Origin of the sequence: Pseudomonas sp. NFIX28 (genome assembly GCF_900107395.1) — a bacterium.
In the GTDB taxonomy this organism is placed as follows: domain Bacteria; phylum Pseudomonadota; class Gammaproteobacteria; order Pseudomonadales; family Pseudomonadaceae; genus Aquipseudomonas.
Window position 1 is genome coordinate 573826 of record NZ_FNPW01000001.1, and the last position, 199577, is coordinate 773402.

Below are 199577 nucleotides of genomic sequence, written 5' to 3' on the forward strand. Positions count from 1 at the left end.
GAGCAGCACTGCGCCGCCGTGGCGCGCTATTTTCGCAACAAGGCCCATGCGCTGTATTTCCTCCGGGCGGTGGCGCCGACCAAGCAAGTGGACGGCGCCTGGCTGTACGGAACCTTGCGCCACTGGCAGGACTGTCGCTACGACGGGCTGGTGACCACCTACCTGGAGGAACTCGGCAGCGGCGAGGCGGCACAGAACCACGTGGCGATCTATCGCCGGCTGCTGGCCGGACAGGGTTGCGACAACGACGACGGGCTGCTCGACGAGCATTTTCGCCAAGGCGCCATACAACTGGCGCTCGGGCACTGCGCCGAGGCCTATATGCCGGAGGTGGCGGGCTACAACCTGGGCTACGAACAGCTGCCGCTGCATTTGCTGATCAGTGCCTGGGGGCTCGCTGAACTGGGGATCGATCCCTACTATTTCAGCCTCCACGTGACCATCGACAACGCTAGTTGCGGGCATGCCCGCCGGGCCGTGCAGGCGGTCCGCGAGCTGCAGCCCCTGGGCCGGGATGCGCGCCGCTATTGGCAGCGGGTCGCCCGCGGCTACCGGCTGAACGACCTCGGCCTGGGGTCGAGCGCGGTGATCCAGGCCTTCGACCTGGAGCGCGAGCTGGTGGCGATGCTCGAGCGCAAGCGCCGCTTCGGCCAGCACCTGCATGGCGACCATTGCCGCGTCGACGGCCGGAGCATCAATCAATGGCTGGCCCAGCCGGGGCAGATCCCGGCGTTTCTCGAGGCGCTGCAAGGCCAGGGCTGGATCAAGCGCCACCAGGACCCCGGGCGCAGCCGTTTTTGGCAGTTGGTCGAAGGCGCCAGCGCCGCCATGTTCGGGGTGTTCAGCGGCTTTGAAAAACAGCTGCTGCATGACTGGATCACCGGCGACGAGGGCGCGGCAGCGGCGCGCGCGCAGCGTGCCCGGTCGAATGACCGGACGCCCTTGCCCAACCCGCCGGACGATGAGGAAACCCAGGCCCTGCGCGGCGAACTGGCGGGGCTCGGCGTCGAACGGCAGCTGGCGTGCCTGCTGCCGTGGCTTGGCCCGCAGCGGCATTTCCGCCCGGCCGGGTTGTTCGCCACCCGCCGTTTTATCGAACTGCGCGCCTGCCTGCGCTGACCGACGAGGAAACCGCCCATGGTCGATTCCGCTCTTCATTCGCTGGTCTGCACCGCGCAATTCCAGGCCGACCAGGCCCTGCTGCACCTGGGCCGGCGCCTGCTGGCGGCCGGTTATCGCTTTGTCACGCCGACGCCGCTGACCCAGCAACGGGTCAACGCCCGCGCACAGAACCGCCTGGCCAGCGACCTGCGCGGGGTCTTCGGCTGGTCGCGGCCGTTCACCGAGCAACTGTTGGACGCCGCCGAACTGGCCGAGCTGGAACAGGCCGGTATCGTCGACAAGCAGGATGGCCACTGGCGCAGCACGGTGCGCTGGTCGAGCCTCGGGACGCTGCTGCTGGCCCATTCGGCCTTTCCCACCGATGAGCCCGACGCGGTGTTTTTCGGCCCTGACAGCTACCGCTTCGCCAGCCTGATCGAAGAGCACCTGCGCCAGCGCTTCGCCCCGGTGCGGCGCGCCGTGGACATCGGTTGCGGCACCGGGGTCGGCGCGTTGCTGGTGGCCAAGGCCCGGCCGGCTGCCGAGGTGCTGGCCGTGGACATCAACCCCAAGGCGCTGCGCCTGAGTGCGATCAACGCCGAGCTGGCCGAGGCGCATAACCTGCGGGTCTACCACAGCAATGTGCTGGAAAGCGTCGACGGCCGCTTCGACCTGATCCTGGCCAACCCGCCCTATATGCACGACAGCCAGCGGCGGACCTACCGCCATGGCGGCGGGGCGCTGGGCGAGCAGCTGTCGCTGCGCATCCTCGCGGAAGCGCTGCCGCGCCTGCGCCGCGATGGCAGCCTGTTGCTCTACACCGGGGTAGCGATGGTCGCGGGCGAGGATCCGTTCCTTGGCGCCGCGCGCACCTTGCTGGCGGGCGACGCTTACGGCTGGACGTACCGAGAGCTCGATCCCGACGTGTTCGGCGAAGAGCTGGAAAAAACCGGCTACGAGCAGGTCGAACGGATCGCCGTGGTGGCCTTGACCGTCACCCGACTGAGGTAATCGCCGATGCCGTCGGTGCTCCAGCTCGATCCCCAAGGCCCGCAGCGCTTTGGCATCGAGGAAGAGTATTTCATCACCGACCTGGACAGCCGGCGCATGCTCGCCGAACCGTCGATCCGGGTGCTGCAGGCCTGTCGCGAGGCGATTGGCGAAGGCTTCGCCCATGAAATGTTCCAGGGCCAGATCGAAGTGGCGTCGCCGGTATTCGAGCAGGGCGCGCAGGCCGCGGCGTACCTGGGCCGGGTACGTCGCGACCTGAGCCGGGCGCTGGCCCGCCATGAGCTGGGCCTGGTCTGCGCCGGCTCGCACCCCTTGGCCGATTGGCGGGCGCAGCGCGCCACGCCGCTGGGGCATTTCCAGGAACTGTTTGCCGAGTACGCGCTGGTTGCCCGGCGCAGCGTGCTCTGCGGCCTGCATGTGCATGCGGAAATACCGCCGGGCATCGACCGCATCGCGGTGATGAACGAAGTGCTGCCGTGGCTGCCGCTGCTGCTAGCGCTGAGTGTTTCGTCGCCGATCTGGCAGGGCGCCGACAGCGGCTACCTGAGCTATCGCCAGGTCGCCTGCGATGAATGGCCCCGCATGGGCATTCCCGAATACCTGGCCGACGAGCCGGCCTTCCAGCATTACCTGCGGCTAATGCGCGAGGCCGGGGCAATGGCCGCCGATGCCAATGTCTGGTGGTGCATTCGGCCTTCGCTCGGCTTCCCGACCCTGGAGCTGCGCATCACCGATGCCTGCCCGCGCCTGGCCGATAGCCTGACGCTCGCGGCGCTGTACCGGGTCATGGTGCGGCATGCCTGCCTGCTGCGGGCTCCCGGCCGTCACTTGAGCCCCGACGACTACTGGCTGCTCAAGGAAAACCGCGCCCAGGCCCGGCGCTGGGGGCCCCGCGGGCGCTTTGTGGCGGCGGCCGGCGCGGCGCCCCTGAGCCTGGCGCGGTGGCTGGACCAGGCGCAGCGCACCCTGGGCGCCACCGCCCGGGTGCTGGGCGAGGAGGGGGTGTTCGACCGGGCCCGGCGACTGTTGCGCGGCGGTACCAGCGCCGAACGCCAGCTGCGTTGTTTCAACGCGCAGGCCGCGTCGCGCAGCGAGCAGGCGCGGTTGATGGCGGTGGTCGATCTGTTGCTCGAAGAAAGTGCCGCAGGCGCCGGCGAATAGGCGCCCGTCGTGGGCTCAAGGCTTGTCGGGCTGCTGGCCGCGGGTGTTTTCGGCGTTCTTGCGAAAGCCGCGCAGGTTCATGAAGCACAGGCACACTTGCAGCACGATCAGCGCATAGGCCTGGGCATGCCAGCCCCAGATCGCCCACAGCAGGTTGCTGATGATAAAACAGATGAAACCGCCGACCCGGCGCCTGGGCTTGAGCGAACCGATCAGCCAGGCCGCGAGAACGGTAACCAGCATGGCCGGCCATTGCAGCCAGTCCAGAAAGTCCATGAATGCCTCTTGAAGGTCGGTTTAGCCGTGTTCCCTCGACGCTCGGCCAGGACCGGTCATATAGAGCCCGGGGCCGGCGGCGGCCTCGCGATCGCGCCAGCCCCTGCATGCCGCTAGCGGCCGGGGCAGGTCAGCCACCGCCGTCGGGGGCCTGGCTCTCAATGAGCCTGGGCGACGCCCTGGAGCACGGTGCTGTCGGCCTTGACGTCGTGGGCCTTGGCGATATTGCCCAGGGACACCACGCCGACCAGGCGTTTCTGGCGATTGACCACCGGCAGGCGCCGTAGCTGGATATCGGCCATGTTGCGGGCCACTTCGTTGACGTCCTGGTCGTCGTAGCAATAGCGGATGTCGTTGCTCATGACTCTGCTGATTGGCAGGTCGCAGTTCTCGCCGTTGGCGACGGCCCGAATGACGATGTCGCGGTCGGTGATCATGCCGACCAGCCGATCGTCGTCGTGGACCAGGATGGCGCCGCTGTCGACGCTGGCCATCATCTTGGCGACGTCCTGCAGCGTCTGCTCGGGACGCGCGGTCTTGACGTCGCGGGTCATGACTTCAGAAATTTTCATCATGCTTCTCCTCAAAAAGCCGGGCCTTGGCGGCCCGGCATCAGAGGCAAGGGCCTGGGCCCTTGCGCGGTGGGCTCGATCAGCTGCGACCGCCACGGCCGCCGCTGGGTTGGCCGCCTTTTTTATTGGCGTCCGAGGTTTTTTGCCGGTCCTGGCCGCCCGAGGCCTGGCCACCTTTCTTGCCGGCTTCGGATGCTTTCTGGCGGTCATTCGCAAAATTCCCGGGATTGGAACTTCCGGTGTTAGCCATGATTCGCTACCTCTTGGTCGATTGGATTTGGCTCGCATTTGCAGCAAGCATTAATTGGGAGTGCTGGTGTTTTTCAAAAGTTGAAATTTGTTCCGTGGCGCACGACGAGTGGTGGCCGGGCGTTCCGCGGCCGGGTTTTCACCGGCCGGCAAGCCGCCGCTGGGCGTGCAGCCTGTCCGCTGGCGGGGATTTTTTTTGAACACCGGTTGCCCGCCGCCAGTCAGTCTTGATGAGCGGCGATGCCCGTCCGGCATGCCGACCCATCCCCTGGAGCCTTGCCATGAACCTGTCCCGAGTGCTGTCGCTGCTGTGCTGCCTGCTGGTGTTGCCAGGCTGCTTTGAAAATACCGAAGACAAAGGCAAGGACACCTCCAAGTCCTCGGTGCAGATGACTCAACCCGACTCCGACCAGGACGACCAAGACAAGCAATGACCCGCCATGGCGCTTGGCCAGGGGCCGGCGGCCGCTCCGCTGGGCGGCCGCGCTGAACATCGGCGCGCGGTGGCGACTCGAACTTGTATCAGCCATCGAAGAGGAAAACGCTCATGCTCAGCGAACGTAGGGCCTCGGAACTGGAGGCCTGGCAGATCCTGCTGGAAGACCGTGGCTATCGCATCGACTCGCCGGGTGCCTGGCACCAGGCGCTGTTGAGCGCGGCCGAAAACATGCTGCGCAGCGGGGTGGTCGACGAGGCCGGCTGGCTCGAACTCAAGGACCGGGCAAACGCCGCCTATGAACGGGCCATCGAGGAAGCCGTCGAGGAGAAGGTCGCCGACCCCAAAGAATGAGCCGGCCCTGGACAACCGCGCTCAGCGTGGGGCGGGTTGGCGACGCTGGCGAATGACCTGCGCCGCTTCCTCGGCGAGGATCCGGTACAGCACCGGGGAGGGGTGGAAACCATCGCCGGCCATCAGGTTCGCGGCGGGCTGGAAGCGCGCCGCCAACAGGCTGCAATGCGCCTTGGCGGCCAGCAACTCGGCCAGCACGCTGTTGAAGCGCCGGGCCCTGAGGCCCAGGTACCAGCGCAGCGGCTGCGGCAGCGCGGGAAACAGCTGCATGGGCGGCACGGGAAGAAACACGATATGCCCCACCTCGAACCGCTCGCTCAACAGCTCGATCAGCCGCGAGATCCGCGCCTGCCATTGGGCCGCGTCGATGGTGCCGGTGACGTCGTTGACGCCGATGGACACCAGGGCCACGTCGAATGGCTGCGCCGGGCCGGCTTGCAGAAGCTCTAGCAACTGCTGCGAGTCGAGCCCGGATTGCGCCAGCAGCTGCCAGGAAAGTTCGAAGTCGGCGGTCAAGCCGGCCACCAGCCTGCCGGCTATGGCCTCGTCCTGGGTCAGGGCGCCGACCCCGGCCGCCGCCGAGTCGCCGAGGATCAACAGGCGCAGCGCCGGCCCTTGGCCGCAAACCTGCCCACCCTGGCGCGGCCCATCGGCCTCGGGCAGTTTTGGCGTGACCCAGCGGGTGTAGAGGCCCTGGGCAAGCAACAGCGGCCCCAGGGCCACCTTGGCGAACACATCGGTCATCGGCAATCAGGCTCCAGTAACAGGTGACACGGGCCGGCCTGCATGGCGGGCCTCGCACGGCATCCTGCAGCCGAGTGTAGTAGCAACCGCCCAGGCTGAAGGGCAGTCCGGTAACCCATCGCCGATGCCGCGCCGCGAAGCGTTTGGCTGGCAGATCGCCATTCGCTATTAGCGGTTGGTTTTGATCGCCAAATGGACGAATTGACCTGCTTGGCATGGCCTAGTATGGCGGCTGTAGGGCGTTGTAAAGCGGCTGGCGCGCCGAGGTTAACCGGCCCGGGGCGCAGGCAGTCGGTTGTTCGGCCAGCAGAAAAAGAACCGGTCGCAACAGCAGTGTCCCCCAAGGACAGAGGGACCGGTCCGCAGCATGTGCAAGGAGCAGCGCATCATGACACCCGTGAAGCTGATGTTGAGTATTTTCCTTCCCTTGGTGCTGTTACAGGGCTGTAACAGCGACGCGAAAAACCCCTGCGGCGACAAACCCGGCGAGCGCCTCGACGAGGCCAAGTGCGTCGGCCGCGATGCCTCGAGCCTCAAGGGCGCGGACGAGGACTACTACGCCGACATGGACTACGGCGTGTCCCGCCAGCCCAAGCTGCTGGTGGATCGACTGTCCCCCTTCATTCCCGGCATTACCGAGCAGCAGGCGCTCCAGGCCTTCGCCCGCGGACGCAACAACTGGATCGTCTGGACCGCCGGCAACGATGCGCTGTGGGACAAACTCTCACGCGACAGCGTCGGCAACCTGGACCTGCTCAAGACCATCTCCAACCACCCGAGCCTGAAATACAACCGCGACAAGCGCTGGCAGGTGCTGGGGGTGGTCAACGAACCCTGCTACGTCAAGGGCCAGGGGCCGCGCGTCGACCGCTACGGCCTGTGGCTGGACGTGCGCGACCCGTCCTGCGGCGCTGACCCCTTCGAGAACGAAACCAAGTACCCCGGCGTGAAAATCGGCGCGCGCGGCAAAAACCTGCCGGTGGGCTCCTATTACGGCTACGGCACCGGGATCGTCGGCCTGCGGTTGTTCCCCAACCCGGATTTCGACGAGCACGCGCAGAAGAACTGGGACGCCAAGCGTTATTACGAGGACCCCAGCTATTACAACGACAGCAAGCTGGTCAAACCCTACCGGGTCGGCATGTCCTGCGGCTTCTGCCATGTCGGGCCGAACCCGACCAACCCGCCGGCCGACCCCGAGCGCCCGGCCTGGGCCAACCTCAACTCCAACCCCGGCGCGCAGTACTTCTGGGTCGACCGGATCTTCATGTGGAACCAGGACCCGAGCAGCTTCCCGTACCAGCTGTTCCACACCTCCAAGCCGGGCGCGCTGGACACCTCGTTCGTCTCCACTGACTACATCAACAACCCGCGCACCATGAACGCGGTCTACAACCTCAAGGCGCGCATCGAGCTGGCCGCCAACCTGGGCAAGGAAAAACTCGCCGGCGGCGGGCTGAACAACCGGCAGTTCAACGAAGTGCCCGGCGTGCCCGCGGACAGCCCGCTGGCGCAGTTCTACAAACAGCCTGACACGGTGTTCACCCCGCGGGTGCTCAAGGACGGCGCCGACTCGGTGGGCGCGCTCGGGGCCTTGAACCGGGTGTTCATCAATATCGGCCTGTACAGCGAGGAGTGGACCACGCACTTCCGGCCGCTGATCGGCGGCAAGCCGATCACCCCGTTCCGCATCGACGTGGCCCGCAAGAACTCTTCCTACTGGAACGCCAACGAGGCGCAGACCCCGGACCTGGCGCTGTTCTTCCTGGCCTCGGCAACCCCCGACTACCTGAAGAACGCCCCCGGCGGCGCGGCGCACCTGAGCGAGCCGGCGGCGGTGCTGGAACGCGGCAAGGAAGTCTTTGCCGACACCTGCGCCCGTTGCCACTCCAGCAAGCTGCCGGAAAAGGCCTGGACCTTCTTTCCCGACCATGGCTGCGTGAACGACGGTTACCTCAAGTGCTGGAACAACTACTGGAACTGGAGCAAGACGCCGGAGTTCAAGACCGCGATGCGCGCCATCGTCAAGGACCAGGAGTTCCTTACCGACAACTTCCTTTCCACCGAACTGCGGGTGCCGGTGACCCTGACCGAAACCAACGCCTGCAGCCCGCTGGCGACCAACGCCCTGGGCGGCAATATCTGGGACAACTTCTCTTCGGAGTCGTACAAGCAGTTGCCGGCGGTCGGCTCGGTGCTGGTGCAGAACCCCTACACCGGCGAACCCTGGGAATACTCGATGCCGGCGGGCGGGCGCGGCTATACGCGGCCGGCGTCGCTGGTCAGCCTGTGGTCCACCGCGCCGCTGCTGCTGAACAACCGCCTGGGCAAGTTTTACTGGAAAGGCGGGGTGGAGGACCGCATGGCGTCTTTCGACAGCGCGATCCAGATGCTGCTGTGGCCTGAGACCCGCGAGGGCGAATTCCAGGTCGTGACCCGCTCCGGCAAGACCCACATGGGCACCGTCGATGTCACCAGTGAAACCAGCTACCTGCGGGTCAGCAGCGGCTACCTGCCGACCTTCCTGCAGCACCTGGAAGGCTTGCTCAGCCGCTGGCTGCCGTGGCTGTTCGGCGAGGACGGCATCCAGCTCGGGCCGATCCCGCAAGGCACGCCGGTCAGCCTGCTGTCGAACATCGACCTGGAAAAACGCGACCAGGTGCTGGACCTGCTGCTCAAGATCAAGCACGACCTCAAGCAGCTACCCGCCGGCGCCACCGACGAGGAGGCGCGCAAGGTCTTCGCGCGGCTGGTCACGCCGCTGCTGCAGGTGAGCAAGTGCCCGGACTACGTGGTGGACAAGGGCCATTACTTCGGCACCAGTTTCCTCAAGGAGGAAAAAGGCCTGAGTGACGAAGACAAACGGGCCTTGATCGCCCTGCTGAAAACTTTCTGAGGTGGACGGCGATGAACGACGAAATGGATTACGAGTACATCGTGGTCGGGTCCGGGGCGGGGGGCGGCACCGTCGCCGCCCGCCTGGCCGAACAGGGACGCAAGGTGCTGGTGCTGGAGTCGGGCAGCGACCCGGTGGCGGCGGGCAATGCCCCGCGGCTGCCGGAGGAGTACGAGGTGCCGGCGTTTCACCCGCGTTCCACCGAGAACGATGCAATGCGCTGGGACTTTTTTGTCCGTCACTACAGCAGCGATGCCCGCCAGATGCAGGACCCCAAGTTCACCCGCAACTTCCAGGGCGAGAACGTTGACGGGGTGCTGTACCCGCGGGCCAGTTGCCTGGGCGGCTGCACCGCGCACAACGCGATGATTACCGTCTACCCGCATAACCAGGACTGGGACCATATCGCGCAGATCACCGGCGACCCGTCGTGGAAGGCCAGTGCCATGCGCGAGCATTTCCAGCGCCTGGAAAACTGCCATCACCGGCCGTTCCAGCGGTTTCTTTCCTGGTTCGGCATCAACCCGTCGCGGCACGGCTTCAAGGGCTGGCTGCACGTGGAAAAGGCCGTGCCGGAGGCGGTGATCGACGATTTTTCGCTGGTGCGCTCGATCGTCAAATCCGCCGAGCAGGCGTTCAAGACCCTGGGCGAAACCCTCAAGCGCATCGGCTGGCAACTGCAGGGCGTGGGCGACCCCAACGACTGGCGGCTGGTGCGCGAGGAGGCCATCGGCCTGCGCTATCCGCCGCTGGCCACCCGGCACCATCACCGCACCGGCACCCGCGAACGCCTGCTGGATGTGCAGCAGCGCCACCCGGACAAGCTGCACATCGAGCTGGACGCGCTGGTGACCCGGGTGCTGCTCGATGACCAGCAGCGCGCCTATGGCGTGGAATACATCAAGGGCGCGCGGCTGTATCGGGCCTGCACCTTGCCGCGCAATGCCTCGGGCGAAATGCGCCAGGTGCGGGCCAGCCGCGAGGTGATACTCGCCGGGGGCGCCTTCAACACCCCGCAACTGCTGATGCTCTCGGGCATCGGCCCGCGCGACACCCTGGAGGCCATGGAGATTGCGGTGCGGGTCGAATTGCCCGGCGTCGGCCGCAACCTGCAGGACCGCTACGAGGTCGGGGTGGTCAACCGGATGAACTTCGAGCACTGGGGCGTGCTCGAGGGCGCGCGCTATGCCAAGGGCGACCCGCAGTACCAGGAATGGGCCAAGGGCAAGGTCGGGGTGTATTGCACCAACGGCGCGGTGCTGGCGGTGATCAAGAAGTCGCTGCAACAGCGGCCGCTGCCGGACCTGTTCTGCTTTTCCCTGCTGGCGCTGTTTCGCGGTTACTTCCCCGGCTATTCGAACTTGATCGTCGAGCACCTGAACTACCTGACCTGGGCAATACTCAAGGCCCATACCAACAACAACGCCGGCTACGTCACCCTGCGTTCCAAGGACCCGGCCGACACCCCGCTGATCAACTTTCGCTATTTCGAGGAGGGCAGCGACACCCAGGGCGAAGACCTGCAATCGGTGGTGGAGGGCATCAAGTTCGTGCGCAACCTGGCCCAGCCGCTCAAGGACGCCGGGCTGATCGCCAGCGAGGAACTGCCCGGCGACGCGGTGCAGACCGACGAACAGCTGAAGAACTTCGTCATGAACCAGGCTTGGGGCCACCACGCCTCCTGCACTTGCCCGATCGGCGCCGACGACGACCCCATGGCCGTGCTCGACAGCGCCTTTCGCGTGCGCGGCGTGGCCAACCTGCGGGTGGTGGACGCGTCGATCTTCCCGAAAATCCCCGGGTTCTTCATCGTCACCTCGATCTATGTCGCGGCCGAGAAAGCGGCGCAGGTGATCCTGCAGCACGCCGCCGCAGTAAAGGCCCAGGTGGTGCACGGGGCAGGGCAGGCCACGGCGGGGGCGGACCGCGCGGCCCCGGTGGAGGCAATGCAGCCGTACCCGCCGGCCACGCCAACGGCCCAGCGCAGTGGTTCAGGGCGCTGAGCCAAGCGGCGCTGTGCGCCTGGCAAAGCGTGCAACCGCCAGCACCAGGCCTCGAATACTCCCGCGGCGGGCCCTTGGCCGGTGCGCCACGGGGGTGTTCTACAGGTAGAGGCGGTGAATCACCTGGTGGCTGTCGTCGGGATCGTGGCCCCGGTCGAACCCCAGGGCCCGGGCCAGGTCGCGCATCGGCACGTTGCTGGCGGCGTCGATCGAATACATCAGATGAAAGCCGTTGCGGCGAGCGGCCTTGATCAGGTGCTCCATCAACAAGGTTCCCAGGCCCAGGTGCTTCCATTCGTCGGCGACCGTCACCGCGCATTCGCATTCATGCTCGCCGGTGGCCGCGTAGCGGCTGACACCGATCTCGATCAGTTGGCCGTTGTCGTGGGCGAGCGCGACATACGCCATGCGTTGCTTGCCGTCGGTATTCATCAACTGGTCGAGCAGCGGGCCGCTGGGTTCGCTGATCTGCGCCAGGAAGCGCATGTGCCTGGACTCGGGAGACAGGCGCTGGATAAAGGCGTACTCGCGGTCGCGGTCTTTTTCCGACAGCGGCCGGATCAACACATGGCGGCCGTCCCTGAGCGTTTCGATCCAGTATTTACCGGTGGCCGCAGCGTAGATCGCGGCGGCCCGTTCGTTGTGGTCTTTGACAGTGAGCATGCTGCGATCCTCCATCGGGCCGGAAAAGTCCGTGCGTCAATTGCGCGGTCCGTCCCGTTCTACCCCGCTGGCGGCGCTTCGATCTGATCTGGATCAGACACTGGCGACAGGCCAGGCTCATTGCTCCGAACCTGATGTAAGTCAAGCGCCGCCGCCGGGAATCGGGCGCAATCCTGGCGTATGCCGGCATGCTCGACCGGCACCGAGCCGAGGTGTGTCATGGAGCAATATCAAGGTCTGTTGCTGATCGCCGATTGCAGCTTGCAACCCTCCGCGGCCTTGCCGCGGGCCGTGGCACTGGCCAAGGCCAGCGGCGCGGTGCTGCATGTACGGGTGTTTGCCGAACCGGCGCCGGTGGTGCACTTGTGGGAAGAGAAAATCGACGAGGCGGGCTATCAGCGCTATGCGCGTCGCCATCGCCGCTGGGTCGCCGAACAGACCCGGCAGCTCGACGACCAGGGGGTGCAGGCGACGGTCGAGGTGCTGTTCACCACCCATCCGCTGCTGGACATCCTGAAGACCGTCGAGGAACTCAAGCCCGACCTGCTGATCAAGGACGTCACCCTGGAGCCGCAGCTCAAGCGGGTGTTCGTCACGCCGCTGGACTGCCACCTGCTGCGCGAATGCCCGATCCCCGTGCACCTGGTCAACCAGGCCCGCCACGGGTTGCCGCAGCGGGTCCTGGCGGCGGTGGACCCGTTCGACCCCTCGACTCAGGCCAGCCACCTCAACGACAGCATCATCCAGGCCGCCAGCGCGCTGGCCCGGCAATGCACGGCGCCGCTGCACCTGCTGTATGCCTATGACCTGTCGCCCGCCTTCAATGGCGAGGCCCCGCTGGCCAGCGGTGGCTGGGGCATGGATGTCGTCGAGGAGCTTCGCGAATCCCTGCACCTGGCGTTTGTCACCCTGGCGCAGCGCCACGGCATCGCGCCGGAGCGCCGGCATTTCGTCATGGGGCCGCCGGTGCCCGCCATCAGCGAGTTCGTCGAGCAATACCAGGCCGATGTGGTGGTGATGGGCACGGTGCACCGGACGGGGCTGGACCGCTTGATCGGCAGCAACACCGAGCGGGCGCTGTATTCGGTGCCGGGCAGCATCCTGGCGGTCAGGTAAACGGCTGCTCAGGGCGTGAGCACGATCGCTCCCTTGCAGCGACCGTCTCGCAGGCGCGCCAGGGCCTGGTTGGCCTCGTCCAGCGCAAAGCAGGTGACATCGCAGTGCACGGGCGTGTGCTGCACTTGAGCGAAAAACGCGGTGCCGTCCTCGCGGGTCAGGTTGGCCACCGAGCGCAGGCTGCGCTCGCCCCACAGCAGGCGGTAAGGAAAGGCCGGGATGTCGCTCATGTGAATGCCGGCGCAGATCACGCAGCCGCCCTTGACCGTCACGGACAGCGCCAGGGGCACCAGCGAGCCGACGGGGGCGAAGATCAGGCTGGCATCCAGCGCGTGCGGCGGAGCCTCATCCGAAGGGCCGGCCCAGGTGGCCCCCAGCGAGCGGGCATAGTCCTGGCCGACGTGATCGTCCGGCCGGGTGAAGGCATACACCTGCTGGCCACGCCCCACCGCGACCTGGATCGCCAGGTGCGCGGCCGCGCCGAAACCGTAGAGGCCCAGGTGGCGAGCGTTGCCGGCCATCTGCAAGGCCCGAAAACCGATCAGCCCGGCGCACAGCAACGGCGCGGCCTGGGTGGCCGAGAGCGCATCGGGCAGCGGCAGGCAATAACGCGCATCGGCAACGGTGTACTCGGCGTAGCCGCCGTCCAGGTGGCAACCGGTAAACCGCGCCTGGTCGCACAGGTTTTCCCGGCCCGAGCGGCAGAACGCGCATTCGCCGCATGTCCAGCCGAGCCAGGGGACGCCGACCCGCCGGCCGACCCAGCCTGGCTCCACCTCGCTGCCCACGGCCGTGACCTGGCCGACGATTTCGTGGCCCGGTACCCGCGGCAGCTGCGCCTGGGGCAATTCGCCATCGACCAGGTGCAGGTCGGTGCGGCAGACACCACAGGCCAGGACTTTGATCAGCAGTTGCTGGGGGCCGGGAGACGGAATCGGCCGTTCTTCGCATTGCAGGGGCTGGCCGGGGATGTGCAGGACCATGGCACGCATGACGATTCTCCCGGCATTGCAGGGGTCAGAGCAGGTCCGGCCGATGACAGCCTGCCACCAGTTGCTTGAGCCCCTCCATGTTCAGCACCTTGACTTCGCGCCCGGAAATTTCCACCAGCCCCTGGTCCCGCAGATGCGCGATGCCGCGGCAGATGGTTTCCAGGCGCAGCCCGAGGTAGGAGCCGATTTCCTCGCGGCGCATCTTCAGGATGAAGTCCCTGGAGGAGTAACCCCGCATGCTCAGGCGTTGCGACAGGTTCAGCAGAAAGGCTGCCAGGCGTTCGTCGGAGTTCATGTTGCCGAGCATCATCAACATGTCGTGATCGCGCACGATCTCGCGGCTGAGGATGCGATTGAGGTTGTGCTGCAGCGACGGCAGCTCCTGGGCGAGCTTTTCCAGATGGGCGAAGTGGATAGGGCAGACTTCACTGTCCTCTAGGGCCAGCGCGCTGCAGGTGTGGGTGTCGCCGCTGATGGCGTCCAGGCCGAGCATTTCGCCCGGGATCTGGAAGCCGGTGACCTGCTCGCGGCCGTCGACGGATACCATGCAGGTCTTGAACGAGCCGATCCGCACCGCATACAGCGAGCGCAACGGATCGCCCGTGCGGTAGAGGGCCGCGCCTTTTTTAACCTTGAAACGCTGCACGATCAGGGTGTCCAGGCGTTCGATCTCCTGCACGCTCAGGCCCAGCGGCAGGCACAGCTCCAGGACACTGCAATTGGCGCACGCAGCCTTGAGGTGGCGGTTCGGGGGCGCTTGTGCGTCGGGCATGCCATAGGACCCCTTTGTTGTTTTACTCAAGGTTTGCTCCAGCCTAATCCTGAGCATAGGTCCTGAGCCCGGGGCGGACGCGTCATTCGGCTGCTTGCCGCAAGAACACGACGAATGGAAGGCGCAGCGCGGCGGCCCCCGCCCGGCCGGGCAACGCCGGGTACCCCGGCGAACGTTGCGTCGTCGAGTTGCGATGGCGCCGATGCCATTTGATGTAAATCAAGTTTCCAAGGGGCCAGGCTTCCAGAATCAAGCCATCTCGAACGGTGGGCCGGGCCCTGGCGGAGGACTTCATGAGCGACTTTCTGAATGTCGAGCAACTGGAAGCGCTGGATGCCTACTGGCGCGCCTCCAACTACCTGGCGGTCGGGCAGATCTACCTCAAGGACAACCCGCTGCTGAAGACGCCGCTGACCCTGGCCGACATCAAGCCTCGGCTATTGGGGCACTGGGGCACCACGCCGGGGCTCAACCTCATCTATACCCACCTCAACCGGCTGATCAACCAGTACGACCTGGACATGATCTTTATCGCCGGCCCCGGCCATGGCGGGCCGGCGGTGGTGGCCCAGACCTACCTGGAAGGCACCTACACCGAGCTCAACCCGCAGGTGGAGCGCAATATCCATGGCCTGGGCCGGCTGTTCCGGCAGTTTTCCTGGCCGTACGGGATTTCCAGCCATGTTTCGGCGCAGATCCCGGGGTCGATCCACGAGGGCGGCGAACTGGGCTACAGCCTGGCCCATGCCTACGGCGCCGCGTTCGACAACCCGGAACTGATCGTGGCGTGCGTCATCGGCGATGGCGAGGCCGAGACCGGGACGCTGGCGGCCAGCTGGCACTCCAACAAGTTCCTCAACCCGGCGCGCGACGGCGCGGTGCTGCCGATCCTGCACCTCAACGGCTACAAGATCGCCAACCCCACGTTGCTCTCCAGGATCAGCGAGGACGAGCTGTCGGCCTTGATGTATGGCTATGGCTACGATCCGTATTTCGTCGAGGGCGACGAGCCGGTGGCGGTGCACCAGGCGCTGGCCAGGACGCTGGACACGATGCTGCTGAAAATCCGCGAGATCCAGCGCATCGCCCGCCGCACCAGCCCGCCCCAGACCCCGGAGCGCCCGCTGTGGCCGCTGCTGGTGCTGCGCACGCCCAAGGGCTGGACCGGGCCGAAGTTCGTCGACGGCCAAAGGGTCGAAGGCACCTGGCGCGCGCATCAGGTGCCCCTGGCCGATTTCCGCCAGGCGCTCCACCTGCGCCAGCTCGAGGAATGGCTCAACAGCTACCGCCCCGGCGAATTGTTCGATGCCCATGGCGCCTTGCTACCCGAGATCGCCGCGCTGGCGCCCACCGGGCAGCGCCGCATGAGCGCCAACCCGCACGCCAATGGCGGCTTGCTGCTGCGGGCGCTGGACCTGCCGCGGTTCACCGACTACGCGGTCAGGCTCGAGGCCCCGGGCAGCCAGTGCGCCGAGGCAACCCGGGTGCTGGGCGCATGGGTGCGCGATGTGATGAAAAACAACCTGGCGGCGCACAACTTCCGCCTGTTCGGTCCGGACGAAACCGCCTCGAACCGGCTGGACGCGGTCTATGAAGTCAGCGCCAAGACCTGGATGGATCCCCTGGAACCGGATGACATCCACTTGGCGGCGGATGGGCGGGTGATGGAGATCCTCAGCGAGCAGGTCTGCGAAGGCTGGCTCGAAGGTTATCTGCTCACCGGTCGGCACGGTTTGCTGTCTTGCTACGAGGCGTTTATTCACATTGTCGATTCGATGGTCAACCAGCATGCCAAGTGGCTGAAGACCGCCGCGGAAGTGCCGTGGCGCCACCCCGTGGCCTCGCTCAACTATCTGCTGACCTCGCATGTCTGGCGCCAGGACCATAACGGCTTCTCGCACCAGGACCCGGGGTTCATCGACCTGCTGGCGAATAAAAAGGCCGACGTGGTGCGCATCTACCTGCCACCCGACGCCAATTGCCTGCTGTCGGTGGCCGATCACTGCCTGCGCAGCCGCGACTACATCAATGTCATCGTGGCCGGCAAGCAAGCGGAGTGGCAATGGCTGGACATCGACGCGGCGATCCGCCATTGCCAGGCCGGCATCGGTCGTTGGGACTGGGCCTGCCGGGACGACAAGGACCCCGACGTGGTGATGGCCTGCGCCGGCGACGTGCCGACCCTGGAGACCCTGGCGGCGGTGACCCTGCTGCGCGAATACGTGCCGGACCTGCGGGTGAGGGTGGTCAATGTGGTCGACCTGATGGTGCTGCAACCTTCCTACCAGCACCCCCACGGCTTGCCGGACAGCCTCTTCGACGAACTGTTCACCCTCGACAAGCCGGTGATCTTCGCCTTCCACGGCTACCCGACGCTGATCCACAGGCTGCTGTACAAGCGGCACAACCATGAGAATTTCCATGTGCGCGGCTTCAAGGAAGAGGGCGCGACCACCACGCCGTTCGACATGGCGGTGCTCAACAACCTGGACCGATATCAGCTGGCGCTGGACGTTATCGAGCGGGTGCCGCGGCTGCACCGCCAGTTGCAGGCCGCGCGGTCGCGCTACTGGTCGACCATGGAAAAACACAAGCTCTACCTCATGGAGTACGGGCAAGACATGCCCGAGGTCCTGAACTGGCGCTGGACGCCGGCGGCGGGCCACTGAAAGCCCTCTGCGGAGGACTTTTGCATGCCTTCGCGGAGATATGACATAGATCAGAACCCGCCGGGCGCGAGGGAGGAAGCTGGATGGGCGCCAATGCCCGATGCAGCGACGGCGCCACGGCCGGCACCCGCATCGACGGGCGCCCGGCGCCGACGCTCAATCTGTCTGGAGGTAGACCATGAGCCAGTACCAACGGTTGCTGTTGATCATCAACCCGGCTCAACGCCATTCCCCGGCCCTGAGCCATGCGGCGGCCCTGGCCAGGGCCAGCGGCGCGAGCTTGCATATCGCCGCCTTGATGAAGTCCCTGGGGATCTTGTCGCTGCTCGAGGAGGGCGATCGCACCCAGGCCCGCGAGGACTACCTGCAGGACCATCGCGATTGGCTCAAGGCCCAGGCCGCGGAGCTGTATGCCAGCGGGCTGGACGTGACGACGGAGGTGGCATGGGCCGATGACATCGAGCACGACATCCTCGAGCATGTCGCGCGGATCCAGCCGGACCTGCTGATCAAGCAGGTCCAGCATGAGCCTGCGCTGGAGCGGGCGTTCTTCACCCCTCTGGACTGGCATTTGCTGCGCCACTGCCCGGTACCGGTCTATCTGGTCGGCGGCAATGGCAATGGCGAGGCGTTGCCGCGCAGGGTCGTGGCGGCGGTCGAAGTCTCGGACAGCGAGTCGGCGGACGACGCGCTCAACGAGCGGATCATCCAGCAGGCCTTCGGCTTCGCGCTGCAATGCGATGCCGAGCTGCACTTGCTGTATGCCTGTGATATTTCCGCGGCCTTCCTGGAGGACCTGGGCGGTGTCGCCCTGACGCTCTCGGAACTCACCCGGGAGTTGCGCGAGGACCTGGAAAGAGCCTTCCACAGGCTGGCCGAGCGGTTTGGCGTGCCGTTCGGCTGCCGGCACTTCATCCGGGGGCAACCGGTCACGGTGCTGAGCGAGTTCGCCCTGGCCCACGATGTGGATGTGATCGTGATGGGCAGGAAGCAATCGCGCGGGTTGTCCCGGTTTCTGGGCAGCACCACCGAACATATCCTCTACCAGGCGCCGTGCAGCGTCCTGGCGGTCTAGGGGAGGGCGCCATGGCCGGCCCCGGACAGGTTCAAGCATTGGATTCGCGCGCACGCGTCTTGAATGGCCACGCAATGGGCGGCCGGACGCGCCGCAGCGTCGATGCACAAGCGCGCCGCCCAGCGGCGCGGGTGCCAAGCCCCCGGCAGGAAGCCGGCTTGCAATAAGGCAGGTGAAGCGTTCCCAGGACGAGGTGTGTGATGTTGAAAATCCAACGTTTATTGCTCATTGCACCGACGCAAATGGCCCGCACCCCGGCGTTCGACCGAGCGCAGGCGCTGGCCCGGGCAACCGGCGCGATGTTGCATATGGTCGCTTTCGATCACGTCAACGCGCTGGCGGTGGCCGGCCTGTTCGACCATGACGCCATGACCCAGGCCCGCGAAGGCTACCTGCAGGTGCACCGGCACTGGCTGGAACAGCAGGCGCGCCTGCAACGGTGCGAAGGCTTGCGGGTGACCAGCGAGGTGGTGTGGTCCAGGTTCAGCCTGGCGCACGTGCTGGACTACGCCAACGACTTCCACGCCGACCTGGTGATCAAGGACATGCAATCCGTGCCGGCCTTCGACCGGGTATTTCATCGCCCGCTGGATTGGCTGTTGCTGCGCGATTGCCCGGCCCCCTTGCACCTGGTGGCCGGCGCGGAAAACCCCAAGCCGCTGAAGATCCTCGCCGCCATCGATCTGTCGCACCTGGAGGATCTGACCCAGGGGCTCAATGAGCGGATTCTCACGCTGGCCTCGACACTGGCCGTGGCCTGCGATGCCTCCTTGCACATGCTCAATGTCGGCAATTGGTCGGTGTTCGGTGACGCCCTGGCGAGCGTGCCGACCTCGAGCCTGGACGACAGCCTGCGAGACGCGGTCAACGATGCCCAGCAAGAGGCGTTCGAGGCGCTGGCCGAGCACTATGGGATCGAGGCGTCGCACCGCCATGTGCTGAGCGGCATTCCCCACCGGGTGATCGGGCAGTTTGCCCGCAGGCAGGCCTTCGACATGGTCGTACTGGGCACGGCCTCGCGTCATGGCGTGGATATTTTTCTCGGCGGTACTGCCGAGAACGTGCTGCATCACGCACCGTGCAGCCTGACGGTCGTCAAGCCGTAGCCGGGGCCCGGTGAAAAGCGCACGAGTGCGCTGCGGCTTGATAAAAGTCAACCGCGCGCCCGGCCAAAGGAGCGATCAATAGCACTCCCATGTGGGTTCAAGGAGAAGGCCATGCGTATGACATTTCTCGGCGCCGCCGGTACGGTCACCGGCAGCAAGTACCTGTTGGAGCATGCCGGCCAGCATCTGCTGATCGATTGCGGGCTGTTCCAGGGCTACAAGCAGCTGCGGTTGCATAACTGGGACCCGTTCCAGCTACCGGTTCACGACCTGGATGCCATTGTGCTGACCCATGCCCACCTGGACCACAGCGGCTACCTGCCGGTATTGGCGCGCAATGGCTATCGCGGCCCGGTCTATGCCACGCCCGCGACCTGCGAGCTGGTGAAAATCCTCCTGCGCGACAGCGGCCGCCTGCAGGAGGAAGAAGCCGAGTTCGCCAATCGCCATGGCTATTCGAAACATACCCCGGCGCTGCCGCTGTATACCGAGCAGGACGCGGAGCGCGCCCTGAAGCTGCTGCGGCCAATGGAGTTGCACCACCGGGTGGATATCCTGCTGGGAATCAGCATCCAGTTGCGCTGCGCCGGGCACATTCTCGGGGCGGCCACGGTGGAGGTCGTGGCCGACGGCGTCACGCTGGTCTGCTCCGGGGACCTGGGGCGGCCGAACGACCCCTTGATGCTTGCCCCGGAAACCATCGAACAGACCGATTATTTATTGGTCGAGTCGACCTACGGCGACCGTCGGCACCCTGCCGAATCGCCGGAGGAACAACTGGCGCAGGTCATCAACCGCACCGCCATGCGCCATGGCATCACCCTGGTTCCGTCGTTCGCGGTCGGGCGCGCGCAGTTGCTGATGTATCACCTGTACCGCTTGCTGCAAAAGCGCGCGATTCCCGACCTGCCGATCTACCTCAACAGCCCCATGGCCACCGATGTCACGCGGCTGTACCAGCGCTTTCGCAGTGAACACCGCCTCTCTCCGCAGGAGTGCGAAGGCATGTGCCATGTGGCGCATTTCGTGCGCACCACCCAGGAGTCGATCGATCTCGACCTGCAGCGCACGCCGGCGGTCATTATCGCCGCCAGTGGCATGGCCACCGGCGGCCGGGTGATCCACCACCTCAAGGCCCTGGCGCCCAACCCGCTCAATACGCTGCTGGTGCCGGGCTTCCAGGCCGGCGGCACGCGCGGCGCGCAGATTGTCGCCGGCGCCGAGTCGGTGCGCATCCATGGCAAGGACGTGCCGATCCGGGCCGAAGTGGTGCCGATGGAAACCTTGTCGGCGCATGCCGACGCCGATGAAATCATGCAATGGCTGCGCGGCTTCAAGCGGCCGCCGAAACACACGTTCGTGGTGCACGGCGAGCCCAACGCCTCGGATGTGTTGCGCCGGCGCATCAGCCAGGAACTAGGCTGGTCGGTCTCGGTGCCGGAATACCGTGACAGCGTCGAGCTGTCGCACATCGAGCAGCCGTTGCCGCTGTTTTCCTGAACCACAAAAAAGCCCCTTGCCGGTTTGCCGGCAAGGGGCTGGCTGGCCGGTTCACTCGCCCTTGATCGGTACCACCTGGTCGGCTTGCATGGCGTCGGTTTTTTTCGGCAGGGAAATGTTCAATACGCCCTTGCTGAAGCTGGCCTCGATCTTCTCGGCATCGACGCCCTTGGGCAGGTTGAACATCCGCTCAAAGGAGCCGTATTTAAGTCAGAACCAGGAAAAATTCCGCCAGCCCCCCGGCCAGCCGGGCACCAACGGCGTGCCCGGGCTTCAGCGGCCAGCGGCGAAGCGCTCGGCCCATTGCTGCTGGCGGGCGTGATCGACCAGCAGATCGACGAACACCCGGGTCTTGGCCGGCAGCAGCTTGTGCCCGGCGAAGTACAGCGAGATCGGCCCGGCGTCGACATGCCAGTCCGGCAGCACCCGCTCCAGGGCGCCGCTTTGCAGGTGACCAAGCACATCCGGAACCGCCAGCAAGGCGATGCCCAGCCCCATGAGGGCACTCTGGCAAAGCGCTTGCGGGTCGTTGACCAGCAAGCGCGGGCGCAACTCCAGGGCCTGGCGCTGCTGCCTGGGGCCCTGGAGCATCCAGCTGCGCACCTTGCCGCTTTGCAGGGAGCGCATGGCCAGGTGCTCGAGCCCGCTCAACTGCTCCGGGCTCCGCACGGCAGGGTGCCTGGACAAGTAGCCCGGCGAAGCCACGAGGACCAGGTGCGCGGGCGCCAGATCCCTGGCGACCACGCCGGGCGCAAGCTCGATCCCGCCGCCGATGGCGACATCGAAGCCATCGGCAATCAGTTCTACCTGGCGATTATCGAAGTGCCATTCGGGCACCACCGCCGGATAGCGCTGCAAGAACTGCGGCATCAACGGCAGCAGGTAGTCGCGACCAAAGGCCGGCGCCGCGGAAATACGCAACACCCCGGCCGGTTCTCCGGCGTGGCTGGTCACATCGGCAATCGCCGCCTGGACCGTCTCCAGGCCGTCCCCGAGATTCCCCAGAAAACGCTCCCCAGCCTCGGTCAGGGCCAGACGGCGAGTGCTGCGCTGGAACAGGCGCACCCCGAGGTTGGCCTCCAGTTGGGCAACGTTCCTGCTCACCGCGGCCGGGGTGATTCCCAGGCGCCGCGCCGCGGCGGAGAAGCTGCCGGCCTCGGCGCTGCGAACGAAGGATTGCAGGTTGGCCAGGGTTTCCATGAGCGATACCTTCAAGTGAATGTTGAAAGTGATTCTAGCCACTGCCTACTACTTGATGAAAATGAAACAGCGTTTCATAGCCTCGTCAACCACCAGTCGAGGCTCACACCATGAACCCTGCAACTCTTCCACTCACCGGCAAGGTCGCCATCGTCACCGGCGGCTCGCGCAGCATCGGCGCGGCCATTGCCAAGCGCCTGGCCGCGGACGGCGCCGCTGTCGCCATTACCTACAACGCCTCGCCAGAGCGCGCCGCCGCCCTGGTCGCGGATATCACCGCGGCCGGCGGCCAGGCTTTTTCGCTGGCCGCCGACGCTGGCGATCCTGAAGCGGTACGCGCCGCCGTGCAGAGCGTCGCGGCGCGCTTTGGCAAGGTCGATATCCTGGTCAACAACGCCGGTATCAGCCTGCTCGGCGCCCCCGAAGACATCGCCTTCGAGGACTTCCAGCGCATCCTGGCGGTGAATGTCAGCGGGGTCTTCGTTGCCACCCAGGAGGCGCTCAAGCACATGGGGCAGGGCGGGCGAATCATCCATATCGGCAGCTCGATGGTGCAATACAGCGCGTTCGCCACAGCCTCCGTCTACACCCTGACCAAGGGCGCCGTGGCGGGCTTCAGTCGCGGCCTGGTGCGGGACCTTGGGCCGCGCGGCATTACCGTGAACACCGTCCACCCCGGGCCGACCGACAGCGACATGAACCCCGCCGATGGCCCGGTGGCGGATTTCGTCCGTCCCCATATCGCCGTGGGCCGTTACGGCGCCGGGCAGGACATCGCCAGCGCAGTGGCCTACCTGGCCAGCGCCGAAGCCAGTTTTGTCACGGGTGCCGAATTAATCGTCGATGGCGGTTTCACTGCCTAAGGAGTGCGTCATGAGCATTAGCATCATTGGAGCAGGAGCCATCGGCAGCGCAATCGCCAGATTGCTGACGAACACCGGCCTGGAAATCAGCATTGCCAACAGCCGCGGCCCCGAAAGCCTGAAGCCGCTGGTCGCCGAACTGGGGCCCAGGGCGCGAGCCGTCAGCCTGGAGCAGGCAGCCGCGGCAGACCTGGTGTTCCTGGCGGTGAACTGGTCGAAGATCCCGGCGGCACTGGCCGGCCTGGGGCCTTGGGAGGGAAGGATAGTGGTGGACGCCAACAACCCGATCGAAGCGCCACTGTTCAAGCCTTTCGAGCTGGGAGGCGAACCTTCGACCCAGGTCGTGGCGCGCATGCTGCCCGGTGCGCGGGTGGTCAAGGCATTCAACCACCTGACCCCGAACTTGCTGGCCAACCCGGGCGCCGAAGGTGGCAAGCGGCTGTTGTTCGTCTCCGGGGAACAGGCGGACGCCAAGCGGCAGGTCATCGAGCTGATCACCCAACTGGGTTTTCATGGCATCGACCTGGGAAATTTGCAGCAAGGGCAACTGGCGCAGTTTCCCGGCGGGCCCTTGCCGGCGCTGAACCTGGTCAAGCATGGCTGAGGACAAGGCCGGTGCATGCCGGCCTTGCTGTCCCGCGCCGAGGCGCTGGGTCAGCTGCTCAGTTGCTGGGGTGAAATCACCCACACGCTGCAGGGCATCTTGTACAACAGGTGCTCCACGGTGCTGCCGATCAAGCGTCCCATGCGGCGATGGCCGACCCTGCCCATGACAATCAGGTCCACGTCATAGGCCTCGGCGTAGCTGGCAAGGACCTTGGCCGGGTTGCCCATGATCATGTGCTGGCGCTCCGCGGGAATGCCGTTGCGTTCCGCCAGCTCATTGAAGGCTTCGCTTTGCGCATCGAACAGGGTCCTGGCCTTGCTGGTGGAGAAAAACGTCGAGCTCTGGTCGAAGTTGAATTCGTCGGCGCCGATGGACGACAGGTCATGGGCATAGACTACATCGAGCTCGGCGTTGCAGGCGCTGGCCAGTTTCGACGCTTCGTGCAGTATCCGGTCGTTGAAGTCCTTGTACTGGCCGTCGCGATGGAACGGGTCGACGGCGGCGACGATCCGGCGTGGCATTGCGTGCTGCACATGGCTGACAAAATGCAGGGGCACCGGGCATTCGCGCAGCAAGTGGACATCCAGCGGCGTGAATATCACCCGTGACAGCAGCGATTCGTGCTGCAGTGCCTTGATCAGCAGGCTCATGGGCTGCTCTTTGACGTGGATCAGGATCTCCTCCAAGGGCTTTTCGACCCAGATCGCTTCGGTGGTCACGGTCAGCCCGAGTTTGCGCAGCGGGCGCGCCTGCTCTTCGAGCCAGCGGTGATGGCGCTCGACATAACCCAGGCGCATTTGCTCCAGGGCCTGTTCGTTGACCAGGCTGGCCGTCGCCAGGCCTTCCAGGTAGTCGAAGGCGACGATGTGCAGGGCCGCGTCTTCGGCCTTGGCCAGGGCCGCTGCCCGATCGAAGGCAGGGCTGTGCTCCATCAACGGCGAGGCGACCAGCATGAAACGTGATTGCTCGGACATGACACATCTCCCTTGGGTAATGGCAGATAACGGCCGCGCGCTTCCTGGGCCGTGAAACCTTGCTGCGATTCTGACGCTGGCCAGGCGCGCGCGTTTGATCTGCATCAACCTCGTCGAACAAGCGCAAAGCGCAGCTGACGTGCGGTCAACCGCCAGCGTGCCCGTCGAACATCGGGCTGACAAAAATCAATTCCCCCGGGCCGGAAAATGCGCAATCTGCAACTCTGCCTACCGTCTTGAAACGACCCCGTGTCGAGGTGCCCTATGTCGCAGTCCCAGCGTTTATTGTTGATTGCCCCTTCGGCCATGACCCGCACACCGGCGTTCGACCGCGCCGCGGCCCTGGCCCGGGCGATGCGGTTGCCGTTGCATATCGTGGCGTTCGATTACCTGCAGGCGCTGGCGGTGGCCGGGTTGTTCGCTCCCGAGCAGATCGCCCAGGCCCGCGATGGCTATCTGGAGCGCCACCGGCACTGGCTCGAGGCGCAAGCCGAGGCGATGGCGCAGCACGGCATCGAAGCCACCTGCGATGTGGTCTGGGTGCAGCATCCGTTCGAGGAGATCCTGCACTTCATCAACGAGCTGCCCTTGGCCCTGATCATCAAGGACGCCGAGCACGAGCCTGCCTTGAAGCGGGTGTTTTTCACCCCGCTGGATTGGCAACTGCTGCGCGATTGCCCGGTGCCGGTGCACCTGGTGACCCACGCCCTCAACCCGCGGCCGCGCAACGTGCTGGCCATCGTCGATGTGTTGCGCAGCGAAGAACAGGACATGATTTTCAACGACCAGATCATCGACGCCGCGGTGAAGCTGGCCGAGCAATGCGCGGCCGGGCTGGAGCTGGTGCATGTGTATGACTGGGCCGCGGTGTACGCCCAGGACATGGGCGGCGGGGTGTTGCCAATGACCATGGGCGTCTATGAAATGCTCGGCGAGGCGCAGTACGAGGCGTTCTCCGCCCTGGCCGAACGCCATGGGGTGCCCGCGCCAAACCGCCATTTCATCGAGGGAACGCCGCTGTCGTGCATCTGCGACTTCGCCGTTGCGCACCGCACCGATGTCATTGTCATGGGAACCGTGCAGCACAGGGGGCTGAGCAAGCTTTTGGGAAGCACCGCCGAACAGCTGCTGCATCGCGCGCCGTGCAGCATCCTGGCGATCAAGCCGGAGCAGAGGCTTTAACCCAGGACTGAATCGCCGGCTGCCGGGGCGGCCCGCAACGGCAGTAGCCCGCCGCTTGGGCGCGTCAGGCCATGCCGTTGATCGATTCAGAGGGGCCTGCGGGCGGTGTCGCTGATTCGTTGATGGTCATGATCGAGGCCTTTGGGGGCAAGGGCCTGAGCCGTATCAACTTTCCGTAATGAGACGACCGCACCGGGTTCTATTCGTCGCTCCGCGGAAAACACCGGCTTCAATTGGACGCGTTTTGCCGTTTTGCGGATTGATTTTTATCAGTCGCCGGGTAACCGCCGATAGGCGGTCGCGCCCGCGGGCCAGGGCTTTGCGCTTGGTCGCGCGGGTTGGCCAGCCGTGGGGATTTGTTGATGAAAATCAAAGTGGCGCGAGCCGATTCGCGCAAGCTGCGAAACAGCGTCGGCGCACGCCGGGGGCGGAATCAAAACCCGTCCGCCGCCTTGATCCATGGACGCTATATCGCTTCAGGAGGCATTCCCATGTCCGACAGCTCCTCATCGCACAGCATTTTGCGGGATCGGCAAGACGCCGGCCAAAGCTTGGTGGAGCCGTTGCGCGGCTATGCCCAACGCCCCGATGTGATTGTCCTGGCCTTGCCCCGTGGCGGGGTCCCGGTTGCCTATGAAGTGGCCACGGCCCTGGGCCTGCGCCTGGACCTGATGCTGGTGCGCAAGCTGGGCATGCCCTCGCGCGAGGAGTTCGCCATGGGCGCCATCGCCAGCGGCGGCATACAGGTCCTCAACGAAGATGCCTTGCGCGTTCATCCGATCGATCAAACCGATTTCGATGCCGTGGTCGCACGGGAAATGCAGGAATTGCTGCGGCGCGAGCAGGCTTACCGGGGAAATCGGCCCGCGTTGCGGCTCAAGGATCAAGTGGTGATCCTGATCGACGACGGCCTGGCCACGGGCGCCTCGATGATGGCCGCGGTTCACGCGGTGCGGGCCCAGGCGCCGGCGCGCATTGTCGTGGCGGTGCCGGTCGCCCCGCTCGAGACGGTGGAGGCGCTGCGCAGCGAGGTGGATGAGCTGATTTGCCCGCTCACCCCCGAATGGATGATGTCGATCGGCTATTGGTACCTGAATTTCTCCCAGACCGAGGATGCCGAGGTGATCGAGCTGTTGCAGCGCGCCTGGCAGCGCGAGTCCGTTTCCAATCCCCCAGGCCGGGAGCCCGGCGATGCTTGAAGCTCAATCTCGACAGCTGGACCTGAAGGACATTCAGTTGACGGCCGACTTGCGCCTGCCGGCGAACACCGGCGCGCTGGTGGTGTTCGCCCATGGCAGCGGCAGCGGCCGTTCAAGCCCGCGCAATGCCTACGTTGCCGACGCGCTGGCCGCGCGGGGGTTGGGGTCGCTGTTGTTCGACCTGCTCACCGAACCGGAACAGCACCTGGACAACCGCACCCGCGAACTGCGCTTCGATATCGCGCTGCTGGCCGGACGGCTGGTGCAGGTCATCGACTGGGTCGGCCGGGACGAGGCATTGCAATCGCTGCGGATCGGCCTGTTTGGCGCCAGCACCGGTGCGGCGGCGGCCTTGTTGGCGGCGGCCGAACGCCCGGAGGTGGTGCATGCGGTGGTCTGCCGGGGAGGGCGAAGCGACCTGGCGGGGCCCGCGCTGTCTCGGGTCAAGGCGCCGACCCTGCAGATCGTCGGGGCCCAGGACCCGGTGGTGTTCGGCCTGAACTGCCAGAGCAGCCGGGCCCTGCGCTGTGAGCAGCGGCTGGAAGTGGTGGCGGGGGCAACGCACCTTTTCGAAGAACCCGGCACCCTCGAGGAAGTCGCCCGGCTCGCCGGCGACTGGTTCGACAAATACCTGCGCGCCGCCCATCCATAGGCCTGCGCATGGCGTGGCGAACCCGTCATGCCGGGCGGTCGGGGTATTTCGTCTCGTTGTCGGGCAGGCCTTCGGTCCCCGGGCCATTGCTCGCGTCGCTTCGGAGTGGGCCTCCAGAGCCGTCGTGTTCAGCGCTTTGTTCATCTGCCTGCCTGGCATGGCCATGCCCACGGTGCATGAAAAAATGCATCAGGGGGCAGGCCAGTAGCAGCAGGTATGGCAAGTACGGAACGACATGGGCCCTGTGCTCGGTGAACAGGAAATAGCCGCCAATCGCCAGGAACCCCAGGAAGTAAGCGTAGGCACCTCCTGTGCGATGTCGGTGCAAGTCGGATTGATTCATGACAACGCTCCTTTTGGCCTTTATCGGGCCGTTGATCGACACTTCGCGCTTCATGTTCCGGCGTTCTGGCTCAAGCCGATACGGGCGCGCTTGAGCAGCGCGGAGTTGGCGATCACCGACAATGAACTGAGCGCCATGGCGGCGGCAGCGATGATGGGATTGAGCAGGCCAAAGGCCGCGATCGGAATGCCGATGCTGTTGTAGATGAATGCCCAGAACAGGTTTTGCTTGATCTTGACCATGGTGGCGCGCGACAGCCTGATCGCGGTGACCACGTCCCGGACATCGTTCTTGAGCAATATGATGCCGCCGGTTTCCTTGGCGACATCCGAACCCGAACCGATGGCGATGCCGATGTCGGCGGTGGCCAGGGCGGGCGCATCGTTGACGCCATCGCCCACCATGGCCACCACCTGCCCATCGCCTTGCAATTGCCGGATCACCGCGGCCTTGTCGTCCGGCAAGACCTCGGCGATCACTCGCTCGATGCCGACCTGGCGCGCGACCGCTTCGGCGGTACGGCGGTTGTCGCCACTGAGCAGCACCACCTCGATGCCGCTTGCCTGCAGCGCCGCGATGGCTTCAGCCGCCTCGGGCTTGATGGTATCGGCCACGGCGATGACCCCGAGCAAGCGCTCACCGGCACCGACCAGCATGCAGGTCTTGCCGTCGGCTTCCAGGCGGATGAGGTGCGGCTCGGCAATGTCGGTCGCAATGCCTTGGCGGGCAAACAAGCGTCGGTTGCCCAGCCGGATCTCCTGACCGTCGACATTGCCCTGGATGCCGTGGCCGGCGATTCCCTGGATAGCTCCAGCTTTCGGCAAGCGAATGCCACGGTGGGCAGCGGCGCGCACTATCGCCGCGCCGAGCGGGTGTTCCGAACCGGATTCCACCGCGGCGGCGAGCATCAAGACTTCGTTCTCCAGCGCGGTCCCCAGCGCGATCAAGTCGGTCACGTTGGGTTCTCCTCGGGTAATAGTGCCGGTTTTGTCGAACACCACGGTTCCGAGTTTTTCTGCCCGCTCCAAGACTTCGCCGCCGCGGATGAGGATGCCGTTATCGGCCCCCTTGCCAACGCCGACCATGAGTGCGGCAGGCGTCGCCACGCCCAGAGCACAGGGGCAGGAAATGATCAGAACCGCAATAAATGCCAGCAGTCCCTGGGCAAAGCTTCCCGCAAGCGACCAGCCCACCAGCGACAGCAGCGCGACCGCCACCACTGCCGGCACGAAGTAGCCGGTGACCTGGTCGGCCAGCCGCTGGATCTGCGCGGTGCTGGCCTGAGCCTCCTCGACCATCCTGATAATCTGCGCCAGTGCGGTGTCGGCGCCGATCCTGCTGGCCTTGAAACTGAACACGCCACTGCCATTGAGCGTGCCTCCGATCACCGCGCTGCCCGGGTGCTTGTCGACCGGCATCGACTCGCCGGTGAGCATCGACTCGTCCACCGTCGTCCGGCCTTCGCTGATTTGGCCATCGGTGGGGATCTTTTCGCCGGGCTTGACTATCAGCAGCTCGCCGGCCATGACGCTTTCGGCAGGCAGGTCGACTTCCTGGCCGTCACGAACCACGTGGGCGATCGCCGGCTTGAGATCCAGCAGGCGCCGTACTGCGGCAGAAGACTTTTTCTTGATGATTTCCTCCATGTACCGGCCCAGCAGCACGAAGGCGATGATGACCGCCGACACCTCGAAATAGACATCGCGCTCGGCCACCTTGACCGGCAGCACGTCCGGGAAGAACAGCACGGCGACGCTGTAGAAATAGGCGACCGAGGTGCCGAGGGCGATCAGGAAATCCATGTTGATGTTGCGGGTGCGAATCGCGTTCCAGGCCCCCTTGTAGAAGCTCCAGCCACCGATGAACTGCACCGGCGTGACCAGCAGAAATAGCCAGATGCCCCAGGTGAACCAAGGAAGCGCCGGGATCGGTGCCCATGTCAGCAAAGTGGCGCCGGCCGCCAGTGCGATAAAGGCGCCCGCGCGCAGCAACGCCAGGGCCAGCACCCCGGTCAGGGCGATGGTGACCCGGGTCTTCAGCGCTTTCAGTTCACGTTCCGGCGACACGAAGGTGCGCAGGCAGGTATCGCTGCAGAAGTAATAGCGGCGCCCGCCACGTTCCTGGGACAACGCGGTGCTCTTGTCCACCATCATTCCGCAGATCGGATCTTTCGCCAGGTTTCCTGGGGCAAGCGCCTGCTGCTGGTGGCTGTGTTGAATATGCGACGGGTTCATGACTGTTCTCCCGGGCCAGAAGGCGTGCCGGTAGCGGGCGGGGAGCGGTGCGGCGCCGGCCAGGGCAGGAAGGCCGGCGTCTGCTGGCAATAGGAGCGGTAGCGATCGCCGAAACGCGCAAGCATCTCCCGTTCCTCGCGCTTCGCCAGCCTGGCGTAGACCAGCAGCAGGATTGGGAACATCAGCAGGGTGATCAAGGTAGGCCACTGCAACAGAAAGCCGAACATGATCAGCACGAAGCCCAGGTACTGCGGGTGACGGATCCACCCATAGACGCCGTCGAGCGCCAGTTGTCCGGCACGTTGAGCCTGGTAAAGCACGCGCCAGGCGGCCGCCAGCAACCAGAAGCCGCCGGCGATCAGTACGTTGCTGAGCAGGTGGAACGGCCCCCAGTGCGGATTGACGTTCCAGCCCAGGACCGTCTCGAGCAGATGCCCGGCGTCATGGGAGAGGAAGTCGATACCCGGGAAATGGCGGGTCAGCCAGGGCATCAGCAGGTAGAGGGTCAGCGGGAAGCCGTACATTTCGCTGAACAGCGCCACCAGGAACGCCGAGAACATGCCGAAGGAGCGCCAGTCGCGTTTTGTCCTGGGCCGCGCGAAGCTGAAGGCGAACAGGATAAACACCAGCGAATTGATAATGACCAGCGACCAGAGACCGTAGGCCGAGCCTGCATGATTCATGATTGGCGCTCCTCACGTGCCGGTGTGCGTGCCGTCCGCCTGGGCGAGTGTCGCCATGGCGCGGGGGCTGCACCGGTGCACAGGTGGACAGGTGGACAGGTGGACAGCCGGCGGCGCGGTCGGCGACCTCGCCATGCCGGGTTCTTCGATACCCGCCTCAGGTTCAATTTTTCATCGGCATGTCCATCATCGACGACTGCTGCTCCATCATCTTCATCATCATGTCCATCATTCCCTTGCCTGAGCCGTCCTTGGCCGCGGGCATGCCCATGCAGCCCATGGCGCCGTGTTCCTTGTGCATCATGGCCATGCTGTTCCTCAGCGCCTGCATGCCTTCCTGCATGGCAGCGTGGCGCTCTTCGGGGGTTTTGGCCGCGGCGGCCTTGTCGTGGGCTGCCTGCATTTTCTTCATCTGCTCGGCCATGGCGTCGGTCATGGCCGTCGATGTGGGCGTCGGTGCTGGCGCCATGCTTTCGGTCGACGAGGTGTCTGGAACCTGTGCAGGGTGATGCGCATCTTCGGCTGAGGCCATGAGCGCGCCGCTGGCCAAGAGGGCAGCCAGAACCAAAGGGGAATGCTTGAACATGTTGAACTCCTTGAATCATGGAGGAACCAGCAGGAATCACCGAGGCGCAAAGGCGCCACGGCAAGAAGGAGCAATAGGTGCTCTGCCACTGCGGTGGGGCGTTAATCGTTGAAACGGACGAACGTCAGGCGGACCGGTTTTTCCGGTGGGGAGGGGCGTTTCAATGCCAGGGCGGCGAAGGAAGCTGTTCTCTGGGGATCCAGCAGCATGCTGACTGCCGCCGTCAACAGCAAAAGAGCGACCCAGTGCATGGGCACCAAGGCCGGAATCTGCACGGCAGGTTTGATTGCCGTGGCGACGTCCTCGCAGCCCTGAAGACAACCCGTGGCATGCAAGGCGTGGGCATCCGCCACAGATTGCCCGGCATGATGGGGCGCGGCGATATCGTGGCTCGGCTGCACCAGGCACCCCTGGACCGCCATCACGGCCACGGCCAACACCCACACCGCGAGGCTCAGGCGCAACAGGCATTGGCGATGACGGCGGAACCAGCACATGGGGACAACCTCGACTTGTACGTCGTGTTGTTTTTCAGTCTAGCCAGCAAGGCCAGCGGAAAGTTGATCAAAATCAAATTTCACCGAGGCGCCTTACCGGCGTGCCGGGGGCGGCACGTTCGATGTCGAGGCACGCCTGTTCAGCCTTGGCCATATCGCGGGCGGTTAGGGTGGCGTGGTCTGCCAGGCCTGCGCGGGCTCGCAACAGGGCGCTATTACCGGCAATTCGGGCCGTTCGCCGTCTAGCCCCTGGCCTGAAGCGCCAGCTCGACGGCGTTGAGCAACGCATCGCTGCTGAAGGGTTTGCGCAGGCATTCGATGGCCTCGTAGCGGCTCGACTCGGCGAGGGTTGCTTCGTCCCAATAGGCCGACATGCAAATCACCGGAAACTTTCGGTCCATGAGCGCCAGGGCCTGCATCACCTCGATTCCCGAGAGGCCGTTCATTTTCAGGTCCAGCAGCAGGCAGGCGACATCGTCGAAGCTCTCGAGGGACAAAAACTCCTCACCCGAAACGAAAACCCGCGCTGCATAGCCGGCCGAGCGGAGCAGGTTGGCCAGGCTTTTTCGCACGGACACATCGTCGTCGACGATGCAGACGATTGTCATGGGGATGGCGGGCGATGCCGGGGCAGGGCAGCCGGTTGTCTCGTTCATGAAGAGCCCTGCGCGCCAAACGCCGGGTCCGGGCCGATCAGGCCGTACAGCTTGACCAGGCCGACCAGCGAGCGGGTCTGCATCTTTTCCATGATGTGTTTGCGATGGACCTTGGCCGTGACTTCGCTGGTGCCCAGCTGGTTGGCAATGTGCTTGTTGGACAGCCCGGCGACGATCAGCGGCAGCACTTCCCGTTCCCGGGGCGTCAGCAGGGCGGCCTTTTGGCGGGCGCTCTGGATGCATTGCCATTGCTCGAAGGCCTTGGCTGCGCGCTGGCGAGTGGCGTGCAGGGCATCCAGCAACTGGCTGTCGTTGAATGGTTTGGTGAGGAATTCGACCGCGCCGGCCTTCATGGCCTGCACCGACATCGGGATGGTGCCGAAACCGGTCATGAAAATGACCGGCCACGGATGCCCGCGCTGGGCGAGCGCCGATTGCAGTTCCAGCCCTGTCGCCTCGGGCAGGCTGATGTCCAGCAACAGGCAAGCGGGGCCGACGCCAAGGTCGGCGTTGAGCAGTTCTTCGGCCGAGGCGAATATCCGGTGGGCAATGCCTTCGGCGCGCAGCAGCCGGCTGAGCGCGGTGCGCACGGAAGTTTCGTCGTCGACGACGAACACCGGCACGCTGTCGGGATCGATCGTCGCCTGTTCCTCGGATGCCATGGGGCCCGGAACCATCGGCTGGAACAGGGGCGGCTCACGTTCTTTCAATAATCGGTAACCTCGGCGTGGGATCGTCTGGATGAGTTCTTTTTTTCCGAGCAATTTGCGCAGCGAGGAAATCTGCACTTGCAGATTGTTTTCCTCGACCACGGTGTCGGGCCAGACCTGAGTGATCAATTCATCTTTACTGACGATCCGGCCATCGGCCTGCATCAGCACCGAGAGGATTTCGAACGCCCGTCCTCCAACACGCAGCGGCCGTCCATCGAGAAAGGCTTCGCGCTGTTCCAGGGAAATGGTGGCTTGACCGAGTCGGATCATGCGTTGCTCTGCTCTGTGTGAGGGAGAGTGACGCGCAAGCGTCGATTCATCTGGCACACACGCTAGGGGACGGCCCTGCATATTGCAATTATCCCGAGGGATAACACGCGCCGCTCCCAGCGTGAAAATCGCCGTTTACAGGGCCGCTCCACGGCCATGATGGTGCCGATTACGGACAAGATCGTTCATCGCGGTTATCTGCTCGCAGCGCTGCATATACTCTTCGGGCTCAGCCTGAAACGAATCTTTAGCGGTGGTTGTTCATGCCCGGCAGTGCGTCCTCATTCAGCTCCCACACTCCTGGTCTCGTTCACGATGAAGCCTGGCTGGAAGGTTGCACCTTCGCCATGCTGCGCCGGGAAAACGAACTCGCCTGGTTCAGCCTCCACGACCGGCAATCGGGGACACGCTGGCTGGCTGCCCGGGCACCGATCCAGCGGCCGGCCATCTGCCAACGGCTGGAGCGCGATTTTCACCTGCGCCTGGATGCGGCCTGGGCGATTGCCCCCAGCGCATTCATCCGCTCGGCCGAGGGGCCGTTGCTGGTCTACCCCGCGTTGGGCACGCCTCTGACGGATTTGATGGGCGAGGCCGCTCTGCCGCTGGAACGCTTTTTGGCCATCGCCGTTGCGGCGGCCAATGCGCTTTGCGGCGCGCAGAAAGCGGGCGTGCGCCATGCCAGCCTGCAACCCCACCACCTGATGGTGGACGCCACCCATTCGGTAAGGCTCCTGGGTTTCCACAGCCATTGCGCGGAGGCGTCCGTCAGCCAATTGCCTGAGCTGGAGCAATGGCCGTACCTGGCCCCGGAGCAGGTACGGCGCGACAACCCCGGTTGCGACGGGCGCAGCGATATCTACGCCCTGGCGACGATTCTTTATCAAGCGCTGACGGGCCACCTGCCGCTGACCGCCCGCGAGCCGGCCCAATGGCTGCATGTGCATGCGGCCGTGCAGCCGGAGTCGCCGGCGGTGCATGTGCCCGATCTGCCGGAAGGGCTCTGCCGGGTGCTGCTCAAGGGCTTGGCGAAAGAGCCGCAGGCGCGCTATCAGAGCGCCGAATCGATGGCCGCGGACCTGGCCTGGTGCCAGCAGCAATGGCTGGAGCAGGGGCGGGTCGAGGCCTTTCGCCTGGGCGCCTTCGATAGCACACCCGTGGCGATCGGCAATGATGCCTTGTTCGGCAGGGACACCGAACGCACGCAATTGATCGAGCAGATGGGCCAGGTTCGCAGCGATGGCATCGCCCGCGTCCTGCTGGTCGCCGGCGCGCCGGGGGCCGGCAAGTCGACGCTGATCCACCAGGGTGTGCGGCCCATGGCGCCCGGCTATTGGGCCAGCGGCAAGAGCAATTTGCTGCAGCGCGAAACGCCCTATGCACCATTGACGGAGATTTTCAGGTCGCTGGTCACCCAACTGCTCGGCAAGCCGGCCCTGGAGCTCGAGACGACGAGCCAGCAGCTGGTCGAACGACTCAAGGGGCGGGGCCGGCTCCTGGTGGAACTGGCGCCCGAAGCCGAGTTGATCATTGGTGTCGCGCCCGAACTGCCCAACCTGCCGGCCCGGTATGCGCTCGATCACGCCAACCGGATCCTGCTCGATGTGCTGGAGGTCTTCGCGCAGCCGGGACGGCCTCTGGTGGTGTTCGTCGATGACGTGCAGTGGGCGGACGACTCGACTCTGTCGTTCCTGCAGGCGCTCATCGCCCGGCCGCCCCGGCATTTGCTGCTGATCATGGCCTGTCGCGAGGCCGAGACGCATGCGCTGGAGCATCAAAGTGGATGGCTGGATGCGCTGGGTACCGAGCAAGGCCCGCCGTACCAGAAGGTGCTGCTGGGCCCTTTGTCGGTGCCCGCCGTTGCCGCGCTGATCGCCGCTGAACTGGACACCACGGCCAAGGACATCGAAGCACTGGCGCGCGTGGTGCACTTCAAGACCGCGGGCAACCCGCTGTTTATCAGCCAGGTATTGCGGGCGCTGATCGATGAGCGGCTGGTGCGCTTCGATTTGCAGGATCGCCGCTGGGTGTGGAACCAGGAAGACGTGGACAGCTATCGCTACGCCGATAACGTCGCGGACTTGATGGTGCAGCGTCTCGAACGGCTGTCGCCGATGGGGCGGGAAGTGATGCGCCTGGCCGGATACGTTGGTCGGCGCTGCGAAGAATCGTTGTTGCTGCGGCTGATGCCGACGTGCGAGCCGCAACGGATCTCCAGCGATGTGCAGGATCTGGTCAGTGCCGGCTTTCTGCTGCGCGAGCGCCAGTACCTGGTATTTCCCCATGACCGCGTGCTGGAGGCGGCCAGCCGGCTGCCGTCGCAAGCCGGGCAGGGCGCCGAGCATGCGCGCATCGCCGCCGCCATGCTCGACCAGTGGGGCCGGCATGTGCCTGAGCGGGTGTTCGAAATCGCCAGCCAGATCCAGCGCATCGACGTCGCGGCATTGGACGAGCATCGCCGCGCGGTGTTCGTCGAGCTGCTGCTGGAGGCGGCCGAACAAGCCCGCGCCACCGCCGCGGTCGAGCAGGCCGCGGGCTACTTGCACAGCGCCGAGATTCTGCTGGGCCAGGCGAACGAGCCGGCGCTCTATACCCAGGCATTCGCCACCCGCTGGCTGGCGGCCGAGTGCGACATGTTGCTGGCCGACCTGGCCGGCGCCCAACGACGCCTCGACGATTGCCTGGTCCACGCCAGGACCGCGCTCGACCGCGCGAAAACCTATCGGCTGCGCGCCACCTTGCGCACGTTGCACTGCGATTACGAAGGCGCGATAAGCGAAGCCCTGACGGGCCTGGCGCTGCTGGGCATTTCCCTGCAACGCCAGCCCTCGCAGGCGCAGTTGACCCAGGCATTCGCCCAGGTACGCACCCTGATCGGCCCACGGCGCATCGCCGAGCTGGTGCAGTTGCCCAAGGCCGACGACCCGCTTGTCGAAGCGAGCATGGAGTTGCTCGGCACGCTGATTTCCTCGTTTTTCGTCGACGACGATATCCGCCTGCTGCATCTGGCCAAAATGGTCGAACTCACGCTGCTGCATGGCGTGACGCCCGCCAGCAGCTACGCCATCGCCTGGTTCGGCGTGATGATTGCCGAGCGCTACGGCGAATATGTGGATGGGCACGCCTTCGCCGAAGTGGCCCTGGAACTGATCGACCAGTACGGCCATGAGGCGGCTCGAACCGGCACCCTGGTGGCGCTCGACCAGGTCAGCCCCTGGACCAAGCCGATGGCCTATGCCCTGCAGCGGGCCATGGCCGCCTTCGAGTGCGGCCAGGCGGGCGGCGACCTGGGCATGTCCTGCTATGCCTGCAACCATATCGGCTCGGACCTGCTGTTCATGGGCGAACCCCTGCAAGGGGTGTTGAATGAGCTGGAGCATGGCTTGGCGTGGGTGCGCCAGTTTCATTACATCGACATCGAGCGGATCCTGCTGGCGCAACAGGCGTTCGCCAGCGATTTGCGCAACGGGCGGCCGCACCGGCCGCTGCCCGAGCTGAATGGCGCGGAGCATGACCGTTTCGGGGTTATCGATCACAGCAGCGTGTCGCAGCCGACCTTGTTCTTTTCGGCGCTGTATTCAGGCATGTCGGCGTTTTACTTCGGCGATATCCCTTACGCATTGCGGCGTTTCGAAGAGGTTGCCGCGCTGGCCTGGTCCATTCCGGCGCATATCAACCTGGCCGATTACTACCTGTTCTACGGGCTGGCACTGGGCAGCGCGCAGGCCCCCGGCGAATTGCCCGACACCCTGGAAAAACTGGAGCGGCAACGCCAGCGGTTCCTGCACTGGGTGGAGCTGAACCCGACGACCTTTCGCAGCAAATTGCTGCTGATCGAAGGGGTGATCGCCCGCCTCAAGGGCCTGGAGCTGGAGGCCATCCGTTGCTTCGACCAGTCGCAGATTGCAGCGGCCGCGGCCGGGTTCATCCACGAGCAGGCGCTGGCTCACGAACAACTGGCCAATATCTGCATTCCCAACGGGCTGGTGTCCGGCGCCAATCATCACCTGCGCGTGGCGCGCGATTGCTACAGCCTGTGGGGCGCCGACGGCAAGGTGCGCCAGCTGGAGGCCATGCACCCGTCCCTGGTGGCGCAGCCGTCGTTCGAACCGGTCCGCCCGGTGACCCAGGTGCGCCTGGATCTGGAGGCGGGGGTCGAGGTGGCCCGCGCGCTGTCGCAAGAGGTGTTGCTCGAGCGGCTGGTTGAAACCCTGATGAATCACCTGATGATCCAGGCCGGCGCCGATAAAGGCGTGCTGATGGTCGTCAACGACGCCGAACTGCAACTGGCGGCCACGGCCTCCGTCGAGGCCGGCAACGTGCAAGTCGCGCTGGATGCCGGACAGCCGCTTGAGCAGTTCGCGCCGCTCTCGGTGCTCAACGCGACCATGCGCACCCGCGCGCCCCTGGTGCTCGACGACGCCCAGGCCGACTGCCCCGAGGCCTACAGCACCGATCTGCAACGGCGCCGGACGCGTTCGCTGCTGTGCCTGCCGCTGCTCAAGCAAGGCATGTTGATCGGCCTGGTCTACCTGGAAAACAGCCTGGTCTCCAAGCTGTTCAGTGCCGAGCGCCTGACCATGCTGGAGATTCTGGCTTCCCAGGCCGCCGTGTCGCTGCAGACCGCCAGCCTCTATGCGCGGCTGGTCGAGGACAACCAGCTGCGGGCGCAGATGGAGGCCGACTTGCGCAGCTCGCGGGCGGAACTGGCACGCAGCTCGCACCTTAAGGTCATGGGCGAGCTTTCCGCTTCGATTGCCCATGAAATCAGCCAGCCGCTGCTGGGCATCCTGTCCAACGCCTCGGCCAGCCTGAGCTGGCTCAAGCGCGACCGGCCCGACCTGGAAGAGGCGATTCAGGGGCTCGAAGACATTCGCTCCGACAGCACCCGAGCCGCCAACATTGTCCAGGCGCTTCGCGCCCTTGCCAAACAGGCGCCCTTGCAGCGCTTGCCGGTGCGGATCGAAGACTTGATCCGCGACGTTTTGTGCCTGACCTCGAGCGACCTGCAGAGCGCCAACGTGCGCCTGGAAACCCGGCTCGATACGCAGTGCACGGTGTGGGTGGATGCGGTGCAGATCCAGCAGGTGGTGTACAACCTGATCACCAATGCATTGGAGGCCATCGCCGGAGCGGGGTTGCGGGAGGGGCGCATCGTCATCGACTCCGCCATCGAGGACGAGCATGTGCAGCTCTGCCTGCAGGACAACGGCCCGGGAATCGGCGCCCAGGAACGCGGGCAGATTTTCGACGCGTTCTACACCACCAAGGGCAATGGCATGGGAATGGGGCTGGCCATCTGCAGGTCGGTGATCAGTGCCCATGGCGGCACGCTGACCCTGCAGGACAGTGAACAGGGCGCCCGGTTCTGCATCAGCCTGCCGCTTGCGCCGGCCGGCGGCGGATAAAAAAAGGCCGCGCAAGCGGCCAAAGGGGAGGAGCGGGCTGATTTCGTTCAATTCATGGGTGAAACTCCGGTGCCTGGGCCTGCCGCAGGCCATGGGCCGTGTGGTTGAGGATTACCCCGTTGGATAGGTCCTGCTCAAGCATAGGCATCAGGGAAGCATTGCTCCGGATCCCATGATGAACGGCACCGCGCCAGGCCCTGGGGGTGACGCCTTCCAGGCGGGTAAAGGTCCGGGTGAAATGCGAGTGGTCGCCGAAACCGCATTCATAGGCGACTTCGGTGATGGGCATCGCTGTGACCAGCAGGCTTTTGGCCTTTTCGATCTTCATCCTCATCAACCAGCCTTGCGGCGAATGGCCGGTAATCTTTTTGAATGCCCGGGAAAAATGGCTGCGCGACAGGTTGCACTGCTCGGCTACTTCGCTGATGCGTAGGCAGCTGCCCATGTCACGCATCATCAGTTCCTTGGCGCGGCGTTCCTGCCAGCCGGTCAAGGCTCCCAGCGGTCTTGCAAGGGCGCCTGGAATGTCTGAATTCATCGATTGTGGGTTCATGACGGCTCTCCTGGTCGTTGAGGAAAGTGTGTCCGCCAATGACATTTAAAGTCCTTAAACAAACCTTAAGAGTTATGAAATATTGCACTCGTTGATGACGCTTAGTTGGGCAAATCATGCTGGCATTTGGCCTATTAGCCTTGATGAAACTAGCCGGCGGATTAGTTGGGCCAAGGCTATTAAGTTGACGGTTCGGTCAATGAATGGCGGGGAAGGGAAGAGCGGGCTGAATATCAGGTCATGAACAGTGGACGGCTCGAGCGCCGATTACCGGTGTAGCGCTCTGGACAGGCCTTTTCAAGGCCGCTCGCCACGGCAGCGCGGACCAATGGAAAGTCACCGCGAGGAATACCACGAAAGAAACAACGCGCAGACTCTGGTACCAATGCGCGGAGCCAGTCGAACAAGGAACCTGACGAGGAAAGTTGCCCGAAAGCCCAACTAATCGACGCCTGTTATTTGTGCACTTGCCTATTCAGGCGCGCGTTATTGGGGCGGTGTCCGAAGTTCAATTCCCAGGGTGCTGCTTAAAAAAGCACAAACAAACAATTTGCGCATTACCGGGGCAGGCAGACTGCTTGTCCGGGTCAATGGTGTGTGCGGGACATTTCCAGATCCGGCTGATTCATTCCAACTTCTGCTACGGAGCATCCCTTATGACTACATTCACCACGCGTGACGGCACCCAGATTTATTACAAGGACTGGGGCAGCGGCCAGCCGATTGTCTTCAGCCATGGCTGGCCGCTGAATGCCGACAGTTGGGAGTCGCAGATGATTTTCCTCGCCGCCCAGGGCTACCGGGTCATCGCTCACGACCGTCGCGGCCATGGCCGCTCCAGCCAGCCGTGGTCCGGCAATGACATGGACACCTATGCCGATGACCTCGCACAACTGATCGAACATCTGGATTTGCGCGATGCCGTGCTGTTCGGTTTCTCCACCGGTGGCGGCGAAGTGGCGCGTTACATCGGCCGTCATGGCACCGCCCGCGTGGCCAAGGCCGGGCTGATTTCCGCGGTGCCGCCGCTGATGCTCAAGACCGAAGCCAACCCTGGCGGCTTGCCGATGGAGGTGTTCGACGGCATTCGCCAGGCCTCGCTGGCCGATCGCTCGCAACTGTACAAAGACCTCGCCAGCGGTCCGTTTTTCGGCTTCAACCAGCCCGGCGCGAAACCGTCCGCCGGCATGGTCGACTGGTTCTGGCTGCAGGGCATGGCCGCCGGCCACAAAAACGCCTACGACTGCATCAAGGCGTTCTCGGAAACCGACTTCACCGAAGACCTGAAGAAAATCGACGTGCCGACGCTGGTGGTGCATGGCGACGCCGACCAGGTAGTGCCGATCGAAGCGTCGGGCATCGCCTCGGCAGCGCTGGTCAAGGGTTCCACGCTGAAGATCTACTCCGGTGCTCCCCACGGCCTGACCGATACCCATAAAGATCAGCTCAACGCCGACCTGCTGGCGTTCATCAAGGGTTGACGCGCCTCGGGCGCGGGCCCAGTTCCGCGCCTGACTCCACGCCTTATAAGCCCAAATGGACTTCACTCACGCCCACCGGTTGCTCAGCGCGGCCCAGCACTGATCGCATCCGGCACCATGCTCCGTGACAAGGGTGTCACGTAGCGCGCTCTAGCATTTCAATTCACGACCGCATCCGTTACCCACGGGCAATTCAGGGTGCAGGTCGCGCCCTGTCAACTCACGCCGAGTTATCGGCGTTATCGAGAGCGATCAAGATGTTGAAATGCTTACGGACCCGTCAAGGGTTCGCCGGCGTGGCATTGGCCGCGTTACTGGCACTGCTGTGCTTCTGGGGATTGGGCGATGTGCCTTTGCTGAGCACCAACGAAGCTCGCCGCGCGGTCAGTGTTCGAGAGATGTACGCCAGTGGCGAGTGGCTGTTGCCACGCATGAACGGCGAGCCGTACCTGACCAAACCACCACTGTTCAACTGGCTGGCGCTGTTGCCGACGAGCCTGCTCGGCGGCGCAAGCGAGTGGGCGGTACGCTTGCCTTCCGCGGTACTAGGCCTGCTCCTGCTGCTTGGTACCTATCTGCTGGGCGCGCGCATGGGTGGGCGTGCGGCAGGCTACTTCGCGTGCCTGTTCCTGGCGGCCAACGCAGGGTTCAGCCTGTTCGCCCGCCGCGCCGAGATCGAGATGACCCTGGCCGCATTCTGTGGCTTTGCCGTGATCTCGGCCTGGTACTACCTCTTTCACGATCCCAGGAAACGCTGGTCCCGCCTGAGCCATGCCTGCCTCGGTTGCGCGCTACTGACCAAGGGGCCGGTGGCCCTGTTGCTGGTGACGCTGCCGATAGGCGTGTACTACCTGGTCACCCGTGACCGCCGTGCCAAGGCGCTGTTGGGCGATGGCCCCGGCTGGTTGCTAGCGCTCGGTATCGGTGGTTGGTGGTATTGCTGGGTGATGGCCACGCAGGGACTGACGATCTGGCAGGCGACGCTGCAGGAGGACATTGTCAAGAAAATCGATACGGCCGCGGGTGAACCATGGTTCGCCTACCTGGGCTACCTGGCAGGCGACTTCTTCCCCTACTGGCTGGTGGTGCTGGTTCGACCAGGCGTCTGGTTGAAGACCGCAAGGAGCAATCCCCAGTTGATACTGCTGGGGTGTGTCGCGTTCGTACCCTTGGCGTTGTTTTCAGGTTTTGACGAGAAGCATGCAAAGTATCTGCTGCCGATCTATCCGGCGCTGTCGGTGCTGTTGGCCTGGCAAGCCAACCGGTTGCTTGCCGTTGCAGCAGGTTGGAGGCGCAGGTTGCTGGTGATGACGCCCACCGTGATGCTTTGCGCGTATGTCCTGTTCTACTCGGTCGCCGAGGTGCGCCTGCGTCAGCATCGTATCGCCGCGCTGCCACTGATCGAACAGACGCTGGACCGCTATCGCCAGCAGGCGCTGTACAGCCTGGGCGAGCCGGATATGCGCCTGGTCTACTATGCGAATCGGCGGGTCAGTCCGCTGAGCGTCGAACAGGTCCACGCACTGGCCGCAAGCGAGGATCTGTTGTTCGTCAATGGGCCATTACCGACCTCGCTGGAGTATCTGGCTCCCTGTGTTCGCCAACGCTTTCGGCCCTATCTGCGGCAGAACAAGGAAGCCGTGCTGATCCAGATGGCAGGCGAATGCTATCGCGACTGATACGGCGTAATCGGATCAATGACCGTTTCAATCCAGCGGCTTGTTCCAGGTGAAGCGGTAGACCTGCGTTTCATCGTCGTCGCCATGGCACTTTCCATTGTCCGCGTCGGCTTTCAGCAGGTAGCGTTCAGGATCGCTAAGCGGCTGTGCCGCCTGAGGCTTGAAACAACGGGCCAACTCGGAGGCGCTGATCAACGCATGGCTGCCCGGGTTGGCGCGCAACCATTGGACGGCCTTTTCAGTCTGGCCCGGTGCCTCCATGCCGAAATGCACCAGAGGCTGACGCGCATACAACCAATGTCCTTCGCGCCAGTGGGTCAACACCAGCTCGCTGCCCTGGGAAAGGGAAGCCACTTCTTTCATCAGCGCCTGACGTTCACTGCCGCCTTCCACCAGCGGCTCGATGAAGCCCCTGGCGAACCAGGCCGCGAACCAGAACACGGCCATGGCTCCGGCCCATTTCCCAAGCCTTGGCCGCTGCGCGAACCAGCGCCGTATCAGCCAGGGCAGCAAGGGGGCCATGACCAGTACCAGGGCGGGCAGGGCGGGGTAGATATAGAGTTTGCGCTTGCCGCTGCTGAAGCTGAAGAACAGCAGCACCATCAAGACCCAGGTCAGCAGGACCAGATAGCGGCCATCCCGCTTGGCCAGTTGTCGTCGCCATCCGCCGATGGCCCAGGGCAACAGCAGCACCAGCGGCAGCCAGTACTGGGGAATGACCTGGACGAAGAAGTACCAGATGGGTTCGCGATGGTGCCAGGCATCGGTATAGCGTTGGGCGGTCTGCTTGAGCAGGATATTCGACAGGTAGGCACGTCCCTGCGCATTGTCATCGAGCACCACGCTGACGAGCAAAGGCACCAGCCAGGTGGCCATTGCCGCCAGCATCAGCAGCGGCCCTGTCATCCAGGCACGGCCCGAGGCGTGGATCGGCGTCACACCGCTCCAGCCTTGGCGCACGGCGTAGGCCCAAGGCATCAGCAGCAACGCCGGCAGAAAGCCGACGCCTTTGCTGATGACACCGAAGCCCATGGCCATGCAGGCCAGGTAGAACCAGCCCCACGCCGGCCCCAGCAACAGGTGGCGACACATTCCGTACAGGCCCAGTGCAATCCAGAGCAGCAGAAGACCGTCGATCTGGCCCGCTCGCTGAATGCTGTAGGTCTGATAGGTGGCCAGGAACAGCAGCCCGGTCAGGGTGCCGACACGACGGTTCCACAACCGGCTCCCCAGGTCGCAGAGGAGCCCGGTGGCTACGGTTCCGGCCAGTAATGCGGGGAGAAACAGAGCCATACCTGCAGGTATGCCCAGGCGCACCAGCAGCGCCACCGCCCATATGAACAACGGCGGTTTGTCGGCATAGATCTCACCTGCCCGGTGGGGTATCAACCATTCACCGCTGTCGAGCATTTCCAGCGCCACGCCGAGAAAACGTTCTTCGTCCACGTTGGACAGCGGACGCAGCCCCAGGCCTGCGCCAATCATGAACACGGCCAGCAGCATCAACTGCCCGGTTTGTCGGGATCTGCGCGGCATGTCATTGCTCCAGCTCGCTGGGCAGGCAATCCAGGCGTACGCGTCGCATCAGCCACCAGACACCCAGCAGGTCGACCGCGCCGACCAGTGCGCGGTCCAGATTGCCGTAGTTGGAAACCCCCGCGCCGCGTGGTCGGTGGTTTACCGGCAACACGCAGATCTCGCCGCCTTGGCGCAGGATCAGCGCCGGCAAGTAGCGATGCATATGGTCGAAGTAGGGCAGGCGCAGGAACGCGGCACGCTCGATGAGCTTCAGGCCGCAGCCGGTGTCCGGTGTGTGGTCTCGCAGCAGGAAGCGGCGCAAATGATTGGCCAGGCGCGACGCCCAGCGCTTGCTGGTGCTGTCGCGTCGGTCGATGCGGTGACCGGCAATCAGCTGCAACTGTGAAGCGCTGCCGGCTGAGCGCATGAACTCGAGCATCCTGGGAATGTCGGCGGGATCGTTCTGCCCATCGCCGTCGAGCGTCGCCAGCCAGGCCCCCCTGGCGGCCTGGGCGGCATGAAGGATCGCCGTGCTTTGCCCCAGCGAGCAGCTGTGACGCAGGATCCTCAGCTGAGGGTAACCTCGGCGCCTGATGTCAAGCAGGCGCTGCGCGGTGCCGTCAGTGCTGCCGTCGTCGACCACAATGACTTCGAAGCGCTCTTGCTGCAGAGACAGGTGTACTTCAGTCAGCAACGCGGGCAGATTTTCCGCCTCGTTCCTGGCAGGAATCAGGATAGAGAGCAAAACAGGGTGGGTCATGACGGAACCATCATTGTGAGGGGGTGTTTGAGACCGTCGGCTCCATGTCGTCCGGCGGCAGGTCCTGATGCTTGAACAGCCGGGTGCCTAGCAGCAGGCAAGCGACAAACAAGGCACTGGCGCCAACGAATCGCAGCGTGGGTGAAACGTTGCCGCCGTCACCCAGCAAAGCGAAGATCAATGACTGCGGGACGAAACCCAGGGCACTGGCGAAGAGGAAAGCAGGTAGGGGAACGCGGTAGATCCCGGCGACGAGATTAGTGACCAGGTTGCTGCCAACAGGTGACAACCTGGCTAGCAAGGTGGTTAGGAACGGTCGATGGCGCACGTAGCGACCGACAGAGGGGAGGCGTCGCTGGACGGCCTGTAGCACTGGACTCGCGCTAAACAGGCGAGCGTACGCAAACGCAGGAACGCAACCCAGAGTGGTCGCCAGTACTGTTATCGAACAGCCAAGCCCGAAACCGAAGGCGTATCCGGCTAGAAAGGCCATGGCCTGCCGCGGTAGTCCGACGGCAGTGAACATCGCTCCGGCAAGCAGGAACAGGAGCACACCTTCCAGGCCACGGTCACGGACGTGCTGCTCGACCCACTGCGTGTCGAGCGGTGGGATGAATCCGCTACCATGCAGTAGCCAGCTAATCAGCAGCAACCCCAGGAACCCTCCGGCACTTTTACTGACGGCCCGTATCCTGCGCCTGTGCATGTTTTTCACCTGTGTCGAAGCCCCCGAAGCATTCGGACTCGTTTTCATGCGCGATAGAACGTCCGATACCACTGGACGAAGCTGTCGATGCCTTGGGGCAGGGGCGTTTTCGGACGGAATCCGGTGCGCGCCTCCAGGGCGCTGACATCGGCCCATGTGTCGTAGACGTCACCGGGCTGCATGCGTTTGCGGTGGCGTATGGCGCTTGCGCCCGTGGCGGATTCGATGCAGCCGATCAGTTCGGCCAGGCTTGAGGGGGTGCCGAAGCCGATGTTGTAGGTGGCATGAGGTACGTCGTTGTCGCGGGCGCCGCTTTTCGGCCCGAAGCAAGGGATGCAGTTCAGCAGTTGAACGATGCCCTCGACGACATCGTCGATGTAGGTGAAATCCCGTGACAGGTTGCCACCGTTGTAGAGGTCGATCGGCCAGCCTTCGAGCATGGCCTGGGTGAACTTGAAGGGCGCCATGTCTGGTCTGCCCCAGGGGCCATAGACGGTGAACAATCGCAGGCCGGTGGCTGGCTGGCCGAACAGGTGTGCGTAGCTGTGGGCCATCATTTCATTAGCACGCTTGCTCACTGCATAGAGCGACACGGGAATGGTCGGGGCATCCTCCCGCAGGGGCAGTGCGCGACTGATACCGTAGACGGAACTGCTGGAGGCATAGAGCAGATGTCCGACGACGGAGCGACGGCAGCCCTCGAGAATGTTGACGAAGCCTTGGAGGTTGCTGTCCACATAGACATGGGGGTTGTCGATCGAGTAACGGACACCGGCCTGCGCCGCCAGGTGCACGACACGGTCGAAGCGATGCTCGTCGAACAGTTTGCGCATCGCCTGGGTATCGGCGATATCCTGTTTCCTGAACTGGAACCGCGGATTCTCCATCAGCAAGTCCAGCCGAGCCAGTTTCAGGTCGATGGCATAGTAGCCGTTCAGGTTGTCGAGCCCGAGCACTTGGTGGCCTTCCTGGCACAAACGCCTTGCCACATGCGAACCAATGAATCCCGCGCACCCCGTCACTAGGATATTCATGGTCATGCCGGCCTCACCGCAGGACGTCCTATGGGGTAATAGCTGAGGGATTCGCGCAGCATCTGCCGGGGGTCGAACAGGTTGCGTCCGTCGAACACCACGGCATCCCTCAAAGCTTGGCGAACCTTGCCCAGGTCGCAGGCCCGGAATACTCGCCACTCCGTCATGATCACCAGTGCATGCGCGCCCTCCAGTGCCGCCTCCTGCGACTCGACAAGGCGCAGGTCCGGGCGCTCGCCGTACAGGCGACTGGCCTGTTCCATGGCCTCGGGGTCGAAGGCGCGGACCTGCGCGCCCGCCGACCACAGGGCCTCGAGCAGTACGCGGCTGGGCGCTTCGCGCATGTCATCGGTGTCGGGCTTGAACGAAAGCCCCCAGACCGCGAACGTCTTGCCACGGAGATCGCCGTGGTAATGCGCACTAATGTGCTCGAAGACGCGGGTTTTCTGACGCTGGTTGACCGCCTCGACGGCGTCCAGCAGGTGGCTCTGGCACCCCTCCTGGCGGGCAATAGCGCGTAGCGCGCGGATGTCCTTGGGAAAACAGGAACCGCCAAAGCCACAGCCCGGATAGATGAAATCATGGCCGATCCGGGTGTCGGAACCGATGCCCAGGCGAACCATTTCGATGTCCGCCCCCAGGCGCTCCGCCAGGTTGGCCATCTCGTTGATGAACGACACCCGGGTGGCCAGCATGCTGTTGGCCGCATACTTGGTCAGCTCGGCACTGCGGCTGTCCATGACGATGAGCTTCTCATGGTTACGGGAGAACGGGGCATAGACCGCGCGCACCACGTCAAGTCCACGAGTGCCGTCGATGCCGACGACGATGCGATCGGGCCGCATGCAGTCATCGAGCGCGGAGCCTTCCTTGAGAAATTCGGGGTTGGCCAGGACCTCGAGGGTGTGCTCGCACCCGCGCTGCCTGACCACCCGTGCCATCAGGGCCCTCAGTTGCTGCGCCGTCCCGACCGGTGAAGTGGACTTGTTGATGACGATCTTGTCGCCTTGGGCATGCGTTGCAATGGCCCTGGCCACGGCCAGGACGTTGTCGAGATTAGCACTGCCGTCTTCGTCGGCAGGGGTTCCCACGGCGATGAAGACGACTTCGGAAAAGTCTACCGCGTCAGCGGCGGAATCGGTGAAGCGCACACGACCGGCCGCGAGGTTGGTTTTCAGCAACGCTTCCAAGCCGGGTTCGAAGAACGGGCAACGCCCTGTCTGCAGCATGGCAAGGCGTTGCCTGTCCACGTCGGTGCAGCAGACGTCATGCCCTGCCTGGGCAAGGCAAACGGCCAAGGTGAGCCCGACGTAGCCGGTTCCGAAAAGGGTGATGTTCATGGTCTGCCTGTATGCACGGTTGCAGAAACTGCTGGCAACCGCAGGTGTTGGGTACTTGTGCCGTAACATCCTTGTCGGGCGGTTGTGTTCAGAAGCCAGTCGGCCAGCGGGTCAGGGCATTGTTCAGAAGGAATATCCCAGCCCGAGCATGACCGTGGACTGATGACCCTTTTCGGTCAGCGGGCTGTCCTTGACACTGCCGGAGAATCGCTCCATCGCCATGCGCCCCAACAGGTGCCAGTGATCGCTCATCTGCCAATGGCTGTTGACTGCGACGCCGTAGTTCACGCCACTGCCCGCCGAGTAGCTGTCGCGCAACGCATTGCTTGCCGATGGGTCGACGCCGAAGTAGTAGTCGTTCTGCTTGGCGCTGACCCAGGTTGTCGTGGCCTCCGGTGTGACACGCCAGGTGGGGGAGAGCGACAATGTCCTCGAAAGGCCGAGTTCGACGCTCTGTCCCTTGTGCGCGGCGCTGATATCGGTCATCAGGGCGCCCTTCATCTCGGCCCAGCCCAGGTCGTAACGCAGCACCAGGCCGCCTTCAAGCGCCGAGTCGCGGTCCTTCAACCCGTCGTACAGCCGACTGGAAGACTTGGCATCACTGGTCTTGAAGCCGGATGGGTTGTATTGCAGTGCGGCGCCGATACTGAAGTCGCCCTGCTCGTAGAGGTCGTATCCCGCCTGCAGCCCTTCGACCCAGAAGTTCCCACTCCGGCCATTGAGCAGGGGGACAAGTTTGCTGCCGGCGTCCATATCCTTGTAAAGCTTGGATTGGCTGGCCACGCCAAGTCCGACCGTGAAGGGTCGATCTTCTGCCATGATTGAAAAACTGGTTGCAATCAACGCAAGCGCACTGAAAGAAAGTCGCATCTTGAAGTTCTTCCGAAAGTGTTATGGTCTGTCCGATCGACATTAATCAATGGGGTGTGACGCAAATGTCACGTGCGAACAGGGCCGATGCGAGTCAGCCCAGGCGGTCTTGAGCAGACCGGTCTAGACGCACTGGCTTTCATGGTCCGGCGCTCCAGGCGTCTGCCCCGGAGCATCGGCAACACCGAGCTGTGTTGATGCTGCAAGGCATCGTCGCTGCGCGAGGGGGGCTCTATGGCCTGCCGTACATAGGCCCCCGGGTACTGTCGCCGGCGGCGCCATAGGTTCGCAGCGTACGGTCCAGAATGATCAGGCTGGTGGCATAGGCAGGCATGTTGGCATCGATGCTTTCATCGGTGTTCTTGGAGGAATTGATCAGCAATCCGAACACGAGCGAGGTCATGACCATAAAAAAGATGTACGTCACCAGGCGCACGACCAGACGAAGAGCGCGGCCGAAATCACAAGTGATGCCAGACATCTCTCCACAATCAGGTGACGGCTTACAAGGAACCTAGCCTTGGAGCGCAATCGCACAACCGTGAAGCATCCGCGTCAGGAAAACTCCACCCGGGCGACGAAGCGAGTGGATTCGCGGGTGATGGTCAAGCGCCATCCGCAATGGGTGCACAGACGCTGCACGATACCAAGCCCGTAGCCGAAGCCCGAGTGGAGGTCGCTGCCCGGGTCGAGGCCATTGATCAGTAGCAGATGGTCGGGGTCGGCCTGGACTTGCAGGTAGTCGCTGCCGTGCACCAGGGCATTGCCCATCAGGTTGTTGACCAGCACCTGCAGCGCGCTCGGCGGTGCGGCGACAAGCAGCTGTGGGTCGATTGCCAGGTCCACGCGCAATGCCTTGCTGGCCAGGTAGTCGGCGTACTTGTACGTGCATGCGTCAAGCAGCGGGCGCAGGGCCACGGCCTGGCTCGGCATCCGTTCGCCTTCCCGACCCAGGTAGAGAAACAGCTGCACCAAGGTCTCCATCTCGCCACTGGCCTGCTCGATGCGCTCCAGGCCGCGGGCCTGTTTCTCGGCGCTGCAGGTGGGCAGGCGCAGTACGGCCAGGCTGTTGCGGATGACGCCCAAGGGCGTGCGCAATTCATGGCTGGCGTGGCGGGTGAAGGCCCGTTCGCGCTCCAGGGCGTCGTGCAGGCGGTCGACCAGTTGCGACAGCGCACGGCTCAGCGTACCGACTTCATCCTTGCGCCCATGACCGGGCAGATCGGTGCCTGGCCGCCACCCCTGGGCGACGGCATCGGCCAGTTGCGTCACCGGCGAGGCCAGGTGCCTGGCGCCAACGACCGCGAGCACGGCGCCGGCAATGATGACCAGCCCTGCCACCCCCCACAGCGTGCTGAACAACAAGCTGGCATGCCGATCCAGCGAGCTGAGTTGCGATTCATCAAGCTCCAGATACAGGTTTTCTCCGGCTGTCGGCAGGTAGATCACCTGGACATGGGTGCGTTCATCGTCCAGCTCATGACGGCCGGGTGGTAACGCGCGGTAACTCTCCGGCAGGCTTGGGTCCTTGGCCCAATAGCTACGCAGGTAGCTGGTTGCCGGCAAAGGCGTGGTCGCCGGTGACCGAGCGTAGTCCTGCTGGAAGCGGGAAACCTCACGGTCCAGGTAACTGTTGACGATATGGTCTTCGGTGATGATCACCGAAGACCAGACCAGCAGGCTGTACATCACGGCGATGAACACCGTGAAGGGCAGGAGGGTGTACAGCGCGCGGGCGAAGAACGAGCTAGTCGGGTATAGCAAGGCGATAACCCTTTCCATGGACTGTCTTGACAAGGTCGCGCTCAAAGGGGCGGTCCAGTGCCTGGCGCAGCCGATAGATATGGGTGCGCAATGGGTCGCTTTCCGGCAGTTCGTCGGGCCACAGGGCATTCTCCAGCTTGTGCCGGCTGACCGTATCGGGAGCGGCTTCGGCGAGCAACGACAGCAGGCGGATCGTTATGTCCTGGAGGTCGATTGCCAGCCCCTGCCGGTAGACTTTCTGCCGTTTGAGGTCGATCAGCAGTTCGCCACAGGTCTGTTGCCCGCCGCTGCTGGGCAGTTTGCCTCGGCGCAACAGCGCGTGCAGGCGGCAGACCAGCTCCTGCGGCTCGAACGGTTTGATCAGATAGTCGTCGGCGCCGGCTTCGTAGCCGTCGAGCTTGTCGGCCAGCGTGTCACGAGCGGTCAGGAACAGAATCGGGGTGTGGTCCTGACGCTTGCGCAACGCCTTGCAGGCCCGCAGGCCATCGAGCCCGGGCATGGTCACATCCATGACGATGGCGTCGTAGCGTTGTTCGAGAGTGCGCTCCAGACAGGATTGGCCGTTGAAGGCGAAGTCGACCTCGAAGCCGACCTCGCTGAGGTAATCGGCCAGGGACCCGGCCAAGGCGCGATCGTCTTCGACCAAAAGTATCTCGATCATTCTTTGGTTCCCTTGGCGGCGGCCCACTGCGCGCCGATCGATTTGATGCCGGCCTCGGCGCACAACGTGTCGAAGTCCTGGCCGAGGGCGTTCTGGCCCGGAGCACCAGCGACACCGACACCGCCGACGTACTGATTGTCGTGGACCACCGGCAAGCCACCGCTGAGCGTGGTCAGGCCGATTGCATGGAAGGCCACGCCCAGGCTTTGTTCGTGGTCGTTGCCGCCAAGGATATCGCCAGTTGACGCACGCCGCGAGGCTGCCGTGCGAGCCTTGCGTTCACTGGTCTTGCGGGCATGGGCGAAGGCGTCGTCCGAGACCAGCAGCACAAGGGGCAAGGCCTGTCGGTCGACCACGCTGACCGCCACCGAGAAGCCCATTCGCTGACAGGCCAGCCGGGTCTCGGTGGCGAGTTTCAATGCCGCGTCAAAGCCGAGACTGGGCCGTGTCTGGCTCGGTGCCTGGCCGAACGAGTGACTGCCGAGAGACATCAAACCAATGAACAGCAGGGTGTGGATCGGATTCATGGCACGCTCCTGTGATAACGATAATGAGGGGCGCACCCTAGCCGGGCCCAGGTGATACGGATGTGACTTGCTGCGACAAGTAGTTCACTTGCGCCTGGCTAGCATCGGCGCCATGAAGACATCCAGCCCCCACTTGCCCTCCATGTTCGCCTCCCTGGTCTGCTACCTGGGCGTGGGCAGCTTGGCTACCGCGGCCCACCAGGCATTGTTCCTGCTGTTCGTCGCCCTGGACCAGGCGCTGCTCGGCAGCATCCTAGGCGCGCTTTTGGGAGCCTTGCTGAGTTTCGCTCTGGGCAGTCGTACCTGCTTCGCCAGCCGGGGCGGTAAGACGCTGCAACCGCTTCGCTTCGCCTGCGTCGCCGGTCTGCACAACATCCTCAACGCCGTGGCCATGGTGCTGCTGCTTCGTCATGAAACCCATCCCTTGCTTGCCCAGGCCCTGACCACGGGTTGCCTGACCCTGCTGGTTTTTTTCCTCCACCGTCAATGGACCTATCACCATGCTGACCTTGTCCCCTCCCGCACAGGGCGCTGATCCGCGCCTGAGCATCATCGTGCCCTGCTATCAGGAAGAACTCGTGCTGCAGGCGTTCCATCAACGTATGCGCGCCGTCATCGCCACCCTGCCGGTGTCATGCGAACTGCTCTACATCAACGACGGCAGCCGCGACGGCACCGCCGCGCTGCTGCGCCATTTCGAGCGCTGGGAGAGCGCGCGGGCCCTGCACCTGAGCCGCAATTTCGGCAAGGAAGCGGCTATCCGTGCGGGTATCGACCATGCGCGCGGGCAGGCAGTGGTGCTCATCGACGCCGACCTGCAGGATCCTCCGGAGCTGATTGCCGACATGGTCAGGCATTGGCTGCAAGGCTACGACGTGGTCAACATGCAGCGTTCACGAAGGGCTGGAGACACCTGGCTGAAGAGGACCACGGCGCGCTTGTACTACCGCATCATGCACAGGCTGGTGGCGCGGGGAACGCTGCCCGAGGAGGTCAGCGACTTTCGCCTGATCGGCCCCGCGCCCTTGGCTGCCTTGCGGGCAATGGACGAGCGGGCAGGGCTGTTCAAGGGGTTGGTCGGCTGGATGGGCTTTCGCAGCATCGAATTGCCCTATGAGCGCGTCGAGCGGGCCGCAGGTGAAACCAAATGGAACTACCCGGCGTTGCTGGGATTGGCCGCTGAAAGTGTGCTGGCGTTCTCACGCAGGCCACTGCGTTGCTTCAGTTTCCTGAGCCTGGGGCTGTTGCTGGTATGCGTGACCTGGATGCTGGCGGCGCTGTTCGCCGGCAGCTTCTCGGCCGTGCACCTGTTATTGGGGGTGGGAGGGGTGTTGTGCCTGGGCGTGGCGATGGTCGGAGAGTACCTGGGCGCGACCTTGTTCGAAGTCAAGCGTCGTCCGCACTACCTGCTGCAGACGGCGCCGCCGGACTCGGTGGAAACGCTGCACCCTGTGGGCCGCGGCGAACGGAGGCCGGCATGAGCGAACACGCACGGCGCAACCTGCTGTGGGGGCTGCTGGCGGCGATCCTGGCGCTGCGCCTGGTCGGTCTTGGCGCCTATCCACTCATGGACACCTCCGAGGCACGTTACGGTGAAATGGCGCGCAAGATGCTCGAACTCGATGACTGGGTCACCCCGATGTTCAATTACGGGGTGCCGTTCTGGGGTAAGCCGCCGCTGTCGTTCTGGACCCAGGCGGCCAGCATGCACTGGCTGGGCGTCGGCGAGTTCGCCGTGCGCCTGCCGGCCTGGTTGATCCATGTACTCAGTTGCCTGTTGATCGTCGAGATGGGGCGTCGCGAACGGCGCCTGGAGGTCGGGCTGCTTGGCGCGGTCATCTATTCCAGCTGTACGCTGGGGCTGATCGCCAGTGGCGTGGTGCTGACCGATCCGGCCCTGTCGCTGGCCCTGCTGATGGCCTACCTGGGCTTCTGGCAAGGCATGCGGCACAACGCGCGTAACTGGGCCCGCCTAGGTTTCGCCGGCCTGGGTCTCGGTCTGCTGGCCAAAGGGCCGCTGGCATTGGTCCTGTTCGGCATTCCCGCACTGGCCTGGACTGCCTATCACCAACAGTGGAAAGCCCTGTGGCGCCTGCCTTGGTTGAGCGGAACCCTAGCGATGCTGCTGATCGCTGTACCGTGGTATGTGCTGGCAGAGCTCAGGACCCCTGGGTTTCTCGACTACTTCCTGATCGGAGAACACTGGAAGCGCTACGTCATCAGCGAATGGAGCGGTGACCTCTATGGCAACGCGCACGCCAAGCCACTGGGCACGATCTGGTTGTATCTGTTGGGTGCGCTGTTCCCCTGGAGCCTGTTGCTGCCGGTGTTGTATCTGAACCGCAAGGTCGCGCAGGGCGGGATGTTCCGGGGGTTCCTGTGGTGCTGGGCGCTGGCTACGCCGGTGTTCTTCAGCCTGGCGGGCAACATTCTGTGGACCTATGTGCTGCCGGCGTTGCCAGCATGGGCATTGCTACTGGCCGACAGCCTGTCGCGCCGAAACGCCCCGCGCCTGGCCTTGGTCGCGCCCGTGGCGCTGGCCTTGCCATTACTGGCGCTGGCAATGGTGCTGCACGGCAGCCTGGAGCAGCGTCCGCAAAATCAACGAGGGCTGGTCACCGCCTGGCAGCGCGCCAGCGTCGCCCATCCGGGGCCGCTGGTCTACTTAGGGCGACGCTCGTATTCCGCGGAGTTCTACAGCGCCGGCAAGGCACGTCGTATCGACTCGTTCGACCAGTTGCCCATGGGCCAGGTCTTCTACTTGGCGCGTCGCTTGCGCGATCTCGACGAGCCGTTGCCCAGCCTTCTCGACTGCGTGTCGCTGGCGCAGACCAATGCCAGCCTCCTGCTGCGCTGTCAGCCGTTGCCGGTCAGCAAAACCTTGCCTACTTCCATCGGAACAACACATTCATGAATCGCTTCGTCCTTTTCTTGATCCGCCGCTGGTCGGCCTGGAGACACGCTCCGCTGGCATGGCTGGCATGCCTGCTGGTTGTCAGCCTGCCATTGCTGTCGTGGTTCGAAGTCGACGACGTCCTGGACCAGCAACTGCAGGAACATCTCACACCACACCAAGTACGCCAGCGCAGCATCTGGCTGCCTGACTACCAATTCGTCCAACGCCTGCAACTGCCAGGCATCGTCGCCAACGCCTCGGACATTGTCTACGTCAGGGAGCGCAACAGCTATTTCGTGGTGGTCAACAGTCCGGCACAGCTCTACGAGTACAGCGAGGATTTCGTGCTCAAGGCCCGTGTCGATCTGGTGGACTTCGAAGATCCCGAGGCCCTGGCCTACGACGGCAAGGGGCATCTGCTGATCGGTGAGGAGCGGCGCCAGAGCGTGGTGACATTGCCCTTGGCGAAACTCGATGGGCCGATCGTGCGCGGTGATCTCGGCACACTGACCATCGCCGAACAGGCCGACAACAACCGCGGCCTCGAGGGTATGGCGTTCGATGCCGACACCCAGGTGCTATTCGCTTCCCAGGAGCAGCGTCCGATCCGGCTGTTCGAGGTGGCGGGGGTGGTGCAACCTGCGCCCGAGGCATTGGCGGACCCCACCTACCAGGCCGCCGTGTCGATGCTCGGCGTACAGCGCCTGCGTATGGAGGACGTGTCGGCCCTGCACTACGACCCGCACACCCGTCATCTGTTGATCCTGAGTGATCAGTCGCGACTGTTGGCCGAATTCGACAGCGGCTACACCCCGGTCAGCTTTATGGACCTGGAGCAGGGCTTCAATGGCCTGGACCAGAGCATGCCGCAGGCCGAAGGCGTGACCCTGGGGGCCCAGCGTGATTTGTTGATCGTCAGCGAACCCAACTTGCTCTACCGCTATACCAGCAAACCACGGGCGACGCAGATGTGATCGGTATTTTCACCGCGGACGTGAAAGTGTTGCCGACTGGTCTTTTCACCATGCCACAGCGGCGGTCATGGCCCTGCTGTTGCAGCGCATGGGGTTCGTTGTGGAGCGTTCCAGCGCACCTCACGAGCGAAACTTCGAGCGGCTACGCGAAGGCGCGATCGTCATGCTCGCACCGTGAGCTGGGGCTGCGGTTTATGTTCATGGATCGCGAATAACGGGCTTTGGCACAGCGTCCTCACACGAACACTGGGTTCCTTCATGCCTGAGGGCTTGTTTGTGGTTCGTAAGCCCTGGCGGGGGAATGCCCTTGCCATTTGAGTGCATTCTCAGACTGTTGGGTGCAGCGCTATTTTTGGCGGTATTGCCGTTGTCACTCGTCCGCCGATTTTTTGATTCTTGAAGCAGGGAAGGGTGTGGTACCTCCTGACGCGGCGACTGGCTTTGCAAGCGCTTTTTACGCCGTGTCCACATGCCGGATCATGCTAATGCCATAGAACCGTTTATTAAGGAAAAGTGCGCAGGTTGTTCGGCATTTCTCGCGTTATGTCTTAAAGTAGCCGGTTGCCGAAAGAACCGTCATGGCCATAGCCATGAAGGGCTTTCATCCTTTACAAATAAGTGTGGTGAAGATGAACAAGCCTTTCATTTCGCTGTGCCCTGAAATTACTCGGGCACATGCGCTGACGTTGAAGGATTGGTTGGAGGATGAGCGCGTCACTTGCTATCTGAGCGATTCACGTGACGTTTCCCGCTCCATCGAGCAAGTCATTGATCGGACTCAATTACCGATCCTGACCCATCTATTCAACCGGGGTGGCCGATTCTTCATGGCCTATGACCGGCATGACTCCCCGGTGGGCTTTGTCCGTCTCATCAAGACCGGCTCGAATTGCGAGATAGTCCTAGTCATCGGAGACAGCGACAAATGGGGCCGAAACCTTGGCGCCCGCACAATCCGCGAAGGCATGAAACTGGCCTTCCTCGACATGCGGGCCGAGAAGCTCATCGCCAAGATCCACGCGGACAATGCGCGCTCGCTGAAAGCCTTTCTGCGCAGCGGCTTTCTGCTTGAGAGCGAAACGCCGACATTGAAGTCATTTTCCATGACGGCGGGGCGCTATCTCCAGTTCTTGCGCGAAGGTGCAGTTGGCGATTCCACTGGGATCTACATCACTGAAATCGACAAGGCCAGGCTCGAGATGCTGATCGCGCTCGAGCAAGGTCCGGCCGTTGTTGAACTCGAACATGAGCTTGAGCGAGCCATTGTCGTCAAGCCGCAGCAGGTGGCGCGCAATGTCGTCACGATGAACTCTAGGGCCTTGCTGCAGCTGGACGACAAAGAGATCGAAGTGGCCTTGGTCTATCCTGAAGACGCGGACAGCAGCGCCGGGAAGCATTCCGTGTGTTCCGACATCGGCGCCGCCATCCTGGGCTATCAGGAGGGGGACGCCATCGACTGGCGAATTTCTGATCGGACCCGCCGGATTGAGATCAGGAAAGTGCTTTACCAGCCGGAGGCCGCAGGCGATTTCCACCTGTAATTGCGCCTTTAGCTCAGTGTTCGTCCATCCGGCGCGAAGATCCCCCAAAGGACGGTGCCTCGAACTCCCGCGTTGAAGTCGAATGCATGGCGGTAAAATCCTGAAAGTAAATTTGATGGTCTGCTGATTCGCTCTCGATCACGAGATGGTCAACTTCAGTGATGTGATCCAGGCGACAGGGTTTGCGGTTGCATCGCTGGAGATTGTTGATTGCCGACTCAAGAACTGGGGCATCCGCGATGGCAGACCAGGACCTGTGTGTGCTCGTCCAGATCGAAACGCAAGCGGCATTGGACAAGATCGAAGAAGTCGCAGCTGTAGAGAGCATCGACGGATTGAGAGAGTGGACATCAGAAGCAGGTTTGTCGAATCAGTGTTTTGAGCTGCTCATGAACATATCTGGCATAGCACATCATTTAACTTATGGGCGATGTTTACTGTTCATGAGTGATCGAAACCTCCAATCATTGCTAGGGGGTTTAGCGGGTGTAGGGAGCCTCATGTTCACAGATGTATGTTCATGAAGAGCTGAAAAAGGTCAGGGGGCGGGTACGCTAGCTGCTTCTGTATCGCTGGCCGCCTTCGGTAAAGATCTGGACAAGGGCGGGGCAGGGAAGGTGATCCCGGCTGATTCTCCAGTCGCTCCAGCTGAATCCAGCTCAAGTGCTACAAAGGTGCAGAGAAAATAACCGATTCAGATATTTTGACACGCATCTAGGAAACCAGGGGCGATTCAGAGATCCAACCACCACAATCAGAACCGCAGCCATTGCTGGAACGGGTAGCTATGCCCACGCTGCGTTCCACTCCGCGACAATATTCGACCGTCTAGCAAACCTGCCTGGATAAAGGAGCCCACGAATGGGAAGTATGCGCACCGCGTCGGTAGTAGCCAGGATCGGCGGAGCGAGGGTGTGATGAGCTTTCACGGCCTCGACCCGTTGAGCTGCGGTCAGCTGCCCAGAGCGGTACTGGTTGAATAAGCCATAACAGAAAGCCGTGCAAGCCATCGGTGTCCAGCCACGCAGGGGGCTCAACCTCACCCACATGCGCATAGTAGCTGGACCAGGGCCACGCAGCGGGTTCACCCACCATGCCTGCGCGCACCTGCCTCAGCTCCACGTAGCGGCACACCTCCAGCAGGGAAGCATCCCGATCGACCAGAATGGCCTTGAACCGCCCCTGGAACAAATGCCTCACCTTGCCGTGCCGTCGGTTGAACACCTGCGTGTACACGCCGTTGACATGCCGCATCAGCCACGAAAGATTCGCCTGCCGGGTATGGAGCACGAAGTGGTAGTGATTGTCCATGAGGCAGTAGGCCAACGCTTGGGCATCGAAGCGCTGCATGCCCTGAGCCACGACCGCCAGCAGGGCTTCGCGGTCGGTGTCGTCGACGAAGATCGGCTTGCGGCGGTCGCACTCGGGAAGTGACGTGATAGATCGCGCCGGGGAATTCGATGCGGAGAGGTCTGGTCATGGGTTGGGCAAGTTAAGAGGGAAGGGGGGCAAAAGGCAAGACCTAACCCCGAATCGGACCCCGATCATCGCCTTGACCCCGAATCTGTGGAGTGAACGTCTTGATACCGCATTTGCAGACGACCATCTGGACCTTTCGGGAGGGCCGGAGTCAGCCAACGACAGATCGAGCGCGTCACAGGGATGCGCTCAGCAACCACAACTTATCCCAGCTGGATGTACAGAACCATCGGGACCGGTGTGTCCTGTCGCAAAATTTGCGCCATGGTAAAGAATCGAGCAAATCCTGCACGCTTCTATCGGCTGATTAATATCGCCTTGACGCCAGGCCAAAATTACCAATCTACCCAAAGAGGGGGCTGTCCAACCGCCGGCCATCAGCGGCAAAATGGGTCCGACCGCCCCACTCTCCGCACAGGCAAAAATTGATCTACTTCCTCGCGCAACACCTGCCGCATGGGCAGCAGAAATGCGCGCCGGATCAATTAATGAATGACTTATTGATCCACTATGCCCGGATTCGCTTATTGCGAAACTGTCATTATCGATATCATAAACCCCCGCTATGACAGTCGGGCTTTCACCAAACGTGCTCATGGTCGCGCCTTTGGAAACCTCCCTCTTCAAGTACTCGGCAGCACGATCTTCTACTGATCCGTTTAGTCTCCTGAGATCCCCTGTGCCTTGGTGAGCCGCCAAGCCAAGAGGATCAATCCACCCCGAGCAATTCGCCGCATACCGAAACAGATTAATTCCACCCAATAACCCCAGGGGATCTTTACTGAGGAAGCCCCCGATATTTCCATCGTAGTATCTGTGCCGGTTGTAGTGCACCCCTGTTTCGGCATCTCCATACTGACCCTGCAGCCGTATTGGATTGGTGACCTCGTTGACCAGCAGCCGAGCTTGCCCCCAAACGTCGTACCGCGCCGCCCAGACAACCTGCCCGTCAACTTTGGTCAGCAGCATCGGAGAGCCGTTCGGATCGGTCTGATAGAGATAGTTGGTTTCGCCTTCCAGTAACGCCAGTGGCACGAAGGTGCTCGGATAGTGCACGTACTCGCGTTGCACCTGGGTTGGTGGCTGCGCCTCACCCGTCTCTTCGGCCGCTAACACTTCTCCATCCCATCCGAAGCAGATGCAGACGTCACCCGTGCGCTTGAACACGCGCCGCCCCAGCGGGTCGTAACCGTAGATGGTTTCAACTGTCGGTGTTTCTCCATCGCCGAACGTCAGCCGAGTGTGACTGCGCACTAGCCGCTGATTCGCATCCCATTCCAACGCAAGTGTCTTCGGCTCATTGCCGTCCAATTGCCGCTCATCCCGCCGCTCCACCAGATTGCCCGCAGCATCGAAGCGGTAGAACACCCCCTCGCACCAACCCTCACGCCGCCATAGGCCGTCCTCCCGCACTCTGGTCGTCAGCCGATCCCCCACCGGATCCTGGAAGAACCGCTTCAGCTTCCCTTGCGGATCGACATGCTCGACGATCTGCCCCAGCGGGTCGTAGCGGTACTGGTCCAGCCCGTACTGGCTGTCCTTGCGGTGCGTCAGGTTGCCGGCCGCGTCATAGGCGTATTGCGTGTCGAACAGCCACTCCGCTTCTCGTCTGACACCTTGCGCCGTGAGCCGTCCTTCGGCGTCGTACTGGTAGTGCCGCTCCAGTGCCGGCGCCAAGGTCTCCTTGACCACCTGTCCCGCCGCATCGCGTTCGATGGTGATCGGCGGATCGTCGTTGATGTGGATGGACGTCGGCTGCCCGAGCGCGTCGTATGCATAGGCGACCGTGTTGCCCGCGCTGGTTTCGCGCCGGATGCGTCGGCCCAGCGCATCGAAGCCGTTCTTGATGACGAAGTCGCCTTGCCGCTCTTCGAGCAGCCGCCCCTCGGCATCGAGGGTTCTCGTCACTGTCACGTGCTCGTTGGCGCAGCCGGTGAGGTTGCCATTCGCGTCGAAGTCGAAGGTTTCCTCGAATTGGCGGCCCGCCTCGAACGGATGCTCGAAAAGCTTGCTCCGGATGCGCCCGAGTTTGTCGGTCGTGTACTCGATCATCCGACCCGGCGGGTCGCAGCTTTGTTTCAGGTGCCCGGCGATGTCGAAGACGTAACGCGTGGCTTGGCCCCAGTAGTCCACTTCCTCGACCACCCGACCGAGCGCGTCGCGCTTGAGTTCGTACCGCTCGCCGCGCTGATTGCTCACGCCGACGAGCTGTTCCTCGGTGTCGTAGTGGTAGTGCACCACGTGCCCGTCGGGCTGATGGCGTTTGGCGACCAGCCCTTGCCCGAAGTACTCGAAGCGCGTGCGGGCACCGTTCTCGTCCTCGTAATGGGTCAGGTTGTCCTGCGCGTCATAGGCGCAGCGGACGTGGGCACTGCCCGGCAGGGTCGCCTCGACCAGCCGGCTCTTGCTGTCGTAGCGGTACGTCGTACTTCTGCCCAGCGGGTCGCTGCGTTCGAGCACGTTGCCCAGCAGATCGCGCTTGATCCGGGTGACCTGGCCCAGCGCGTTCTCGACTCTGACCAGGTAGCCGTCGCTGTCGTAGCCGAGCCGGGTGGTGGCGTTCAGGGCGTCGGTCACGCCCACCAGCAGGCCGGCCTCGCTGTATTCGTAGGTGGTTACCGCTCCCAGCGGGCTGGTCTGTTCGATCAGCAAGCCCCGCTCGTCCCAGCGCTGGCGCCAAGTGGCGCCGCTGGGGGCGGTGATCGCCGTGGGCTTGTTGCACGCATCCACCTGGATCGCCAGCGCACTGCCGTCTGGTCGTATGAGTTCGAGCAGGTTGCCTCGCTTGTCGTAGGCGTATTGGATACGGTGGTTGCCCGCATCCACCACGGCCGTGGTGCGTCCCGACTCGTCGTATTCGTAAAGCGTGCGCCCACCCAGCGGGTCGATTTCCAGGACGGGCAGGCCATTTTCGTCGCACTGGACGGTGGAGACGTGGCCCAGCGAGTCGGTGATGTGCACCTCGCGGACCGCCGGGGCGTAGGCGAAATGGTAGTCATATAGCCCGCCGTCGCCCCAGGCATGCACCACCTGCCAGGTCGCGCCGCTCTCGTCGTATTCGTAATGGAACGACAGCCCGGTGCGGTTGGTGTGCCCCACCATGTGGTGGCCGTCATAGGCGAAGCAGTACGGGTTGCCCAGCTCGTCGCGGACGGCGGTGAGGTGGCCCTGTTCGTCGTGCTCGTAGGTCACGAAGGTGTGGCTGAAGTCGGCATCGGACGCGCACAGGGTCAGCGAGCGGATGTGCTGCCCGGCGTATTCGACGAGCAGGTAGCGTCCGCCCGATTCACGGATCGTACGCAGCCGGCCGTCCTCCCGCTCGTAATCCAGCCAGTTGCCGCACAGGTCGCTGGTGCGGTCCAGCGGGACTTCGCGCAAGCCGTCCTCACTACGAACCAGCAGCGCCTTGGGGAAGTGGTAGATCAGATCGCTCTTGGTGCGCACGCGCCATTCGTCGCCGTGGTCGCTGAGCAGCGCACCGTCCATCAGTTCCAGCACGGCCGCAGCGTCGCCGATCCCGGCAGGCAACATGGGGAACAGAGTCGGCCCTTCGCTGGGGTGGCGGAACATCACGTCACCATCGGCCGCATCGATTTCCAGCCGGGCATCGGCAGGGCTCTCCCAACCGATGCCGCAGGCACCGGGGCGCTCACTGCCGGAGGCGTAGTTGCGTGTCCATTCCAGCGGGATGTGCCAGGGCAAGGTAAAGTCGCTTTGCCCGACGCTGACCTCGCCGTTCAGGATGTTCACCGGCTCGGCCCGCAATATTTTGCACTTCAGGACACCGGCTTTCATGTTCTTGAACAGCTTCTGGCGGAAAGTGGGTTTCTTCGGTGAAGAGGGGGCATCGTGTCCTTTGCTCCCCGGCGTATGCCCTTTGGGGGCCTCGCAATCGGGGCCTTTTCCGTCCGAGCCTTCCTTGTTGCCCTTAGAGGAGCTACAAGCGGCCATTAATCCCAGCACATCCACCGCTGCCAAGGGATTCGCCGGATAGCTATAGAGATTAATGCCTCCTTCTTGTCCCATCGGATCCGACTGCAAATACCGCCCCAGCCTCGGGCAGTACACGCGAAACCGATTGCAATGCATCCCCGTCTCCCGCTCGAACCAATGCCCCGGCCAGCGCAGGTCATATTCGACCGTATTGCCCTCGGCGACGCGGAGCAGGCCGTATGGGTCGATGTCTTCCGCCCGCCAGGCTTCCCGTCCCCGGGCATCCTCGATGCGTTCCGGCAGGCCGACCTGGTTGCAGAAGACGAAGTACGCGCGCCCCGATTCGGGCGGGGCGTCGGGGGTGTCGTAGTCGAGGAACAGGAAGGGCAGGAAGGCGTCTTCGTTGGCGTAGACGTAGAGCCGTAGCCGGCCGTCGGGCGCGGTTTCGGCCGCGAGGCGGTCGCCGTCCCAGTGGTATTCGGTGCGGGCCTGGTCCAGGGTCTTGGCGATGCGCCGGCAGAGGCCGTCGTATTCCGCCGTCCAGGCGTCCGGACGGTCGCTCCAGGTGACCTTCGCCAGCAGGTCCATGCTGTTGTAGTGGTAGCGGGTGCTGTGGCCATGGGCGTCCACCACTTCGCAGAGATGGTTGCGGTGGTCGTAGCGGTAGGTGCCTGCGCTGGAGATTTCCAGGCGGTTGCCTTCGCGGTAGCGCATCCACGGCACGGCCGGGGTGGCCAACAGGTTGCCGCCGGGGTCGTAGGCGTAGTGGCGTGTCGCCGAGCCGTCGCGGATTTCCCAGACGAGGCGGTGGGCGGCGTCGTAGCGGTATTCGCGGATGCCGTCGATGTTGCTCTCTACCCGCCGCAGTTCGCCTTCGCCGCTGTAGTGGTAGCGCTGCCAGCGGGCCGCTTCGGGCTGGCCGGAGGACCAGTGCAGACGGCCGATGCAGCGGCCGTCGAGGTCGAAGCCGCGCAGTTCGCGGCTGCCGTTGCCCAGGGCCAGCAGCAGGTGGCCGTCGGCGCCGCGTTGCAGGTGGTGGGTGCCGCCGTCCGGGGTGTGGATCAGCAGGGGACCGCCCGGCTGCACGGCGTAGTCCACGGTGAAACGGTCGAAGTAGGTGGTCCGCGCCAGGTGCCGGCCCCGGTACTGGTGGCGCACGCCCTGGCCGTCGCGCAGGTCGCTGGTACGCCGGTCCGCCCAGTCGTGGCTCATGCCCACCTCGTGGGTGTCGGTGGAGGCTTCGGTGAAGTGGCCGCGCTCGTCGTACTGGTAGCGATGCACTTCGCCGGAGGCCAGCAGGCGTGTGCTGTGCAGGCCGTTGTCGCCCACTTCGAAGCGCAGCAGCAACTCGCCGTAGGCGTCGCGCTTCTCGATCAGGCGGTCGCCGGTGTCGTAGGCGTAGCTTTCGCGGGTGACGCCGTGGCGGACGACGCGGGTGATGCGGTCCTTGTAGTCGTAGTCGTAGGTGCTTTCGTTGCCGTTGGCGTCGATGACCTGGCGGACCTTTTCGCGTCGGGTGTAGCCGTAGCGCACGCTGTGGCCGAGCGGGTCGGTCTCGCTGCCGCGCAGGTTCCAGGAGGTGGTGGTGTAGTGGTGCTCGCGGCCGTCCTTGTCAGTGAAACGGATCAGGTTGCCGGCCGGGTCGTGTTCGAAGTGTTCGCGGCGGCCGTAGGCATCGAGGCGCTCCACTATCCGGCCCAGCACGTCATGGCGGGTTTGCGGCGGCAACTGTTCGGGCAGGGCGAGCACGTCGGTAGCCAACTCGGCCAGTTCGGCCGGCAGGTCGAGGGGGGGGGCGGGCAAGTGCTCGATGGCTTCGCCCCACTGCAGGCCGAGCGGCGTGCCCGGCACCTTGTGTTCCAGTGGGTTGGGCAGGTTGGGGGCGTCGTCCTTGGTCGGCCAGACGTTGCCCCAGCGGTCCATGCGCCCGGTGTTATGGCCGTCCGGGTCGTAGAGCCAGCGCATCACGCGGCCGCCGGAGTCCTCTTCTTCGACGATGTGGCCGTCGGCGTGGGTGAGGATGTTCCGTTCGCCTTCGTAGGGGTCGATGACGCACACGACGGTGCCGGCCTCGTTGTAGAGGAACAGCCATTCGCCGCCGTCGGCCTCGGTGACGCGGGTGCGACCGGGTTCGTAGGCGAGGTCCACCCGCCACAATTGGTCCTGGCCTTCGCTGTGCACGCAGCGGCCCTGGGCGTCGTAGGCGTAGGAGAAGGAGTAGCCGTTGCGGTCGGTCACCCGCGTCATGCGGCGCTGGGCGTCGTAACCGTGGAAGCCGCTGTGGCCGAGGGCGTCGTGCCAGGTGGCGAGGCAGCCGGCGCCATCGTATGCGTAGCGCGCCACGCTCAGGGTGTCGTCGGGCCGGGCGCGCAGTACCTCGGTGATGTGCCCCTGGGTGTCGTAGTGGAACCACCAGGTCTGCAGGGGCTCGCCGGCTTCGTCGACGTCGCAGAGGCATTCGAGCCGGCCGTCGGGGTGATAACGCGGGGTGCGGCGGATGATATTGTCGACGACGATCCCGGCCAGGCGGGCGTGAATATCCTCCGGCCTGCCGTGTTCGAAGCCGAGTGTGGCGTGACGATCATGGCGGAGGATGAAGCGGGTCGGGCTGGGCTGGCTCAGCGTATAACCGCCGAAGGTGCCGGCGTAATGGCCGTCCGCCTGGCGCGGGAATTCGTACTCCCGGCGGCGCGGGTCGATGTACAGGGCGCGGGTGCGCAGCAGGAGCAGTTCGTGCTGGAGGCTGTGGCGGAAGCCGAAGCCCAGCGGGCCGTCTTCCTTGCTCCAATGACTGTAGTAGTAGCGCTCCCAGGTGAAGCGGCCTGGGCCCTGGTCCTGGTAATCGACCAGTTCGTCCGCGCTGGCACCGGTAACCGGGTCTACCGGGTGGCCGGGGCGGTCGCAATCGGGGTTGGCTTTCTTGCTCTTGGGGGTGGCGAGTTCGGGGAGCTTCTTCGCTGCCTTGGCCAGGCCGCCCGCCACGTCCATGGCGTCGGGCAGGGGGAAGCCGCCGATCAGCACGGTGGGGTTGCCCATCGCCAGGGTGCCGGTGCTCGGCGGGACGCCGGGGTCCTTGCCGAGCAAGGCGCCGAGGGCCATGGTGGCGGCGTCGGCGGCAGCCTGGGCGGCAGTCATGGCCGCTTCGCCGCCTTCGCCACCCTCGGCCTGCGCCGCCGCCGAGAGGCCGCCCGCTGCCGCGCCGACGGCGGTCATGGCCATGCCGAACTTGCCGAAAGCGGAGGCCGGGTTGCAGTGGCGGGTGATGTCCAGGCTCATGCGGGCGGCCCGCGAACCGCCGATGTAGGTGTTGCTGGAGCCGGTCCAGATGTCGTAGCCGGGGAAGAAGCTGCCACAGGTGGGCGCGATGCCCAGATCGCCGGCCCGCGCGGCGGGGATGCCGCCGATCAGCACGCTGACGCAGCACGAGCCCAGGGTGGTGCCGAGGCTGGGCAGTGGCGCGTTGAGGCTGGGCGGGTGCGGATGGGCATGCGGCACACCCCGGTGCGGCACACCGAGCACTGCGGCGGGCATGCCCGGCGTGAGGTGGTCGAGCGGTGAGACCAGTAGCGCCAGGCCGGTGTTGAGCAGCTCGAAGGGGGCGCCGACCACGGCCAGGGCGGCGTTGACCCAATGGCTGACCACGCCGACCTCGCCCTGTTCGGGCGGCGGTGCTTCTTGGAACGGCAGGGCGGTGTTGTTGACCACCTCAGCCAGGGCATCGACGCTGGTATCGCCGGTGGGAGCGATCAACGGTTCCGCGGCCGGTTGTTCGCCCGCTTCGGGGAGCTTGGCGGTGGTGTTCCAGTTCATTGGACCGACTCGACCGGAGCAGTTTTCGGCGTGCCATCGTCCAGGGCGGCTTTCTCTGCCCTGAAGCCGCGTACCTGTTCACGCAAACCGGCGTCGGCACAGAGGGCGATCAGGCGGTCGAGAATCGAGCGGCAGGGTTCGAGGCAGCCGAACTGCAGGGCCAGGTCCTTGGCCGTCACCCAGGTGCGCGCCGCTTCGGTGAGTTTGCCGGCCCCCCGCTGCGCTTCACCGAGTTGCTCCAGCGCGTCGAGCTTGGTGTTGAGGAACATCAGCTTGCCGGCGCAGCGCTCGGCCAGTTCCAGGTAGCCTTGCGCTTCGCCGCAGCGCCCCACGCGCAGGCAACTACCGCCCGCAGCCATCAGCAGGTTCAGGGTGACACTCAGGTCATTACCGTCGGCGGCCTGCGCAAGCGCCTGCTGGTAGCGCTGCCTGGCCAGGGCATGATTGCCCTGGCGGGTCGCGACGTCACCCGCGCCACCGAGGGCAAGCGCCTGGCCGATGCTGTCGTCCTGCTGGTGGTGGTAAGCATGCAGCAGGGCGTATTTCTGCGACGCCTGATCGAGGCGGCCATGGGCCAGATCGAAGGCCGCGAGCTGGGTCAGGGCCTGCATGCGCTCGGCCACTGGCAGCGCGGGGTCGTTGACGCTGCGGGCCAGACCGTCGGCCGCCTTGGCGACGGAGAAGTCGATGCTCAGGACGCAGGTGTGGTGGGCCTGGGCGTCGGCGAACCGGGGCAGCAGGAAGGGCGCGGCTCGGTCGTCGCGGACGATGAAGCGCTGGCCCTCCATCCACGGCTCGACGTCCTCAAGCGCCAGCAGGCGGATGATCAGCTCCAGGTAGCCGTTCGGGTCGCCGATCGAAGCCGGCGCGAATCCCCAGACGATACAGGCGTGCGCCGGCACGCAGCGGCGAATGTGCTCAATGGCGGCTTGCAGCCGCGCTGCCGGCTGGCCCGCAGGGTCGGAGCAGGCCAGCGGCAGCGGCGGCCACGGTGCTTGCTCGTCCTCCACGAGGAATTCGTTGCCGGCGCGAATCTGCATGGCCAGTGAATCGACGCAGCGCTGCAGGTAGGCGGCACTGTCCGGGCAGTCGAACGGAAAGAGCAGGAAGATATGGCTGGGCCATTGCCGGTCCCAGTTCTTCAGGACGCCGAACGGGAAGGCACTGTCGCAGTCGGCCATGTCGAGGATGAGTGTGGGCTGGTCGGGTTGTTCGATGAACGCCTGCAAGCCGGCTTCCATCGTGGCGAATTCACGCTTCATGTATCAGCCCCGTGGTCAGTTCAGCCGGATGAAGCGACCTCGCACCACAGTTTCGGCGTCGGTACGGATATCGACGCCGCCCCGCCCGCCACGCAGTTCGATGGCCTCGGCCCGCAGCCGCAGTTTGCCGTCGACCAGCAGGTCGACATCGTCGCCGATCAGGCGAACCACCGGCCCCTGGCTGGAGCCCTGGACCTCTATCAGCGAGTTGCCGCGGGCATCGGCGATGCGCACGCACTGGCCGGAGGGCACCGTGATGGTCTGGCTCGCTTCGCTCGGGGGCGGCTGTATTGCGCCGGGACAGGGTGGCTCCAGCATGGCGACCACCAGGGCTTCGGGCCAGTTGGCGGGCTGATCCAGCAGGACGCGGTCGCCCCGCTGCGGCACCACGGTGCGGACGCATTCGAGCCATCGTGCGACCTGTTCACTGCCCGCCGACCAGCGCACGAACACGTAGCCGGGCAGCTCGGAATGATGGGTATCGATGACTTCGCCGAGCAGGGACCGGGGGCGTTCGCTGGTGGGACTCGGCGTGGCTTTCGGCTCCTGCCGGGGCGGTGTCCGGCTGCGTTCCAGCAGGTCGCGCAGGGACGCGATGGGATCTTCCGTGGAGGTTTCGGAGGGTAGGGGAGTGGAGATGGGTAGCATGTCGGTCGCCTTTCATTGGGCTCCGCCCGGAGGGAGCGGGAGGTCACGTCATGGCGCCGACAGCGGGAACTGGTGCCGGTGGGGTAGCGAGGGGGGGACGTTCTCGGCCGGGTTTCTGGGCCGAGCGCCTGGGTTCCATTCGAACGCGCCTGCACATCACGGGCTCGTTGGCATTTCACACGGCGTGCGGGAAGGACTTGAAACTTTCGGAGAGAACCAATGGGGAGGGTCAGCCAATCTGCCAAACGCCGGTAATTTCCGGCGAAACATCCTTTGCATTTGGCTGAACGATAAAGGGTGTTATCGATCAGCGTGTTCACTTTGAATAATCCGTTATTGGCAGTGATTGATTTCCATTAGTGAGAAACGGTAGCTCAAGGCGAGGCTTGACTTCAACGAAACCGAATATAACGATTATTTATCGATGAGCCGTTGGTATGTAGTGTGTGGAATTTGTATGTGTTTCACATTTAGCGTGACTGGGCAGAGATGCTTTGTCTTTTATTATTTTTTCTTATGTATTTCAAAGAGTTGTAATTATAAAAATTGCAGTTCGCTGGACGTCCCCATGAAATCGAAAAGCAGGTGAAACGAAATCCAGATGAAGTCTTATGGCCAGCATTCTGATTGCTAATAATGCTTTCATACTGACGCTTATCCTGAGTGCTTATTGCAAAATAATCTTTCAATAAACGAAGTCATCCAAGCATTCAGGCAGCAATCTGAATTGAGGCCTCGGCTTTTGGCATAGGAATAGAAAGCCTGGATCGCCCGCGAAGGATTCGCCATGAACACGAAGGACATGGCCCTTAAAGAAAATGGATGATAGAAGCGAACTTGTCGAAACAGGGCCTTACGAAGCACATGAACACATCTGACATAGTACATGATTTAACATAATATACATTATGCGAATCATTATATGGAGGCCTGGTGGCCGTGGGTTGTGAGCGTCAGGAATAAAGTGGAATTTCGTCAGCTAAAAAATGTAATCCCTTGGTAAACAGCCACTTAGACGACTCTTAAAACGGCTATGCCCGGAAGTTCCCTGCGAATGTCAGGAATAAAGTGGAACGGACCACTTCCTTTTGTCTTTTTTTCCACCTTTCGAATGACAAGACTCATGGGTGGCTTTCGCATCTGGTGTCAAAATCACAGATATTTCGCCACGATTACACTTTTTAGCTGACTTTCTGGTCTGCATTGCCCAGCCTGAAACGTCGCCTAGCTGAAACCATTAGCTCGCAATTCCGCCTGGACCAAATGAAGTAACTCACTGGTCGGCAGTTCGCTCTTGAACTGATATGCCGCTGCCAACAACGTTAGAGGTTGGACACCCAAAAGCCCTGCAATTTCTTGAATCTTTTCAAGTGTTGGGGACTTCAGACCTCTTTCCAAGGTGCTCAGATAAGTCCGACTACTCACGTTCGAAAAGTCCTCCTGGGTCTTCCCCTGTTTTTTGCGAATCTGTTTGAGGGCCTGTCCGAATGCTGCACTAAGTTCCATTTGCTGTACCTGCAAAAGGAACGATGAAGCAATAATGATCACTATAGGGCTACAATCTATAGTGTTCATTTCTACTGGAGGTTGTATGTTTCTGACGCTTGAACACGCGGAGGTGCCGCTCGGAGCCTTAGTGAAAGGCGCGCATTCATGGCGTTACGTCGAGTACCTGACCTCACAGCCGTGGTTCTATGTGATGGCGCTGGAACATGTTGAAGGCATAGCTCGTCCAGCGACACTGCTGATCAAAGCTCTCGATGACTTACTGGAGCTCGAAGGCGTTGACAATGATGCTTGGGAAATCACGCGGGTGCATTTGGTTAGCCCTGGACACCTGAACGGCACAGAGGATTGGAAGATGGAACGGTTGAAGGAAATTGCAAAGATCAAAAGCAATGGTAACTCGAGTCTCCTCTACCTGCTCCATTCAGGCGTGGTTTACTTCGAAAATAGCCAAGCACGCTCGTATCTGTCCAACTCCAATAAGGTGGTGCTTTTCAGGCAAGCACCCGATAGTGGAACCTGACATGCGCTTGCTAGGCGCCCAATGAGTAAAACCGAGGGTGCAACAGCTTCAGAAAATGCACATTTCTGTAAACTGCTTAGCGGCTCTAGAATGCCTGCTACAGAAGTATTTACTGGATTCTTCTGCACATTTTTTTTCACATATTTCAAAGTCGCTTCAGCATGGCTGAGCGATCAGCTCACGTGCCTGGCGAAGGCAATTGCGCATTCCTGGGACTGTGCCAGCGGGGCTCGAACAACGCGTTGTTCCGCCTGGAGTATGGGCTCTCCCAGGGGATCGATTTCTTTGGCGATATGTTCTACCTGATCCACAACACCCGAACCGTCGGTGATGCGCTGCTCGAACTGGCCACCCTCCCCTTGGCGCTGAGCCAGCCTATAGACAATCAAGGGAAACGGAGGCTATTGCTCACCGTTGTCCAGCGGGATGCTCCAGATCACCAGCTCAAGTGCTGCGGCGATCCGAATGCGATGGTCGGCAAGTTGGACGGGCAGCAGGTCCTGAGCGCGCTCCAGCCGACGCAGCAATGTATTGCGGTGCGTACCCAGTGCTTCAGCGGTCTGGGTGATATTGCAGCCATTGGCCAGGAAGGCGTGCAACGAGCGCTGAAGAACCATGGGCTCCGTCGCCAACCGCCCCAGCGTGCTCAAGACAAACTGCCTGGCCGCACGCGCGTCCTGGGTCATCAGAGACACCATCCTCACCTGATCGATCGTGGCAACGGCGGGGGCGCCAGCCAAACGGCCCATCAATCTCTGGGTGGTCAAGGCTTCCAAGTGTGATCGACGGAAACCATTCACCCCCGCTCCCGGGGAGCCGACTGCCGCGCGTATCTTTGGAAATTGCCGAGCAACGCCTTGCAGCATGTTCAGGTCCAGCGGCTTTGCCGCGTTGCTCCAGACCCAAAGGGTGGCAGGGCCCGCGAACACGATCAGGGGCGCGACTGTGCCACTGAGATGCGCCAGAGCGCGCGCCATCTCCTCCAGCGGGCGGAGTTCTGCGTCCGGGATTTCGCTCCAGACGAGGCAGGCATGGTGCTTCTGAGAAAGGCTGTAGCCTAGTCGCTTGCCGAACTGCTCGGTATCCACATCTCTGCCGTCGAGCAACCGACTGACCAGACTGCGTTTGTCAATGTGGTCGTCATGGGCCTGGACGCTCTTTTCTTCCAGGATGATTTGGGTCACCACACGCATGTTGTTGTCGATGAACCCCGAGATCGACCGCAACGAGACTTCCAGGAACTCCTCAAGCACCACCGGATCCTGCGTCAGGCTGAACGCCATCTTCATCCACAGTTCCCAGGCTACGTTTTGTGTCGACCTTGCGACATTCATCAGCAGTTCGGATGCCCCCCTGCGGGCAAGTTCCCTGGCCGTGTCCACCATGTCTGCAGACACGTAGGGTTCCACCGGTTCTCCAGGTCGCTGTAGATTCGCGTTCGCCCAGTGCAGCAATTCTGCCCGATTGGCACGCCGGCACGCCGCCAGGATGACCGGGTCCTCCAACAGCCTCACCTCTTCCGGTGAAGAAAAAAGCGCCTGATTCATGCGCTCGATCCACTCCGGCGGTAGTGTCTGAGCGAGTTCGGCGCCTTTGCGCATGAGCTCACGAACGGCTTCCGATGGGCGTGGCCAGGGGGACGGCGTACTGGTCATGGACAACCACTCAAAAAACGCAGGGAAATAGTGCAGGCGCAGGATGACTGATAGCACCCTTATGGCTTGCGCGCCACGAGCAGTTAGCCCGTTGGCGCGCACGGCAATGAGCGACCCTTCACTCCTGGTAGGGTATTACCCCACGACGTGAAAACAGCACAGGTGCTCCGTCGGCATTGAACAGCGCCTCCGTCAGCGAGACACCATCAGCGGATTGTTTCTCCTGGAAACTGTGTCCACCATCGCTGCTCTGCAGCATCAGCCCGTCCAGCCCGACCGCCAGCACTTTAGGGCCAGCTACCACTACAGAGGTGACAGAGCCTTTGCTTTGCGTCGGCAATCTGCGAAAGCCCTGTTCACTCGCAGAGCCGTGCAACAGTGTCCCACGCTGGCCACCAAGCAGCAGACTTCCATCGGCCAGTACTGCGCCAGACCAAAGGGTGCCTTCGTAGCCGGTATCCAGATAACGCCAGCTTTTTCCATGGTCTTCGGAGTGCAACACTTGCCCATGCTCGGCTGTGGCGTAAAGCGTGCCGCGGCTGTCGGCAAAAAGCCCCATCAGGTTGAGGTCGGCCCTCTTGGCGCCTGGTGGTGCCTGCAACGGCTGCTCCGTCCACGTCTTCCCACCATCCTCGGTAGTCAGCACCAAAGACCAGAGCCCTACCGCAACGCCCTGCTGGGCATTGAAAAAGTGCACTGCAAACAGGGGCCGATCCTCGGCGCTGGACAGGCGCTGGATCTGCCAGGACTCACCACCATCCATGGTGGACAGGATCGCTCCCCAGTGGCCAACCGCCCAACCGCGCTTGGCATCCACGAAAGACACCCCCGTCAGTGGTGTGGACAGCGGTACCGAGCTCGCCTGGTGGAAACGCTTGCCGTGATCATCGGACAACAACACGACGCCGTGATCGCCGACAGCAACCACGCGCTCGCCCGCCCAAACGGCGTCCAGCATGGTGGCCTGCGTGGCATTGCGCGACTGGACAGCCGGCATTGCCTCTAACGGCGCGGCCTGGAGAGACATCAGCGGCAACGCGGTGGCGAGCAAAACCGCAGTTAATGAAAGCATGTATCGCATCGTTCTCTCCTCAGTGCGCTAGCGCGCCGATCATGCGCACGGGGCGCCTACGCGGGAACACCCGCTCCAGCCAGACGGCGAAGGCCGGCAGCACGGTCATGGCCATGACCATATTGACGATGAACATAAAGGCCAGCAGCTTGCCCATGTCAGCCTGGAACTTCAGCTCGGAGAACGCCCAAGTGGCGACGCCAACTGCCAGGGTGATCGCGGTGAAGATGGTGGCGACGCCCACCTCGAGCAGCGCGTACTCGACCGCCTTGGTGATCGACTGGCCATGGGCCTGATGCAGTTGCAGACGGTTGTAGATGTAGAAGGCGTAGTCGACGCCGATACCCACTGCCAGCACCATCACCGGCAAGGTGGCGATAGTCAGGCCGATCTGTAGCTCCTTCATGAACCAGTAGCCAATGAAGGTGCCTATGGTCAGAGGCAGACAACACACCAACACCGCTCGCCAGTCGCGATAGACAACGAACACCAGCAAGGCGATGGCGGCATAGACGTACAGCAGCATGGGTGTTTCGCTTTTCTCCACCTCTTCGTTGATGGCTGCCAGGACACCGGCGTTGCCTGAAGCGAGGCGAACCGAAATGCCTGGCATCGGATACTCGCTTCGGAAAGCCTTGGCGGCTTCCACCACCCTATTGATCGTCGTGGCTTTGTGATCTGCCAGATACAGGTGCACGGCAGACATACTGCAGTCGGTACGAACCAGCCCGGGCGTGCGCGCAACCTCAGTGGCCAGCGCGGCGTAGTTCATCGGATCGATGGGAACCGCAGCCATCTTCGGATTGCCTTCGTTGTACCCCTCGTTGAATTGGCGCATGTTGGTGGAGAAGGAAGCGACCGACAGTACGTCAGGCACCCCCTGCATGGCCCACACGAAGCGATCCTGGTATTGACCCAGAGCGACATCCTCGCAGGCCACTTGAGTGTCTTCGCCAGACGTATCCCAATTGACTTCGAAAACCACGCTGAGCCAGTCCAGACCGATGTCGTAGTTGCTGGCGATGGAGACTGCATCGCGATTGAAACGCGAGTCCTCGCGCAACTCTGGCGCACCCGCCTGCAGTGTGCCAACGATACGGTCATGGCTTTGCCAGATCGCGACCAGAAAGACTGCCAAGGCAACGCCAAGCACCCACTGCGCCTTGCGCGGCTCGGCGAGCCGAGCAAGGCCTCGTAGCCAGCGGGACCGGCGCTGCCGGGAGACTTCCTGCGCCGCAGCGTACTTGTCATCGACGTGCAGCAAAGACGCCATCAACGGCAACATCACCAGATTGGTGACGATCTTGTAGGCCACGCCAAGTGATGCCGTGATAGCCAGCTCCCGCACCATCGGGATGGGGATCAAGAGCAGCGTTACAAAAGAAACCAATGCGGTCACCAATGCCAGGGTCCCAGGGATCAGCAACCCCGTGAAGCTTGAGCGCGCCGCCTCTTCGGCGCGCTTGCCAATCGCGATTTCACGGACGATGAAGTTGATTTGCTGCACGCCATGGGAGACCCCGATGGCGAATACCAGAAAGGGCACCAGGACCGCCAGCGGGTCGAGGCCGTACCCCAGCAGGCGCAGGCTGCCGAACTGCCATACCAGCGAGGCCAGCGAACAGACCAGCGCCAGCAGCGTGAAGCGCAGCGAGTGGCAGTACCAGTACACCGCCCCCGCCGTTAGCAACAAGGCCAGCAAACAGAACTCCAGCACTGCTGAAGCCCCGTCAGCGATGTCGCCGATCTGCTTGGCGAAACCGATAATCTGGATTTCGAAAGCGCCATCCTCGAATTGCTGGCGGATCTCATTCTCCAGCCGATGGTTGAACGCGACATAGTCCAGATGGGTCCCGTTGGCATCGAACTCATTGAGTTCCGCGGTGATCATCGCACTGCTCTGGTCACGGGAGACCAGCGTGCCAATGAAGCCTCCCTGCGCAGTGGAGTTGGAGATCTTCGCGATGTTCTCGTCATCCAAGTGCTCGGGAGAAACCGTCCCTGGTACCAGCGGATCGGCGCGAAAACCTTCTTCAGTGATCTCGTTGACGAAGGCATTGGGCGTCCACAACGAACGCACACTGCTGCGCGATACCCCCGGGAAAAAGGTCACCGCCTGGGTAACGTCATAGAGCCGCTTCAGGCCTGGGGCGCTCCAGATATCGCCATTTCGTGCCCTGACCACGATGGTCAGCCGGTTTGCCCCCAGCAGATCATTGCGGTACGCCTCGAATGTCTTGATGTATTCGTGGCCTATCGGCAATTGCTTTTCGAAACCGGCATCCATACGCAGTTGCACGGCGAACCAGCCCATGATCAGGGTGAAAACGGCCAGGCTCGCCAGCACCAGCCGACGATGACAGAACAAGACGCCCTCAACGCGTGACAGCATGCCACGTGCCCGGATTTCAGATAGTTTTACAGAACCGTTCACGGCAGGCCTCACAAGGTGCGGGAGATCGCGACACCGACATAGTCGCGGTCACGGTACAGCTGATCGTAAGGGGTCTCGCCCCCCATGAACTTCGCGTAGTTGAGGGAAATCTGCCAACTGGCCGGGTTTCGCACGAAGTTCAGGTAGAGGTTCATACTGCTCGCGTCTTCGGTGAAGGTTGCGCTGAGGTTCGGTGTTCTTCCCCCCAGCGAGCGCGAGTAGAAGACGCCTGGGGTGACCTGCCATCCCGGCAGCAAGGTACCGTCATAGGTCAGGCTGAAGTCCAGATTGATACCCGACGAGGTCTTGTCGCCATGGGCCTTCGGCGCTGTCGCGGGGTCCAGCTGCCAGGTATTCAGGCCGGCGGCGATCGGCTCGCCATTGACCTCGTCATGCAGCCCCGGGTATTTGATGACCACCAACTCAGTCAGCAAGGTGCCCGTGCTGGCCCCGGTGAAATCGAGCAGCGTCGGGGAGTTGGAAGGCGTAAAGCTATACAGGCCGGTCAGGTGCCACTGGAATTTCTTCTCGTCCTTCCAGCATTTGCCGCCATTGCTCGAACACAGATCGATGACCGGGTTGAGCGCGACCGAGTCCTTCGGTCGGTACGACAGCTCTGTCCCTACTGCCCAGTCGCCAATCGGCATGTTGGCGCTGACGCCATACATCATCCGATCTTCCTGATAGCGCCAGGTCGGTGCTGCCGCGAAGGTGTTCGGGTCAAGAATGTCTACCTGCAATGACGGCAACTTGTCGTGATAACGCATCACGTAGAGGCCATAGTTGATGTCGCTGTCCTCCGGTTGCCAACGCAGCGAAACACCCCACTGGCCGCTGTCGCGGGCATCCTTTTCGGAGAACCCGTAGGCCCCCCTGCCCTCACCGAGGCCATTGGTGGTGGACCAGTAGCTCCCTACCGGTGGCATTTCACTCTTGTTCCATCGGAACTGATAGTAAGCCTCGATATTCACCCCGGAGCCCAGGCCCGATGCAACGCTGAGCATCGGCGCCGGCAGCACGGCCTCCTTGAGCTGTACGCCGGGACGGGCCAGGGCTTGATAGTCGTAGGCATTGGTATTGTTGATACCACCGGCCACGAACAGGCTTTCGCCCCAGTTGATCACTTGATTACCCAAGCGAGCCCGAACCCGCTGCCCGCCGACATCGAAGCCTTTGCTCACCCACAGATCGAGCAGGCGCGCCTTGAAGGCGAGGTCGTCGCGGGCGTCGTCGCTGAGGCCGTTGCTGCCGACACTCTCGGGCGTGTTGAACGACAGCGTGCCCGTGGTATCGGTGGCGGCAAAGTCGCGGATCCAGGTGCCGCGCGCCATGAAGGTGAGGTCCTCGGGCATCTTCAGCAACAGCTCGTGCGTACCTTTGAGGTAGTTGGTGAAGAGATCGCCCCGGTCGTAGTTCAGGTCGCCCTGGTCAGCCACGCCCGAGGTCTGCGCCAGGCAGCCAGAGGGCACGTTGTGCCCGCTGGGCCCCTGGTTGATCAGGTTGCAGCCCCGCGACTCCGTACGCACGCCCATGCCTGCGGTGATCGTGGAGTCGAACGAGCCACGGATAGTTTCGGTTTCAAATGTGAACCCCATTGCCAATGGGGTTGCGCACGCGATGACAAAGCCTGACGTTTTGGTAATTATTTTTTTCATGCTGGCTCTCGATCTGACGTCGTGTTAGCGCTCGCTGATGGCTCGCAGGTTATCGGAGGTGAAGAAGTCGCGTTTCAGGCGGGGGTTGCCACCTTCGTCGGTGATCCAGCGAATATCGTTCTTGCCCGCGCCGATCGAAGTCATGTCGAAGAGATAACGCGCATCGGCCAGGTTGTACTGGACCTGGGCTTCCACGTCGCAAGCGCCCGTCTCGTACACGGGAATCGAGAGCCCTTCGCGCACCTTCCAGATCTGCCCTTGCTTGTCATAGTCAACGGCCATCAAGGCGTTCCAGCTGTCCTCGTCGATGTAGAACAGGCGCTTTGGTGCCTGGTGGCGCATGCCTTGGCGGACATTGGCCTCGACCACCCAGACGCGATGCAGCTCATAGCGACGCGACTGCGGCGCAACCGAGTCGTTGCCGGCAAAATCCTCTGCTTTGGCGGACGTGTCATAGGCGCCAAAAACGTTGTAAGGCACCAGCAGTTCCTGCTTGCCAAGCAGTTTCCAGTCGAAGCGGTCCATGGCCCCGAAGAACACGTTCGCTTCATCGACGGTGTATTGGTTGTCCAGGCCAATCTGCGGCGCGTCGTAGGAATAGGACGGCATGCGGCGCACGCGACGCTGGCCGGGGAAGTAGTAGAAGGTCGTGGCCTGTTCGCCGGCCACGGCAGTCTGCACCGCGGCCTGACCGGCCAGGGCGGCGGGCTCCTGGTAGTTGAAGAAGGTGGCGTTTTCCAGGCGACCGACGGATGAGAAGAGCGCACTGCCCTTTTTGCCCCATGGTGTGAAGAAGACCGTGTCTGTCGACTGGCGTAACCATTCCCCACCCTTGCGCGGCGAAATCCCGGAAATGCTCCGGGGCAGTTCGACGCCCACCCCGCGATAGCGCATCTTCATGTTCCACATCACCTCGGCACCGGTGCTGGGCATGGGGAACGGGATACCCGGAACATGCGCTTCCTCGAGGGCGACACCGGCAGCATCAAGCTTGGCGAAGCCAACGTTCTGCTTGGTGTTCTCGGCCACGAAGTCTGGAGCGCCGCAGGTACGACGGGTCGGATAGACATTCATGCGATAGCCTGGAACTTTCTTGAACAGTTCAAGCTGGCCGGGGGACAGCTTGCTCGCATGCTGCGCCACATTGTTCGAGTCGATGCTGTAGAGGGGTTTATCGCCCTTGAACTTCCAGTGCTCCCCGCGGACCTGGCCGTAACTCCATCCCGCCCCCTGCTGCCCAGGTTGCGTCCAGGCCGGAATGTCCCCGCCGGAACTTGCGGCGATCTCTCCCCCCAGGGGAGTCAGCTTCGAACCCAGCGCCTCAGGCCCCATGGTCGCAGCCTGGACCGAGAAAATCGCAGTCGATGCCGCAATAGTCACCAGCAGCTGCCTGATAACACGGCGGGTGGATACGTTACCTTCCAGCCGTTCAGTCACATCTTTCATTGGAGGATCCTCAAACAAAGGGCTTTGATCGATGGCAGGGCCTTCCAGACGGAAAAATCGGTTCCTGCCACACATCCGATCATCTGACATGGTCAATTGACCATGTCAGATGATCATGAGGCAAGCCATATGCCAGAATCCAAAATCTAATTATTTCTTTATAAAAAACAAACAGTTACAGTCTGTCGGAGATCTGCGTATGTCGACCTACTGCCCCATAATGGGAATTAAGGAAACACCTGTTACCAAGAAGTGCTTGGTCATGGGGCAAAAGAGCCAGCCTGAGTGTGCGTCGTAACTTGGCGAAAACTGCCTTTGCCAGTTTGGATAGCCAGGGTTCCTACCCTCGTTACTTGCACAACGGACATTGCTTGGTTCTAACAGCAGAGGCTGTGTAGATCTGCTCGCTAACAACAAAAAAAAGCCGCCCAGGAGGGCGGCAAAGAAGCAGGCCTACGGCCAGCCATGGAGTAGTAGATTATTCCTGATACGAAAACATGGAGTATTCGAAACAGCACGCCTTTACAGGAACGGAACAGCTCGCTATGCAGTGCAGACTTACCTGGAATGAAGAAGCGAGTAAGAAGAATCTTTCCTCGAACGTTCCAGCGCACCATAGGCGTAATACAGCTGCACAATCGAATATGACCAAGCCAGGAAGGCGCAGGTCATGAAGATCATTTTTGTGTCATCGCCCGGAATCGGGAAGAAGTCGTACCGAAGTGCCACGGTCAGCCCCGCCGCCCCGCCCAGGACAGTAGCCAGTGCGTGGAATACCTCTCCGGCACGTGCCAATCGCCAGGTAAAGTAGCAAAGGTACAACGTGTAGATTGACCACATGAGCATATAGAAGTAAGGCAGCGACTCCTTAACGATGCCGGATAGAAAGTAGACACCTGTAGCGGCAAAACCCGCCACGAACAGGCTGATGTCTTTCGCGAGAGATGGCTTGTAATTGTGCGTAACCGCCATCAACCCAAGCGTCGCGATAATAGGCACGCCAACCCCTCGTGAAAAGGCGTCGAGAAAGATCGCGACGTTGTAATTGGCTTGCCAGCCCGTGGCTATAAACGTAGTGAAGTTCGACGCGGAGATCCCCACAATCAAGAACTCCAGGCCGAGCAAATAATTATTCCGCCGGATGAATGCCACGCCATAACTTAGCCCGCAAATCACCAGAAGAATGCATGAGACCAGTGCAAATATATCTATCAGTTCCACGATAACAGCCTCTTTAAATAGTGTCGCGCCGATGCCTCGCCTCTGCCCATGCGTCGGGGCAACAATAGGGCGCCATTAATGTCCCCCCCGCATTGTTCTCAGCCTTTCAAAGCGTTGTCTTTACGCACTTTGTTGTCGGTCCACGCATCAAGTAGCTTGGCCGCTGCAAAAGCGGACTGTATAGCGCACCATTGAAATGGCTCAGGCAGCATGGAGGGGGTCTTGTGCTGCAGCGCCGCTAGAAGTGGAGGCTCTTTGCCGTTGATCCGCCCGGCGAAAAGCGCCCCCATGAGCGATTGAGTAGCCAGGCCATGGCCCGAACAACCCGCGGTATAGAAAATATTCTGTTTCGCACCCATTGCACCGATGACGGGTAGGAAGTCGTAAGCCCCACTGATGTATCCGCTCCAGCAGTGCTGAATGCCAAGACCTTGCAACGAGGGATAGCGCTCGCGCAGTACCCGGGCCAATGCGGTATAGGCGCGATAATCCGGGACATTGGGGGTCTTCGAGCCGTAGGCATAGCCCAACTCTTTCACCGTTAACACCATGGTGTCATGGGCCGTCAGGCGGTGGCTCTCCATCGTGTAGTGCGGCGTGATGAGCCCTTCCCGCCCTTTCCAACCCAGGGACGCCAGTTGCTCCGCCGACAGCGGCTGGGTTTCGATTGCCGAAACGCGGATCGGCGCAACCTTGTTACGTAGCACCCCCAACTGAGGCGTATAGGCGTTGGTTGCCAGCACCATTACCGGTGCGGTTGCGCTACCGAGAGCGGTCTTGCAGGTGATGACCGACCCTTCACTGTAGGAAAGCAACGGGGTGCGTTCGTAAAGTTTTACCCCCGCCAGGATTGCCGCGCGACGCAGGCCGCTGACGTACTTCCCAGGATTCAAGGTGCCACCGCGCTGCTCGCTGCCAAACAGGAATGCCGGCGGGATTCCCCGCACGCGCATCTCGGCACTATCCACAAAGCGGGTCACAGAGCCCAACTTATGCCCCAGCTCCATATTCGCGCGCAGCCGCTTTTCCTGGCTAGGATGAACAGCAGCCCGGATAACCCCCGAGGGATTGTAATCACAGTCGATACCCAAGGCCGTCAAACGCTCTTCCACGTAAGTGACGGCCTCGTCGTAGAAACTGACGAAGCTCTTTGCCTGCTCCATCCCCACCCGCTTGACGAAGACGTCGCACTCGATACCCATGCTGCCGAGCAGATAGCCCGCATTGCGCCCACTGGCACCGAAGCCGGCGAACTCCTGCTCCAGGACAATGACTTTCGCCCCAAGAGCCGTAAGCTCGAGCGCGGTTGACAGGCCGGCAAAACCACCTCCGACCACGATCACATCGGCGTGCTCATGGCCTTTGAGTTCCGGCTGCAGGTCGACCGGCCGCTCCACCCACCCGCCAAGATTGCGAAATCTCAGGGTTTCAGAACCGTTGCGGGCCTCTGTATTCGAAGCTTTCATTCGCTTCACTCCTACGTGCACTCAGTCAATATTTGCGTGCACGAACATCTCATCGGGCACGACAGCACTCGCAATGAAAATGAACGGCGGCGCAGTTGTGCGCTGATCGGCGTCGGCCGCTCTCCCTGACGTTAAAGTCGGTACAGGCAAAGCAGGCCTCGAAGAGACGTCGACCACTCCTCAAACCGTGGGGCGCCCCCACAGGGTCGATTTGAAAGGCTTAAAAGCCTTTACCCGCCCCGGCGAAAGAAGGCATGGCCAGCAGCTCTTGCGGGTCGCGCATCTGGCCATCGACTTCCACCCACCCCAGCAACGTGCTACTGCAGCTCCAACCCAGCAGGCGCTGCATTTCTGCGGGGAGCTGACGCAGCCGCTCAATGGGGATGGAAAGGAAGTGATTTTCTTCCAGTCGCAAGAATGCCAAGTCATAGGCCATCGTGAGGCCGGTTCGAGGCGCCGAGGACGTGTTGGCGCCACCTCCGTGGTACACCGACCCCATCCACAAAAGCGCAGAGCCCGCCGGCATTTCCGCCGCGATGGTTTCGTCTTGAGTGGGCATTCGCTCGTCATTCCACTCGTGGCTTCCGGGAATGACACGCGTTGCACCGTTCTCTTCGGTAAAGTCTGAAAGGGCCAGCATCATTTGCAGCCGAGCCTCACGACCGTACTGGGGGTGACGCCAGAGCGAGGTGGTATCGTCGCGGTGCAGCGGTTGCCGGCCTTGCCCCGGACCGATCTGAATAGCCTGGGTAATGCTGAGTTGAATATCAGGCTCGACCTCGATTCGATCCTCCCCCACCCAGACATGCGCAGGGACTTGCAAGATTTTTCTCGCCGCCCCGAGAAATAGGGGATTGAGTGCCACCTCCACCGCCGTGTCGCTTCGCCCGATAATTCGTGCGACACGGCGTGTCTGCGTGCCAGCGAAGTAAGGATCCACACCGCACGGCGTTGCACTCAAATAGGGCTCCAGCTCTTCAGCAAGGGACTTCAGCGTTTCTCCCGAGACAAAGTTGGAAATAACGACGGCGCCGTCCCGCTTGATAATCTCCACCACCTGCTCGATCGGCGCATCGCAGCTTACGGTCGATAGTTTTCGTGCCTGCATGTACATCTCCTGCTGTGTGATCGGATGCTCTAGTCAACAACCTGCGCCCGCCCCACATCCGTCGCCTTCATTGCGGGGCCTAAGCGCCCATGAACTCAGGAAGGATGGGTAAATCGACGAGCTGGGATGTGCTCATTAGCTCGCCCCTGATCTGTCGAGTCATGGGCGCGCCCACGCATTGAGCCAGATTGGGCTCAGGACCTGATCAATTGACCAAGTCGAATGATCACAAGCAGTTTGTGTGCCGCTTTTTTGCCAAGGGGTCCAAAGCCAGGAAAATCAAAGCCCCCCGCTCGCCGCGACTGCAGCGCCGGTGATACCTCACGACCCACTTCGCAGCTGAACTTGTTTCGGCGCCCCACGACAGACTGGGTATTTAGGAAACAACCGCTGCTTTTGGGTGCGTAAGGGAGGGCATCACTCATGGGGCGACAAGGCGAAGCCCTGACGGTCACCCATGTCGATTCATGGATTGGGGAGCTACCATGCGTTAGCATTCACGCTTTTCGACGCCGAACCAGGTTGCTGGCGGCAACACCGTAAGGAGATTGTCTACATGGCTCGGATGGGCGCCGAACAGCGCAAACAAGACTTCATTGAAGCAACCGTGAAGGTGATTGCCGAGCACGGGGTAGCTAACGCGACGACTCGGCGTATCGCCGCCCAGGCAAAGTCTCCGCTGGCCTCGTTGCACTACGTATTTCATACCAAGGATGATTTGTTCTGCGCCGTCTACGAGTCCCTGATTAACATGCCGCAGCAGTCATTGGCGCGCGCGCCAACAGGTGCCGGCGCGGCAGAGTCGGCGGCAGAGATACTGCGTCAGTTGGTCAAATGGTTTACTGCCCACCCCGACCTGGCCACGACCCAGTTCGAGCTCTTCTTCTGGAACCTGCGCAACAACCCGGCAATGGCTGCCAGGATTTATTCGATTTCTGTCGAAGCGATAGAGCAGAGAATCGAGATGGTTGCCAATCCCAAGCTGGACAAGACCGCGTCGACCACCATCAGCCGGTTAGTGATCAATTTGTTCGACGGACTCCTGCTCGCCTGGTCAGCCCACGGTGATATGGAGCGCTTGGAGGCCGAGACGGAGGCGGCCTGTCGCGCTGTAAAACTACTGGCTGCCAGCTACTGACCCTGTGCTCGGATGTGCCCCTGCTCCATGCCGCATGGCAGCGTGATGCTTGCGCTGCCTTGCCCGGCTAGCCGATTGGCTGCCATTGCCTCCCTCAAGCCAACCGCCCGCCATCGCCGTCCAGCGATACCTCAGTGGGATACACAGCCTATTGAAGAATCTCGGCGTATGGAGGTTGACGTCCCACAGGCCGCATCCTTGCGCCCCTGACATGAACTGCCGTTTTGGCTGACCGGCGCTACCAGCCTGCCTGTGTCAGCGAAGCCGATCGCCCTTCCCCGCATAGCACGTTGCGGCCATCGCAGCATCGATCCTTAGTCATCCTTCATCACGCAGACAACGTCAGCCTTTGCACGACGCCTTGAGTCGAGGTGTGCAAAACATCCCAAACCAATAGATTTCAGGTGCATTTCGCACCTTGTCCATACCATCGGCGGCATTTATCGTGGTCATGCGATCAAGTCAAACGAACAAGTCTCTATAACACAACAATAGGAGGCGCTATGTCTTCCCACGCTATTCTTCCGATTGAGCCGCTGGATGTTTTGATCATCGGAGCTGGGGTGTCGGGTATCGGCGCAGCTGCTTACCTGCGACGCTATCAGCCTCACAAAACCTTTGCGATCCTGGAATCCCGTGAGCGTGCGGGTGGTACCTGGGACTTGTTCCGTTACCCCGGCATCCGCTCCGACTCGGACCTCTTCACTTTCGGTTTCGACTTCAAGCCCTGGACCAAAGCCAAGTCATTGGCGGACGCCGCAGACATCCTTGAGTATCTGCGCGAGACCGTTGACGAGTACGGGCTGCAGGAACGCATCCAGTACCAGCAAAAAGTGCTTTGCGCGGACTGGGAAAGCGAGAAAGGATTGTGGACGGTCAAAGTCAAGGACGGCAACACGACAGAGCCCCGCACCATTCAATGCCGCTGGCTGTTCAGCGCAGGCGGTTACTATCGTTATGACCAAGGATTCACCCCTCGCTTTGAAGGCACAGAGCAATTCAAGGGGCAGATCATCCATCCGCAACACTGGCCCGAAGACCTGGATTACAGCGGTAAACGCGTGGTCGTGATTGGCAGCGGAGCAACGGCCGTGACGTTGATTCCGGCCATGGCGGACAAAGTAGCCAGCATCACCATGCTGCAGCGCACCCCCTCTTACATCATCAATCAACCGGCCACCGACTCCATTGCAGCCTTTCTACGCAAAGTCCTGCCGGCGCAAACCGCCTACTCACTGACACGCTACAAGAACGCCAAGATCACGCTGGCCTTCTGGGGATTCTGCCAACGCTTCCCCAAACTTTCCCGCAAGCTGCTCCTCTGGCTGACCAAGAAAGAGCTGCCCAAGGACTACCCTGTCGACGTTCATTTCAACCCACCCTACAACCCCTGGGACCAGCGACTGTGCTCTGTTCCTGAAGGCGATTTATTCAAGGCAATCAGTGCGGGTAAAGCCTCCGTCGTCACCGATCATATCGAGCGGTTTACGGAATCGGGCGTTTTGCTCAGATCAGGCCAAGAGCTCAAAGCCGACATCGTCATCACAGCCACCGGGCTCAATGTCCAGCTGTTTGGTGGAGTGACCTTGCACAAGGACGGTAAACCGGTGGTGCTGAGCAAGACCCTGGCTTACAAAGGCATGATGCTGTCCGGCGTGCCCAATTTTGCTTTTGCAGTGGGCTACACAAACTCTTCCTGGACCTTGAAAGTGTGCCTGCTGTGCGATCATTTCTGTCGCTTGCTGGGCTTCATGGATGGGCATGGCTACAACGTTTGCGAGCCCAAGGCCCCGGACGGAATTGAAACCCGCCCCTTGCTGGACTTTGGCGCTGGATACGTACAACGCGCCTTGGACAGCATGCCGCGCCAGGGCCCGTGCGAGCCCTGGGTGATGTCGATGGATTACTTCCGCGACGTCAAGCTGCTGCGCCGAGGAACGGTTGCCGAAAGCTGCCTCAAATTCACCGCAATACCCGCTGCTCCCCTGCGCACTGGCGCCGAACTACAGACCCAGGGTAGCGGGCGATGAGCGCGGATCGGTTCTGTGAATTACCAGGCCAGCGCAGGCTCTGCTATCGCAGCCACGGATCTGAAACGGCCCCGCCGGTCATTCTCATCGTCGGCCTGGGGCTGCAACTGACCTATTGGCCGCAACCGATCATCGCCGGCCTGGTTGAGCAGGGATTGCGCGTCATCACGCTGGACAACCGTGATTCGGGCAGGTCCTTTTTCACCGAGGTGACGCCACCCACGGTCATGCAGCAGTTCTTCCGCAAGCCGACCACAGGTTACGACCTGGGTGACATGGCCGATGATGTGATCGGGCTCATGAATGGCTTGCAACTGGAGACGGCGCACGTCATGGGGATGTCGATGGGCGGCATGATCGCCCAGACACTCGCCGCCCGTTACCCTGAGCGCGTCAGGACCCTCACCTCGATCTTCTCGACCACCGGTTCCCTGCGAGTCGGCCAGCCAGCGCTCAAAGCGATTTTGCAACTCCTGCGCCGCCCACCCAGGACTCAGCATGAAAGTGTTCGCGACTATATAGACATCATGCGTCTCATTGGCTCGACACTTGAGTGCAATGAACAAGCCTTGCGTGACTATGCCATGCAGGCTTGGGAACGAGGCGGCGGTGAGTCAGGCAACCTCGGGACTGCCAGGCAGATTGGCGCCATCATCAACTCGGGCGACCGCACGCAAGAACTACGGCGGATTGGCTGCAGCACGCTGGTCATTCATGGGGATAAAGACCTCATGGTCGCAACCAGCGGAGGTTTCGCCACTGCCGCTGCGGTTCCCGGGGCGCGCTTAGTTCTGTTGCCGGGGATGGGGCATGATCTCCCTCCCTCCCTATCAGGCACGCTGCTGTCTCTCTTGGCAACCCATATGCGTTAGAAACAAACGTTGCATTTTAGGGGCGTGTTGTTTAGCGCCCCTCTTTTTACCCATTAGAACTTGAGTCTGGCCGTTTGCAGCGCATTGCGGTTGCTCAAGTTCCATGGAAATCAAAACAACAAGAACCCGGCTTGTGCGAAACCGTCGAGCCACACATCACCTGTCTGGGCTGTTACTGCGGCCTGGTGCTGATGCTCCTTCACTGCCCTTTTAACAATGACAACTAAGCCGCAAAGGCAAGAGGTATGTATGGAATTCAAGTTCTTACTCCCCAGCAAAGTTGTGATGGAGCCTGGCCTGCGTGAGCGCACCGGCGAACATCTGCGTGAACTTGGCCTGGAGCGCATCCTGATCGTCACCGATGCCGGGGTTAAGGCGGCAGGTCTGTTGACCAGCGTGTATGCCAGCCTGGAAAAATCGGGCATTTCCTTCGATGAAATCTCGGACGTCAAGGCCAACCCTCGCAGCGCAGACATCAATCACGCTGCACAGATGTACCGCGGCAAAGGTATCGATGGCCTCCTGGCCATTGGCGGGGGCAGCGCGATGGACGCAGCCAAAGCCATCAGCCTGCTCCTGACCCACGAGGGCCGGATCGAGGACTACGAGGGCTCTTTCAAACTGAAGCACGCCATACCGCCTATTGTGGCGATCCCTACCACGTCGGGCACCGGTAGCGAGGTGACGTGCTTCTCGGTGGTCACCGACACAGCACGCCACTTCAAGATGAACGTTCTGGATTATCGAATCGGCCCAGTACTGGCCCTGCTCGACTCGCACATCACCACGACGCTTCCGTCGTCGATTGCCGCCGCGACCGGGATGGATGCCTTGACCCATGCCATCGAAGCCTACACCTGTCGCGTATCGAATCCGATCAGCGATGGTCTGGCGCTGCATGCCATCCGCTTGATCAGCCAGCACCTCAAGCCGGCAGTGCAAGAGCCGGATAACTTGAAGGCCCGCGAGCAGATGCTGGTGGCAAGCCTGATCGCCGGCATGGCATTCGGCAACGCGGACGTTGGCAGCGTGCACTGCATTTCCGAGGCCATCGGTGGCATGTACGACACGCCGCACGGCGTGGGCAACGCGATCTTCCTGCCCTTTGTGTTCGGCCACAATCGTGACGCTGACATTCTCCGGCACGCTCAGGTTGCCTACGCGCTGGGGATCGATCCCAACCTCTCGCCGGTCGATGCCGCCGAGGCGGCTGTCGGCCACCTGTTCCAGATGAGCAGGGACCTGGGCATTCCCCGCTTCGCCGAAGTGAAGGGCGTGCGCGAAGAGGACTTCCTGAGCATTGCTGAAAAGTCGAAGAACAACTTTTCGGACCCCAGCAATGCCAAGGAAATGACCGTGCAGACCTACCGCGAAATCGTCGCCGCTGCTTACAACTTCGTAGAGTGAGGGGTGTCAGTCATGAACGAATCAACCCCGAACGCTTCGTTGAAGCGCACCCTGGGCCCGTTTTCCGTTCTGCTCTTCGGTTTGGCATTCCTTGCCCCGTTGATTGTCTTCGGCACCTATGGGGTCATCTCGCAGGCAAGCCAGAACACCACGGCAATGTCCTATGGGATCGCGGCGATCGGCGTCATTTTCACCGCGTTGAGCTACGGTCGCCTGGTCAGGGTGTTCCCGGCAGCCGGTTCGGCCTATACCTATACCCGCAAGATGCTGAATGCGAATCTCGGGTTCATGGTGGGCTGGGCCGCCCTGCTCGACTACTTCTTCATTCCGATGCTGATCTGGTTGCTCGGCGCCAGCTATCTGAACATGGCCTTTCCCGATGTGCCGCAGTGGGTATGGATCCTGGGTTTCATTGTCAGCACGACGCTGCTGAATATCCTGGGCATCCAGGTGGCGAACCGGTTCAACGTCTTACTGATGCTGGTACAGCTTGCCATCATTGCCGTGTTCATCGGTCTCTGCTGGCATTACATCACTGTCGCCAACGGCCCTGGTGGGCTGCTGTCGGCCAAGCCGTTCTTCAACCAGCAAGTGCCGTTCGCCACGACCATGGCCGGCGCGGCCATTGCCGCCTATTCATTCCTGGGCTTCGACGCGCTGTCCACGCTCAGCGAGGAAACCAGGGATCCGAGCCGGACGATTCCACGCGCCATTCTGCTGGTCGCCTTGATCGGTGGTGCGGTGTACGTCGGCTCCTCGTACTTCATGTATCTGGCCCATCCCTCCCTCGAGTTCGTGAATGTGGATGGCGCGGCATTCGAGATTGCCCGGATGATCGGCGGGGACCTGTTCTTCGCCGTGGTATTGGCAGGCATCATCATCGCCCACTTCGCCGCGGGCATGTCGTTCCAGGCGAGCGTGGGTCGGCTGCTGTACGCCCTCGGTCGGGACAACCAACTGCCACGCAAGTTGTTCGGCGTCCTGCACCCTCGCTACCAGACACCGGCCTTCAACATCCTGCTCTGCGGTGCTTTCGGCACGGCAGGTTTCGCAATGACGATCGCCACCGCAACGTCCCTGGTGAACTTCGGCGCCTTTCTCGCCTTCACCGCAGTCAATCTTTGCGCGTTGCGGCTGACCTTCGATGCCCGCGTCAAAGACGGAGCCGGGCTTCTGCGAGGTGTGATCTTCCCCCTCATTGGCCTGGTCACGGCCGCCTGGATGCTCGCCAGCCTGGATAAAGACGCACTGATCATGGGCTGTGGCTGGCTGGGCATAGGCGCCGTTTATCTCGCCTGCCGTACCAGCCTCTTCCGCAGCCCTGTAGCGGATGCCCTGGTGTAGCGATCGCCCTTCAATCGAGCGTTCTGACAACAACCACAAGGCAAGCTCCCGGGTTTGCCGTTCAATGGCGAGAATCGATATGCAAACCAAACTGCTGATCAATGGTGTGCTCGTGGCCGGCGAAGGCGAAAGCCTGGCCGTGTACAACCCTTCCCTGGGCAGTGTCCTGGTGCAGACCGCCGAGGCGAGCCGCTCCCAGGTTCACGCATCGGTCCAGAGCGCAAGCGCGGCTTATGAGGCGTGGTCACAAACACCCCCCAAGGATCGCGCGGCGTTGTTGCTCAAGCTCGCCGACCGCATCGATGCACAGGCGCAAGTGTTCGCTCGCCTGGAGGCGGACAACTGCGGCAAGCCTTTCACTGCCGTGCTGCAGGACGAGCTGCCAGCCGTATCGGACGTGTTCCGCTTCTTTGCCGGCGCCGTTCGCTGCCTGCAGGGTTCGGCGGCGGGCGAGTATCTGCCGGGCCATACCTCGATGATCCGCCGCGACCCGGTGGGCGTCGTCGCCTCCATCGCACCGTGGAACTATCCGCTGCTGATGGCGGCCTGGAAACTCGGCCCGGCATTGGCCGCCGGTAACACCGTGGTGCTGAAACCCTCGGAACATACGCCGATGACCACCTTGAAACTGGGAGAGCTGCTCGCCGACATCTTCCCCGCCGGCGTGGTCAACATCGTCCACGGCCGCGGTGCTTCGGTGGGCGAGCCGCTGACCAACCACCCGCAGGTCCGGATGGTGTCGCTCACCGGTTCCGTTCGCACCGGCAGCCGGATCATCGAAGGCACGGCCGACAGCGTGAAGCGGATGCACATGGAACTGGGTGGCAAGGCGCCGGTGCTGATCTTCGATGACGCCGACATCGATGCCGCTGTCGAGGGCATCAGCGCCTTCGGCTTCTACAACGCCGGGCAGGACTGTACCGCTGCCTGTCGCATCTATGTACAGAAGGCGGTCTATGCGCAGTTCGTGCGCAAGCTCGGGGAGGTGGTGTCCAGTATCAAATGCGGGCTTCAGGATGACCCGGCGACGCAGATGGGCCCACTGATCACCCAAGAGCACTTCGAACGTGTCGAGGGTTTTGTGCAGCGTGCCAAGGCGCTTCCACACATCGAGGTCGTCACTGGCGGCAAGCCGGTCGCGGGCCCTGGATTCTTCTTCGAGCCGACGGTATTGGCCGGCGCGAAGCAGGAAGACGAGGTGGTATGCCGTGAAATCTTCGGCCCGGTGGTGACGGTTTCGGAATTCGAGGATGAAGCCCAGGCACTGGCGTGGGCCAATGACTCCGACTACGGCCTGGCGTCTTCGGTGTGGACCTGCGACGCAGGTCGGGCCCATCGGCTGGCCGCGCGCCTGCAATACGGCTGCACTTGGGTCAATACCCACTTCATGCTGGTCAGCGAGATGCCCCATGGCGGCGTGAAGCTGTCCGGGTACGGCAAGGACCTCTCCATGTACGGCCTGGAAGACTACACCGTGGTGCGACATGTGATGTTCAAGCACTGATCGAAGCAACGCCGCATAAATCCCGGGACCCAGCGTCCCGCCCCTCGCCCAGACAACGACAAGAGGTTATGTATGAACAATATCGAGACGTTCAAGAGACTAGAATCCAACGTGCGGATGTATTGCCGCGACCTGCCCCTGGTCTTCGATACGGCCCAAGGCAGCAAGATCCACGCCGAAGATGGTCGCGACTATCTGGACTTCTTCGCCGGTGCCGGCGCCCTGAACTATGGCCACAACGATCCGCGCATGCGTGATGCCTTGATCGAATACCTTTCGGCCAACGGTGTGACCCATGGTCTCGACCTGCATACCAGCACCAAGCGTCGGTTCCTGGAGGCGATCGAGCGTGACCTGTTCGAGCCGCGCGGCTGGGACTACAAGGTTCAATTCACCGGCCCGACCGGCGCCGACGCCGTCGAGGCCGCGTTGAAGCTTGCGCGCAAGGCCACGGGGCGCACCAAGATCGTATCCTTCTACGGTGCTTACCACGGCATGACCGCCGGGGCCCTGGCGGTCACCGGCAACCGCACTCGCCGCGGCCCCGGGCTGTCCAGCGACGTGGTGTTCGTGCCGTACGAAGACAGCCCTTACGGCGAATTCGACAGCATTGGTTTTCTCGAGCGCCTGGCCAACGACCAGGGCAGCGGATCGGAATTGCCGGCGGCGGTGATCGTCGAGTCCGTGCAGATTCAGGCCGGTGTCTACGCGGCCTCCAACGAATGGCTGCAACGCTTGCGCCAGTGGACCCGCGATCACGGGGTGCTGCTCATCTGTGACGAGATCCAGGCCGGCTGCGGCCGTACCGGAGACTTCTTCGGCTTCGAGCGTTCCGGGATCGTGCCGGACCTGATCACCTGCGCGAAATCCATCGGCGGCTTTGGCCTGCCGATGGCGATCGTGTTGATTCGCGCTGAGCTGGATATCTGGCAACCCGGCGAGCACATCGGCACGTTCCGCGGCAACCAGCTGGCGTTCCTGACCGCCCGGATCGCGCTCGGCTATTGGCGCGACGAGCAGTTCCTCACATTGCTGGCCGACAACAGCGCGGCCATGGAGCGCGCCGTTGCCGGCTTCGCAGCGATTCCTGGGGTCGCCTCCGCGCGCTGCCGCGGCATGATCGCCGGCATCGACTTCGGCCGCGGCAACCTGGCGTTCGCCAAGGATGCCCAGCAGCGCGTGCTGCAGGCAGGTGTGCTGGTCGACCGCTGCGGCCCGAATGGCGAAGTCATCAAGCTGATGCCACCGGTGAATACCCCGACCGAGCAGCTTGAGGAAGGCTTGAAAGCGTTCGGCGAGTCGGTCGCGGCAGCGCTGAGCCAGTAACTCCAGGGTTCTGCCGTGCGCCATGTGCCGATACACATGGCGCACCCAACCTTCTCACCTGCAGGCAACCATCCGCTTGCGACAGGAACATGAGCCAATGAGCACTGCCACTTCAATCGTTCAGAACGATCTGTCTTCACTCATTCATCCCTACACCAACCTGGCGCAGCACCAAGAGGTCGGGCCATTCGTGATCGCCGGTGGGGACGGCGTGCGGGTCTTCGATGACCAGGGCAATGCCTACATCGAAGCCATGTCGGGCCTGTGGAGCGTTGCCTTGGGCTTCAGTGAAAAGCGCCTGGTCGACGCGGCCGTCGAGCAGTTCAAACAGCTGCCCTACTACCACAGCTTCAGCCACAAGACCCATGCTCCAGCGGCAGCGCTCGCCGCCAAACTGGCCGAGCTGGCGCCCGGCGATCTGAATCATGCGTTCTTCACCAACTCAGGTTCCGAGGCCAACGACTCGGTGGTGAAGGTGGTCTGGTACGTGAACAACGCGCAGGGCAAACCAAACAAGAAGAAATTCATCTCCCGCCAGCAGGCCTATCACGGCACCACCGTCGCCTCCGCGAGCTTGACCGGCATACCGTCGATTCATCGCGATTTCGATCTGCCGGCAATCCCTGTCCATCACCTGACGTGCCCGAACTTCTACCGCTTTGCCCGGCCTGGAGAAACGGAAGAAGCCTTTTCGGCGCGTCTGGCGAATGAACTGGAACGCTACATCCTGGCCGAAGGGCCGGAAACCATCGCCGCGTTCATCGGCGAACCGGTGATCGCGGCAGGCGGCGTGATTCCACCTCCCCAAGGCTACTGGGCGGCGATCCAGGCGGTGTGCAAACGCTACGACATTCTCGTGGTGATTGACGAAATCGTTACGGGTTTTGGCAGGCTTGGCACGATGTTCGGCGCCCAGCTGTACGACATCCAGCCCGATATCATGGTGCTCTCCAAGCAGCTCACCTCGTCCTATCAACCACTGGCAGCCCTGCTGGTGTCCGATGCAATCCATGACGTCCTGGTAAGCCAGAGCCAGCGCCTGGGGGCATTCGTTCATGGCCTGACCACCAGCGGCCATCCCGTCGCCACCGCGGTCGCGCTGGAAAACATCCGCATCATCGAGGAACGCGACCTGGTTGGCCATGTTCAGCGCTTGGCCCCTGTGTTCCAGCACCGGCTGCGCGCTTTCGAAAACCACCCATTGGTAGGCAATGCCCGAGGTGTCGGGCTGATGGGCGGGATCGAACTGGTTGCGGACAAGTCCACCCGCCAACCATTCGCCCAGCCAGGTGCGTTGGGTAGCTACCTGTTCAAACAGGCTCACAAGCATGGGCTGATCATTCGCGCCATCTACGACACGATCGCCTTCTGTCCGCCGCTGATTACGACGCAGGACGATGTTGATGCGATCTTCAACGCATTTGGTAGGACGTTGGATGACGCAACGCACTGGGCTCGGTCACAGAACCTTCTGTGAGCTGGGGCTTGCACGGCCGCTAAAGGCTGCACCCGTTGGCGGTGCGGATAACTTCACCAATCACGTAAAACAATAATCATGAGGGTTTGACTGTGGGCGAACACAATGATGCCTGCTCCGACTTTGATGTGTCCGTAGTCGGACTCGGGGCCATGGGAACAATCATGGCGCAAGCGTTTCTCAAGCAAGGCAAACGCGTAGCGATCTGGAATCGATCACCCGGCAAGGCCGCAGCGCTCGTGGCCGCCGGCGCTCACCTCTGCGACTCTGCCGAAGCCGCGCTGAGCGCAAGCCCGGTCGCGATCTTCGTGCTGCTGGACAACCACGCGACACACGAGGTGCTTGGGATGCCGGGTGTGGCGCGTGCACTCGCCAAGCGCACGATCGTCGATTACACGACCAACGCCAAGGACGAGGGCCTGGCGCTTCAGGCGCTGATCAATCGGGCGGGCGGTCATTACGTCAAAGGGGCGATCGTGGCCTACCCTCGCAACGTCGGCCATCGTGAAAGTCACTGCATCCATACCGGCGACCGTGAGGCCTTCGAGCAGCATCGGGCGCTACTTGAAGTACTCGCCGGCCATACGGTGTTCCTTCCCTGGGAACAAGCATTCGCCTTTGCGACCGTGCTCCACGCCCATGCATTTGCCGCGATGGTTGCATTTTTCGAGGCCGTGGGTGCGAGCGATCGGTTTGGCATGCCTGTTTCGAAAACGGCCCGGCTCCTGCTCGACACGTCACGCTTTTTCATCGCCGACGCACTCGAGGAAGCGGTACGCCGGCTCGAAGCGCGGGATTTCGCGGGCGATCAGGCGAGGCTTGATGTGCATGCGGGCGCCTTCGCGCACATTGCCCAATCCATGCACGCACAAAGTGCCTGGACGCCGGTGTTCGACGCCGTGTGTCAGGTCGTGCAGCGCGCGGAATCGATGGGCTATGGCGAGCAGGACATCGTGGCCGCCACCCAGGTGTTCGCCCGCGAGCACGACACCTCTAAAGAGGCATGACTGCGCGGTTACAGGCCTCTCGGATCGAACCCGACGACAACAATCATAAAAAATCGCTGGAGGATCATATGCGCCGATTTGGTTTTCTACTGGCCGTCTTGATGCTGGTCATTTTCCTGAGTGCCCTTCTTGCCCCAAGGCCGTCCCTCGTCCACCAAGGGACGGCGCGACACACGGGGCATCCGACTATCAGCATCGGGGATATCTTCAGAGGTTACTAGCGAGGTGTCACGCGGCCGCTGGCACTCATCCGCCAGCGACCGCTTGTGACTCAATGATCTATTGCACCGCTGGCACCAAGGCCCGTCTGGGCCCGTACGAACTGATCGGCGAAGGCCGCCCTTTCCGCCTTGGCCCGCGCGCTGCGGTCCAGCCGGGAAACGGCATATGCCACCAAAAACGCCAGCGGCATGGAAAACAGCGCAGGCTGGGTATAGGGGAACAGCGGCTCGGCGAAGTGCAAGACATCCACCCACACCAGCTTGGAAAACACCACGAACCCCATGGCGCTGAGCAACCCTACGTAGCCACCGGCCAACGCGCCACGCGTGGTCAGCCCCGACCAGAACATCGACAGGAACAGCACCGGGAAGTTGGCCGAGGCGGCGATGCCAAAGGCCAGCGCGACCATGAAGGCCACGTTGATATTTTCGAACACGATGCCCAGGGCTATCGCCACCAACCCAAGGCCCAGGGTGGCCAGCTTGGTCACCCGCAACTCCTGGGCCTCGCTGGCCGATCCCTTCATCATCACCCGCGCATACAGGTCGTGGGCTATCGCGGATGCCCCGGCCAGGGCCAGGCCTGAAACCACGGCCAGGATGGTGGCGAAGGTCACTGCCGACAAAAAGCCCAGCAACAGGTTGCCGCCGACCGCCTGGGCCAGGTGCATGACCACCATGTTGCCCCCGCCCAGCAGCTTGCCACCCACCTGCCCACCCTCGAAGAACTGCGGCTGCTGGCTGACGATCACGATCGACGCCAAGCCCAGCAGGAAAATGACATTGAAGAAGTAACCGATGAACCCGGTGGCATAGAGCACGGATTTACGTGCCTCCCGGGCATCGCTGACGGTGAAGAACCGCATCAGGATATGCGGCAGTCCGGCCGTTCCGAATACCAGCCCCAGGCTCAGCGACAGTGCTGTCAATGGGTCGGCCAGCAGGCTGCCAGGCGCCAGTAGGCGTTCGCCCAGGGCATGGGTGTCCATGGCCTGGGTGACCAGCGTGTCATAGCTGAAGTCGAACTCGCGCATCGCCAGAAACAGGACCAGCGAGCCGCCGACCAGCAGCAGGAACGCCTTGATGATCTGCACCCAGGTGGTCGCCACCATGCCGCCAAAGGTGACATACAGCATCATCAGCGCGCCGACGATCACCAAGGCGATGTGGTAGTCCAGGCCAAACAGCAGCCTGATCAGTTGCCCGGCCCCGACCATCTGCGCCACCAGGTAGAAACACACCACGGTCAGCGAGCCGATGGCGGCCATGGTGCGCACCTTGCCTTGGTCGAGGCGGTACGAGGTGATGTCGGCGAAGGTGAAGCGGCCCAGGTTGCGCAGCCGCTCGGTCATCAACAGCAACAACACCGGCCAGCCGGCGAAGAAGGCAATGAGGTAGATGTAGCCATCCATGCCGGAGGTATAGATGAGCGCGGTGATCCCCAACAGCGTCGAGGCGGACATGTAGTCACCGGCCAGCGCCAGGCCGTTCTGCCAGCCCAGGATACCGCCGCCGGCGCTGTAGAAGTCCGCCATCGAGCGAGTGCGCCGCGCCGCCCACCAGGTGATGCACAAAGTGAAGAGCACGAACACCATGAACATGCCGATGGCATGCAGGTTGAGGGGCTGACGCTGGCCCGCGTCCAACGCGGGCGACGCCAGCAGCAGGCCAGAGTTCGGCAACAAAGCCAGAGGCAGTAGTTTCTTCATGCGCCCGACTCCTCGTCCAGCCCGGCGACCAACGCCTGGGTCAGGCGATCGAACTCGACATTGGCCCGGTACACATAGAACGCCGACAACGCACAGAAGAACACGAACAGGAAGGCGCCGGCAGCGACGCCGACGGTCATGTTCGACCCTTGGGCCAGGCGCCTGGCAATCAGCTCGGGCCAGAATGACACCAACGCGATGTAGCCATAGAACGTGGCCAGGATCAGCAGGAACAGGCTCAGGGTAAAACGGCTTCTGCGCGCCACCAGTTGCTGGAACCGGACACTGGCGCGAACGCGCGCGTATAACAGGCTGGACATGGGACACCTCGGGCAATGTACTTGTTGTTATGGGATGTGCAAGTGCTGCAGCTCGATCAGTGTTCGGCGCCGGTAGTCTGGGCCTCCTGTTGCCGGGCCCACTCGCGCAGGACGAACTTCTGGATCTTGCCGGTGGCGGTCTTGGGCAACTCCACCAGGGAGACATGGCGCGGCGCCTTGAAGTGCGCCAGGCGCTCGCGGCACCAGCGGATCAGGTCGTCAGCCGTGACACTGGCCTGGGCGTCGGCGCGCAGGGTGACGAAGGCCTGCGGGGTTTCGCCCCAGCGCGAATCGGGGCGCGCCACCACAGCGGCCTCGACCACTTCGGGGTGCTGGTAGAGCACTTCCTCGATTTCCAGCGAGCTGATGTTCTCGCCGCCGGAAATGATGATGTCCTTGGCCCGGTCCTTGATTTCCACATAGCCGTCCGGATGCAGCACGGCCAGATCGCCGGTGTGCAGCCAGCCGTTGGCCAGCGCGCTACGGGTGGCCTGCGGGTTATCCAGGTAGCCTTTCATCACCGTGTTGCCGCGCACCACCAACTCGCCCAGGGTGGACCCGTCGGCCGGGACCGGACGACCGGTGTCGGTATCCAGTACCGTGGCCTCCTCGAGCATCGGGTGGGCGACCCCCTGGCGGCTCATGAACCGGGCGCGAGCCTCCAAAGGCAACTCGTCGACGCCCGGTTGCCACAAACACAGGGTGCTGGGGCCGTAGCTTTCGGTCATGCCGTAGGCGTGGGTGATGCTGAAGCCGCGTGCCTCCATCGCGGCGATCACCGCGATGGGCGGCGCGGCGCCGCCGGTGATCACCGACACCGGCCCGGGAGGCAGGTCGGCATGCCCGGCGTGGATCAGCATCGACATCACCACCGGCGCGGCGCTCAGGTGGGTCACCGCGTGCTCGGCGATAGCGGCGTGGATTGCCTCAGGCTGGACCTTGCGCAGGCACACATGGGTGCCGCCTGAAAGGGTCACTGCCCAGGTATGGCTCCAGCCATTGCAGTGGAACATCGGCAGGGTCCACAGGTAGACGCTGCGCGGCCCGAACTGGAAGACCAGCGCCCCGGCGCAGGCATTGAGGTAGGCGCCGCGGTGATGCAGGACCACGCCCTTGGGATCGCCTGTGGTGCCAGAGGTGTAGTTGATGGCGATCGACTGCCATTCGTTCTGCGGCGCGCTCAGCGGTCGGCCGGGATCGCCCTGGGCCAGGAACGCTTCATAGTCCAGGTCGTGGGGCAAGTCGGCACCTTCGGCCTGGGCATCGTCGATGCCCACCAGCAGTGGCGGCGATTCGAGCATGGCCAGCGCCTGATGGACCACCGCGCCGAACTCGCGGTCGCAGATCAGCACCTTGGCCGCGCAATGGCGCAGGATGAAGGCGATGCTGCGCGCTTCCAGGCGGATATTGATGCACACCAGCACGGCACCGGCGCCGGGCACGCCATAGTGCGCCTCGAGCATCTCGGGGATGTTCGGCGCCAGTATCGCCACCCGCTCGCCCGGCTGCACGCCGACCCGTTCCAGGGCGCTGGCCAGGGCGCGGCTGCGCTGGTGCAGCTGGCGGTAGCTGTAGCGCCGGCCGCCATAAACCACCGCGTCGCGCTCCGGGTATACCTGCGCAGCACGCTTGAGGAACGACAGCGGCGACAGCGGCACATGGTTGGCTTCGTTGGGAGCAAGCTCATGCTCGAAGGTCGGGGTCATCATGACCGGCCCCCCATCGGCACGTTGCCCAGGCATTGAATGTACATACACCTCTCCTGTTTCTTGTTGTTCTTGCGCCGGGCGCTTTACAGGCTACTGCACAGATGGCCGCCATCGACCACGATCTCGGCGCCGCTCATGGCTCGCCCGGCATCGCTGGCGAGCAGCAGCAAGGCGCCGTCCAGGTCGGCCGGCTGGCTGAAGCGCCGACTGGGGATACGCGAGCGCAACTTCTCCCCGGCTTCGCTGGCCAGGAATGCCTCGTTCAGATCGGTCATCACGTACCCTGGCGCCAGGGCGTTCACACGGATGCCATGGCGCGCCAGCTCCAGGGCCATGGCACGGGTCAGGTGCGCCAGGCCAGCCTTGGCCGCGAGATAGGGGCCGACGGCGCTGGCCACGCGGCTGGCGAGGATCGAGGTGACATTGATCAGGCTGCCGCCCTGCCCCGCAGCGACCATCCGCCGGGCGCTTTCCTGGGCCACTGTCCAGGCGCCCTTGAGGTTGGTGTCCAGCACGCGGTCCCAGCTTTCATCGTCGCAATCGAGCCAGGGCTGGCTGTCGCTCACCCCCGCGTTGTTGACCAGCACATCCAGCGGGCCCGCGGCGTCGAGCACCCGGCACACATCGTCACGGCAGGTCACATCGAGGGCAAAGGCCCGGGCGCGACCACCGGCCAGCTCGATGGATTCGACCAGGCTCTGTAATGGCGCCAGGCGCCTGGCGGTCACTACCACCTCGGCACCCGCCGCGGCCAGGGTCATGGCGAAATGTCGGCCGAGGCCGCTGGAGGCGCCGGTCACCAGGGCGCGGCGCCCATCAAGGGCAAACAGTCCGGCAAGGTTCGGCTGCATCAGTGGGCTCCCAGGCGCTGGTCGAGGAGTTTCTTCGCCAGGCTCATGCGGTGCACTTCGCTCGGGCCGTCGTAGATGCGGAACGGGCGGATGTCGCGGAAGATCCGCTCGACCACGGTATCCCCGGTCACCCCGCGCCCGCCGAGGACTTGCACGCATCGATCGACCACCCGCCACAGCGCTTCCGAGCTGATCACCTTGGCCATGCTCGAGTCGACATTGCCGCGCTGGCCCTGGTCGAGCACCCAGGCGCAGTGCCAGACCGCCAGGCGGACCACATGCAGGTCCATCATGTTGTCGGCCAGCATGAAGCCGACCCCCTGGTGCTCGCCCAACGGCTTGCCGAACGCATCGCGGGTGCGCGCATGGTCGCAGGCGATGTCGTGGGCACGTCGCGCGGCCCCGAGCCAGCGCATGCAGTGAGTCAGTCGCGCTGGCGCCAGGCGCACCTGGGCATAACGGAAGCCCTTGCCGATCTCGCCCAGCACATCGCTTGCCGGCACCCGCAGGTTGTCCAAGCGCAGCTGCCCGTGGCCGCCGGTGAAGCAGCTGTCCAGCGTATTCAGTTGCCGTTCGTGGATGATCCCATCGCGCTGCATGTCGGACAGGAACATGGTCGCCGTGCCGTCCTCCATGCGCGCCATGATGATAGCGAATCCGGCCCCCTCGGCCCCGGTGATCAACCATTTGTGGCCATTGATCAGGTAATCGCCGCCGTCGCGGGTAGCGGTGGTACGCAGCATCGACGGATCGGAGCCCGAGCCAGGTGCCGGTTCGGTCATGGCGAAACACGAGCGGACACGTCCCTGGACCAATGGACGCAGCCAGCGGTCCTTCTGCGCTTCGGTGGCCACCACATCCATCAAGTGGATATTGCCTTCGTCCGGGGCGTGGATGTTCAGTGCGACGGGCCCCAGGGGCGAATAACCGGCCTCTTCGAAGACGATTGCCTTGGCCACATGGCTCAGGCCCAGGCCACCCATTTCACGACTGGCGTGAGGCGTCAGCAGCCCCACCGCCTGTGCGCGGGCCTGCAGGTCCCGACGCAGGGCGTCGCTGGGGCCGTGGGCATCCTGGCGGGGGTCGTTCTCGAACGGGATGACCTGTTCGGCGATGAAATCGCGGGTCTTGGCCTGCAATGCAAGCAGTTCTTCCGGCAGGGTGAAATTCATGTCTGTCCTTCTTGGCTCTGGTCGGTCCGGGAAATAAGGTAGGTGTCGCCGCGCTCAGGGCATGGCCTTGGGGTTGCTGATCGCCAGCCGGGCGAGGGTCACCTGGCGCAAGGCGTCTATCAGGGTGCGCCGGCGCTGCGGGTCGTCATGGCGTCCCTGGCGAATGTCGCGGGCCAATTGACGGCGGATCTCCTGCAAGGGCGCGCCCGCCCCGTCGACCAGGACGGCCAGATGCGCCTTCTCCTGGCTGCAGGTGCGTGCTTGCAGGCGACTTTCGCGGGCAGCGATGGCCATGGCATTGGCGATCATCAGCGCCGGGTAACGCAGCTCCCCGGCCAGCGCGGGCAGCACCTGCTCCAGCAAGGTCAGGCGGGCGATCTCGAGTAGTTCGTGAGCGTGCGGCTGGGTCATGGCGCATCTCCACCGGTCATGTTCAAGATGTCGAGTTCGAGCTCCGGCAGCAGGCGCGCGGTCAGTGCCAGTTCGAGGGAAGGCTCTTCGCCGGACAGATGGCGCTGCCCTTGCTGCAGGGCGATCACCGCCCAGCGCAGGGTCGCCATGACCTGCCAGAAATGCAGCTGGCTGGGCTCGATACGCAGGGAGGACACCTCGTGGTAGCCGCGCAGGAAGTCCTCCAGCAGGCCGATCCCACCCGCTTCGAGGTCGGGACGGGTGAAGCGCCAGCAGCGGGCGGTGAACCAGCCGAGGTCCTCGCAAGGATCGCCCCAGCCGGTGAACTCCCAGTCGAGCACGGCCTCCAGCCCCTGTTCGCTGGCCAAGTAGTTGCCGGTGCGGTAGTCGCGGTGCAGCAGACAAAGGCTGCTGCTGCGCGGAGCATGCACTTCGCACCAGCGTAGGCCCCACTCCAGTACCGGATAAGCCTCGGCGAGGGTGTCAAGGTAATGGCGATAGGCACTGACGGTGGCCAGGGCTGGCGAGCCGTCCGGCACTGGCAGAAAGTCCAGCGCTGCGCACGGCGGACGCACTTGATGCAGGCGCGCCAGGTTGGCCCCGAGCTGCGTCGCCAGTCGCGCCTGGCCATTGGCTCCGGCACCCGCGCTGAGCAGACGTCCGGTAGCGACTCCCGGAAGGTACTCCATCAGGAAGAACACTCGCCCGTGAACACCCGCATCGCGGCACAGCCAGAGCGGCCGAGGCACTTTCACCCCGGCCTGGTGGACCACTTGCAGCACAGCGAACTCCTGTGCTCGGTCGAGGCTGGCCGGCAGCGCAGAGAGCGCATCGCTGCGCAACACCCAGCGTCGCGCGCCGGCCCATGGGCCGCCGTCGATCAGCAGTTCGAGCAGCCAGTTTTCCTGGATGGCGCCGCCGCTCAAGCGCTTGCGGGCCTGGATGACGACGCGCGTTGCCAAGGCATGCTCACGGATGAAATCGACCAGGCGCTGATCGTCAGTCATGGCCGCGAACGCATCGCTGGCCGGAGAAGTCGTAGGGGAACTGCTCATGAATCAATGGATCCTGCCTGCGGTTTTGAGTGGGCAGGACACCTGAGCAATGCCTGGGCCAACTCTGCAGGAATTGGCTGGAGGCCGCGCCAGATCTGGCGCCCAGCATTTTTGAACAAATGAGGGATGCGCGCCGAATTTCACATCTGCAACCAATTCGTTCACTATCGAAACATTTCATCAATGAACAGGTCCCGCCATGCACTCCCCCACCTCCCAGGTCGTCGTGCTGATCAGCCACCTGCAACGCCCCCGGCAACGCAGCCGCCTTGCCCAGGTGGTGGCCGGGCTCACGGCGGACTATCCCGACACCCACATCGAAGTACTCGACACCTCGGTGTCCGAGGCGCTGCAGACCGCCCGCGAATGGGAACAACGTGGCGCGGTCGACGTGTTCGTCTGCGCCGGGGCCACTGCCGCCTACCTGCGCAAACACCTGACTCGCCCGGTATTGACGATGCACGTCGGCGGCGATGACCTGCTGCGTGCGCTGGGACAAGCGCGTGAGCACTCCTCGCAGGTGGCCTTGCTCAGCTACAACCGCATTGACCGCAACCTTCAGGCCATGGCTGCACTGTTCACCGTGCAGGTTCACCAGGCCGCCTACTCCTCCCTCGAGGAGGCTCGCCAGGCGGTCGAGCAGGCCGCCCAGCTGGGTTGTCGCAGCATCATCGGTTCGTCGACGGTGGTGGAACTGGCGGAACAGGCAGGACTGCACGGCGTACTGTCGCTGAGCGAGGACACGGTACGCAGAGCGCTCGAGGAAGCCCTGGGCATCCTTGACAGCCAACGCATCGAAATCGCCAAACGGCGGCACTTGAATGCCGTGCTGCAACACATCCCCACCGGCGTGGCGGCGGTCGACAACCACGGCGTGGTGCAGTCGCTTAACCCCGCTCTTGCCCAACTGCTGGAGTTGCCGCTCAGCGCGGCGCTGGGCCGGCCACTACAGCAGCTGTGCCCGGAACTGGACTTGCAACAGGCGCTGCAGGACGGCAGCGGCGAGGAAAATCGGGTGATTCGGCTTGGCTCGCATGCGGTGGTCAGCAATCTGCTGCCGATCCTGGAAAACGGCCAGCGTACCGGCCTCGTGCTAACCTGCCAGGACACCACCGCGGTGCAGCGGGCGGACCAGCGCATCCGCTCCACTCGCCGCCCGGGTGCGTTCACCGCCCGCTACCGGCTCGAGCAGCTAGGCGGCAACAGCACGGCCAACCGCGAGATGCTGCAAATGGCCAAGCGTTTCGCCGCCAGCCACTCGACCATCCTGATCACCGGCGAGAGCGGCACCGGCAAGGAGTTGCTGGCCCAAGGCATCCATAACGAGAGCCCACGCTGGCAGGGACCCTTCGTCGCCATCAACTGCGCGGCGCTTCCAGAGTCGCTGCTGGAAAGCGAACTGTTCGGCTACGAGGAAGGCGCCTTCAGCGGCTCGCGCAAAGGCGGCAAGCCCGGGCTGCTCGAAGCGGCGCACCGCGGCACGCTGTTTCTCGACGAGATCGGCGACATGCCGGTGTCGTTGCAGACCCGCCTGCTACGTGTGCTGCAAGAGCGTGAGGTGCTGCGCCTGGGCAGCACCGAACCGATTGCCATTGACGTGCGCATCATCGCCGCCACTCACCAGGACCTGCGTGCCGCCATGGAGGATGGCGAGTTTCGTACCGATCTGTATTACCGGCTCAACATTCTGCGCCTGCAGACCACACCGTTGCGCGAGCGGCCGGAGGATATCGCCCTGATCTGCCAGGGGATCAGCCAGCGCCTGCTGGTTCAGGGCCAGCCGCCGGGCGCCGCGGAGATACCGACCGCCCTGCTGCCGTACCTGACACGGTATGCCTGGCCGGGCAATGTCCGGGAACTGGAGAACGTGATCGAACGCGCGATGCTTTCGGCCCGCGAACTGCTGGGCGAGCACGGCGTGAACGAGCCGTATCTGGCTCGCGTGCTACCCGAACTGGGCGAAAGCCTGCCGCCTTCACCCGCTCGGAAAAAGTCGCCACGCGAAACGGATTTGCACACGATTGGCAAGGCCGCGCAGTTACGCCACGTACGGGAGACGCTGGACAGCTGCCAGGGCAATCTCGACGAAGCCGCACGTCGCCTCGGCATCAGCCGGACCACCTTGTGGCGCCGGCTCAGGTCCGTGCAGTGAGCGAACAAAATTGGCTGAATCCATAGTCGAAATTACATCGGGCAGTGGCCTAGTGAAACCGGCCCCCATTCAGGCGAGAATGCTTGCGACCTTAAAGCTTTAATTGAATCATTACTTGATCAGATGGGATGCCATCTGTTCATGTTTCCTTCACAATAGTTACACAACAGGCAGTGTGGAATTATTTGAATGCACCTTCCGATAACCGATGAGCGTCTACTCAAAGCGTTGGCCGATGCGATTGTTGTCCACCCTCGAGCCACCTTGAAGGAACTGGCCGAAGCGGCAGGCGTCAGCAAGGCTACCCTGCACCGGTTCTGTGGAACCCGTGACAATCTGGTGAGCATGCTGGAGAGCTATGGGCAACAAGTCCTCACTCAAGTGATAGACGATGCGCAGCTGAACAGTTGCGCCCCGGTAACGGCCCTCCATCGTCTGATTGTCGAGCATCTCAAACATCGCGAGATGATGATCTTCCTGCTCTTCCAGTACCGTCCGGACTCCTTCGATGATAGCGAGGCAAATCGCTCGTGGCGGGCGTATGCGGATGCCTTGGATTCCTTCTTCCTGCGCGGTCAACAGGCAGGCGCTTTCCGCATCGACATCAGCGCTGCAATATTCACTGAAATGTTCTTGAGCATGGTGTACGGCATCGTCGATGCCGAGCGCCGCGGGCGTGCGGCCAGCGCGACGTCCGTACAGACACTGGAACTGCTCTTCCTCGAGGGCGCTTCAGCCCCCTCTCGCTAACCTGCCCTCGCCCGTCAAAAAAAGCTCACCCGCTCAAGCGTTGCAGCAATCTAAAGGGGGGGGCGGCAAATGGGACAGGCAACCGGTCCTGAGCGCGCTCCAGCCGCAAACCTCCAGAATTGGCATTTTTATTATTGGTGAGCCTGAGTCTGGTCCGTGAGACCCGAGAAAGCTTGATAAAGCGCGCCAGAAAATAGCCAATTGCGCCCCACCATCGGGCCTACATGGCGACTCGAGTCCTTTGGCCAATCGCCTGGCGGCCGGCGCCGCGATCGGGCTCGCCGGCAACAGCGGCAAGCCACGTGTGAGCACCAAGGCAGGATTGAGAAGCTGTGTTTCGAGGGGGAGACAGGCTGCGCATCAACTGAGCAATTGATCCGCGGCCTGATGCGCTTACATACGATTCGAAGGGGTTCCAACCAGAGGGATACGCTTCCCGGTTTCCAACATTTCTACCGCATCCAGTTGCTCTTCTATTTGTAGAAAACGCATGGCGGTCACTGACGACATTTTTTCAGAAACTTCATCAATATAGCGATTCAAGAGCATTTGCCGCTTTACCTGCAGGGTCTTGTAAACCTTGATCATCTTAGAAGCATCTTCATGGGTGACCGCTCCGGAGCCATAGGCCCGCGCATATTCAAGTAACAGCTCGAACGAGTCCCTGTTCAGGCCATCCATTTCATTGCGATAGCGAGCGTAGACCGGCCAGAAGACTTCGGCTTGCGCACTGTCGAGCCCCATATTGGCCTCGACCACGCGTTTGCGTTTGTAATTAATGGTCTCGATCTGGTTATTGATCTTCTCCTTGTGATCGCTCATCACCTGCTGTACCGAAGGCAGCGGCTCCTGGGCTTGCGCGGCAAAAGCGCAGCCGGCCACGAAGAAAGCGACACAAAATAGATGTCTGGACATGAGTTAACTCCTTTTGCATTGACTAAATAATGACGGTGCGATCACTGCCCGGCATCCTTGAGCGAGATCTTCGGTGCCCACTCCAGCCACTGCTCGTCGACAGCATCGAACAGGGCGAAGGTCTGCCCCTGCTTGGCCGGTTCGCCCATTTGCCCGTTGTCGGGAGTGGCGAAGGCGATTCCGCCCGCCACCATGGCCTCCAGGGACTCGGTGCGCACCGAAACGCCCTTGAACAAACCGGCCTCGATGCCGACGCCGCTGGCGTTCCAGAAGCGGCTGCCGGTACGCACCAGAGGCACATAACGCGGCTCGATAAGAATGCTGACCAGCACCCGGTCAGCCTGCGGCCCCAGGCTCATGTCGATGACCTTGCCCACCGGCATCTTGCGGTAGGTCACTGGGCTGCCGAGCTTGATCGAGCCTTTGTCCGGGGCGCTCAGGGTCAGCCGCAGGCCATTGCCGCCCGCCAAGAGATTCGGTGCTTCGGCCAGGGTCTGGAAGCGCGTCTGGCGCTCGCCCGGGCGACTGCTGGGCAAAGCCTCGATATAAGAGCCGCTGACCAGGGTGCCGAGGTTTTCCGTGCGCAGCAGGCCGAGCGCCGGGCGCACTACCCAGAAACGCGTGCCGCTGCGAGCGAATGGTTCGCCGTTGGCCCCGAGGCGCGCCTTGAGCAGCGCGCCGGACAGGTCGGCTTTCAAATCAATGCGCTCGACCTTGCCGATCAGCAGTCCCTTGAAACGAATCGGCGTGCCTTCGCGCAGCCCTTCGGCATCCTCGACGCTCAGCTGGATTTCCACTCCCCGGGCCATGGCGGCCTCTTCGCTGTCGTAGAGGGCGAAACGTCGCTCCTTGCCGGAGGTCGGTGCTTTCGGGTCCGGGGTGTCGAAGGAGATCCCGCCATTGATCAGGGTCTGCAACGACTCGCTCTTGACCTTCAGCCCGGTCAAATCACCGCTCAGCGTCACACCGCTGGCGTTCCAGAAGCGCGTGGAGCTGTTCACCAGGCGCGTGAACTCGGGCTCGATATGCACCCCGATCATGACCCGCTGGTTGTCCGCCGACAGCTGGTAGCTCTGCACGCTGCCGACGCGGATCTGCCGATAAAGAACCGGCGCGCCGACCTCGACCGAGCCACGCCGATCACTGGTCAGTATCAGGTGCAGGCCTGGCACGTTCATGTCCATGGGCGGTGCCTTGGAGAGGACGCTGAACTCCCGCCGCGGCACTCCGCTCTTGGCGAAACGCACGGCGATGTAATTGCCCTTGACCAGGGCGTCCAGGCCGGTGATCCCGGCCAGCGAGATATTCGGTTTCACGGTCCAGAACTCGGTGCCCTCCAGCAGCAGGGCTTCGACCCGCGGGTCCATCGCCAGCTCGGCGGTGGCGCCGCTGAAGTCCTGGTTCATGTCGACGTTCTTGACCAGGCCGACTTGCACGCCGTTGTACATGACTTGCGTTTGCCCCGGCTGAATGTCGCTCAGGTCCTTCATCTTCAGCGTCACCCGCAGGCCAACCTGGGCCGCGTCATAGTCCTCGTACAGACGGAAGGGCTTGCTGGTGTCCGTGGGCGGGCTGTCGCGATGGTTGTCCGGGGTCGCGAAGGAAATGCCGCCGGCGGCCAGGGTCAGCAGCGATTCACTGCGCACCTTGAACCCCGACAAGCCGCCGGAGATCGAGATCCCGCTGGCGTTCCAGAAACGCGTGTGCTTGCGCACCAGGTCCGCATAGGTCGGCTCGATGTGCACCCTGATCTCGATGGTGCGCTGGTCCTCGCCAAGCTGGAAACTCTTCACCTGGCCCACCAGGATCTGCTTGTAGAACACCGGGCTGCCCTGCTCCAGGGAGCCCAGGCGCTCGGCCTTGAGGGTGATGTGCAAGCCCGGAACCTTCTCCGACATCGGCGGCGGTTCCTTCAAGGCCGTGAAGGAGCGAACCCCTTGATCGCCTTTATCGCCCTTCGCCGGATCCACCGCGATGTAGACCCCGGAGACCAGGGTCTCCAGGCCGGTGACGCCGGCCAGGGAGACCCGCGGTTTGACCAGCCAGAAGTGGGTATCTTCATTCAGATACTTCTCGGTTTCCTTGGTCATTTCGATGGAGGCGAGTACGCCCTTGATGTCGTCGCTGACATTCAGCTCCACCACCTTGCCGACCGAGATGCCCTTGTACAACACCTCGGTCTTCTTGGCCTGGATACCATCGCCGCTCTCGAAGCGGACCTGGATGATCGGGCCGGCCTCGTCGTAGGCGCGCCAGGCCAGCCAGGCACCGATGACCAGGGCCAACAGGGGCAGGATCCAGATCGCCGACCAGTTGGAGGTCGGGTGTTTTTTCGGGACAGGCAGGTCACTCATTTTCATTGTCCAAGTGGGTGTTGTCCCATATCAGCCGGGGATCAAAAGTCACTGCGGCCAGCATGGTCAGTACCACCACGCTGGCAAAGGCGGCGGCGCCGAGGTTGGCCTCGATGCGCGCCAGGTTGCCGAAGTTCACCAGCGCCACCAGGATGGCGATGACGAAGATGTCGAGCATCGACCAGCGCCCCACCCATTCGATGAAGCGGTACATGATGATCCGCTGGCGGGCGGACATCGGTTGCTGTCGCTGCACCGAATAGAGCAGCAGCGCGATCCCCACCAGCTTGAAGGTGGGCACCACGATACTGGCCACGAACACCACCAGGGCGATGGGGATCATCCCCAGCTGCAGCAGGCTGACCACCCCGCTCATGATAGTGGCCGGCGCCCCCTTGCCGAAGACGCTGACGGTCATGATCGGCAGCAGGTTGGCCGGGATGTAGAGCAGCATTGCCGTGATCAGCAAGGCCCAGGTGCGCCGGATACTGTCGGGGCGACGCACATGCAACAGCGCCTGGCAACGACTGCAGCGCGCAGGCTGTCGGTCGTCGACGGGGTTGAGTTGATGGCATTCGCCGCAGACCTGGATACCGGCATCGATCGCACGCATTCAGGGCTTCGCCTGGCGTAGCGCCGGTTGCGACTCTTGGTGGTCCGGCCAACCACCGCCCAGGGCGCGGAACAAGTCCACCAGGGCGATCTGTCGCTGGGTGCTGACCTCGATAAAAGCGGTTTCGTTGATGAAGCGGGTACGCTGGGCATCCAGGTAGCGCAGGTGGCTGTCGATACCCCCCTCGTAGCGGGCCTTGGCCAGTTTCAGCGACTCCTCGCTGGTGTCCGCCAGGGCGCGCCGTGCCGCTTCTTCGCGGCGCAGGGTGTCGCTGGCCGCCAGGGCGTCCGCTACCTCGCGAAAAGCGGTCTGCACCGTGGCCTCATAGGCGGCGACGGCGGAGTCCTTGCGCGCCTCGGCCAGGCTCAGGTTGGCGCTGTTGCGCCCACCGTCGAAGATTGGCAGCGACAGGGTCGGCACAAAGCTCCAGGAGCGTGAACCGCCATCGAACAGGCCGGACATTTGCGCGCTGGAGGTGCCCAGGCTGCCGGTCAGGCTGATGCGCGGGAAGAACGCCGCCCGCGCCGCGCCGATATCGGCATTGCGCGCCTGCAGCCGGTGTTCGGCGGCCAGGATGTCCGGACGCCGCTCGATCAGGCTCGACGGCGACCCGGCGACTATGTCTTGCACCAGCCGCGGCCGCTCCTGGCGCGGTTCGCCGATGGATTTCGCGGCGTCCGCACTGCCCAGCAGCAGCACCAGGGCGTTGAACGCCTGTTGCTGCTGGCGCAGGTTGCTTTCCTGGTCGGCCCGGGACTGCTCCACCAGTCCCAGGGCTTCCTGGTAGTCCAGGGCACCGGCCGTGCCCACCGCGCGCTGGCGGCTGATCAGGGCGAAGGAGTATTCGCGGCTGACCAGGGTCTGCTGGGTCAGCTCCAGGCGCCGCTGGGCGCCGTCGAGCTGCAGGTAGGCCTGGCTGACCTCGGCGATCAGGGCGATGCGCGCCGCGCGCGCCGCCTCCTCGGTGGCCAGGTACTGCTGCAGTGCCGCATCGCTGAGGCTCTTGACCCGGCCGAACAGGTCCAGTTCGTATTCCGGCAAGGCCAGGCCCACTTGATAGGTGCTGGCGACCCCGGCCTGGCCATTGCTGGCCAGATCGGCCGGCAGGCGCTGGCGGTTGCCCGAGGCCGCGGCGTTCAGCCCCGGCACCCGGTCGGCGCGCTGGATACGGTACAAGGCACGGGCCTGCTCGATATCCAGAAGGGTCTGGCGCAGCGAACGGTTGTTGTCCAGGGCGATGCCCACCAGCTGGCGCAGCTGGGGGTCGAGGATAAACCCCTGCCAGTCCAACTCGCCAACACGCGGCCCCGACTCCGTGGCCGGCAGATTCCAACTGTCGGTCACCGGCGCTTCGGGACGCTGGTAAGTCGGCGCCAGGGAGCAACCGCCCAGGGCCAGCAACAGTGACAGGGAAAGACTTCTTATAGGCATGCGCATCACTCCTGGCCCTCGGCAGCGTGCTCGAGCACCGCGGGTTTACTGCGCAGCAGCGACAGCACCCAGACAAAACAGATAGGTACGAAGATCACCCCGAGCAGCGTCGCGCTGAGCATCCCGCCGATCACCCCGGTGCCGATGGCGCGCTGGCTCGCAGCGCCGGCGCCGGTGGCCAGGGCCAGCGGCACCACGCCGAGGATGAAGGCCATGGAGGTCATGACGATCGGTCGGAAGCGCAGGCGCGCGGCCTCGATGGCGGCGTCACGCAGGCTGTAGCCCTTCTCCCAGAGTTCCTTGGCGAACTCGACGATAAGGATCGCGTTCTTCGCCGACAGGCCGATGATGGTGATCAGGCCAACCTTGAAGTACAGGTCGTTGGGCATGCCCACCAGGGTCACCGCGAGCACTGCGCCCACCGCGCCGATCGGCACGATCAGCATGACCGACAGCGGGATCGACCAGCTCTCGTACAGCGCCACCAGCAGCATGAACACCACCAGGATGGCCAGGGCGAACAGCGCCGTGGCCTGGCCGCTGGAGACCTTTTCCTGGTAGGACAGGCCGGTCCACTCGTAGCCGATGCCGGCCGGCAGCTGCGCCGCCAGGCGCTCCATCTCGGCCATGGCCTGGCCGGTACTGAAACCGGGGCCGGCGTCACCGATGATGCGGATCGACGGATAGCCGTTGTAGCGCACCAGTTGCACCGGGCCCTCTTCCCACTGGGTGGTGACGAAGGCACTGAAGGGCACCTGCTCGCCCCGGTCGTTGGGCGCGTAAAGCTTGAGCACGCTTTCAGGGGTCATGCGTTCGCCCTGCTCGGCCTGGATCACCACCCGTTGCTGGCGCCCGGCATTGGTGAAGTCGTTGATCACATCGGAACCAAAAGCCGCGGACAGGGTGCTGCCGATGGTCCTGAAGCTCACCCCCAGGGCACGGGCTTTCTCGCGGTCGATCTGCAGGCGCAACTGCGGCGCTTCGGCCAGGCCTTCCATCATCGCGTAGAAGAACATCGGGTTGCCGTAGGTCTGGGCCAGCAAGGTATCGCGGGCTTGCAGCAGGGCCTCGCGGCCCAGGCCGCCACGGTCCATCAGGCGCAGGGCGAAACCGCCGGAGTTGCCCAGGCCATTGATCGGCGGTGGCGACACCGCCATGACGGTGCCGTCGTCGGGCACGGCGAAATGCTCGTTCAGCGCCGCCACTTCCGCCGCGGCCGACTGCTGCGCATCCCGCTCGGACCAGTCCTTGAAGGTCGGGAAAGCCAGCGCCGCATTGTCGCCCTGGCCGGAAAAGCTGAAGCCCGAGATCACGAATGCCGAGGATACTGCCTCGCGGGACTTGAGGTAGGTCTCCAGTTGTTCGCCGGTGGCGTTGGTGCGCACGCGGCTGGCGCCCGGCGGCAGTTGCACGTCGACCACCATGTAGCCCAGGTCTTCGGTGGGCACGAAGGCTTCCGGCAGACGCAGGTAGCTGTAGCCGAGCATGGCGACAATGCCGCCATAGACCAGCATGAAGCGCCCGGAGCGTTTGACCAGCGCGCTGTTGAACAGCGAATAGCGCTCGGTCAGCCGGGCAAAACCGCGGTTGAAGGCGCCGAAGAACCCGCGTTTCTCGTGATGTCCTTGGGGAATCGGCTTGAGCAGCGTGGCGCACAGCGCCGGGGTGAAGGTCAGGGCCAGGAAGCCGGAGAACAGGATGGATACCGCCAGCGATACCGAGAACTGTTGGTAGATCACCCCCACCGAACCGGACATGAACGCCAGCGGCAGGAACACGGCCGACAGCACCAGGGTGATACCGACGATCGCACCAGACACCTGCTGCATCGCCTTGATGGTGGCATCGACCGGCGACAGGCCCTCCTCGGCCATGATCCGCTCGACGTTCTCCACCACCACGATGGCATCGTCCACCAGGATGCCGATGGCCAGCACCATGCCGAACATGGTCATCATGTTCACCGAGAAGCCCAGCAGGTACATCACCATCAGCGTACCCAGCAGGCACACTGGCACCACGATCGACGGGATCAGGGTGTAGCGTACGTTCTGCAAGAACAGGAACATCACCAGGAACACCAGGACCATGGCTTCGATCAGGGTATGGATCACTTTCTCGATGGCCACGTCGACGAAACGCGAGGTGTCGTAGGGCACCGAATACTGCACGTCCTCGGGGAAGAACGCCGAGAGTTCGGCCAGGCGCTGTTTGACCAACTCTGCGGTCTGGATGGCGTTGGCCCCCGGCGACAGCTGGATCGCCCCGCCAACTGCCGGAGTGCCGTTGAGGCGCGAGGAAATGTTGTAGTTTTCCTGGCCCAGTTCCAGACGCGCGACGTCAGCGAGCTTGACCGAGGAGCCGTCCTGGTTGGCCCGCAGGACGATCTGGCCGAACTCCTGCGGATTGTCCAGGATGCCCTTGACCGCCAGGGTCGCGGTCAGTTCCTGGGCGCTGCTGCCCGGCGTACTGCCAAAGGCACCGGCGGGCACCTGCACGTTCTGCTCGCGGATAGCGTTGCTCACGTCCTCGATGGACAGGCCGTAGCCCACCAGCTTCTGTGGGTCGATCCAGACCCGCATCGCCGCTTCCGATGAGAAGAACTGCAGCTTGCCGACCCCCGGCAGGCGCCGCAGTTCGTTGTTGATATTGCGCGCGGCATAGTCGCCCAGGGCCGTGGTGTCGGCGTGCTGGGTGCCGTCCTTGTAGTTCAGGGCGTAGATCAGCAGGAAGCCGGCGCTGCTCTGCTCCACTTGCAGGCCCTGGGTCAGCACGGCCTGAGGCATGCGCGCCTCGGCTTTCTTCAGGCGGTTCTGCACGTCCACCTGGGCCAGGTCCGGATCGACACCCGGTTCGAAGGTAACGACGATTTCGGCGGTACCGTTGGAGTTGTTGGTGGACTCGAAATACAGCAAGCCCTTGGCGCCGTTGAGCGACTCCTCGAGCACGCTGGTGACCGACTCCACCAGGACCTTGGCCGAAGCACCTGGGTAGGTGGCGGTTACTGTTATCTGCGGTGGCGCCACGTTGGGGTACTGGGCTACCGGCAGCTTGGAAATAACCAGCATGCCGGCCAGGGAAATGAACAGTGCGACGACCCAGGCGAAGTTGGGGCGCTTGATGAAAAATTGCGACATCGAAAAATCCTCGCGGCGATTGCGCCCTTACTGTTGTGACCCGGAGGCTGTGGCCAGGGCACTCTTGGGCTCGACCTTGGCCCCTGGCTGCAGGCCGGCCAGGCCGCTGACGATCACCCGATCACCGACCTTCAGGCCGTCACGGATCTGCCAGCGGGCGCCCTGCATGGCGCCGGTCTGCACCGGACGCTGTTGGGCCCGGCCCTCGCCGTCCATCACCAGCACCGAGGCGCTGCCGTCGGGACTGCGCAGCACCGCTCGCTGCGGCACCAGGATCGCCTGGCTGTCGGTGCCCTGGGGGGTGCGCACCCGCACATACATGCCCGGCAGCAGGTTGCCGTCGCGGTTGTCGAACTGACCGCGCAGGGCCACCTGGCCGGTGCCCGGATTCACCGCCACATCGGTGAACAGCAACGAGCCCTGGCGCTCGTAGGAGGTGCCTTCGATGCGCACCGACAAGCCCTGCTGTGCATCGGCCGCGAGGGTGCCGTTCTTCAAGGCTTCACGCAGGCGCAGGGCATCGGCCGCTGGCTGGGTGAAATCCACATACACCGGATCCAGTTGCTGGATGCGCACCATCAGGGTGGCGTCGCCCTGTCCTACCAGCGCGCCTTCGGTGACCAGCGCCCGGCCCACGCGCCCGGAAATCGGCGCGGTGACCGAGGCGTAGCCCAGGTTCAGGCGCGCGGTCTGCAAGTCGGCCTCGGCAGAGCGGGTGGCCGCCTGGGTACGACGCAGCTCGGCGGTGGCGCTGTCGTAGTCCTGCTGGCTCACGGCTTCGATCTTCACCAGCGGCGCATAGCGCTTGACCCGTGCCTGGGCTTCCAGCATCCCGGACTGGGCCCGGGCCAGCTCGCCCTCGGCCCGCGCCACGGCGGCCTTGAACGGCGCCGGGTCGATCTGGAACAACAGATCGCCGGCCTTGACGTCGGCCCCTTCGACAAACCGCTTGTGCAGGACGATGCCTGCCACCCGGGCACGCACCTGCGCCACCCGCACCGGCTCGACCCGGCCCGGCAGTTCCGAGACAAGGGCCAAAGGCTCGCTGGTCACCGCCAGCACTTCAACCGGACGCGCCACTTCCACTGTGCTGCTCTGCTCACTCGCCGGGCCACACCCGGCCAATGCGATGGCTACTGCCAGTGACCCTGCCATTCCTACTGCACGCAAATTGCCCATGACTCACCCGAAGCTTGATTGAGAATGCCGCGGATGATACTTTCGAATCGATTTTGAGTCAAATATGTCTCATATGATCATATTAAGAACAAGTGGATACATAAAAACCTCAGCGCTCAACCCATGCATTCAGACTCACTTGGAACCTAGCGATGTCTCTGCCCCCCCATGACGAACGACTCATCAAGGCACTGGCTGCGGTCATTGTCGACCGCCCACGAGCCACTCTTAAGGAACTCGCGGAAGCTGTAGGCACGAGCCGAACTACCTTGCACCGTTTTTATGGGACTCGCGATAACCTGCTAAAGATGCTTGAAGCGCATGGCAGAAACATTCTCAACCAAATAATCGAAACCACTTGTTTATCTGGCGCTACACCTCAGGAAGCATTGCACAACCTGATCAAAGAGCATCTTGCTCATCGAGAGCTGCTCATCTTTATCGTCTTTCAGAGTCGCCCCGACTTTCCCAACCCCAAAGACGACGGAGCCCGCTGGCAGTCTTATCTTGATGCATTGGATAGTTTTTTCTTGCGTGGACAATGCATGGGGGCATTTCGTATCGACATCACCGCTGCAGTATTTACAGAACTATTCATTGCTCTGGTATATGGCTTGGCTGATGCCGAGCGGCGCGGACGAGCAGCAAGCTCCAACTCCGCCAAAATATTGGGGCAAATGTTCCTGCATGGTGCCACTCCAATGCGCAGCTGAAATGGCGGATCGACATGGACGAGATAGAGCTTGTCAAAGAGGAGTTTCATGCAGAAGCCCCCTGACCAAGAAATTCACTAGCCTACTTCATATTAAAAACGACACCCCAGTCAAAAGCAGACCAACAACCAATAAGGTCGTGGTCAAGCGCGTGCTGACTCTAAGAGTAGGTTGATGTTCAACAAGCTTGCCAATAGCAAAATACAGCCTATCGAGTATCTGCTGCTCATCGAGCTCTTTTAGCTGAAAAATCGAGTCAATTATAGGTCCGGCATTGGGGAATGGATCATGTAAGAACGGAGCTGCATCAAAAGCACTTTGCTGTAATGCGCGCGCGGAGAGCAAAGCGGACGCAACAAGCACACCCAGCGCCATAACGGCACTTATTGCTTCTAGCATGGTGATCGTATTGAGAGCGGGAGAAACACTAAATCGAAGTATGGCGCCATATAAAGTTACCACCCCCGCCAATGCGCCGAGCGACAAGGTAAACATCAAGCGAAGGTAAACCGTCACTAAACTCCGTGAAACCGAAACCTGTTCAAGATAAATTTTGACAAGCGTTTCTATTGTCAAACGACGCGCCTCAAATGCAAACCGGCGATCATCCAAAGGGGTTACAGACTGCATTTAGAAAACCTCGCGACCCATATAAAACTCAAAACACAAGAAACCACTAAAGGGTACAACTCCGCCAACACTGTGCCATTTCGGGTTGGAGGCCGCATTTGCTGCTGGAACGATTGCCTTTGCTGGCCATATACGAAGTGGCAACCAGGTACCTGACCATTGATTGACAACCCAGGCATGATAGTTTAAAAAATTCTTGAGTCAAATTTGGCTCATTTGATATTATTTAGGCTGACATCGGGCCCGCATAGCGCATGCGCAAGGCGCCTCTTTCATACTCCAGCCAGGCCCCACCTATGGTGTTGATTTCCCATGACGAACGACTCATCAAGGCGCTGGCCGTGGCCATCGTCGAGGGGAACAGCCGTTCCTGTATGGCGCTAGCTCCCAGACCCGAACCGAAACCCAGGCCACGTCCTTCCAGGATCAACTCGATGCCCCCTACCCACACCGGCAACTTGCCGAACCTTCCCCTGGACGCGCTGATCGCCTGCCATGAATGCGACCTGCTCATGCGCCGGGAACCACTTGAACCGGGTGAAAAGAGTTGCTGCCCACGTTGCGACTTCGAGCTGGTCGTGCATCGCCATCAGTGGCAGCGTCGCTGCTTCGCCCTGGTCCTGACCGCCCTGCTCCTCTACATCCCGGCCAACTTCCTGCCGATCATGCACCTGACGCTCCTCGGGCAGACCCGCAGCGAAACGATCTGGACCAGTGTGCTCGGATTGTTCGAAAGCGATATGCCGGGGGTTGCCGTGCTGGTGCTGTTGAGCGGCATGGCGATTCCCCTGCTCAAGCTGCTGTGCCAACTGCTGGTGCTGTTGAGTCTGCGGTTCAAGGTGGCGCGCCCCACCGGCATTCTGCTCTACCGCACTTATCACCACCTGCGCGAATGGGGAATGCTCGAGGTTTACCTGTTCGGGATCCTGGTTTCCATCGTCAAGTTGATCGACATCGCCGACCTGAGCCTGGGTATCGGCCTGGCCTGTTTCGTCGCGTTGTTGCTCACCCAGGTCTGGCTGGAACTGAATATGCCCTCCCATCAGGTCTGGGAAGCGCTATCCAACGAGCAGCCTCGTCGGGTTCAACCCTCTCGCTTTCCTGAGTGACTAAAGACGTCTGGGGAGGTTCGTCAGAAAGTGACCCACCAATGCGGCAGGTTTTATCCATGTTATGTCCATGCCCATCCGGCCTGGGACAGAGCGGTATGAGCCATACAGCAAATTTCAGTGCCTATGTTTTCCACTAGGCTTGCAGTGGGCTCGACCTGGCCATCATGCGGTTGTTCGACTCAAAGGCTGGCCAAGTTTACTGATGATGCGTGATATCAGGAACCGCTCAGTTCCATAGGCGCTCACCGCTAATGCTTCGATCTTTGCGTAGAACTTGTGTCGCCCGCTCCACTGTTAGCGAGTTTGAGTTCTGTAATACGAACGTGTTTGTGCTGAATGGTGAACACGTTGAATTGCGTGTCCTACTTGATCAAAGGAAAGAAAAAATGACAGTGCTTATGGCATTACGGATATGTGGCTATGTTTGCAGCCTTAGCCTAATCCTCACTGGCTGTCAGGAAGAAAAACGATCGGAGGAAGCCCCGCGCCCCGTCCGCGCGGTAATCGCGAAGCCCGGTGTGATCGGTGAAGAAGTTGCCCAGACGGGCGAGATCCGCGCTCACATCGAGACCGATCTCGCTTTTCGTATCGCGGGTCGTATTGCAACCCGTAGCGTCGATGTCGGGATGAGCGTCGCCAAGGGGCAGGTTCTTGCAGTGCTCGACCCTAACGACATCCAGAATGAGGTACGGGTTGCCGAGGCCGAAGTGAGGAGCGCAGAAGCGGCAGAAGAGTTTGCCAGATCGGGGCTTGATCGACAGCGCATGCTCTTCGATAAACAGTTCGTCGCACGTGCCCGAGTGGATGAGGCGGCAGCCAACTGGCGGGCAGCAAACGCAAGGCTCAACGTCGCGAAAACGGGGCTGCTCACTGCACGCAACAAATTGAGCTACACCGAGTTACGCGCGCCCGATGCCGCTATCGTGAATGCGGTGATGGTCAATATCGGACAAGTCGTCGATGCCGGTCAGTTAGCAATCAAACTCGCCTCGACACATGAGCGTGACGCGGTCTTCAACGTGTCTGAACGACTCTACACTTCCGTACTCTCTGATGTGCAAGTCGAAGTCGCTCTGGTGTCAGACCCTAAGATCAAAGTCATTGGTTCTATTCGCGATGTGAGCCCGACCGCAGATGCAGCTACGCGCACCTATCGGGTCCGCATTGCTCTGCCAGAAACCCCGCCGGCCATGACATTGGGAGCCACTGTGACAGGGCGCCTGCTATTGCCCGGCAAGGCCCTGTTCATTCTTCCCGCCTCTTCCTTGACGAGTGAGGAAGGCAAGCCGGCAGTCTTTGTAATTCAACCGTCCGATCATGTACTTATCCGTAAACCTGTTGTTGTCACACGCTTCACTGCGACACAAGCGCTGGTCGAGTCAGGGCTCACCGAGGGAGATGCCGTTGTAACCGCTGGGGTCAGCAAACTCCGGGCCGGGCAAAAAGTTGTCTACGATACGGCAGAGGTGGCCCAATGAAGCCGAACACAATACCTCCAAGAGACCAGCAAGGATTCAATCTCTCGGCATGGTCGATCGGACAGATGCCGCTGATGTTTTTCCTCATGCTGGTCACGCTGGTCGGTGGTGCGATCAGCTATTCCAAACTGAGTCGTAACGAAGACCCGACGTTCACCATCAAGACGATGGTAGTGGCAGCTCGCTGGCCCGGAGCAACCATCGACGACACAACGAAACTTTTGACCGACCGCCTGGAGAAAAAGCTTGAAGAGATCCCCTATCTCGACCGGCTCGATAGTTACACGCGCCCGGGCGAAACCGTCATCATGGTCAACCTGCGCGATGATGCGCCGTCGCGAATAGTCCCCGATGCCTGGTATCAGGTTCGCAAGAAGATGGCCGATATTACCGCAACGCTTCCAAGCGGCGTGGAGGGACCATTCTTCGACGACGAATTCGGCGACACCTATGGACAGATCTTCGGATTTACCGCCGAGGGCTTCTCTGACCGTGAACTGCGTGACTACCTCGAAGGCGTGCGTGCGGAACTGCTGCGTATTCCTGGTATTGGCAAAGTACAGTTGCTGGGGGTGCAGGAGGAGCAGATCGTCATCGAATTCTCCCCTGGCCGGCTTGCGGCCTTCGGGCTTGACGAAGAGGCAGTCTTACGCGCCTTAAAGGCACAGAATGCCGTCATACCTTCCGGTACGGTGCGTCTGGCCGAGGACAAGATCGCACTGCGCGTCAGTGGGGGCTTCGCATCCGAGGAGAGCTTGCGGAATGTGACGTTGCGGGCGAATGATCGTTTCGTACCGCTCACCGAACTGGCCGTTATCCAGCGAATACCGGCTGACCCTCCAGCGCCACTGTTCCGGGTCAACGGCGAGAAAGCCCTCGGCCTTGCTATTTCGATGGCCTCGGGTGGTAATCTGCTCAGTTTTGGCGAAGCGGTACGAGCTCGCATGGATGACGTCAGGACGACGCTTCCTCACGGAATCGAGATGATCCAGGTCGCCGACCAATCGACAGTGGTGACGCAAGCGGTCAGTGGCTTCTTGACGGTCCTTGCCGAAGCGGTTGCGATCGTACTCGCGGTATCGTTTCTCTCGCTCGGCGCCCGGGCAGGGTTAGTTGTCAGCCTTTCGATCCCCCTTGTTCTGGCAATGACCTTCATCGGCATGGAGTTGACAGGCATAGGCTTGCAACGCATCTCGCTAGGTGCACTGATCATCGCCCTCGGTCTCCTGGTCGATGACGCGATGATCACCGTCGAGGCCATGGTTGGCAAATTAGAAGAGGGCTGGAATCTAAAGCGGGCAGCGAGCTTCGCTTATGAGTCAACCGCCTTCCCGATGCTGACGGGCACGCTTGTCATGATCGCCGGATTCATCCCGGTTGGTTTTGCGGCTTCAAGCGCGGGTGAGTACTGCTATTCGATGTTTATGGTGGTACTGATCTCGCTATCGGCTTCCTGGGTAGTTGCAGTCCTGTTCTCACCTTTGCTCGGAACCCTGATTCTACCCAAGTCATTGCCACATCACGGCCATGGCGCTGGTCGCATAATGCAAGCCTATGAGCGGGCGCTGTCCTGGGCCCTTGGTCATCGTGCAATGACCCTCAGCGTCGCCGTCGCGGCATTCGTGGCCTCGCTCAGCGCCGCAACCTATCTCGAACAGCAGTTCTTCCCCCCCTCCGACCGCCCCGAGCTTCTGGTCAGTCTGACGTTACCGCAGAATGCGTCACTGGATGCGACGACGCGCGAGGCGTCGAAGCTTGAGGAGCTGCTAAAAAACGACCCCGATGTTGAGCGCTTCTCGACCTATATCGGCTCCGGGGCAATTCGCTTCTATCTCCCCATGGAGGTTTTGCTCCAGAACGAAAACGTCACCCAGACGGTTGTTGTCGCGAAAGGCGTCAAGGAACGTGATGCGTTACAGGCAAGGCTTGCCGCGGCATTCAAGACGGAATTCTCCGGCCTCATCGCTCGCGCGACGCCGCTAGAACTCGGTCCTCCAGTAGGATGGCCACTCAAGTATCGCGTCACGGGACCCGATCAGAACAAAGTGCGTGATATCGCAGCACGTCTCGCTAACGTCATCTCTGCTAACCCGGACACACGTGAGGTTCACCTCCTGTCGGGCGAGCCACAAAGGAGTGTTCTTGTCGAAGTCGACCAGACTCAGGCGCGGGCCCTGGGTCTGTCGTCCGAAGATATCGCCAGTGCCATGGCGACCATTTTCTCTGGCTCTGCGGTGACGACGGTGCGCGACCAGGACCGACTCATCGATGTGGTGATCCGCGCGCAGATCGGGGAGCGCACCAACCTTGCAACGCTTGCCAATCTCCAACTCCGTACGGCCCAAGGCCATACCATCCCATTGACTCAGATCGCCAAGCTGAGTTTTGGAATCGAAGATCCCATCGTCTGGCGACGGCAGCGCCTCTCCCTGCTCACCGTACAAGGCGACGTTCGCGATGGACTCGAGGCATCGACCGTAGTGCAAGCACTCGCGCCCACTGTAGCGCGGTTCAGAGCAGAGCTACCCAAGGGGTACAAGGTTGAAACGGGCGGAGCGGTCGAGGAAGCGGCAAAGGGCAGTCAATCGCTGCTCGCCGTTCTACCGCTCACGGCGCTCGTAATGTGCGTGCTCTTGATGGTGCAACTGCGCAGTTTTTCCCGCATGTTCCTGGCACTCGCGATGGCCCCATTCGGACTCATCGGTGTCGTCCTGGCAATGTTGCCGACAGGCACGCCCATGGGCTTTGTCGCGCAGCTTGGGGTCATTGCGCTTGTTGGGATGATCGTGCGCAACGCGATCATTTTGATCGAAGAGGTCGACATCAATATGAATAGGGGCGAATCGCCCAGTGACGCGATCATGCATGCCTCAATACATAGGGCCCGCCCTATTTTGCTGACGGCCTGTGCCGCTATTCTCGGAATGATCCCGATCGCACCGCAGATATTTTGGGGGCCGATGGCCTATGCGGTGATTGGGGGGCTAGCCGTTGCGACAATCGTGACATTGACTGTCCTGCCTTGTGGCATTTCCCTTCTGCTTCAATGGGAGAGTCGTCGCAGGAAACCACAAGAGCCGTCTGCTCCTTCACGATCGGATATCAGCTCCGCTCCAGTACCTCGGACCTAGGTTGAGGTCACTCGAGTGATATCGGAATTGAACTGAAACAACGAGTGCTGAGTTAGAGGCACGCTTCGCTCTGCAAGCGTGCCGGCAAATCCTTCATGGCGCATGCGGCGTGAGATGATGAGCCGCGGTACACAACATGGATATTTCAGATCAAACTTCCTCCTCCACATCCTGATGTCTATTCGAATTAATTTCAAAAACCGATAGAAGCGACTGACGATTCGTACTGCCAGCAGCATCATCAGGACCACCTCGCGCCACTGGCAAAACTCAGCAACCCGGCACAGCTGGAACGATAGTGCCCGAAGGACCGGCTGCGAGGCGCTGTGGTACTCCAATACACCCTGGCTCCTAGAGGCTGACCTGACGCAATGCCAACTGCACGTCGTCAATTGAACTCGCCGCCCGATACAGAGGCTTGCCATCGATTCAGCGAGGCTTGGACGTCTTCTTTGCTCGTGGCGAACGCACTGTAGCGGTCGTAGAGCTAACGGTGACCATCAGCTGCTCGCTCAAGGTTTGGGCTCGGGCCTGTGCCGCCGCCGCTTGCTCGCGAACAGCTGCCAGTTCGCTCTGCGCGCCCAGCAATTGTCGTTGCAGGCCTTGGTATCGTTCGGCCGCTTCGTCGCCCGCCTGACGGGTAACATCCAACTGGTCAAGCAGAGCCTGGACTTGAGCGTGGGCGGTGGCTCGCTGTTCGCGCGCCTCGGCCAGTTCTGTCTGGGCTGACAGCAAGGATTGTTGCAAGACCTGCAGACGGCCATTGGCTTCCTTGAGCTGCCCCCCTAGCGTTTTGCTCTCCTCTCGGGCTCGATCGATCTCGCGGTACGCCCGGTTCTCGACATCGCGGGTGTAGCGCTGCTGCTGCTCACGCGCCTGCTCAGCCTGCTGACGCGAATCCTGCAGTTGCTGCCGGGCTTCCACCAGTTGTTGGCGCGCTTCGTCGCACTGATCGAGCAGTTCCTCGCGTTGCTGGCGCAGATCGTCGATCTGCGCCAGGCGCTGGACCAGCAACTGTTCCAGATCGCTTAGCCGGGTCTCGGCGCCCTGCCGCGCCGCGAGTGCCTCGGCCGTTTGTTGGCGGGCCTGGGCGGCTTCGAGCCGTGCCCGTGCGTCCAACACGGCCAGTTCCTCGCGTTCTTCGGCGAGCACCTGACGCTGGCCCGCGAGTGACTGCTCAGCAACGCCCTGGGCGAGCAGGGTCGCCTGCTGCCAGATGGCGACAAAGGCTTGCGCCACCTCCGCCGGCAGCCCGGGCAGACGGGTCTCGCCGCGCAGGCGTCCAGCCAGCTGTTCCCACCACTGATCGAGCAGCGCACCGACCCGCGCTGGGCTGCCGCGGCCCAGCTCCAGGCGCACGCGCTCCACCGTCGGCCGCTCGCCCCGCGCCAATACTGCATCGGCGGCAGCAAATACGTTGTTTTCCGGCACCCCTACTGCCACGGCTCATCTCCGACTATATTAGGTCTGATAATGAAAGATTATCCGACCTTATTTGGCCAGTATTGGAATTATAATACGTTGGACGTAATAGATATTACAGATCAGTTGCCACTGGTCGACGAAATGCCGCTGGATCCGCATGCCCTGGCCCTTAATGCCCAGGAGGCTGCAGCAGCGTTCATCGCCGCTGGCACCGCCGCGAATACCGTGCGCAGTTATCGCAGCGCCCTTGCCTACTGGTCGGCCTGGCTGCAATTGCGCTACGGCCAGGCACTGGGTGATGCTCCGCTGCCGCCGACCGTAGCGGTGCAATTCGTCGTCGACCACCTGGCCCGTCCACTGGCGGACGGCAACAGGGCCCACCTGCTACCGCCGTCAGTCGACGCTGCGCTGGTGGCGGCGCGGGTCAAAGCCAAGCCCGGACCATTGGCGTACAACACCGTCAGCCACCGCCTGGCGGTGCTCGGCAAATGGCACCGGCTCAACGCCTGGAACAGCCCGACCGAAGCCCCAGCACTGAAGACCCTGCTGCGCGACGCGCGCAAGGCGCAATCGCGCCAAGGGATAACCGTGCGCAAAAAGACCGCAGTGGTGGTCGAGCCGCTACAAGCACTGCTGGCCACCTGCACCGACGGCGTGCGCGGCGTACGTGATCGCGCCCTACTCCTGCTGGCCTGGAGTGGTGGCGGCCGTCGGCGCTCGGAGGTGGTGGGGTTGCAGATCGGCGATATACGAAAACTGGATGCTGACACCTGGCTGTACGCCTTGGGGGCTACCAAGACCGACACCGGCGGCGTGCGCCGCGAGAAGCCGTTGCGCGGACCTGCAGCGCAGGCCCTCACCACCTGGCTGGCGGCTGCACCAGCCGAATCTGGACCGCTGTTCCGGCGGCTGCACAAGGGTGGCAAGGTGGGCGCCACGGGACTGTCGGCCGACCAGGTCGCACGCATCGTTCAACGCCGAGCCCAACTCGCAGGCCTTGAGGGGGATTGGGCGGCGCACAGTTTGAGGTCTGGGTTTGTCACCGAAGCTGGGCGTCAGGGAGTGCCACTCGGTGAGGTCATGGCTATGACCGAACATCGCAGCGTCAGCACAGTGATGGGTTACTTTCAGGCGGGCTCGTTGTTGGGCAGTCGGGCCACTCAACTCCTCGGGCCAACACAGATAGCGAGCGAAGCTGCGCTAGAGCAAACGGCAGGATCAACAGTCTTCTGCGAACCAACCATGACAAGCACAGGAGACTAGCCAGCATCTGAGACATAGACCGCGCTTAAGTGCGTAGCCATAGCCCGACGGCATCAAGCTCTTTCCACTTGGCTAGGTACACCGTTTTGCGTCTCGCATACTAGTTTTCCCTGACCTGCCAAACAATGCTTAAGGCAATACGCTCAGCCGCTCTTCTCACAAAAACTGACTCACTTTTCTTCATTCCTTCAACAAATGGTTTAACTCGGAGCAGCAGCAGCGGAGGTAATTCGATAAATATTTTTACAGCCTCTTCAACTTCAGTATCATCAAGCAAATTTACTCCGTACTGCCCCAGCTCAACTAAGCCGCAGCGACGTACAAATGCATGCAAATATAACTGATCTGAATATTTCTGGACTACTTCTTGCCGTATCACTCCAATCACTACTCCGATCAAAATTAGAGCTGTCATTCTCGAAAAAGTGTTGGGATCCTCGCAACCAGCTATTCTTGCTTCAGCGCCATCGGGGTATGAATTCCTGGAGAGCCCGTGCTGGAAACCACGTGCAATTCCGTCCAGCCCCTTGGCCAGAGTTCTTGGATACAAAAAACATGAGAATAGAAATCTAACCAAAGACAAAAAACGACAACTCGGTATAGGCGACCTCAATCCCGGCAGGTGAAGATTTTTTGTTGCATGCGCCAAGTTTACATAATTCTGCACCCTAAAGGCGGATCTGATCATTAATGCATTAATAGAATGGTATTGCGTTTGATTGAGGTGATTCCTGGACAACGCTGTAACAGGGGGATAATTTAACTCAGAGGAAAAAGCGCTCCATGGTTTATCTGGACCAATTTTTGATTGCGTCGGCATCGTGCTCAATAGCTTGCGATGCGTACTACAAATTGGCTGATGAAGGCTACACCAGCATCTACGCCAGTATGGCAAACCGCCGCCCGCTATATCCTCTCGAAAACAGTCCAGGCAATATGCAAGTCTGTTCTTCCATGGGAAGCACCAGTTTACTTGATAGCTGAAGAACCTCTGAATCAAACTCAAGTCAAATTGAGCTTTATCAGCTATTAGATCAACCAACGCCACCGGCACGTCATAGTCAGGGTCTTTTGAAAATAAAAACCATTCTTCATGGATACTCAAACTTCCGTTATGCTCCACACGATAGACCCAGGATGAAAGGCATTCATCAATCTGGGGTCTAGGCAGGCCATTAATTTTCACAATCTAATACCCCCAGGGGGATGTGATCGTCTTATTCAGTAATTCAGGAGTAATTTTCTCCTCACCTGTTCTAATGGCGTAGCATGCAGTACTTCTTATTAACTTTACAACATCGTCCATTCTCCCGAGAGTGCTGGACAGCAATAACCCAACAATTTCCTCCCTATCCAGGCCTGACGAGTACTTCAGTGGCAACATCTCTTCAAGCCCCGCAAGAAACGATCTGAAGCCCTCGGTTTCACTCCAGTCAGTAAGCTGAAACTTAATAAACCTCCTACTAAGCTGTTTATCTGCTGCAAGTGCGTTCCCTGCTGAGTTAGTGCCGAAGCCAACTACAGACAAGCCAAAAGGTGCATTAGACAAGCCTTTCAATAGAGAAAGATGTTTCCCTTGCTCTAATCGGGGAACAAGCATTGCGTCATGCAACTCGTCAATAACTATCCCCCTTATATTACGCAACCTTATCACTTCCTCAAGCTCGACCATCAACGAATCAGATTTACGACCAACACCTCTCGTCGACTTACAAGGGACCCCTAATGCATCCGCTATCAACTCATTAAACTTATAACCGTAAGGATTGACATTCAACGCAACATAAATCAATTTTTCTTTAAATCGGCTTTCCCGCTTTAGCTGATTGATAATACTTGTCTTACCTGTGCCACCCTCACCGCAGACAATCATACAGGGCGCTTGGGATCTTCTCGGAAGCTCACAGAAATTATTGACGATGTCAGAAATTTTTGCAGCCAAAGGATAGTCCACCCAAACCTTATCGTTCTGAATTTCTTTAATTCGGCACTCATCGCTCAACGCCAGTAGCTTTCGAGTTGATGACAAAAGATGCAGGCCAACAGTCGTCATTTATTTACCCTTCTAAAGGGCTCTGATTTTTTCGAGTAATCCGGCCGTTCGTTTTTTACTGTACTCTTCTCCGCTTTAGGCGCGGACCCGGCAGCGTTTCTAACCCCATGATATGCATTGAATGCTGCAACTTTACGCCTCTCCTTTTTCGTAAGCTTTACACTCTCACGCACAAGTTGTTCATTTTCTTCTACTACTCCAATCAAGGAGGGAGTCGTCAGCGCCCCATTTCTAGCACGCCGGTTTCTTAAACGAATATCTTCTAGGGTGCAGTCCTCTAACGTTTGATCTGAAAAAGTAAGGGGCTCATATTCATTATTAAGTCTTGCCCAGATAGTTTTCATGGAAAACGGGTCATACTTTATCGTCACATCGTTATGTCCAACATATAGTCGCAGAGTTGGACTCCAATACTTGCACTGGTATAACGACACACCATCAGGTCGAATTGTTCTCCGTTCCTCGGGCATAAAGTCCATTCGAAGATCCATTGGACGTGCCACCATAGGAGGGTGACGCGGCCCTTCCTCATGATTTGCGAAATACCTATTCCATACCTCTGAGGGCGAACACCCTAAAGCTCTATGGACACGTCCATGGTAGATGGCAACCTCCCCTGCGAACCATCTACAAAACTCCCTGAAGGTTAACGAAGCTTCTTTCTCACTATTTACACCTTTCCTTTGGACAGTGTTAGACATCGTTGAACCGGGTAAAAAATGTATATATTCATTCATCATAGTCCCAATCAAACGCTCAATATGCCCGCCGTAGTGCTTCCTTCCAAGAGGCCTCCATTTAGGTTCGATATCATTTCTTGCGCAAGCTTTCTGGAACCCGGTGGTCTTGAACTCCTTAGCGTTATCCATATGAATAATTTTGAACTTTCCATAATATGGGTACTCTGCAGGCAATCGTCCTAGTTGCTCCATGAATGCTTTCTTGGGCAAAATAGCATGAGATATAGCGCATGCTACAGAAAGTGACGAGGGGGCGTGCAGAGCCAAATAATACCCGAGCATTACACGGGTATTCTTTTCGAGAACCACTGTTAGCCAAGGCCGCCCTATTGGCCGCCTGTCTTTTTCATCAACCACAATCACATCAACCTTGGTGTGATCCATTTGAACAAACTCTAATGGCGCATGCGTAATTAACTTTCCCGGCCGGGCTTGGTATTTTTGTTGCGCAGCCTCATGCCCATATTTCTTTTTATAAAGTTCAACCTGATCAAAACTCTTTACTCTCGCAGCCACCGTATTTATAGATGGAGCTTTTTTCCCAGTGCCAATGCATAACTGCTCAACTTTACGCCACACTCGAGCGATTGTCGCAGACTTCCCTTCATAGCTGGTTTTTATTGCTGACGCAATAAACCCTTCGACTTCTTCATCGATCTTTAACACGCCTGGTGCTGGACCTCGCTTTAGTCTTATTAGTGAGTACAGACCTGCATCTTTGTCATACATTCTCAGAAGCCTGTAGAACATTCCATTAGATACACCAAGACGACAACATGCTTCAGACCTGCCAATCTGTTTACTTCGATATTGCCCTATGACTTCAAAGCGAACTCTTGCAATTTCTAGTTCTCCAAAGTCGTCAGTCAAAGACCTGGCTTGAGCGGCAATCGGCACTACTATTTCTTTATCAGGGTCATACCCCGGATCTATATACTCAATATTCTCAATATCAAAAGTCTTCTTTTTTCGCGACTTGCTAATCTCTACTTCAACTAATGAGCCAGGCAAGCATTTTGTAATTACAGCTAAAGCCCCCCCTGCAACCACCAATAGACCTGGCTTCACTTCTATGCTTTTCATCTCGCCGCCCACAAGCGAAAATATAAATAGGACAATAGCGTTGGCTTCTTTTTACAAGCTGTCAACCTGACCACCAACTAGTCAACCGCAGACAGTACTTGCCCCCCCATTATGAATCAATAACTTACGGGCAGCGATAACGCGACAACTGCAGAATTACTCCATAGTCAGCTGACGAATGGTGGAATTTCAGCAAGCGTTTAAGAAAAACAGCATCAACAAACTTCAGTGAAAGGCTCTTCGCGACTAAAGGCAGGTAGAGAGAAGTGACTAAAATTCAGCATTCAAAGGGTGTAAATCAGTGATTGACAATGTGAGTTTTTCCACCTTTCAGCTGCAGCCTTGTCGAATTCTATATAAAAATCAGAAACTTGAATTAATTTCACTTTACTTCTGACGCTCACATGGGTGGTCAGATTTGGAGCTAGGCCCAGGCCTCGATCACTCTCCTGCAGTTCGTGCCTGCACCTCGGCGATGTATTCCAGGACGAACGGATCCTGAGAACCTTGCTCCCTGTAATAGCCAACCACGTTGGCCAACGTCCTCCGCAGCAACCTCATCAGCGCGGCCAAAGGTGACCACACAAGAACTGGACATCACCTCCCTCCTCCATTTTTCTCTATTGCGTTTAAGGGTTAACACGCCGGTAGCGGTACTTGGCGACCACGGTACTGACAACCAGGTCAGCATCATCAAGCAGCTCAATATTCAAATCAAAAAAGGCCTTGTTCTCGCTGTCCAACGTAGCTTTGAGTGCTTGTACCTGGTCGGCGTCGAAGCGTGTGCGTGCCCGTATGCGGCTGGTGGCGGCTTTCAGGAATTTGATGCTCACCTCACAGACTACGGGGCTGCAATTGCCCAGGGTTTGCATATGCGTCATATAGAGCAGCCCGCCCAGCATCTCCGCCGCCGACCATTGCACTCCCGCGTGCAGGGTGCCGAGATGGTTCTGGTTATGCCGGGAAAACGGCACCGAACATTCCAGAACGTCGCTCATATGTTCAACGGTCAGCCCGATACTCTCGTACAGCGGCAGCATTTGCCGCAGCATGGTGCTTGCTTGGGATACGTCCAGAAGATCAGACATTGGCACTGCTCCGTTAATCCGGTAGTTGGAAGAAGCAGTATCTCCTGACATCCCAGGTCATTATTGACAAATGACCTCTGATATTTGACAGATTGCCTCATATGAAAAACTCCCCCTACCAGGATGTCCTGCTGAGCGGCGGTCTCGGCGGTCTGCTGAAGGATTATCTAGATGCCGAAGGCTTGCCGGCGACGGGCTGTCGCACTCGTATTGCAAGCTGGCAAGCCGACGGCCAAGTCCCCATTACCGAGTGGGTTTCCGCTCTTGCCCTGATCAGCCGTGAGTACCCGAAACCTGCCTTGGGCCTTGGCATCGGTCGCTATGCTCAGGCACGCCACTTCGGCATGCTGGGCTATCTCTGTCTGTCTTCCGACAACCTTGGTGAGGTCTTCGAGCGTCTCAGCCGGTTTTATGCGCTGGCATGGGGTGGCATTGTCGTGCCGATCACACGCACGGCAGACGCCCTGACCATACGCTGGCTAGTGCCCGAAGGCATGCCCACGCAATCCCGCATGGTCCAGTTGAGCCACGAAACCGGGCTGGTCTGTCTGGTCACTTTGGCGCGCCTGTTGTGCGAGGCGCCAGTCAACCCGATCGCCGTCGAGATGGGGGGACCGACACCAGATCAACCCGGTTTGTACGAGCAGTTTTTCCACTGCCCTGTGACCTTTGGTGCGCCAGCCGCCTCGCTGAGCTTTTCAAGTCTCTCCCTGGCCCTGCCGATACGCACAAGCAACCACAGTCTGCGGGACTATACGGAGCGTCGAGCAGAGGCCCGGCTGGGTGAACTAACGCGCCGTGATGCGATGCTCACCGCATTGCACGCCCTACTCGTCCGGGCGTTGCATGAGGGGCAGCCGACTATCGCCCATGTCGCCAAAGGCATGGGCATGTCGCGAGCAAGCTTGCAGCGACGTCTACAAGAACGCGGGCTTGGCTTCCGTGAATTTCTCGACCAGACCCGACTGGAACTGGCGCGAATGTATCTGGCAGATCCCCGGCTCGCGCTGACGGAAATCGCCTGGATGCTGGCCTTCTCGGAGCAGAGTGCGTTCAGCCGGTCTTTCAAGCGCTGGACGGGATGCAGCCCCTTTGCCTATCGGCGCACCATGATCGGTAAGTCATGAGAACGGGGCTTGCTTGTAACGCAGGAGGATTACGCTTGGGCAGCCAGCTACCTCTCCCCTCCTTCTTCGCGATTATGTGAGCCGCCCCTTTCGTACGTCGCTGGGTCTTTCGCCCGTCCAGCGTTTAAAGGCCCGGGTAAACGCTGCCGGGTCGGTGTATCCCAGAACCTGCGCAATCTGCTGCAGACGCAGCTGCCCTGCGTTGATCAACTCCATCGCCTGACGCCGGCGCGCATCATCCAGCAGACTCTGGAAGTTGCTACCTGACTCGCTGAGCTTACGCTTGAGCGTGCGCTCGGAAACACAGAGCTTGTCTGCCACATCAGCCAAGGACGGATACCCGTCGATGCCTGCCTGCAAGAGCCCCCGCACGCGTGGAACAATATCCGGACTGTCCGCCATCGCTCGCGCAGCAGCTTCCTTTTCCACCTGGGCCAAGGCATGCCTAACGGCATGGGGATCGGCCATGATTAGAGGAAGGGACAGAAAACTCCGGGGGAAGCGAATCTGGATGTGCGCCTGCTTGAACTCCCAGAGCGGCAGGCGCGCCTGGTATGCATCAAAATAGGTAGGCTTGGGCCAGTCAACATGCACCTTCAAACCCGCGAGTTCCCGCCCGAGGAGATAGGCCATGTGTTGGCAAGTAGAGACAAGAAAGGCCTCAAAGAAAACCTGACGCATGGGACCGAAGTCATAGCTCTCGGTAAGGGTAATGACTACTTCCTCGTCCCTCACCTCGACGGTCTGTGTGAAATCGTTGAAATGCAGGGAATGGTACTTGTGCAGAACCTGCATGGCCTCGGCCAGAGTGGCGCAGCTCATGACGGCATAACCCAGAAAACCGTGCGAGGTCGGGCGGATCAGCATGCCGTATTCCATGCCGATATCGTTTCTGCCGCTCAATTGAATCAGACGTCGTGTGATCAGACCCGCTTCCCGCGTCGTGATGCGGGCATCCGGTTGTTGCAGCTCTGAGTGACTTAAACCACACCCCCTCAATAGCTCCTGCTCGGACACGCCCCAGTCAGCACCTATTTGCAGCAAGTGCCGGATATAGGCAACAGAAATAACGAATGAATTACTTATTTTTCTTGATTTTTTCATGCCCTTTATCTCGACGAGCTTGGCCTGATTTGTCAAGAACTATGGCATAACCATCACTGACTGAAATCTGAAAAATGGCCACATAGTCACTCCGCCAATTGAGTGGAGTGGTTTGAATGATTTCTCGTACCCTGTTTAGCTCCGAGCACGAAGAATATCGCCGTCAGGTCAAGCGTTTTCTGGCCGATGAGATCATGCCCCATCATGAGCGCTGGGAAGATCAGCAGCATGTGGACCGCAGCATCTGGAATCGCGCGGGTGAGCTGGGGCATCTGTGCCAGACCATGCCCGAGGAATATGGCGGCATCGGCGCAGACCGCCTGTTCAGCGTGGTGCAGCTCGAAGAAACCACCAAGGCCGGTGCCACCGGCCTGGGCTTCGGCCTGCACAGCGACATCGTCGCCAATTACATCAATAACTTCGGCTCCCACGAGCAGAAGCTCAAGTACCTGCCACCCATGGCTACAGGGGCGCTGGTGGGTGCTATTGCCATGACCGAGCCCGGCACCGGCTCCGACCTGCAGGCCATCAAGGCCACGGCGATGCTGGATGGCGATCACTATGTGTTGAACGGTTCCAAGACCTTCATCACCAATGGCTATCTGTCGGATCTGATAATTGTGGCGTGCAAGACCGGCGTCGCCGGCGGTGCGGCGGAAAATATCTCCCTGCTGCTGGTCGAGGCGAACAGCCCGGGTTTTACCAAGGGCAAGCCGCTGAAAAAAGTCGGCATGAAGGCCCAGGATACCTGTGAGCTGTTCTTCGACGATGTGCATGTCCCCAAGGCAAACCTGTTGGGCACAGAGGGCGAAGGCTTCTTCATGCTGATGAAGGAGCTGGCCTGGGAACGCATGATTATCGCGATTTTCTCGGTGGCTGCTGGCGAGGCCGCGTTTGAAGAGACCCTCAAGTACACCCGCGATCGCCAGGCTTTCGGCAAGCCCGTGGCCAGCTACCAAAACACTCGCTTCAAGCTGGCCGAAATGAAGGCAGAGCTGGCGATTGCCCGCGTCTATGTCGACCGCTGCCTGGAACTGGTGCTCAAAGGCGAGCTCGGCATCGACGATGCCGCCATTGCCAAATACTGGTGTTCCGACCTGGCCTGCAAGGTCATCGACGAGTGCGTGCAGCTGCACGGCGGCTACGGCTACATGCTGGAGTACCCGGTGGCGCGTGCCTATGTCGACATGCGCGCCTCCCGCATCTACGGCGGCACCAACGAAATCATGAAAGAAATCATCGCGCGCACCCTGTAACGCTGCTTGCAATCTCCCAATATCAAGAGATTTTTATCATGTCAAAAGAATTACGTTTTGATGGCAAGGTGGTCATTGTGACCGGTGCTGGCGGTGGGCTGGGGCGTCAATACGCGCTCATGTTCGGCTCTCGCGGCGCTCGCGTGGTGGTTAACGATCTGGGCGGCGGCGCCCATGGCGGTGGCCAGTCTTCTGCGGCGGCTGACAAGGTAGTCGAAGAAATCAAGGCCATCGGTGGTGAAGCCGTGGCCAACTACGACTCGGTGGAAAACGGCGCCAGCATCGTGCAGACGGCCGTAGATAATTTCGGCAGGGTCGATATCGTCATTAACAATGCCGGCATCCTGCGCGACTCCAGTTTCCTGAAGATGAGCATGGACGACTGGGACCTGATTTATCGCGTCCATCTCAAGGGCAGCATGAGCGTCACCCATGCTGCCTGGGCCATCATGCGCGAGCAGGGTTATGGCCGCATCATCATGACCACCTCGGCCGCCGGCATTTACGGCAACTTCGGCCAGGCCAATTACTCGGCCGCCAAGCTCGGTCTGCTCGGCCTGGCCAAGACCCTGGCGGTAGAAGGCGGCAGCAAGAACATTCACGTCAACACCATTGCTCCGATCGCGGCTTCGCGCTTGACGGAAACCGTGTTGCCGCCGGAAATTCTCGAAGGCCTCAAGCCGGAATATGTCAGCCCGCTGGTGGGCTGGCTCTGCCATGAATCCTGTGAGGAGAATGGCGGCCTGTTCGAAGTCGGTGCCGGGATCATCAACAAGTTGCGCTGGCAGCGCACCAAGGGCGTGGGTTTTCGCCTTTCCAGCCCCATCGATATCGAAGACGTGGCCGCCAAGTGGGATCAGGTAGGAGATTTCGCCGACGCGGATTTCCCGACCACTGTCGCGGACTCCATGGTGGCGGCCATGGACAACATCAACAATCCAAAGCTCGGCGGCAACCAGTTCCTGGACCTCGACAAGGCCAAGGCTGCCAAGCCGGTGGTGATCGAAAACGCCTATGACGAGCGCGACCTTTCACTCTATGCGCTTGGCGTTGGCGTTGGCGCCGACCCGCTGGATGCCAAGGGGCTGCAGTATCTGTACGAACGCGGCGACACTTTTTACGCTCTGCCCACCTATGGCGTGATCCCGCCCCTCAACGGCTTCATGCAGATGATGATGGAAGGCAAGGAACTGCCAGGCATGGGCAATGTGCTGGATCGTGTGCTTCATGGCGAACAGTACACCGAGATCAAGCGCCCGCTGCCGCCCCACGCCAAGCTGCGTCACGAAGCCAAACTGCGCACCGCCTATGACAAGGGCAAGGACGCAATCGGCATCATCGACGTGCACAGCTTCGACGAAACCGGTGAGGAACTTGCCTATAACGAAATCACCTTCTTCCTGCGCGGTTGCGGTGGTTGGGGCGGTGATCGCGGCCCCAGCGCCGACATCAACGTGCCGCCGCCTCGCGAGCCTGACGCTATCGTCGAGGAAAAAATCGGTGACAACCAGAGCCTGATCTATCGCCTTTCCGGCGACTGGAACCCCCTGCACATCGATCCCGAGTTCGCCAAGAACTTTGGTTTCGATCGGCCCATCCTGCATGGCCTGTGCACCTATGGCTATGTCGGCCGCCATGTCGTGCAAAGCTTCCTCGGCAACGACCCGCGTCGCTTCAAGAGCATCAAGGTGCGTTTCGCCAAGAGCGTGTACCCGGGTGAAACCCTGGTCACCCGTATGTGGAAGGAAAGCGAAACCCACATCCTGCTCGAGACCCGCGTCAAGGAACGCGACGAGATTGTGATCAAGAATGCCGCGGTCGAGCTGTATGAGCAGATTCCGCTCGCCAAGGCCAAGGCCGAACCTGTTGCCGCGGGTGTGGCTGCCGTAGCGACTGCACCGTCCACTGGTCCGACCGGCGCCGACATCCTCAACGCCATCGGCGCCTATCTGGCTGCCAATCCGGCCGAAGTGCAAGCGGCCAATACGGTGTTCCAGTTCAACCTGAAGAATCCGGACGCCTCCTGGACCGTCGATGCCAAGGTTGGCAAGGTAATCCAGGGCGCCGCTGACAAGCCTGATGTCACGCTGACGGCCGATGAAGATCAGTTTATCGGCATGTGCGTGGGGGGTGAGGATGCACAGAAGCTGTTCTTCGCCGGCAAGCTGAAAATCGCCGGCAATATGATGGCGGCCTCCAAGCTCGAGTTCCTCAAGAAGATGGACCCCAAGCTGGTCGAAGCCGAAGTCGCCAAGCGCCTCGCGAATACGCCTGCTGCCGCCCCAGCAACCGAGCAGCGTGCCGCGCAGCCGACCGGCCCCACCAGCGTCGACATCCTCAACGCCGTCGGCGTCTATCTGGCCGCCAACCCGGCGGAAGTAACAGCCGCCAACACGGTGTTCCAGTTCAACCTGAAAGACCCCGACACCTCCTGGATCGTCGACGCCAAGGTCGGCACCGTGACACCGGGTACCGCCGATAAGCCCGATGTGACCCTGACCACGGCTGACGAGCAATTCGTGGGGATGTGCGTGGGTGGTGAGGATGCGCAGAAGCTGTTCTTCGCCGGCAAGCTGAAGATCGCCGGCAATATGATGGCGGCCTCCAAGCTCGAATTCCTCAAGAGGATGGACCCCAAGCTGGTCGAAGCCGAAGTGGCCAAGCGCCTCGCCGGCGGCACCAGTGCGCCGAGCGCCGCCAGCGTTCCTGCCACAGCGGCGAAGGTCGGTCGGGCCGAGATCGTGTTCCAAAAGTTCGGCGAGCTACTTGCCAAGTCTCCGGAGCTGGTCAAGGTCGCCAAGGGGCATGTGCTCGGCTTCCAGGTAGCCGAACCCGACAGCGCCTGGACCCTGGACTACTCAAACGCCAACCCGGTGCTCAAGGCCGGCACCGCCGAGGCAGGCACTACGCTGCTGTTCGCCGATGAAGACCTGGAGACGCTGATCAAGGGCACGGACTCACTGCAGTCGCTGTTCCAGCACGGCCGGGTAAGGGTCCACGGCGACCTGGGCCTGATCAAAACGCTGGAAGCTTTCCTCAAGCTGGCCTGAAGCACGCGATCGGCGGTGTGAAGCTCACACCGCCGGTTTCCAAGAACTCTAAAAGGAAAACACCATGAAGCGTCGTGTCAATGTGATTGGCGTAGGAATGACCAAGTTCGCCAAGCCCGGTAGCAGCCCAGAATATTATGAAATGGCCCGCGAGGCCGGCCAGAAAGCCCTGGCCGATGCCGGAGTGCCCTACGCAGACGTCGAACAGGCCTTTGCCGGCTATGTCTACGGCGACTCCACTTGCGGCCAGCGTGCGGTCTATGAGTTGGGCCTGACCGGTATTCCGGTGGTCAACGTCAACAACAACTGCTCCACTGGCTCCAGCGCCCTCTTCCTCGCGCGCCAGGCCATCGAAGGCGGCTTGGCCGAGTGTGTTCTTGCCATCGGTTTCGAGAAAATGGAAAAAGGCGCGCTAGCCGCCAAGTTCAACGACCGCGAACCGCCCATGGGCCGGCACGTCCAGGTGATGATGGACGCCCAGGGCTTTAACCAGTCCCCGCCGGCCGCACAGATGTTCGGCGGTGCCGGTCGCGAATACCGCTGGAAATACGGCACCAAGCGCGAAACTTTCGGCCAGATCGCCGTGAAGGCGCGCAAGCATGCCAGCAACAATCCCTACGCCATGTTCAATCAGGTGCTGTCTCTGGAAGAAATCATGGCCTCGGACGATGTGTTCGATCCCTTGACCCGTTTCCAGTGCTGCCCGCCCACTTGTGGCGCCGGCGCCGCGATTCTGTGCTCGGATGAATTTGCAAAAAAGCACGGGATCAAGAACCCGGTCTATATCGCCGCTCAGTCCATGACCACTGACTACTCCAGCAGCTTCGATGAAAGCAGCATGATCAAGATGATCGGCTACGACATGACCGTGAACGGCGCAAAACAAGTATACGAAGCGGCCGGCATCGGTCCCGAAGACATCGACGTCATCGAGTTGCACGACTGCTTCACCGCCAACGAGTTGCTGACCTATGAGGGCCTCGGTCTCTGCCCCGAAGGCGGTGCCGAAAAATTCATCTGGGACGGCGACAACACCTATGGCGGCAAGTTTGTCACCAACCCCTCGGGTGGCCTGCTCTCCAAAGGCCATCCCCTGGGCGCCACCGGCCTGGCCCAGTGCACGGAGCTGGTCTGGCAGTTGCGCGGCCAAGCAGAGAAGCGCCAGGTCGAAGGGGCACGCATCGCCCTGCAGCACAACCTCGGACTCGGTGGGGCCTGTGTGATCACTCTGTACCGTCGCGATTAAGTGTTGCCAGGCCGAGGAGCAACCGGGACGACTCCCCTGCTGACGCCGGCGGAAATCGATCTCACCAGGCGCGGCCTGGTATGCGACGCCGCCGGCCCGGCGTGAGCTAGGGCTGGTGGTGCGCCCCTTGGAGCAGACCCTGCGCGATGCGTTGGGCTGGTTCGTGGAGCACGGCTACATCACCGAACGGAAAGTCGTAGATTGCTTTCAACAGACTGCCCCCGCGGCATCTCCCTGAGCCTGCAGCAAACACGCTACGCCCTGATCATATTCACTGGAGAAAGGTCCGATGGAAACTAACCCCCTACTCGCCGGCACCCGTGTGCTGGATCTTTCCCGCTTGCTGCCGGGGCCCTTTTGCACCCTGTATCTGGCGCAGATGGGTGCCGAGGTCATCAAGATTGAAGAGCCGAACATCGGCGACTATTGTCGGGTGCTCTCACCGGAGCTGTTCGCTCAGGTCAACCGTGGCAAGAAGTCGGTAACGCTGGACCTCAAGCAGGTCGACGATGTGGCACGCCTCAAGGCGCTGGTGGCCGAGGCTGATGTGCTGATTGAATCCTTCCGCCCTGGCGTTATGGACAAGCTGGGCTGCGGCTATGAGGTGCTCAAGGCCATCAACCCGCGCCTGGTCTATGCCTCTTTGACCGGTTATGGCCAGACAGGCCCCTACGCCAAGCGGCCGGGTCATGACATTAACTACCGCGCCTATACCGGCGAGTTGCACCAGACTGGCGTGGCCGACGGTGATCCTGCTGCTGGCGCGTTCCAGGTGGCTGACCTCGCCGGTGGGGCACTGACCTGCGCCATCGGCATTCTGGGCGCACTAGTGGGTGCCCAGCGCTCCGGCATCGGCACCTTTGTCGATGTCAGCATGATGGACGGCACTCTTGCCTTGCAGGTCATGACCCTGGCCACGCAACGCGTGATAGGCGCGCCCCTCGAGCGCGGCTGCGACATGCTGACCGGAGCCCTGCCCAATTACCGGATTTATCGCTGCGCGGACGACCGTTACATCGCCGTGGGTGCGGTCGAATACAAATTCTTCGTACAGATCTGCCTGACGGCGGAGCGGCCCGACCTCATGCAATTGGCAGCGGCCCCAGGGAAGGCCGGCGAACCCTTGCGCGAGGCTTTGGCAGCCCTTTTCCTGACCCAGCCACGTAACTACTGGGAAGCCAAGATGGCCGCCCTGGACACCTGCGTCACCTCCGTGCTGGACCCGGCCGAAGCCCTGCAGAACGAACAGGTCAAGGCGCGCGGCATGGTTCTGGATGACGGCGGCAAACCCGCTTTCGATCTGCCCATACGGTTTAGTGACGGCCATGTTCGAGTGGGACGAGCCCCGGGCCTGGGCGCCGACAACCAAAGCATTCTGACGGCTCTGCAAAACCAAGCCAGCGCCTGATCTGTCGAGTGGAGTCTGTATGAGCGCGTATGTCACAACACAACAACAAGAAGAAACCCTGTTGCATCGCTTTCGGCACTGGGCGCAGTCGCAGCCCGAGCGTCACTACCTGACCCAACCCATGCCGGATGGCTCGATCCTCAATATCACCTGGGGACAAGCCTGGCTCCAGGCACGGTGTTTTGCGGGCTGGCTACAGGCGCAGGACCTGCCGCCGGGTAGCTCCATCGGCCTTCTAGGTCGCAACAGTGCGCACTGGATCCTGGCGGATGTCGGCATCTGGCTAGCAGGACATGTCAGCGTGCCGCTGTATCCGACGCTCAATGCGCAAACGGCGAGCTACATCATCGAGCATAGCGAGATCCGCCTGATGGTCCTGGGTAAGCTGGACGGCATCGGTGACAGCTGGAAGCAGATCGAGGGCAGCCTGCCGACCGATCTGCCCCTGGTCAGCCTGCCGCTGTCGCCAAGGGCGGACGTTGCGCAATGGGACGGCATCATGCGGATGCAGCCCCCCCTGGAAATGCCAACCCTGCCTGAAAGAAGCCGGATGGCCACCATCATCTATACCTCCGGCAGCACGGGGTGCCCCAAGGGCGTTATGCATAGCTTCGGCAGCATGATGGCCACCTGCGAATCGTTAGGCGGGACCTATAGCTTTAACAACGATGACCGCATGTTTTCCTATCTGCCCCTGGCCCATGCGGCCGAGAGGGCGATTGTAGAAGCACCCTCCCTGTATTTCGGATGCCAGGTTTTTTTCCCCCAGAGCTTGGAGACCTTCCAGGTCGATCTCAAACGGGCGCGGCCTACTTTATTCCTGTCGGTCCCGCGGCTGTGGACCAAATTCTACCAGGGCATCCAGAACAAGCTGCCGCTCAGACTGCAGCGGCTGTTGTTTGCAACACCTGTTCTATCGACCCTGGTCAAGCGTCGTATTCTCAAGGAACTGGGCATGGATGCGGTGCGGGTCGCCCTCACCGGCTCGGCACCGCTGCCGGCGGACATCATCCAGTGGTATCGCAGATTAGGCCTGGAACTGCTCGACTGTTACGGCATGTCGGAGAATTTCGCCACCTCACATGCCAGCCGCCCCGGAGCTGTCCGTATCGGCTACGTGGGCTCGACTGCGCCTGGCGTGAGCTGCCGCTTCTCTGCGGAGGGTGAGATTCTGGTGCGCAGCCCCGGACAGATGATGGGCTATTACAAAGACCTACAGAGAACCGCCGAAGAGACGACAGAAGATGGCTTCTTCCGCACCGGTGACCGGGGTGAAATAGATGCAGAAGGAAGATTGCGCATTACCGGCCGCATCAAAGAGTTGTTCAAGACCAGCAAGGGCAAGTATGTCGCGCCCGTACCCATTGAGCAGTTGCTGGCCAATCATCCGCAGATCGAAACCGTGTGCGTCACAGGCCCGGAAAACCCCCAGCCCTTTGCCCTGCTCATTCTCGCCGAACCCGTGCGACATGAGCTGAAACAGGGAATTGTCACGCGCGCGGCGCTCACGGCCTCACTGGCGCAGTTGCTTGAAACCGTCAATGCGCAGCTCGAAAAACATGAGCAGCTGGATTATCTGGTCGTGCTCGATGATATCTGGACCACGGAAAACGGCTTTCTCACCCCTACCCTGAAAGTGCGTCGGGCCGTAGTAGAGAGGCACTTTCTGCCCAAGGCTGAAACCTGGCGTCGACAGGGCCAGGCGGTGATCTGGGACTGATCGTTCCACCTCCACGAAAACACGCCATCCACATTCACTAAAAAAACGGGCCACACCGACGGGTGTACTAAAACACTCCCCCACGGCGCGCCTGACCGTTGCTGATCCACCCATTTGCTTGGCCCTTTACATAACAACAAAAGAGGTAGCGCAGGTGCAGACAACAATATTCAGCAGCCTTACCTATCGCCCCATTGCCACGTTGTGCGCACTTTCGCTGAGTGCGCCCGCTTGGGCAGCGAGCTTCTCAATAGGTGAACTGGAGGGGCAGTTCGACTCCTCGCTGTCGGTCGGTTCCAGCTGGTCGACCCAGAAAGCCAACAAGGACCTGATCGGGGTCAACAACGGTGGCGACGGGCTGTCGCAGACCTCCGATGACGGCCGCCTGAACTTCAAGAAAGGCGAGACCTTCTCGAAAATTTTCAAAGGCATCCACGATCTCGAGCTGAAGTACGGCGACACCGGTGTGTTCGTTCGTGGCAAGTATTGGTATGACTTCGAGCTGAAGGACGAGAGCCGTCCATTCAAGGATATCGACGACAGAGGCCGCAAAGAGGGCGCAAAGTCTTCCGGCGCGCAGATTCTTGATGCCTTCGTCTACCACAACTACAACATCGCCGATCGACCCGGCACCGTCCGCCTCGGCAAGCAGGTAGTGAGCTGGGGCGAGAGCACCTTCATCCCGAACGGCATCAACGTGATCAACCCGATCGACGTCTCGGCGTTCCGCCGCCCGGGGGCCGAGGTCAAGGAGGGCCTGATCCCGGTCAACATGTTCTACCTGTCGCAGGGCCTGAGCGAAAACCTCTCCGCCGAGGCCTTCTATCAGTTGGAATGGGACCAGACGGTCATCGACAACTGCGGCACCTTCTTCTCCCAGGTGGATGTCGTGGCCGATGGCTGCAACGATATGCGAGTACTGAATAAGCGTTCGAGACTACCTGCCGCTGCTCTTACTGCCTTGGGGCGCTTCGGTGTAAACGTCAATGAAGAAGGAGTGTTAATACCTCGCGGTCCTGACCGCGATGCCGATGACGACGGCCAGTATGGCCTGGCCCTTCGCTACACGGCCGAGGAATTGAACACCGAATTCGGCGCCTTCTTCATCAACTACCACAGCCGCCTGCCGACCCTTAGCTCCACGGGGGCTTCGCCGGCAGCCTTTGCGTCGGCATCACGCCTCGGTGCGCTGGCCCCGCTGGTGATCGCAGGCAGTTCGCAATACTTCATAGAGTATCCACAGGACATACGCCTATACGGCCTAAGCTTCTCCACTACCCTGCCCACCGGCACGGCCTGGAGCGGTGAGGTCAGCTACCGACCGAATGCCCCCGTGCAACTGAACACCACCGACCTCCTGTTCGCCCAAGTTGGCCCTTTGGGCGGTCTGTTCGCCAACGCCTCGGTGTTGGAGGGTACGCCAGGACAGGACATGCATGGCTATCGTCGTAAGGAAATCACCCAACTGCAGACCACATTCACCCATTTCTTCGACCAGGTCATGGGCGCCGAGCGTCTGACGCTGGTTGGTGAAGTCGGGGTTAGTCACGTCGGTGGCCTGGAAAGCAGCTCCAAGGCGCGCTACGGCCGCGACCCGGTGTTCGGCCCCGGAGCGCTGCCAGCAACCGGCCCGATCAATACTTGTACCGTGCTGAACACCAGCACTCTGGGTAGCTCGACCGCGGAGAACGTCAGCAAGAATTGCAACAACGATGGTTTCGTTACCGCCACTTCCTGGGGTTATCGCGCCCGTGCGATCTGGGATTACAACAATGCCTTCGCCGGTATCAACCTGAAGCCGAGTATCGCCTGGTCGCATGACGTCAATGGTTATGGCCCGAACGGCGTGTTCAGCGAAGGCAACAAGGCCGTCAGCCTGGGCCTGGATGCCGAGTACCAAAACACCTACATGACCAGCCTGTCCTACACCAACTTCTTTGGTGGCGACTTCAACACTTCGACCGACCGCGACTTCGTTGCGCTTAGCTTCGGCGTGAACTTCTAAGCAGTCAGGATTTTTGAGGAGACTATGAAAATGAAAATAACCAAGAGTCTGCTGCAAACCGGTGCCCTGGTGCTGTCTTTGCTCGCCACGGGCGTTATGGCTGCGGTTTCCGCTGACGAAGCTACCAAGCTGGGCACCACCCTGACGCCGCTGGGTGCCGAGAAGGCCGGCAACGCCGATGGTTCTATCCCTGAGTGGACCGGTGGCCTGCCGCAGAACGCCGACGCGGTGGATAGCAAGGGCTTCCTCGCCGATCCATTCGCGAGTGAAAAACCGCTGTTCACCATCACCGCCAAGAACGTCGAGCAGTACAAAGACAAGCTGACCCCTGGCCAGTTGGCGCTGTTCAAGCGCTACCCGGACAGCTACAAGATGCCGGTTTACCCGACTCATCGTACCGCTACGGTACCGGCCGACGTGATCGCCGCGACCAGGGCCAACGCCAACGCTACCAAGCTGGTGGAAAGCGGTAACGGCCTGGAGAACTTTCAGGGCGCCTACGCCTTCCCGATCCCGAAGGACGGTCTAGAGGTGATCTGGAACCATATCACCCGCTACCGTGGGGGCAGCGTGCGGCGTCTGATCACTCAGGTCACGCCACAGACCAATGGCTCGTACTCACCGGTTTCCTTCCAAGACCAGCTCACCTTCTCTGCCAACCTGAGCGATTTCGACCCGAGCAAGTCGAACAACGTGCTGTTCTATGCCAAACAACAGATCGTCGCACCGTCGCGCCTGGCGGGTACCGTGATACTGGTACACGAAACCCTGAACCAGGTGAAAGAACCCCGCCTGGCGTGGGTTTACAACGCCGGCCAGCGCCGGGTCCGACGTGCCCCGCAGATAGCCTACGATGGTCCAGGCACCGCCGCCGACGGTCTGCGCACCTCGGACAACTACGACATGTACAACGGTGCACCGGATCGTTACGAGTGGAAGCTCAATGGCAAGAAGGAGATCTATATCCCCTATAACGCCTACAAACTGGACTCGCCGAAGCTGAAGTACGACGACATCATCAAGGCCGGCCACATCAATCAGGACCTGGCCCGTTACGAGCTGCACCGTGTCTGGCATGTAACGGCGACTCTGAAATCCGGACAGCGGCACATCTATTCCAAGCGTGACTTCTTCATCGATGAGGACACCTGGCAGGCTGCCGAGATCGACCACTACGACGGTCGTGGCACCCTGTGGCGCGTGGCCGAGGCGCATGCCCAGTACTACTACGACAAGCAGGTGCCCTGGTACACCCTGGAAACCTTGTATGACCTGGTTTCCGGCCGCTACCTGGCTCTGGGTATGAAGAATGAGGAGAAACAATCCTACGAATTCGGCTTCAAGGCCGGGTCCTACGACTACAGCACGTCGGCTCTAAGGCAGGCCGGCGTTCGTTGAGCGGCTAGACGTGCACGTCCCTAGGTCGATTACTGCCGACCTAGGGGGGCCTTCCCCTTGTAGCCACCGCATATTTGATTCACTCATTTCGAGTACAGATTCGATTTCATCGGAGCACAACCCTCGCCTTGTGCTCACTGTGCTCCCAGGCCGATGCCGGCTTGTTCAGCAACTTGCTCGGCTCATCCGACTCATCCCAGAGCAAATACCCGGTCGTTCTCAGCCACGGCTTATGGAATACCTTTGAGTGGTGATAAGCATCTGCGAAAACACCATCAAGGCCATAAGCAATTGCCAACTTCATCCGGCATGTACCAGAGCAACTTATACGCAGGCTTAACGCTGTAGTGTGCTGGTTCAGTAGGATTTCGAACACGGAATAAAGTTGCGACTTATTCATCCAGGCAGCCGACACAGAGCGGATCTATCAAGAGCTTTAATGAGGAGAGGAAACCGCAGATGGGACATCGCCCGATTGTCCCTACTGATACACGGGGATATCAATATGCTGGGGCATTATACGTTAGCCTATATTTTCGTTCCGTTGGCCGCCGCCCCCAAACAAGAGTCTTATCTCTCGTCCCGCGTCACAGCACAATTGAATGCGGTATTCTCGGGTATAAAAAAAACGGATCAAGACACGTCCCTGTGCCTGACCCGTAAATTACTATGATTTAAAGGCAAGGAGCTTTGCTTATGCGATCACTACTTGGCTGGCGGATAAGTCGCCTATATTTACACCCACCAACGTCACCGAATCATCGCCGAACACCAACTTGACCCCCTCATCGACGTCAACCGCATGCTGGGTCCAGTTATCATTGGGTTCATAAGCTTGGACTCCCATGAAAACAAGTTTGTCTGTAGAGGAGAATCCAGAAACAGTGTCATGTCCGAAATCCTTGGTGAACAGCAACGTATTAAAGTTGCCGCCCGACTGGATCAGATCGTTACCCTCGCCCCCAACTATATTCGTGGCTCGGCCACCGATCAGGGTGTCATTGCCATCATGCCCGAACAGCCATTCATTTTGAGTGGTCGCCACAAGTTTGTTGTCAGCAACATCACCGTGCAAAGACTTCTCGTAGCCGGTAATGCCTCCGGAATACTTCAGTCCTTCTTGGGTAACATCATAAGAGCGCTCCTGGCTGAAAAGTAGCAAGTAGGATTCCTTGGTCTTCAGCACTTCTATGCTAGAAGCGATGTTGATCGCGCCCGCAGTGTCTTTTATGTACAAATTACCTGCGCCATCGTTAGCTACTTTAAAACTGCTCAATGACTTCTGTAAGTCAAAGGTATCCCTGCCCTCTCCACCAGAAATCAGATTGTAGCCACCGGCATCTCGAAAGATGTCGTCGCCACCTCGCCCTTCCAGATAATCAACGCCCCCTCCGCCCTTGATAAGGTCACGCCCCTCACTGCCCAGAATCAACGTCGGCCCCACATGGGGTTGAGCGTTGTAGTTGAGGTCCGTCACCCAAGTATTCACCTTCGTCGGCTCTGACAGTTGAGCGACAATGATCGTGGAGTCCCGCGACGTCAAATCATAGAATTCCGACTGTGTAATACGCTCAAGACCGTCCCCATAAAACGACGGCAAATGTGCCGTTAAACTCGAAGGATTCAATAAACTAAAAGGCGCCACCTGCCACAGGGCCGAAGCGTACTGATCATTAAAGCTGACAATATTATTAGTCGCCGACTCTTTTGGAGAATCATGAACACCTAAAAAGTCAGATAGACTCCCTGCTGCAAGCCTGAGCACCGGATCATTTTCATATCCAACATTCAGCACCTTGTCCAAACCGTCATATATCGTCGGAGAGGCGTACGATATATAATTGGAGTTGCTATAAAAGCCATTCCACTCATCTTCACTCAAGGCCGCTAAGCTATTGGTTGCCATGCCTCCCAGGCTGTGACCTGTCACGACGATATCTTCACCCGTCAGGCCCTTCGACAACGCATATTTCGCAACATCACCAAGCAACACATCAAACGCATTTTTCATGTACTGCTTGGCGTAGCCATCAGGATCAGCAAACATTTTTAAATCATTGACTACATCACCTAGCGTATCCGTCAAAAAACTCTCTCTTGGTCCGGTTGTCCCCCTGATAGCGAGACCAATAGATGTAAGCTCACCGGCAGCATTATATTTTCCCATGACATCCATTTGAGCCGTCTGAAAACCAGGCTGCTCACCGTAATAGGTACCGCGTACATCCACTGTCCCACCGTAACCCAAAACTTCACTACTGATAGGTTTCCAGCCTGCAGCCTCGATAGCCTCCAAGGCTTCTTTCTCAGAATCAGTGTTCCATGGAACCCCGGGTACCAATCCTTGGGAAGACGAACTACCAAAAATTGTCTCAATCATTGTCAGGGGCAAACCTAAGCTAAGCCCACTCTTCTGATAACCGGATGCAAAACCATCATCAAAGCCGTGATACGAATACATCGTCAGCGCCAACGCATCGGAAAAAAGTGCCGCCGACTCAGTCTCGGTCAAGTCCTTGTAGCTAAAAATACCCATAAACCACCTCAGTCAAGTTAAAACCCGATTGGATTTAGAACAATTTAAGTTAAGCGCTCGAGCGCGACGGTGACACTAACCCCCCTGTCACTGCAGAAATGCAAAACGCCCGAGTAGTTAAACTAAAGCAAAGTTAAGTTATCTGTATATTACAACTCCGCCCCTCTATCAGAAGCGGGCGATCAACTGTATTTCCAGACCGAAGTACTGTTCTTGAATTTGGCATGCAACTGGAACACCGTAATAACTCACGGCCATCCGTATCCACTCGACCGGCACTTTCCTGAATGGGCCAGCGCCACATCAATAGTTGCATCTTCATCAGGCGACCTCCCTGCCCCTACGGCAAAGGACTTTTGGCTGCCGGGAGCTATCACGATTACTGTCAGTGTCACTGATGGCCGTTTTGGCACTAATCACCGTCAAGCGGGCAAGGCTCGCTGCTTGGCCCCCTCCCCCTGGAGCTGAGCTCTTCATCTCTGCCAGGGCCACTCCTGCACATCCTGCTGGCTTCGTCTGGGTAAACTTACATAACGTACGTTCAACATGTTAGATAAGCTCTACTCGCCTCCCGGCCTTGTCAAGTGAAAATGTGATGAACACAAAAAAAACGTCCTCACTGAAAGGATTTCATCGCCAAACTATTTGGTTGTATGGTCACGGACCTAACCCACAGACAGGGCCGAATCCCGGCCCGGGCCGCTATCGAGCCAGTTGTCAGCAGGAACTGCCATGACTGAAACACACAGAACACTGCCTCCTCAGCGCAGGACCCAGAATGAACGCAGCGAAACCATGCGCTTGCGATTGATTGAAGCGACCATGACGTGTCTGGAAAATGAAGGCTATGCGGCCACGACGATCAGCAAAATCGTGGACATCGCACAGGTTTCCCGCGGTGCGCCGATGCACCACTTTTCCAGCAAGGCCGCGCTGATCGTTGCTGCGGCCGAACACATCATTAACCGTATCTACCAGGCCATGGGGCAGGTTTACCTCAACATGGAGGCGTCCAGCGGGCAGGAGCGGCTGCATGACATGGTCATGGCTTTCTGGCGCAAAGTCTTCAGCGGCAGCAAGCTGCATGTGCTGCTAGAGGTCTTGGTTGCAAGCAAGCAAGACGCAGAATTGGCCACCCGCTTGCAAGAGCTCTGGCACAGCAGCTACCAGTTCACCCGAATCGCTTGCGAACACTACTTCGAGCCGCTCTCGCAAGAGTTCAAAGTTCATAAATTGATGGTGCTGACCCAGTGGTTACTTCGAGGCATGGCTGAAGACCGCTACCTCAATTCAGAGACGTTCTTTGAGCAGTACCTCGAGATCTGGGTGCAGCTTATCTCTCCCCATATTCAGGCAAAACCTGGCGCCCAACCTTACTCCGCAGAACAAGTTGAACGTCTTCGCCAAATCAAGATAACAACGAGAACAGAGCCCTAATAAGCACACTTCGCTGATGTGGTGGGCTTGGTTAGTGCAAAAGGCGCTTTTAGCGCCCCATTGTTGGTATTGATGTCTATACGAAGAACATCGGCGGTTTCCCGGCGCCTGATAAAGCTCGAGCTGCGCTCTAACTGCTGTGCCATTGAGAAACGTTTACCGAGCCCGGCAGTTTCACTTCCAAAGTGCCAGAGAATTGATCATCGATAGCTTTGAGCAGGCCTTGAGCAGATGTGCGGCCCAGGCTGATGGGCTTGAGTCCAGAGCTTGCGACCATCAATGCCTTGAGATCTTTCAACGGGCCTTTAATAGCTTTGGCACTCGACAGATCCTTGGTGTGCAGCAAGTCTGGCGAGGCGAAAAACTGCGCATTTTCCAGACCCGCGGCAGCCATTTGCTCCTGGTTCTCTGGATCAATTTCTGCGTAATGCGTTGCGCCTGCGAGGAACTTTCGATTGGCTACCTCGCCGTCGATTGCCAAGAGAAAGAAGGTAAACGCCGTATTGCCCAGACGCACCCAATCATCCTGGTTGGTGTTGCTGCCCTGGGTTCTCTGCAGTGTTTTGATCTTGCGGTACACCAGCTCGAAGTTCGAAGAGATAGTGTTGAACGGTGGGGGGCCTTGTTTTGACGTCGTGTAGTGGCGCAGGGTGAATTTTTTGTCCGCGACTTTTGTAAGCTCGGCGTCAGTCGCCTTCTTGTCGCTGAACTTCAGGTTGTCATCCGTGACCGACTGCATGATTTCGAACGGCTGGGTCCGGTCCTGTGGCTGATAGTTCGCTTGGTGCCGCTCATACATTTCCAGCGCCGAGGTCGGTTTTTGCGAAGACGATACTTCACCGAGCAAGGGCGTCGCGCAAGTGCCCTGGTGATATGTTCCACACATGGCGCAGGTCTTGGGAACTGCAAAGGGCACGGGTTTTGGGGCAATGCTGGGCTTTGTTTGGAGGGGCGGTACTGTGGTAGTTGATGAAGACGCCTGGGAGCTTTCGATCGGAGGGAAAACTTTGTTATTCCTGCGTACCCCGGGCGGTGTATTAGGGCGTGCAGGAGATGGGACGCTGGGCATTGGGCCTTTGCCCGCACTCGATCCAGAGGTGTTTGGCATAGTAGGCATCTCTTGTAGTAGACGGCGTTAGATTACGTCTTGAAGCGATGCCCACGTTTATAACCGAGTTCGATATGAGAACTGCCCAAAAAGTTGTTAGAGAGCATTTCTGTATTGAGGGGAACCTTGGACTTGTCAGCATCCGCCGAACTCACCTTGCATGATTAAGCGAGCGCTCTTGCATGTGGCATGCAATTCAAGGTGAGCTTGTTCGAGTCTCCGTACTAACTAGATAGAACCGCAACTAATACTTCCAAAAATATGGTGTAACAAGTACCAGCACAGTAAGGATCTCCAATCTGCCAAGGAGCATTCCAACCGTCAGCAGCCATTTGGCGACATCCGGTAACGATGAGAAGTTACCTGCCGGGCCAATGATCGTGCCAAGCCCTGGCCCGACGTTGCACACCACGGTCGCCGCACCGCTCAAGGCCGTTGTCCAGTCAAGCCCGATGAGACACAAACCCAAGGCGATAACGGCAATTGTGATGGTGAAGAAAAACGAGAAGGTCAAAAGCGAACGCAAGATGTCTTCGTCGATGGGACGATCGTTGTATTTCTTCTGGATAACGGCCCGAGGATGGATCAGTTGCTTCAAGCTGCTCACCAGTAGCGCGGCGGCAACTTGAAAGCGGAAGATTTTCAGGCCTCCAGCCGTCGAGCCTGAACATCCGCCGACGAAGGTCAGGTAGAAAAAGAGCAAGACGGCAAAGCTGCCCCACAAGGTGTAATCGCCAACCGCGATTCCGGTGGTCGTGACCACCGAGGTCACGTTGACCGCCACGATGCGAAGTGCATCCCACCAACCGTAATCGCTGTGAAGGCAAAGCCACGTCCCCACCGCCAGCGAGACGACGGTCAAGAAGCCGATGAATCCCCGTACCTGGTGATCCTTGAACAACGCGAGCCGGTTGCCACGTAACGTCACGACATACAGGGTAAAAGGCAGGCTGCCCAGAATCATGATGGCCACCGCCACCCAGTGAATCGCTGGCTGCGTCCAGTGCCCCAGCGAGGAGTCGGAAGTTGAAAAGCCTCCCGTCGATATCAGCGACATGGCATGGTTGATCGCTTCGAATGGCGTCATCCCGGCAATCCACAGCGCTAGCGTCCCGACGCCCGTAAGCCCCAGATAGAGCAACAAAATGTACTTGGCGGCCACATGAGAGCGAGGGGTCACTTTTTCCGACCAGTCTGAGGACTCCGTCTGGAAAAGACGCATACCACCCACACGCAACAGCGGAAGGATCGCCACGGCCATGCCGATAAAGCCGATGCCACCCAGCCAGTGGAGCATCGAACGCCAGATCAGCAATCCCGGTGACGCGGTATCCAGACCGGTCAGGACAGTCGAACCCGTGGTTGTGATGCCGGACATCGTTTCAAAGAATGCGTCGGTGTAACTGATGTGGCTGATAAACACCATTGGCAGCGCCGCGAAGGTACACACCACCACCCAACTGCCGGTGGTCAGCAGGTACATGTCCCTGGGACGAAGCCGGGCAGATTCGGGACGGCCCTGCACGACCAATAACAGACCGCTGCCGAAGGTAATCAGGCTCGACCAGAGAAAGGCCGACAGGTCGTCGCTGCGCTCATGGGCCACCAGCGTGATCATGGGGATCGCCATGCTGACAGCAAGCGTGATGAGGAAAATACCTAAGATGAAACCGATGAGCCGCATTGCCGGGAGAGACATAGAAAATAGCCTGCCAAATTAGCGCCGCGTAGTATCAGATGCTCAACCTCGACACCCTGTAATTTTTGCGTAAATTCTTTACGGGTAATCGGGCTACCCAGGATCCCAGGTTAGGTAACAGAACCTGGCGTCGCCTCGATGTACTACAAAAAATAGCTGCTTCGAGCACAAATTAAGCGGCACATTCTTGTCTTTCGGGGCCAGATGAATTCCACGGGCAGTGGTTTATCGCCACACCACATGTGCATAAAGTGCCCCCAGCGGCGCCGTGCCGGTCGCTTGCATGGCGCACCCTGGCGGTGAGCCACCCTCCCCCCCACTCCCCGGTATTGCCAGGTATCTGGAGCACTCAATGAACACTCGTACCTTCCTTATTACCGGCGCCAGCAAAGGCATCGGGCGTGCGCTCGCCAGCCAGTTGTCCGAGGCGGGCCACCGTGTGGTCGGCATCGCTCGTAACGCCGACGCAGATTTTCCCGGCACCCTCGTGTGCCTCGACCTGGGCGATCGGGAGCAAACTCGAAATGGCTTGGCCGAACTGGTTTCGCGTTATGACTTCGACGGCCTGATCAATAATGTTGGCCTGGTGCGCCCGCAAGCCCTCGGCGAGATAGACCTCGACGACTTCGATGCGGTCATGCGGATCAACCTGCATAGCGCCTTACAGGCAACGCAAGCCTTGTTGCCGGAGATGCGCAGTCGAGGTTGGGGAAGAATCGTCAATATCTCCAGCCTGACCGTCCTGGGGATCCCGCAGCGCACGGCCTATGCCGCCGCTAAAGCCGCACTGGTCAGCTTCACCCGGTCCTGGGCATTGGAGCTGGCAACCACCGGCATCACCGTCAATGCCGTTGCTCCAGGCCCCACGGAAACCGAGCTGTTCCGCGCCGGCAATCCTCCCGGCAGCGACGGCGAGGCTCGTTATCTGGCAGGTGTGCCCATGGGCAGGCTCGGTCAGCCGGATGAAGTCGCGGCGGCCATCGCCTTCCTGTTGTCGGAACAGAGCGGCTTTATCACTGGCCAGACATTGTTTGTCGACGGCGGAGCGTCAATCGGCAAGTCGGCGTTCTAACAGCGACGTCGGTGGTATGGGGAAACCATGCAAACGCCAAATTGCCAGGCTTAAAACAGCCGGATAAAGCAGCGCCCGGCAAGGTGCCGGGCGCTGGCGTTCAGGGGCGCTAGTCAGAACCGGTAGCTGGTGCTCAGTTCCAGGGTACGCGGGGCCCCGGGAGTGATCAGGTCCACCGAGCCGTGGGCCGAAGCGTAATAGTCCTTGTCGAAGACATTGCGCAGGCGCAGGGCCATGTCCCATTTCGGCTGGTTGTAAAGCAGTGCGGCATCCACCGTGGTGTAGGCCGGCATGACCACATTGTTGTCCAGCGAGGTATAGCGGTCATCGACATAGTTGGCCCCCATGCCCACGCGCCAGGTTTGCGTCAACGAGCGCACCAGCCACAGGTTCGCGCTGTGGCGCGGGGTCAGGGTCGGGGTCTGGCCTTCGTTGGCAACGCCGTTGGTGCGGCTGTTGGACTTGGTGATCTCGGCATCCAGGTAGGCATAGCCGGCATAGACCTGCCATTTGTCGCTCAACTGCCCGCTGGCGGTCAGCTCAAGGCCGTCGGTACGCTGCTCGCCCGCCAGCACCAGCTTGGTCGGGTTCGCCGGATCGCTGGTTTTCATGTTGGTGCGTTCCAGGCGGAACAACGCTGCCGTCAATGCCAGGCGATTGTCGAGCAGGTCCCATTTGCCGCCGATTTCGAAGTTGGTGGTTTCTTCCGGCTCCAGATCCTGGTTGGTCGTGCTCAGGGCGAACATTTCCGCGGACGGCTGGTAGGAACGGCTCACCGAGATGTAATAGGACTGCACTTGGTCAGGCTGGTAGACCAGGCCGATGCGCGGGCTCCAGGTGGTATCGGTGCGCGACAGCTTGCCGTGCGTCAGGTCATCGGCGTATTCCTGGTCGAACACGTCATAACGCACACCCAGCAGGGCCTTCCACTGCGGCGCCAGTTCGATCAGGTCCTGTACGTAGAACCCGGCGGTGTCCTGGGTATTGGTTCCCTTGGCGGTTTGCCGGTTGGCCTGGAACGGCACGTCGACCAGGGCGTCGCGATACACCGGCACCCTTGCCACGTTGGACTGGCTGAACACGGACTGGTCCTTCACCTGGCGCCCCAGCTCCACACCGTAGAGCAGGTTATGGTTCATCCCGGCAAGCACCGCGCGCTGCTTGAGCTCGGTCTGGTTGAACCAGCCATCTTCCTTGCGCTGCACGTTGCCGCGGTTGAGCTTCACCAGCAGTTCGCCGTTGGGGGCGGTGACGAAGCGTGTCGGACTGGAGTCGGCCAGCGTGTTGTTGCGATCCAGGTCGTAGTGGTAATAGCGGCTGGTATTGCTCAGGCTGAAATCGTCGTTGATCCGATAGTCGACGCCGGCGGTGAACGAAAACACCTCGCTGCGGGTGTAGTCGTCGTCCGGGTCGGCGGAGCCGAAGCGCTTGTCGCGGTCCACATCGACCGGGCGATCGCCTCGCGCGGGGATGCCGAAGTCGATCAGGCGCTTGTCATACAGGTAGGTCGCGCCCAGGTTCAGTTCCAGGTCATCCGAGAGCTTGAAGTAAGCCGACGGCGCGATGGCCTTGCGGTCGATATAGCCGTCATCGCGGAAGGTGTCGCTGTTCTCCAGCGCGCCGGTCACCCGAAAGGCCTTATCGCCCTGTTGCTGGTCGGCCCAGCCGGCATCGAACTGAGTACGCTTTTTGCCCTCGCTGTCGACGCTGGCGCCAACCTCCTGCTTGGGCGTGAAGTTGGGCTTCTTGCTGATGCTGTTGATCAGGCCGCCCGAAGAGCCCCGGCCATAAAGCACCGCAGCCGGCCCCTTGATCACCTCCACCCGCTCGACGTTGGACAAGTCGCGGAAATACAGGGCGTCGTCACGAATGCCGTCGACGTACATGTCGCCAATGGCGCTGAAACCGCGAATGGTGACCTGGTCGCGCTGGCCGTCACCGTTAGACAGGCCGATGCCGGGGACGTTTTTCAACACATCCTCCATCGACTGCGCGCCCTGGTCCTTGATCACGCTTTGAGGAATCACGTTGACGGTTTGCGGGATGTCCCTTAGCGGGGCATCGATCTTCAGCGCGCTCCTGCTCTCGGTCGGCATGTAGCTTTGCTCGCTGAACTCACTGTTCACAGCGGTTGCCGGTAGGGTTAGAGCAGACTCCGTTTCTGCCTGTAGATCAGGTACAACCAGAACGCCCAGCAACGACAAAGAGGCTGGGTAAATGCGCGATCGAGCCACCATGGACACCTTTTGTATGAATTATCGCGCGAATGATAACGATTATCTTTTGTAAGTAAATACATATCATTCAGATCCTTCTGATTGACAATCATCGCCCGCCATGTCAAGGCCAGAATCCCTTCCTCCAGCCACCCCGCAAGCTACTGCATCCGCCGCCCTGCTTGCCTTCGCGCTCAGTCGCAACGACGCGCCAAAAGGCCGATATAGGCACTGAACATGTCGGCCATGGCATCGGCGTAGGCCTGGATCTCAGTGACGGTGCGGGGGTTTTCCGAAAAGTCCTTGCCCACGCTGCCGAGCGTGCAGGTAATCAGCTCGCCGGCCAAAGCCCGGGTGGCCTGGGGCGCCTGGGGCAGCACCTGCGCCATGAAAACCTGGAAAATCCGTTCGCCCTCTGCCCTCACGGCCTGCGCTTCGGGGGCATCGCGATACAGCGGCGCGGCGTCGTTGAGCGCCACGCGCATCCTGGCTTCCTCGCATTCGGACTGGATAAAGGCCCGGACCAGCACCCGCAGCCGCTCCAGCGGGGCCATGCGGACATCCTCGAGAATGCCGCGCAGCATTTGCGTGGTCTGTTGCCACTCATCGCTTTGCAGCCGGAACAGGATCGCCGCCTTGTTCGGAAAGTACTGATACAGCGAGCCGATACTGACGCCGGCCTTCTCGGCCACCCGCGCCGTGGTGAAACGCTGCGCGCCCTCCACGGCCAAAACCTGAGTAGCGGCTTGCAGGATCGCCGCCACAAGCTCCGTCGAGCGGGCCTGTTGCGGGTGTTTACGCGAGCAAACCTGTGGGGTCCGGCGATTGCTCATAAGGCCACCACGTGGCCTGCGCCAATGCGAATAGCGGATGCGTTCACTTGCTCATACTCTCTAAATGCGACGAATTGATCGCATTTTAGCCGCGCGCCGCAAGGCGTCCACTTCGCATCGGAGCACTCATGACCAGCACACTGACGACTTCCCCGCTCGCGCCCTTGCTCGATCGCCTGTTCGAGCAGGCCCACACGGCCACCAGCCCGGCCATCGCCGATCTCTCCCACGAGGAACGCGAGCGCCTGATGCACAGCAAGACCGACTACCTGGATTTCTATGGCCGTCTGAAGGACTTCTGGCTGCCGGTTTCACGGGAGACCGGCGGGCTGCTGTACATGCTGGCGCGCAGCACACGGGCGCGATACATCGTCGAGTTCGGCACCTCCTTCGGCATCTCGACCCTGCACCTGGCCGCGGCCATCCGCGACAACGGCGGCGGTCGCCTGATCGGCAGCGAGTTCGAGGCGTCCAAGGTGCAACGCGCACGCCAGCACCTGCTCGAGGGCGGCGTCGATGACCTGGTGGAGATCCGCGAGGGCGATGCGCTCAAGACCCTGGCGACCGACCTTCCCGAATCCATCGACCTGCTGTTGCTCGACGGCGCCAAGGCGCTGTATGCCGACATCCTGGCCCTGGTCGAGAGCCGCCTGCGGCCGGGCGCACTGATCGTCGCCGACAACACCGATTACAGCCCGGACTACCTGAAACGCGTGCGCTCGCCAGGCAGCGGCTATCTGTCCGTGCCCTTCGGCGAAGACGTGGAGCTGTCGATGCGGCTGGGCTGAAGCGACCTGCGCGACAGGTCATCGGTGTTCGGAAGGCTCGCCAGGGCCTTCCGCCTTTAACGGCCCTTTTGCGCATGGCCGGACGCGGCATTTCTGGCCTCGATCGAGGGGGCATGCTCGCCTTCGTAGCACAATCCGCTTGAATACTTGCCTGATCCTCTGGACTTGCCGGCCCGTGGATAGGAAAGCCGCCCTCCCTGGACTAGAGTCCGGCCAGGAGGAGCCGGCTGCCCTGAGCCCCGCTAGCGCGGCGAGCAACCTCGCCCCTTCCCGCCCCCGCCTGCTGCGCCGCGATCGAACCCAGGGCCTGTACATCGCCAGGGCCATCGACCGGTTCATTTCGTTGTCGCAGCGCCTCGGGGCAGACCACCGATTCGCCCGCCCGCGGCCCTGGTCCGGGTTCTCGAGCGGGAATGCGCCACAAAAAATAACCAGACAGCCACCGATGATCAGCAGGTGAACCATGGAACTACGAATCAACCAAAAGACCTACCAGGTCGATGCCGACGCCGACACGCCGTTGCTGTGGGTGATCCGCGATGACCTGGGCCTGACCGGCACCAAGTACGGCTGCGGCCTGGCGCAATGCGGCGCATGTTCGGTGCTGGTCGACGGCAATGTGGTACGCGCCTGCGTGACCCCGGTGGCGGGTGTGGTCGGCCGCGAGGTCACCACCATCGAGGCCATCGAGACCGACGAAGTCGGCAAGCGCGTGGTCGCCGCCTGGGTCGAGCATCAGGTGGCCCAATGCGGCTATTGCCAGTCCGGCCAAGTCATGGCGGCCACCGCGCTGCTCAAGCACAGCCCCGCTCCCAGCGACGCGCAGATCCAGGCGGCCATGGTCAACCTGTGTCGATGCGGCACCTACAACGCCATCCGCACCGCCGTGCATGACCTCGCCCAGCTCGCCAAGAAGGAAAGCGCCTGATGAACAAGCCCATCGACTCCGCTGAAGACCTCCTGGCCCTGGCGCTGGACGAGCCGGTCAACCTGTCCCGCCGGCGCTTCCTGGCCGGTACCGCCGTCGGCGCGCTGGTAGTGGGTTTCGGCCTGCCGCTCGGCTCGGCCAGGGTCCTGGCCGCCACGACCACCCCCGCTGCACGCGGAACTCAGGTCCCGGCGTTTCTGGAGATTCGCCCGGACGGCAGTGTGCGCCTGCTCAGCCCCTTCATGGAGGGCGGACAAGGCACCCACACCGCCATGGCGCAGATCGTCGGCGAGGAACTGGACGCCGACCCCGCGACCTTCGTGGTCGAGGCCGCGCCGCCCGGCGAAGCCTATGTGGTGATGGAAAACGGCATGCGCATCACCGGCGGCAGCATGTCGGTGCGCATGAGCTACCCGGCCATGCGCCGCCTTGGCGCCCTCGCCCGGGCCATGCTGTTGCAGGCCGCTGCCGAGCAGCTCGGCGTGCCGGTCAACCAGCTGAGCACCGAGCCCGGCAAAGTGCTGCATGTCGCCTCGGGGCGTTCGCTGGGCTACGGCGAACTGGCCGGTCGCGCCCTGGACATGCCGGTGCCAGACCCGGCCAGCGTGCAACTGCGCGACCCGAGCCAGTTCCGCTGGATCGGCAAGCCGGTGCGGCGCGTCGATGCCTACGACAAATCCACCGGCAAGGCCCTGTACAGCATCGACATGCGGGTTGACGGCATGCTCCACGCCGCCGTGCAGCACGCGCCGCGCCTGGGCATGACGGTGGGCAGCCTGCGCAACGAGGCGCAGGTCAAGGCCATGAAAGGCGTGCACTCCGTTCACTTGTTGCCCGGCGCGGTGGCCGTGGTGGCCGAACGCTGGTGGCACGCCAAGCGCGCCGTCGAGGCGGTCCAGGTCGAGTGGCTGGAACCGGGCGCCGATTCCAAGGTGCGGCCGATGCCGGCGGACTTCTCCAGCGATGCCTTTCGCGATGTTCTGGCCGCCCAGCAAGGCCCGGCCCGCGACGAAGAAAACCAGGGCGATGTGGCTGCCGCCCTGGACAGCGCCAAGACCCAGGTCGAGGCGACCTATCACAATCAATACCTCAACCACGCGCAGTTGGAGCCGCCTTCGGCCCTGGCGCGCTTCAACGCCGATGGCTCGCTGGAAATCTGGCTGCCCAACCAGGCGCCGGACATGTTCCGCGACGACATCGCCAAGCGCACCGGCCTCGATCCGTCGCGAATCACCCTGCACTCGCCGTTGCTGGGCGGCTTCTTTGGCCGGCACTTCCTGTACGACTCGGCCAGCCCCTACCCGCAGGCGATTGCCTTGGCCAAGGCCACGGGCCGGCCGATCAAGCTGATCTGGAGCCGCGAGGAAGAGTTCCTGCGTGACGTGCTGCGCCCCGTGGCCGTGGTCAAGTTCCGTGCCGCACTCGATGCCCAGGGCCTTCCCGTGGCCATCGAAGCGGTGAGCGCCACCGAAGGCCCTACCGAGGCCATCGCCGGCAAACAGGGCGAAAAACTCGACCCCACCGCCCTCGAAGGCCTGTCGGGCAAGGCCTACGCCATCGCCAACAAGCGTATCGGGCAGATCTACGTCAAGGGCCCGGCCATGCTCGGCTACTGGCGTTCGGTGGGCAATTCGCTCAACGACTTCTTTTACGAGGCGTTCCTCGACGAACTGGCCGACCGGGGCGGCCACGATCCGTTCGAGCTGCGCCTGCACCTGCTGCGTGACAACCCGCGCCTGACCACGCTGCTGCAGGCGGTGGGCGAACTGTCCGGCGGCTGGAAGCGCGGCCCGTTCACCGCCGAGGACGGCAGCCGGCGCGCTCGTGGCGTGGCCATGGCCTCGCCGTTCGGCTCGGAGGCGGCAGTGGTCGCCGAAGTGTCGATTGAGGGCGGCCAGGTCAAGGTCCACGACATCTGGCAGGCCATCGACCCGGGCAGCATCGTCAACCCGGCGATCGTCGCGGCCCAGGTCAATAGCGCCGTGGCCCTGGGCCTGTCCCAGGCGTTGTTGGAAGAAGCGGTGTACGTGGACGGCAAGCCGCGGGCGCGCAACTACGACCTGTACCCGATCCTGCCGCCTTCACGCATGGCGCGGGTGCACGTGCGGATTGTCGAGAGTGGCGAAAAGATGGGCGGCATCGGCGAACCACCGCTGCCCGCCGTGGCGCCGGCGGTGGCCAACGCGGTGGCGCGGCTGACCGGCCAGCGCATCCGTAGCCTGCCATTGAGCCGATACACCTTCAGCTGACCGACCAGGACTGCCCATGAATAACCGCCGATTCGCAAGAACCGCAGGCTGGCTGGCCTTGCCGTGCCTGGTCGCGGCAGGCCTGCTGGCCTGGTATGTCACCCGCGAGCCTGCCTCGCCCTTCGAGCAGGAACAGGCCGCAGCGACCCGCTTCGACCCCGCCTTGGTGAGCCGCGGCGAGTACGTCGCCCGGGTCAGCGATTGCGTGGCCTGCCACAGCCTGCCGGGCAAGGCGCCCTTCGCCGGCGGCCTGGAAATGGCCACGCCGCTGGGCGCCATCCACGCCACCAACGTCACCCCCGACCGGGACACCGGCATCGGTGCCTACAGCCTGGCCGACTTCGACCGCGCCGTGCGCCATGGCGTCGCCCCGGGCGGTCGGCGGCTCTACCCGGCCATGCCCTACCCGTCCTACGTCAAGCTCAGCGACGATGACATGCGCGCGCTGTACGCGTTCTTCATGAAAGGCGTGCAACCGGCCAGCCAGCCCAACATCCCCAGCGCTATCCCCTGGCCGCTGAACATGCGCTGGCCCATCGTGCTGTGGAACGGTCTGTTCGCCCCGAGCACGCCCTACGCGGCCAAACCGGCGCAGGATGCGTTGTGGAACCGCGGCGCCTACATCGTCCAGGGGCCGGGCCACTGCGGCAGCTGCCACACCCCGCGCGGCCTGGCGTTCAACGAGAAGGCCCTGGACGAGTCCGGCGCGCCGTTCCTTGCTGGCGCCCTGCTCGACGGCTGGTATGCCCCCAGCCTGCGCCAGGACTCCAACACCGGCCTGGGCCGCTGGAGCGAGCCGCAGATCGTGCAGTTCCTCAAGACCGGGCGTAACCAGCACGCGGTGGTCTACGGCTCGATGACCGAGGCCTTCAACAACTCCACCCAATTCATGGCCGACGAGGACCTGGCCGCGATCGCCCGCTATCTCAAGTCGCTGCCCGGCGATCCGCAGCGCGACGGCGCGCCCTGGCAGTACCAGGCCGTGTCCGCCACCGCCCGCCTGGACAGCCCCGGCGCCCATACCTACGTGACCCGCTGCGCCTCCTGCCATGGCCTGGACGGCCAGGGCCAGGCCGAGTGGATGCCGCCTTTGGCGGGCGCCACTTCGGCACTGGCCAAGGAAAACGCGTCGGCGATCAACATCACCCTCAACGGCTCGCAGCGGATCGTTGCCGCCGGCGTGCCGGATGCCTACCGCATGCCGGCCTTTCGCGAGCAATTGTCGGACCGGGAAATCGCCGAGGTCCTGAGCTTCGTGCGCGGCACCTGGGGTAATTCGGGCGGCGCGGTCGACGCGCAAGCGGTCGGCCAGCTGCGCGGGCATACCGACCCGGCCAGCAGCAGCCCGATCATCCTGCACATGCGCTGAAAGCAGGAGCGACATGCTGGCGATCCCCCTGGCCAGGAGCGGATCTGCCAGCAGCCCCTCCCATGAACAACCGAGGTTCCCATGGAAAGCATCGATCTACTGGTCCTGAGCACCGCCCATGACTGGCTCCAGGCCGGTCACCGCGTGCTGCTCGCCACCGTGGCCCGCACCTGGGGCTCCTCGCCCCGCCCCGTGGGCTCGATGATGGCCCTGCGCGGTGATGGTCGGGTGGTGGGCAGCGTGTCGGGAGGTTGCATCGAGGACGACCTGATCCACCGCTACACCAACGCCTATGGCGGCAATGGCCTGCCGGACGGGCCGCCGCAAATGGTGCGCTACGGCATCAGCGCCGACGAAGCCCATCGCTTCGGCCTGCCCTGTGGCGGCACGCTGGAACTGATCCTCGAATTCACCCCCTCCAGGGATGCCCTCGAACGGCTGCTGGCCCAGCTCAACGCCGGCAACCTGATGCGCCGCAGCCTGGACCTGGGCAGCGGCCAGGTGTCGCTGGCCATCAGTGCGACCCCGGAGCAGTTCGTCTTCGATGGCCAGCAAATGATCAACACCCTGGGCCCCGGCTACCGCCTGCTGCTGATCGGCGCCGGCGCCCTGGCCGAATACCTGGCGACCATGGCGCTGTTCAATGGCTTCCGGGTCGCGGTCTGCGACCCCCGGCCCGAATATATCGACGGCTGGAACGTCGCCGGCGTGGAGCAGTTGGTTGGCATGCCGGACGACGTGGTCCGCGCTTTTGCCCCAGACCTGCGCACGGCGATTGTCGCCGTCAGCCATGACCCCAAGCTCGACGACCTGGCCTTGCTCGAGGCCCTGCACCGCCCGGGCTTCTACATCGGTGCGATCGGTTCGCGGCGCAACAGCCAGCTGCGCCGCGAACGCCTGATCGAGCACTTCGGCGAAACCGCGACGTCGCTGCGGCGCCTGCACGGGCCGATCGGCATCTACATCGGCAGCAAGACACCCGCCGAGATCGCCGTGAGCGTCATGGCCGAGATCCTCGCCGCCAAGAACGGCATTGCCCTGCCCGGCGCCATCGACATATCGACAGCCAAGCAGGCCCGCGAGCGAGCGTTGCCCGCGGCCTGATCGAGGCATCGCTGGCGAGCGCGGAATGGGTCGCTATCAGTGGCGGTATTGCGCTCAGCGCTCCTCGTCTTCCCAGGCCTCGCGCTGCACCGGGTGGATCGCCAGGTAGCTGTCGACGGCGTTGCCGATGGTCGGAAAGAACGCCGCCTCGCCCAGCCGGGCGAACAGCCCGAAGCGCTTCAACTTGTCCTTGACCGGGTCCTTCATCTCGGCCACGCACAGCTTGATGCCGGCCCCGTGCAGCGTGTCGTCCAGTTCCGCAAGCATGTCGGCGGACGTCACATCGACGCTGGTCACCGGTTGCGCCGCCACCACCAGCCAGCGCACCGGTGTCGGCGATGCGGCCACCGCGTCCAGCACGCGGTCGTGGAACAGTTCGGCGTTGGCGAAGAACAACGGGGCATCCCAGCGAAACAGCACCAGACCGGGAATCAACCGCGCCTCGGGGTAGCGGGTGATGTCGTGATAGCCCTTGATCCCGTCTACCCGTCCCAGCACGGCCGAATAAGGGCGCCATCCATCCCACAGAAACTCGATGACCGCGATCACGATGGCCAGCCCGATCCCCTCGATCGCCCCCAGCACGGCCACGCCGATGGTGCAGACGATAGACAGCCAGAACTCCCATTGCTGGATTCGATAAATCCGCCGCAGGTCGCTGACCTCGATCAGGCCGATGGCGGAGGCGATCACCACCGCGGCCAGGGCGCTGGTGGGCAGGTCCTGCAACAGGTCCGGCGCCATCACCAGCAGCAGGGCCACGGCCAGCGCTCCAACGACCCCGGTCAGTTGGGTCTTGGCGCCCGCCGCCTCGGCCACCGGGGTGCGCGACGAGCTGCTGCTGATCGCAAAACCCTGGAACAGCCCGGCGGCCAGGTTGGCGATGCCCAGGCCGACCATTTCCTGGTTGGGGTCGACATAGGTGCGGGTCCGCGCCGCATACACCCGCGAGAGCACGCTGGTGTCGGCGAACGAAACCAGGGCCACGGCGCAACCGCCGATCAGCACCGGCACCACATCGTCAGGGCGGATCCAGGGAATGGCGAATGCGGGCAAGCCCTGTGGCAGCGAGCCAAGGACCGACACCCCGGCCCGCGCCGACAGGTCCAGCACGGCGACCGCGACAGTCGCCGCGGTGACGGCGATCAAAATGCCCGGCACCCGCTTGCTGTTGCGAAACACCAGGATCACCGCCAGGGTCGCCGCGCCGACCATGAAGGCGCTCCAATTGGTCTTGCCATCCCACACGGCTTCGATGATCGCCCAGAGGTTTCTCAATGGCCCGTCGACTTCGACCGAAAAGCCGAAGAATTTCGGCAACTGGCTGATCAAGACCGTCAGCGCGATGCCGTTCATGTATCCGTAGCGGATCGGCTTGGACAGCAGCTCCGTGACAAACCCCAGGCGCGCCAGGCCGGCCAGGATGCAGACCGCCCCCGCGACGATCGCCATCATGCCGGCCAGCGCCACCGCGCGCTGCGGGTCGCCGCCCGACAGCGGCAGGACGACGGCGAGGATCACCGCGGCCAGCGACGAATCCGGCCCCAGCACCAGGATCCGGCTGGGGCCGAACAGCGCATATGCGAGCAACGGCACGATGGTCGCGTAGAGCCCATAGATGCCCGGCAGGCCCGACGCTACCGCGTAGGCAATGCCCACCGGCACCAGCATGGTGGTCAGCACCAGGCCGGCCACGAAGTCGTGGCGCAACCAGGCCATCCGGTATTCGCGCAGCATGTGCAGCCCCGGTAGCCAGCGGCTCCAGCGATGCGCGACGGTGCCGCTGTCACGCCGGGCAATGCGCCCGGGTTCCGGAGCGGGAGGCGAAGAACCCGAATGGTTCATGGGACGGTGGCCCTGTGCTGTGCGGCGCGGATCGGCTCGGGAGCCGGCTCAGAACGGCTCGGGAATACGCCGCAACGGATAATCCGGCTCGCGATAACCGCCCGCTTTCTGGCGCTTGGGCAATACCACTTTTTCCCGTGGCACTTCCTTGTAGGGCACGCGGCTGAGCAGGTCGGAAATGATATTCAGCCGCGCACGGCGCTTGTCGTTGGAGTCGGCCACCAGCCAGGGGCCATGTTCGGTATCGGTGGCCTTGAACATCGCATCGCGGGCGCGGGAGTAGTCATACCAGCGGCTGTATGACTTGAGGTCCATGGGGCTGAGCTTCCAGATCTTGCGTCCGTCCTTGATCCGCGCCTCGAGCCGGCGGGTCTGTTCTTCCGGGCTGACCTCCAGCCAGTACTTGAGCAGGATGATGCCCGAGTCGACGATCGCCCGTTCCACCAGGGGCACCGCCTTGAGGAAGCTGGTGGCCTGCTCTTCGCTGCAAAAGCCCATCACCCGCTCGACGCCGGCGCGGTTGTACCAACTGCGGTCGAAGATCACCACCTCGCCCGCCGCCGGCAAATGCGGCAGGTAACGTTGCAGGTACATCTGGCTCTTCTCGCGGTCGTTCGGCGCCGGCAGCGCGACGACCCGGAATACCCGCGGGCTCACGCGCTCGGTGAGGGCCTTGATGGTCCCGCCCTTGCCCGCGCCATCGCGACCCTCGAAGACCACGCAGATCTTGACGCCCTTTTCGCGCACCCATTCCTGCAGCTTCACCAGCTCGACATGCAGCTTGCGCAGTTGCTCCTCATAGTCTTTCTTGGCCAGTTTCTCCGGTTCGACGGATACGCCCTTGGCGGCGCTCTTCTTGCTTTTTGCCATGACCAGAACCTCGTGTCGGCGTTATCGATCGGCTGAGTCTAGTCGATGATCGCGCCTGCACGGGGCTGGCGATGCAACGCCTTCGCCGGCCATTGCAGCAACCCGGCGCGTGCCTTGCGGGCGTTCAGCTCGACGGCTTGTTCGCCGCCAGATAGGGCGCCAGGCGCCGCGCCATTTCCTCGCCCAGCGCCTGCAGGCCGCTCATGGGGCGGATCATCACTTCGAACTCGACGATCTTGCCCGCCTCGTCGAAGCGGATCATGTCGATGCCCTTGAGCTGCCGATCGTCGACCCGCGCGCTGAACTCCAGCACCACGTTCAAGCCGTCGGCGCTGACCAGCTCACGGTGATAGGCGAAGTCGCTGAAGACCTTGCTCACGGTATTGAGAATGGTCGAGACCACCGGCACGCCCGGGTACGGGGTGTGGGCCATGGGCGAACGGAATAGCACTTTCGAATCCAGCAGCTCGGGCAAGGCGCCGAGGTCGCCCTGGGCCAGCATGGCGTGCCAGCGTTGCAAGGAGGCGGCAGCCTGGGGCTGCAGTTGCAGATCGGACATGGGGTTCTCCTGTCGCTTGTCGGGGTTGCACGGGGAACTGATTGACCGGGTCACGATAAGCGCCGGGCGCAGCCGGCAACAATGATCGCAAGTGACACTTGATTGATCGCAGCGAGCAATCGGCAACGGCAGCGCCCCACCCGGGCAACCCCTTCAATCACGGTTTGCCGGGTCTTGGCGGCTGCATCGCCGGGCCGTTATCGATATAGCGGCTTTTGATTTGCTCGACGGTGCCGTCACGGCGCATGGCGTCGATGGCCTTGGCCAGCTGGGCCACGACATCGGCGTCGCAAACCCTGGAACAGGCAAGGTAAAGCTCATGGCTCACCAGCGGCGGGCTCATCAGCAACGGCCGGCTGGAGACCCGCTGCCAGATATACCGGCTTTCCTGCACGCCGTTGAACCAGGCGTCCACCCGGCCCTTGAGCAGGAGTTGCGCGGGGTTCTCGCCGATTTTCATGGCATACACCTGCTGCGGGGCGAAGCCTTTGCTGCGCAGGATTTCTTCCTGGGCGCTGCCCAGGCCCACCGCGATCACCTTGAAGCGGCGCCGGGCTTCGTCGAAGTCCGCGACTTTATGCTCGAGGCTGAAAAACGCCCTGTCCATCTGCATGACCGGGGCAATCCAGGTGTAGTGGTTTTCCCGCTCGGGGGTCCGGCTGAGCGGCGCGAGCAGGACATTGGTCTTTTCCATGGCGTATTTTTGCGCCCGGGCCCACGGCAGGGTCCTGGGCTCGCTGGCATACCCGGCCTGCTTCAGCGCCCGTACAACCACGTCGCCGACAATCCCGTGACGCTCGCCCTGGTTGACCATGGTCAGGGGCGGCGCGTCCGGCAGGAGGAGCTCGAGGGAAGGATGCGCCGCGAGGCCGGGAACCGTTCCCAGCCATAGCGGCAGTAGCAGGCTGAAAAGAGCGACGCCTTTGGCTGGTGTTCTATCAATCACACAACGAGCCTCTTGTTGGCTTTTTATTGATTATGAGGGGGCCGGTGGTATCCGCCGTGGAGGGTAGAACAGTGTCGCTGCCCGCGTCCTGCTTGTACCGGCTGCCAGGACTGTTGCGCCGGCTTTTTTCCACATTGTTTGACTTCGGGCAAACGATGCCCGCCGCTGCAAGCGCGCCGGAGTATACGCCGGGAACGCCAGGGCCTCGGCAAGGGTCGTATCGCTCGCCTGGGTCGCACGGGGCAAACGTGTCAAGACGCCCGGACGGAGCGTCCACTGACCGACCGCGCGCGCGCGTGACTTGCCGCCGCGTCGCCAACCGCAAAAAATGCCCGGGCTTGGCAGGCAACCGGGGGTTTTCCGGCCTGCCATTGGCAAAGCCTGAACACCGGCTGTCTAGGCGAACGATAAACGCGCCGTTGGCCTTTTTTTCATGTTCGTTTCCCATTTTTACGCTTAACCTGAATCCATTCACCGGCACTGGCAGCTTGCCAGGCCTGGTGACCGAAACAAAAGCTAACACATTGATCTGGCTTTACTTTTACCTTGCGTGGTCTTTACTTCATTCGCCCATGGATGACCACGCCGACCTCACTTACGGACACCCTTCAATGACCGAATCCAAAACGCCTTTCCTGAATTTCCCCCACGGTGGCACAGGCGCTTTTTCTCCTTTCGATTACTGAACAACCTTTTCCCCTTCCGAGGTCTCAATGAGCCAGGCTTTCCTTCCTTTTTCGCGCCCAAGCATGGGCGATGAAGAGATTGCTGCGGTCGAGCAGGTTCTGCGTTCCGGCTGGATCACCACCGGGCCGAAGAACCAGGAACTCGAGCAGCAATTTGCCGCGCGGGTCGGCTGCAAGCATGCGGTGGCGCTGTCGTCGGCTACCGGTGGCATGCACCTCGCCTTGCTGGCCCTGGGGGTCGGCCCTGGCGACGAAGTGATCACCCCCTCGCAGACCTGGGTGTCCACCGCCAACATGATCTGCCTGCTGGGCGCGACCCCGGTGTTCGTCGACGTCGACCCGCACACCCTGATGACCGATGCCGCCACGGTTGAAGCGGCAATCACGCCGCGCACCAAGGCGATCGTCCCAGTGCATTACGCCGGTGCCGCCTTCGACCTCGACCCGCTGTACGCCCTCGCCGCCCGCCATGGCATCGCGGTGATCGAGGACGCCGCGCACGCCGCCGGCACCACCTATCGCGGCCGCGCCATCGGCGCTCGGGGCACGGCGATCTTTTCCTTCCATGCGATCAAGAACATGACCTGCGCCGAAGGCGCGATGTTTGTCAGCGATGACGAGGCCCTGGCCAACCGGGTGCGCATGCTCAAGTTCCATGGCCTGGGCGTCGATGCCTATGACCGCCTGACCCACGGGCGCAAGCCCCAGGCCGAGGTGATCGAACCCGGCTTCAAGTACAACCTGGCGGATATCAATGCCGCCATCGCCCTGGTGCAGTTGCGGCGCCTGGACGCGATCAATCGCCAGCGCGAAGTCCTGGCCAATGCCTACCTGGAGCAATTGCGCGACCTGCCGGTGCAACCGCTGCACCTGCCGCCGTATCCGCAACAGCATGCCTGGCACCTGTTTATCCTGCGCATCGACGCCGAGCGCTGCGGCATCGATCGCGACGGCTTCATGAAGGCCCTGCAGGAAAAAAACATCGGCAGCGGCATCCATTTCGTCGCCACTCACCTGCACAGTTATTATCGCCAGCGCTTTCCCCAGGTGCGGCTACCCCATACCGAATGGAACTCGGCACGCCTGTGCTCGATTCCGCTGTTCCCCGACATGACCCTCGACGATGTCGAGCGGGTCGTCGGCGCCATCAAAACCAGTCTGGACCCAAGCCTTTGAAACCTTATCCAATCGAGTTCGTGTCGATCGTCATCCCGGTCTACAACGAAGAAGAGAGCCTGCCCGAGCTGCTGCGGCGCACTGAAGCAGCCTGCCGCCAGCTCAAGCACGATTTCGAGATCGTCCTGGTCGACGACGGCAGCCGCGACGAGTCGGCGCAGATCCTCGAGGACGCCGCCAGCCGCGAAGGCAGCCCGGTGGTGGCGGTGATCCTCAATCGCAACTACGGCCAGCATGCGGCGATCATGGCCGGCTTCGAGCAATGCCGTGGCGACGTGGTCATCACCCTGGACGCCGACCTGCAGAACCCGCCGGAAGAAATCCCGCGCCTGGTGGCCCAGGCCGAGCTGGGCTACGACGTGGTCGGCACGGTGCGCAACAACCGCCAGGACTCCGCCTGGCGCCGCTGGCCGTCGAAGCTGATCAACCTCGCCGTGCAGCGCTCCACCGGCGTGGCCATGAACGACTACGGCTGCATGCTGCGCGCCTACCGCCGCAGCGTGGTCGACGCCATGCTCGCCTGTCGCGAACGCAGCACCTTTATCCCGATCCTGGCCAACAGCTTCGCCCGCCACACCACCGAGGTGCTGGTGAACCACGCCGAGCGCGAACACGGCGACTCCAAGTACAGCCCGATGCGCCTGATCAACCTGATGTTCGACCTGATCACCTGCATGACCACCACGCCGCTGCGCCTGTTGAGCATCATCGGCTTCAGCATGGCCGGTCTCGGCGTGCTGTTCGCCCTGCTGCTGATCTTCCTGCGCCTGGTGTTCGGCTCCGAATGGGCCGGCGACGGCATGTTCGTGCTGTTCGCCATCCTGTTCGTGTTCACCGGCGGCCAGTTCATCGGCATGGGCCTGTTGGGCGAATACCTGGGCCGCATGTACAGCGACGTGCGTGCCCGCCCGCGCTTCTTCATTGAAAAAGTCCTGCGCAGCCAGCCTGCCGCCCCGGCTCCCGCCATCACGGTCGACGGTCTAACTTCCACTCTCTCCGATCAGGTTTCGCCATGAGTCATAAAGCTGTTGTCTTTGCCTACCACGATATCGGCTGCGCGGGCATCGAAGCCCTGCTCGACGCAGGTTATGAAATCGGCGCGGTCTTCACCCATGCCGACGACCCGCAGGAAAACACCTTCTACGGCTCCGTGGCCCAGCTGTGCTCGCTCAAGGGCATCCCGGTGCATGCCCCGGAAGACGCCAACCACCCGCTGTGGGTCGAGCGCATCGCCAAGCTCAACCCCGACTACCTCTTCTCCTTCTACTATCGCAACCTGTTGAGCGAAGCGCTGTTGGCCACCGCCGGCAAAGGCGCCTTCAACCTGCACGGCTCGCTGCTGCCGAGCTACCGTGGCCGCGCCCCGGCCAACTGGGTGCTGGTCAACGGCGAAAGCGAAACCGGCGTGACCCTGCACCGCATGGTCAAACGCCCCGACGCCGGGGCGATCATTGCCCAGCAGCGAGTGGCCATCGAACGCCGCGACACCGCGCTGAGCCTGCACGGCAAGCTGCGCGACGCCGCCGCCAACCTGCTGCGCGACACCCTGCCCGCCCTGGCGCAAGGCAAGGTCAGCGAAACCGCCCAGGACGAATCCCGGGCCAGCTACTTCGGGCGCCGCACCGCGGCCGACGGCAAGTTGCTGTGGAGCCAGCCGGCCGAGCAGCTGTTCAACCTGGTGCGCGCCGTGACCAAGCCTTACCCGGGCGCGTTCTGCGCCGTGGGCGAGCACAAGCTGATCGTCTGGAGCGCCGAGGTGGTCAAGGGCAACGAAGGCCAGGCCCCGGGCCGGGTGATCAGCGTCGATCCGCTGCGCATCGCCTGCGGCGAGGACTCGCTGCTGATCAACGCCGGCCAGCGCAACGACAACGGCCTGTACCTCAGCGGCCCGCAACTGGCCAACGAACTGGGCCTGGTGGACGGCTCGCTGCTGCGCGGCGCCGAATCCGGCCGCGCGCCGCGCCGCACGCGGGTGCTGATCCTCGGCGTCAACGGTTTTATCGGCAATCACCTGTCCGAACGCCTGCTGCGTGACGACCGTTACGAAGTCTATGGCCTGGATATCGGTTCCGATGCCATCGAGCGCCTGCGTAGCCACCGGCATTTCCACTTCGTCGAAGGCGACATCAGCATCCACTCCGAGTGGATCGAGTACCACATCAAGAAATGCGACGTGGTCCTGCCGCTGGTGGCCATCGCCACGCCGATCGAATACACCCGCAACCCGCTGCGCGTGTTCGAGCTGGACTTCGAAGAGAACCTCAAGCTGGTTCGCTACTGCGTCAAATACAACAAGCGCGTGATCTTCCCGTCGACCTCCGAGGTCTACGGCATGTGCCAGGACCAGAACTTCGACGAAGACACCTCCAACCTGATCGTCGGCCCGATCAACAAGCAACGCTGGATCTATTCGGTGTCCAAGCAGCTGCTGGACCGGGTGATCTGGGCCTACGGCAGCAAAGGCCTGAACTTCACCCTGTTCCGCCCGTTCAACTGGATGGGCCCGCGCCTGGACCGCCTGGACTCGGCGCGCATCGGCAGCTCCCGGGCCATCACCCAGCTGATCCTCAACCTGGTGGAAGGCACGCCGATCCGCCTGTTCGATGGCGGCGAGCAGAAGCGCTGCTTTACCGACATCGCCGACGGCATCGAAGCCCTGGCGCGCATCGTCGACAACGAGAACGATGTGTGCAACGGCCAGATCATCAACATCGGCAACCCGGACAACGAAGCCAGCATCCGCCAGTTGGGCGAAGAGCTGCTGCGCCAGTTCGAGGCCCACCCGCTGCGCGGCAATTTCCCGCCGTTCGCCGGTTTCCGCGAAGTCGAGAGCAAGTCCTTCTACGGTGCCGGCTACCAGGACGTGGAACACCGCAAGCCGAGCATCGCCAACGCCAAGCGCCTGCTGAACTGGGAACCGAGCGTCGAGATGAAGGAAACCATCGGCAACACCCTGGACTTCTTCTTGCGCGAGGCCATGCTCGAAATCGCGGAGCACGCCAAAGAAGAAGCACGTTGATGCAGGCAGGCCTGCGAATCGACGTCGACACCTATCGCGGTACCCGCGAGGGGGTGCCGCGCTTGCTGGAACTGCTCGATGAAGCCGGGGTCAAGGCGACCTTCTTCTTCAGCGTCGGCCCGGACAACATGGGGCGCCACCTGTGGCGCCTGGTCCGTCCGCAATTTCTCTGGAAGATGCTGCGCTCCAACGCCGCCGGCCTGTATGGCTGGGACATCCTGCTGGCGGGCACGGCCTGGCCGGGCAAGCCGATCGGCCGCGCCCTCGGGCACCTGATGCGCCAGGCCCGGGACGCCGGCCATGAAGTCGGCCTGCACGCCTGGGACCATCACGGCTGGCAGGCCAATGCCGGGCGCTGGAGCCCGGCGCAACTGATCGAGCAGATCCGCCAGGGCGTCGACACCCTCAATGACATTCTCGGCCAGCGCATCGACTGCTCGGCCGCCGCCGGCTGGCGCGCCGACGCGTCGGTGATCGAGGCCAAGCAGGGTTTCGGCTTTCGCTACAACAGCGATTGCCGCGGTACGTCGATCTTCCAGCCACGGCTGGCGGACGGCAGCCTGGGCACCCCGCAGGTTCCGGTCGACATGCCGACCTTCGACGAAGTGGTCGGGCCGATTGTCGCCGCCTGCGATTTCAATGCATTCATCCTGGACCGGTTCCACCCGGAAAAGCTCAACGTCTACACCATTCACGCCGAGGTCGAAGGGATTTTGATGGCCAACGATTTTCGTCAACTGCTGGCCCAGGCGCGCCAGCGTGACATTCATTTCAATGCGCTGGGCGACTTGTTGCCCGCGTCCTTGCCGAGCCTGCCCCAGGGCCAGGTCGTGCGTGGTGCCCTCGACGGCCGCGAAGGCTGGCTGGGAGTACAAGGCGCATGACCAGACGCTGGGCCCTGCCTCTTTTACTGATTGCCTTCGGCCTGTTCTACCTGCTGCCGATGGCCACCCACGGTTTGTGGATTCCCGATGAAACCCGCTACGCGCAGATCAGCCAGGAGATGCTCCTGACCGGCCACTGGGCATCGCCGCATTTCATGGGCATCCGCTATTTCGAGAAGCCGGCCGCCGGCTATTGGATGATCGCCCTCGGCCAGGCGCTGTTCGGCCAGAACCTGTTCGGCGTGCGGGTGGCTTCGGCCCTGAGCATGGGCCTGAGCGTGCTGCTCACCTACCTGATGGCCAGGCGGCTGTGGAACGACCCGCGCAAGAGCCTGGTCTGCGCCCTGCTGTACATGAGTCTCTGCGTGGTGGTCGGCGCTGGCGGCTATGCCAACCTCGATCCGCAGTTCACCTTCTGGGTCAACCTGAGCCTGGTGGCGCTGTGGTTCGCCCTCGACAGCAGCACCTTGCGCAACCGCCTGCTGGCCTGGGCGGGCCTGGGTTTCGCCTGCGGCATGGGCTTCATGACCAAGGGGTTCCTCGCCTGGCTGTTGCCGGTGCTGATCGCCCTGCCCTACATGCTCTGGCACAAACGCCTGCGCGAACTGTTCGTCTACGGCGGCGTGGCGGTGCTGGTGGCGGTTCTCGTGAGCCTGCCGTGGGCCCTGGCGGTGCACGCCCAGGAAACGGATTACTGGCGGTTCTTCTTCTGGCATGAACACATCCGTCGTTTCGCCGGGGAAGACGCCCAGCATGCTTCGCCCTGGTGGTATTACCTGCCGTTGCTGGTGGCCTACAGCATGCCCTGGGTGCTGCTGCTACCGGCCGCCTTGCAGCAGGCCTGGCAGACCCGGCGCCAGGCGAGCATCGGCTTCCTGCTGTTGTGGCTGCTGCTGCCGCTGGCGTTCTTCAGCCTGAGCAAGGGCAAGCTGCCGGCCTATATCCTGCCGTGTCTGCTGCCATTGGCGCTGTTGATGGGCAACAGCCTGAGCGACCGCTTGCAGGCCGGGCAGACCAGGCTCATCAGCCTCAACGGCCTGCTCAACCTGGTGCTGGGCCTGTTGCTGCTGTTGACGCTGGTGTTCTTCCAGTTGAAGAAGCCGCTGTATGCCAACGAGCCCGGCCACCTGACGCTGGTGTTCATCGCCCTGTCCGGCTGGATTCTCTGCAATCTGCTGCAAGCCTTGCGCCCGCTGCGGCTGTGGGCCGCGCCGGCTCTCGGCAGCTGGCTGTTCATCGCCCTGGTGCCGGCCGGCCTGCCCAATTCGGTGGTGTACAACAAGATGCCGGATCAATTCATCATCGATCACGCCGAGGAACTCGCCCGCAGCCACACCCTGGTGAGCAACGACCTGGGCACGGCCTCGGCCCTGGCCTGGCGCCTCAAGCGCCCGGATATCGCCTTGTACAACACGACAGGCGAAGTGAAATATGGCCTGGCCTATCCTGACACCCAGCATCGCTATGTCGACCTGCGCTACGTCGGCCAATGGATGCCCGAGGCCCGCAAGCGGGGCCAGGTGGCCGTGGTCATGCGCATCAATGGCGACGAGCACTACGAAATCGATCTGCTGCCGCAGGACTTCAAACGTTATGACCAGGGCAATCTCGTGATCCTGATCTTCGCGCAGAGCCAACCATGAGCCTGTCGCTGCTGCTCGCCGCCTGCCTGCTGACCTGCCTGGGCCAGCTGGCGCAGAAGTTCGCCGTGGAAAGCTGGCGTGGCCAGCCCTCGGGCGCGCTGGCCAAACTGCGCTCGCCCTGGCTGTGGCTGGCCCTGGCCAGCCTCGGCCTGGGCTTGCTGGTGTGGCTGCTGGTGCTGCAGCGGGTCGAGGTCGGCATCGCCTATCCGATGCTCAGCCTGAACTTCGTGCTGATCACCCTGATCGCCCGCTTCGTCTTCCATGAGGCCATCGACCGCCGCCACTGGCTGGGCGTCGCGCTGGTGCTGGCGGGCGTGCTGCTGTTGAGTCGCCACGCATGAGCCGGGCGCGCGGTTTCACCTACGCCCTGGGCAGCGTGTTGCTGGTCAGTGCCGCGCAGCTGGGCATGCGCTGGAGCATGACGCGCCTGCCCACGCCCACGGACTGGCTGGCGGCGCTGGCCGGCGGCCAGGTCGACCCGCTGGCGCTGGGCGTGGTGCTGGCGGCGATCCTCGCCTACGCGCTGTCGATGCTCTGCTGGCTGGCGGCCCTGCGCGACCTGCCGCTGGGCCGGGCCTATTCCCTGCTCAGCATCAGCTACGCCCTGGTCTACCTGCTGGCCGCCGCGCTGCCGCTGTTCAACGAGCCGTTCAGTCTCTCGAAAACCCTAGGGGTGGCCTTGGTCATCCTCGGCGTCATTACCATCAATTCACGACCTGCTCCCGCGACAAGTCCCAGGAATACCCCATGAAAATCAGCGTATTTGGAAGTGGTTACGTCGGCCTCGTACAAGCCGCCGTGCTGGCCGAGGTCGGCCACGATGTCATCTGCATGGATATCGACGAGCACAAGGTCCAGCAGCTGCAACAGGGGCACGTCAGTATTTTCGAGCCCGGCCTGTCGAGCCTGGTGCGCGATAACCTGGAAAGCCGGCGCCTGAGCTTCACCAGCGACGAAAAGCTCGCGGTGCAGCACGGCCAGGTGCTGTTTATCGCCGTGGGCACGCCGTCCAGCGAGGACGGCTCGGCCGACCTGAGCTACGTGCTGTCGGTGGGCGACGCCGTGGCCCGGCATCGTGAGCAGCCGGTGATCCTGGTGGAGAAATCCACGGTGCCGGTGGGCACCGGCGACACCTTGAAGGCCCACATCGACAAGGCCCTGGACGGGCGCGCCCTGCAGTTCGATATCGTCTCCAACCCGGAATTCCTCAAGGAAGGCTCGGCGGTTTCCGACTGCCGCCGGCCGGACCGGATCATCGTCGGCTGCGAGCGCGAAGAGGTCCGCGACGTGATGCGCGACCTCTACGCGCCGTTCAACCGCAACCATGACCGCATCATGTTCATGGACCTGCGCAGCGCCGAACTGACCAAGTACGCCGCCAACTGCATGCTGGCGACCAAGATCAGCTTCATCAACCAGATCGCCGAGCTGGCCGAACACCTGGGCGCCGACATCGAGTCGGTGCGCCTGGGGATCGGCGCCGACTCGCGCATCGGCTATCACTTCATCTACCCGGGCTGCGGTTATGGCGGCTCGTGTTTCCCCAAGGACATGCGCGCGCTGATCCACAGCGCCGAGCAGGCCCATTGCTCCAGCGACCTGCTACAAGCGGTGGAAGCGATCAACGAGCGGCAGAAACACAAGCTGTTCGAGCGCATCAACGCCTTCTACCAGGGCGACCTGCAAGGCAAGACCTTCGCCCTCTGGGGCCTGGCCTTCAAGCCCAACACCGACGACATGCGCGACGCCCCCAGCCGGGTGCTGCTGGAAGCACTGTGGGCCGCCGGCGCCCATGTGCGCGCCTTCGACCCGGAAGCCATGCAGGAAACCCAGCGCCTGTACCCCGAAGAACCGAAGCTGATGCTGATGGGCACCCCGGAGTCGGTGCTGAACGACGCCGACGCGCTGATCATCTGCACCGAGTGGCAGCAGTTCAAGGCGCCGGACTTCCAGCTGCTGAAACAGCGCCTCAAGGCCCCGGTGATTTTCGACGGGCGCAACCTGTACGACGCCGAGCGCCTGGCCCGTGGTGGCTTCACTTACTTCCCGATCGGCCGCGGCGAATCGCGCCACCTGCCGATTCCGCACCGGCAATGGGCCGACGCCCGGGCCCGGGCCTGAATGCCCAGGGCCCGCAACGCCCCTGCCAGCGCCCTGCGTTGGCAAGCCTGCGGGCCGGGGCTGCTGGCCCTGCTGCTGTTTTGTGCCGGTGCCGCGCTCTTGAACGGTTGATCGCTCGCGCCCTGGCTCCTTACACTCGCGCCCCATGACTGTGCAAATCCGCCTGGCCACCGAGGCCGATGCCACCCTGCTCCCCGCCATCGAGCGCAGCGCCGCCGCGCTGTTTCGCCGCGACCCCGAACTGGCCTGGCTGGCCGACGCCGAGGTGCCCAACGCGGTGCAGCACCGCGAACATATCCGCCAGCAGCGGGTGTGGGTGGCGGTGCTCGAGCAAGAGGTGTGCGCCTTCCTCGACGCCGAAGCCTGCGCCGACGCGCTGCATATCTGGGAAATCTCGGTCGCCAGCACCGCCCAGGGCCGTGGCATCGGCCGGCGCCTGCTGCAGACGGTGTGCGAACAGGCGCGCCAGCAGGGTTTTACCGCCCTGACCCTGAGCACTTTCCGCCAGTTGCCATGGAATGAACCTTTCTACCAGCGCTGCGGCTTTGTCACCCTGGACGCCAGCCAACTGGGCCCACGCCTACAACAGGTGCTGGCCGAAGAAACCCAGCACGGCCTACCCGCCGCCCGCCGCTGCGCCATGCGCCTGACACTGCCCGCCCAACCCACCCCAGCGTAGGAGTGAAGCTTGCTCGCGAAAGCGGTGTGGCAGGCGAAATCGGGGTTGCATGGGCCGGCCTTTTCGCGAGCAAGCTTCGCTCCTACGGATTTCGTGGGTGTCGGGAGGTTCGGGGTTGCGGGCATGGTCGAGAAAGCACAGCGCTGCGCACTGCCTGCATAACCCATCCCAGCGTAGGAGCGAAGCTTGCTCGCGAAGGCGATGTGGCAGGTGGGATCGGTGTGGCATGGGCCGGCTTTTTCGCGAGCAAGCTTCGCTCCTACGGGGCCCTGGGCGGGCTGTGGCGCTGGCTGCGACAGTACAAAAATAATGCACTTAAACAGCATTATTATGAATTTGTAGGCGCTTGGTTTGATCGGCAAACTGTGCCGGTTCCTCCCCCCAAATGTTGGAACGCTTCAGGGCTTTCTGGTGATCCAGACAAGCCCTTCTTTTTGCCCGCTGAACTGGAACTGGACTGCTTCGTCATGCTCGCTCGCTGGAAACCCGCTGCCATCAATACCCGCCCTTCGGAATGGAGCCGCGCCGCAATCGGCATGGCCTTGGGCACGCTACTGAGTGTCTGGTTATGCGGCCGGGTGTTCGGCATGGAAGTCGCGCTGCACCTGATCGGGCCGCTGGGGGCTTCGGCGGTGCTGCTGTTCGCCGTGTCGTCCGGGGCGCTGGCGCAACCCTGGTCGATCCTCGGCGGCTACCTGTGCGCGGCGGTCCTGGCGTTGCTGGTGGCCCATGTGCTCGGGCGCACCCTGGGCAGTGCCTGCCTGGCCGCCGGCATGTCCCTGGTGCTGATGTGCTGGCTGCGCTGCCTGCATCCGCCGGCCGGCGCCGTGGCCCTGACAATGGTGCTGGCCGACCCCGCCACCATCGCTCTCGACTGGCTGGCCCTGGGCCCGGTAATGCTGGCGGCGCTGTGCCTACTGGTAAGCGCCCTGGCCTACAACAACCTGACCCGCATCCGCTATCCCAAGGGCCAGAGCGAGCCCGCGACCAAGCTGCCCGCCGAGCAGCCATCCACCGATGCCCTGGCCATCACCGCCGCGGACCTCAAGCTGGCGCTGGATGAGATGCAGGAGTTCTTCGACGTCACCCCGCAAGACCTGGAGCAACTGATCCACGCCAGTGAGGCCCATGCGCGCCGGCGCAGTATTGGCGAGGTGTTGGCGCCGCGGGTTTGATCGGGTTTTGCGGACAGATCGCGGGCTCAGGTTTTACGGCAGCTGCGTTGCCGATCGCAGCCTCGCGGGCTCGGCAGCGGCTACACAGACTCCGCGATCCCTGTAGCCGCTGCCGCAGGCTGCGATCGAGCGCGAAGCGGTCGTAAAACCAGGCGCCGCGCTTTCAAGAGTGTCCCGACTCAGATCATCGGGTCCCAGCGCTGCGACCAGTCGGTGTCGCTGGCGACCACTTCGCGCAACACCTCGAAGGCCTGCTGCAACTCCGCCGAATCCCGTTCGCGGGCGTACAGCAGGTAGGTCGGGAAATTGAACTCCGGGGCCTTTTCCACCCGTTCCAGCACGCCGCTGTCCAGATAGCTCTGCACCACCCGCGTGCGGAAGTAGCCACTGCCGCCGCCTTCGAGGATGAACTGCAAGGCCAGCGGCCCGAGGTTGAAACCCACCGCGGCCTTGGCTTGGTCCGGCAGCGCCGCGTCGTGCTGGCGACGGAAATCCTCGCCCCAGTCGATGTACACATAAGGCTCGGGCTTGCCGGCCAGGCGTACCAAAATCAGTTTTTCCTCCAGCAACTGCTCGACCTGCAACCCCGGCCCATACACCGGCTGGAACACCAGCGCGGCATCCAGCACGCCAAGCTCCAACTGGCGTTGCAGGCTCGCGCCCTCGGCGATCTGGCTGCGCACCGCGTGGCTGGGAATCGCCTGGCGCAAGCGCCTCACCCAATTGAGCATCAACGGGTTGCACAGGCTGACTTCACCGCCGATGTGCAGCACGTTGCGGTAACCGGCGAGCAACGGCAGGTCGCGCTGGGCGGCTTCCCAGGTCTGCACCAGCTGGTTGGCGTAGACGATGAACGCCTCGCCATCGGCCGTCAGCCGGGCCCCGGCGCGGTTGCGCACGAACAGCTTGCAGTTGAGCTGGCCCTCAAGGTTCTGCACCCGGGCGCTGATCGCGGTCTGGGTCAGGTGCAATTGCTCGGCCGCGGCGATCAGGCTGCCGCTGCGGACAATTTGCAAAAAGGTGCGGGCCAGGTCGATGTCCATGTTGCCTCTGGGGGAGCGAAAGTCGAGCGCCATTGTAACGAGCCGACGCCATCGAGCCATCCCGTGCCCGGGGTTTCAACTTCTGCAACGGCTGAAACTTGCAAGCTGACGGCAAGATAACAACCACGATATATATCGGTAGTTGCTGTTCAAGTCAGGCTTGGCCGACACCCCGACTTTTCTGCACTTGGGAAAATAATGACGTATTTGTTAAGTTACTTCGTGAAATATCTTGCCTGTCCAGGCAAACGATATTTTCACAAAACAGCCACTGATCATCGACAAAAACTTCCCAAGAATTAACGCACTCGCCAGCTTGGGGATTGTCGATGTCGCAGTTATTAGAAACCTTATTGAAACATCACCGAAAACAACTTTCGCGTTACGCCTTGGTCGGGGCCCTCGCCACCTTGAGTCATTACGCGCTGTTTCTGGCATTGATCCCTTCCCTGCCGGCGTTGCTGGCAAGCCTGCTCGGCGCTGGCCTGGGCACCTGGATCAGCTATCAGGGCAATAACCGTTGGACGTTTTCCCGGGCAAACGGCGACGCCAGGGCGAATCAGGCCCTGCGTTTCTGCATGAGCGCCGCTGGCTACAACCTCGGCAATGCGTTGCTGATGCTGTTGCTGCTGCGCCTCGAACCCGACTCGCCACTGTTGATGCAAGTGCTCAGCACCCTCTGCCTGACCCTGGTCAGTTACTGGATAAATCGAACCTGGACTTTTAAGAATGAACTTGCCTAGTTGTGCTCGGCCGGACAGTCACGAATTCATCAGCGTGATTGTCTGTTGTTATAACGAAGCCCATGTACTGCCCGAATTCCATCGCCGCCTGATGCGGGTGCTGAATACACTTTCGGTGGTCTACGAAGTGCTTTATGTAAACGACGGGAGCCAGGATGGCAGTTCCGAGTTATTGGAAGCGTTCTGCCGCGTTCCCCGCATACGTTGCCTCAATTTGAGCCGCAACTTCGGCAAGGAATCCGCGATGTCCGCGGGCATAGACCATGCCGCGGGCGATTCGGTGCTGTTTATCGACGCCGACTTGCAAGACCCGCCAGAACTTATTCCGCTGATGGTCCGGCAGTGGCTGGCCGGTAACGACATCGTCAATATGCAACGCAGCGACCGGCGCAGCGATACCGCCGGCAAACGCCTGGGCGCGCGGCTCTATTACAAGCTGATGAACCTGCTGGTGGACAAGTACCCGGTGCCGCCGGACGTCAGCGACTTCCGCCTGATCGGCGCCGCGCCCCTGGACGCCCTGCGCAACATGCCCGAGCGGGCCACCCTGATGAAAGGCCTGGTCAACTGGCTGGGTTTCAAGACCGTGGAGATTCCCTACGAGCGCGCGCGCCGGGGGGCCGGCGAGTCCAAGTGGAGCCCCATGGCCCTGGTGGACCTGGCCATGGAGGGCGTGCTGGCGTTCTCCCGCAAGCCCTTGCGCTGGTTCAGCGTGCTCAGCCTGGCGACCCTGTTGCTGACCGCCGGCTACCTCTTGCGCCAGTGGTTGATCGACGCCTTCGACGTGCATCACCTGATCCTCGGCGCCCTGGCGCTGGCCCTGGTGGGCATCGCCATGGTCGGCGAATACATCGGCGCCACGCTGGTCGAGGTCAAGCGCCGCCCTCTGTACTTCCTGCGCAGCACCTTCGGCGGTTTTTCCCGGCAACTGCAAACCCCTCCCAGTGTTCAACCCGGCGAACAAGACGAGACTCGATGAACAGCCTTTCGACCCGCACCCTATGGTGGCTGCTGCTCGGCATTCTGAGCGTGCGCCTGATGACCCTCGGTTTTTACCCCCTGATGGATACCTCGGAAGCGCGTTACGGCGAGATGGCGCGCAAGATGCTCGAACTCGACGACTGGGTAACGCCGATGTTCGACTATGGCGTGCCCTTCTGGGGCAAGCCGCCGCTGGCCTTCTGGACCCAGGCCTTGAGCATGCAGCTGCTGGGCGTCAACGAGTTCGCCGCGCGCCTGCCGGCCTGGCTGCTGCATGTCGGCAGTTGCCTGATCCTTATCCGTTTTGCCCGGCAGGAATACGACGAACGCACCGGGCTGGTCGCCGCCATCCTGTTTTCCAGCTCCAGTCTGGGCCTGGTCTCGGCAGGCGTGGTGCTGACCGACCCAGCCCTGAGCTTCGCCGTGCTGCTGGCCTGCTATGGGTTCTGGCGCGGCACCGTGCATGCCGATCGGGCCTGGGCCCTGGCCGGCTTCTTCGGCCTGGGCCTGGGGTTGCTGGCCAAGGGGCCGCTGGTGCTGGTGCTGGTGGGCGCCCAGGCGGGGCTCTGGACCCTGTTGAACAGACAATGGCGCGCCCTTTGGGCGCTGCCCTGGTTCAGCGGCCTGCTGCTGATGCTGCTGGTGGCGCTGCCCTGGTACCTGTGGGCCGAACTGCGCAGCCCCGGTTTTCTCGATTACTTCCTGGTCGGCGAACACTGGAAACGCTATGTGATCAGCGACTGGGGCGGCGATCTGTATGGCAGCGCCCATGCGCGACCGATCGCCAGTATCTGGCTCGACCTGCTGCTGGCGCTGTTCCCCTGGAGCCTGTTGTTGCCCCTGCTGTACGGGGTCTATCGGCACTACGCGGGCATGCGTCTGTCCCTGAGTTTCATCACCCTGTGGGCGCTCGTGACCCCGCTGTTTTTCACCTTCTCGGGCAATATCCTCTGGACCTATGTGCTGCCCGCCCTGCCCGCCTGGTGCCTGCTGCTGGCCCTGGCCCTGCGCACGCGCTTGAATGCCCCAGGCAAGCTGGTCGTCGGCCTGGCGCTGGCATTGCCCCTGGGCTTGACGGTGGCGGTGGTCGAGGGCGCGTCGTTCCAGCGGCCGCAGAACCAGGAAGCCCTGGCCAGGGCCTGGAGCAAGCTGCAGGCAACGGAGGCCGCGCCGCTGTACTACTGGGGGCGGCGCTCCTATTCGGGGGAGTTCTACAGTGCGGGCCAGGCACGGCGGATCAAGAGCATCGCCCAGCTGCCCGCCAGCGGCGCCTTCTACCTGGCGCGCCGGCTGAAGGACCTGGAACAGGACCGCTCGCGGCTACAACCGCTGGGCTGCGAGGAACGGCTACGGGCCAGCCAGAGCGTGCTGTTCAAGTGTTCGGGACGCTAACCTCAGGCCGCGGACATTTGGATTTATCGCGACCCGGCACAGCTGATAACGGCTCGCTCAAAGCCGATTCTGTCGCGAGCCGGGCAAAGCCAGGGCCCAGAGTCCTCGCCAGGGGCGACCGCATGCAAAAATGCACAGCCAGCCTGCATTTATCCTGGGTGTACTGGGCAAATTTGCACTGTTACGATCCGTCATCGTTCGCGCGCGAACACACCGATAAAGAACAATAAAAGCAGGGAGTTAGTGATGACTGCTCAGGTTCCATCCCAGGCCACGCGAGACGCCGGCACCGCGCCGGTGGAGGCCTCGCAACAGGACGTGCTGGCCGAAGTCCGCAACCATATCGGTCACCTGACCCTCAACCGCCCCGCCGGCCTCAATGCCATCACCCTCGGCATGGTGCGCACCCTGCAACGCCAGCTCGATGCCTGGGCCCAGGACCCGCAGGTGCACGCGGTGGTCCTGCGCGGTGCCGGCGAGAAGGCGTTCTGCGCCGGTGGCGATATCCGCACGCTCTACGACAGCTACAAGAACGGCCAGACCCTGCACGAGGAGTTCTTCGTCGAGGAATACGCGCTGGACCTGACGATCCACCATTACCGCAAGCCGGTGCTGGCGCTGATGGACGGCTTTGTCCTCGGCGGCGGCATGGGCCTGGTCCAGGGCGCCGACCTGCGGCTGGTCACCGAGCGCAGCCGCCTGGCGATGCCGGAAGTGGCCATCGGTTATTTTCCCGACGTCGGCGGCAGTTACTTCCTCTCGCGCATCCCCGGCGAGCTGGGCACCTACCTGGGGGTCAGCGGCGTGCAGATCCGCGCCGCCGACGCCCTGTACTGCGGGTTGGCGGACTGGTACCTGGAGAGCGACAAGCTGAGCCTGCTCGACCAGCGCCTCGACAGCCTGCAATGGCACGACACTCCGCTCAAGGACCTGCAAAGCCTGTTGGCCAAGCTTGGCGTGCAGCAACTGCCGGATGCGCCGCTGGCGGCGCTGCGCCCGGCCATCGATCATTTCTTCGCCCAGGTCGACGTACCGTGCATCGTGCAACAGCTGCGCGAAGTGACCCTGGGCAATACTCATGAATGGGCCGTCAGCACCGCCGACCTGCTCTCGACCCGTTCGCCCCTGGCCATGGCCGTGACCCTGGAAATGCTCCGGCGCGGCCGCCAGCTGAGCCTGGAAGACTGTTTCGCCCTGGAACTGCACCTGGACCGCCAGTGGTTCGAGCGCGGCGACCTGATCGAGGGCGTGCGCGCCCTGCTGATCGACAAAGACAAGAACCCGCGCTGGAACCCGCCGACCCTGCAGGCGCTGGACGCCGCGCACGTGGCGAGTTTCTTCAGCGCTTTCGACCCGAGCCGGAGCTGAGCCATGCACGACATTGAATTGAGCGAAGAGCAGGTAATGATCCGCGACATGGCCCGGGACTTCGCCCGTGGTGAAATCGCCCCCCATGCCCAGGCCTGGGAAAAGGCCGGCTGGATCGACGACGCCCTGGTGGCGAAGATGGGCGAACTGGGCCTGCTGGGCATGGTGGTGCCCGAGGAATGGGGCGGCACCTATGTCGACTACGTGGCCTACGCCCTGGCGGTGGAAGAGATTTCCGCCGGCGACGGCGCCACCGGTGCGCTGATGAGCATCCACAACTCGGTGGGCTGCGGGCCGATCCTCAACTTCGGCAGCCAGGAGCAGAAACAGACCTGGCTGGCGGACCTGGCCAGCGGCCAGGCGATCGGCTGCTTCTGCCTGACCGAACCCCAGGCCGGTTCCGAAGCCCATAACCTGCGCACCCGTGCCGAACTCAAGGACGGCCAGTGGGTGATCAACGGCGCCAAGCAATTCGTCAGCAATGGCCGGCGCGCCAAGCTGGCCATCGTTTTCGCCGTGACCGACCCGGAGCTGGGCAAGAAAGGCCTGTCGGCTTTCCTGGTGCCGACCGACACCCCGGGGTTTGTCGTCGACCGCAGTGAACACAAGATGGGCATCCGCGCCTCGGACACCTGCGCGGTGACCCTCAACCAGTGCACCGTCCCCGAAGCCAACCTGCTGGGCGAGCGCGGCAAGGGCCTGGCCATCGCCCTGTCCAACCTCGAAGGCGGCCGCATCGGCATCGCCGCCCAGGCCCTGGGCATCGCCCGTGCCGCCTTCGAGGCGGCGCTGACCTACGCCCGCGAGCGGGTGCAGTTCGACAAGCCGATTATCGAGCACCAGAGCATCGCCAACCTGCTGGCCGACATGCACACCCGCCTCAACGCCGCGCGCCTGTTGATCCTGCATGCCGCGCGCCTGCGCAGCGCCGGCCAGCCGTGCCTGTCGGAGGCGTCCCAGGCCAAGCTGTTCGCCTCGGAAATGGCCGAAAAGGTCTGCTCCTCGGCGATCCAGATCCACGGCGGCTACGGCTACCTCGAGGATTACCCGGTGGAGCGTTATTACCGGGACGCGCGGATCACCCAGATCTACGAAGGCTCCAGCGAGATCCAGCGCATGCTGATTGCTCGGGAGTTGAAGCATTATCTGGTGTGACCCCCAAGAGCTTCGCGGGCAAGCCTCGCTCCTACGGGGTTGTGTTGTTTGCGCCACAGCGATCAACACCCACGCCCGTAGGAGCGAGGCTTGCCCGCGAAAGCATTTCCCCCGCCGCCAACCGATGTAGCCGCTGGCGCAGCCTGCGATCGACCAGGACGGTCGCAAGGCGGGCAACGCGGAACCGCGTCAAGGCCGACAGCGAGTCCTTCGGCCTCGATCGCAGGCTGCGCCAGCGGCTACAGGCACACGCGTTGCCCGCGATAGCGTCCGGACAAACACCGCACAAAAAAATCGCAGCCAAGGCTGCGATTTTTGCTGGCCAGCGACAGCCTGGACTATTGGTCCTTGAACTGCGCCTCGCGCTTGGCGATGAACGCCGCCATGCCCTCTTTCTGGTCGTGGGTGGCGAAGGCCGCGTGGAACACTCGGCGCTCGAAACGCACGCCTTCCGAGAGGCTGACTTCGAAGGCGCGGTTCACGCTTTCCTTGATCATCATGCTCACCGGCAACGACTTGCCGGCAATCAGCGCCGCGACCTTCAACGCTTCGTCCAGCAATTCGTCGGCCGGCACGATGCGCGCGACGATGCCGCAACGCTCGGCTTCGACCGCATCGATAAAGCGCCCGGTCAGGCACATTTCCATGGCCTTGGCCTTGCCCACGGCGCGGGTCAGGCGCTGGGTGCCGCCCATGCCCGGGAGCACGCCGAGGTTGATTTCCGGCTGGCCGAATTTGGCGTTGTCGCCGGCCAGGATGAAGTCACACATCAGCGCCAGTTCACAACCGCCGCCCAGGGCAAAACCGTTGACCGCGGCGATGATTGGCTTGCGCCGGTTGGCCACCCGGTCGCTGTCGCTGAACAGGTCGTCCATGTAGATCTGCGGGTAGGTCAGCTCGGCCATTTCCTTGATGTCGGCGCCGGCGGCGAAGGCTTTCTTCGAGCCGGTGAGGACGATGCAGCCGATCCGCGGGTCGGCTTCCAGGCTGTCCAGGGCCTGGTTCAGTTCGCTGACGATCTGCGCGTTGAGGGCGTTCAGCGCCTGCGGACGATTGAGGGTGATCAGGCCGACGCGGTCCTTGATCTCCAACAGAATGGTTTCGTAGCTCATCGATGGATTTCCTTGTTAAAGATTGCGCGAAATGACCATGCGCTGAATGTCGCTGGTGCCTTCGTAGATCTGGCAGACCCGCACGTCGCGGTAGATGCGCTCCAGCGGAAAGTCGTTCAAGTAGCCATAGCCGCCCAGGGTTTGCAAGGCGGCGGAACAGACTTTCTCGGCCATTTCCGAGGCGAACAGCTTGGCCATCGACGCCTCCACCAGCGCCGGCTTGCCGCTGTCGCGCAGGGCCGCGGCGTAATGCACCATCTGCCGCGCCACGGCGATCTGGGTGGCCATGTCCGCCAGGCGGAAGGCCACCGCCTGGTGCTCGATCAGCGGCTTGCCGAAGCTCTGCCGTTCGCGAGCGTAATCGCGCGCCGCCTCGAACGCCGCACGGGCCATGCCCACCGATTGCGAGGCGATGCCCACGCGGCCGCCCTCAAGGTTGGCCAGGGCGATCTTGTAGCCCTCGCCCTCCTCGCCCAGGCGGTTGGCCAGCGGCACCTTCACGTCCTCGAAGAGAATCTGGCAGGTGTCGGAGGCATGCTGGCCGAGCTTGTCTTCCACCCGCGCGACGCTGTAGCCCGGCGAGTCGGTGGGCACGATAAAGGCGCTGATGCCGCGCTTGCCGGCCGCCGGGTCGGTCACCGCAAACACGATCACCACCCCGGCGTTCTGCCCGGAAGTGATGAACTGCTTGCAGCCGTTGAGCACGTAGTGATCGCCTTCCAGCCGCGCTCGGGTTTTCAGGCTGCTGGCGTCGGAACCGGCCTGGGGCTCGGTCAGGGCGAAGGCGCCAAGCATGGCGCCGCTGGCCAGGGGCTTGAGGAAACGCTCCTTCTGCTCATCGTTGCCGAACTTGAGGATCGGCACGCACCCCACCGAGTTGTGCACGCTCATGATGGTCGAGCAGGCGCCGTCGCCGGCGGCGATCTCTTCCAGGGCCATGGCATAGGCCAGGTAACCGGTGTCGCAACCGCCCCACTGCTCCGGCACCAGCATGCCGAAGAAGCCCAGCCCGGCCATCTCGCCGATGGCCTCGCGGGGGAAGCGATGCTCGCGGTCCCACTCGGCGGCGAACGGCTTCAGGCGTTCCTGGGCAAACTGCCGCGCCGCGTCGCTGATCTGCTGTTGTTCGTCGTTAGGCAGCATGGTGGTTCCTTAATACAGGCATTCGACGGCCATGGCCGTGGCTTCGCCGCCGCCGATGCAGATGGCTGCGACGCCGCGCTTGAGGCCTTGCTGGCGCAGGGCCGAGATCAGGGTCACGAGGATCCGCGCGCCGGACGCGCCAATCGGGTGGCCCAGGGCGCAGGCGCCGCCGTGGATGTTGACCTTCTCGTGGGGGATTTCCAGCTTCTGCATGGCAACCAGGCTGACCACGGCGAAGGCTTCGTTGATTTCGAACAGCTCGACCTGATCCAGCGACCAGCCGGTCTTGCTCATCAGCTTCTTGATCGCCCCGACCGGCGCCACCGGGAACAGCCCCGGGGCATCGGCGAATGCCGCATGACCGTGGATCACCGCCAGCGGCTTGAGCCCACGCTTCTCGGCCTCGGAACGGCGCATCAGCACCAGGGCCGCGGCGCCGTCGGAGATCGAGCTGGAGTTGGCCGCGGTGACCGTGCCGCCATCGCGGAACGCCGGTTTCAGCGCGGCGATCTTGTCCAGCTTGGCCTTGGGCGGCTGCTCGTCGTCGCTGATGGTTTGCTGTTCCTTGCCGACCATGACCTGCAGCGGCACGATTTCCGCCTTGAAGCTGCCGTCCTTGATCGCCTGCTGGGCGCGGGTCAGCGAGGCCACGGCAAAGGCGTCCTGGGCTTCGCGGCTGAAACCGTTGGCCTCGGCGCAGTCTTCGGCGAAGGTGCCCATCAGGCGGCCCTTCTCGTAGGCGTCTTCGAGGCCGTCGAAGAACATGTGGTCCAGCACCCGCCCGTGGCCCATGCGGTAGCCGCTGCGGGCGCGGTCCAGCAGGTAGGGAGCGTTGGACATGCTTTCCATGCCGCCGGCGATCACCACCTCGGCGCTGCCGGCCAGCAGCATGTCGTGGGCGGCGATGGTCGCGGCCATGCCGGAGCCGCACATCTTGTTCAGGGTGGTGCAGCGGGTGGCCTTGTCCAGCCCGGCGCCCAGCGCCGCCTGGCGGGCCGGTGCCTGGCCCAGGCCGGCCGGCAGCACGCAGCCGAATAGCACTTCATCGACGCTGTCGCTGGCCACCCCGGCACGCTCGACGGCGGCGCGGATCGCCGCGGCGCCCAGCTGCGGCGCGGTCAGGCTTTTCAGTTCGCCCTGGAAACCGCCCATGGGGGTGCGGACGGCGCTGACGATGACGATAGGATCGTGGTTCATGATGAATCTCCTTATTTGGCGGCCATGCGCAAGGCGCCGTCGAGACGGATCACCTCGCCGTTGAGCATGCTGTTGGTAATGATATGCCCGACCAGCGCGGCGTATTCGTCCGGCTTGCCCAGGCGTGGCGGGAACGGCACGCCGGCGGCCAGGGAAGCGCGGACTTCATCGCTCATACCGGCCATCATCGGGGTTTCGAAGATGCCCGGGGCAATGGTCATCACGCGGATGCCGAAGCGCGCCAGCTCGCGGGCGACCGGCAGGGTCAGGCTGGCAATCGCGCCCTTGGAGGCGGCATAGGCGGCCTGGCCGATCTGCCCGTCGAAGGCGGCTATCGACGCGGTGTTGATGATCACCCCGCGCTCGCCGTCGGCATTCGGCTCGCTGTCGGCAATGGCGGCCGCGGCCAGGCGCAGCAGGTTGAAGCTGCCGATCAGGTTGACGTTGATCACCTGGCTGAAACTGGCCAGGGCGTGAGGGCCGTTCTTGCCGAGGATTTTCTCGCCACGCACGATGCCGGCGCAGTTGACCAGCCCATGCAGGCTGCCGAATGCCTTGAGCGTGGCCTGCACGGCCGCTTCGGCGGCTGCTTCATCGCTGATGTCGGCGACCGTGCTCTGGCAGCCGAGCCGCTGCGCCTGGGCCGCGACGGCCTCGGCGTTGAGATCCACCAGCATCACTTGGGCGCCGGCCTTGACCAGCATCTGCGCGGTGGCCGCGCCGAGACCCGAAGCACCGCCGCTGACGAGAAAAACCTTGTGTTCGATCTGCATCATGAGTTCCTGTAGTTCAGGCCGAAGCCTTGTGCGCCGTGGCCTCTTGAGCCTTGGCGATTTCCTGGTTGCGCAGGATAAAGCGCTGCAATTTGCCGCTTGGGGTTTTCGGCAATTCGCTGACAAATTCGATTTCACGCGGGTAGGAATGCGCGGCCAGGCGCTTGCGCACGTACTGACGCAGCTCCTCGGCCAGTTCCGGCGTGGCGCGGTACTGGGCGCCTATCACCACGAAGGCCTTGACCAGTTCGGTGCGCTCCGGGTCGGGCTTGCCGATCACCGCCGCTTCGATCACCGCCGGGTGCTCGATCAGCGCGCTTTCCACGTCGAACGGGCCAACCCGGTAACCCGACGTGGTGATCACGTCGTCGCTGCGCCCGACGAAGCTGATGCTGCCGTCCGGGTTCAACTCCACGGTGTCGCCGCTGAGGTAATAGTTGCCGACGAAGGCCTTGGTCACCACGCCGTGGTAGCCGTTGAACCAGAACATCGGCGACTGGCTGCGATCGACGGCCAGGATGCCCGGCTGGCCGACCGCCAGTTCCTGGTGCTGGTCATCGAGCACCACGATGCGGTGGCCCGGCGAGGCGAAGCCGGCCGCGCCGACATGCACCGGGTGGTCGAGGCCGTGGTGATTGCACAGGACCATGCCCATTTCGGTCTGGCCGTAATGGTCGTGGATCACCACGTCGAGGTTGTCGGCGAACCAGCGGATCACCTCGGGGTTCAGCGGCTCGCCGGCGCTGCTGACGATGCGCAGCTTGCCCTTGATCGAACGGGCGAACTCGTCGCCACCGGCGATCAGCAGGCGGTAGGCGGTCGGTGAACCGGTGAGGTTGCTGATGCCGTATTTGTTGATCACCCGGCAGGTGCTTTCCAGGGTGAACGGCCCATCGTAGAAAGTGATCGGGTGGCCCAGGCCCAGCGGGCCGGTGATGCCGAAATAGATGCCGTAGGCCCAGCCCGGGTCGGCGACGTTCCAGAATGCATCCTCGGGGCGCAGGTCCACGGCGTCGCGGGTGTAGCTCTGGAACGCGACGATGGCCTTGAGCGGCACGTAGAGCGCCTTGGACGGGCCGGTGGTGCCGGAGGTGAACATCAGCAGGAACGGGTCTTCGCCGGTCAGCAGCACGGGGTCGCACTGCGCCGGGTAATTGCCCAGCTCGGCCCAGAAACTGAAATCGCCGCGGACCAGGCCCTGGCCCTTGGCGCCAGTGACCGTGACGATGGTCGGGCAGTCGGCCACTTCAGCGAGTTTCGGCCGGTTGACCGCGTCGGTCACCACCAGCTTGGCCCCGGAACTGCCCAGGCGATGTTCGATGGCCTTGGGGCCGAAGGCGGTGAACAGTGGCTGGTAGACCGCGCCGATGCGCCAGGTGGCCAGCACCACGATCAGCAGTTCGACGTTGCGCGGCAGCAGGCCGGCGACCTTGTCGCCCTTCTGCACGCCCTGGGCCAGCAGGAAGTTGGCAAAGCGCGCGGCCTGCTCCTGCAATTGCGTGAAAGTGTAGGTCGCGCTGCTACCGTCGCGGCCCTCCCAGAACAGTGCGATGCGCCCCGGCAAGGCATGCCGGTCACAGCATTCGACGCAGGCGTTGAGTGCCGACAAGGAGCCGTGCAGCGCAGCATCGACGGTGTGCTGATAATTGAAGTGTGCCGTGGCAGACAGGTAATCGCGCATTGCCAGAATCCCTCACTGTTCTTATTAGGATGGGAACCACAAAAACATCGGGCAAATACTGGCGCCACAGCCCGGGCGGGACAATGGTCAAAGCTTTCAAGTTGCGTGACTGGTTTGGCCAAGAAACCCATGGCGGCCAGCCCCTGTAGCCGCCGAGCCTGCGAGGTTGCGCAGCGGTCGCAGGCCGGGTGATGCGTTTTGCCTGACGCACTGCAAGTTCAGGTTTTGCGGCAACTGCGTTGCCGATCGCAGCCTCGCGTTGCTCGACAGCGGCTACAGGAATTGGTGTGGCCGCTGCCGAGGTTGCGCAGCGGTCGCAGGCCGGGTGATGCGTTTTGCCTGATGCACTGCAAGTTCAGGTTTTGCGGCAACTGCGTTGCCGATCGCAGCCTCGCGTTGCTCGGCAGCGGCTACAGGAATTGGTGTGGCCGCCGCCGAGGTTGCGCAGCGGTCGCAGGCCGGGTGATGGGTTTTGCCTGACGCATTGCAAGTTCAGGTTTTGCGGCAACTGCGTTGCCGATCGCAGCCTCGCGTTGCTCGGCAGCGGCTACAGGAGTTGGTGTAGCCGCTGCCGAGCAACGCGAGGCTGCGAGGCTGCGACCGGTTGCAGCGCAACCGCAAAACCTGAATCCGCGATCTGCCTGGAGAAGCGCGTTGGCAGGCTTTGCGGCTGCTGCGGCGGAATACCGCCCAACCCGATCGCAGGCTGCGCCAGCGGCTACATCCATGGCAGGCGCTCAGATTGGGTCGTTGAGGATCAGGCTGCGGTAATGCCCGGGGTTGGAGCCGGACCATTTGCGAAAGGCCTTGTAGAACGAACTGGCGTCGGCGAAGCCCAGGCGACTGGCGATCTCCGTGAAGCTGATCTGCGGCTCGGCCAGCCAGACGATCGCCAGCTCCTTGCGCACCCCGTCCTTGAGGCCCTGATAGGTCTGCCCTTCTTCCGCCAGGCGCCGGCGCAGGGTCGAGGCCGACATGCACAGGCTGTGGGCCAGGCTCTCGGTTTCCGGCCACTGGGCGGCGGGCAACTGGCGCAGGTCGTGCTTGATGCGGCTGGCCAGGCTCTGCGGGTCGCGGTATTTGACCAGGATATTGGCCGGCGCCTGGGCCAGGAAGCGCTTGAGCTCCTCATAGCTGCGCTTGATCGGCAGGTCCAGGCAGTCGGCGGCGACGATCATCCGCGTGCGCGGCCGGTCGAAGCGCAGGTTCTGCGAGAACATCACCTGGTAGTCATCGCAGAAATCCGGCTCCGGGCAGCGCAGCTCGATGGCCAGGATCGGGATGCGCCGCCCGGCCAGCCAGCAGGCCACGCCGTGGACGATCATCCAGTAGGTGAAATAGGTGAAGGCGCGACAAGGTGCCCGCTCGTCCTCCAGCAGCACAATTTCCGCCAGGCTCTGCTGGCGCACCAGTTGCGCCGGCAGGCGTTCGAACATCAGCGACAGGAAAGCCAGCCCCGACTCCAGGCCCGCCGCCAGGTTCGGCTGGGCCATGGCGGTGCGGCAGAGGAACTCCAGGCTGCCGGATTTCAGCTTGCGCGGGTCCATGCCGAAGAACTCATCGTCCGTGCGCCGGGCCAGCAGGCGCCACAATCGGGCATAGGCGGTTGCGGGAACGCGGGCGGTGCTGGCATCCAGCTGCTCCGGGTCGATGCCGACCTTGAGCAGCACTTCGTCGCTGGCGGCACCGGGGGCGCAGCTTTGCAGCAGCGCTTCGCGCACCAGTTGCATGGAGATGGTGTCTTTTTCCGACATCGTGCTTGAAGGTTTCCGGCAAAAAGGATGGCTGGCCATCTTAGGCAGTGACCCGCAAAAAGCCAGCTTGCGGTATATATCCGATGCTATGCGCGACTTTTACCTAGTTCCATTGCGACACATCCTAAATTTAGCCGGATCGCTGCGAATAGCCGCCCACGAGCGCTATTAGCAATTGATCTCAAATAGGATTCGCTCTCACCAAAACAGAGCGCTTCCCATGCAACCGAAAAACCCCGCACTGCCGCAGCATCGCTTGCTGGCCTCGACCCTGGGCCTCGCCCTCGCCTCCTGCGCCAGCGCGGCCGAAGCCGGCGAACGGCAAAAACCCCTGCAACTGGACAACATCAAGGTCGAGGCCGAGCAACCCGGCTCCAGGACCGAACGCTCCGCCTCCGCCAAGTATGTGGCGCCGCTGCTGGACACCCCGCAGACCATCACCGTGGTGCCGCCCAAGCTGATCCAGGAACAGCAGGCGCTGAGCCTGCGCCAGGTGCTGTCGAACGTCTCCGGCATCACCTTCAACGCTGGCGAAGGCGGTGGCGGCTCGGGGGACAGCATCAACATCCGCGGCTTCTCGGCCAACAGCAACATACAGATCGACGGCCTGCGCGACAGCGCGCAAACCCACCGCTCCGACACCTTCAACATCGAGCAGGTGGAGGTCGTCAAAGGCCCCAACTCGGTGTTCGGCGGCGCCGGCACCACCGGCGGCAGCATCAACCTGATCAGCAAGCAGCCCAAGGCCCGGGCCTTCACCCGCCTGGGCGGCAGCCTCGGCAGCGACAATTACCAACGCCTGACCCTGGACAGCAACCAGCCGCTGGAGGGCGTTGGCCAGGATAGCGCGGTGCGGATCAACCTGATGGGCCATCGGAACGACGTGCCCGACCGCGGGCAAATCGACCGCGAACGCTGGGGCATCGCGCCGTCGCTGCGCCTGGGGTTCAGCGACGCCACTCGGTTGACCCTCAGCGCCTTCCACCAGAGCGACGACAACCTGCCGGACTACGGCGTACCGGCGCTTGACGGCAAGAAGCTGGCCGGGGTCAAGCGCGACGCCTATTTCGGCTGGAAGAACCTCGACAAGGAACAGATCGAGCAAGACGCCTTCACCGCCGACTTCGAGCATGACTTCAGCGACCACCTCCGCCTGCAGAACCTCACGCGCTACAGCCGCACCGCCCGCGACACCGTTGTCTCGGCGTCCCATGTCAACACCCGCGGCCTGCCGCCGGGTCGCTACCGCCCGGCCGGGCCCCAGGCCTACGGGCGCGACGCCACCACCGAGATGTGGATCAACCAGACCCAATTGCTCGGCGACTTCGAGTTCGCCGGCATGCGCCATGACCTGGTGGCGGGCCTGGAGCTATCCCGCGAAACCCTCGACCTCAAGACCTACAACCACGGCCTGAACGCCGCCTTGTATCCGCGCAACGGCTATGCCCTGGGCAGCCCACCCGGGCGCTGGAACGGCCCGGTCAAGAAAACCACCAGCGGCTACACCGAGACCGCCCTCAAGGGCCAGGCGTATTACCTGTTCGACAGCATCGCCCTGAGCGAGCGCTGGGACCTCAACCTCGGCCTGCGCTACGACAAGATCAAGGGCGAGGTCGACAAATACTCGGCAAGCCATGTAAAGAGCGAGAGCCTGGCCTCGGACGTGAACAAGGCCAGCGCGCGTACCGGGCTGGTGTTCAAGCCGAGCGAAAACGGACGCATCTATGCCGCCTGGGGCAACTCCTTCAACCCTTCCGCCGAGAACCTGGCCACCACCGGCGGTGGCTTGAGCAAGGGCAACCAGGACCTGGCGCCGGAAAAGAACCAGACCTGGGAACTGGGCACCAAGTGGGAGCTGCTGGACCGGCGCCTGGAACTGGACGCCGCGCTGTTTCGCGTAGAAAAGAGCAACGCCCGGGAAACCATGGCCGACGGCTCGACCCAACTGGCCGGCAAGCAGCGGGTGCAAGGCGCCGAAATTGGCGTCACCGGGCATGTCACCGAGCGCTGGGACGTGTTCGCCAACTACACCTTCCTCGACAGCGAAACCCTCAACGCGGCGAACACCGCCTCGGGCATCGCGCGCAAGGGCCAGGCCCTGGGCAACACGCCACCGCGCTCGTTCAACCTGTGGACCACCTATGAGCTGCCGGCCGGCTGGACCCTGGGCTACGGCAGCCGTTATGTCAGCGAGCGCAACGTCACTTCCAGCAGCCGCGCCAAGCTGGACGCCTACTGGGTGCACAACGCCATGCTCGGCTACAAGGTCAACCACAACCTCGACCTGCAACTGAACGTCAACAACCTGTTCGACAAGGACTACGTGGAGCGGGTGCGCCAACAGAGCGGCTCGACGACGCGCTCCTCGGCCATCGAATACGGCGACGCCCGCGCGGCGATCCTCTCGGCCAACTATTCGTTCTGAGCCCTTCCCTCCAGCGCGAAGCCCCGTCGGCACTGGGCTTCGCCGCTGCCATTGGCGCCCTCCGCCCCCGCAAAAACCGATACGCAATCTCTCAGGCTTTACCCGGCTTGAACCGGTGAATCCTTGGCCCATGGCGGCTTGCGCCGGCAGAGCGTTTTCAGCGCAGTGCAAAAAAGTATCGATTCAAGTGTCAGGGATGATTTGTCAGCACGGCCGTTGAGGGCTGTAATCAGCCGCACATTCTTCCCAGCATCCGGAAGACACAACAACAATAACCGTCCTTCTGCCGCCCACCGGGCGCGGAAGAGGAGTGCACGATGAAACCCAGCCTTACAGCCCTGCTTGTCACCACCTGCATGAGCCTCAGCGGCGTCAGCCTCGGCGCCCAGACCGTGACCATCGCCACCGTCAACAACAGCGACATGATCCGCATGCAGAAACTCTCCAAGGTCTTCGAGAGCGAGCATCCGGACATCAAGCTGAACTGGGTGGTGCTCGAAGAAAACGTGTTGCGCCAGCGCCTGACCACCGACATCGCCACCCAGGGCGGGCAGTTCGACGTGCTGACCATCGGCATGTACGAAGCCGCGCTGTGGGGCGCCAAGGGCTGGCTCGAACCGATGGCAGGCCTGCCCGCCGCCTACGACCTGCAGGACATCTTCCCCTCGGTACGCGAAGGCCTGTCGGCCAAGGGCACGCTGTACGCCCTGCCGTTCTACGCCGAAAGCTCGATGACTTATTACCGCACCGACCTGTTCAAGGACGCCGGCCTGGTCATGCCCGAGCACCCGACCTGGGAGCAGATCGGCGAGTTCGCCGGCAAGCTCAACAAGCCCGCGCAGGAGCAGTACGGCATCTGCCTGCGCGGCAAGGCCGGCTGGGGCGAGAACATGGCCCTGATCACCACCCTGGCCAACGGTTTCGGCGCGCGCTGGTTCAATGAGCAGTGGCAGCCGGAATTCAGCGGGCCGGAATGGAAAAACGCCCTGGCCTTCTACGTCGACACCATGAAAAAGGCCGGCCCGCCGGGCGCCTCCAGCAACGGTTTCAACGAGAACCTGGCGCTGTTCAACAGCGGCAAGTGCGCGATCTGGGTCGACGCCAGCGTCGCCGGCTCCTTCGTCACCGACAAGGCGCAGAGCAAGGTCAGCGAACACGTCGGCTTTACCTACGCGCCGCAGCAGGTGACCGACAAGGGCAGCGCCTGGATGTATTCCTGGGCGCTGGCGATTCCCACCAGCTCCAAAGCCAAGGACGCGGCGCGGACCTTCGCCACCTGGGCCACTTCCAAGGAATACGGGGCCCTGGTCGCCGAGAAAGACGGCATCGCCAACGTGCCGCCAGGCACTCGCGCTTCCACCTACAGCGAGGCGTATATGCAGGCCGCGCCGTTCGCCAGGGTGACCCTGGAATCGTTGAAAGTCGCCGACCCGACCAAGCCGACCCTCAAGCCGGTGCCCTACATCGGTATCCAGCTGGTGACCATTCCCGAGTTCCAGGCCATCGGCACCCAGGTCGGCAAGCTGTTCTCCGCCGCGCTGATCGGCCAGACCACGGTCGACCAGGCCCTGGCCGCCGCGCAGCAGACCACCGAGCGCGAAATGAAACGCGCCGGCTACCCGAAATAACCTTCGTCTGTAGGAGCGAGGCTTGCCCGCGATAGCCGCACCGCGGTCCATCCGGTCACGGCGTCATGGCTCTTCGCGGGCAAGCCTCGCTCCTACGGAAAAACACACCTGGACGGTTGTGATCGCCATGAATACCTCGACTGCCAATGCTCATCTGCAAATGCCCCAGGTCGCGCGCAAGCGCCGCCTGCTCAACCCCGGCTGGTTCCTGGTCAGCCCCTCGGTGGCGCTGTTGCTGCTGTGGATGATCGTGCCGCTGGGCATGACCCTGTACTTTTCGCTGATCCGCTACAACCTGCTGTACCCCGGCGAGAACCAGTTCGTCGGGCTGGAGAACTTCAGCTACTTCCTCACCGATTCGGGCTTTTTGCCCGGGGCCGGCAATACCCTGCTGCTGGTGGGCAGCGTGCTGCTGATCAGCGTGGTGTTCGGCGTGCTGATCAGCGCCCTGCTGGAGGCCAGCGAGTTCTTCGGCCGCGGCGTTGTCCGGGTATTGCTGATCTCGCCGTTCTTCATCATGCCCACGGTGGGCGCGCTGATCTGGAAGAACCTGATCTTCCACCCGGTGTCGGGGATTCTCGCCGCGCTGTGGAAGCTGTTCGGCGCCCAGCCGGTGGACTGGCTGGCCCATTACCCGCTGCTGTCGATCATCATCATTGTCTCGTGGCAGTGGCTGCCGTTCGCCATCCTGATTTTGATGACCGCCATGCAGTCGCTGGACCAGGAACAGAAGGAAGCCGCGCGCCTGGATGGTGCCGGGGCCATCGCGATCTTCTGGCACCTGACCCTGCCGCACCTGGCGCGGCCGATCGCGGTGGTGGTGATGATCGAGACCATCTTTTTGCTCTCGGTGTTCGCCGAAATCTTCACCACCACCAACGGTGGCCCGGGCTACGCCTCGACCAACCTCGCCTACCTGATCTACAACCAGGCGCTGGTGCAGTTCGATGTGGGCATGGCCTCGGCCGGCGGCCTGATCGCCGTGGTCATCGCCAATATCGCCGCGATCGTCCTGGTGCGAATGCTCGGCAAAAACCTGACTGACAAGCCCTGAGGTGCGCGCCATGACCCTGCAACAATCCCGCCGCCTGCAAAGCCTGCTGCTCGGCACCCTGGCCTGGATTATCGCGATCCTGATCTTCTTCCCGATCTTCTGGATGCTGCTGACCAGCTTCAAGACCGAAATCGACGCCTTTGCCACGCCGCCGCAGTTCATCTTCACGCCGACGCTGGAGAATTACCTGCACATCAACGAGCGCAGCAACTACTTCGCCTTCGCCTGGAACTCGGTGGTGATCTCCTTCAGCGCCACCGCCTTGTGCCTGCTGATCGCGGTGCCGGCGGCCTACTCCATGGCCTTCTTTGAAACCCGCAACACCAAGCGCACCCTGCTGTGGATGCTGTCGACCAAGATGCTGCCGCCGGTGGGCGTGCTGATGCCGATCTACCTGCTGGCCAAGAGCTTTGGCCTGCTGGACACGCGCATCGCGCTGATCGCGATCTACACCCTGATCAACCTGCCGATCGTGGTCTGGATGATTTACACCTACTTCAAGGACATCCCCCGGGACATCCTCGAGGCGGCGCGGCTGGACGGCGCCACCCTGGGCCAGGAAATGCTCCGGGTGCTGCTGCCGATCGCCAAGGGCGGGCTGGCCTCCACGGTGCTGCTGTCGCTGATCCTGTGCTGGAACGAGGCGTTCTGGTCGCTGAACCTGACCTCCTCCAACGCCGCGCCCTTGACCGCGCTGATCGCCTCCTACTCCAGCCCCGAAGGGCTGTTCTGGGCCAAGCTTTCGGCGGTCTCGACCCTGGCCTGCGCGCCGATCCTGATCTTCGGCTGGATCAGCCAGAAACAACTGGTGCGCGGCCTGTCCTTCGGCGCCGTGAAATAACCAGACGACTCACTACCTGTAGCCGCTGCCGAAGGCTGCGATCGAGCCGCAGGCTCGCCAGCGATCGCCCGGGCGCCGAGGCCCCTGCGGTGCCTATCGCAGCCTGCGGCAGCGGCTACACCGACATTCAGAAACATGGAGGCCCATCATGGCCAACCTGAAAATCACCAACCTGCAAAAAGGCTTCGAAGGTTTTTCCATCATCAAGGGCATCGACCTGGAGGTGCGCGACAAGGAGTTCGTGGTCTTCGTCGGCCCCTCGGGCTGCGGCAAATCCACCCTGCTGCGGCTGATCGCCGGCCTCGAGGAGGTCAGCGGCGGCAGCATCGAGCTCGATGGCCGCGACATCACCGAAACCAGCCCGGCCAAGCGCGACCTGGCGATGGTGTTCCAGACCTACGCCCTGTACCCGCACATGAGCGTGCGCAAGAACATGTCTTTCGCCCTGGACCTGGCCGGCGTGCCGAAAGCCGAGGTGCAGCAGAAGGTCGACGAAGCGGCGCGCATCCTCGAACTGGGGCCGATGCTCGAGCGCAAGCCCAAGCAGCTGTCCGGCGGCCAGCGCCAGCGCGTGGCCATTGGCCGGGCCATCGTGCGCAACCCGAAGATCTTCCTGTTCGACGAGCCGCTGTCCAACCTCGACGCGGCGCTGCGGGTGCAGATGCGCCTGGAGCTGGCGCGCCTGCATAAAGAGCTGCAGGCGACCATGATCTACGTGACCCATGACCAGGTGGAAGCCATGACCCTGGCCGACAAGGTGGTGGTGCTCAACGGCGGCCGCGTGGAACAGGTCGGCTCGCCGCTGGAGCTGTACCACAGCCCGGCCAACCTGTTTGTCGCCGGCTTCCTCGGCACGCCGAAAATGGGCTTTCTCAAGGGCCGGGTGAACCGGGTCGATGGCCAGGGCTGCGAGGTGCTGCTCGATGCCGGCACCCGCATCCAGCTGCCGCAGAGCGGCGCCAGCCTGAGCGTCGGCAGCCCGGTGACCCTGGGCATTCGCCCCGAGCACCTGGAGCTGGCCCGCCCCGGCGATTGCGCCTTGCAGGTCACCGCCGACGTCAGCGAACGCCTGGGCAGCGACACCTTCTGCCATGTCCTCACCGACTCCGGCGAAGCCCTGACCATGCGCATCCGCGGCGACCTGGCCAGCGCCTATGGCCAGCAACTGAGCCTGAACCTGGATGCCGAGCACTGCCACCTTTTCGATGCCGACGGCGTGGCCGTGGCCAGGCCGCTGCGCGCCGCCGCCTGAACGGGAACCGAACGATGAAACTCAACAGACACAACCTCCACTGCCTGGCCCCTGAGGTCCGCCTGCCCGCCTACGACCTGGCCGCAACCCGGCACGGCATGGTGCATATCGGCGTGGGCGGTTTTCACCGGGCGCACCAGGCCTATTACACCGATGCCTTGATGAACACCGGCGAAGGCCTGGACTGGAGCATCTGCGGAGTCGGCCTGCGCGCCGAGGACCGCCGCGCCCGCGACGACCTGGCTGGCCAGGATTACCTGTTCACCCTGTTCGAACTGGGCGACAGCGATGCCGCCGAAGTGCGGGTGATCGGTGCCATCCGCGACATGCTCCTGGCCGAGGACGGCGCCCAGGCGCTGATCGACAAACTCGCCAGCCCGCAGACCCGCATCGTCTCGCTGACCATCACCGAGGGCGGCTACTGCATCGACGACAGCAGCGGCGAGTTCATGGTCCACCTGCCGCAGATCCAGCACGACCTGGCCCACCCGCAGCAACCGCGGACCGTGTTCGGCTTTCTCTGCGCGGCCCTGGCCCAGCGCCGGGCAGCCGGAATCCCGGCCTTTACCTTGATGTCCTGCGATAACCTGCCGCACAACGGCGCGGTGACGCGCAAGGCGCTGCTGGCCTTCGCCGGGCAGCGCGACGCCGACCTGCGCGAGTGGATCGCCGCCAACGTCAGCTTCCCCAACGCCATGGTCGACCGCATCACGCCGATGACCAGCACCGCCCACCGTTTGCAGCTGCACGACCAGCACGGCATCGACGACGCCTGGCCGGTGGTCTGCGAGCCGTTCGTGCAGTGGGTGCTGGAAGACAAGTTCGTCAACGGCCGGCCGGCCTGGGAAAAGGTCGGCGTGCAATTCACCGACGACGTCACGCCCTATGAAGAGATGAAGATCAAGCTGCTCAACGGCAGCCACCTGGCCCTGACTTACCTGGGCTTCCTCAAGGGCTATCGCTTTGTCCACGAGACCATGGCCGACCCGCTGTTCGTCGCCTATATACGCGCCTATATGGACCTGGACGTGACCCCGCAACTGGCGCCGGTGCCGGGCATCGACCTGGGCGACTACAAGGACACCCTGGTGGCGCGCTTTTCCAACCGGGCGATTGCCGACCAGCTGGAGCGGGTCTGCTCCGACGGTTCGTCGAAGCTGCCCAAGTTCACCGTGCCGACCCTCAACCGCCTGATCGCCGAGGAGCGCAACCCCGAGCGCGCCGCCCTGGTAGTCGCGGCCTGGGCCCTGTACCTCAAGGGCGTGGACGAAAACGGCGACACCTACGCCATTCCCGATCCACGGGCCGCATTCTGCCAGGCGCTGGTGGCGGACGACGGCGCGATCAGTCAGCGGCTGCTGGCGGTCGAGGAAATCTTCGGCAGCGCCATCCCCAATTCGCCCGCCTTTGTCGAAGCCTTCGAACGCTGCTACACCAGCCTGCGCGACAACGGCGTGAGCCGCACCCTGGAGCGGGTATTGGCCCGGGACCGCTGATGCTTGCCTGTCGCCGATGCGTTTCTCCAGGCAGATCGCGCATTCAGGTTCTGCGATTGCTACGCAACCGATCGCAACCTCGCGAGCTCGGCAGCGGCTACACCGCCGTCGCACCTGTAGCCGCTGCCGAAGGCTGCGATCGGCGGCGTAGCCGACGCAAGGGCGGCCAACGCGTTTCGCCAGGCAGACCGCGGACTCAGG

156 protein-coding genes and 2 pseudogenes (1 of these 158 running past the window's edge) are annotated in these 199577 nt (G+C 62.2%); 81 read left to right on the forward strand and 77 right to left on the reverse strand.

What is annotated here, in order from left to right; genetic code table 11:
• The 3 genes in view from BLV20_RS02545 to BLV20_RS02555 are tightly spaced (at most 18 nt apart) and all read left to right on the forward strand, a layout consistent with a single transcriptional unit that may run on beyond the window.
• On the forward strand, window positions 1-1119 hold the 3' portion of the coding sequence (locus tag BLV20_RS02545; RefSeq protein ID WP_092296532.1) for an iron-containing redox enzyme family protein. 201 nt of this gene lie to the left of the window's left edge; 1119 of the gene's 1320 nt are visible here — the last part of the coding sequence; its start codon lies off the left edge, out of view; the stop codon is at window positions 1117-1119.
• A gap of 18 nt (window positions 1120-1137) precedes the next feature.
• Window positions 1138-2112: a methyltransferase gene (locus BLV20_RS02550; protein ID WP_092296535.1), complete on the forward strand. Its 975-nt coding sequence runs from the start codon at window positions 1138-1140 to the stop codon at window positions 2110-2112.
• 6 nt (window positions 2113-2118) lie between these two features.
• The gene (locus BLV20_RS02555; protein ID WP_092296538.1) at window positions 2119-3273 is read left to right on the forward strand and encodes a carboxylate-amine ligase; all 1155 of its coding nucleotides are present in this window, start codon (window positions 2119-2121) and stop codon (window positions 3271-3273) included.
• Window positions 3274-3288: 15 nt separating this feature from the next.
• On the opposite strand, the gene BLV20_RS02560 is transcribed toward BLV20_RS02555, so the two are convergent.
• The 3 genes from BLV20_RS02560 to BLV20_RS02570 form a co-directional block, all read right to left on the reverse strand.
• Entirely contained in the window at window positions 3289-3549 is a 261-nt protein-coding gene (locus BLV20_RS02560) for a hypothetical protein (RefSeq protein WP_092296541.1), read from the reverse strand.
• A gap of 158 nt (window positions 3550-3707) precedes the next feature.
• Window positions 3708-4121: a CBS domain-containing protein gene (locus BLV20_RS02565; RefSeq protein ID WP_092296544.1), complete on the reverse strand. Its 414-nt coding sequence runs from the start codon at window positions 4119-4121 to the stop codon at window positions 3708-3710.
• Between the two features lie 79 nt (window positions 4122-4200).
• A complete protein-coding gene (locus BLV20_RS02570; RefSeq protein WP_092296547.1) occupies window positions 4201-4371 on the reverse strand; it encodes a con-10 family general stress protein in 171 nt (56 codons plus the stop codon).
• Between BLV20_RS02570 and BLV20_RS31555 the strand changes: the two genes are divergently transcribed.
• The 3 genes from BLV20_RS31555 (at window position 4370) to BLV20_RS02575 (ending at window position 5160) form a co-directional block, all read left to right on the forward strand.
• Window positions 4370-4570 (forward strand): hypothetical protein, encoded by a 201-nt coding sequence (locus tag BLV20_RS31555; protein ID WP_139192668.1) that lies wholly within the window; start codon window positions 4370-4372, stop codon window positions 4568-4570. The genes BLV20_RS02570 and BLV20_RS31555 overlap by 2 nt on opposite strands.
• A gap of 81 nt (window positions 4571-4651) precedes the next feature.
• Window positions 4652-4804 (forward strand): hypothetical protein, encoded by a 153-nt coding sequence (locus BLV20_RS31325; protein WP_175540126.1) that lies wholly within the window; start codon window positions 4652-4654, stop codon window positions 4802-4804.
• A 113-nt stretch (window positions 4805-4917) separates the two neighbouring features.
• On the forward strand, window positions 4918-5160 hold the full coding sequence (locus BLV20_RS02575; protein ID WP_092296550.1) for a hypothetical protein: 243 nt from the start codon (window positions 4918-4920) through the stop codon (window positions 5158-5160).
• A gap of 21 nt (window positions 5161-5181) precedes the next feature.
• Here BLV20_RS02575 and BLV20_RS02580 read toward each other — a convergent pair whose 3' ends face one another.
• Entirely contained in the window at window positions 5182-5904 is a 723-nt protein-coding gene (locus tag BLV20_RS02580; protein ID WP_092296553.1) for an SGNH/GDSL hydrolase family protein, read from the reverse strand.
• Window positions 5905-6292: 388 nt separating this feature from the next.
• On the opposite strand from BLV20_RS02580, the gene BLV20_RS02585 reads away from it, so the two are divergent.
• The gene (locus BLV20_RS02585; protein WP_092297011.1) at window positions 6293-8800 is read left to right on the forward strand and encodes a hypothetical protein; all 2508 of its coding nucleotides are present in this window, start codon (window positions 6293-6295) and stop codon (window positions 8798-8800) included.
• A gap of 11 nt (window positions 8801-8811) precedes the next feature.
• Window positions 8812-10803 (forward strand): GMC family oxidoreductase, encoded by a 1992-nt coding sequence (locus BLV20_RS02590; protein ID WP_092296556.1) that lies wholly within the window; start codon window positions 8812-8814, stop codon window positions 10801-10803.
• A gap of 99 nt (window positions 10804-10902) precedes the next feature.
• On the opposite strand, the gene BLV20_RS02595 is transcribed toward BLV20_RS02590, so the two are convergent.
• Window positions 10903-11466 carry a GNAT family N-acetyltransferase gene (locus BLV20_RS02595; RefSeq protein WP_092296559.1) on the reverse strand — a complete coding sequence of 188 codons (564 nt, stop codon included), beginning with the start codon at window positions 11464-11466 and terminating at the stop codon, window positions 10903-10905.
• Between the two features lie 219 nt (window positions 11467-11685).
• Between BLV20_RS02595 and BLV20_RS02600 the strand changes: the two genes are divergently transcribed.
• A complete protein-coding gene (locus BLV20_RS02600; protein ID WP_092296562.1) occupies window positions 11686-12582 on the forward strand; it encodes a universal stress protein in 897 nt (298 codons plus the stop codon).
• 8 nt (window positions 12583-12590) lie between these two features.
• On the opposite strand, the gene BLV20_RS02605 is transcribed toward BLV20_RS02600, so the two are convergent.
• Together BLV20_RS02605 and fnr are read right to left on the reverse strand one after the other, a co-directional pair.
• Window positions 12591-13574 carry a zinc-dependent alcohol dehydrogenase family protein gene (locus tag BLV20_RS02605; protein ID WP_092296564.1) on the reverse strand — a complete coding sequence of 328 codons (984 nt, stop codon included), beginning with the start codon at window positions 13572-13574 and terminating at the stop codon, window positions 12591-12593.
• Window positions 13575-13599: 25 nt separating this feature from the next.
• Window positions 13600-14346, reverse strand: coding sequence for a fumarate/nitrate reduction transcriptional regulator Fnr (gene fnr, locus BLV20_RS02610; protein WP_092296567.1), 747 nt, complete (start codon window positions 14344-14346; stop codon window positions 13600-13602).
• Window positions 14347-14639: 293 nt separating this feature from the next.
• Here fnr and BLV20_RS02615 point away from each other — a divergent pair, with 293 nt between their 5' ends.
• The 4 genes from BLV20_RS02615 (at window position 14640) to BLV20_RS02630 (ending at window position 20696) form a co-directional block, all read left to right on the forward strand.
• A complete protein-coding gene (locus tag BLV20_RS02615; RefSeq protein WP_092296570.1) occupies window positions 14640-17015 on the forward strand; it encodes a phosphoketolase family protein in 2376 nt (791 codons plus the stop codon).
• Between the two features lie 178 nt (window positions 17016-17193).
• Window positions 17194-18090 (forward strand): universal stress protein, encoded by an 897-nt coding sequence (locus tag BLV20_RS02620; RefSeq protein WP_092296573.1) that lies wholly within the window; start codon window positions 17194-17196, stop codon window positions 18088-18090.
• 200 nt (window positions 18091-18290) lie between these two features.
• The gene (locus tag BLV20_RS02625; RefSeq protein ID WP_092296576.1) at window positions 18291-19196 is read left to right on the forward strand and encodes a universal stress protein; all 906 of its coding nucleotides are present in this window, start codon (window positions 18291-18293) and stop codon (window positions 19194-19196) included.
• A 111-nt stretch (window positions 19197-19307) separates the two neighbouring features.
• Complete coding sequence (locus BLV20_RS02630; RefSeq protein ID WP_092296579.1) at window positions 19308-20696, forward strand: MBL fold metallo-hydrolase RNA specificity domain-containing protein; 1389 nt, start codon at window positions 19308-19310, stop codon at window positions 20694-20696.
• A 51-nt stretch (window positions 20697-20747) separates the two neighbouring features.
• Here the strand turns inward: BLV20_RS02630 and BLV20_RS02635 are convergent.
• Window positions 20748-20900 (reverse strand): annotated as a pseudogene (locus BLV20_RS02635) (Hsp20/alpha crystallin family protein); the annotation flags it as partial.
• A gap of 69 nt (window positions 20901-20969) precedes the next feature.
• On the reverse strand, window positions 20970-21896 hold the full coding sequence (locus BLV20_RS02640; protein ID WP_092296582.1) for a LysR family transcriptional regulator: 927 nt from the start codon (window positions 21894-21896) through the stop codon (window positions 20970-20972).
• Window positions 21897-22006: 110 nt separating this feature from the next.
• Between BLV20_RS02640 and BLV20_RS02645 the strand changes: the two genes are divergently transcribed.
• Complete coding sequence (locus BLV20_RS02645; RefSeq protein WP_092296585.1) at window positions 22007-22759, forward strand: 3-oxoacyl-ACP reductase family protein; 753 nt, start codon at window positions 22007-22009, stop codon at window positions 22757-22759.
• Between the two features lie 10 nt (window positions 22760-22769).
• Window positions 22770-23363 (forward strand): NADPH-dependent F420 reductase, encoded by a 594-nt coding sequence (locus tag BLV20_RS02650; protein WP_092296588.1) that lies wholly within the window; start codon window positions 22770-22772, stop codon window positions 23361-23363.
• Window positions 23364-23413: 50 nt separating this feature from the next.
• Here the strand turns inward: BLV20_RS02650 and BLV20_RS02655 are convergent, their stop codons facing one another.
• On the reverse strand, window positions 23414-24340 hold the full coding sequence (locus BLV20_RS02655; RefSeq protein WP_092296591.1) for a universal stress protein: 927 nt from the start codon (window positions 24338-24340) through the stop codon (window positions 23414-23416).
• Window positions 24341-24604: 264 nt separating this feature from the next.
• Between BLV20_RS02655 and BLV20_RS02660 the strand changes: the two genes are divergently transcribed.
• The 3 genes from BLV20_RS02660 (at window position 24605) to BLV20_RS02670 (ending at window position 27373) form a co-directional block, all read left to right on the forward strand.
• Complete coding sequence (locus BLV20_RS02660) at window positions 24605-25522, forward strand: universal stress protein (RefSeq protein ID WP_092296594.1); 918 nt, start codon at window positions 24605-24607, stop codon at window positions 25520-25522.
• Window positions 25523-26013: 491 nt separating this feature from the next.
• Window positions 26014-26721 (forward strand): phosphoribosyltransferase, encoded by a 708-nt coding sequence (locus BLV20_RS02665; protein WP_092296599.1) that lies wholly within the window; start codon window positions 26014-26016, stop codon window positions 26719-26721.
• Complete coding sequence (locus tag BLV20_RS02670; RefSeq protein ID WP_092296602.1) at window positions 26714-27373, forward strand: dienelactone hydrolase family protein; 660 nt, start codon at window positions 26714-26716, stop codon at window positions 27371-27373. Before BLV20_RS02665 ends, BLV20_RS02670 begins: the two co-directional genes overlap by 8 nt.
• 25 nt (window positions 27374-27398) lie before the next feature.
• Here BLV20_RS02670 and BLV20_RS02675 read toward each other — a convergent pair whose 3' ends face one another.
• From BLV20_RS02675 to BLV20_RS02705, 7 genes are all read right to left on the reverse strand, one after another.
• On the reverse strand, window positions 27399-27716 hold the full coding sequence (locus BLV20_RS02675) for a DUF2933 domain-containing protein (protein ID WP_092297014.1): 318 nt from the start codon (window positions 27714-27716) through the stop codon (window positions 27399-27401).
• 50 nt (window positions 27717-27766) lie between these two features.
• Window positions 27767-29950, reverse strand: coding sequence for a heavy metal translocating P-type ATPase (locus BLV20_RS02680; protein ID WP_092296605.1), 2184 nt, complete (start codon window positions 29948-29950; stop codon window positions 27767-27769).
• A complete protein-coding gene (locus BLV20_RS02685; RefSeq protein WP_092296608.1) occupies window positions 29947-30633 on the reverse strand; it encodes a methyltransferase family protein in 687 nt (228 codons plus the stop codon). The genes BLV20_RS02680 and BLV20_RS02685 overlap by 4 nt, the downstream gene beginning before the upstream one ends.
• Before the next feature lie 163 nt (window positions 30634-30796).
• A complete protein-coding gene (locus tag BLV20_RS02690) occupies window positions 30797-31219 on the reverse strand; it encodes a hypothetical protein (RefSeq protein ID WP_092296610.1) in 423 nt (140 codons plus the stop codon).
• 101 nt (window positions 31220-31320) lie between these two features.
• Window positions 31321-31716: a hypothetical protein gene (locus tag BLV20_RS02695; protein ID WP_092296613.1), complete on the reverse strand. Its 396-nt coding sequence runs from the start codon at window positions 31714-31716 to the stop codon at window positions 31321-31323.
• 242 nt (window positions 31717-31958) lie between these two features.
• Complete coding sequence (locus BLV20_RS02700) at window positions 31959-32324, reverse strand: response regulator (RefSeq protein ID WP_092296616.1); 366 nt, start codon at window positions 32322-32324, stop codon at window positions 31959-31961.
• Between the two features lie 44 nt (window positions 32325-32368).
• Window positions 32369-33355 carry a response regulator gene (locus BLV20_RS02705; RefSeq protein WP_092296619.1) on the reverse strand — a complete coding sequence of 329 codons (987 nt, stop codon included), beginning with the start codon at window positions 33353-33355 and terminating at the stop codon, window positions 32369-32371.
• 347 nt (window positions 33356-33702) lie between these two features.
• Between BLV20_RS02705 and BLV20_RS02710 the strand changes: the two genes are divergently transcribed.
• The gene (locus BLV20_RS02710) at window positions 33703-38760 is read left to right on the forward strand and encodes a trifunctional serine/threonine-protein kinase/ATP-binding protein/sensor histidine kinase (RefSeq protein ID WP_092296622.1); all 5058 of its coding nucleotides are present in this window, start codon (window positions 33703-33705) and stop codon (window positions 38758-38760) included.
• Window positions 38761-38812: 52 nt separating this feature from the next.
• Here BLV20_RS02710 and BLV20_RS02715 read toward each other — a convergent pair whose 3' ends face one another.
• Window positions 38813-39313 carry a helix-turn-helix transcriptional regulator gene (locus BLV20_RS02715; RefSeq protein ID WP_092296625.1) on the reverse strand — a complete coding sequence of 167 codons (501 nt, stop codon included), beginning with the start codon at window positions 39311-39313 and terminating at the stop codon, window positions 38813-38815.
• 656 nt (window positions 39314-39969) lie between these two features.
• Here BLV20_RS02715 and BLV20_RS02720 point away from each other — a divergent pair.
• Window positions 39970-40794 carry an alpha/beta fold hydrolase gene (locus BLV20_RS02720; RefSeq protein WP_092296628.1) on the forward strand — a complete coding sequence of 275 codons (825 nt, stop codon included), beginning with the start codon at window positions 39970-39972 and terminating at the stop codon, window positions 40792-40794.
• Between the two features lie 296 nt (window positions 40795-41090).
• A complete protein-coding gene (locus tag BLV20_RS02725; protein WP_256577644.1) occupies window positions 41091-42473 on the forward strand; it encodes an ArnT family glycosyltransferase in 1383 nt (460 codons plus the stop codon).
• A 27-nt stretch (window positions 42474-42500) separates the two neighbouring features.
• Here BLV20_RS02725 and BLV20_RS02730 read toward each other — a convergent pair whose 3' ends face one another.
• The 10 genes from BLV20_RS02730 to BLV20_RS02775 form a co-directional block, all read right to left on the reverse strand.
• A complete protein-coding gene (locus BLV20_RS02730; protein ID WP_092296634.1) occupies window positions 42501-44009 on the reverse strand; it encodes an ArnT family glycosyltransferase in 1509 nt (502 codons plus the stop codon).
• 1 nt (window position 44010) lies between these two features.
• Entirely contained in the window at window positions 44011-44751 is a 741-nt protein-coding gene (locus BLV20_RS02735; RefSeq protein ID WP_092296637.1) for a glycosyltransferase family 2 protein, read from the reverse strand.
• 10 nt (window positions 44752-44761) lie between these two features.
• Window positions 44762-45505 (reverse strand): TVP38/TMEM64 family protein, encoded by a 744-nt coding sequence (locus BLV20_RS02740; RefSeq protein ID WP_175540127.1) that lies wholly within the window; start codon window positions 45503-45505, stop codon window positions 44762-44764.
• On the reverse strand, window positions 45502-46491 hold the full coding sequence (locus BLV20_RS02745; RefSeq protein WP_092297018.1) for an SDR family NAD(P)-dependent oxidoreductase: 990 nt from the start codon (window positions 46489-46491) through the stop codon (window positions 45502-45504). Before BLV20_RS02745 ends, BLV20_RS02740 begins: the two co-directional genes overlap by 4 nt.
• Window positions 46492-46493: 2 nt before the next feature.
• Window positions 46494-47831, reverse strand: a complete 1338-nt coding sequence (locus tag BLV20_RS02750) for a UDP-glucose dehydrogenase family protein (RefSeq protein ID WP_092296643.1) — start codon at window positions 47829-47831, stop codon at window positions 46494-46496.
• A gap of 123 nt (window positions 47832-47954) precedes the next feature.
• On the reverse strand, window positions 47955-48701 hold the full coding sequence (locus tag BLV20_RS02755; protein WP_092296646.1) for a MipA/OmpV family protein: 747 nt from the start codon (window positions 48699-48701) through the stop codon (window positions 47955-47957).
• A gap of 232 nt (window positions 48702-48933) precedes the next feature.
• Window positions 48934-49182 (reverse strand): hypothetical protein, encoded by a 249-nt coding sequence (locus tag BLV20_RS02760; protein WP_092296649.1) that lies wholly within the window; start codon window positions 49180-49182, stop codon window positions 48934-48936.
• 74 nt (window positions 49183-49256) lie between these two features.
• The gene (locus BLV20_RS02765) at window positions 49257-50483 is read right to left on the reverse strand and encodes a sensor histidine kinase (protein WP_092296652.1); all 1227 of its coding nucleotides are present in this window, start codon (window positions 50481-50483) and stop codon (window positions 49257-49259) included.
• Window positions 50449-51126, reverse strand: coding sequence for a response regulator transcription factor (locus tag BLV20_RS02770; RefSeq protein WP_256577639.1), 678 nt, complete (start codon window positions 51124-51126; stop codon window positions 50449-50451). The genes BLV20_RS02765 and BLV20_RS02770 overlap by 35 nt, the downstream gene beginning before the upstream one ends.
• Window positions 51123-51653: a GlcG/HbpS family heme-binding protein gene (locus BLV20_RS02775; RefSeq protein WP_092296655.1), complete on the reverse strand. Its 531-nt coding sequence runs from the start codon at window positions 51651-51653 to the stop codon at window positions 51123-51125. The genes BLV20_RS02770 and BLV20_RS02775 overlap by 4 nt, the downstream gene beginning before the upstream one ends.
• Before the next feature lie 112 nt (window positions 51654-51765).
• Between BLV20_RS02775 and BLV20_RS02780 the strand changes: the two genes are divergently transcribed.
• From BLV20_RS02780 to BLV20_RS02800, 6 genes are all read left to right on the forward strand, one after another.
• Window positions 51766-52188, forward strand: a complete 423-nt coding sequence (locus BLV20_RS02780; protein ID WP_139192669.1) for a GtrA family protein — start codon at window positions 51766-51768, stop codon at window positions 52186-52188.
• Entirely contained in the window at window positions 52154-53134 is a 981-nt protein-coding gene (locus BLV20_RS02785) for a glycosyltransferase family 2 protein (RefSeq protein WP_092296661.1), read from the forward strand. The genes BLV20_RS02780 and BLV20_RS02785 overlap by 35 nt, the downstream gene beginning before the upstream one ends.
• A complete protein-coding gene (locus tag BLV20_RS02790) occupies window positions 53131-54567 on the forward strand; it encodes an ArnT family glycosyltransferase (protein WP_092296664.1) in 1437 nt (478 codons plus the stop codon). Before BLV20_RS02785 ends, BLV20_RS02790 begins: the two co-directional genes overlap by 4 nt.
• Window positions 54564-55523, forward strand: a complete 960-nt coding sequence (locus tag BLV20_RS02795) for an SdiA-regulated domain-containing protein (RefSeq protein ID WP_092296667.1) — start codon at window positions 54564-54566, stop codon at window positions 55521-55523. The genes BLV20_RS02790 and BLV20_RS02795 overlap by 4 nt, the downstream gene beginning before the upstream one ends.
• Window positions 55492-55701: a glycine betaine ABC transporter substrate-binding protein gene (locus BLV20_RS31965; RefSeq protein ID WP_371914293.1), complete on the forward strand. Its 210-nt coding sequence runs from the start codon at window positions 55492-55494 to the stop codon at window positions 55699-55701. Before BLV20_RS02795 ends, BLV20_RS31965 begins: the two co-directional genes overlap by 32 nt.
• 400 nt (window positions 55702-56101) lie before the next feature.
• On the forward strand, window positions 56102-57064 hold the full coding sequence (locus BLV20_RS02800) for a bifunctional GNAT family N-acetyltransferase/nucleoside diphosphate kinase regulator (protein WP_092296670.1): 963 nt from the start codon (window positions 56102-56104) through the stop codon (window positions 57062-57064).
• Between the two features lie 828 nt (window positions 57065-57892).
• Here BLV20_RS02800 and BLV20_RS31970 read toward each other — a convergent pair.
• The 5 genes from BLV20_RS31970 to BLV20_RS02830 all read right to left on the reverse strand — a co-directional run bounded on the left by BLV20_RS31970 (window position 57893) and on the right by BLV20_RS02830 (window position 69702).
• Window positions 57893-58426 carry a transposase gene (locus BLV20_RS31970; RefSeq protein ID WP_371914285.1) on the reverse strand — a complete coding sequence of 178 codons (534 nt, stop codon included), beginning with the start codon at window positions 58424-58426 and terminating at the stop codon, window positions 57893-57895.
• Between the two features lie 306 nt (window positions 58427-58732).
• Window positions 58733-66286 (reverse strand): RHS repeat-associated core domain-containing protein, encoded by a 7554-nt coding sequence (locus BLV20_RS02815; protein ID WP_092296676.1) that lies wholly within the window; start codon window positions 66284-66286, stop codon window positions 58733-58735.
• Entirely contained in the window at window positions 66283-67548 is a 1266-nt protein-coding gene (locus BLV20_RS02820; RefSeq protein WP_139192670.1) for a tetratricopeptide repeat protein, read from the reverse strand. The genes BLV20_RS02815 and BLV20_RS02820 overlap by 4 nt, the downstream gene beginning before the upstream one ends.
• 15 nt (window positions 67549-67563) lie before the next feature.
• Complete coding sequence (locus BLV20_RS02825; RefSeq protein ID WP_092296682.1) at window positions 67564-68196, reverse strand: hypothetical protein; 633 nt, start codon at window positions 68194-68196, stop codon at window positions 67564-67566.
• 1224 nt (window positions 68197-69420) lie between these two features.
• Window positions 69421-69702, reverse strand: a complete 282-nt coding sequence (locus tag BLV20_RS02830; RefSeq protein ID WP_053261595.1) for a helix-turn-helix domain-containing protein — start codon at window positions 69700-69702, stop codon at window positions 69421-69423.
• 85 nt (window positions 69703-69787) lie between these two features.
• On the opposite strand from BLV20_RS02830, the gene BLV20_RS02835 reads away from it, so the two are divergent.
• Complete coding sequence (locus BLV20_RS02835) at window positions 69788-70225, forward strand: hypothetical protein (RefSeq protein WP_053261208.1); 438 nt, start codon at window positions 69788-69790, stop codon at window positions 70223-70225.
• 401 nt (window positions 70226-70626) lie between these two features.
• On the opposite strand, the gene BLV20_RS02845 is transcribed toward BLV20_RS02835, so the two are convergent.
• The 8 genes from BLV20_RS02845 to BLV20_RS02880 all read right to left on the reverse strand — a co-directional run bounded on the left by BLV20_RS02845 (window position 70627) and on the right by BLV20_RS02880 (window position 82282).
• A complete protein-coding gene (locus BLV20_RS02845; protein WP_203031542.1) occupies window positions 70627-71880 on the reverse strand; it encodes a PucR family transcriptional regulator in 1254 nt (417 codons plus the stop codon).
• A gap of 118 nt (window positions 71881-71998) precedes the next feature.
• Complete coding sequence (locus BLV20_RS02850) at window positions 71999-72961, reverse strand: WD40/YVTN/BNR-like repeat-containing protein (RefSeq protein ID WP_092296685.1); 963 nt, start codon at window positions 72959-72961, stop codon at window positions 71999-72001.
• Window positions 72962-72971: 10 nt separating this feature from the next.
• On the reverse strand, window positions 72972-75344 hold the full coding sequence (locus BLV20_RS02855) for an efflux RND transporter permease subunit (RefSeq protein WP_092296688.1): 2373 nt from the start codon (window positions 75342-75344) through the stop codon (window positions 72972-72974).
• Between the two features lie 50 nt (window positions 75345-75394).
• Window positions 75395-77041, reverse strand: a complete 1647-nt coding sequence (locus BLV20_RS02860) for a DUF1302 domain-containing protein (protein ID WP_371914286.1) — start codon at window positions 77039-77041, stop codon at window positions 75395-75397.
• Between the two features lie 24 nt (window positions 77042-77065).
• Window positions 77066-78487: a DUF1329 domain-containing protein gene (locus tag BLV20_RS02865; protein ID WP_092296694.1), complete on the reverse strand. Its 1422-nt coding sequence runs from the start codon at window positions 78485-78487 to the stop codon at window positions 77066-77068.
• Window positions 78488-79045: 558 nt separating this feature from the next.
• On the reverse strand, window positions 79046-79693 hold the full coding sequence (locus tag BLV20_RS02870) for a hypothetical protein (protein ID WP_053261593.1): 648 nt from the start codon (window positions 79691-79693) through the stop codon (window positions 79046-79048).
• A 113-nt stretch (window positions 79694-79806) separates the two neighbouring features.
• Window positions 79807-81174, reverse strand: coding sequence for an NAD(P)/FAD-dependent oxidoreductase (locus BLV20_RS02875; protein ID WP_053261202.1), 1368 nt, complete (start codon window positions 81172-81174; stop codon window positions 79807-79809).
• A 220-nt stretch (window positions 81175-81394) separates the two neighbouring features.
• Window positions 81395-82282, reverse strand: coding sequence for a phytanoyl-CoA dioxygenase family protein (locus BLV20_RS02880; RefSeq protein ID WP_053261201.1), 888 nt, complete (start codon window positions 82280-82282; stop codon window positions 81395-81397).
• Between the two features lie 556 nt (window positions 82283-82838).
• Between BLV20_RS02880 and BLV20_RS02885 the strand changes: the two genes are divergently transcribed.
• From BLV20_RS02885 to BLV20_RS02925, 9 genes are all read left to right on the forward strand, one after another.
• Window positions 82839-83420, forward strand: a complete 582-nt coding sequence (locus tag BLV20_RS02885; RefSeq protein ID WP_053261200.1) for a TetR/AcrR family transcriptional regulator — start codon at window positions 82839-82841, stop codon at window positions 83418-83420.
• Between the two features lie 503 nt (window positions 83421-83923).
• Entirely contained in the window at window positions 83924-85450 is a 1527-nt protein-coding gene (locus BLV20_RS02890) for a flavin-containing monooxygenase (RefSeq protein ID WP_053261199.1), read from the forward strand.
• Window positions 85447-86322 (forward strand): alpha/beta fold hydrolase, encoded by an 876-nt coding sequence (locus BLV20_RS02895; RefSeq protein ID WP_053261198.1) that lies wholly within the window; start codon window positions 85447-85449, stop codon window positions 86320-86322. Before BLV20_RS02890 ends, BLV20_RS02895 begins: the two co-directional genes overlap by 4 nt.
• 249 nt (window positions 86323-86571) lie before the next feature.
• Entirely contained in the window at window positions 86572-87729 is a 1158-nt protein-coding gene (locus BLV20_RS02900; protein WP_053261197.1) for an iron-containing alcohol dehydrogenase, read from the forward strand.
• Between the two features lie 12 nt (window positions 87730-87741).
• On the forward strand, window positions 87742-89073 hold the full coding sequence (locus tag BLV20_RS02905) for an APC family permease (protein WP_092296697.1): 1332 nt from the start codon (window positions 87742-87744) through the stop codon (window positions 89071-89073).
• A 79-nt stretch (window positions 89074-89152) separates the two neighbouring features.
• Window positions 89153-90577, forward strand: coding sequence for a gamma-aminobutyraldehyde dehydrogenase (locus tag BLV20_RS02910; protein ID WP_092296700.1), 1425 nt, complete (start codon window positions 89153-89155; stop codon window positions 90575-90577).
• 72 nt (window positions 90578-90649) lie between these two features.
• The gene (locus BLV20_RS02915; protein ID WP_092296703.1) at window positions 90650-91903 is read left to right on the forward strand and encodes an aspartate aminotransferase family protein; all 1254 of its coding nucleotides are present in this window, start codon (window positions 90650-90652) and stop codon (window positions 91901-91903) included.
• Between the two features lie 97 nt (window positions 91904-92000).
• Entirely contained in the window at window positions 92001-93380 is a 1380-nt protein-coding gene (locus tag BLV20_RS02920; RefSeq protein ID WP_092296706.1) for an aspartate aminotransferase family protein, read from the forward strand.
• 92 nt (window positions 93381-93472) lie between these two features.
• On the forward strand, window positions 93473-94387 hold the full coding sequence (locus BLV20_RS02925; protein WP_053261192.1) for an NAD(P)-dependent oxidoreductase: 915 nt from the start codon (window positions 93473-93475) through the stop codon (window positions 94385-94387).
• 271 nt (window positions 94388-94658) lie between these two features.
• Here BLV20_RS02925 and BLV20_RS02935 read toward each other — a convergent pair whose 3' ends face one another.
• From BLV20_RS02935 to BLV20_RS02965, 7 genes are all read right to left on the reverse strand, one after another.
• Window positions 94659-96317: a cation acetate symporter gene (locus BLV20_RS02935; protein ID WP_053261191.1), complete on the reverse strand. Its 1659-nt coding sequence runs from the start codon at window positions 96315-96317 to the stop codon at window positions 94659-94661.
• Window positions 96314-96637, reverse strand: a complete 324-nt coding sequence (locus BLV20_RS02940) for a DUF485 domain-containing protein (protein WP_092296709.1) — start codon at window positions 96635-96637, stop codon at window positions 96314-96316. Before BLV20_RS02940 ends, BLV20_RS02935 begins: the two co-directional genes overlap by 4 nt.
• Before the next feature lie 56 nt (window positions 96638-96693).
• Window positions 96694-98346: a long-chain-fatty-acid--CoA ligase gene (locus BLV20_RS02945; protein WP_092297027.1), complete on the reverse strand. Its 1653-nt coding sequence runs from the start codon at window positions 98344-98346 to the stop codon at window positions 96694-96696.
• Between the two features lie 83 nt (window positions 98347-98429).
• On the reverse strand, window positions 98430-99197 hold the full coding sequence (locus tag BLV20_RS02950) for an SDR family NAD(P)-dependent oxidoreductase (RefSeq protein WP_053261188.1): 768 nt from the start codon (window positions 99195-99197) through the stop codon (window positions 98430-98432).
• Entirely contained in the window at window positions 99197-100369 is a 1173-nt protein-coding gene (locus tag BLV20_RS02955) for an acyl-CoA dehydrogenase family protein (RefSeq protein ID WP_092296712.1), read from the reverse strand. The genes BLV20_RS02950 and BLV20_RS02955 overlap by 1 nt, the downstream gene beginning before the upstream one ends.
• Window positions 100370-100423: 54 nt before the next feature.
• A complete protein-coding gene (locus BLV20_RS02960) occupies window positions 100424-100780 on the reverse strand; it encodes a DUF6285 domain-containing protein (protein ID WP_053261186.1) in 357 nt (118 codons plus the stop codon).
• On the reverse strand, window positions 100777-101835 hold the full coding sequence (locus BLV20_RS02965) for a phosphotransferase family protein (RefSeq protein WP_092296715.1): 1059 nt from the start codon (window positions 101833-101835) through the stop codon (window positions 100777-100779). Before BLV20_RS02965 ends, BLV20_RS02960 begins: the two co-directional genes overlap by 4 nt.
• 199 nt (window positions 101836-102034) lie before the next feature.
• Between BLV20_RS02965 and prpR the strand changes: the two genes are divergently transcribed.
• Both prpR and BLV20_RS02975 read left to right on the forward strand, forming a co-directional pair.
• The gene (gene prpR, locus BLV20_RS02970; RefSeq protein WP_053261184.1) at window positions 102035-103987 is read left to right on the forward strand and encodes a propionate catabolism operon regulatory protein PrpR; all 1953 of its coding nucleotides are present in this window, start codon (window positions 102035-102037) and stop codon (window positions 103985-103987) included.
• Window positions 103988-104176: 189 nt separating this feature from the next.
• The gene (locus BLV20_RS02975; RefSeq protein ID WP_053261183.1) at window positions 104177-104737 is read left to right on the forward strand and encodes a TetR/AcrR family transcriptional regulator; all 561 of its coding nucleotides are present in this window, start codon (window positions 104177-104179) and stop codon (window positions 104735-104737) included.
• 393 nt (window positions 104738-105130) lie between these two features.
• Here the strand turns inward: BLV20_RS02975 and BLV20_RS02980 are convergent, their stop codons facing one another.
• Genes BLV20_RS02980 through BLV20_RS03005 form a run of 6 tightly spaced genes read right to left on the reverse strand, consistent with a single transcriptional unit; the run spans window position 105131 to window position 114366 of the window.
• Window positions 105131-105652 carry a hypothetical protein gene (locus BLV20_RS02980; RefSeq protein WP_053261182.1) on the reverse strand — a complete coding sequence of 174 codons (522 nt, stop codon included), beginning with the start codon at window positions 105650-105652 and terminating at the stop codon, window positions 105131-105133.
• Window positions 105653-105693: 41 nt separating this feature from the next.
• Window positions 105694-108006 (reverse strand): PqiB family protein, encoded by a 2313-nt coding sequence (locus tag BLV20_RS02985; RefSeq protein ID WP_092296718.1) that lies wholly within the window; start codon window positions 108004-108006, stop codon window positions 105694-105696.
• On the reverse strand, window positions 107999-108619 hold the full coding sequence (locus tag BLV20_RS02990; protein ID WP_092296720.1) for a paraquat-inducible protein A: 621 nt from the start codon (window positions 108617-108619) through the stop codon (window positions 107999-108001). Before BLV20_RS02990 ends, BLV20_RS02985 begins: the two co-directional genes overlap by 8 nt.
• Entirely contained in the window at window positions 108620-110050 is a 1431-nt protein-coding gene (locus BLV20_RS02995; RefSeq protein WP_371914287.1) for an efflux transporter outer membrane subunit, read from the reverse strand.
• A 5-nt stretch (window positions 110051-110055) separates the two neighbouring features.
• Window positions 110056-113187: an efflux RND transporter permease subunit gene (locus BLV20_RS03000; protein WP_092296726.1), complete on the reverse strand. Its 3132-nt coding sequence runs from the start codon at window positions 113185-113187 to the stop codon at window positions 110056-110058.
• A gap of 27 nt (window positions 113188-113214) precedes the next feature.
• On the reverse strand, window positions 113215-114366 hold the full coding sequence (locus tag BLV20_RS03005) for a MexC family multidrug efflux RND transporter periplasmic adaptor subunit (RefSeq protein WP_092296729.1): 1152 nt from the start codon (window positions 114364-114366) through the stop codon (window positions 113215-113217).
• A gap of 152 nt (window positions 114367-114518) precedes the next feature.
• Here BLV20_RS03005 and BLV20_RS03010 point away from each other — a divergent pair, with 152 nt between their 5' ends.
• A complete protein-coding gene (locus BLV20_RS03010; RefSeq protein ID WP_053261176.1) occupies window positions 114519-115079 on the forward strand; it encodes an AsnC family protein in 561 nt (186 codons plus the stop codon).
• A gap of 87 nt (window positions 115080-115166) precedes the next feature.
• Here the strand turns inward: BLV20_RS03010 and BLV20_RS03015 are convergent, their stop codons facing one another.
• A complete protein-coding gene (locus tag BLV20_RS03015; protein WP_053261175.1) occupies window positions 115167-115709 on the reverse strand; it encodes a hypothetical protein in 543 nt (180 codons plus the stop codon).
• Window positions 115710-116143: 434 nt separating this feature from the next.
• Between BLV20_RS03015 and BLV20_RS03020 the strand changes: the two genes are divergently transcribed.
• From BLV20_RS03020 to BLV20_RS03030, 3 genes are all read left to right on the forward strand, one after another.
• Window positions 116144-116818, forward strand: coding sequence for a paraquat-inducible protein A (locus BLV20_RS03020; protein WP_053261174.1), 675 nt, complete (start codon window positions 116144-116146; stop codon window positions 116816-116818).
• Window positions 116819-117207: 389 nt separating this feature from the next.
• Window positions 117208-118299 carry an efflux RND transporter periplasmic adaptor subunit gene (locus BLV20_RS03025; RefSeq protein ID WP_053261173.1) on the forward strand — a complete coding sequence of 364 codons (1092 nt, stop codon included), beginning with the start codon at window positions 117208-117210 and terminating at the stop codon, window positions 118297-118299.
• Entirely contained in the window at window positions 118296-121430 is a 3135-nt protein-coding gene (locus BLV20_RS03030) for an efflux RND transporter permease subunit (RefSeq protein ID WP_092296732.1), read from the forward strand. The genes BLV20_RS03025 and BLV20_RS03030 overlap by 4 nt, the downstream gene beginning before the upstream one ends.
• 429 nt (window positions 121431-121859) lie before the next feature.
• On the opposite strand, the gene BLV20_RS03040 is transcribed toward BLV20_RS03030, so the two are convergent.
• Window positions 121860-122873: a DNA-binding protein gene (locus BLV20_RS03040; RefSeq protein ID WP_092296735.1), complete on the reverse strand. Its 1014-nt coding sequence runs from the start codon at window positions 122871-122873 to the stop codon at window positions 121860-121862.
• Between the two features lie 78 nt (window positions 122874-122951).
• Here BLV20_RS03040 and BLV20_RS03045 point away from each other — a divergent pair, with 78 nt between their 5' ends.
• Window positions 122952-124118 (forward strand): site-specific integrase, encoded by a 1167-nt coding sequence (locus BLV20_RS03045; RefSeq protein ID WP_173613349.1) that lies wholly within the window; start codon window positions 122952-122954, stop codon window positions 124116-124118.
• 100 nt (window positions 124119-124218) lie between these two features.
• On the opposite strand, the gene BLV20_RS30835 is transcribed toward BLV20_RS03045, so the two are convergent.
• From BLV20_RS30835 to BLV20_RS03060, 4 genes are all read right to left on the reverse strand, one after another.
• Complete coding sequence (locus BLV20_RS30835) at window positions 124219-125304, reverse strand: TniQ family protein (protein ID WP_139192671.1); 1086 nt, start codon at window positions 125302-125304, stop codon at window positions 124219-124221.
• Between the two features lie 3 nt (window positions 125305-125307).
• Window positions 125308-126171, reverse strand: a complete 864-nt coding sequence (locus BLV20_RS03050) for a TniB family NTP-binding protein (RefSeq protein ID WP_238437348.1) — start codon at window positions 126169-126171, stop codon at window positions 125308-125310.
• On the reverse strand, window positions 126168-127994 hold the full coding sequence (locus BLV20_RS03055; RefSeq protein ID WP_139192672.1) for a Mu transposase C-terminal domain-containing protein: 1827 nt from the start codon (window positions 127992-127994) through the stop codon (window positions 126168-126170). The genes BLV20_RS03050 and BLV20_RS03055 overlap by 4 nt, the downstream gene beginning before the upstream one ends.
• 629 nt (window positions 127995-128623) lie before the next feature.
• Window positions 128624-129082, reverse strand: a complete 459-nt coding sequence (locus BLV20_RS03060) for a YiiD C-terminal domain-containing protein (RefSeq protein ID WP_175540128.1) — start codon at window positions 129080-129082, stop codon at window positions 128624-128626.
• 101 nt (window positions 129083-129183) lie between these two features.
• Between BLV20_RS03060 and BLV20_RS03065 the strand changes: the two genes are divergently transcribed.
• Entirely contained in the window at window positions 129184-130209 is a 1026-nt protein-coding gene (locus BLV20_RS03065) for an AraC family transcriptional regulator (RefSeq protein WP_092296744.1), read from the forward strand.
• 72 nt (window positions 130210-130281) lie between these two features.
• On the opposite strand, the gene BLV20_RS03070 is transcribed toward BLV20_RS03065, so the two are convergent.
• On the reverse strand, window positions 130282-131313 hold the full coding sequence (locus BLV20_RS03070) for an AraC family transcriptional regulator (protein ID WP_139192673.1): 1032 nt from the start codon (window positions 131311-131313) through the stop codon (window positions 130282-130284).
• 116 nt (window positions 131314-131429) lie between these two features.
• Between BLV20_RS03070 and BLV20_RS03075 the strand changes: the two genes are divergently transcribed.
• The 8 genes and pseudogenes from BLV20_RS03075 (at window position 131430) to BLV20_RS03105 (ending at window position 143396) form a co-directional block, all read left to right on the forward strand.
• On the forward strand, window positions 131430-132569 hold the full coding sequence (locus BLV20_RS03075) for an acyl-CoA dehydrogenase family protein (protein WP_092296750.1): 1140 nt from the start codon (window positions 131430-131432) through the stop codon (window positions 132567-132569).
• A gap of 38 nt (window positions 132570-132607) precedes the next feature.
• Window positions 132608-133501: pseudogene (locus BLV20_RS31975) on the forward strand (SDR family oxidoreductase); the annotation flags it as partial.
• On the forward strand, window positions 133490-135619 hold the full coding sequence (locus BLV20_RS03080) for an SCP2 sterol-binding domain-containing protein (RefSeq protein WP_371914294.1): 2130 nt from the start codon (window positions 133490-133492) through the stop codon (window positions 135617-135619). The pseudogene BLV20_RS31975 and the gene BLV20_RS03080, both read left to right, overlap by 12 nt.
• A gap of 64 nt (window positions 135620-135683) precedes the next feature.
• Entirely contained in the window at window positions 135684-136865 is a 1182-nt protein-coding gene (locus BLV20_RS03085; protein ID WP_092296756.1) for a lipid-transfer protein, read from the forward strand.
• Window positions 136866-137154: 289 nt separating this feature from the next.
• Window positions 137155-138273, forward strand: a complete 1119-nt coding sequence (locus BLV20_RS03090) for a CaiB/BaiF CoA transferase family protein (protein WP_092296759.1) — start codon at window positions 137155-137157, stop codon at window positions 138271-138273.
• A gap of 19 nt (window positions 138274-138292) precedes the next feature.
• A complete protein-coding gene (locus BLV20_RS03095; protein ID WP_092296762.1) occupies window positions 138293-139993 on the forward strand; it encodes an AMP-binding protein in 1701 nt (566 codons plus the stop codon).
• Window positions 139994-140147: 154 nt separating this feature from the next.
• Complete coding sequence (locus BLV20_RS03100) at window positions 140148-141998, forward strand: DUF1302 domain-containing protein (protein ID WP_092296765.1); 1851 nt, start codon at window positions 140148-140150, stop codon at window positions 141996-141998.
• Window positions 141999-142028: 30 nt separating this feature from the next.
• Entirely contained in the window at window positions 142029-143396 is a 1368-nt protein-coding gene (locus tag BLV20_RS03105; RefSeq protein WP_092296768.1) for a DUF1329 domain-containing protein, read from the forward strand.
• Between the two features lie 694 nt (window positions 143397-144090).
• On the opposite strand, the gene BLV20_RS03115 is transcribed toward BLV20_RS03105, so the two are convergent.
• Entirely contained in the window at window positions 144091-145932 is a 1842-nt protein-coding gene (locus tag BLV20_RS03115) for a polyurethane esterase (protein WP_092296774.1), read from the reverse strand.
• A 732-nt stretch (window positions 145933-146664) separates the two neighbouring features.
• Here BLV20_RS03115 and BLV20_RS03120 point away from each other — a divergent pair.
• The gene (locus tag BLV20_RS03120; protein ID WP_092296777.1) at window positions 146665-147369 is read left to right on the forward strand and encodes a TetR/AcrR family transcriptional regulator; all 705 of its coding nucleotides are present in this window, start codon (window positions 146665-146667) and stop codon (window positions 147367-147369) included.
• 130 nt (window positions 147370-147499) lie between these two features.
• Here the strand turns inward: BLV20_RS03120 and BLV20_RS03125 are convergent, their stop codons facing one another.
• Together BLV20_RS03125 and BLV20_RS03130 are read right to left on the reverse strand one after the other, a co-directional pair.
• Complete coding sequence (locus tag BLV20_RS03125) at window positions 147500-148255, reverse strand: hypothetical protein (protein ID WP_139192674.1); 756 nt, start codon at window positions 148253-148255, stop codon at window positions 147500-147502.
• Between the two features lie 466 nt (window positions 148256-148721).
• The gene (locus BLV20_RS03130; RefSeq protein WP_092296783.1) at window positions 148722-150176 is read right to left on the reverse strand and encodes a TrkH family potassium uptake protein; all 1455 of its coding nucleotides are present in this window, start codon (window positions 150174-150176) and stop codon (window positions 148722-148724) included.
• A 352-nt stretch (window positions 150177-150528) separates the two neighbouring features.
• Here BLV20_RS03130 and BLV20_RS03135 point away from each other — a divergent pair, with 352 nt between their 5' ends.
• On the forward strand, window positions 150529-151248 hold the full coding sequence (locus tag BLV20_RS03135) for an SDR family oxidoreductase (RefSeq protein ID WP_092296786.1): 720 nt from the start codon (window positions 150529-150531) through the stop codon (window positions 151246-151248).
• 113 nt (window positions 151249-151361) lie between these two features.
• Here the strand turns inward: BLV20_RS03135 and BLV20_RS03140 are convergent, their stop codons facing one another.
• Window positions 151362-153485, reverse strand: coding sequence for a TonB-dependent receptor (locus tag BLV20_RS03140; RefSeq protein ID WP_092296789.1), 2124 nt, complete (start codon window positions 153483-153485; stop codon window positions 151362-151364).
• A 173-nt stretch (window positions 153486-153658) separates the two neighbouring features.
• Window positions 153659-154297 (reverse strand): TetR/AcrR family transcriptional regulator, encoded by a 639-nt coding sequence (locus tag BLV20_RS03145; RefSeq protein ID WP_092296793.1) that lies wholly within the window; start codon window positions 154295-154297, stop codon window positions 153659-153661.
• Between the two features lie 128 nt (window positions 154298-154425).
• On the opposite strand from BLV20_RS03145, the gene BLV20_RS03150 reads away from it, so the two are divergent.
• The 5 genes from BLV20_RS03150 (at window position 154426) to BLV20_RS03175 (ending at window position 160735) form a co-directional block, all read left to right on the forward strand.
• Window positions 154426-155085, forward strand: a complete 660-nt coding sequence (locus BLV20_RS03150) for an O-methyltransferase (protein WP_092296796.1) — start codon at window positions 154426-154428, stop codon at window positions 155083-155085.
• Window positions 155086-155548: 463 nt separating this feature from the next.
• Window positions 155549-156013: a (2Fe-2S)-binding protein gene (locus BLV20_RS03160; RefSeq protein ID WP_092296802.1), complete on the forward strand. Its 465-nt coding sequence runs from the start codon at window positions 155549-155551 to the stop codon at window positions 156011-156013.
• Window positions 156013-158262 (forward strand): xanthine dehydrogenase family protein molybdopterin-binding subunit, encoded by a 2250-nt coding sequence (locus BLV20_RS03165; RefSeq protein ID WP_092296805.1) that lies wholly within the window; start codon window positions 156013-156015, stop codon window positions 158260-158262. Before BLV20_RS03160 ends, BLV20_RS03165 begins: the two co-directional genes overlap by 1 nt.
• Window positions 158263-158278: 16 nt before the next feature.
• Window positions 158279-159631 (forward strand): c-type cytochrome, encoded by a 1353-nt coding sequence (locus BLV20_RS03170; RefSeq protein ID WP_092296808.1) that lies wholly within the window; start codon window positions 158279-158281, stop codon window positions 159629-159631.
• 81 nt (window positions 159632-159712) lie between these two features.
• The gene (locus BLV20_RS03175) at window positions 159713-160735 is read left to right on the forward strand and encodes an XdhC family protein (protein WP_092296811.1); all 1023 of its coding nucleotides are present in this window, start codon (window positions 159713-159715) and stop codon (window positions 160733-160735) included.
• Window positions 160736-160789: 54 nt separating this feature from the next.
• Here the strand turns inward: BLV20_RS03175 and BLV20_RS03180 are convergent, their stop codons facing one another.
• The 4 genes from BLV20_RS03180 to BLV20_RS03195 form a co-directional block, all read right to left on the reverse strand.
• Entirely contained in the window at window positions 160790-162580 is a 1791-nt protein-coding gene (locus BLV20_RS03180) for a SulP family inorganic anion transporter (protein WP_092296815.1), read from the reverse strand.
• Between the two features lie 48 nt (window positions 162581-162628).
• Entirely contained in the window at window positions 162629-163450 is an 822-nt protein-coding gene (gene ppk2 / locus BLV20_RS03185; protein WP_092296818.1) for a polyphosphate kinase 2, read from the reverse strand.
• 124 nt (window positions 163451-163574) lie between these two features.
• The gene (locus BLV20_RS03190) at window positions 163575-164009 is read right to left on the reverse strand and encodes a nuclear transport factor 2 family protein (protein ID WP_092296821.1); all 435 of its coding nucleotides are present in this window, start codon (window positions 164007-164009) and stop codon (window positions 163575-163577) included.
• Window positions 164010-164166: 157 nt separating this feature from the next.
• Window positions 164167-164955: a substrate-binding periplasmic protein gene (locus BLV20_RS03195; RefSeq protein WP_092296824.1), complete on the reverse strand. Its 789-nt coding sequence runs from the start codon at window positions 164953-164955 to the stop codon at window positions 164167-164169.
• A 713-nt stretch (window positions 164956-165668) separates the two neighbouring features.
• Here BLV20_RS03195 and arnB point away from each other — a divergent pair.
• The 10 genes from arnB to BLV20_RS03245 all read left to right on the forward strand — a co-directional run bounded on the left by arnB (window position 165669) and on the right by BLV20_RS03245 (window position 176338).
• Window positions 165669-166817: a UDP-4-amino-4-deoxy-L-arabinose aminotransferase gene (gene arnB / locus BLV20_RS03200; protein ID WP_092296827.1), complete on the forward strand. Its 1149-nt coding sequence runs from the start codon at window positions 165669-165671 to the stop codon at window positions 166815-166817.
• On the forward strand, window positions 166814-167833 hold the full coding sequence (gene arnC, locus BLV20_RS03205) for an undecaprenyl-phosphate 4-deoxy-4-formamido-L-arabinose transferase (protein ID WP_092296830.1): 1020 nt from the start codon (window positions 166814-166816) through the stop codon (window positions 167831-167833). The genes arnB and arnC overlap by 4 nt, the downstream gene beginning before the upstream one ends.
• Window positions 167830-169836, forward strand: coding sequence for a bifunctional UDP-4-amino-4-deoxy-L-arabinose formyltransferase/UDP-glucuronic acid oxidase ArnA (gene arnA, locus BLV20_RS03210; protein WP_092296833.1), 2007 nt, complete (start codon window positions 167830-167832; stop codon window positions 169834-169836). Before arnC ends, arnA begins: the two co-directional genes overlap by 4 nt.
• Window positions 169836-170720, forward strand: coding sequence for a 4-deoxy-4-formamido-L-arabinose-phosphoundecaprenol deformylase (gene arnD / locus BLV20_RS03215; RefSeq protein WP_092296836.1), 885 nt, complete (start codon window positions 169836-169838; stop codon window positions 170718-170720). Before arnA ends, arnD begins: the two co-directional genes overlap by 1 nt.
• Window positions 170717-172363 carry a lipid IV(A) 4-amino-4-deoxy-L-arabinosyltransferase gene (arnT, locus tag BLV20_RS03220; protein ID WP_092296839.1) on the forward strand — a complete coding sequence of 549 codons (1647 nt, stop codon included), beginning with the start codon at window positions 170717-170719 and terminating at the stop codon, window positions 172361-172363. Before arnD ends, arnT begins: the two co-directional genes overlap by 4 nt.
• Window positions 172360-172704 carry a 4-amino-4-deoxy-L-arabinose-phosphoundecaprenol flippase subunit ArnE gene (gene arnE / locus BLV20_RS03225; protein WP_092296842.1) on the forward strand — a complete coding sequence of 115 codons (345 nt, stop codon included), beginning with the start codon at window positions 172360-172362 and terminating at the stop codon, window positions 172702-172704. Before arnT ends, arnE begins: the two co-directional genes overlap by 4 nt.
• Complete coding sequence (gene arnF, locus BLV20_RS03230) at window positions 172701-173114, forward strand: 4-amino-4-deoxy-L-arabinose-phosphoundecaprenol flippase subunit ArnF (protein ID WP_092296845.1); 414 nt, start codon at window positions 172701-172703, stop codon at window positions 173112-173114. Before arnE ends, arnF begins: the two co-directional genes overlap by 4 nt.
• Window positions 173111-174484 carry a UDP-glucose dehydrogenase family protein gene (locus tag BLV20_RS03235; protein WP_092296848.1) on the forward strand — a complete coding sequence of 458 codons (1374 nt, stop codon included), beginning with the start codon at window positions 173111-173113 and terminating at the stop codon, window positions 174482-174484. The genes arnF and BLV20_RS03235 overlap by 4 nt, the downstream gene beginning before the upstream one ends.
• A gap of 145 nt (window positions 174485-174629) precedes the next feature.
• Entirely contained in the window at window positions 174630-175163 is a 534-nt protein-coding gene (locus BLV20_RS03240) for a GNAT family N-acetyltransferase (RefSeq protein WP_092296851.1), read from the forward strand.
• Window positions 175164-175630: 467 nt separating this feature from the next.
• Window positions 175631-176338, forward strand: a complete 708-nt coding sequence (locus BLV20_RS03245; RefSeq protein WP_092296854.1) for an HPP family protein — start codon at window positions 175631-175633, stop codon at window positions 176336-176338.
• Between the two features lie 179 nt (window positions 176339-176517).
• Here the strand turns inward: BLV20_RS03245 and BLV20_RS03250 are convergent, their stop codons facing one another.
• Window positions 176518-177381 (reverse strand): LysR family transcriptional regulator, encoded by an 864-nt coding sequence (locus BLV20_RS03250; RefSeq protein WP_092296856.1) that lies wholly within the window; start codon window positions 177379-177381, stop codon window positions 176518-176520.
• Between the two features lie 329 nt (window positions 177382-177710).
• Here BLV20_RS03250 and BLV20_RS03255 point away from each other — a divergent pair, with 329 nt between their 5' ends.
• The 5 genes from BLV20_RS03255 to BLV20_RS03275 all read left to right on the forward strand — a co-directional run bounded on the left by BLV20_RS03255 (window position 177711) and on the right by BLV20_RS03275 (window position 183020).
• A complete protein-coding gene (locus BLV20_RS03255; protein WP_092296859.1) occupies window positions 177711-178124 on the forward strand; it encodes a GtrA family protein in 414 nt (137 codons plus the stop codon).
• Window positions 178111-179103: a glycosyltransferase family 2 protein gene (locus BLV20_RS03260; protein WP_139192675.1), complete on the forward strand. Its 993-nt coding sequence runs from the start codon at window positions 178111-178113 to the stop codon at window positions 179101-179103. Before BLV20_RS03255 ends, BLV20_RS03260 begins: the two co-directional genes overlap by 14 nt.
• Window positions 179100-180497, forward strand: a complete 1398-nt coding sequence (locus BLV20_RS03265) for an ArnT family glycosyltransferase (protein ID WP_092297029.1) — start codon at window positions 179100-179102, stop codon at window positions 180495-180497. The genes BLV20_RS03260 and BLV20_RS03265 overlap by 4 nt, the downstream gene beginning before the upstream one ends.
• A 246-nt stretch (window positions 180498-180743) precedes the next feature.
• Window positions 180744-181865: an enoyl-CoA hydratase/isomerase family protein gene (locus BLV20_RS03270; protein WP_092296862.1), complete on the forward strand. Its 1122-nt coding sequence runs from the start codon at window positions 180744-180746 to the stop codon at window positions 181863-181865.
• 3 nt (window positions 181866-181868) lie between these two features.
• Window positions 181869-183020, forward strand: a complete 1152-nt coding sequence (locus BLV20_RS03275) for an acyl-CoA dehydrogenase family protein (RefSeq protein WP_092296865.1) — start codon at window positions 181869-181871, stop codon at window positions 183018-183020.
• Window positions 183021-183358: 338 nt separating this feature from the next.
• Here BLV20_RS03275 and BLV20_RS03280 read toward each other — a convergent pair whose 3' ends face one another.
• From BLV20_RS03280 to BLV20_RS03305, 6 genes are all read right to left on the reverse strand, one after another.
• On the reverse strand, window positions 183359-184132 hold the full coding sequence (locus BLV20_RS03280) for an enoyl-CoA hydratase (protein WP_092296868.1): 774 nt from the start codon (window positions 184130-184132) through the stop codon (window positions 183359-183361).
• 15 nt (window positions 184133-184147) lie between these two features.
• Complete coding sequence (locus BLV20_RS03285; protein WP_092296871.1) at window positions 184148-185275, reverse strand: acyl-CoA dehydrogenase; 1128 nt, start codon at window positions 185273-185275, stop codon at window positions 184148-184150.
• Between the two features lie 9 nt (window positions 185276-185284).
• The gene (locus tag BLV20_RS03290; RefSeq protein WP_175540134.1) at window positions 185285-186475 is read right to left on the reverse strand and encodes an acetyl-CoA C-acyltransferase; all 1191 of its coding nucleotides are present in this window, start codon (window positions 186473-186475) and stop codon (window positions 185285-185287) included.
• Between the two features lie 8 nt (window positions 186476-186483).
• Complete coding sequence (locus BLV20_RS03295) at window positions 186484-187245, reverse strand: SDR family NAD(P)-dependent oxidoreductase (protein ID WP_092296877.1); 762 nt, start codon at window positions 187243-187245, stop codon at window positions 186484-186486.
• 16 nt (window positions 187246-187261) lie between these two features.
• Window positions 187262-188926, reverse strand: coding sequence for an AMP-binding protein (locus BLV20_RS03300; protein WP_092296880.1), 1665 nt, complete (start codon window positions 188924-188926; stop codon window positions 187262-187264).
• Window positions 188927-189663: 737 nt separating this feature from the next.
• Window positions 189664-190680, reverse strand: coding sequence for an AraC family transcriptional regulator (locus BLV20_RS03305; RefSeq protein WP_092296884.1), 1017 nt, complete (start codon window positions 190678-190680; stop codon window positions 189664-189666).
• A 220-nt stretch (window positions 190681-190900) separates the two neighbouring features.
• On the opposite strand from BLV20_RS03305, the gene BLV20_RS03310 reads away from it, so the two are divergent.
• From BLV20_RS03310 to BLV20_RS03335, 6 genes are all read left to right on the forward strand, one after another.
• Window positions 190901-193105: a TonB-dependent receptor gene (locus BLV20_RS03310; RefSeq protein WP_092296886.1), complete on the forward strand. Its 2205-nt coding sequence runs from the start codon at window positions 190901-190903 to the stop codon at window positions 193103-193105.
• A gap of 356 nt (window positions 193106-193461) precedes the next feature.
• A complete protein-coding gene (locus tag BLV20_RS03315) occupies window positions 193462-194733 on the forward strand; it encodes an ABC transporter substrate-binding protein (RefSeq protein WP_371914295.1) in 1272 nt (423 codons plus the stop codon).
• Between the two features lie 127 nt (window positions 194734-194860).
• On the forward strand, window positions 194861-195787 hold the full coding sequence (locus BLV20_RS03320; protein WP_092296893.1) for a carbohydrate ABC transporter permease: 927 nt from the start codon (window positions 194861-194863) through the stop codon (window positions 195785-195787).
• A gap of 10 nt (window positions 195788-195797) precedes the next feature.
• A complete protein-coding gene (locus tag BLV20_RS03325) occupies window positions 195798-196628 on the forward strand; it encodes a carbohydrate ABC transporter permease (protein WP_092296896.1) in 831 nt (276 codons plus the stop codon).
• 148 nt (window positions 196629-196776) lie between these two features.
• Window positions 196777-197880, forward strand: coding sequence for an ABC transporter ATP-binding protein (locus BLV20_RS03330; protein WP_092296899.1), 1104 nt, complete (start codon window positions 196777-196779; stop codon window positions 197878-197880).
• A 14-nt stretch (window positions 197881-197894) separates the two neighbouring features.
• Window positions 197895-199376 carry a mannitol dehydrogenase family protein gene (locus BLV20_RS03335; protein ID WP_092296901.1) on the forward strand — a complete coding sequence of 494 codons (1482 nt, stop codon included), beginning with the start codon at window positions 197895-197897 and terminating at the stop codon, window positions 199374-199376.
• Window positions 199377-199577: the final 201 nt, after the last annotated feature.

Coding starts and splice junctions, on each gene's coding strand:
- BLV20_RS02585 (WP_092297011.1), top strand. CDS start 6,293: ATGACACCCGTGAAGCTGATGTTGAGTATTTTCCTTCCCTTGGTGCTG.
- BLV20_RS03275 (WP_092296865.1), top strand. CDS start 181,869: ATGCACGACATTGAATTGAGCGAAGAGCAGGTAATGATCCGCGACATG.
- BLV20_RS03115 (WP_092296774.1), bottom strand. CDS start 145,932: ATGGGTATTTTTAGCTACAAGGACTTGACCGAGACTGAGTCGGCGGCA.
- BLV20_RS03140 (WP_092296789.1), bottom strand. CDS start 153,485: ATGGTGGCTCGATCGCGCATTTACCCAGCCTCTTTGTCGTTGCTGGGC.
- arnD (WP_092296836.1), top strand. CDS start 169,836: ATGCAGGCAGGCCTGCGAATCGACGTCGACACCTATCGCGGTACCCGC.
- BLV20_RS03105 (WP_092296768.1), top strand. CDS start 142,029: ATGAAAATAACCAAGAGTCTGCTGCAAACCGGTGCCCTGGTGCTGTCT.
- BLV20_RS03315 (WP_371914295.1), top strand. CDS start 193,462: ATGAGCCTCAGCGGCGTCAGCCTCGGCGCCCAGACCGTGACCATCGCC.
- BLV20_RS02830 (WP_053261595.1), bottom strand. CDS start 69,702: ATGGAACTTAGTGCAGCATTCGGACAGGCCCTCAAACAGATTCGCAAA.
- BLV20_RS02740 (WP_175540127.1), bottom strand. CDS start 45,505: ATGAAAACGAGTCCGAATGCTTCGGGGGCTTCGACACAGGTGAAAAAC.
- BLV20_RS02980 (WP_053261182.1), bottom strand. CDS start 105,652: ATGTCCAGACATCTATTTTGTGTCGCTTTCTTCGTGGCCGGCTGCGCT.
- BLV20_RS02855 (WP_092296688.1), bottom strand. CDS start 75,344: ATGCTGTCACGCGTTGAGGGCGTCTTGTTCTGTCATCGTCGGCTGGTG.
- BLV20_RS02780 (WP_139192669.1), top strand. CDS start 51,766: ATGAAGACATCCAGCCCCCACTTGCCCTCCATGTTCGCCTCCCTGGTC.
- BLV20_RS02645 (WP_092296585.1), top strand. CDS start 22,007: ATGAACCCTGCAACTCTTCCACTCACCGGCAAGGTCGCCATCGTCACC.
- BLV20_RS02605 (WP_092296564.1), bottom strand. CDS start 13,574: ATGCGTGCCATGGTCCTGCACATCCCCGGCCAGCCCCTGCAATGCGAA.
- arnE (WP_092296842.1), top strand. CDS start 172,360: ATGAGCCTGTCGCTGCTGCTCGCCGCCTGCCTGCTGACCTGCCTGGGC.
- BLV20_RS03295 (WP_092296877.1), bottom strand. CDS start 187,245: ATGCAGATCGAACACAAGGTTTTTCTCGTCAGCGGCGGTGCTTCGGGT.
- BLV20_RS02785 (WP_092296661.1), top strand. CDS start 52,154: ATGCTGACCTTGTCCCCTCCCGCACAGGGCGCTGATCCGCGCCTGAGC.
- BLV20_RS02920 (WP_092296706.1), top strand. CDS start 92,001: ATGAGCACTGCCACTTCAATCGTTCAGAACGATCTGTCTTCACTCATT.
- BLV20_RS03065 (WP_092296744.1), top strand. CDS start 129,184: ATGAAAAACTCCCCCTACCAGGATGTCCTGCTGAGCGGCGGTCTCGGC.
- BLV20_RS02650 (WP_092296588.1), top strand. CDS start 22,770: ATGAGCATTAGCATCATTGGAGCAGGAGCCATCGGCAGCGCAATCGCC.
- BLV20_RS02700 (WP_092296616.1), bottom strand. CDS start 32,324: ATGACAATCGTCTGCATCGTCGACGACGATGTGTCCGTGCGAAAAAGC.
- BLV20_RS02910 (WP_092296700.1), top strand. CDS start 89,153: ATGCAAACCAAACTGCTGATCAATGGTGTGCTCGTGGCCGGCGAAGGC.
- BLV20_RS02655 (WP_092296591.1), bottom strand. CDS start 24,340: ATGTCCGAGCAATCACGTTTCATGCTGGTCGCCTCGCCGTTGATGGAG.
- prpR (WP_053261184.1), top strand. CDS start 102,035: ATGCACTCCCCCACCTCCCAGGTCGTCGTGCTGATCAGCCACCTGCAA.
- BLV20_RS02670 (WP_092296602.1), top strand. CDS start 26,714: ATGCTTGAAGCTCAATCTCGACAGCTGGACCTGAAGGACATTCAGTTG.
- BLV20_RS02685 (WP_092296608.1), bottom strand. CDS start 30,633: ATGAATCATGCAGGCTCGGCCTACGGTCTCTGGTCGCTGGTCATTATC.
- fnr (WP_092296567.1), bottom strand. CDS start 14,346: ATGCCCGACGCACAAGCGCCCCCGAACCGCCACCTCAAGGCTGCGTGC.
- BLV20_RS02630 (WP_092296579.1), top strand. CDS start 19,308: ATGCGTATGACATTTCTCGGCGCCGCCGGTACGGTCACCGGCAGCAAG.
- BLV20_RS03305 (WP_092296884.1), bottom strand. CDS start 190,680: ATGTCGGAAAAAGACACCATCTCCATGCAACTGGTGCGCGAAGCGCTG.
- BLV20_RS02890 (WP_053261199.1), top strand. CDS start 83,924: ATGTCTTCCCACGCTATTCTTCCGATTGAGCCGCTGGATGTTTTGATC.
- BLV20_RS03125 (WP_139192674.1), bottom strand. CDS start 148,255: ATGTGTGGAACATATCACCAGGGCACTTGCGCGACGCCCTTGCTCGGT.
- BLV20_RS02985 (WP_092296718.1), bottom strand. CDS start 108,006: ATGAGTGACCTGCCTGTCCCGAAAAAACACCCGACCTCCAACTGGTCG.
- BLV20_RS02710 (WP_092296622.1), top strand. CDS start 33,703: ATGCTGCGCCGGGAAAACGAACTCGCCTGGTTCAGCCTCCACGACCGG.
- arnA (WP_092296833.1), top strand. CDS start 167,830: ATGAGTCATAAAGCTGTTGTCTTTGCCTACCACGATATCGGCTGCGCG.
- BLV20_RS03025 (WP_053261173.1), top strand. CDS start 117,208: ATGACAGTGCTTATGGCATTACGGATATGTGGCTATGTTTGCAGCCTT.
- BLV20_RS02860 (WP_371914286.1), bottom strand. CDS start 77,041: ATGAAAAAAATAATTACCAAAACGTCAGGCTTTGTCATCGCGTGCGCA.
- BLV20_RS02880 (WP_053261201.1), bottom strand. CDS start 82,282: ATGCAGGCACGAAAACTATCGACCGTAAGCTGCGATGCGCCGATCGAG.
- BLV20_RS03060 (WP_175540128.1), bottom strand. CDS start 129,082: ATGTCTGATCTTCTGGACGTATCCCAAGCAAGCACCATGCTGCGGCAA.
- BLV20_RS03320 (WP_092296893.1), top strand. CDS start 194,861: ATGAATACCTCGACTGCCAATGCTCATCTGCAAATGCCCCAGGTCGCG.
- BLV20_RS03310 (WP_092296886.1), top strand. CDS start 190,901: ATGCAACCGAAAAACCCCGCACTGCCGCAGCATCGCTTGCTGGCCTCG.
- BLV20_RS02850 (WP_092296685.1), bottom strand. CDS start 72,961: ATGCGATACATGCTTTCATTAACTGCGGTTTTGCTCGCCACCGCGTTG.
- BLV20_RS03260 (WP_139192675.1), top strand. CDS start 178,111: ATGAACTTGCCTAGTTGTGCTCGGCCGGACAGTCACGAATTCATCAGC.
- BLV20_RS03270 (WP_092296862.1), top strand. CDS start 180,744: ATGACTGCTCAGGTTCCATCCCAGGCCACGCGAGACGCCGGCACCGCG.
- BLV20_RS02940 (WP_092296709.1), bottom strand. CDS start 96,637: ATGTCCAGCCTGTTATACGCGCGCGTTCGCGCCAGTGTCCGGTTCCAG.
- BLV20_RS02695 (WP_092296613.1), bottom strand. CDS start 31,716: ATGTGCTGGTTCCGCCGTCATCGCCAATGCCTGTTGCGCCTGAGCCTC.
- BLV20_RS02835 (WP_053261208.1), top strand. CDS start 69,788: ATGTTTCTGACGCTTGAACACGCGGAGGTGCCGCTCGGAGCCTTAGTG.
- BLV20_RS02705 (WP_092296619.1), bottom strand. CDS start 33,355: ATGATCCGACTCGGTCAAGCCACCATTTCCCTGGAACAGCGCGAAGCC.
- BLV20_RS03335 (WP_092296901.1), top strand. CDS start 197,895: ATGAAACTCAACAGACACAACCTCCACTGCCTGGCCCCTGAGGTCCGC.
- BLV20_RS02975 (WP_053261183.1), top strand. CDS start 104,177: ATGCACCTTCCGATAACCGATGAGCGTCTACTCAAAGCGTTGGCCGAT.
- BLV20_RS03325 (WP_092296896.1), top strand. CDS start 195,798: ATGACCCTGCAACAATCCCGCCGCCTGCAAAGCCTGCTGCTCGGCACC.
- BLV20_RS02885 (WP_053261200.1), top strand. CDS start 82,839: ATGGCTCGGATGGGCGCCGAACAGCGCAAACAAGACTTCATTGAAGCA.
- BLV20_RS03280 (WP_092296868.1), bottom strand. CDS start 184,132: ATGAGCTACGAAACCATTCTGTTGGAGATCAAGGACCGCGTCGGCCTG.
- BLV20_RS02960 (WP_053261186.1), bottom strand. CDS start 100,780: ATGACCCAGCCGCACGCTCACGAACTACTCGAGATCGCCCGCCTGACC.
- arnT (WP_092296839.1), top strand. CDS start 170,717: ATGACCAGACGCTGGGCCCTGCCTCTTTTACTGATTGCCTTCGGCCTG.
- BLV20_RS02770 (WP_256577639.1), bottom strand. CDS start 51,126: ATGATCGAGATACTTTTGGTCGAAGACGATCGCGCCTTGGCCGGGTCC.
- BLV20_RS02590 (WP_092296556.1), top strand. CDS start 8,812: ATGAACGACGAAATGGATTACGAGTACATCGTGGTCGGGTCCGGGGCG.
- BLV20_RS03050 (WP_238437348.1), bottom strand. CDS start 126,171: ATGACGACTGTTGGCCTGCATCTTTTGTCATCAACTCGAAAGCTACTG.
- BLV20_RS02775 (WP_092296655.1), bottom strand. CDS start 51,653: ATGAATCCGATCCACACCCTGCTGTTCATTGGTTTGATGTCTCTCGGC.
- BLV20_RS02950 (WP_053261188.1), bottom strand. CDS start 99,197: ATGCAGCCGAACCTTGCCGGACTGTTTGCCCTTGATGGGCGCCGCGCC.
- BLV20_RS03245 (WP_092296854.1), top strand. CDS start 175,631: ATGCTCGCTCGCTGGAAACCCGCTGCCATCAATACCCGCCCTTCGGAA.
- BLV20_RS03255 (WP_092296859.1), top strand. CDS start 177,711: ATGTCGCAGTTATTAGAAACCTTATTGAAACATCACCGAAAACAACTT.
- BLV20_RS02935 (WP_053261191.1), bottom strand. CDS start 96,317: ATGAAGAAACTACTGCCTCTGGCTTTGTTGCCGAACTCTGGCCTGCTG.
- BLV20_RS03160 (WP_092296802.1), top strand. CDS start 155,549: ATGGAACTACGAATCAACCAAAAGACCTACCAGGTCGATGCCGACGCC.
- BLV20_RS03120 (WP_092296777.1), top strand. CDS start 146,665: ATGACTGAAACACACAGAACACTGCCTCCTCAGCGCAGGACCCAGAAT.
- BLV20_RS31325 (WP_175540126.1), top strand. CDS start 4,652: ATGAACCTGTCCCGAGTGCTGTCGCTGCTGTGCTGCCTGCTGGTGTTG.
- BLV20_RS02995 (WP_371914287.1), bottom strand. CDS start 110,050: ATGCCTATAAGAAGTCTTTCCCTGTCACTGTTGCTGGCCCTGGGCGGT.
- BLV20_RS03180 (WP_092296815.1), bottom strand. CDS start 162,580: ATGAACCATTCGGGTTCTTCGCCTCCCGCTCCGGAACCCGGGCGCATT.
- BLV20_RS02965 (WP_092296715.1), bottom strand. CDS start 101,835: ATGAGCAGTTCCCCTACGACTTCTCCGGCCAGCGATGCGTTCGCGGCC.
- BLV20_RS02745 (WP_092297018.1), bottom strand. CDS start 46,491: ATGAATATCCTAGTGACGGGGTGCGCGGGATTCATTGGTTCGCATGTG.
- BLV20_RS02730 (WP_092296634.1), bottom strand. CDS start 44,009: ATGCCGCGCAGATCCCGACAAACCGGGCAGTTGATGCTGCTGGCCGTG.
- BLV20_RS02660 (WP_092296594.1), top strand. CDS start 24,605: ATGTCGCAGTCCCAGCGTTTATTGTTGATTGCCCCTTCGGCCATGACC.
- BLV20_RS03130 (WP_092296783.1), bottom strand. CDS start 150,176: ATGTCTCTCCCGGCAATGCGGCTCATCGGTTTCATCTTAGGTATTTTC.
- BLV20_RS02680 (WP_092296605.1), bottom strand. CDS start 29,950: ATGAACCCGTCGCATATTCAACACAGCCACCAGCAGCAGGCGCTTGCC.
- BLV20_RS03145 (WP_092296793.1), bottom strand. CDS start 154,297: ATGAGCAATCGCCGGACCCCACAGGTTTGCTCGCGTAAACACCCGCAA.
- BLV20_RS03075 (WP_092296750.1), top strand. CDS start 131,430: ATGATTTCTCGTACCCTGTTTAGCTCCGAGCACGAAGAATATCGCCGT.
- BLV20_RS02990 (WP_092296720.1), bottom strand. CDS start 108,619: ATGCGTGCGATCGATGCCGGTATCCAGGTCTGCGGCGAATGCCATCAA.
- BLV20_RS03190 (WP_092296821.1), bottom strand. CDS start 164,009: ATGTCCGATCTGCAACTGCAGCCCCAGGCTGCCGCCTCCTTGCAACGC.
- BLV20_RS03265 (WP_092297029.1), top strand. CDS start 179,100: ATGAACAGCCTTTCGACCCGCACCCTATGGTGGCTGCTGCTCGGCATT.
- BLV20_RS03165 (WP_092296805.1), top strand. CDS start 156,013: ATGAACAAGCCCATCGACTCCGCTGAAGACCTCCTGGCCCTGGCGCTG.
- BLV20_RS02790 (WP_092296664.1), top strand. CDS start 53,131: ATGAGCGAACACGCACGGCGCAACCTGCTGTGGGGGCTGCTGGCGGCG.
- BLV20_RS02560 (WP_092296541.1), bottom strand. CDS start 3,549: ATGGACTTTCTGGACTGGCTGCAATGGCCGGCCATGCTGGTTACCGTT.
- BLV20_RS02760 (WP_092296649.1), bottom strand. CDS start 49,182: ATGTCTGGCATCACTTGTGATTTCGGCCGCGCTCTTCGTCTGGTCGTG.
- BLV20_RS03175 (WP_092296811.1), top strand. CDS start 159,713: ATGGAAAGCATCGATCTACTGGTCCTGAGCACCGCCCATGACTGGCTC.
- BLV20_RS03055 (WP_139192672.1), bottom strand. CDS start 127,994: ATGAAAAGCATAGAAGTGAAGCCAGGTCTATTGGTGGTTGCAGGGGGG.
- BLV20_RS03170 (WP_092296808.1), top strand. CDS start 158,279: ATGAATAACCGCCGATTCGCAAGAACCGCAGGCTGGCTGGCCTTGCCG.
- BLV20_RS02825 (WP_092296682.1), bottom strand. CDS start 68,196: ATGCTACCCATCTCCACTCCCCTACCCTCCGAAACCTCCACGGAAGAT.
- BLV20_RS03285 (WP_092296871.1), bottom strand. CDS start 185,275: ATGCTGCCTAACGACGAACAACAGCAGATCAGCGACGCGGCGCGGCAG.
- BLV20_RS03300 (WP_092296880.1), bottom strand. CDS start 188,926: ATGCGCGATTACCTGTCTGCCACGGCACACTTCAATTATCAGCACACC.
- BLV20_RS02905 (WP_092296697.1), top strand. CDS start 87,742: ATGAACGAATCAACCCCGAACGCTTCGTTGAAGCGCACCCTGGGCCCG.
- ppk2 (WP_092296818.1), bottom strand. CDS start 163,450: ATGGCAAAAAGCAAGAAGAGCGCCGCCAAGGGCGTATCCGTCGAACCG.
- BLV20_RS03095 (WP_092296762.1), top strand. CDS start 138,293: ATGAGCGCGTATGTCACAACACAACAACAAGAAGAAACCCTGTTGCAT.
- BLV20_RS03015 (WP_053261175.1), bottom strand. CDS start 115,709: ATGCAGTCTGTAACCCCTTTGGATGATCGCCGGTTTGCATTTGAGGCG.
- BLV20_RS31555 (WP_139192668.1), top strand. CDS start 4,370: ATGATTCGCTACCTCTTGGTCGATTGGATTTGGCTCGCATTTGCAGCA.
- BLV20_RS02875 (WP_053261202.1), bottom strand. CDS start 81,174: ATGAAAGCTTCGAATACAGAGGCCCGCAACGGTTCTGAAACCCTGAGA.
- BLV20_RS03330 (WP_092296899.1), top strand. CDS start 196,777: ATGGCCAACCTGAAAATCACCAACCTGCAAAAAGGCTTCGAAGGTTTT.
- BLV20_RS03150 (WP_092296796.1), top strand. CDS start 154,426: ATGACCAGCACACTGACGACTTCCCCGCTCGCGCCCTTGCTCGATCGC.
- arnB (WP_092296827.1), top strand. CDS start 165,669: ATGAGCCAGGCTTTCCTTCCTTTTTCGCGCCCAAGCATGGGCGATGAA.
- BLV20_RS02620 (WP_092296573.1), top strand. CDS start 17,194: ATGAGCCAGTACCAACGGTTGCTGTTGATCATCAACCCGGCTCAACGC.
- BLV20_RS02615 (WP_092296570.1), top strand. CDS start 14,640: ATGAGCGACTTTCTGAATGTCGAGCAACTGGAAGCGCTGGATGCCTAC.
- BLV20_RS03005 (WP_092296729.1), bottom strand. CDS start 114,366: ATGGGCAATTTGCGTGCAGTAGGAATGGCAGGGTCACTGGCAGTAGCC.
- BLV20_RS02595 (WP_092296559.1), bottom strand. CDS start 11,466: ATGCTCACTGTCAAAGACCACAACGAACGGGCCGCCGCGATCTACGCT.
- BLV20_RS02690 (WP_092296610.1), bottom strand. CDS start 31,219: ATGTTCAAGCATTCCCCTTTGGTTCTGGCTGCCCTCTTGGCCAGCGGC.
- BLV20_RS02580 (WP_092296553.1), bottom strand. CDS start 5,904: ATGACCGATGTGTTCGCCAAGGTGGCCCTGGGGCCGCTGTTGCTTGCC.
- BLV20_RS02720 (WP_092296628.1), top strand. CDS start 39,970: ATGACTACATTCACCACGCGTGACGGCACCCAGATTTATTACAAGGAC.
- BLV20_RS02955 (WP_092296712.1), bottom strand. CDS start 100,369: ATGAATTTCACCCTGCCGGAAGAACTGCTTGCATTGCAGGCCAAGACC.
- BLV20_RS03010 (WP_053261176.1), top strand. CDS start 114,519: ATGTCTCTGCCCCCCCATGACGAACGACTCATCAAGGCACTGGCTGCG.
- BLV20_RS02555 (WP_092296538.1), top strand. CDS start 2,119: ATGCCGTCGGTGCTCCAGCTCGATCCCCAAGGCCCGCAGCGCTTTGGC.
- BLV20_RS02665 (WP_092296599.1), top strand. CDS start 26,014: ATGTCCGACAGCTCCTCATCGCACAGCATTTTGCGGGATCGGCAAGAC.
- BLV20_RS02845 (WP_203031542.1), bottom strand. CDS start 71,880: ATGACCAGTACGCCGTCCCCCTGGCCACGCCCATCGGAAGCCGTTCGT.
- BLV20_RS02895 (WP_053261198.1), top strand. CDS start 85,447: ATGAGCGCGGATCGGTTCTGTGAATTACCAGGCCAGCGCAGGCTCTGC.
- BLV20_RS02755 (WP_092296646.1), bottom strand. CDS start 48,701: ATGCGACTTTCTTTCAGTGCGCTTGCGTTGATTGCAACCAGTTTTTCA.
- BLV20_RS03235 (WP_092296848.1), top strand. CDS start 173,111: ATGAAAATCAGCGTATTTGGAAGTGGTTACGTCGGCCTCGTACAAGCC.
- BLV20_RS02640 (WP_092296582.1), bottom strand. CDS start 21,896: ATGGAAACCCTGGCCAACCTGCAATCCTTCGTTCGCAGCGCCGAGGCC.
- BLV20_RS02820 (WP_139192670.1), bottom strand. CDS start 67,548: ATGAAGCGTGAATTCGCCACGATGGAAGCCGGCTTGCAGGCGTTCATC.
- BLV20_RS02625 (WP_092296576.1), top strand. CDS start 18,291: ATGTTGAAAATCCAACGTTTATTGCTCATTGCACCGACGCAAATGGCC.
- BLV20_RS02570 (WP_092296547.1), bottom strand. CDS start 4,371: ATGGCTAACACCGGAAGTTCCAATCCCGGGAATTTTGCGAATGACCGC.
- BLV20_RS03240 (WP_092296851.1), top strand. CDS start 174,630: ATGACTGTGCAAATCCGCCTGGCCACCGAGGCCGATGCCACCCTGCTC.
- BLV20_RS02865 (WP_092296694.1), bottom strand. CDS start 78,487: ATGAAAGATGTGACTGAACGGCTGGAAGGTAACGTATCCACCCGCCGT.
- arnF (WP_092296845.1), top strand. CDS start 172,701: ATGAGCCGGGCGCGCGGTTTCACCTACGCCCTGGGCAGCGTGTTGCTG.
- BLV20_RS03090 (WP_092296759.1), top strand. CDS start 137,155: ATGGAAACTAACCCCCTACTCGCCGGCACCCGTGTGCTGGATCTTTCC.
- BLV20_RS03020 (WP_053261174.1), top strand. CDS start 116,144: ATGCCCCCTACCCACACCGGCAACTTGCCGAACCTTCCCCTGGACGCG.
- BLV20_RS02735 (WP_092296637.1), bottom strand. CDS start 44,751: ATGACCCACCCTGTTTTGCTCTCTATCCTGATTCCTGCCAGGAACGAG.
- BLV20_RS02675 (WP_092297014.1), bottom strand. CDS start 27,716: ATGAATCAATCCGACTTGCACCGACATCGCACAGGAGGTGCCTACGCT.
- BLV20_RS03000 (WP_092296726.1), bottom strand. CDS start 113,187: ATGTCGCAATTTTTCATCAAGCGCCCCAACTTCGCCTGGGTCGTCGCA.
- BLV20_RS03030 (WP_092296732.1), top strand. CDS start 118,296: ATGAAGCCGAACACAATACCTCCAAGAGACCAGCAAGGATTCAATCTC.
- BLV20_RS02945 (WP_092297027.1), bottom strand. CDS start 98,346: ATGATGACCCCGACCTTCGAGCATGAGCTTGCTCCCAACGAAGCCAAC.
- BLV20_RS02815 (WP_092296676.1), bottom strand. CDS start 66,286: ATGAACTGGAACACCACCGCCAAGCTCCCCGAAGCGGGCGAACAACCG.
- BLV20_RS02800 (WP_092296670.1), top strand. CDS start 56,102: ATGGCCATAGCCATGAAGGGCTTTCATCCTTTACAAATAAGTGTGGTG.
- BLV20_RS03070 (WP_139192673.1), bottom strand. CDS start 131,313: ATGAAAAAATCAAGAAAAATAAGTAATTCATTCGTTATTTCTGTTGCC.
- BLV20_RS02575 (WP_092296550.1), top strand. CDS start 4,918: ATGCTCAGCGAACGTAGGGCCTCGGAACTGGAGGCCTGGCAGATCCTG.
- BLV20_RS03080 (WP_371914294.1), top strand. CDS start 133,490: ATGGACAACATCAACAATCCAAAGCTCGGCGGCAACCAGTTCCTGGAC.
- BLV20_RS02600 (WP_092296562.1), top strand. CDS start 11,686: ATGGAGCAATATCAAGGTCTGTTGCTGATCGCCGATTGCAGCTTGCAA.
- BLV20_RS02900 (WP_053261197.1), top strand. CDS start 86,572: ATGGAATTCAAGTTCTTACTCCCCAGCAAAGTTGTGATGGAGCCTGGC.
- BLV20_RS02715 (WP_092296625.1), bottom strand. CDS start 39,313: ATGAACCCACAATCGATGAATTCAGACATTCCAGGCGCCCTTGCAAGA.
- BLV20_RS03085 (WP_092296756.1), top strand. CDS start 135,684: ATGAAGCGTCGTGTCAATGTGATTGGCGTAGGAATGACCAAGTTCGCC.
- BLV20_RS03250 (WP_092296856.1), bottom strand. CDS start 177,381: ATGGACATCGACCTGGCCCGCACCTTTTTGCAAATTGTCCGCAGCGGC.
- BLV20_RS03135 (WP_092296786.1), top strand. CDS start 150,529: ATGAACACTCGTACCTTCCTTATTACCGGCGCCAGCAAAGGCATCGGG.
- BLV20_RS02765 (WP_092296652.1), bottom strand. CDS start 50,483: ATGGAAAGGGTTATCGCCTTGCTATACCCGACTAGCTCGTTCTTCGCC.
- BLV20_RS02750 (WP_092296643.1), bottom strand. CDS start 47,831: ATGAACATCACCCTTTTCGGAACCGGCTACGTCGGGCTCACCTTGGCC.
- BLV20_RS02915 (WP_092296703.1), top strand. CDS start 90,650: ATGAACAATATCGAGACGTTCAAGAGACTAGAATCCAACGTGCGGATG.
- BLV20_RS02565 (WP_092296544.1), bottom strand. CDS start 4,121: ATGAAAATTTCTGAAGTCATGACCCGCGACGTCAAGACCGCGCGTCCC.
- BLV20_RS02795 (WP_092296667.1), top strand. CDS start 54,564: ATGAATCGCTTCGTCCTTTTCTTGATCCGCCGCTGGTCGGCCTGGAGA.
- BLV20_RS02550 (WP_092296535.1), top strand. CDS start 1,138: ATGGTCGATTCCGCTCTTCATTCGCTGGTCTGCACCGCGCAATTCCAG.